The 226,480-nt window shown below is 66.7% G+C and carries 215 protein-coding genes, 7 tRNA genes, 1 other RNA gene and 2 riboswitches (2 of these 225 running past the window's edge); of the genes, 147 read left to right on the top strand and 76 right to left on the bottom strand.

Annotated features, from left to right (window positions below; genetic code table 11):
• A protein-coding gene (locus tag ACRB8A_RS11160; RefSeq protein WP_432244713.1) for an alpha/beta fold hydrolase crosses the window boundary here: on the bottom strand, positions 1-98 show its 5' portion. Its footprint begins 754 nt before the window's first position; the window shows 98 of its 852 coding nt (coding positions 1-98); it begins with the start codon at positions 96-98; the stop codon falls past the left edge of the window.
• Positions 99-235: 137 nt separating this feature from the next.
• On the opposite strand from ACRB8A_RS11160, the gene ACRB8A_RS11155 reads away from it, so the two are divergent.
• From ACRB8A_RS11155 to ACRB8A_RS11145, 3 genes are all read left to right on the top strand, one after another.
• The gene (locus tag ACRB8A_RS11155) at positions 236-847 is read left to right on the top strand and encodes a TetR/AcrR family transcriptional regulator (protein ID WP_432244712.1); all 612 of its coding nucleotides are present in this window, start codon (positions 236-238) and stop codon (positions 845-847) included.
• Positions 848-904: 57 nt separating this feature from the next.
• Positions 905-1,831, top strand: a complete 927-nt coding sequence (locus ACRB8A_RS11150) for a tyrosine recombinase XerC (RefSeq protein WP_050687136.1) — start codon at positions 905-907, stop codon at positions 1,829-1,831.
• Between the two features lie 240 nt (positions 1,832-2,071).
• A complete protein-coding gene (locus ACRB8A_RS11145; protein ID WP_050687138.1) occupies positions 2,072-2,575 on the top strand; it encodes a DUF3145 domain-containing protein in 504 nt (167 codons plus the stop codon).
• 99 nt (positions 2,576-2,674) lie between these two features.
• Here the strand turns inward: ACRB8A_RS11145 and ACRB8A_RS11140 are convergent, their stop codons facing one another.
• From ACRB8A_RS11140 to aceE, 6 genes are all read right to left on the bottom strand, one after another.
• Positions 2,675-3,910 carry a beta-ketoacyl-[acyl-carrier-protein] synthase family protein gene (locus tag ACRB8A_RS11140; protein WP_050687141.1) on the bottom strand — a complete coding sequence of 412 codons (1,236 nt, stop codon included), beginning with the start codon at positions 3,908-3,910 and terminating at the stop codon, positions 2,675-2,677.
• Positions 3,911-4,074: 164 nt separating this feature from the next.
• On the bottom strand, positions 4,075-4,320 hold the full coding sequence (locus tag ACRB8A_RS11135) for an acyl carrier protein (protein WP_009359314.1): 246 nt from the start codon (positions 4,318-4,320) through the stop codon (positions 4,075-4,077).
• Positions 4,321-4,397: 77 nt separating this feature from the next.
• On the bottom strand, positions 4,398-5,459 hold the full coding sequence (locus ACRB8A_RS11130) for a beta-ketoacyl-ACP synthase III (RefSeq protein ID WP_050687144.1): 1,062 nt from the start codon (positions 5,457-5,459) through the stop codon (positions 4,398-4,400).
• Positions 5,456-6,385, bottom strand: a complete 930-nt coding sequence (locus tag ACRB8A_RS11125; protein ID WP_197273604.1) for an ACP S-malonyltransferase — start codon at positions 6,383-6,385, stop codon at positions 5,456-5,458. Before ACRB8A_RS11125 ends, ACRB8A_RS11130 begins: the two co-directional genes overlap by 4 nt.
• An 88-nt stretch (positions 6,386-6,473) precedes the next feature.
• Complete coding sequence (locus ACRB8A_RS11120) at positions 6,474-7,718, bottom strand: PucR family transcriptional regulator (RefSeq protein WP_056598620.1); 1,245 nt, start codon at positions 7,716-7,718, stop codon at positions 6,474-6,476.
• 161 nt (positions 7,719-7,879) lie between these two features.
• Positions 7,880-10,621 carry a pyruvate dehydrogenase (acetyl-transferring), homodimeric type gene (aceE, locus tag ACRB8A_RS11115; RefSeq protein ID WP_432244711.1) on the bottom strand — a complete coding sequence of 914 codons (2,742 nt, stop codon included), beginning with the start codon at positions 10,619-10,621 and terminating at the stop codon, positions 7,880-7,882.
• A gap of 427 nt (positions 10,622-11,048) precedes the next feature.
• Here aceE and ACRB8A_RS11110 point away from each other — a divergent pair, with 427 nt between their 5' ends.
• The 4 genes from ACRB8A_RS11110 to ACRB8A_RS11095 all read left to right on the top strand — a co-directional run bounded on the left by ACRB8A_RS11110 (position 11,049) and on the right by ACRB8A_RS11095 (position 13,056).
• Positions 11,049-11,468, top strand: coding sequence for a DUF3052 domain-containing protein (locus ACRB8A_RS11110; protein WP_050684777.1), 420 nt, complete (start codon positions 11,049-11,051; stop codon positions 11,466-11,468).
• Complete coding sequence (locus tag ACRB8A_RS11105) at positions 11,465-11,956, top strand: peroxiredoxin (RefSeq protein ID WP_285240031.1); 492 nt, start codon at positions 11,465-11,467, stop codon at positions 11,954-11,956. Before ACRB8A_RS11110 ends, ACRB8A_RS11105 begins: the two co-directional genes overlap by 4 nt.
• A gap of 1 nt (position 11,957) precedes the next feature.
• The gene (locus ACRB8A_RS11100) at positions 11,958-12,878 is read left to right on the top strand and encodes an NAD-dependent protein deacetylase (protein WP_050684775.1); all 921 of its coding nucleotides are present in this window, start codon (positions 11,958-11,960) and stop codon (positions 12,876-12,878) included.
• A 102-nt stretch (positions 12,879-12,980) separates the two neighbouring features.
• Positions 12,981-13,056: transfer RNA gene (locus tag ACRB8A_RS11095), tRNA-Val, on the top strand.
• An 80-nt stretch (positions 13,057-13,136) separates the two neighbouring features.
• On the opposite strand, the gene ACRB8A_RS11090 is transcribed toward ACRB8A_RS11095, so the two are convergent.
• The gene (locus ACRB8A_RS11090) at positions 13,137-14,012 is read right to left on the bottom strand and encodes a hypothetical protein (protein ID WP_432244710.1); all 876 of its coding nucleotides are present in this window, start codon (positions 14,010-14,012) and stop codon (positions 13,137-13,139) included.
• The gene (locus ACRB8A_RS11085; RefSeq protein ID WP_432244709.1) at positions 13,958-14,485 is read right to left on the bottom strand and encodes a hypothetical protein; all 528 of its coding nucleotides are present in this window, start codon (positions 14,483-14,485) and stop codon (positions 13,958-13,960) included. Before ACRB8A_RS11085 ends, ACRB8A_RS11090 begins: the two co-directional genes overlap by 55 nt.
• Before the next feature lie 105 nt (positions 14,486-14,590).
• Here ACRB8A_RS11085 and ACRB8A_RS11080 point away from each other — a divergent pair, with 105 nt between their 5' ends.
• The 3 genes from ACRB8A_RS11080 to ACRB8A_RS11070 all read left to right on the top strand — a co-directional run bounded on the left by ACRB8A_RS11080 (position 14,591) and on the right by ACRB8A_RS11070 (position 17,451).
• Positions 14,591-14,881, top strand: a complete 291-nt coding sequence (locus ACRB8A_RS11080) for a hypothetical protein (protein WP_432244708.1) — start codon at positions 14,591-14,593, stop codon at positions 14,879-14,881.
• A 289-nt stretch (positions 14,882-15,170) separates the two neighbouring features.
• Positions 15,171-15,968, top strand: a complete 798-nt coding sequence (locus tag ACRB8A_RS11075) for an IclR family transcriptional regulator (RefSeq protein ID WP_432244707.1) — start codon at positions 15,171-15,173, stop codon at positions 15,966-15,968.
• Between the two features lie 133 nt (positions 15,969-16,101).
• Positions 16,102-17,451, top strand: coding sequence for an MFS transporter (locus ACRB8A_RS11070; protein WP_285240034.1), 1,350 nt, complete (start codon positions 16,102-16,104; stop codon positions 17,449-17,451).
• Positions 17,452-17,519: 68 nt separating this feature from the next.
• Here the strand turns inward: ACRB8A_RS11070 and ACRB8A_RS11065 are convergent, their stop codons facing one another.
• Complete coding sequence (locus tag ACRB8A_RS11065) at positions 17,520-18,584, bottom strand: D-2-hydroxyacid dehydrogenase (RefSeq protein ID WP_432244706.1); 1,065 nt, start codon at positions 18,582-18,584, stop codon at positions 17,520-17,522.
• Positions 18,585-18,651: 67 nt separating this feature from the next.
• Here ACRB8A_RS11065 and ACRB8A_RS11060 point away from each other — a divergent pair, with 67 nt between their 5' ends.
• The 3 genes from ACRB8A_RS11060 to ACRB8A_RS11050 are packed head-to-tail and all read left to right on the top strand — an operon-like array spanning position 18,652 to position 21,400.
• A complete protein-coding gene (locus ACRB8A_RS11060) occupies positions 18,652-19,581 on the top strand; it encodes an NAD(P)-dependent oxidoreductase (RefSeq protein ID WP_432244705.1) in 930 nt (309 codons plus the stop codon).
• Complete coding sequence (locus ACRB8A_RS11055) at positions 19,578-20,348, top strand: SDR family oxidoreductase (protein WP_432244704.1); 771 nt, start codon at positions 19,578-19,580, stop codon at positions 20,346-20,348. Before ACRB8A_RS11060 ends, ACRB8A_RS11055 begins: the two co-directional genes overlap by 4 nt.
• Positions 20,348-21,400 (top strand): L-idonate 5-dehydrogenase, encoded by a 1,053-nt coding sequence (locus ACRB8A_RS11050; RefSeq protein WP_432244703.1) that lies wholly within the window; start codon positions 20,348-20,350, stop codon positions 21,398-21,400. The genes ACRB8A_RS11055 and ACRB8A_RS11050 overlap by 1 nt, the downstream gene beginning before the upstream one ends.
• Positions 21,401-21,416: 16 nt before the next feature.
• Here the strand turns inward: ACRB8A_RS11050 and ACRB8A_RS11045 are convergent, their stop codons facing one another.
• Positions 21,417-22,142, bottom strand: a complete 726-nt coding sequence (locus tag ACRB8A_RS11045) for a FadR/GntR family transcriptional regulator (protein ID WP_050684766.1) — start codon at positions 22,140-22,142, stop codon at positions 21,417-21,419.
• Positions 22,143-22,345: 203 nt separating this feature from the next.
• On the opposite strand from ACRB8A_RS11045, the gene gndA reads away from it, so the two are divergent.
• Positions 22,346-23,782, top strand: coding sequence for an NADP-dependent phosphogluconate dehydrogenase (gene gndA, locus ACRB8A_RS11040; RefSeq protein ID WP_056597522.1), 1,437 nt, complete (start codon positions 22,346-22,348; stop codon positions 23,780-23,782).
• A gap of 84 nt (positions 23,783-23,866) precedes the next feature.
• On the opposite strand, the gene epsC is transcribed toward gndA, so the two are convergent.
• The 3 genes from epsC to msrA all read right to left on the bottom strand — a co-directional run bounded on the left by epsC (position 23,867) and on the right by msrA (position 26,017).
• Entirely contained in the window at positions 23,867-24,451 is a 585-nt protein-coding gene (gene epsC / locus ACRB8A_RS11035) for a serine O-acetyltransferase EpsC (RefSeq protein WP_050684764.1), read from the bottom strand.
• Positions 24,452-24,491: 40 nt separating this feature from the next.
• The gene (gene cysK / locus ACRB8A_RS11030) at positions 24,492-25,427 is read right to left on the bottom strand and encodes a cysteine synthase A (RefSeq protein WP_056597523.1); all 936 of its coding nucleotides are present in this window, start codon (positions 25,425-25,427) and stop codon (positions 24,492-24,494) included.
• A 65-nt stretch (positions 25,428-25,492) separates the two neighbouring features.
• The gene (msrA, locus tag ACRB8A_RS11025) at positions 25,493-26,017 is read right to left on the bottom strand and encodes a peptide-methionine (S)-S-oxide reductase MsrA (RefSeq protein WP_050684762.1); all 525 of its coding nucleotides are present in this window, start codon (positions 26,015-26,017) and stop codon (positions 25,493-25,495) included.
• Positions 26,018-26,118: 101 nt separating this feature from the next.
• On the opposite strand from msrA, the gene ACRB8A_RS11020 reads away from it, so the two are divergent.
• Together ACRB8A_RS11020 and ACRB8A_RS11015 are read left to right on the top strand one after the other, a co-directional pair.
• The gene (locus tag ACRB8A_RS11020; RefSeq protein WP_157370925.1) at positions 26,119-27,039 is read left to right on the top strand and encodes a Nif3-like dinuclear metal center hexameric protein; all 921 of its coding nucleotides are present in this window, start codon (positions 26,119-26,121) and stop codon (positions 27,037-27,039) included.
• A gap of 120 nt (positions 27,040-27,159) precedes the next feature.
• Positions 27,160-27,915: a zinc ribbon domain-containing protein gene (locus ACRB8A_RS11015; RefSeq protein ID WP_056597660.1), complete on the top strand. Its 756-nt coding sequence runs from the start codon at positions 27,160-27,162 to the stop codon at positions 27,913-27,915.
• Between the two features lie 58 nt (positions 27,916-27,973).
• On the opposite strand, the gene ACRB8A_RS11010 is transcribed toward ACRB8A_RS11015, so the two are convergent.
• Positions 27,974-28,738, bottom strand: a complete 765-nt coding sequence (locus ACRB8A_RS11010) for a YaaA family protein (protein WP_056597662.1) — start codon at positions 28,736-28,738, stop codon at positions 27,974-27,976.
• Positions 28,739-28,812: 74 nt separating this feature from the next.
• Between ACRB8A_RS11010 and rnpB the strand changes: the two genes are divergently transcribed.
• From rnpB to ACRB8A_RS10980, 6 genes are all read left to right on the top strand, one after another.
• Positions 28,813-29,202, top strand: an RNA gene (gene rnpB / locus ACRB8A_RS11005) — RNase P RNA component class A.
• Positions 29,203-29,287: 85 nt separating this feature from the next.
• Positions 29,288-30,559 (top strand): ATP-grasp fold amidoligase family protein, encoded by a 1,272-nt coding sequence (locus tag ACRB8A_RS11000; RefSeq protein WP_056597664.1) that lies wholly within the window; start codon positions 29,288-29,290, stop codon positions 30,557-30,559.
• A gap of 192 nt (positions 30,560-30,751) precedes the next feature.
• Entirely contained in the window at positions 30,752-31,285 is a 534-nt protein-coding gene (locus ACRB8A_RS10995; RefSeq protein ID WP_432244702.1) for a TspO/MBR family protein, read from the top strand.
• Between the two features lie 239 nt (positions 31,286-31,524).
• A complete protein-coding gene (locus ACRB8A_RS10990) occupies positions 31,525-33,003 on the top strand; it encodes a glyceraldehyde-3-phosphate dehydrogenase (RefSeq protein WP_082178211.1) in 1,479 nt (492 codons plus the stop codon).
• Between the two features lie 71 nt (positions 33,004-33,074).
• On the top strand, positions 33,075-33,284 hold the full coding sequence (locus ACRB8A_RS10985) for a hypothetical protein (RefSeq protein WP_050684756.1): 210 nt from the start codon (positions 33,075-33,077) through the stop codon (positions 33,282-33,284).
• Between the two features lie 112 nt (positions 33,285-33,396).
• On the top strand, positions 33,397-34,194 hold the full coding sequence (locus ACRB8A_RS10980) for an HNH endonuclease family protein (protein WP_050684755.1): 798 nt from the start codon (positions 33,397-33,399) through the stop codon (positions 34,192-34,194).
• A 22-nt stretch (positions 34,195-34,216) separates the two neighbouring features.
• Here ACRB8A_RS10980 and def read toward each other — a convergent pair whose 3' ends face one another.
• The 3 genes from def to orn form a co-directional block, all read right to left on the bottom strand.
• Positions 34,217-34,789, bottom strand: coding sequence for a peptide deformylase (def, locus tag ACRB8A_RS10975; RefSeq protein WP_056597673.1), 573 nt, complete (start codon positions 34,787-34,789; stop codon positions 34,217-34,219).
• 121 nt (positions 34,790-34,910) lie between these two features.
• A tRNA-His gene (locus ACRB8A_RS10970) sits at positions 34,911-34,983 on the bottom strand.
• 129 nt (positions 34,984-35,112) lie between these two features.
• Positions 35,113-35,733 (bottom strand): oligoribonuclease, encoded by a 621-nt coding sequence (gene orn, locus ACRB8A_RS10965; protein WP_285240108.1) that lies wholly within the window; start codon positions 35,731-35,733, stop codon positions 35,113-35,115.
• Positions 35,734-35,899: 166 nt separating this feature from the next.
• Between orn and mptB the strand changes: the two genes are divergently transcribed.
• Positions 35,900-37,453: a polyprenol phosphomannose-dependent alpha 1,6 mannosyltransferase MptB gene (gene mptB / locus ACRB8A_RS10960; protein ID WP_056597676.1), complete on the top strand. Its 1,554-nt coding sequence runs from the start codon at positions 35,900-35,902 to the stop codon at positions 37,451-37,453.
• 11 nt (positions 37,454-37,464) lie between these two features.
• Here the strand turns inward: mptB and ACRB8A_RS10955 are convergent, their stop codons facing one another.
• Positions 37,465-38,181, bottom strand: a complete 717-nt coding sequence (locus tag ACRB8A_RS10955) for a DNA alkylation repair protein (protein WP_432244701.1) — start codon at positions 38,179-38,181, stop codon at positions 37,465-37,467.
• 102 nt (positions 38,182-38,283) lie between these two features.
• Here ACRB8A_RS10955 and ACRB8A_RS10950 point away from each other — a divergent pair, with 102 nt between their 5' ends.
• Entirely contained in the window at positions 38,284-39,180 is an 897-nt protein-coding gene (locus ACRB8A_RS10950) for an aldose 1-epimerase family protein (protein ID WP_432244700.1), read from the top strand.
• A 26-nt stretch (positions 39,181-39,206) separates the two neighbouring features.
• Here the strand turns inward: ACRB8A_RS10950 and ACRB8A_RS10945 are convergent, their stop codons facing one another.
• Together ACRB8A_RS10945 and ACRB8A_RS10940 are read right to left on the bottom strand one after the other, a co-directional pair.
• Positions 39,207-39,947 (bottom strand): alpha/beta hydrolase, encoded by a 741-nt coding sequence (locus ACRB8A_RS10945; protein WP_432244699.1) that lies wholly within the window; start codon positions 39,945-39,947, stop codon positions 39,207-39,209.
• Complete coding sequence (locus tag ACRB8A_RS10940; protein ID WP_432244698.1) at positions 39,944-41,008, bottom strand: LacI family DNA-binding transcriptional regulator; 1,065 nt, start codon at positions 41,006-41,008, stop codon at positions 39,944-39,946. The genes ACRB8A_RS10945 and ACRB8A_RS10940 overlap by 4 nt, the downstream gene beginning before the upstream one ends.
• A 176-nt stretch (positions 41,009-41,184) precedes the next feature.
• Here ACRB8A_RS10940 and ACRB8A_RS10935 point away from each other — a divergent pair, with 176 nt between their 5' ends.
• From ACRB8A_RS10935 to ACRB8A_RS10920, 4 genes are all read left to right on the top strand, one after another.
• A complete protein-coding gene (locus ACRB8A_RS10935; protein ID WP_050684747.1) occupies positions 41,185-42,354 on the top strand; it encodes a Gfo/Idh/MocA family protein in 1,170 nt (389 codons plus the stop codon).
• Positions 42,354-43,568, top strand: coding sequence for a dihydrodipicolinate synthase family protein (locus ACRB8A_RS10930; RefSeq protein ID WP_056597687.1), 1,215 nt, complete (start codon positions 42,354-42,356; stop codon positions 43,566-43,568). Before ACRB8A_RS10935 ends, ACRB8A_RS10930 begins: the two co-directional genes overlap by 1 nt.
• Positions 43,565-44,404, top strand: coding sequence for a sugar phosphate isomerase/epimerase family protein (locus ACRB8A_RS10925; RefSeq protein ID WP_050684745.1), 840 nt, complete (start codon positions 43,565-43,567; stop codon positions 44,402-44,404). Before ACRB8A_RS10930 ends, ACRB8A_RS10925 begins: the two co-directional genes overlap by 4 nt.
• Positions 44,405-44,531: 127 nt before the next feature.
• Positions 44,532-44,846, top strand: a complete 315-nt coding sequence (locus ACRB8A_RS10920; RefSeq protein ID WP_164468844.1) for an excalibur calcium-binding domain-containing protein — start codon at positions 44,532-44,534, stop codon at positions 44,844-44,846.
• A 57-nt stretch (positions 44,847-44,903) separates the two neighbouring features.
• Here ACRB8A_RS10920 and ACRB8A_RS10915 read toward each other — a convergent pair whose 3' ends face one another.
• The 3 genes from ACRB8A_RS10915 to xylA all read right to left on the bottom strand — a co-directional run bounded on the left by ACRB8A_RS10915 (position 44,904) and on the right by xylA (position 48,206).
• A complete protein-coding gene (locus ACRB8A_RS10915; RefSeq protein ID WP_432244697.1) occupies positions 44,904-45,425 on the bottom strand; it encodes a DinB family protein in 522 nt (173 codons plus the stop codon).
• A gap of 62 nt (positions 45,426-45,487) precedes the next feature.
• Positions 45,488-46,915, bottom strand: a complete 1,428-nt coding sequence (locus ACRB8A_RS10910) for a xylulokinase (protein ID WP_432244696.1) — start codon at positions 46,913-46,915, stop codon at positions 45,488-45,490.
• A gap of 103 nt (positions 46,916-47,018) precedes the next feature.
• On the bottom strand, positions 47,019-48,206 hold the full coding sequence (xylA, locus tag ACRB8A_RS10905; RefSeq protein ID WP_432244695.1) for a xylose isomerase: 1,188 nt from the start codon (positions 48,204-48,206) through the stop codon (positions 47,019-47,021).
• A gap of 130 nt (positions 48,207-48,336) precedes the next feature.
• Between xylA and ACRB8A_RS10900 the strand changes: the two genes are divergently transcribed.
• From ACRB8A_RS10900 to ACRB8A_RS10890, 3 genes are all read left to right on the top strand, one after another.
• Positions 48,337-49,557 (top strand): ROK family protein, encoded by a 1,221-nt coding sequence (locus ACRB8A_RS10900; RefSeq protein ID WP_056597698.1) that lies wholly within the window; start codon positions 48,337-48,339, stop codon positions 49,555-49,557.
• 266 nt (positions 49,558-49,823) lie between these two features.
• Positions 49,824-50,129 carry a hypothetical protein gene (locus ACRB8A_RS10895; RefSeq protein WP_432244694.1) on the top strand — a complete coding sequence of 102 codons (306 nt, stop codon included), beginning with the start codon at positions 49,824-49,826 and terminating at the stop codon, positions 50,127-50,129.
• Positions 50,130-50,273: 144 nt separating this feature from the next.
• Positions 50,274-51,242 carry a TM2 domain-containing protein gene (locus tag ACRB8A_RS10890; RefSeq protein WP_200933630.1) on the top strand — a complete coding sequence of 323 codons (969 nt, stop codon included), beginning with the start codon at positions 50,274-50,276 and terminating at the stop codon, positions 51,240-51,242.
• Positions 51,243-51,364: 122 nt separating this feature from the next.
• Here the strand turns inward: ACRB8A_RS10890 and ACRB8A_RS10885 are convergent.
• Positions 51,365-51,437 (bottom strand) — tRNA-Arg (locus ACRB8A_RS10885).
• 215 nt (positions 51,438-51,652) lie between these two features.
• On the opposite strand from ACRB8A_RS10885, the gene ssb reads away from it, so the two are divergent.
• The 3 genes from ssb to ettA are packed head-to-tail and all read left to right on the top strand — an operon-like array spanning position 51,653 to position 54,578.
• Positions 51,653-52,189: a single-stranded DNA-binding protein gene (ssb, locus tag ACRB8A_RS10880; RefSeq protein ID WP_056597792.1), complete on the top strand. Its 537-nt coding sequence runs from the start codon at positions 51,653-51,655 to the stop codon at positions 52,187-52,189.
• 47 nt (positions 52,190-52,236) lie between these two features.
• On the top strand, positions 52,237-52,845 hold the full coding sequence (locus ACRB8A_RS10875; RefSeq protein WP_285240116.1) for a DUF6993 domain-containing protein: 609 nt from the start codon (positions 52,237-52,239) through the stop codon (positions 52,843-52,845).
• Between the two features lie 50 nt (positions 52,846-52,895).
• The gene (gene ettA / locus ACRB8A_RS10870; RefSeq protein WP_050684738.1) at positions 52,896-54,578 is read left to right on the top strand and encodes an energy-dependent translational throttle protein EttA; all 1,683 of its coding nucleotides are present in this window, start codon (positions 52,896-52,898) and stop codon (positions 54,576-54,578) included.
• An 87-nt stretch (positions 54,579-54,665) separates the two neighbouring features.
• Here the strand turns inward: ettA and ACRB8A_RS10865 are convergent, their stop codons facing one another.
• On the bottom strand, positions 54,666-55,592 hold the full coding sequence (locus tag ACRB8A_RS10865) for an acyl-CoA thioesterase (protein ID WP_432244693.1): 927 nt from the start codon (positions 55,590-55,592) through the stop codon (positions 54,666-54,668).
• Positions 55,593-55,655: 63 nt separating this feature from the next.
• Between ACRB8A_RS10865 and ACRB8A_RS10860 the strand changes: the two genes are divergently transcribed.
• Positions 55,656-56,315 (top strand): hypothetical protein, encoded by a 660-nt coding sequence (locus tag ACRB8A_RS10860; RefSeq protein ID WP_050684736.1) that lies wholly within the window; start codon positions 55,656-55,658, stop codon positions 56,313-56,315.
• Positions 56,316-56,402: 87 nt separating this feature from the next.
• Here the strand turns inward: ACRB8A_RS10860 and ACRB8A_RS10855 are convergent, their stop codons facing one another.
• Both ACRB8A_RS10855 and ACRB8A_RS10850 read right to left on the bottom strand, forming a co-directional pair.
• Positions 56,403-56,846 carry a globin gene (locus tag ACRB8A_RS10855; RefSeq protein WP_050684735.1) on the bottom strand — a complete coding sequence of 148 codons (444 nt, stop codon included), beginning with the start codon at positions 56,844-56,846 and terminating at the stop codon, positions 56,403-56,405.
• A 1-nt stretch (position 56,847) separates the two neighbouring features.
• Positions 56,848-57,531, bottom strand: coding sequence for a mechanosensitive ion channel family protein (locus tag ACRB8A_RS10850; protein WP_050684734.1), 684 nt, complete (start codon positions 57,529-57,531; stop codon positions 56,848-56,850).
• A 66-nt stretch (positions 57,532-57,597) separates the two neighbouring features.
• On the opposite strand from ACRB8A_RS10850, the gene ACRB8A_RS10845 reads away from it, so the two are divergent.
• Positions 57,598-58,593: an epimerase gene (locus ACRB8A_RS10845; RefSeq protein WP_432244692.1), complete on the top strand. Its 996-nt coding sequence runs from the start codon at positions 57,598-57,600 to the stop codon at positions 58,591-58,593.
• Here the strand turns inward: ACRB8A_RS10845 and ACRB8A_RS10840 are convergent.
• The gene (locus ACRB8A_RS10840; protein ID WP_432244691.1) at positions 58,590-59,066 is read right to left on the bottom strand and encodes an OsmC family protein; all 477 of its coding nucleotides are present in this window, start codon (positions 59,064-59,066) and stop codon (positions 58,590-58,592) included. The genes ACRB8A_RS10845 and ACRB8A_RS10840 overlap by 4 nt on opposite strands.
• Positions 59,067-59,076: 10 nt before the next feature.
• The gene (gene pepN, locus ACRB8A_RS10835) at positions 59,077-61,629 is read right to left on the bottom strand and encodes an aminopeptidase N (RefSeq protein WP_432244690.1); all 2,553 of its coding nucleotides are present in this window, start codon (positions 61,627-61,629) and stop codon (positions 59,077-59,079) included.
• 166 nt (positions 61,630-61,795) lie between these two features.
• Here pepN and ACRB8A_RS10830 point away from each other — a divergent pair, with 166 nt between their 5' ends.
• From ACRB8A_RS10830 to ACRB8A_RS10820, 3 genes are all read left to right on the top strand, one after another.
• Entirely contained in the window at positions 61,796-62,812 is a 1,017-nt protein-coding gene (locus ACRB8A_RS10830) for a hypothetical protein (protein WP_432244689.1), read from the top strand.
• Between the two features lie 71 nt (positions 62,813-62,883).
• A complete protein-coding gene (locus ACRB8A_RS10825) occupies positions 62,884-63,378 on the top strand; it encodes a ribose-5-phosphate isomerase (RefSeq protein WP_432244688.1) in 495 nt (164 codons plus the stop codon).
• Positions 63,378-64,334, top strand: coding sequence for an Fpg/Nei family DNA glycosylase (locus ACRB8A_RS10820; RefSeq protein WP_432244687.1), 957 nt, complete (start codon positions 63,378-63,380; stop codon positions 64,332-64,334). The genes ACRB8A_RS10825 and ACRB8A_RS10820 overlap by 1 nt, the downstream gene beginning before the upstream one ends.
• 48 nt (positions 64,335-64,382) lie before the next feature.
• Here the strand turns inward: ACRB8A_RS10820 and ACRB8A_RS10815 are convergent.
• Positions 64,383-64,456 (bottom strand) — tRNA-Gly (locus ACRB8A_RS10815).
• Positions 64,457-64,599: 143 nt separating this feature from the next.
• Between ACRB8A_RS10815 and ACRB8A_RS10810 the strand changes: the two genes are divergently transcribed.
• The 6 genes from ACRB8A_RS10810 (at position 64,600) to ACRB8A_RS10785 (ending at position 69,844) form a co-directional block, all read left to right on the top strand.
• Positions 64,600-64,674: transfer RNA gene (locus ACRB8A_RS10810), tRNA-Pro, on the top strand.
• An 83-nt stretch (positions 64,675-64,757) separates the two neighbouring features.
• Positions 64,758-66,152: a trigger factor gene (tig, locus tag ACRB8A_RS10805; protein ID WP_050684728.1), complete on the top strand. Its 1,395-nt coding sequence runs from the start codon at positions 64,758-64,760 to the stop codon at positions 66,150-66,152.
• A gap of 231 nt (positions 66,153-66,383) precedes the next feature.
• The gene (locus tag ACRB8A_RS10800; protein WP_050684727.1) at positions 66,384-67,007 is read left to right on the top strand and encodes an ATP-dependent Clp protease proteolytic subunit; all 624 of its coding nucleotides are present in this window, start codon (positions 66,384-66,386) and stop codon (positions 67,005-67,007) included.
• 35 nt (positions 67,008-67,042) lie between these two features.
• Positions 67,043-67,702, top strand: a complete 660-nt coding sequence (locus ACRB8A_RS10795; protein WP_050684778.1) for an ATP-dependent Clp protease proteolytic subunit — start codon at positions 67,043-67,045, stop codon at positions 67,700-67,702.
• Positions 67,703-67,880: 178 nt separating this feature from the next.
• Complete coding sequence (gene clpX / locus ACRB8A_RS10790) at positions 67,881-69,161, top strand: ATP-dependent Clp protease ATP-binding subunit ClpX (RefSeq protein ID WP_050684726.1); 1,281 nt, start codon at positions 67,881-67,883, stop codon at positions 69,159-69,161.
• Between the two features lie 68 nt (positions 69,162-69,229).
• Positions 69,230-69,844: a DsbA family protein gene (locus ACRB8A_RS10785; protein ID WP_432244686.1), complete on the top strand. Its 615-nt coding sequence runs from the start codon at positions 69,230-69,232 to the stop codon at positions 69,842-69,844.
• 394 nt (positions 69,845-70,238) lie between these two features.
• On the opposite strand, the gene valS is transcribed toward ACRB8A_RS10785, so the two are convergent.
• Complete coding sequence (gene valS, locus ACRB8A_RS10780; protein WP_432244685.1) at positions 70,239-72,860, bottom strand: valine--tRNA ligase; 2,622 nt, start codon at positions 72,858-72,860, stop codon at positions 70,239-70,241.
• A gap of 115 nt (positions 72,861-72,975) precedes the next feature.
• Between valS and ACRB8A_RS10775 the strand changes: the two genes are divergently transcribed.
• Positions 72,976-73,734 carry an SDR family oxidoreductase gene (locus ACRB8A_RS10775; protein WP_432244684.1) on the top strand — a complete coding sequence of 253 codons (759 nt, stop codon included), beginning with the start codon at positions 72,976-72,978 and terminating at the stop codon, positions 73,732-73,734.
• Between the two features lie 34 nt (positions 73,735-73,768).
• Here ACRB8A_RS10775 and ACRB8A_RS10770 read toward each other — a convergent pair whose 3' ends face one another.
• Positions 73,769-74,845 carry an endonuclease/exonuclease/phosphatase family protein gene (locus ACRB8A_RS10770; RefSeq protein ID WP_432244683.1) on the bottom strand — a complete coding sequence of 359 codons (1,077 nt, stop codon included), beginning with the start codon at positions 74,843-74,845 and terminating at the stop codon, positions 73,769-73,771.
• Between the two features lie 388 nt (positions 74,846-75,233).
• Between ACRB8A_RS10770 and ileS the strand changes: the two genes are divergently transcribed.
• Genes ileS through ndk form a run of 4 tightly spaced genes read left to right on the top strand, consistent with a single transcriptional unit; the run spans position 75,234 to position 80,835 of the window.
• A complete protein-coding gene (gene ileS / locus ACRB8A_RS10765) occupies positions 75,234-78,554 on the top strand; it encodes an isoleucine--tRNA ligase (protein WP_432244682.1) in 3,321 nt (1,106 codons plus the stop codon).
• A gap of 3 nt (positions 78,555-78,557) precedes the next feature.
• Positions 78,558-79,916, top strand: coding sequence for a bifunctional folylpolyglutamate synthase/dihydrofolate synthase (locus tag ACRB8A_RS10760; RefSeq protein ID WP_285240126.1), 1,359 nt, complete (start codon positions 78,558-78,560; stop codon positions 79,914-79,916).
• Between the two features lie 2 nt (positions 79,917-79,918).
• Entirely contained in the window at positions 79,919-80,383 is a 465-nt protein-coding gene (locus ACRB8A_RS10755) for a DUF4233 domain-containing protein (RefSeq protein ID WP_432244681.1), read from the top strand.
• 38 nt (positions 80,384-80,421) lie between these two features.
• The gene (gene ndk / locus ACRB8A_RS10750; RefSeq protein ID WP_050684718.1) at positions 80,422-80,835 is read left to right on the top strand and encodes a nucleoside-diphosphate kinase; all 414 of its coding nucleotides are present in this window, start codon (positions 80,422-80,424) and stop codon (positions 80,833-80,835) included.
• Between the two features lie 113 nt (positions 80,836-80,948).
• Here ndk and ACRB8A_RS10745 read toward each other — a convergent pair whose 3' ends face one another.
• Positions 80,949-81,620 (bottom strand): vitamin K epoxide reductase family protein, encoded by a 672-nt coding sequence (locus ACRB8A_RS10745; RefSeq protein ID WP_056597812.1) that lies wholly within the window; start codon positions 81,618-81,620, stop codon positions 80,949-80,951.
• 441 nt (positions 81,621-82,061) lie between these two features.
• Here ACRB8A_RS10745 and ACRB8A_RS10740 point away from each other — a divergent pair, with 441 nt between their 5' ends.
• The 13 genes from ACRB8A_RS10740 (at position 82,062) to ACRB8A_RS10680 (ending at position 95,810) form a co-directional block, all read left to right on the top strand.
• The gene (locus tag ACRB8A_RS10740) at positions 82,062-85,409 is read left to right on the top strand and encodes an Rne/Rng family ribonuclease (protein WP_432244680.1); all 3,348 of its coding nucleotides are present in this window, start codon (positions 82,062-82,064) and stop codon (positions 85,407-85,409) included.
• A gap of 130 nt (positions 85,410-85,539) precedes the next feature.
• A riboswitch (TPP riboswitch) is annotated at positions 85,540-85,637 on the top strand.
• The gene (thiD, locus tag ACRB8A_RS10735; protein WP_432244679.1) at positions 85,627-87,183 is read left to right on the top strand and encodes a bifunctional hydroxymethylpyrimidine kinase/phosphomethylpyrimidine kinase; all 1,557 of its coding nucleotides are present in this window, start codon (positions 85,627-85,629) and stop codon (positions 87,181-87,183) included. It overlaps the preceding riboswitch by 11 nt.
• A gap of 263 nt (positions 87,184-87,446) precedes the next feature.
• Positions 87,447-87,755 (top strand): 50S ribosomal protein L21, encoded by a 309-nt coding sequence (gene rplU, locus ACRB8A_RS10730; RefSeq protein WP_015937330.1) that lies wholly within the window; start codon positions 87,447-87,449, stop codon positions 87,753-87,755.
• A gap of 62 nt (positions 87,756-87,817) precedes the next feature.
• Positions 87,818-88,081, top strand: coding sequence for a 50S ribosomal protein L27 (gene rpmA, locus ACRB8A_RS10725; protein ID WP_009372867.1), 264 nt, complete (start codon positions 87,818-87,820; stop codon positions 88,079-88,081).
• Positions 88,082-88,197: 116 nt separating this feature from the next.
• A complete protein-coding gene (gene obgE / locus ACRB8A_RS10720) occupies positions 88,198-89,787 on the top strand; it encodes a GTPase ObgE (RefSeq protein ID WP_050686662.1) in 1,590 nt (529 codons plus the stop codon).
• Positions 89,777-90,916 carry a glutamate 5-kinase gene (gene proB / locus ACRB8A_RS10715; protein ID WP_050686660.1) on the top strand — a complete coding sequence of 380 codons (1,140 nt, stop codon included), beginning with the start codon at positions 89,777-89,779 and terminating at the stop codon, positions 90,914-90,916. The genes obgE and proB overlap by 11 nt, the downstream gene beginning before the upstream one ends.
• Positions 90,917-90,942: 26 nt before the next feature.
• Positions 90,943-92,322 (top strand): glutamate-5-semialdehyde dehydrogenase, encoded by a 1,380-nt coding sequence (locus ACRB8A_RS10710; protein WP_432244678.1) that lies wholly within the window; start codon positions 90,943-90,945, stop codon positions 92,320-92,322.
• A 77-nt stretch (positions 92,323-92,399) separates the two neighbouring features.
• On the top strand, positions 92,400-92,633 hold the full coding sequence (locus ACRB8A_RS10705; RefSeq protein ID WP_050686656.1) for a hypothetical protein: 234 nt from the start codon (positions 92,400-92,402) through the stop codon (positions 92,631-92,633).
• A gap of 49 nt (positions 92,634-92,682) precedes the next feature.
• Entirely contained in the window at positions 92,683-93,306 is a 624-nt protein-coding gene (gene nadD, locus ACRB8A_RS10700; RefSeq protein WP_285240174.1) for a nicotinate-nucleotide adenylyltransferase, read from the top strand.
• Positions 93,307-93,727: 421 nt separating this feature from the next.
• Entirely contained in the window at positions 93,728-94,825 is a 1,098-nt protein-coding gene (locus ACRB8A_RS10695; RefSeq protein ID WP_432246035.1) for a hypothetical protein, read from the top strand.
• Between the two features lie 47 nt (positions 94,826-94,872).
• Positions 94,873-95,274, top strand: coding sequence for a ribosome silencing factor (gene rsfS, locus ACRB8A_RS10690; RefSeq protein ID WP_056597818.1), 402 nt, complete (start codon positions 94,873-94,875; stop codon positions 95,272-95,274).
• Between the two features lie 113 nt (positions 95,275-95,387).
• Positions 95,388-95,460, top strand: a tRNA-Ala gene (locus ACRB8A_RS10685).
• A gap of 274 nt (positions 95,461-95,734) precedes the next feature.
• Positions 95,735-95,810: transfer RNA gene (locus tag ACRB8A_RS10680), tRNA-Ala, on the top strand.
• Positions 95,811-95,872: 62 nt separating this feature from the next.
• Here ACRB8A_RS10680 and ACRB8A_RS10675 read toward each other — a convergent pair.
• Positions 95,873-97,198: a class I SAM-dependent methyltransferase gene (locus ACRB8A_RS10675; protein ID WP_432246034.1), complete on the bottom strand. Its 1,326-nt coding sequence runs from the start codon at positions 97,196-97,198 to the stop codon at positions 95,873-95,875.
• 158 nt (positions 97,199-97,356) lie between these two features.
• Between ACRB8A_RS10675 and ACRB8A_RS10670 the strand changes: the two genes are divergently transcribed.
• The 3 genes from ACRB8A_RS10670 to ACRB8A_RS10660 all read left to right on the top strand — a co-directional run bounded on the left by ACRB8A_RS10670 (position 97,357) and on the right by ACRB8A_RS10660 (position 100,963).
• Positions 97,357-98,436, top strand: coding sequence for an FAD-dependent oxidoreductase (locus tag ACRB8A_RS10670; protein WP_432244677.1), 1,080 nt, complete (start codon positions 97,357-97,359; stop codon positions 98,434-98,436).
• A gap of 26 nt (positions 98,437-98,462) precedes the next feature.
• Positions 98,463-99,599: a class I SAM-dependent methyltransferase gene (locus tag ACRB8A_RS10665; RefSeq protein WP_432246033.1), complete on the top strand. Its 1,137-nt coding sequence runs from the start codon at positions 98,463-98,465 to the stop codon at positions 99,597-99,599.
• A gap of 161 nt (positions 99,600-99,760) precedes the next feature.
• The gene (locus ACRB8A_RS10660) at positions 99,761-100,963 is read left to right on the top strand and encodes an ROK family protein (protein ID WP_050687063.1); all 1,203 of its coding nucleotides are present in this window, start codon (positions 99,761-99,763) and stop codon (positions 100,961-100,963) included.
• 36 nt (positions 100,964-100,999) lie between these two features.
• On the opposite strand, the gene ACRB8A_RS10655 is transcribed toward ACRB8A_RS10660, so the two are convergent.
• Positions 101,000-101,203, bottom strand: a complete 204-nt coding sequence (locus ACRB8A_RS10655) for a hypothetical protein (RefSeq protein ID WP_231686111.1) — start codon at positions 101,201-101,203, stop codon at positions 101,000-101,002.
• 139 nt (positions 101,204-101,342) lie between these two features.
• Here ACRB8A_RS10655 and ACRB8A_RS10650 point away from each other — a divergent pair, with 139 nt between their 5' ends.
• From ACRB8A_RS10650 to ACRB8A_RS10615, 8 genes are all read left to right on the top strand, one after another.
• Entirely contained in the window at positions 101,343-102,350 is a 1,008-nt protein-coding gene (locus tag ACRB8A_RS10650; protein ID WP_432244676.1) for an AAA family ATPase, read from the top strand.
• A gap of 6 nt (positions 102,351-102,356) precedes the next feature.
• On the top strand, positions 102,357-103,256 hold the full coding sequence (locus tag ACRB8A_RS10645) for a DUF58 domain-containing protein (protein ID WP_432244675.1): 900 nt from the start codon (positions 102,357-102,359) through the stop codon (positions 103,254-103,256).
• Positions 103,246-103,716, top strand: coding sequence for a hypothetical protein (locus ACRB8A_RS10640; protein ID WP_432244674.1), 471 nt, complete (start codon positions 103,246-103,248; stop codon positions 103,714-103,716). Before ACRB8A_RS10645 ends, ACRB8A_RS10640 begins: the two co-directional genes overlap by 11 nt.
• Entirely contained in the window at positions 103,707-104,687 is a 981-nt protein-coding gene (locus tag ACRB8A_RS10635) for a vWA domain-containing protein (protein WP_432244673.1), read from the top strand. Before ACRB8A_RS10640 ends, ACRB8A_RS10635 begins: the two co-directional genes overlap by 10 nt.
• On the top strand, positions 104,684-105,709 hold the full coding sequence (locus ACRB8A_RS10630; protein WP_285240137.1) for a VWA domain-containing protein: 1,026 nt from the start codon (positions 104,684-104,686) through the stop codon (positions 105,707-105,709). The genes ACRB8A_RS10635 and ACRB8A_RS10630 overlap by 4 nt, the downstream gene beginning before the upstream one ends.
• Positions 105,710-105,735: 26 nt before the next feature.
• Entirely contained in the window at positions 105,736-106,449 is a 714-nt protein-coding gene (locus ACRB8A_RS10625) for a hypothetical protein (RefSeq protein ID WP_432244672.1), read from the top strand.
• A 65-nt stretch (positions 106,450-106,514) separates the two neighbouring features.
• A complete protein-coding gene (locus tag ACRB8A_RS10620) occupies positions 106,515-107,210 on the top strand; it encodes a hypothetical protein (protein ID WP_432244671.1) in 696 nt (231 codons plus the stop codon).
• A gap of 338 nt (positions 107,211-107,548) precedes the next feature.
• Positions 107,549-108,493 carry a methylenetetrahydrofolate reductase gene (locus ACRB8A_RS10615; RefSeq protein ID WP_432244670.1) on the top strand — a complete coding sequence of 315 codons (945 nt, stop codon included), beginning with the start codon at positions 107,549-107,551 and terminating at the stop codon, positions 108,491-108,493.
• 83 nt (positions 108,494-108,576) lie between these two features.
• Here the strand turns inward: ACRB8A_RS10615 and ACRB8A_RS10610 are convergent, their stop codons facing one another.
• Positions 108,577-109,083 (bottom strand): DUF2004 domain-containing protein, encoded by a 507-nt coding sequence (locus tag ACRB8A_RS10610; RefSeq protein ID WP_050684342.1) that lies wholly within the window; start codon positions 109,081-109,083, stop codon positions 108,577-108,579.
• A gap of 44 nt (positions 109,084-109,127) precedes the next feature.
• A complete protein-coding gene (locus ACRB8A_RS10605; protein ID WP_056597836.1) occupies positions 109,128-110,045 on the bottom strand; it encodes a LysR family transcriptional regulator in 918 nt (305 codons plus the stop codon).
• 131 nt (positions 110,046-110,176) lie between these two features.
• On the opposite strand from ACRB8A_RS10605, the gene ACRB8A_RS10600 reads away from it, so the two are divergent.
• From ACRB8A_RS10600 to nrdF, 7 genes are all read left to right on the top strand, one after another.
• Positions 110,177-111,565, top strand: a complete 1,389-nt coding sequence (locus tag ACRB8A_RS10600) for an NAD(P)/FAD-dependent oxidoreductase (protein WP_432244669.1) — start codon at positions 110,177-110,179, stop codon at positions 111,563-111,565.
• Complete coding sequence (locus tag ACRB8A_RS10595; RefSeq protein ID WP_432244668.1) at positions 111,562-112,293, top strand: DUF1365 domain-containing protein; 732 nt, start codon at positions 111,562-111,564, stop codon at positions 112,291-112,293. Before ACRB8A_RS10600 ends, ACRB8A_RS10595 begins: the two co-directional genes overlap by 4 nt.
• On the top strand, positions 112,290-113,654 hold the full coding sequence (locus ACRB8A_RS10590; protein ID WP_432244667.1) for a class I SAM-dependent methyltransferase: 1,365 nt from the start codon (positions 112,290-112,292) through the stop codon (positions 113,652-113,654). The genes ACRB8A_RS10595 and ACRB8A_RS10590 overlap by 4 nt, the downstream gene beginning before the upstream one ends.
• A gap of 473 nt (positions 113,655-114,127) precedes the next feature.
• Positions 114,128-114,373 carry a glutaredoxin-like protein NrdH gene (nrdH, locus tag ACRB8A_RS10585; protein WP_050684338.1) on the top strand — a complete coding sequence of 82 codons (246 nt, stop codon included), beginning with the start codon at positions 114,128-114,130 and terminating at the stop codon, positions 114,371-114,373.
• Positions 114,374-114,410: 37 nt separating this feature from the next.
• The gene (nrdI, locus tag ACRB8A_RS10580) at positions 114,411-114,860 is read left to right on the top strand and encodes a class Ib ribonucleoside-diphosphate reductase assembly flavoprotein NrdI (RefSeq protein WP_050684337.1); all 450 of its coding nucleotides are present in this window, start codon (positions 114,411-114,413) and stop codon (positions 114,858-114,860) included.
• Positions 114,861-114,910: 50 nt separating this feature from the next.
• Positions 114,911-117,031 (top strand): class 1b ribonucleoside-diphosphate reductase subunit alpha, encoded by a 2,121-nt coding sequence (gene nrdE / locus ACRB8A_RS10575; protein WP_050684336.1) that lies wholly within the window; start codon positions 114,911-114,913, stop codon positions 117,029-117,031.
• A 91-nt stretch (positions 117,032-117,122) separates the two neighbouring features.
• Positions 117,123-118,097 (top strand): class 1b ribonucleoside-diphosphate reductase subunit beta, encoded by a 975-nt coding sequence (nrdF, locus tag ACRB8A_RS10570; protein ID WP_050684335.1) that lies wholly within the window; start codon positions 117,123-117,125, stop codon positions 118,095-118,097.
• A 110-nt stretch (positions 118,098-118,207) separates the two neighbouring features.
• Here nrdF and ACRB8A_RS10565 read toward each other — a convergent pair whose 3' ends face one another.
• The 3 genes from ACRB8A_RS10565 to ACRB8A_RS10555 form a co-directional block, all read right to left on the bottom strand.
• The gene (locus tag ACRB8A_RS10565) at positions 118,208-119,740 is read right to left on the bottom strand and encodes a DUF222 domain-containing protein (RefSeq protein WP_432244666.1); all 1,533 of its coding nucleotides are present in this window, start codon (positions 119,738-119,740) and stop codon (positions 118,208-118,210) included.
• 64 nt (positions 119,741-119,804) lie between these two features.
• Positions 119,805-120,701 (bottom strand): hypothetical protein, encoded by an 897-nt coding sequence (locus ACRB8A_RS10560; protein WP_432244665.1) that lies wholly within the window; start codon positions 120,699-120,701, stop codon positions 119,805-119,807.
• A gap of 9 nt (positions 120,702-120,710) precedes the next feature.
• A complete protein-coding gene (locus ACRB8A_RS10555) occupies positions 120,711-121,736 on the bottom strand; it encodes an SPFH domain-containing protein (protein ID WP_432244664.1) in 1,026 nt (341 codons plus the stop codon).
• A 102-nt stretch (positions 121,737-121,838) separates the two neighbouring features.
• Here ACRB8A_RS10555 and ACRB8A_RS10550 point away from each other — a divergent pair, with 102 nt between their 5' ends.
• Entirely contained in the window at positions 121,839-122,567 is a 729-nt protein-coding gene (locus tag ACRB8A_RS10550; protein ID WP_432244663.1) for an NUDIX hydrolase, read from the top strand.
• Between the two features lie 93 nt (positions 122,568-122,660).
• Positions 122,661-124,223, top strand: a complete 1,563-nt coding sequence (locus ACRB8A_RS10545; protein ID WP_050686203.1) for a flotillin family protein — start codon at positions 122,661-122,663, stop codon at positions 124,221-124,223.
• 104 nt (positions 124,224-124,327) lie between these two features.
• Here ACRB8A_RS10545 and ACRB8A_RS10540 read toward each other — a convergent pair whose 3' ends face one another.
• The 7 genes from ACRB8A_RS10540 to ACRB8A_RS10510 form a co-directional block, all read right to left on the bottom strand.
• The gene (locus ACRB8A_RS10540) at positions 124,328-124,522 is read right to left on the bottom strand and encodes a hypothetical protein (RefSeq protein WP_050686201.1); all 195 of its coding nucleotides are present in this window, start codon (positions 124,520-124,522) and stop codon (positions 124,328-124,330) included.
• A complete protein-coding gene (locus ACRB8A_RS10535) occupies positions 124,519-125,037 on the bottom strand; it encodes a hypothetical protein (protein WP_432244662.1) in 519 nt (172 codons plus the stop codon). The genes ACRB8A_RS10540 and ACRB8A_RS10535 overlap by 4 nt, the downstream gene beginning before the upstream one ends.
• Before the next feature lie 76 nt (positions 125,038-125,113).
• Positions 125,114-126,304 (bottom strand): hypothetical protein, encoded by a 1,191-nt coding sequence (locus ACRB8A_RS10530; protein WP_432244661.1) that lies wholly within the window; start codon positions 126,302-126,304, stop codon positions 125,114-125,116.
• Positions 126,298-127,587 carry a glucarate dehydratase family protein gene (locus ACRB8A_RS10525; RefSeq protein ID WP_432244660.1) on the bottom strand — a complete coding sequence of 430 codons (1,290 nt, stop codon included), beginning with the start codon at positions 127,585-127,587 and terminating at the stop codon, positions 126,298-126,300. The genes ACRB8A_RS10530 and ACRB8A_RS10525 overlap by 7 nt, the downstream gene beginning before the upstream one ends.
• 39 nt (positions 127,588-127,626) lie before the next feature.
• Entirely contained in the window at positions 127,627-128,544 is a 918-nt protein-coding gene (locus ACRB8A_RS10520; RefSeq protein WP_050686195.1) for a carbohydrate ABC transporter permease, read from the bottom strand.
• Complete coding sequence (locus ACRB8A_RS10515) at positions 128,541-129,488, bottom strand: carbohydrate ABC transporter permease (protein ID WP_432244659.1); 948 nt, start codon at positions 129,486-129,488, stop codon at positions 128,541-128,543. The genes ACRB8A_RS10520 and ACRB8A_RS10515 overlap by 4 nt, the downstream gene beginning before the upstream one ends.
• Complete coding sequence (locus ACRB8A_RS10510; RefSeq protein ID WP_432244658.1) at positions 129,485-130,816, bottom strand: ABC transporter substrate-binding protein; 1,332 nt, start codon at positions 130,814-130,816, stop codon at positions 129,485-129,487. Before ACRB8A_RS10510 ends, ACRB8A_RS10515 begins: the two co-directional genes overlap by 4 nt.
• A gap of 100 nt (positions 130,817-130,916) precedes the next feature.
• Here ACRB8A_RS10510 and ACRB8A_RS10505 point away from each other — a divergent pair, with 100 nt between their 5' ends.
• The 5 genes from ACRB8A_RS10505 to ACRB8A_RS10485 all read left to right on the top strand — a co-directional run bounded on the left by ACRB8A_RS10505 (position 130,917) and on the right by ACRB8A_RS10485 (position 135,928).
• Positions 130,917-131,750 (top strand): NAD-dependent epimerase/dehydratase family protein, encoded by an 834-nt coding sequence (locus tag ACRB8A_RS10505; RefSeq protein WP_432244657.1) that lies wholly within the window; start codon positions 130,917-130,919, stop codon positions 131,748-131,750.
• Positions 131,751-131,790: 40 nt separating this feature from the next.
• Complete coding sequence (locus tag ACRB8A_RS10500; protein WP_050686189.1) at positions 131,791-132,600, top strand: IclR family transcriptional regulator; 810 nt, start codon at positions 131,791-131,793, stop codon at positions 132,598-132,600.
• 92 nt (positions 132,601-132,692) lie between these two features.
• Complete coding sequence (locus ACRB8A_RS10495; RefSeq protein ID WP_285240153.1) at positions 132,693-132,917, top strand: hypothetical protein; 225 nt, start codon at positions 132,693-132,695, stop codon at positions 132,915-132,917.
• Between the two features lie 99 nt (positions 132,918-133,016).
• Complete coding sequence (locus tag ACRB8A_RS10490; RefSeq protein WP_432244656.1) at positions 133,017-134,456, top strand: APC family permease; 1,440 nt, start codon at positions 133,017-133,019, stop codon at positions 134,454-134,456.
• The gene (locus ACRB8A_RS10485; protein ID WP_432244655.1) at positions 134,453-135,928 is read left to right on the top strand and encodes a protein adenylyltransferase SelO; all 1,476 of its coding nucleotides are present in this window, start codon (positions 134,453-134,455) and stop codon (positions 135,926-135,928) included. The genes ACRB8A_RS10490 and ACRB8A_RS10485 overlap by 4 nt, the downstream gene beginning before the upstream one ends.
• Positions 135,929-136,058: 130 nt before the next feature.
• Here the strand turns inward: ACRB8A_RS10485 and ACRB8A_RS10480 are convergent, their stop codons facing one another.
• From ACRB8A_RS10480 to ACRB8A_RS10470, 3 genes are all read right to left on the bottom strand, one after another.
• Positions 136,059-136,907, bottom strand: a complete 849-nt coding sequence (locus tag ACRB8A_RS10480; RefSeq protein ID WP_050686183.1) for a C40 family peptidase — start codon at positions 136,905-136,907, stop codon at positions 136,059-136,061.
• A gap of 3 nt (positions 136,908-136,910) precedes the next feature.
• Positions 136,911-137,076, bottom strand: a riboswitch (cyclic di-AMP (ydaO/yuaA leader).
• A gap of 186 nt (positions 137,077-137,262) precedes the next feature.
• Positions 137,263-138,228: a hypothetical protein gene (locus ACRB8A_RS10475; protein ID WP_432244654.1), complete on the bottom strand. Its 966-nt coding sequence runs from the start codon at positions 138,226-138,228 to the stop codon at positions 137,263-137,265.
• 19 nt (positions 138,229-138,247) lie between these two features.
• Positions 138,248-139,210, bottom strand: coding sequence for an IS481 family transposase (locus ACRB8A_RS10470; RefSeq protein ID WP_432244653.1), 963 nt, complete (start codon positions 139,208-139,210; stop codon positions 138,248-138,250).
• 179 nt (positions 139,211-139,389) lie between these two features.
• On the opposite strand from ACRB8A_RS10470, the gene ACRB8A_RS10465 reads away from it, so the two are divergent.
• From ACRB8A_RS10465 to ACRB8A_RS10450, 4 genes are read left to right on the top strand one after another with little or no spacing between them, the layout of a single operon-like run.
• A complete protein-coding gene (locus ACRB8A_RS10465; protein ID WP_432244652.1) occupies positions 139,390-140,721 on the top strand; it encodes a coiled-coil domain-containing protein in 1,332 nt (443 codons plus the stop codon).
• Positions 140,721-141,101: a TraR/DksA family transcriptional regulator gene (locus ACRB8A_RS10460; protein WP_050687968.1), complete on the top strand. Its 381-nt coding sequence runs from the start codon at positions 140,721-140,723 to the stop codon at positions 141,099-141,101. The genes ACRB8A_RS10465 and ACRB8A_RS10460 overlap by 1 nt, the downstream gene beginning before the upstream one ends.
• Complete coding sequence (locus ACRB8A_RS10455; protein WP_432244651.1) at positions 141,098-141,637, top strand: DNA alkylation repair protein; 540 nt, start codon at positions 141,098-141,100, stop codon at positions 141,635-141,637. The genes ACRB8A_RS10460 and ACRB8A_RS10455 overlap by 4 nt, the downstream gene beginning before the upstream one ends.
• A 13-nt stretch (positions 141,638-141,650) precedes the next feature.
• A complete protein-coding gene (locus ACRB8A_RS10450; protein WP_432244650.1) occupies positions 141,651-142,097 on the top strand; it encodes a DUF1810 domain-containing protein in 447 nt (148 codons plus the stop codon).
• Between the two features lie 2 nt (positions 142,098-142,099).
• On the opposite strand, the gene ACRB8A_RS10445 is transcribed toward ACRB8A_RS10450, so the two are convergent.
• Entirely contained in the window at positions 142,100-142,993 is an 894-nt protein-coding gene (locus tag ACRB8A_RS10445; protein ID WP_050687966.1) for a glucose 1-dehydrogenase, read from the bottom strand.
• 179 nt (positions 142,994-143,172) lie between these two features.
• On the opposite strand from ACRB8A_RS10445, the gene ACRB8A_RS10440 reads away from it, so the two are divergent.
• Positions 143,173-143,712 carry a hypothetical protein gene (locus ACRB8A_RS10440; protein ID WP_432244649.1) on the top strand — a complete coding sequence of 180 codons (540 nt, stop codon included), beginning with the start codon at positions 143,173-143,175 and terminating at the stop codon, positions 143,710-143,712.
• Here the strand turns inward: ACRB8A_RS10440 and ACRB8A_RS10435 are convergent.
• On the bottom strand, positions 143,690-144,208 hold the full coding sequence (locus tag ACRB8A_RS10435; protein WP_432244648.1) for a metallophosphoesterase family protein: 519 nt from the start codon (positions 144,206-144,208) through the stop codon (positions 143,690-143,692). The genes ACRB8A_RS10440 and ACRB8A_RS10435 overlap by 23 nt on opposite strands.
• A 26-nt stretch (positions 144,209-144,234) precedes the next feature.
• On the opposite strand from ACRB8A_RS10435, the gene ACRB8A_RS10430 reads away from it, so the two are divergent.
• The gene (locus ACRB8A_RS10430; RefSeq protein WP_432244647.1) at positions 144,235-144,750 is read left to right on the top strand and encodes an NUDIX domain-containing protein; all 516 of its coding nucleotides are present in this window, start codon (positions 144,235-144,237) and stop codon (positions 144,748-144,750) included.
• Here the strand turns inward: ACRB8A_RS10430 and ACRB8A_RS10425 are convergent.
• Positions 144,747-145,424, bottom strand: a complete 678-nt coding sequence (locus tag ACRB8A_RS10425; RefSeq protein ID WP_050687962.1) for an endonuclease/exonuclease/phosphatase family protein — start codon at positions 145,422-145,424, stop codon at positions 144,747-144,749. The genes ACRB8A_RS10430 and ACRB8A_RS10425 overlap by 4 nt on opposite strands.
• A gap of 171 nt (positions 145,425-145,595) precedes the next feature.
• On the opposite strand from ACRB8A_RS10425, the gene ACRB8A_RS10420 reads away from it, so the two are divergent.
• The 3 genes from ACRB8A_RS10420 (at position 145,596) to ACRB8A_RS10410 (ending at position 148,743) form a co-directional block, all read left to right on the top strand.
• A complete protein-coding gene (locus ACRB8A_RS10420; RefSeq protein WP_050687961.1) occupies positions 145,596-146,399 on the top strand; it encodes a thioesterase family protein in 804 nt (267 codons plus the stop codon).
• Positions 146,400-146,482: 83 nt separating this feature from the next.
• On the top strand, positions 146,483-147,028 hold the full coding sequence (locus tag ACRB8A_RS10415; protein ID WP_050687960.1) for a PadR family transcriptional regulator: 546 nt from the start codon (positions 146,483-146,485) through the stop codon (positions 147,026-147,028).
• Positions 147,028-148,743, top strand: a complete 1,716-nt coding sequence (locus tag ACRB8A_RS10410) for an ABC1 kinase family protein (RefSeq protein WP_050687959.1) — start codon at positions 147,028-147,030, stop codon at positions 148,741-148,743. Before ACRB8A_RS10415 ends, ACRB8A_RS10410 begins: the two co-directional genes overlap by 1 nt.
• 5 nt (positions 148,744-148,748) lie before the next feature.
• On the opposite strand, the gene ACRB8A_RS10405 is transcribed toward ACRB8A_RS10410, so the two are convergent.
• Positions 148,749-149,297: a hypothetical protein gene (locus ACRB8A_RS10405; RefSeq protein ID WP_432244646.1), complete on the bottom strand. Its 549-nt coding sequence runs from the start codon at positions 149,295-149,297 to the stop codon at positions 148,749-148,751.
• A gap of 6 nt (positions 149,298-149,303) precedes the next feature.
• Positions 149,304-149,696 (bottom strand): DUF2177 family protein, encoded by a 393-nt coding sequence (locus tag ACRB8A_RS10400; RefSeq protein WP_050687957.1) that lies wholly within the window; start codon positions 149,694-149,696, stop codon positions 149,304-149,306.
• Positions 149,697-149,712: 16 nt separating this feature from the next.
• Here ACRB8A_RS10400 and ACRB8A_RS10395 point away from each other — a divergent pair, with 16 nt between their 5' ends.
• Entirely contained in the window at positions 149,713-150,462 is a 750-nt protein-coding gene (locus tag ACRB8A_RS10395) for a lipoate--protein ligase family protein (RefSeq protein ID WP_432244645.1), read from the top strand.
• Between the two features lie 15 nt (positions 150,463-150,477).
• On the opposite strand, the gene ACRB8A_RS10390 is transcribed toward ACRB8A_RS10395, so the two are convergent.
• The 3 genes from ACRB8A_RS10390 to ACRB8A_RS10380 form a co-directional block, all read right to left on the bottom strand.
• On the bottom strand, positions 150,478-151,119 hold the full coding sequence (locus tag ACRB8A_RS10390; protein WP_432244644.1) for an MBL fold metallo-hydrolase: 642 nt from the start codon (positions 151,117-151,119) through the stop codon (positions 150,478-150,480).
• Positions 151,116-152,201 carry an S-(hydroxymethyl)mycothiol dehydrogenase gene (locus ACRB8A_RS10385; protein ID WP_432244643.1) on the bottom strand — a complete coding sequence of 362 codons (1,086 nt, stop codon included), beginning with the start codon at positions 152,199-152,201 and terminating at the stop codon, positions 151,116-151,118. Before ACRB8A_RS10385 ends, ACRB8A_RS10390 begins: the two co-directional genes overlap by 4 nt.
• 104 nt (positions 152,202-152,305) lie before the next feature.
• Entirely contained in the window at positions 152,306-152,563 is a 258-nt protein-coding gene (locus ACRB8A_RS10380) for a mycoredoxin (protein ID WP_050684421.1), read from the bottom strand.
• Positions 152,564-152,706: 143 nt separating this feature from the next.
• On the opposite strand from ACRB8A_RS10380, the gene ACRB8A_RS10375 reads away from it, so the two are divergent.
• Positions 152,707-153,468, top strand: a complete 762-nt coding sequence (locus ACRB8A_RS10375) for an SOS response-associated peptidase (protein WP_432244642.1) — start codon at positions 152,707-152,709, stop codon at positions 153,466-153,468.
• Between the two features lies 1 nt (position 153,469).
• On the opposite strand, the gene ACRB8A_RS10370 is transcribed toward ACRB8A_RS10375, so the two are convergent.
• The 3 genes from ACRB8A_RS10370 to ACRB8A_RS10360 are packed head-to-tail and all read right to left on the bottom strand — an operon-like array spanning position 153,470 to position 156,515.
• Positions 153,470-154,654, bottom strand: coding sequence for an ABC transporter permease (locus ACRB8A_RS10370; RefSeq protein ID WP_432244641.1), 1,185 nt, complete (start codon positions 154,652-154,654; stop codon positions 153,470-153,472).
• Positions 154,651-155,361 carry an ABC transporter ATP-binding protein gene (locus tag ACRB8A_RS10365; protein WP_432244640.1) on the bottom strand — a complete coding sequence of 237 codons (711 nt, stop codon included), beginning with the start codon at positions 155,359-155,361 and terminating at the stop codon, positions 154,651-154,653. Before ACRB8A_RS10365 ends, ACRB8A_RS10370 begins: the two co-directional genes overlap by 4 nt.
• 2 nt (positions 155,362-155,363) lie before the next feature.
• Positions 155,364-156,515, bottom strand: coding sequence for a hypothetical protein (locus tag ACRB8A_RS10360; protein WP_432244639.1), 1,152 nt, complete (start codon positions 156,513-156,515; stop codon positions 155,364-155,366).
• A 192-nt stretch (positions 156,516-156,707) separates the two neighbouring features.
• Here ACRB8A_RS10360 and ACRB8A_RS10355 point away from each other — a divergent pair, with 192 nt between their 5' ends.
• Positions 156,708-157,028 (top strand): chorismate mutase, encoded by a 321-nt coding sequence (locus ACRB8A_RS10355; RefSeq protein ID WP_050684425.1) that lies wholly within the window; start codon positions 156,708-156,710, stop codon positions 157,026-157,028.
• Positions 157,029-157,154: 126 nt separating this feature from the next.
• Here ACRB8A_RS10355 and ACRB8A_RS10350 read toward each other — a convergent pair whose 3' ends face one another.
• Positions 157,155-157,544 carry a hypothetical protein gene (locus tag ACRB8A_RS10350; protein WP_050684426.1) on the bottom strand — a complete coding sequence of 130 codons (390 nt, stop codon included), beginning with the start codon at positions 157,542-157,544 and terminating at the stop codon, positions 157,155-157,157.
• A gap of 125 nt (positions 157,545-157,669) precedes the next feature.
• On the opposite strand from ACRB8A_RS10350, the gene ACRB8A_RS10345 reads away from it, so the two are divergent.
• From ACRB8A_RS10345 to pdxS, 6 genes are all read left to right on the top strand, one after another.
• A complete protein-coding gene (locus ACRB8A_RS10345; protein ID WP_050684427.1) occupies positions 157,670-158,026 on the top strand; it encodes a DUF6504 family protein in 357 nt (118 codons plus the stop codon).
• Positions 158,023-161,508, top strand: a complete 3,486-nt coding sequence (locus tag ACRB8A_RS10340; protein ID WP_432244638.1) for a DNA polymerase III subunit alpha — start codon at positions 158,023-158,025, stop codon at positions 161,506-161,508. Before ACRB8A_RS10345 ends, ACRB8A_RS10340 begins: the two co-directional genes overlap by 4 nt.
• Before the next feature lie 116 nt (positions 161,509-161,624).
• A complete protein-coding gene (gene thrS, locus ACRB8A_RS10335) occupies positions 161,625-163,634 on the top strand; it encodes a threonine--tRNA ligase (RefSeq protein ID WP_432244637.1) in 2,010 nt (669 codons plus the stop codon).
• Positions 163,635-163,651: 17 nt separating this feature from the next.
• Entirely contained in the window at positions 163,652-164,236 is a 585-nt protein-coding gene (locus ACRB8A_RS10330) for an HIT family protein (RefSeq protein ID WP_432244636.1), read from the top strand.
• Positions 164,229-164,852 carry a phosphatidylinositol phosphate synthase gene (gene pgsA, locus ACRB8A_RS10325; RefSeq protein WP_432244635.1) on the top strand — a complete coding sequence of 208 codons (624 nt, stop codon included), beginning with the start codon at positions 164,229-164,231 and terminating at the stop codon, positions 164,850-164,852. The genes ACRB8A_RS10330 and pgsA overlap by 8 nt, the downstream gene beginning before the upstream one ends.
• Before the next feature lie 152 nt (positions 164,853-165,004).
• Entirely contained in the window at positions 165,005-165,931 is a 927-nt protein-coding gene (gene pdxS, locus ACRB8A_RS10320) for a pyridoxal 5'-phosphate synthase lyase subunit PdxS (protein WP_432244634.1), read from the top strand.
• 161 nt (positions 165,932-166,092) lie between these two features.
• Here pdxS and ACRB8A_RS10315 read toward each other — a convergent pair whose 3' ends face one another.
• Positions 166,093-168,105, bottom strand: coding sequence for a M3 family metallopeptidase (locus ACRB8A_RS10315; protein ID WP_432244633.1), 2,013 nt, complete (start codon positions 168,103-168,105; stop codon positions 166,093-166,095).
• A gap of 84 nt (positions 168,106-168,189) precedes the next feature.
• Between ACRB8A_RS10315 and ACRB8A_RS10310 the strand changes: the two genes are divergently transcribed.
• Positions 168,190-169,434 carry a CapA family protein gene (locus ACRB8A_RS10310; protein WP_432244632.1) on the top strand — a complete coding sequence of 415 codons (1,245 nt, stop codon included), beginning with the start codon at positions 168,190-168,192 and terminating at the stop codon, positions 169,432-169,434.
• A 7-nt stretch (positions 169,435-169,441) separates the two neighbouring features.
• Here ACRB8A_RS10310 and ACRB8A_RS10305 read toward each other — a convergent pair whose 3' ends face one another.
• Both ACRB8A_RS10305 and ACRB8A_RS10300 read right to left on the bottom strand, forming a co-directional pair.
• The gene (locus ACRB8A_RS10305) at positions 169,442-170,179 is read right to left on the bottom strand and encodes a type 1 glutamine amidotransferase (protein WP_050684631.1); all 738 of its coding nucleotides are present in this window, start codon (positions 170,177-170,179) and stop codon (positions 169,442-169,444) included.
• Positions 170,176-171,468 (bottom strand): MurT ligase domain-containing protein, encoded by a 1,293-nt coding sequence (locus tag ACRB8A_RS10300; protein WP_432244631.1) that lies wholly within the window; start codon positions 171,466-171,468, stop codon positions 170,176-170,178. The genes ACRB8A_RS10305 and ACRB8A_RS10300 overlap by 4 nt, the downstream gene beginning before the upstream one ends.
• 89 nt (positions 171,469-171,557) lie before the next feature.
• Between ACRB8A_RS10300 and pdxT the strand changes: the two genes are divergently transcribed.
• The 9 genes from pdxT (at position 171,558) to ACRB8A_RS10255 (ending at position 181,450) form a co-directional block, all read left to right on the top strand.
• Positions 171,558-172,268 carry a pyridoxal 5'-phosphate synthase glutaminase subunit PdxT gene (gene pdxT, locus ACRB8A_RS10295; RefSeq protein WP_432244630.1) on the top strand — a complete coding sequence of 237 codons (711 nt, stop codon included), beginning with the start codon at positions 171,558-171,560 and terminating at the stop codon, positions 172,266-172,268.
• Between the two features lie 3 nt (positions 172,269-172,271).
• Positions 172,272-173,027: a YebC/PmpR family DNA-binding transcriptional regulator gene (locus ACRB8A_RS10290; RefSeq protein WP_050684634.1), complete on the top strand. Its 756-nt coding sequence runs from the start codon at positions 172,272-172,274 to the stop codon at positions 173,025-173,027.
• Positions 173,028-173,058: 31 nt separating this feature from the next.
• Positions 173,059-173,637, top strand: a complete 579-nt coding sequence (gene ruvC / locus ACRB8A_RS10285) for a crossover junction endodeoxyribonuclease RuvC (RefSeq protein ID WP_285240351.1) — start codon at positions 173,059-173,061, stop codon at positions 173,635-173,637.
• Positions 173,638-173,726: 89 nt separating this feature from the next.
• The gene (gene ruvA / locus ACRB8A_RS10280; RefSeq protein WP_050684636.1) at positions 173,727-174,371 is read left to right on the top strand and encodes a Holliday junction branch migration protein RuvA; all 645 of its coding nucleotides are present in this window, start codon (positions 173,727-173,729) and stop codon (positions 174,369-174,371) included.
• The gene (ruvB, locus tag ACRB8A_RS10275; protein WP_285240350.1) at positions 174,364-175,452 is read left to right on the top strand and encodes a Holliday junction branch migration DNA helicase RuvB; all 1,089 of its coding nucleotides are present in this window, start codon (positions 174,364-174,366) and stop codon (positions 175,450-175,452) included. Before ruvA ends, ruvB begins: the two co-directional genes overlap by 8 nt.
• Positions 175,453-175,657: 205 nt before the next feature.
• The gene (gene yajC / locus ACRB8A_RS10270; protein WP_050684638.1) at positions 175,658-176,053 is read left to right on the top strand and encodes a preprotein translocase subunit YajC; all 396 of its coding nucleotides are present in this window, start codon (positions 175,658-175,660) and stop codon (positions 176,051-176,053) included.
• A gap of 94 nt (positions 176,054-176,147) precedes the next feature.
• On the top strand, positions 176,148-177,905 hold the full coding sequence (gene secD / locus ACRB8A_RS10265) for a protein translocase subunit SecD (RefSeq protein WP_285240349.1): 1,758 nt from the start codon (positions 176,148-176,150) through the stop codon (positions 177,903-177,905).
• Entirely contained in the window at positions 177,905-178,921 is a 1,017-nt protein-coding gene (gene secF, locus ACRB8A_RS10260; protein WP_432244629.1) for a protein translocase subunit SecF, read from the top strand. Before secD ends, secF begins: the two co-directional genes overlap by 1 nt.
• A gap of 141 nt (positions 178,922-179,062) precedes the next feature.
• A complete protein-coding gene (locus tag ACRB8A_RS10255; protein ID WP_432244628.1) occupies positions 179,063-181,450 on the top strand; it encodes a RelA/SpoT family protein in 2,388 nt (795 codons plus the stop codon).
• On the opposite strand, the gene ACRB8A_RS10250 is transcribed toward ACRB8A_RS10255, so the two are convergent.
• The 3 genes from ACRB8A_RS10250 to ACRB8A_RS10240 all read right to left on the bottom strand — a co-directional run bounded on the left by ACRB8A_RS10250 (position 181,331) and on the right by ACRB8A_RS10240 (position 184,660).
• Entirely contained in the window at positions 181,331-182,035 is a 705-nt protein-coding gene (locus ACRB8A_RS10250) for a type IV toxin-antitoxin system AbiEi family antitoxin (protein ID WP_157407599.1), read from the bottom strand. The genes ACRB8A_RS10255 and ACRB8A_RS10250 overlap by 120 nt on opposite strands.
• A gap of 124 nt (positions 182,036-182,159) precedes the next feature.
• Positions 182,160-183,779, bottom strand: coding sequence for a DUF349 domain-containing protein (locus tag ACRB8A_RS10245; RefSeq protein WP_432244627.1), 1,620 nt, complete (start codon positions 183,777-183,779; stop codon positions 182,160-182,162).
• Between the two features lie 65 nt (positions 183,780-183,844).
• On the bottom strand, positions 183,845-184,660 hold the full coding sequence (locus ACRB8A_RS10240; RefSeq protein WP_432244626.1) for a peptidylprolyl isomerase: 816 nt from the start codon (positions 184,658-184,660) through the stop codon (positions 183,845-183,847).
• Positions 184,661-184,887: 227 nt separating this feature from the next.
• Between ACRB8A_RS10240 and hisS the strand changes: the two genes are divergently transcribed.
• Positions 184,888-186,231, top strand: a complete 1,344-nt coding sequence (gene hisS, locus ACRB8A_RS10235) for a histidine--tRNA ligase (protein ID WP_056598160.1) — start codon at positions 184,888-184,890, stop codon at positions 186,229-186,231.
• A gap of 28 nt (positions 186,232-186,259) precedes the next feature.
• Here hisS and ACRB8A_RS10230 read toward each other — a convergent pair whose 3' ends face one another.
• Complete coding sequence (locus tag ACRB8A_RS10230) at positions 186,260-187,501, bottom strand: APC family permease (protein WP_050684646.1); 1,242 nt, start codon at positions 187,499-187,501, stop codon at positions 186,260-186,262.
• 96 nt (positions 187,502-187,597) lie between these two features.
• Between ACRB8A_RS10230 and aspS the strand changes: the two genes are divergently transcribed.
• On the top strand, positions 187,598-189,394 hold the full coding sequence (aspS, locus tag ACRB8A_RS10225) for an aspartate--tRNA ligase (protein WP_432244625.1): 1,797 nt from the start codon (positions 187,598-187,600) through the stop codon (positions 189,392-189,394).
• 73 nt (positions 189,395-189,467) lie between these two features.
• Complete coding sequence (locus tag ACRB8A_RS10220) at positions 189,468-190,277, top strand: GNAT family N-acetyltransferase (RefSeq protein ID WP_285240342.1); 810 nt, start codon at positions 189,468-189,470, stop codon at positions 190,275-190,277.
• Positions 190,278-190,296: 19 nt separating this feature from the next.
• Here the strand turns inward: ACRB8A_RS10220 and ACRB8A_RS10215 are convergent, their stop codons facing one another.
• Positions 190,297-190,956 (bottom strand): acVLRF1 family peptidyl-tRNA hydrolase, encoded by a 660-nt coding sequence (locus tag ACRB8A_RS10215; RefSeq protein WP_432244624.1) that lies wholly within the window; start codon positions 190,954-190,956, stop codon positions 190,297-190,299.
• 62 nt (positions 190,957-191,018) lie between these two features.
• Between ACRB8A_RS10215 and ACRB8A_RS10210 the strand changes: the two genes are divergently transcribed.
• The 14 genes from ACRB8A_RS10210 to nusB all read left to right on the top strand — a co-directional run bounded on the left by ACRB8A_RS10210 (position 191,019) and on the right by nusB (position 204,331).
• Positions 191,019-192,419 carry a replication-associated recombination protein A gene (locus tag ACRB8A_RS10210; protein WP_056598173.1) on the top strand — a complete coding sequence of 467 codons (1,401 nt, stop codon included), beginning with the start codon at positions 191,019-191,021 and terminating at the stop codon, positions 192,417-192,419.
• 171 nt (positions 192,420-192,590) lie between these two features.
• Complete coding sequence (gene rpsD, locus ACRB8A_RS10205; RefSeq protein WP_050684650.1) at positions 192,591-193,217, top strand: 30S ribosomal protein S4; 627 nt, start codon at positions 192,591-192,593, stop codon at positions 193,215-193,217.
• Positions 193,218-193,364: 147 nt separating this feature from the next.
• Positions 193,365-193,739, top strand: coding sequence for a DUF948 domain-containing protein (locus ACRB8A_RS10200; RefSeq protein WP_050684651.1), 375 nt, complete (start codon positions 193,365-193,367; stop codon positions 193,737-193,739).
• 19 nt (positions 193,740-193,758) lie between these two features.
• Complete coding sequence (locus tag ACRB8A_RS10195; RefSeq protein WP_235504685.1) at positions 193,759-193,989, top strand: DUF6167 family protein; 231 nt, start codon at positions 193,759-193,761, stop codon at positions 193,987-193,989.
• Between the two features lie 123 nt (positions 193,990-194,112).
• Positions 194,113-196,791 carry an alanine--tRNA ligase gene (gene alaS / locus ACRB8A_RS10190; protein ID WP_432244623.1) on the top strand — a complete coding sequence of 893 codons (2,679 nt, stop codon included), beginning with the start codon at positions 194,113-194,115 and terminating at the stop codon, positions 196,789-196,791.
• Between the two features lie 7 nt (positions 196,792-196,798).
• On the top strand, positions 196,799-197,398 hold the full coding sequence (gene ruvX, locus ACRB8A_RS10185) for a Holliday junction resolvase RuvX (protein WP_050684653.1): 600 nt from the start codon (positions 196,799-196,801) through the stop codon (positions 197,396-197,398).
• Positions 197,395-198,951, top strand: a complete 1,557-nt coding sequence (gene mltG / locus ACRB8A_RS10180; protein ID WP_432244622.1) for an endolytic transglycosylase MltG — start codon at positions 197,395-197,397, stop codon at positions 198,949-198,951. The genes ruvX and mltG overlap by 4 nt, the downstream gene beginning before the upstream one ends.
• Positions 198,948-199,808 (top strand): shikimate dehydrogenase, encoded by an 861-nt coding sequence (locus ACRB8A_RS10175; protein ID WP_432244621.1) that lies wholly within the window; start codon positions 198,948-198,950, stop codon positions 199,806-199,808. Before mltG ends, ACRB8A_RS10175 begins: the two co-directional genes overlap by 4 nt.
• A gap of 23 nt (positions 199,809-199,831) precedes the next feature.
• The gene (gene aroC / locus ACRB8A_RS10170) at positions 199,832-201,031 is read left to right on the top strand and encodes a chorismate synthase (protein WP_050684715.1); all 1,200 of its coding nucleotides are present in this window, start codon (positions 199,832-199,834) and stop codon (positions 201,029-201,031) included.
• Complete coding sequence (locus ACRB8A_RS10165; protein ID WP_050684656.1) at positions 201,031-201,600, top strand: shikimate kinase; 570 nt, start codon at positions 201,031-201,033, stop codon at positions 201,598-201,600. Before aroC ends, ACRB8A_RS10165 begins: the two co-directional genes overlap by 1 nt.
• Positions 201,597-202,688, top strand: coding sequence for a 3-dehydroquinate synthase (gene aroB / locus ACRB8A_RS10160; RefSeq protein ID WP_056598182.1), 1,092 nt, complete (start codon positions 201,597-201,599; stop codon positions 202,686-202,688). Before ACRB8A_RS10165 ends, aroB begins: the two co-directional genes overlap by 4 nt.
• Positions 202,688-203,206 carry a tetratricopeptide repeat protein gene (locus tag ACRB8A_RS10155; protein ID WP_432244620.1) on the top strand — a complete coding sequence of 173 codons (519 nt, stop codon included), beginning with the start codon at positions 202,688-202,690 and terminating at the stop codon, positions 203,204-203,206. Before aroB ends, ACRB8A_RS10155 begins: the two co-directional genes overlap by 1 nt.
• A gap of 151 nt (positions 203,207-203,357) precedes the next feature.
• The gene (efp, locus tag ACRB8A_RS10150) at positions 203,358-203,921 is read left to right on the top strand and encodes an elongation factor P (RefSeq protein ID WP_050684659.1); all 564 of its coding nucleotides are present in this window, start codon (positions 203,358-203,360) and stop codon (positions 203,919-203,921) included.
• On the top strand, positions 203,921-204,331 hold the full coding sequence (gene nusB, locus ACRB8A_RS10145) for a transcription antitermination factor NusB (protein WP_050684660.1): 411 nt from the start codon (positions 203,921-203,923) through the stop codon (positions 204,329-204,331). Before efp ends, nusB begins: the two co-directional genes overlap by 1 nt.
• Before the next feature lie 64 nt (positions 204,332-204,395).
• Here the strand turns inward: nusB and ACRB8A_RS10140 are convergent, their stop codons facing one another.
• A complete protein-coding gene (locus tag ACRB8A_RS10140; RefSeq protein ID WP_050684661.1) occupies positions 204,396-205,661 on the bottom strand; it encodes a PrsW family intramembrane metalloprotease in 1,266 nt (421 codons plus the stop codon).
• 176 nt (positions 205,662-205,837) lie between these two features.
• Here ACRB8A_RS10140 and pyrR point away from each other — a divergent pair, with 176 nt between their 5' ends.
• The 13 genes from pyrR to ACRB8A_RS10075 all read left to right on the top strand — a co-directional run bounded on the left by pyrR (position 205,838) and on the right by ACRB8A_RS10075 (position 220,888).
• The gene (pyrR, locus tag ACRB8A_RS10135) at positions 205,838-206,425 is read left to right on the top strand and encodes a bifunctional pyr operon transcriptional regulator/uracil phosphoribosyltransferase PyrR (RefSeq protein WP_432244619.1); all 588 of its coding nucleotides are present in this window, start codon (positions 205,838-205,840) and stop codon (positions 206,423-206,425) included.
• Positions 206,422-207,453, top strand: coding sequence for an aspartate carbamoyltransferase catalytic subunit (locus tag ACRB8A_RS10130; RefSeq protein ID WP_432244618.1), 1,032 nt, complete (start codon positions 206,422-206,424; stop codon positions 207,451-207,453). Before pyrR ends, ACRB8A_RS10130 begins: the two co-directional genes overlap by 4 nt.
• Entirely contained in the window at positions 207,453-208,790 is a 1,338-nt protein-coding gene (locus ACRB8A_RS10125) for a dihydroorotase (protein WP_432244617.1), read from the top strand. Before ACRB8A_RS10130 ends, ACRB8A_RS10125 begins: the two co-directional genes overlap by 1 nt.
• Positions 208,790-209,308, top strand: a complete 519-nt coding sequence (locus ACRB8A_RS10120) for a hypothetical protein (RefSeq protein ID WP_050684665.1) — start codon at positions 208,790-208,792, stop codon at positions 209,306-209,308. The genes ACRB8A_RS10125 and ACRB8A_RS10120 overlap by 1 nt, the downstream gene beginning before the upstream one ends.
• A 54-nt stretch (positions 209,309-209,362) precedes the next feature.
• The gene (gene carA, locus ACRB8A_RS10115) at positions 209,363-210,592 is read left to right on the top strand and encodes a glutamine-hydrolyzing carbamoyl-phosphate synthase small subunit (RefSeq protein WP_157370950.1); all 1,230 of its coding nucleotides are present in this window, start codon (positions 209,363-209,365) and stop codon (positions 210,590-210,592) included.
• Positions 210,592-213,906: a carbamoyl-phosphate synthase large subunit gene (gene carB, locus ACRB8A_RS10110; protein WP_285240334.1), complete on the top strand. Its 3,315-nt coding sequence runs from the start codon at positions 210,592-210,594 to the stop codon at positions 213,904-213,906. The genes carA and carB overlap by 1 nt, the downstream gene beginning before the upstream one ends.
• Positions 213,899-214,753, top strand: coding sequence for an orotidine-5'-phosphate decarboxylase (gene pyrF, locus ACRB8A_RS10105; protein WP_285240333.1), 855 nt, complete (start codon positions 213,899-213,901; stop codon positions 214,751-214,753). The genes carB and pyrF overlap by 8 nt, the downstream gene beginning before the upstream one ends.
• A gap of 112 nt (positions 214,754-214,865) precedes the next feature.
• Positions 214,866-215,183 carry an integration host factor, actinobacterial type gene (mihF, locus tag ACRB8A_RS10100; RefSeq protein ID WP_050684669.1) on the top strand — a complete coding sequence of 106 codons (318 nt, stop codon included), beginning with the start codon at positions 214,866-214,868 and terminating at the stop codon, positions 215,181-215,183.
• A 44-nt stretch (positions 215,184-215,227) separates the two neighbouring features.
• Entirely contained in the window at positions 215,228-215,800 is a 573-nt protein-coding gene (gmk, locus tag ACRB8A_RS10095) for a guanylate kinase (RefSeq protein WP_050684670.1), read from the top strand.
• A gap of 35 nt (positions 215,801-215,835) precedes the next feature.
• Positions 215,836-216,096: a DNA-directed RNA polymerase subunit omega gene (rpoZ, locus tag ACRB8A_RS10090; RefSeq protein WP_003800778.1), complete on the top strand. Its 261-nt coding sequence runs from the start codon at positions 215,836-215,838 to the stop codon at positions 216,094-216,096.
• 39 nt (positions 216,097-216,135) lie between these two features.
• Positions 216,136-217,374, top strand: coding sequence for a bifunctional phosphopantothenoylcysteine decarboxylase/phosphopantothenate--cysteine ligase CoaBC (gene coaBC / locus ACRB8A_RS10085; RefSeq protein ID WP_285240332.1), 1,239 nt, complete (start codon positions 216,136-216,138; stop codon positions 217,372-217,374).
• A gap of 77 nt (positions 217,375-217,451) precedes the next feature.
• The gene (metK, locus tag ACRB8A_RS10080; RefSeq protein WP_050684672.1) at positions 217,452-218,687 is read left to right on the top strand and encodes a methionine adenosyltransferase; all 1,236 of its coding nucleotides are present in this window, start codon (positions 217,452-217,454) and stop codon (positions 218,685-218,687) included.
• Between the two features lie 89 nt (positions 218,688-218,776).
• Positions 218,777-220,888: a primosomal protein N' gene (locus tag ACRB8A_RS10075; RefSeq protein ID WP_432244616.1), complete on the top strand. Its 2,112-nt coding sequence runs from the start codon at positions 218,777-218,779 to the stop codon at positions 220,886-220,888.
• Here the strand turns inward: ACRB8A_RS10075 and ACRB8A_RS10070 are convergent.
• From ACRB8A_RS10070 to ACRB8A_RS10055, 4 genes are read right to left on the bottom strand one after another with little or no spacing between them, the layout of a single operon-like run.
• Positions 220,885-221,961: a glycosyltransferase family 4 protein gene (locus tag ACRB8A_RS10070; protein WP_432244615.1), complete on the bottom strand. Its 1,077-nt coding sequence runs from the start codon at positions 221,959-221,961 to the stop codon at positions 220,885-220,887. The two genes, ACRB8A_RS10075 and ACRB8A_RS10070, sit on opposite strands and share 4 nt — an antisense overlap.
• Complete coding sequence (locus tag ACRB8A_RS10065) at positions 221,958-222,878, bottom strand: alpha/beta fold hydrolase (protein WP_432244614.1); 921 nt, start codon at positions 222,876-222,878, stop codon at positions 221,958-221,960. The genes ACRB8A_RS10070 and ACRB8A_RS10065 overlap by 4 nt, the downstream gene beginning before the upstream one ends.
• A gap of 11 nt (positions 222,879-222,889) precedes the next feature.
• A complete protein-coding gene (locus tag ACRB8A_RS10060) occupies positions 222,890-223,759 on the bottom strand; it encodes an aldo/keto reductase (protein ID WP_432244613.1) in 870 nt (289 codons plus the stop codon).
• Positions 223,760-223,769: 10 nt separating this feature from the next.
• Entirely contained in the window at positions 223,770-224,744 is a 975-nt protein-coding gene (locus tag ACRB8A_RS10055; protein WP_050684677.1) for a sugar-binding transcriptional regulator, read from the bottom strand.
• Positions 224,745-224,866: 122 nt separating this feature from the next.
• Between ACRB8A_RS10055 and ACRB8A_RS10050 the strand changes: the two genes are divergently transcribed.
• Positions 224,867-226,480, top strand: the 5' portion of a protein-coding gene (locus ACRB8A_RS10050; RefSeq protein ID WP_432244612.1) for a glycerol-3-phosphate dehydrogenase/oxidase. It continues 201 nt past the right edge of the window; the window shows 1,614 of its 1,815 coding nt (coding positions 1-1,614); it begins with the start codon at positions 224,867-224,869; its stop codon lies off the right edge, out of view.

Genomic DNA, 226,480 nt, shown 5'->3' with positions numbered 1-226,480 from the left:
GCGTTGTCCAGGTTGGCGCCAAGGTGGTTCAGGAAAACCAGCGGCACGCCGCCGGGGCGGCCGAACTCGCGGTACGCCAATGACCGGCCCGCAGCCATTACTTGCAGCGTTGGGACGCTCCTATGGTCGGGTTCCGCCTTGTGCGTCAATGTATCTCCTGATGATCTCGCCATTTGTATTATATCCGAGTAGACTCAATTATGAATACACTCATAAACCTTGTCAAGGAGGCGTCGTGAACGAAGCCCTGGGACGCAGGGAACGGCGCAAGGCGGACAAGCGGTTGCGGATCATGACGGCTGCGGCGGAGTTGTTCGCCGTGGCTGGTGTGCGCGGTGTGACCACGCAGCAGGTAGCCGACCGGGCGGGCCTGGCGATCGGAACGCTGTATCTCTATGCGTCCACCAAGGCCGAGTTGTTGATCATGGTCCAGAACGTCAAGTTTGAGCTTGCAATCCAGGAGGGGATCTCCGCAGCCCGGCTCGTCAGGGGGCCCGGTGCGGTCCCGGCCCTGGTGGCGCTTCTGGAACCCGTTGTGAAATGCATCCGGGAGCATCCGGAAAACGGCCGGAGCTATCAGCAGGAATTGGTTTTCGGTGACCCGCGCGAACCCTTCCGGCAGGAGGGGCTCCAGCTTTCCAGAAAGCTGGAGCTGGTGATGGCGGACATTCTGCGGAGCGATGGATCCGTCAAGCCTGCTGACGCCGATGTCCTGGCCCGGGCAGTTGCCGCCATCCTCCACCTGGGCGCCACCGCTGCTGTCTACGCCGCCCGCACGGATGCAGAGGTCCTCGATGGGATCCGCTGCCAGATCCAGGTATCCCTGGGAAGTTCAGCCAACCAGTAGCCTGGCCCTAAGCGTGTCTGCCGGGCCTGGCCGGGCCTGGTTTGAGATGGTGGGGGAGTGGAGTGCACTGACCTGCCGCCGGGGCTCGGCGAACCCCTTGAGGCGTTTGCCGCTTACCTTTCCGGCGAACGTGCCGTGTCTCCCCATACCCGGCGGGCCTACCTTGGTGACCTGACCGGGTTGCTTGCCTACGCTGCGCAGGAGGGCGCCGCAAGCCTGGCCGACCTTGAGCTGGGCACCTTCCGCCGTTGGCTGGGGGCGCAGAACTCGGCTGGCGTAGCCCGCGCCACCCTGGCGCGCAGGTCAGCAAGCGCCCGGGTCTTCACATCCTGGGCCCTTCGGGAGGAGCGGATCCCCGCAGACCCGGCCCTGCGGCTGAAGGCGCCGAAGCGGGAGCGGTCCCTTCCCGGAGTCCTGCAGGCTTCCCAGCTGGACCGGCTGCTGGCGGGCCTCGCCACGGCCGCGTCCGACGGCGGCCCGCTGGCGGTCCGGGACCGCGCCATCGTGGAACTCCTCTATGCCACCGGCGTCCGCGTGGGCGAGCTGGCCGGGCTGGACGTGGACGACCTGGATCCCGACCGCCGCACATTGCGGGTCATCGGCAAAGGCAACAAGGAGCGGACCGTCCCTTATGGGGTGCCCGCAGCGGTCGCCGTCGATGACTGGCTGCGGCGGGGCCGGCCGCTGGTCGCCACGGGCACCAGCGGGCCTGCGCTTTTCCTGGGGGCCCGGGGCGGCCGGGTGGACCAGCGCCAGGTGCGCACGCTCGTGAACCGGCTCTTCGAAGCCCTCGGCGACACCTCCGCCTCCGGACCACACGCCCTGCGCCATTCGGCCGCGACGCACCTGCTGGATGGCGGCGCGGACCTGCGTGCCGTCCAGGAGATACTTGGCCACAGCAGCCTGGCCACCACGCAGATCTACACCCATGTCTCCGTTGACCGGCTGCGGCAAAGCTACCAGCAGGCGCACCCCCGCGCTTAGCGGAAAGTGTGGGGAATCGCACTGGCGTTATTTTGCGGGGTACGGCACAATGAGAGTCACGTCCGGGAACTTTCAAGTGCAGCTTCAACCCTTCGGGTCTGGTGCTCAGGGCAAGTCCGGACTCATCTTTGAGAAGTACAGTTTAATATCGGGGAGGAAGCACCACCGCAGAAGCGGGTCAGCAGTTCCGTCCAGGCAGAGGTCGTTGGGGAAGACGTACCTAGAGCCATGGAGGATGGAATGTCTGATTCAACAACCCGCGGTGTGCTGTTTATCCACTCTGCCCCTACCGCACTGTGCCCTCACGTCGAGTGGGCAGTGGGGTCTGTCGTGGACAAGCGGACGGACCTTGAGTGGACGCCGCAGCCGGCCGCGCCTGGAATGTTCCGCGCCGAGCTGTCCTGGACCGGCACACCCGGGACGGGTGCTACGCTCGCATCCTCGTTGCGCGGCTGGGCGCACCTCCGGTATGAAGTCACCGAAGAACCCAGCCAGGGCGTCGACGGTGGCCGCTGGTCCCATACCCCCGAACTCGGCATCTTCCACGCCGTCACGGACGTGCACGGAAACATCATGGTTTCCGAGGACCGCATCCGCTACGCCTACGAATCGGGCGCCGGCGATCCCGCGGCGGTCTACCACGAACTGTCTCTTGCCTTGGGCGAAGCCTGGGACGAGGAGCTTGAGCCTTTCCGGCACGCGGCCGAAGGCGCCCCCGTCCGCTGGCTGCACCAGGTGGGCTGACCGCCGTCGGCCGTTCCAGCCCTGAATCTCCATAGCGAAAGGGAGGCCCCGCCAACGGCGGGGCCTCCCTTTTGTGCAGCGGCCACCTGGGCCGGCGTACTACACGCTGCGGATCGCGACCACGGCGTTGTGGCCGCCGAAGCCGAAGGAGTTGCTCAGCGCCACAATGCTGCCGCCGGGCAGGGTCCGGGGGGAGGTGACCACGTCGAGCGGGATCTCCGGATCCTGGTTTTCCAGGTTGATGGTCAGCGGCGCCCTGCGCTCGTACACGGCGAGTACGGTGAGGACCGCTTCCACAGCGCCGGAAGCGCCCAGGAGGTGGCCCATCTGCGATTTGGTGGCGGAGACGGCCACGTTGTCCACGTGGGTGCCCAGCGCCGCGCGGAGCGCCGTGTACTCGGGCTTGTCGCCGACCGGGGTGGAGGTGGCGTGGGCGTTGACGTGCACCACGTCCTCGGCCTGGATGCGGCCATCGAACATGGCAGCCTTCAGGGCACGGGTTGCGCCGAGTCCCTGCGGGTCCGGTGCGGTGATGTGGTACGCGTCGGCCGTGACAGAGGTGCCGGCCAGTTCGCCGTAAATGCGGGCGCCGCGGGCCAGGGCGTGCTCTTCGGCCTCGAGGACCAGGGCGCCTGCGCCTTCGCCCATAACAAAGCCGTCGCGGCCGGTGTCGTATGGACGGGAGGCGCCCTGCGGGTCGTCGTTGCGGCGGGACAGGGCCTGCATGGAGGCGAACGCGGCCAGCGGCATCGGGTGGATGGCGGCTTCGGCGCCGCCGCACATCACGACGTCGGCTTTGCCGGAGCGGATGAGTTCCAGGCCAAGGTGCAGTGCTTCGGTGCCGGAAGCGCAGGCGGACACGGGTGTGTGGGCGCCGGCGCGGGCACCCAGGTCGAGGCTGACGGCAGCGGCCACACCGTTGGGCATCAGCATGGGAACGGTCATCGGGAGGACGCGCCTGGGGCCCTTGGCCTTTAGCGTGTCCCATGCGTCCAGCAGGGTCCAGACGCCGCCGATGCCTGTTGCGAAGGCAACGGCCAGGCGGTCCTTGTCGAACTCCGTGATGCCGGAGTCAGCCCAGGCCTCACGGGCGGCAATAACGCCGAACTGGGTGGAGGGGTCCATCCGCTTGGCTTCGACGCGGCTCAGCACGTCAAGGGCGGGGGTGCTGCAGCGGGCTGCAAAGTGGACGGGGAGCTCGTACTGGGCAACCCAGTCGTCCTCCAGGGTGCGGGCACCGGAGACCCCCTTGAGCGCGTTGTTCCACATCGTGGGTACGTCGCCGCCGATGGGCGTGGTGGCACCCAGACCGGTAATGACTACTTTGCGTGTCATGGGATCACTCTCTGTCGGTGGGAATCCGGCTTCGTTTCTCGAAGGGTCCCGCATGTTGATGTTCGGCGCTGTGCCGCGTGGCACGTGTGCCGGAAAGCGCGGGCTGCCGGTCCGGTGGTCCAGACCGGCAGCCCTGCCGCGCCGGTAGCCGGCGCAGTTGGTTGCTAGGCCTGTGCGCCTGCGATGAAGCTGACGGCGTCGCCGACGGTCTTGAGGTTCTTGACCTCTTCGTCGGGGATGCGGACGCCGAACTTCTCTTCAGCGTTGACCACGATGGTCATCATGGAGATGGAGTCGATGTCCAGGTCCTCGGTGAAGGACTTGTCCAGCTCTACGGCCTCGGGCGCAAGGCCGGTCTCTTCGTTGACGATTTCAGCCAGGCCGGCCAGGATCTCTTCGTTGCTAGCCATTGATGGCTCCTTTTCTGTATTACCGGCAGGGGATGCCGGAAATGGGTCAGGCCGCGGGTGCGGCCCGGTGGGCGTTTCTAGGGGAGGACAATTACCTGGGCGCCGAACACCAGGCCGGCGCCGAAGCCGATCTGGAGGGCCAGCCCGCCACTCAGTGCCGGGTTCTCCTGCAGCAGGCGGTGGGTGGCCAGCGGGATGGATGCCGCGGAAGTGTTTCCCGCATCGGCAATGTCCCGTGCAACTGTAACCGTCTCCGGCAGCTTGAGCTTCTTCACCATCTCATCAATGATGCGCATGTTGGCCTGGTGCGGGATGAACGCCACCAGGTCTTCAGCTTCCACGCCGGCGGCTTCGAGGGCCTGCTGGGCCACCTTGGCCATTTCCCAGACCGCCCAGCGGAAGACCGTCTGGCCGTCCTGGCGGAGGGTGGGGTACAGCTCCTGTGCTTCTTCGAGGAGGGCCAGGTCGCCGGTTGAATCGGACTGCCGGGCCGCGATGCCGAGGTCGCGGACGTCCAGCATGGAGCGGGTCATGCCGATCGCATCCCACTTGCTGCCGTCTGAGCCCCACACGGAAGGGGCGATGCCCGGCGTGTCGGAAGGCCCGATGACCACGGCGCCGGCGCCGTCGCCGAGAAGGAACGAGATGGTGCGCTCACGGTTGTCGATGACGTCGGAGAGCTTTTCAGCGCCGACCACCAGGACATACTTGGCGGCACCGGAGCGGACCAGGGCGTCGCCCTGGGCGATTCCGTAGCAGTACCCGGCGCAGGCCGCTGAGATGTCGAATGCCGGCGCGGGGGTTGCACCCAGCCTGTCCGCCAGGCTGGCGGCCGCCGACGGGGTGGCGTAAGGGTGGGTGACGGTGGAGACGATGACGGCGCCGAGTTCCGAAGCCTGGATGCCTGCCTTCTCCATGGCCTCGCGGGCAGCGCCCTCGGCCATGTCGATGACGCTGACGCCGGCCGCTGCCCGGTGCCGGGTGACAATGCCCGTCCGCTGGCGGATCCACTCGTCCGAGGAATCAATCCACTGGCAGACGTCATCGTTGGTGACAATGACATCCGGCCGGAAGGCGCCAAGGCCCAGGATCCGGGTGTGCTCGTGGATGGGAGCCTGTTTCAGCGTAGGAACGCTCATGCGTTTCCCTCCAGTTCTGCGAAGAGTGCCAGGGCGGCGGAAAGATCATCGGGGGTCTTGACGGCCACGGTCTTGACGCCGGGCATGCCACGCTTGGCGAGCCCGGCGAGGGTCCCGGCCGGAGCGAGTTCGATGACGCCGGTCACACCGCGCCCCACCAAGGTCTCCATGCACAGGTCCCAACGGACGGGACGGGAGACCTGGGCGATCAGGCTGGCCACTGCGGCGCCGCCGTCGGTGACCTCGCCGCCGTCGAAATTCGACAGCAGCGGCACCGTGGGTGCCTGCGGCTTAAGCTGCGGGGCCAGGGCCTCGAGGGCGGTCACGGCGGGGGACATGTGGCTGGTGTGGAATGCGCCGGCCACCTTGAGGGGGATAACCCTGGCCTTTGCCGGCGGGTTTTCCGCGAGGGCCTTCAGCTGGTCAAAGGTTCCGGCGGCAACTGTCTGGCCTGCGCCGTTGACGTTGGCCGGGGTTGCTCCGGCGGCTTCGATGGCTGCCAGGACTTCCGCGGGGTCCCCGCCCACCACGGCGCTCATGCCGGTAGGGGTGACTGCTGCTGCGGCGGCCATGCTGTTGGCCCGTTCCCGGACGAACGTCATGGCTTCGGTCTCGGTCAGCACGCCGGAGAGGGCTGCTGCGGTGATCTCACCCACGGAGTGGCCCGCAAGGATCACGGGCAGGGAGTTAAGGTCCACATCGAACAGCGATGCCGCCGTGACCAGGCCTGCGGCAACAATCAGGGGCTGCGCAACGGCGGTGTCCTTGATGGTTTCCTCATCGGAGGTGGTGCCGTGGGCCACGAGGTCCAGGCCGGCGATGTCGCTGAGGGCGGCCAACCGGCCCGCTACCGAAGGCAGCTCCAGCCAGGGGGCCAGGAAACCAGGGGTCTGTGAGCCCTGTCCAGGGCAGACTATTGCAAGCACGTATCCAGCTTTCCAAATTACTGCGTGGTTCAGCGGTGTTTGTCCGCACCAAGCTCATGGGGTCAGGTTGTAGGAAGTCTACAACGGCTCAGGCTTGATTGCGGGAGGGCTGACGTTCCGTGGCGGCCTTTGGCGGGGCCGAAAGCCGTCCCACCACCAGGGCTGCCTGCAGCACAAAGGCCTCCCTTGGCAGCAGCGGATCCCAGCCTGTCACGTCGCAGACACGCTTGAGCCGGTACCGCACGGTGTTGGCGTGGACAAAAAGTTCCCGTGCTGTGGCTTCCAGCGAATGGCCAAGTTCCAAATAGGTTCCCAGTGTTTCCACAAGCCCGTTGGAGGCCGCCACCAGGGGCCGGTAAATGTTCTTCACCAGGGACCGGCGCGCGGCGTCGTCACCGGAGATTACCCGCTCGGGCAGCAGGTCATCGGCGGCCACCGGGCGCGGCGCGGACGGCCAGGCGCGTGCCGCCGTCAGGCCGGCGAACGCCGACTGGGCCGAGCTGCTGGCTTCCAGCAGGGACCCGGCTTCGGGGCCATACACAACGGGACCGGGAGCGAACATCTCACTGAGTTTGATGTAGGCGGTTTCCCGGTCCTGCACACCGCCCAGGATCAGGATCAGCCGGTCGCCCTGGATGCCCACCAGGGCATCCTCCGCGTAGCGACCCGCCATCCTGCGCAGTTCGCTGACGTAGCTGGCGCTGGGTTCCGACGGCGAGTTGCCCACCATCACGGTGAAGCGTTCCTGCGCTTTCCAGCCAAGGGCGGCGATCCGGGACCGCAGCGCATCCGTGTTTTCGCCCCGCAGAATGGCGTCCACAATCAGTGCCTCAAGCCGGGTATCCCAGGAACCACGGGACTCGGCCGCGCGGGCGTAGACGTCAGCGGCGGCGAACGCCACTTCCCTGGAGTAGCGGAGCACAGCCTCGCGCAGCGACGGCTGGTCGGCTTCGGGGGCAATCACCGGGACCTGGTCCTCCACCACCTCCACCACGATCCGGATCAGCTGGAGAGCTTTCTGGAGGCTGATGGAGCGGGTGAGTTCCGTGGGTGCAGTGCCGAAGACGTCGGTCAGGATCCAGGACGGCGAACTGGGCCGCTCGTACCAGGTAACAAACGCCGCGATGCCGTTCTGTGCCACCATCCCCAGCGCCGAGCGCTCATCGGAGCTCAGCCGGCTGTACCAGGGGAGCGATTTCTCCAGCTCGCGCATGGTGGTGGTGGACAGCTGGCCCACGTTGGCCCGCAGCTTTTTGAGCGTCTCGGACTTCTCCGGAGTGACTTTGGGCTGGGCCGGTTTGCGCTTCGCGGGAGGGGTGGCGGGTGCTGGCATCTTCCGAGCATACGGCCCGCGCCCCACAAGCTCCATTTGTGCAAAGGCTACAATCCGCCTTGGTGTGCGTCACAGCACCGGGCGCCGCGGAACGGACGACGGCGGCCCCCGCCTTTCGGAGGGAGCCGCCGTCGTCATCGGGTCAGGTCACAGAAGCGTGATCAGGACTCGCCGCCCGCGCCGCCGGTGGTGCCGGCATTAACGTCAAGCAGTTTGTACTTATCGATCGCCTTGGCGGGTGCCTGGGCATCCACTTCGCCCCGGCGTGCCAGCATCTCCAGTGCGCGGACCACCACGGAGTGGGTGTCGTTTTTGAAGAAGCGGCGTGCTGCTGCGCGGGTGTCGGAGAAGCCGAAGCCGTCGGCGCCGAGGGAGGCGAATTCGTTGGGGACGAACTGCCGGATCTGGTCCGGGACTGCCTTCATGTAATCCGTGACCGCGACAACCGGGCCGGTGGCACCGGCCAGCTGCTGGGTAACGAAGGGCACCCGTGCGGGTTGGCCGGGGTTGAGGAAGGCTTCCTCTTCGGCGGCGAGGCCGTCGCGGCGCAGTTCGTTCCAGGAGGTGACGGACCAGACGTCGGCGGAAACGCCCCAGTCCTCTTCCAGGATCCGCTGGGCATCCAGGGCCCACGGCACCGAGACACCGGAGGCGAGGATCTGGGTCCGGGGACCGTCGATCTTCGCCGGCGCGGCGAGGTAGATGCCCTTGATAACGCCTTCGACGTCCAGGCCCTCCGGCTCGGCGGGCTGGATGATCGGCTCGTTGTAGACCGTGATGTAGTACATCAGGTTCCGGTCGGTGGAGTCCGGTCCGTACATCCGTTCGATGCCGTCGCGGATGATGTGGCCCATTTCGTAGCCGTAGGCGGGGTCGTAAGTGACCACGGCCGGGTTGGTGGCGGCGAGGATGGGGGAGTGCCCGTCGGCGTGCTGGAGGCCTTCGCCGGTGAGGGTGGTCCGGCCTGCGGTGGCGCCGATGATGAAGCCGCGGGTCATTTGGTCCGCGGCGGCCCAGAAGGCGTCGCCGGTGCGTTGGAAGCCGAACATGGAGTAGAACACGTAGACCGGGATCAGCGGGACGCCGTGGGTGGCGTAGGCGGTGCCGGCGGCGGTGAAGGCTGCCACGGCGCCGGCTTCGTTGATGCCGGGGTGGATGAGCTGGCCCTGGGCGGATTCCTTGTAGGCCAGGACCAGGTCGCGGTCCACGGAAAGGTAGTTCTGGCCCTTGGGGTTATAGATCTTGGCCGTGGGGAAGAACGCATCCATACCGAACGTGCGTGCCTCGTCGGGGATGATCGGGGCGATGTGCTTGCCGAATCCCTTGTCCCGCATCAGGTCCTTGAGCAGCCGGACAAACGCCATGGTGGTCGCTGCCTGCTGCTTGCCCGAACCGCGCTTGGCCACCTCGTAGGTCTTGTCCTCGGGGAGGGTGATCTCTGCGTGCTTGGAGCGGCGCTCCGGGACGGAGCCGCCCAGTGCTGCGCGGCGTTCGTGCAGGTACTTGATCTCCGGGGCGTCGTTACCGGGGTGGTAGTACGGCGGCTGGTACGGATCCTTTTCGAGCTGCTCGTCGGTGACCGGAATCCGGAGGTGGTCGCGGAACTTCTTCAGATCATCAAGCGTGAGCTTTTTCATCTGGTGGGTGGCGTTGCGGCCTTCGAAGTGGGGTCCGAGTCCGTAGCCCTTGACGGTTTTGGCGAGGATGACGGTGGGTTTGCCCTTGAATTCGGTGGCTGCCTTGTACGCGGCGTAGACCTTGCGGTAGTCGTGGCCGCCGCGTTTGAGGTTCCAGATCGCGTCGTCGGAGAGGTCCGCGACGAGGTCCTTGGTGGCGGGGTCCTTACCGAAGAAGTGTTCACGGACGAACCCGCCGGATTCGGCTTTGTAGGTCTGGTAGTCCCCGTCGGGGGTTTCGTTCATGATCTTCACGAGCGAACCGTCGGTGTCCTGGCCCAGGAGCTCGTCCCATTCCCGGCCCCAGACGACCTTGATGACGTTCCAGCCCGCGCCGCGGAAGAACGCTTCGAGTTCCTGCATGATCTTGCCGTTACCGCGGACCGGCCCGTCGAGGCGCTGGAGGTTGCAGTTGATGACGAAGTTCAGGTTGTCCAGGTTCTCGTTCGCGGCGAGCTGGAGCAGGCCGCGGGATTCGGGCTCGTCCATTTCCCCGTCACCGAGGAACGCCCAGACCTGCTGGTCCGAGGTGTCCTTCAGGCCACGGTTGTGCAGGTACCGGTTGGACTGGGCCTGGTAGATCGCGTTCATCGGCCCGATGCCCATGGACACGGTGGGGAATTCCCAGAAGTCCGGCATCAGCCGCGGGTGCGGGTAGGAGGACAGGGCGTGGCCCTGCCGGGACTTTTCCTGCCGGAACCCGTCCAGGTCCTCCTCGGTCAGCCGGCCTTCCATAAACGCCCGGGCGTACATGCCGGGGGAGGCGTGGCCCTGGAAGAAGACCTGGTCCCCGCCGCCCGGGGCGTCCTTGCCGCGGAAGAAGTGGTTGAAGCCCACCTCGTACAGGGTCGCGGCCCCGGCATAGGTGGAGATGTGACCGCCCACCCCGATGCTGGGCCGCTGCGCCCGGTGGACCATGACCGCGGCGTTCCACCGCATGTAGGCCCGGTACCGGCGTTCGTATTCCTCGTTGCCCGGGAACGGTGCTTCCTGGTCCACCGGGATCGTGTTCACGTAATCGGTGGTGGTCACCATGGGCACCCCGACGCTCTGCGCACCGGCGCGCTGCAACAGGCTCCGCATGATGAATTGGGCACGCTCCGTGCCCTGTTCCCTGATCAGGGAATCCAGCGACTCAACCCACTCGGCAGTCTCTTCCGGATCACGATCAGGCAGCTGGTTAGTCAACCCGCTGAGGATATGGGAGGTATCTTCTCCTGCAGCCACGTCCAACCTCTCTTTGCGCGCATGAACGGCGCACTCAGGCCAGGCAGGGTGACTGCCCGGCGTACATACGCCGTGTGCGACGTATTCGGTTACAACAGCCCGGTCATGTGTGCCGGGCAGGGTCCTAGAGCTTCTATCCCTGCTGCGGAGTTACACGGTTGTTGTCCGGCAGGCATAGATGTCACCAGCCACTCTAGCCCTGACCGTAACCCGATGCGTAGCCGCGCCCTGGGCACCCCGGTTGTATTTCGCCGTCATACTGGTTGTGTGACTAAAAGCCGCTGCGAAGCGGGGTGAAGGTCCCCGATGTGACGCAGAATATGTGCCGCGACGGGGCCGGCAGCTTGAAGAGCAGGCACAAAGGGTGTTGGCTTGGAGTAATGGAAATCACTATGCAGACTGCATACATGAGGCATTGGAGGTACACGTGAGCGAGGCCGACGCCGCCACTTCGGTAAATGTGGCGGAAAAATTGGGTTTCAAGACTGGGGATCTGATTCAGGAGTTCGGTTACGACGACGACGTCGATTTCGACTTACGTGACGATATCGAGGACCTCACGGGGTCTGAGCTGCTGGATGAAGACGATCATGAAGTTGCTGACGCCGTCATCTTTTGGTGGCGTGCAGGCGATGGCGATCTTGTCGACAGCCTGATGGACTCGTTGACCACGCTGAGCGAAACCGGAGTTGTCTGGGTCCTGACGCCAAAGTCGGGCCGGGACGGGTACGCCTCACCGGCAGATATCCAGGAAGCCGCCCCCACTGCAGGTCTGCACGTCACCACGTCAGCCGGCGTTTCCAAGGACTGGAGCGCCACCCGGCTGGTGAGCAGGAAAAACAAGTGAGCATTGCGCTGGCCCCCACCGCTGAAGTTCCTGCGGTGGGCAGCACAGCGCCGCCCTTTGAGCTGGTCAACCAGTTCGGCGAGCCCGTCCTGTTGCAGGATTACCGGGGCCGGACTGTGGTGCTGGTGTTTTATCCTTTCGCGTTCTCGGGCATCTGCACCGGGGAGCTTGGTGACCTCCGGGACAATGCAGCCGCCTTCGAGGCGGCCGGGGCCGCCGTGCTGGCGGTCTCCGCGGACAGCAAGTTCAGCCTGCGCGCTTACGCCGAGCAGGAGGGTTTCGGCTTTGACCTGCTCTCGGATTTCTGGCCGCACGGCGCAGTCGCCAGCGCTTACGGCGTTTTCGACCCTGCCAGCGGCATGGCCCGCCGGGGAACGTTCATCATCGACCCCGGCGGAACCATCCGGTACTCGGTGCTGAATCCCAGGGGCGTGGCGCGGGACGTGGGCGCCTACCTCGCGGCCCTGGCCACGCTGGCCGGGTCCTGACATGGCAGAACCACGGCCCCGGATCGGACTGACCGGGTTTGCCAGCAGGCCGCCCGTCCCCAATGCCGGCCCGTCGGCGTCGGATCTTCCGGGCCTTGAGACTGCCTCCGGTTTACTGGCGGGACTGCGGCTTGCCGTTCTCACCGGCGCCGGCCTCAGCACTGACTCGGGCATCCCGGATTATCGGGGCCCGGACTCGGCACCACGCAAGCCCATGACGTACCAGGAATTCACCAGGGATGCGGCAAACCGCCGGCGCTACTGGGCCCGGAACCATATCGGCTGGTCACATCTGCGCCATGCCGACCCCAACGAGGGGCACTTCGCCCTGGCCAGGATGGAGCAGCGGGGGCTCCTCACCGGCCTTATCACCCAGAACGTGGACCGGCTGCATGAAGATGCCGGCAGCACCAACGTCGTGGACCTGCATGGCCGGTACGACCGTGTGGTCTGCCTCGACTGCCACCGGAACTACTCCCGCCAGCTCCTGGCCGGGATGCTGACGGAGTTGAACCCGGACTTCCTGGCCCAGGCACTCGCCGCCGATGTGGTGGAAATCGCGCCTGACGCCGACGCAACAGTCGAGGACGACGCGCTCATCAGCACCTTTGTGGTGGCCGTGTGCCCTGCTTGCGGGGGAGTGCTGAAACCCGACTTTGTGTACTTCGGCGAAAACGTGCCGAAAGACAGGGTGGAGCGTTCCTACGCCATGGTGGACGACGCCGAAGCCCTGGTGGTGGCGGGCTCGTCGTTAACTGTCATGAGCGGCCTGCGCTTCGTCCGGCACGCTGCTAAAGACGGTAAGCCCGTCGTAATCATCAACAGGGGCGCCACGCGCGGCGACGACAAAGCCACCCTCAAGCTCGAGTCGGGAGTCAGCGAATCGCTGACCTGGCTGGAGAGCGAACTTCCCACCCCCTGACCCCGCGGACCGCGGGACCCCTTCCGATTCGCGTTGCTGCCGGGGGTGGGGTAGAGTCGATGTTCGTTGGTCAGGGCGGCGCCGTCGCCCGGAGCATCGTTTGGGTCTTTAGCTCAGCTGGTAGAGCGCCACGTTTACACCGTGGATGTCATCGGTTCGATCCCGGTAGGACCCACCAAAGAAAACCCCGTAGTTGCAGCCTGATTGGCTGTAAATGCGGGGTTTTCCCGTTTTCCCGGTGTGCGGCCGGGGACGCCCCTAGGCTGTGTTCGCCGCCGGGGGACGTACCAGGAACCGTTCGATGGTCTGGAAGATGACGTAGTCGGGTCGTACGTCGCGGATGTAGTCAAGGTCCAGCGCGTTCTCCCACTTCATGTGGTATTCCCTGAACAGCCGCGAGAACCACCAGCCCAGGCGGGTGGGGCTTTCCACTCCGCCGAAGAAGGAATTGCCAAAAACGACCACTTTCTTATCCGATACCGGGGCACTGTTCTGCCAGATGTTATGGGACCCCACAAAGTGGCCCGGTGAATACGAATAGACGTTGGTGATCTCCTGCTCGCCCAAAGCGTCGGGCGCAGGACGGTATTGCTTGTCCCACAGCGGGACGTCGAAGAACTTGGCTGACAGGTCCCCGTCCCGGTACGTGGTTTCGGTCAGGCTGACCCCGTCAAGCCAGCGGGGGTCGCAGCCCGGGAGCCGCTCCAGCATTGCCCGTGTCATGGCCAGGGAACCGGCGGGGGAGCAATGCGTATCGTTCCGCTGCCAGGCCCCTATTTCGTTGTCCCAACCATCAAACATGCCGAGGAAATTCAGGTAGCCCGGCTTTCCTGCCATGAGTTCATCCACCCGGTTGTACAGCGGCGTGGGCCCGCTGATGGGGAGGGGCGCCAGGTGGCGGAGGGCGGTCAGTTTCTCGGGAATCATGACCTGCAGGAAAGGGATTCCCAGTTCCGCCAGGGCTTTTGCGTTGGAGTCAAGGGCCGCTTCCCACCGCTGGGCCTTCTCCTCCATGGCTGCCTTCGCCGCATCGGTGGCGGGTTCGCGGTACTGGTCGCGGAGGGCGTTGCTTCCGCCCGTCAGGAAGAGGTGCCCGTCGCGGCCCAGCTGGGCTGTGTCGTTGCCGGAGCGCATGCCCACCGGGAAGCCAGGTAGGACAGGTCGCCGGACTTGCCCGCAGCGGCGCTTTCCCGGGCATACTTGGCCAGGCCGGACTCCTTGACCTGCAAGGCGTCCAGGATCACTTCACGGGTCCCGCTGGAATTGGCCGAAGCGGTGGTGACGAAGTCGGCCATCATCTGATGATAAGCGCGACCACCCAGCTGGACCGGGCTGCGGACGCCGTCAACGACGGCCGCCACATGGTGCGACTTCGCCAGCAGGTGATGGCTTTCGGCCGGCTCATCCAGGCTCAGCGTGAACACCCGGTTCGGCACACCCAGGGAGGCCACAACATCGGCTCTTTCGTGGCCAAACACTGCGGCGCCGGAGACCTCTCCGTTGCGGTCAAAATGCAGGGCGGGTGGTTGCCCGCTGGGGTCCACCTGGATCCACCCGGTCAGCGTGAGCTTATTCGGGGAGATGGAATCGACGTAGCCTTGGAGCATTTTCCCTCTTTACTTTCCCTGCAGCGGACCGGTCGATTCTTCCACACCGGCCGTGCCCGGCGCCTGCCGGGCCATGATGTCGGTGCCCTGCCCTAAGTTGCAGGAATGGAACACGTGATAGTGCACACGGGCAAGGATGGACGGCCCACGGCGGTGCTCAGCGGCGGCAGGGAATGGACGGTGGGTGCCGAACCTGTCAGATGGTTTGAGCGGGTGAACTGGTGGGAGCTCAAACGCAGGATGCCCAAGGGCGGCAGCCGGATCGATGTGGAGGTCCTGCAGGTCCAGGTCAGGCTGGGCCGCAATGCAGGTTCGGCGTTGACCACCATGCTGCTGCAGCGGGACGGACTCGGCGGTGGGTGGCGGCTGCGGGAGTCGGTGGCGGACGCCGCCTGAGCGGCTGAAAGCGGGGTCCTGGTGACGGGCCGCACCCGGGTCCGGGCATTGGAAAACCCTCCACCGCGACTATTGGGGGATGCCGCGGTGGAGGGCCTGTGATGAATATACCGTGAACTTCAGGAAACACGAAGTTGACACGGTGTCCGACACGCAGGTGTCCCGTGGAAGCGTCTGGTCAGCCGGCAACCCACGGCCACGGCAAACCATGCAGCCATTATGATGGTTACTGTTCAGCGGAATGAACAGTACGTCACGGTAGCTTCCGACGCCCCATCAAAGGAGAATCATGGCCGATTCCCGCACCGCCCGCCCGTCAGACGGACTTGGGAGCTCTTCCCCGGCGCCGGCAGTAACCCGGGCGGCGGCCGTCCTGGATGCCCTGGCCGCCTCAGCAACGGGGCGGTTGACCCTGAGTGATCTGGCCCGCGAGCTCGGGATCCCCAAGTCGTCCACGTCCAACCTGTTGCTGGCGCTTGAGGAGGCCCGGTTGATCAGCAGGCAGGGGGCGGAGTTCACCTTGGGGCGCAAGCTGGTGGAACTCGGCGCCGCTTACCTGAGCCGGCTGGATGAAGTCCAGGAGTTCTACCGCTATTGCGAGCAGGCCGCCACGCTGTCAGGTGAGACCGTGCGGATCGCCATGCTGGACGGTACAAACGTGATCTACCTGGCCCGTTATGAAGGCCACCCTGCCGTGCGGCTGACGTCTAACATCGGCGACCGGATGCCGGTGTCGCTGTGCGCCGTGGGGAAGGCCCTGATTGCCCGGCTCCACGACCATGACATCGATGACCTCTTCGCCGACGATGCAGAACTTCCCGTCCTCACGCCGAAATCCCTCCGGACCGGCGCCGAGCTGAAGGCCCAGTTGCTGGAAATCCGGGAACAGGGCTACGCCTTTGAAGATGAGGAATCCACCACGGGCGTGGTGTGCCTGGCCGTCGCCGTTCCCACACGCGGCGCCCACGGGCCGAGCCTTGGCCTGTCTGTGACTGCTCTTAAGGCCACCTATACGCCCGAACAGGGCGCCCGGATGGTGAAGGAGCTCCGCGAGCTGGCCCACTCGCTGGGCAACCCCATGGGATAGCGGCGTATTTCCCATCACCCCCTTGCTCATTGTTCAGCTTGATGTACTCTGTTCAATATAGTGATCAGCACAACAGGTGTGATCACTGACCCACCAGGCCAACGGAGGCCTGGAGTGTTGTGAGGGAGTTCTTGTGACAACTCGTACTAATGCACCACAGGCCGGCAGGGACGACGCCGTCGTTGACCCTGACCAGCTGCGCCGGGCAACATTGGCCAGCTCCGTGGGCTCCGCCCTGGAGTACTACGACTTCTACATCTACGGGCTGGCGTCGGCGCTGATCTTCGGCCCGTTGTTCTTCTCCCCGCTGGGGGAGAGCGGAGCCGTCATCGCCTCCTTCGCGACGTATGGTGTGGGCTTCGCGGCCCGGCCCTTCGGCGGCGTGGTCTTCGGCCATATCGGAGACAGGTTCGGCAGGAAGATGGTCCTGATTCTGACCATCGGCCTGATGGGTATGGCCAGCTTCGCCATCGGCCTGCTGCCGACGTTCGAACAGGCAGGGATGCTGGGCGCGGTCCTCCTTGTGGTGCTGCGTATCGTCCAGGGCCTTGGCGCCGGCGCCGAGCAGGCTGGCGCCACCACCTTGATCTCCGAAGTCGCGCCGCGCCGCCGTCGTGGATTCTTCGCTTCCCTGCCCTTCGTGGGTATCCAGATGGGCACGCTGCTGGGCGCCGGCACCTTTGCGCTGATGGCCCTTGCCGACAAGGAAGTGCTGCAGGGATGGCTGTGGCGGGTGCCGTTCCTGGCCAGTTTCCTCCTCATTGTTGTGGCTGTTTTCATCCGGCTCCGGCTGAAGGAAACCCCGGTGTTCCAGGAACTGGAGAAGCACAAAGCCGTGGTGAAAAACCCGGTAGGGCAGATCTGGAAGCATTCCAAAAAGAACGTCCTGGTGGGCATCGGGCTGCGCATGGGCGAGAACGGCAACTCCTCCATCTATTCGGCGCTTTTGGTCTCTTTCATCAGCATGCCGGCCGGCGTTTTCGCCGGCGACAAGTTCATCGGCCCTACCGGCCTGCTGATCGCCGCAGGCTTTGCGGCCGTTATGGTGGTGGTCTTCGGCGGTTTGTCGGACAAGTACGGCCGGGTCCCGGTCTACCGTTATGGCGCACTGTTCCAGGCCGTCATCGCACTGCCTGCCTTCTACCTCGTCACCCTGGGCAGTGTCACCCTGGTCTGGGTGGTTATGGTGGTGGGCATCGCCCTGGGTGTGCAGTCCATGCTGGGCCCGCAATGCGCCCTGCTGCCCGAACTGTTCGGCTCCCAGCATCGCTTCACCGGCGTGGCCTTGAGCCGCGAACTCTCCGCTGTCCTGGCCGGCGGCTTCGCTCCAATGATCGGTGTGGCACTGCTTGCGGCCACCAACCACTCCTGGCTGGTGCCCGCCATCTACTCCCTGGTGCTGGCATCGATCTCCTTCGCCACCACGTTTTTCACACCGGAAACCAATGGCCGCGACCTCGTCCTGGTGGAAGACGCACACTAGGACTGCAACGAAGAACGCCCGGCCCGCATCACTGCGGGCCGGGCGTTTTGTATATCGGGGGGTGCCGGTCAGTAGAAATGCACGGGATCAACCAGGTGCGGGAGCTCGCCGCCGGCCAGGAAGATGCCGAGGTTGGCGGAGAAACGCTCCGCGATCAGCCGGTTTTCGGCGGCACTCAGCGCCGAAGTATGCGGGGAGACCATCACCCGGGGATGGTCCCACAGCGGGCTTTCCTGCGGCAGTGGCTCCACAGCGAAGACGTCCAGGCAGGCGTAGGAGACCTGGCCGCTGTCCAGGGCCTCGAGGAGGGCATCCTCATCCACCACCGTGCCGCGGCCCACGTTGATGAAGACGGTTCCCGGCTTCATCGCAGCGAAAATCTCCCGGCTGAAGAGGCGCTCCGTGTACGGCGTGCCCGGCAGGGTGTTGACCACGGCGTCCGCGGTGGCGAGAAGTCCGGCCAGCCCGTCGTTGCCTGCTACCTCGTCGATTCCTTCCAGCGGCTCAACGGTCCTCTTGGTCCCGCTGACCTTCATCCCCAGGGCGCGGGCCACACGTGCGGTTTCCAGGCCGATTTCGCCGAGCCCGGTGATGACCAGCCGCGAGCCGCTGACCAGCCTGGTGGGTGTCCGCAGTTCCGGCCATATCCGGTTTGACTGGTCCACGGCCAGCTCTGCGGAGCGCTTGAAACCGTTTAGGATGCCCAGAGCGGCGAACTCCGCCAGTGGCAGGGCGTGGACGCCCGCAGAGGTGGTTACCTTGAACTTCTGCAGGCTTTCCAGGTCAAGGCCGGATGCCTTGACCGCTCCGCCGGCCCCTGCGGCCATGGCCTGGACCCATTGCAGGTGCGGGTTCTGCCGGGCCACCTGGGCCAGCCCGGCAGGGCTTTCGTTCGGCAGGCCGTAAAGGACCTGCGCCTGGTTGATCATGGCCCAGTAGCGCTCTTCCTGTTCGGGAGTACGCCGGAAGTCCGGGTCGCCTGCGTGATCGGCCGGGAAGCGTTCCGGCGGCAGGAGGTCCGGCTGGTACAGGACGGTGACGGATGGGTGGGCGGCGCGGATGCTTTCAACCAGCTCAGCCTCGAGCGGTACGGCAATGGCCACGGTAGGCGAAGTTGTCATACTGTTCATCATACTGAATGGAGGCTAGGATATTGAACAGTTTCGAGCGATTTTGGCACAACGATGTGGGGTCACCAGCATGCAGGACAACAACGTAGGCTTCGTGGGGCTGGGCCTGATGGGCCTGCCCATGGCGTCAAACCTGGTACGCGGGGGCTGGCAGGTGACGGGTTGGAACAGATCCCCGGGCCCGGTAGCGGAACTCTGCAACCTGGGCGCCGCCGGGGCCGGGTCGGTCGCCGGCCTCCGGGATCTGCCGGTGATCATTTTTATGCTTCCGGACCTTTCCCATATCGAAGACGCCGCGGCCGGCCTGCTGGCCGCCTGGCAGGCAAAGCCGCCGGAACCAGGCACCGTGCTGGTGGTCATGAGCAGCGTTTCGCCACAGCGGGTCCGGGACTTCGGCCGCCGGGTGGAAACGGCCAGCGCCGGCAACGCCGCGGTAGTGGACGCGCCGGTCAGCGGCGGCACGGCCGGCGCCACGGACGGGACCCTGGCCATCATGGCCGGCGGCACTGTTGACGACGTCGCCCGCATCACGCCCGTCCTCGCCGGCATGGGTACCACCGTCCGGCACCTCGGCGGACTCGGCTCGGGATCCTTGGCCAAGGCCTGCAACCAGCTCATTGTGGGAACCACGACGGCGGCACTCGCCGAAGCTGCCGAACTCGCCGAGCGCTCCGGCATCGACGCCGGCGCACTTTTTGAGGTCCTCGCCGGTGGCCTGGCCGGAAGCCGGGTCCTGGACATCATGGGACCACGCCTTGTGGCCAAGGACTACCGGGTCACCGGACCCGCGAAGTTCATGCACAAGGACCTCACCTTTGTAGTGGAGTCTGCCCGGGTGGCCGGTGCGGTGGTCCCCCTGGCGGCGGCCGCCGTCGACCTCTACGCGGAACTCAAAACCCAGGGACTGGGTGACCAGGACCTGACGGTGGTCCGGCAGGCCATCTCACACCTCAGCGATCAGGCAGCCGCGCACGCGGCAGAAGGAAGCGTCAAGGCATGAACGGACTTTTTGACCTCACAGGCCGGGTGGCGCTCGTCACCGGCTCCAGCCGCGGGATAGGAAACGCCCTGGCCCGCGCCCTGGCGGGCGCCGGGGCCACGGTTGTCCTCAACGGGCTGGACCCGGACCGGCTTAAATCAGCCGAGACTGCCATGGCCGAGGATTTCGCCCATGGCCGGATCCACAGCGTGGCCTTTGACGTCACCAGCGACACCGCTGCCGCGGCAGGCGTCGCCTGGATCGAGGACAACGTGGGCCCGCTGGACATCCTGGTGAACAACGCCGGCATCCAGCACCGCGTCCCCATGCTGGAGCTCGACGTCGCCGACTGGGAAAGGGTCATCGCCACCGACCTCACCAGCGCGTTCCTTGTGGGCAGGGAGGCCGCCCGGCACATGATCCCGCGCGGCCGGGGGAAGATCATCAACATCTGCTCCGTCCAGACGGACCTGGCCCGCCCCACAATCGCCCCCTATATCGCGGCCAAAGGCGGCCTGCGCAACCTTACCCGTGCCATGACCGCCGAGTGGGCAGCCTCCGGGCTCCAGATCAATGGGATTGCACCCGGCTACATCCATACCGAGATGACCCAGAACCTGGTGGATGATCCGGAGTTCAACTCCTGGATCCTCGGCAGGACGCCCGCGCACCGCTGGGGCACCGTCCAGGACCTGGCCGGACCGGCCGTATGGCTTGCCTCCGCCGGCTCGGACTTTGTGAACGGGCAAACCATTTTCATCGACGGCGGAATGACGGTGGTGGTCTGATGGAAACGCTGAACCTGCCCACTTCGGGACCGGCCGTGGTGGCCTACGCCGCCGGGGACCTGCGCATCGAGGACGTGCCGCTGGTCCCGCCGGCAGCGGACCAGGCGGTGGTACAGATCCGCTACGGCGGTATCTGCGGCTCCGACCTGCACTACTGGCAGCACGGCGCGGCGGGGGAGTCGATCCTTAAAGCTCCGATGGTCCTGGGCCACGAGATCGTTGGGGTGGTGGCCCAGGCGGCCGCCGACGGTTCGGGTCCCGGCGTTGGGACGCCGGTGGCTGTCCATCCCGCCACCCCGGGCCCGGGCGCCGCCCGCTACCCGGCGGACCGGCCCAACCTGTCACCGGGCTGCACCTACCTTGGCAGCGCTGCACAGTACCCGCACACAGACGGCGCCTTCAGGCGCTACGCCACGCTTCCCTCCCGGATGCTCCGGGAGCTGCCGGCCGGCCTGGACCTGCGGACAGCGGCGCTGATCGAACCGGCCAGCGTGGCCTGGCATGCGGTGGCACGTACCGGGGAGGTAGTGGGGAAGACCGCGCTGGTGATCGGCTGCGGCCCCATCGGTGCGCTCGCCGTTGCCGTCCTCCGCCGGGCCGGGGCCGCGACAATCGTTGCCGTTGACGTGCATCCCAGGCCCTTGGAGATTGCCGCTGCCGTAGGGGCGGACCGGGTCCTGCAGGCAGGGGACGCCGAAGCCATCACCGATGTGGAAGCTGACGTGGTGATCGAATCCTCCGGCAGCCACCATGGGCTGGCTTCGGCCATCAAGGGTGCAGCCCGCGGCGGACGGGTGGTGATGGTGGGCCTGCTGCCCTCCGGTCCGCAGCCGGTGCACATCTCGCTGGCCATCACGCGGGAACTGGAACTGGTGGGCTCCTTCCGGTTCAACGACGAGATCACCGACGTCATCGGCGCCCTCGCCGATGGCAGCTTGCGGATAGGCCCGGTAATTACCCACGAATTCCCGCTGGAGCAGGGGCTCGAGGCCTTTGACGTGGCCCGGAACTCAGCAGTGTCAGGGAAGGTCCTGCTGGACTTCGGACCGTAGCGGTCCCGGCGGGCCGTCAGCGATTGACGGGAATGAAGACCCTGGGCTGCTCGGTCCAGGTGTCCGCCATCCGGGTCATGGTCCGGCGCATGATCCGCTCCGAGCCCTCCCGGGCCGCCGCGCCATCGCCCCTCGCGATCGCCTCCGCGACATCCACATGCCACTGCAGCGCCGCCTCGTGCGGGTGGTCCGGCATCAGTCCGTGGACGGTCCTGCCGGTCAGCGTCTCGGCCACCTGGCCCATAAGGTTGGCGAACATCTCGTTGCCGGACCCGGAGAGCAGCAGCGAATGGAACGCAATGTCCAGCTCCAGGAACCGGGGCACGTCGCCGTTGTGGCCGGCGTCGCGCATGGCACGTGCTACCTGCACCAGTTCCAGCCGAAGTGGTGCCGGCGCGTTCGCGGCTGCCAGTTCGGCCGCGGCAGGCTCCACGGCCGACCGCAGTTCCGCCAGGGACCTCAATTGGGCGCCGCGGGCGTCGCTGGCCAGGCGCCAGCGGATCACCTGGGCATCAAAAGGGTTCCAGCGGCCCGCGGGAAGCACCCGGATGCCCACCCGCTTGGTGGTTTCCACCAGGCCGAGCGACTGCAGTACCCGGACCGCCTCCCGGATCACGGACCGGGAAACCTTGAGCTCCACCTCGAGCTGCTCAGCGAGCATCACGTGTCCGGCAGGCAGCTCACCGGAGATGATGCGGGTGCCAAGATTCTCGATGGCACGGTGGTGCAGGCTGCTGGTCATGGCCTCCAGCCTAGTGCGGCCTGCTCCGGCGGCAGGCTCCGGCCGGGACCGCCTGCGACACAATGGGTTCCATAACGTGGGCGTTACTTCCCTGTTACCGGATGAATATATATGCTTTATTACGACCCTTGGATCTGCGAACGCACTTCTGCATCCGGAAACCGGCCTTCGCATCCGTCGCACAGTACAAATTGGAGTTTTAGATGTCTGCACACATCGGTGTCACCGGCCTCGCGGTGATGGGCGCCAACCTGGCCCGCAACCTGGCCCGCAACGGCTTCACGGTGGCCCTGCACAACAGGTCCGTCGAAAAGACGGACGCGCTGCTGGCCAAGCACGGCACGGACGGCGAGTTCATCCGGACCGAAACCCTGCAGGAACTCGTCGATTCGCTGGAGAAGCCCCGCCGGGTCCTGATCATGGTGAAGGCCGGCAAGCCGGTTGACTCCGTCATCGAGCAGCTCGAACCGCTCCTGGAAGCTGGCGACATCATCATCGACGCCGGCAACTCGCACTACGAGGACACCCGCCGCCGCGAGGCTGCACTGGCCAAGAAGGACCTGCACTTTGTGGGCGTTGGCGTCTCCGGCGGCGAAGAAGGCGCCCTCAACGGCCCCTCCATCATGCCCGGCGGTTCCAAGGAGTCCTACAAGGCCCTGGGCCCGCTGCTGGAAAAAATCTCCGCCAAGGTCGATGGCGAGCCCTGCTGCGCCTGGGTCGGCACCGACGGCGCCGGCCACTTCGTCAAGATGGTCCACAACGGCATCGAGTACGCCGACATGCAGGTCATCGGCGAAGCCTTCGACCTGCTCCGCTCCGGTGCGGGCATCGAACCTGCCGAGCAGGCCAAAATCTTCACCGAGTGGAACAAGGGCGAACTGTCCTCCTTCCTGATCGAGATCTCCGCCGAGGTCCTGGGCCACGTGGACGCCAAGACCGGCAAGCCGTTCGTTGACGTTGTGGTGGACGCCGCAGGCCAGAAGGGCACCGGCCGTTGGACCGTCATCTCGGCCCTGGAACTCGGCTCGCCGGTCTCCGGCATCGCCGAGTCTGTGTTCGCCCGCGCACTGTCCTCGCAGGCCGGCCAGCGCAAGCTGGGCCAGGAACTGCTGGCAGGCCACGAGGCCAACGTCGAAATCCCGGAAACCTTTGTGGAGGATGTCCGCCAGGCGCTTTACGCCTCCAAGCTGGTTTCCTACGCCCAGGGCCTGGACATGCTGACCTCCGCCGCGAAGGAGTACAGCTGGGACCTCAAGCTGGACGAGATCGCTTCCCTGTGGCGGGCCGGCTGCATCATCCGCGCCGAGCTGCTCAAGGACATCACCAAGGCCTACGCCGCCGAGGACAAGCCCGCCAACCTGCTGTTCGCCCCCGCGTTCACCGAAGCGATCGCCGGTGCCCTGCCGGCATGGCGCCGCGTGGTGGCCACCGCGGTGCAGCTGGGCATTCCGGTCCCCGTGTTCTCCTCCTCGCTGGCCTACTACGACGGCCTGCGCCGCAAGCGTGTTGCAGCAGCCCTCATCCAGGGCCAGCGTGACCTCTTTGGCGCCCACACCTACGGCCGCGTCGACTCCGAAGGCACGTTCCACACCCTCTGGGGCGAGGACAAGTCCGAAATCGAAGCCGTGGACACACACTGACGTCCCCGCGCTGAAACACCAAGGGCCGGCAGTTCCGAAACGGAACTGCCGGCCCTTGGCCGTTAAAGTCCTGACCGGGTTGGGTCAGATCCGGTATTCGATGTCGTATTCGGCCGGGTCAACGGCTGGCTTGGTTTCAAGCTGCGCATCGCGGTGCCGCCACCGGCCGGGGATGCCGGTCACAATGGACTCAGGCGGAGCGTCCTTGACCACCACGGCATTGGCACCCACGGCACTGTCCCGGCCGATGGTGATGGGGCCCAGGATCTTGGCGCCGGCGCCGATGGTGACGCGGTCCCCAATGGTGGGGTGCCGCTTGATGCGTGCCAGCGAACGGCCGCCCAGCGTCACGCCGTGGTAAATCATCACGTCCTCGCCGATCTCGGCGGTTTCCCCGATGACCACGCCCATGCCGTGGTCAATGAAGAACCTGCGGCCCACTGTGGCACCCGGATGGATTTCAATGCCGGTCCAGGACCGTCCCAGCTGGGACAGCAGCCGCGCGGGGAACCGCAGGGAAGGGTTCTGCCACATGCGGTGGGTCAGCCGGTGGATCCAGATGGCATGCAGGCCGGAATAAGCGAAAAAGTTCTCGAAAGAACCCCGGGCCGCCGGGTCGTGGGACCGGGCGGCCTCGAGGTCTTCCTTCAGTCTTGCAAAAAAGCGCACAAAGTACTTTCTACAGGAAACGCTGTGGTGTTCGGCCTGATCAGCCGCGGATGTCGTCATAGAGGACGGTGGAGATGTAACGCTCGCCGAAATCGCACACGATCGCGACAATCAGCTTGCCGGCATTCTCCGGGCGCTTTGCCAGTTCCAGGGCACCCCACACAATGGCGCCGGAGGAGATGCCGCCCAGGATGCCCTCTTTGATGCCCAGCTCGCGGGCAACGCGGACGGAGTCCTCCAGCGTGGCGTCCAGTACCTCGTCATAGATGTTGGTGTCCAGGATTTCGGGGACGAAGTTGGCGCCGAGGCCCTGGATCTTGTGCGGGCCCGGGGCGCCGCCGTTGAGGATCGCGGAGTCCTTCGGCTCGACGGCGACGATCTGGATGCCGGGCTTGCGTTCCTTGAGGACCTGGCCCACGCCGGTTACGGTTCCACCGGTTCCCACGCCGGCAACAAAGATGTCCACCTTGCCGTCGGTGTCGGACCAGATTTCCTCGGCCGTGGTGGTGCGGTGGACTTCGGGGTTGGCCTCATTGGCGAACTGCTGGGCCCAGATGGAGTTCGGCGTGTTGGCAACGATCTCCTGGGCCTTCTCGACGGCGCCGCGCATGCCTTCGGAGCCCGGGGTCAGGACGATTTCCGCACCGTAGGCGCGCAGCATCACGCGGCGCTCGGTGGACATGGTTTCCGGCATCGTGAGGATGACCTTGTAGCCGCGGGCAGCGCCCACCATGGCCAGGGCAATGCCGGTGTTGCCCGACGTGCCTTCAACGATGGTGCCGCCGGGCTTCAGGGCACCTGACTTTTCGGCGGCGTTGACAATTGCCACACCGATGCGGTCCTTGACGCTGTTGGCAGGGTTGTAGAACTCCAGCTTGACGGCGACGGTGGCGTCGAGGCCCTCGCTGAGCCGGTTCAGCCTTACCAGCGGGGTTCCGCCAACCAGCTGCGTTACATCGTCATAGATCCGTGCCATGTGCAGATACGCCTATCTCTGAGTGTGAATACTGAGGTCAGCCTAACGAGGCCGCGTAATGCTGGCTAAGCGTTAAGCCATGCAGAGTAATATTTCCTGGCCTTCGCGAGCTTGGGGTTGATGATCACCTGGCAGTACCCCTGCTCGGGGTGTTTGCCGTAGTAGTCCTGGTGGTAATCCTCGGCCACGTGGAACCGGGGGAGCCGGCTGACCTCCGTGACGATCGGATGGGACCACAGGGCCTGGTTACGGTCAATGGCCTCTTCGAAGAGGATCTTTTCCTCCGTGGTCTCGTAGAACATTGACGAGCGGTACTGGGTGCCCACGTCGTAGCCCTGGCGGTTCAGGGTGGTGGGGTCGTGCAGCGCGAAGAACATGTCCAGGATGACTTCCGCCGGGATGATGTCCTCGTCGAAGGTCACCGCCACCACCTCCGCATGCCCCGTGGTGCCGTTGCACACGGAGTAGTAGTCCGGCCGGGGATCATGCCCGCCGGTATAGCCGGACACCACCGAGCTCACGCCCTTGGTTTTCTGGTAAACGGCGTCGAGGCACCAGAAACAGCCTCCGCCCAGAACAAAAGTTTTCATGTCCTCTTCAATGGTTGAGCGTGCCGGATGATTCCCGGCACAGCAAGGCGCGGCTGCCCGGGCACGCTCCCCGGGACCCGCGATGGGGTAAAACTAAGACTATGGAACCTGTGGACACCGACGTTACCGGCCCCGATAATCACGACGGCGGCACACCGCCCGGAGCCTCGGGTCCAGGGCCAGGGGCCGTCACCACACTGGCAGACCTGCTGCTCGCTGTCGAAGAGCTCTGGCCGGAGTCCCTCGCAGAGAACTGGGACGAGGTGGGCCTGGTGGCGGGGCGTCCGGGCGCACCTGTGTCCAAGGTCATGTTTGCCGTGGACCCCACCCTTGAGGTCATCGAGGAAGCCGTTTCCTGGGGCGCGGAACTCCTCATCACCCATCACCCGCTGCTGCTCAAGGGCGTCACGTCCGTGGCTGCCACCTCTGCCAAAGGCAGGGCCGTGCACCGCCTGATCGAATCAGGCACTGCACTGCTGACCGTGCACACCAACGGGGATTCCGCCGTCGGCGGTGTTTCCGATGTACTGGCCGATGCGCTGGGGCTTCAGGATGCGGTCCCGCTGACGGCAGCCGCCCACGGACTGCCGGAAGAAGGCATCGGCCGGGTAGGGGACCTTGCGGAGGCCGTCAGCCTGGGCGACTTCGCTGCCCGGGTGTTCGGTATCCTTCCGGCGGTGGCCGGCGGCGTCCGGGTGTCCGGCGACAAGGACGGCCTGGTACGCCGGGTCGCTGTCTGCGGCGGCGCGGGGGATTCGCTGTTTGACGAGGTCCGGGCCAGCCATGCGGACGTCTACGTCACCGCGGACCTGCGGCACCATCCTGCCTCGGAGGCCCGCGAGGCGGCTGTGAACGGCAGGCCTTACCTGGTGGACGTCTCGCATTTTGCCAGTGAATGGCTGTGGCTTCCGGCTGCTGCCACCGCGCTGGGCAACGTCCTCTCGGACCAGGGCCACGAGGTGCAGCTCAGGGTCAGTGGCACCAACAGTGACCCCTGGGACTTCATCCTGACTCCCGGCTAGGCCGGGCCCGCACACAACCCAGCACGCGCAGCGAGGCAGGGAAGCAGGGCAGGCGCTAGAGTCGTGGGAGCGCCAAATCGGTGCCCGGCCATGGGCCGGAAGGTTTTAGCGGAGGTAAAAGTGGCGAAGGCAGCACCGGCGGAACAGTTGAAGTTGCTTGAGCTGCAGGGTTTTGACGCCAAACTGACGTCGCTGGCCAACCGCCGCCGGACGCTTGAGACCGATCCCCGCATCAAGGACCTCGAAGCTGCACTGGCCGTTGCAAACGGCACCCTGGGCTCGGCGAAGGTTGCCGTCCACGATGCTGAAGCCGAGCTGAAGCGGGCTGAGGCCGACGTCGAACAGGTTGCCGGCCGCATCCAGCGGGACGAAGCGAAACTGAACAGCGGCACCGGCCTGTCCAAGGACCTGGTGGCCCTGCAGAAGGACATCGTCTCGCTCAACAAGCGGCGCTCGGACCTCGAGGACGTGGAACTGGAGGTCCTGGAACGGCTGGATACCCTGCGGGCAACGCAGGCCGGGCAGCAGGTTATCGTTGACGACATCCAGGGCTCCTTCGGCGGCATCCGCGCCGAGCTCGACGCGGCGCTGGCCGAAGTGGCTGCCGAAGCCACGGAGGTAAAAGCCAAGCGGGACGACTTCGCTGCGCTGCTGGAACCCGCACTCCTGGCGGTGTATGAAAAGACGCTGGCGAAGCGGGGCGTGGGCGCAGCCCGGCTGTTCCACGGCACCTCGGAGGCGTCCGGCATGAAGCTCAGCCCGGGCGACCTGGCCGAGATCAAGGCCGCCGCTGCCGATGACATTGTGTTCTGCCCGGACTCCGGGGCCATCCTGGTCCGCTCCGACGAGTGGAATACCGCGGCCCCCGCCAGCTGACCCCAACTAACTAGCAGTAGTTGTCGTTTTGGGGCGTCAAAACGACATCTACTGCGACCTAGTTGGGGAGGATGATGTTCAGCGCGTGCGGCTTGCGCACCGTGCCGGGAACCAACTCCGCGTCCCACCTTTCGCGGGCCGCTTTCAGCAGGGCCGCCGGCGTGGCGGGGGCGTTGCCGCGCCGCGCCAGCAGGTGCCGTGCCAGTTCCCCACGTGTGTGCTTGGCAAAATGGCTCACCACCTTGCGGACGCCGGCCACCTCGGTGAACACGTTGACGGCAACAGTACGGTCCGACGGCGGCGCCCACGCCGCTGCGTAGGTGCTGGACCGGCAGTCCACCAGCAGGTGGTCCGCCAGCTCCGGTGCGAGGGCGGCGCTCAGCTGCGGTTTCCAGAACGAGGCCAGCCGGCCGACGTCGGGCAGTGCAGTTCCCATGGACAAGCGGTAGGCGGGGACGCTGTCACCGAACCGGATCGCCCCCCACAACGCCGAAATCACCAGCACCGACTGGTCCGCCTTGCGCCGCTGCGCCGGGGTCAGGCTGCGGTAGCCGAGCGCGTCAAACAGAACCCCGGAATAAATCTGGTGGGCAGGGGCCGCCGGTTCCGCGTGCAACCGGGTGTTCCGGTCGACGTCGTCCTGCAGGGACGCCCCCACGCCAAGCAGGGCCAGGGCATCCTGGTGGGCGCTGACCGTTCCCAATGCCTCCAGGACGGTGGCCCGGTGGGTGTTCAGGGCCGGAAAACTGAGTGTGGACCAGTCGACTGCGGGGCCGCGGACGGCGGGGGTCTTGCCTTCGGAGGGGGGAAGCAGAATCAGCACCGTCCGATCCTACCGGCGCTCCAACGCGCGGCGGCGCCAGGTTCCGGCACCCGCACCGTTAGACTTGATGCGGATGGGACAGCCAGGCGGCCGCGCGTCACGCAAGTGGCTCGAGGAACGTCCGGGCTCCGCAGGGCAGGGTGGTGGGTAACGCCCACTCGGGGTAACCCGCAGGCCAGTGCCACAGAGAAAAGACCGCCTGCCTCAGCCGTCCTTGGACGGGGGAGTGCAGGTAAGGGTGAAACGGTGGTGTAAGAGACCACCAGCTTCCCGGGTGACCGGGAAGGCTAGGTAAACCCCACCCGGAGCAAGGCCAGACAGGACACGTTTGAGGGCTGCCCGCCCGAGTGTCCGGGTAGGCTGCTGGAGGGCGTCGGCAACGGCGTCCGTAGATGGATGGCCGTCGCTCCCTTACCGGTAACGGTTCGGGGGAACAGAACCCGGCGTATCGGCTGTCCCATCCACACCAGCCATAGACCCAGCAGGACCCGGGAACTCGGCCGGGACAGGTTGAACGTGGGCGCCCGGGACAGCATTTAGGATCTTCATATGGCCTCCTCGAACCCCTACTTGTCCTTTATGCGCCAGCGCTTCGTTAATCAGCAGAACCCCGTCGACCCTGTTCCATGGGAATTGGACGACAAAGACACCGCTTATAAGCACGTTAGTGCCGCGGGATATCGTGTGCCGAAGTACCTGACGGTCGGTAGCGCTGCCGAGGCCCTTGCCGCCGGTGAGAGCTTAGGCGATCGGTTCGTAGTCAAGCAGCCGAACCGCCATTCGACTAAGGGTGTGTACGTACTCGAAACCATCGGCGGCGGAAAATATCTGGAATTGCTTAGCCTGCGAATTCTGACGGTGGACGACTTAAAAACGGACGGGCCTGAGCCTGACTATTGGTTGGCTGAGGAATGTATAGACTCAGGCATCGCCGGGAAGCCTTTACCAATGGACTACAAAATCTATTGCTTCCGGGGCAAAATAACCCACATCAGCCAGATCGACCGGAACGTATCGCCGCCGCGGCTCGCATTTTTCGATGGTGCGTTTCTTCCTCTCGAATTCGGAAAAGATTACACCCTTGACGAAAGCCGATGGGCTAGGGAAAGCCATCTGGTTCCACGCCACGCGGGCGCGATGCTGAAGATGGCAGCGGACTTGTCCGCCGGCCTCGACACACGGTTTGTTAAGGTCGACTGCTACGACGGTCCCGATGGGCCAGTCTTTGGTGAGTTTACTTTTGCATCCGGGGCAGACGACATAGGTATGGTGCGCTACAGCGATGAGATTCTGGCGAAGCTTGGCCGTGCTATCGACGGTGAAGAGGTGGGTGCCTTGTCCGGATTCGACATCGACATGCCAGGATTCCGGGCTGCCCTGGGCGGCGAGTCAACGCTGACAGCTCACCCGGCCCTCTATTCGAGAATGTCCGCCGGGGCCCTTCAAGCTGACAAGCGGTACTCACCGACCTTGGCAGCCAACCTCGCAGCCGGACGGACGCGCGCGGTCTTCGCACTCGGTGCCTATGTGATCGGCTGCCTTAACAACGACGAAAGTCGTGCTTTCGCAGTCCAAGACCTTGTCCGGCAAGGCTCGCAGCTCATCGTGGGCGGTGGGCGGTTGGCCGAATTCAGGGCCAGAGCACTCGCCTTCCACGATCACAGGGCCAGCGGTAACCCCTGGCACACGGCGCGCGCAGCCGAAGTCCGTCTGGCAGCCGGCACCCAGGAAGCGCTCGAAGTGCTGAAGGCTTTGGCTGCGGACGGCTACGCCCATGCCGAGCGGGTCGTGGCAAAATACGAAGCGAGCTTCAGCAAATAACCCAGTCAAGCTGCATTGGGACACCGGCAGTCAGGCAGTCGCACTTGACTGCCGGGCGTATGCGTGAACAGGCTTCCAGAACGTATCTAATCTGAGCACTTTGGCCGCCTGCAACTGTACGCTCCACATAGAGGCAACGCGGGCTCGACGGGCTCGAGTTGACCTGGTCCGATGCGTTGGGCATCCTGAAGCGTGCTTCCAATCTCTGACCTTCCGTCCGCTTCCGAACGTAAGGTTCCTTCCCCCGGCGGGCAGGCGGCTGCCCTGCTGGGGTTTCTTGGCCTGTCGATGGCAGCCTGGATCGTTGCATCAGTGCCCATCATCCTGAACTCCACCGGCTGGTTCGCCGCATCCGTCAAAGCCCCGTGGATGCCGCCGGGCTGGATGTTCAGGTCCATGTGGATCCTCCTGTACGCCGCCGTGGCGTTGGCGGCGTGGCTGGTATGGCGCCGGCAGGCACTTCGCGGCAGCACCCTGTGGTGGTACGCCGCACAGCTGCTGTTCAACGCCGCGTGGCCGCTGACGTTTTTTGGCCTGTATCCGTTGATCGGCACAGCGGCCCTCTGGGGTGCCCTGGTGGTCATTGCCGGCCTGGGTGTGTCCGTGGGATTCCTTGTGGTGCGCTTCGGCCCGGTCAGTGCCACCGCGGGGCTGCTAATGCTGCCTTATCTCTCGTGGGTCATCTATTCGTTCAGCCTGAACCTCTTTTCCGCCCTCCATAACTGAACGGCAGGTGTGAGTGATTTCACGGCGCCGGCGACTCAAACAGGCATCACGCCAAATTAGAATGGAACCGAACGCAGGGGTTCTTCCGCCGGAGCTCCGTTCTTAACCGGCGGTTTTTCTTTGCCAGCAATCCCGGCGCCCAGGGCCGAACCCTGCCGGCGCCACTGCCACTGGACATCATCAGGTGGCCTACAACCGCGCACGACGACGTACGCGGCTGAACCGAGGAAGGTATTTCTGTGAGCCAGACGTCAGATTCTTGTCTTGATACGTGGATGGGCCGGGAGGCCCTCGCCGAGGCCATGATCCCGGTGATTGGCCGGCTGTACCGCGACAACAACGTGGTCACCAGCATCCATGGCCGGAGCCTGATCAATAAGTCCACCATGAACATCCTCAAGGCGCACCGCTTCGCCCGCAGAATGAGCAAGGACGAATTGCTCCTGGAAGAGACAGCGCCGCTGCTCAATACCCTTGCCGGCCTGGAACTCGGCGCCGCAGCGATCGACATCGCGCGCCTGAACCAGAAGTTCAAGGAAGAAGGCGACGGCGCCTCGCTCGAGGAATTCCTCCGCGCTGAACTTGCCGACGTTGTGGGCAAGCGCGGCGGCGATGACCGCACCAGCACCGATGTTGTGCTTTACGGCTTCGGCCGGATCGGCCGGCTCCTGGCCCGCCTCCTGATCGAAAAGGCCGGCGGCGGCCACGGCCTTCGCCTGCGCGCCATCGTGGTGCGCCGCGGCTCGGACAACGACCTCGCCAAGCGGGCCAGCCTGCTTCGCCGCGACTCGGTCCACGGCTCCTTCGAGGGCACCATCCGCATCGATGAGGTCGCCAACACCATCACGGCCAACGGCGTCCAGGTCCAGGTCATCTACTCGGACAACCCCGCCACCATCGACTACACCACCTACGGCATCCACAACGCCCTGGTTGTGGACAACACCGGCCGCTGGCGCGATGCCGAGGGCCTCTCGCAGCACCTGCAGAGCACCGGCGTGGCACGGGTCCTCCTGACCGCGCCGGGCAAGGGCGACCTGAAGAACATCGTCCACGGCATCAACCACACCACCATCGAGGACAGCGACCGGATCGTCACCGCCGCATCCTGCACCACCAACGCCATCACTCCGGTGCTGAAGGCCATCAACGACAAGTTCGGCGTCATCCACGGCCACGTGGAAACGGTGCACTCGTTCACCAACGACCAGAACCTGATCGACAACTTCCACAAGGGCGACCGGCGCGGCCGCTCGGCAGCGCTGAACATGGTCATCACCGAAACCGGCGCCGCCAAAGCCGTTGCCAAGGCACTGCCTGAACTCCTGGGCAAGCTCACCGGCAGTTCCATCCGCGTCCCCACGCCTGACGTGTCCCTGGCCATCCTGAACCTCACCCTGGAGAACGGGACCACCAAGGACGAGGTCAACAACTACCTCCGGGAAATGTCGCTGCACTCGGGCCTGCGCAAGCAGATCGACTACATCGACTCGCCCGAAGTTGTTTCCACCGACTTCGTGGGCTCCCGCCGCGCCGGCATCGTGGACGGCCTGGCCACCGTCTCCACCGACAAAAACCTGGTGCTATATGTCTGGTACGACAACGAATTCGGCTACAGCTGCCAGGTGGTCCGCGTGATGGAGGAGATGGCAGGGGTCAACCCGCCGTCCTTCCCCGCGAAGGAAAGCGCCGCTGCGCTGGCGGCCATCGCCGTCTGATCCGTCAAACGGTCAGCGGATTCCCGGCTGGTTCTCTGGAATCAGCCGGGAATCAGTACCACACTGGGGGAATGGAAAAAGAAAAGGCAATCCGGCACGAAACCACCCTCGAACACGCTCTCGACGTGGCACAGGACAACCACAAGGAAGCCATCCGGCTTTTGGAAGGGGCCCGTGCGGGCCACAAAACGGGCGACGTCGGTGCAGACCGGGTGCGCCAGCTTGAGGACCTGCTGGCCGTGGCCGAGGAGGACCTCCGCAGGGTGGTCCGGGAACAGTAACCGTCCCACCGAAGGGTCGAGTGGCCCTCCACACTGTGGATAACGGGGCAGCCCTGCTGCGGGTGCCCTAGGCTTTCCTGATGCTTGTCCCCACACCTACCGTCGTTGAGCCGTGAGCGTCAGCTGGGCCGCGTACCGGCGTGCCCGGCGCAGGTCACGGGCCGCGTGGGCCCTGCTCGCCGTTGCAGCCCTGGCCTTGCTTTCCGGACTGTTCTGGTTCTTCACTGCCGGGCAGTTTGCCGCAGCCGGCCCATCGTTGCCGGGTCCCACAGTTGCCCCGGTCTTCGAGCCGGGCTGGATGAAGCCGGTGGCTCCCGTCCACCCCGTGCCGGCCGGCGCAGCCGGCAACGTCCTCAACGGGCTGCCGGTAAAGGGCCGCGCAGGCAAGGGCGGATACAAGCGGGAAGCCTTTGGCGCGGCGTGGCTGGACATGGACCACAACGGGTGCGACACGCGCAACGACATCCTCCGCCGCGACCTGGCTGATGTCCGGTTCAGCGAGGGGTCACGCTGCAACGTCGCGGCCGGCCGGTTCACGGACCCGTACACGGCACGCGGCATAAATTTCAACCGGGGCCCTGACAGTAGCCAGGCCGTGCAGGTTGACCATGTGGTGGCCCTGGCGGATGCCTGGCAAAAGGGTGCCCAGCAGCTCAGCCCCGCACAGCGCACCGCCCTGGCCAACGATCCGCTGAACCTCATCGCTGTGGACGGCGCAGCGAACCAGGAAAAAGGCGCGGGCGACGCGGCCACCTGGCTGCCGCCGAACAAGTCAATCCGCTGTCATTACGTGGCCCGCCAGATTTCGGTGAAAGCCGCCTACGGCCTCTGGGTGACTGCTGCCGAAAAGGACGCCATGAACCGGGTGCTGGGCTCCTGCCCCGGACAGCAGGCCATCAGGGTCCCCTGATCCTGGCCGTTGCCCTGTGGGGTCAGTGCCCGAACGGGTCCGGGTCGACGCCGGGGAGCCACGTCAGCCCTGGAACGCCCCAGCCGTGCTTTTTCGCCTGCTTCATTGCCTTGCGGCCATAACGGTCCAGCAGGCGGTTGACGTACAGCTTGCCGTCGAGATGGTCGAATTCATGCTGGATGACCCGGGCAAACCAGCCGGTTGCCTCAAACTCGACCGGCTGGCCATATCCGTCGAAGGCTTCCACGCGCGCCCAGTCGGCGCGCTTGAGCGGATACTGCTCACCCGGGAAGGACAGGCAGCCCTCTTCCTCCTCATCCGGATCGGGGACTGCACCGGAGATCTTGGAGAGCGTCAGGACGGGATTGACCAGGGCTGCGGTGGCGGGAGCGCCGTCGTCGTTGGCGTATTTGTAGACGAAAAGCCGTTTACCCACACCCACCTGGGGTGCCGCCAGCCCCACGCCATTGGCGGCGTCGTTCGTTTCGAACATGTCGGCAATAAGGGTGCGGAGCGCGTCGTCGAACTCCTCCACTTCGGCTGCCCGGCGATGGAGTACGGGCTCTCCCCAGATGGTGATTGGCAGAACAGTCATCTTCAGCGGTCCTTCGACGTGCGGCCCCGGCCGGTTCGCCCGGGCAGGAAACAAACAAAGGAGGCCGCACCGGGTATCCGGTACGGCCTCCTTCTTGGAAGGTCCACGACCATCCTGTGCGGGTGAGCTACGGGGGTTGAACCCGCGACCTCCTGGACCACAACCAGGCGCTCTGCCAACTGAGCTAAGCCCACCATGTGCCCCGCAGGTTTACCGGCTGACCGGCTCCCTCGAAAGGCAACTCAAATAGCTTACCTGCTGTTCGGGGGTGCTTTCACCACTTTTGCTGTTTTTGGCAAAAAAACCGCAAAACGTGGCGGAAATTACGCCTCGTTGTGCTCCGCGGCGGTGACCCGGCGGGCAATCGACTTGGCCGTGGCACTGTCAGGCCCCGGGGCGGGCACAAAAACGGCCTCCCGGTAGTAGCGGAGTTCGTCGATGGAGTCGATGATGTCACCGAGCGCCCGGTGGCCGCCTTTTTTGGCGGGGGACTGGAAGTACGCCCGGGCAAACCAGCGGCGGGACAGTTCCTTGATGGTGCTGACGTCAATGACCCGGTAGTGCAGGTGCTCCACAACGGCGGGCATGTCGCGGGACAGGAACACCCGGTCGGTTCCCACGGAGTTGCCGCCCAGCGGCGCTTTGCGGGGGTCCGGCACCCACTCGGAGATGTAGGCCATAACGGCGGCCTCGGCCTCGGCCATGGTCTTGCCCGCCGGGAGTTCCTTCAGGAGGCCCGACGTCGTATGCATGTCCCGGACAAAATCATTCATCTGGGCCAGGGCTGCGTCATCGGGTTTGATGACCACATCCACCCCGTCGCCAAGGATGTTCAGTTCTGAATCGGTGACCAGCGCGGCGACTTCGATCAGGGCATCGTTTTCGATATCCAGACCTGTCATTTCGCAGTCGATCCAGACGATTCGTTCGTTAGAAATAGGCACCGGACCAGCCTACCGTTTCACCTTCAACCCGGACGCCGGTGCTAGGATTTCGGGTACGCGGCCTGCACTGCTGCCGCAGTAACGCGCCCGGGACTGCCCGGCGCCGCGCCGGTCAGCCCAAGCGCGGACGCAACAGCGGACAGCAAAAGATTGGACGATCCTGAAGATGACGGCGCCTATGCCCGCGACGGGGGAGAAGGCGGCCGCCCCTGCCGGAGCGGCCGGCCCGGAGGTGGACAATCCCAGCTCCCCGATCCTTGCCGGCTTCGTCGGTTCGCTGTTTATGTTCATCGGCTCCCTGGGCGTCGGCTGGCTGGCCCCCGTCTCTGAGCTGCGCCGCGTCCCGCTGTTCATCTGGATGCGGGCCGAGGCCGTCGGCGTCGCGCTTTCCATTGTGCTGCTGGCCGTGGGCGGCATGCTGCTGGTCCGGGCCTGGCTGAGGCTGGGGCAGCGTGTGCGCGTCTGGGGTCCGCGGGCCCGTCGGGCGACGCTGACCGCGATCGGGGCCTGGAGCCTGCCCATGATGTTCAGCGTGCCGCTGTTCAGCCGGGACGTCTACGCCTACATCGGCCAGGGGCGGCTGATGGTGGAGGGCTTCAACCCCTACCGGAACGGGATCTCAGCCCTCTCCAACTATTTCCAGCTCGGGGCGGACAAGATGTGGACGGAGGCGCCGGTTCCCTACGGTCAACTGTTCCTCTGGATCGAACAGTTCGTGGTGTGGTCCACCAATGTCCATCCCGAAGCCAGCGTGATGCTGTTCCGGCTGGTGGCCCTGGCCGGCGTGGTGCTCTGCGTCATTTATGTCCCCAAGCTGGCCGAACTGCATGGTGTGAACCCCCACCGGGCTCTCTGGCTGACGGCCGCGAACCCGCTGTTCCTCACCAACTTCATCGCCAGCGTCCACAATGATTCACTGATGATCGGCCTGGCCCTGGCAGGCCTGTACTACGCGGCCACCCGGCGGGTGGTCCGCGGCATCGTCCTGGTGACCCTCTCCATCGCGGTCAAACCCATCACCATTGTGTTCCTGCCGTTCGTTGGCCTGCTCTGGGCCGGCCGGGACGCCGGCTGGCTGCGGAAGATCGGTTTCTGGGCGCTGACGGCCGGGCTCAGCCTGGCACTGCTGGTCCTCATGAGCCTTGTTAACGGCTTTGGCTTCGGCTGGATCAACGGGCTGTCCGCTCCCGGCAGCATCTCCATCTGGTACGCGCCGGTGGGGCTGATCGGCATGGTGGTGGGCTCCCTCGGCAGCGCTTTCGGACTGGACGGCGCCCTGCTCTCGGCGGTGGTGGCCAACGCCGGCAAACTCCTGGCCGTAGGCATCGCCGGCTGGCTGATTCTCAAAGGGGACTACGACCGGTTGATGCGCCGGCTCACGCTGGCGTTCGCTGCCGTGGTGCTGCTCTCGCCGATCATCCAGTCCTGGTATGTGGTCTGGCTGATCCCGCTATTTGCCGTCACCGGGATCCGGAACGACTGGCAGGTCAAGGCCCTCTACTTTGTGGTGTCCTTCTTCATCATCTACGCCAACTCCGACCAGCTGGAAGTTTTCCCCTACCTGCAGACAGGTGATGTTGGCTTCGCCCTGCTCCTTGCGCGGGTGGCTGCGGCGGTCACCGGGGTCCTGTTTGCCCTGTACCTGGTCTTTTGGGACCCACGGACGCGCTCACTGTTCCGCAAGGCCGGCGATCCCGTGGTGGAACGCCCAGTCATCTGAGCCGCCAGGCATCAGGCCGGGCCGCTTGAAGGTCCTGGCAGCCGCCGTAACGCTTCACGGCGCGAGAGCTGGCTGAGGGAAGCTGAGTTCTCCGCCACGAAGCCCCGGACCCAGCCCGGCGCCGTCTTGCCGTATTCGCGCAGGGACCACCCGATGGCCTTGCGGATGAAGAATTCCCCATCCGCCAGGTTCGGCACAATAACCTGCGCCAACAGCCGGGTGTCCGTGGCAGTCTTTGCCTTCAGCTGCGACAGAATGGCCGATCGCCGGATCCAGAAATCGGGGTCAGTGCTCCAGGCCAGAATCACCGCAGTCATCTCATCCCGATGGGCCTGCAGCAGTCCACAGATCCTCTCGGCCACACCATCCACAAAGTCCCACCACGCGCCGGTGCGGATGATCTCCTCATAAACGGGAAGCATGTGCAGATCCCGGGCCACCATCCGGTTGTCCGTCAGGTCGATGGCCGCGTAGCGTTCCTCCCGCACGGTGGAGGTGCGCCACAGCTCCAGCACCGTGGCCAGAAGCTGATCCGCAGATTCAAAGGGCAGCCCGGCCGCGGCGTCCGCTGCGATCCGGCGGACATCGGGAACGCGGACGCCCAGCGACGGGAGCTCCGACTTCATATAGGCCTGGGCACCGGCGGCCCGCCCCGGGTCGGCGTGGTCCGCCAGGGCCGATCGGATGGCCGAGATCAGTTCCCGATTGACGGGGTCCGGAATGTCCATGAGGCTACTGTAGCCAGCACCGGCCCTTTTGCGGGCGGTGCCCGCCGGCAGGATCTGGGCTACGCTGTTTAGCGCTAACAATATTGTCGAACCGGAGGACGCATGACCGAAACCAGCATCGCCATGGGGCCCTACTCTGCGGTGGTCACTTCACGCGGGGGCGCCCTCCGGGAGCTGCAGCACAACGGCCGGGACCTGGTGGTGGGCTTCGGGGCCGGGGGCAGGATTCCCGACTACCGGGGCGTCATCTGCGCCCCGTGGCCCAACCGCCTGGCGGACGGCGCCTACGAGTACGCCGGCACGGCGTTCCAGGCTGGGATCAACGAACCGGAGCGCGGCGCAGCACTGCATGGGCTTGCGACGGACCAGGTGTGGGACGTGCGCGAGACGACCAACTCCTCCGTCACCCTGGGCTGCACCGTCGAGGCGGGTCCGGACTACCCTGCGGACCTGGACCTGGAAGTCAGCTACACGCTGGCGGCCGACGGCCTGCACTGCTCCGTCCGGGCCGCCAACACCGGCGGGACGGCCGGGCCATACGGCGTGTGCCCGCACCCCTACCTGGTGGCAGGGCCGGCGCCGCTGGACGAATGGACCCTGGAACTGCCGGCCTCGGAGTACCTTGCGGTGACGCCGGACAGGCTGCTGCCGGTGGGAATGAAGCAGGTGGCGGGCGGCAGCTTCGATTTCCGCGCAGAGCGCCGGCTCGGTACGGTAAAAATCGACCACGCATTCACGGGCATCACCAGCGATGACTCGAAAACGGCGCGCGTCAGGGTGCACGATCCCTCCGGAACCGGGGTGGAGCTCGAATGGGGTGCAGAGTGGGCCTGGGTGCAGATCCACACCGGCGACAAACCGGCCAAGCCGGACCGGCTGGGCCTCGCCGTGGAACCCATGACCTGCCCGCCGGATGCCTTCAACTCAGGGACTGACCTGATCCACCTCCAGCCGGGTGACACCCACACCGCGGCCTGGGCCATCAGGGCCCTCGGCTAAGGCCGGACAGGCCTCCGGTCACGGCTTCAGGACAGGGCCCAGCCCGCGCGCTGCAGCCACGCGGCGCACAAGGCAGGCCACTGGTCCGGGCCCGCTTCGCCGCCGGCCAGCCCCAGCCCGTGCCGGCCGTTCGGGAAAACATGCAGTTCTGCCGGGACGCCGGCGGCCATAAGGGCGCCTGCATAACCCAGGCTGTGGCTGACGGGCACGGCGGCGTCGTCGGCGGTGTGCCAGACAAACGCCGGCGGCGTGTCCGCGCCCACCTGTTGCTCTGCGGAGACTTCGGCCAGGAGGTCCGACGGCGGCGCGTCGCCCAGGAGGTTATCCACCGAGCCCTGGTGTACTTCAGCGGTGTAGGACACCACGGGATAGCACAGGACAGTCCGGTCCGGCACGCTGGCATCCACGTCCAGCCGGGAACTGCCCGTGGCCACACCCGTGGACAGGGTGGCAGCGAGGTGCCCGCCGGCTGAGAAGCCCAGCACGCCAACCCGGCCTGGTTCCAGGTACAGCCCGTGGGCGCCGCTGCGGATGTAAAGCATGGCTTCCTTGGCGTCCATCAGGGGAGCCGGATGCCTGTCCGGCGCCACCCGGTAGCGCAGCACAAACGCGTGGATTCCCAGGGACGCCAGCCACTCGGCGACCGGCTCGGCCTCGTGATCCGCCTGGCGGGCATAGCCGCCGCCCGGGAGCACCAGCACGGCCGGCCTGGGTCCTTCAGCCCCGGCGGGCACCACGCTCAGGCCCGCAACAGGCCCGCCGCTCATGCCCCGGCCTCGGTACTGCGCCGCAGGGTCACGGCTCCCGTGATGGGTGGGCCGGCCTCATCCGGGTGTTCGGCCGCGCCGCGGGCGGTGGCCCGGGTGGCCAGGCGGCCGATGTCTTCGAGCGGCAACCGCACCGTTGAAAGCGCCGGGCGGAAGTCACGAAGCGTCTCGATGTCATCAAACCCGGCGATGGTGGCATCGCGGGGGATCCGCAGGCCTTCGGCGCGCAGCGCGGCCGTGGCGCCGATGGCCATCACGTCGTTGACGGCGAAGATGCAAAGCGGCCGCCGGGCGGGGCCGGCCGCCTTGAGCCGTTGGGCCAGCGCCAGCCCGGCCTCGTAACCACCGGAGCGGTTGAAGGCGCTCCGCACCAGTTCCGCAGCCGGCCGGCCGGCCCGCTCCAGGCCTGCCTGGAAGCCGCGGATCCTGTCATCGGAGGTGAACAGTCCCTCAGGTCCGCCAATCACCACAAAATCGCAATCGCGGCCCTCGGCCAGGCTGGCCGCCAGCGATTGGGCAAGCTCCTCGTTGGGGACGGCCACCACGTGGTATCCCTCGCTGGCCGACGCGCCAACAACGGGATGGCCCACCACAGCCACCTGGCCGCCGTTGCGGCAGTACCTGTCCAGCTCCGCGGCCAGTTCGGCGTTGTCCTGCAGATCCTCGCTGCGGGCGGAGCGGGAGCCCGCGATGACGATCGAGTCGGCGCGCCGGGCCGCAAACGCCGCCACGGCTTCCTTCTCCTCGGCCGGTGCCCCGCCTGTTGTGGCGAGCAGGACCATGCGGCGCTGTTCCCGGGCCGCGTCCTGGACGCCCCGGGCAATCGCCGCGAAGTAAGGATCGGCGATGTCATGGACAATCAGCCCGATCAGGCCCGAACTGGACTTCGCCAGGCCCTGGGCCTGCGCGTTGGGAATGTAACCCAGGGAGTCCGCTGCCTGGCGGACCCGCTGGGCGATATCGGGCCCGGGGGTGCGGGCAGAGCCGTTCAATACACGGGACGCCGTGGCAGGCGATACCCCGGCAAGCCGGGCCACTTCGGTCAGGGTACTAGCAGCCACAACATCTCCTGGTCAACGTAAAAAGTGGGCCAAATAACAGTTCCCCCAGTATGGCAGGGGAAGTTCTTTGCGGAAAGCGCTTGCCAACCCTGTCCTTTCCGGTGCATCATTGAAGCAGTGGGAATGCGCTTTCCCAATCAGCTTGAGTAACACTGCTCACTCACCGTGGAGGACACATGGGCTTCGAAACAAAAACCATCCGCATCGCCATGAACGGCATCACCGGCCGGATGGGTTACCGCCAGCACCTGCTGCGCTCCATCCTTCCCATCCGCGACGCCGGCGGCTTCACCCTCGAAGACGGCACCCGCGTCCAGGTGGAACCCATCCTGGTGGGCCGCAACGAAGCAAAAATCCGTGAACTCGCCGAGCTGCACAAGGTCTCCGAATGGACCACCGACCTGGACTCGGTCATCAACGACCCCACCGTCGACGTTATCTTCGACGCGTCCATGACCAGCCTGCGCGCCGCCACCCTTAAGAAGGCGATGCTGGCCGGCAAGCACATCTTCACGGAGAAGCCCACCGCCGAAACCCTCGAGGAAGCCATCGAGCTGGCCCGCATCGGCAAGGACGCCGGCGTCACCGCAGGCGTTGTCCACGACAAGCTGTACCTCCCCGGGCTGGTCAAGCTCCGCCGCCTGGTGGATGAAGGCTTCTTCGGCCGCATCCTCTCCATCCGCGGCGAATTCGGCTACTGGGTCTTCGAAGGCGACGTGCAGGCTGCGCAGCGCCCGTCCTGGAACTACCGCAAGGAAGACGGCGGCGGAATGACCACGGACATGTTCTGCCACTGGAACTACGTGCTCGAAGGCATCATCGGCAAGGTCAAGAGCGTCAGCGCCAAGACCGCCACCCACATCCCTGCCCGCTGGGACGAGGCCGGCAAGGAATACAAGGCCACGGCCGACGACGCCTCCTACGGCATCTTCGAGCTCGAGACCCCTGCCGGCGACGCCGTCGTGGGCCAGATCAACTCCTCCTGGGCCGTCCGCGTCTACCGCGACGAACTGGTGGAATTCCAGATCGACGGCACCCATGGCTCCGCCGTCGCCGGCCTGAACAAGTGTGTTGCACAGCAGCGCGCCCACACTCCCAAGCCGGTCTGGAACCCCGACCTGCCCGTTACGGAATCCTTCCGCGACCAGTGGCAGGAAGTTCCCGCCAACGCCGAACTCGACAACGGCTTCAAGCTGCAGTGGGAAGAGTTCCTGCGCGACGTCGTCGCCGGCCGCGAACACCGCTTTGGCCTGCTTTCCGCAGCCCGTGGCGTGCAGCTGGCAGAACTCGGCCTGCAGTCCAACGACGAACGCCGCACCATCGACATCCCGGAGATCACCCTCTGATGACTTCACTTATCCTTCCCTCCAACGACGGCGGCACCCGGGAATACCGGCTGCGGGGCAACACCAGCTGGGCCCGGCCCACGGCCCCCCTGACAGCCCGCCGCGCTTACGCCGCGGCACACGTCATCCCCGAAGTTTCCGCTGACAACACACCCGGCGCCCCGGCCCGGCTGGACTGGGACGCCACCCTGGCCTACCGGCACGAGCTCTGGTCCTACGGCCTGGGCGTCGCCGATGCCATGGACACTGCCCAGCGGGGCATGGGCCTGGACTGGGCCGCTACCCAGCAGCTCATCAAGCGCACCGGCGTCGAAGCCGCCTCGGTCGTGGCCGGCAACAACGCCGCGACTGCAGGGAAGTCCGTTCGCGACCTCGTCTCCTGCGGTGCGGGTACGGACCAGCTGGACGTGGCCACCCTGCCCACCGGCGAGGCCGGCCTGAAAGCAGTCCTCGAGGCGTACCGCGAGCAGATCGCCGTTGTCTCGGAGGCCGGACCCAAGATCATCCTGATGGCCTCGCGGGCCCTGGCCCAGGTGGCCACAGGTCCCGAGGACTACTTGAAGGTCTACAGCACCCTGCTGCAGGAAGTTGACCAGCCCGTCATCCTGCACTGGCTGGGCACCATGTTTGATCCCGCGCTGGCCGGGTATTGGGGTTCGGATGACGTGGCAGCTGCCACCGAAACCTTCCTGGGACTCATCAAGGACAACGCCGCCAAGGTGGACGGCGTTAAGGTCTCCCTCCTCGACGCCAGCCACGAGGTGGCCCTGCGGGCCGCCCTGCCTGAAGGCGTCCGGCTCTACACCGGCGATGACTTCAACTATCCGGAACTGATCGACGGCGACGGAACCCACCATTCGGACGCCTTGCTGGGCATCTTCGCGGCCATCTACCCGGCCGCCTCGGTTGCGCTGCAGCACTACGAAGCGGGCAACCCCGCCAAGGCGCGGGAAATCCTGGACTCCACCCGTGAGCTGGGCAAGCACATCTTCAGCGCCCCCACGTTCTACTACAAGACCGGGATCGCGTTTATGTCCTGGCTCAACGGCAAGCAGCCTGGCTTCCAGATGGTGGGCGGCCTGCACTCGGGCCGCTCGGTAGCGCACCTGTCACGGACGTTTGAACTGGCCGACCAGGCCGGACTCCTGAAGGATCCGGCCCTGGCCGCCTTCCGGATGTCCGACTACCTGCGGATCAACGGGGTGGGGGTATGAGCGACTTCTCCCGCCTCGCCATCAACAGTGCCACCACCAAGAAGTGGACGCTGGCACAGGTAGTTGAAGGCTGCGTCAACGCCGGCATCCCCTCGATCGGCCCTTGGCGGGACCGGGTGGAGGAGGCCGGCCTGGACAAGGCCGCGCGCCTGATCAAGGACGCGGGCCTGCGGGTCTCCTCCCTGTGCCGCGGCGGTTTCCTGACAGCGCCCGACGCCGAGGGGCAGGCAGCTGCCCTCGCCGACAACCGCGCCGCCATCCTTGAAGCAGTGGCCCTGGACACCAGGGAGCTGTTCCTGGTGGTGGGTGGCCTGGCTCCGGGAGAGAAGGACGTTGTGGCCGCCCGCGGGCGCGTCGCCGACCGCCTCGCAGACCTGGTGCCCTTCGCCGCCGAAAACGGCGTCCGGCTGGTCCTTGAACCGCTGCACCCGATGTACGCCGCGGACCGTGCCCTGATTTCCACCCTGGGCCAGGCCCTGGACCTCGCAGCGCCCTTTGCCGCCGCCGAGGTGGGGGTCGCCGTCGACACCTTCCATGTCTGGTGGGATCCGGAACTGAAGGCCCAGATTGCGCGCGCCGGCCGGGAAAACCGGATCGCCTCCTACCAGGTGTGCGACTTCAACATGCCCATCGCCGCAGACCCGCTGCTCTCGCGTGGATACATGGGCGACGGTGTGGTGGACTTCGCCACGATCGGCACCTGGGTGCGCGACGCCGGCTACACCGGCGACATCGAGGTGGAAATCTTCAACCAGGAGATCTGGGACACCGACGGCAACACCGTCCTGTCCACGGTCAAGGAGCGCTACGCCGAGCTGGTCCTCCCGTACGCCTGACCTGGTGCAAGGATCGCGGGCCCGCGTTGCGTCACGGCGCGGGTCCGCGTTACCAACCGGAAGCAGCCGACGGGGCGGCGGCGGGTTACTATTTTCCTGCCCCGCCGGCTGGCGGCCGGGGCATTTTATGGGGGAGTCCACGTACGTGCGCCTGAAAAACCTGATTATTGCGTCCCTGGCGGGTACCGTCATCGTCCTGGGCTCAACGGCCGTTCCGGCCTCGGCCGCCGCGCCGAAGTCGTACAAAAACTGTACGGAGCTGAATAAGGTTTATCCGCACGGTGTGGGCCGCTCCGGCGCCCGGGACAAGACCAGCGGCAAGCCGGTCACCACGTTCCGCGTCAACAGCACCGTTTACAGCTACAACGACGGCGCGGCGCGGTACAAGGGCGAATACGACCTTGACCGCGACAACGACGGCATCGCCTGCGAAAAGCGCTAAGGCAAGGCGCTGGCTTCCGGCCCGTTCCGCTTCGGCGGGGCGGGCCGGACTGCGTTGTCAGGATGGGTGGTTGGTGTCCGCAGCGAGGATCTGTTCGCGCAGGATGTCCGCGTGGCCGCAGTGCCGGGCCAGTTCGCGGATCATGTGCAGGTACACCCAGCGGAGGGGGAGTGGTCCGCGGCGGTTGCCGGGCAGCAGGTCCGTGAGGTCCAGGGCTGCGGTGGCCTCGGCGGACGCGGCGCAGGCTTGCCGGTGCAGTTCCCGGACGGAGGCGATGGAGTCCTCCGGGGCAAGGATGAACGATTCGTCAGGCGAGTCCGGGATGCCGATCTCCATTCTGGGGCGCGCCGTGATGGCCTCATCGAACCAGACCCGCTCGACAAACGTCACGTGCTTGACCAGCCCCAGCAGTGTGGTCCGGGAGGCGACCAGCCGGCGCCGGGCCTGTTCTTCCGTCAGCCCGTCGAGGCACGCGTTGAGGGCCAGCCGGTGCTCATTGAGGAAAGCCTCGAATTGGAGGCGTTCCGGGGAATTGATGCTGGTCTCAGGGGTGGCAGGCTGCTGATCGCGGGCGGGCATGATCCGAAGTATGCCAGACCGGGCCGCGGGCATTGCCGCCGTTGTCCCGATCCGACGACAGCCTACGCGGGGAAGTGCAGGGCCGCGTAGCTGCGGTAGCGGGCCAGGACCTCAGGGGCAGGGCTGGCGGGCTGCGCCTCCTCGGCGTCGAGTTCCCAAGTGGGGAACTGTCCGGTGAGGACGGCGGCGGCCTGCCGGGCGGCGCCGTCGGCAACGTATTCGCCGGGACGGGGCACCAGGGTGGGCAATCCGATCAGGGCGGATGCGGCCTCCCGGACGGCTGTGGATTGCGCCCCGCCGCCCACCAGGATGATCCGGGCAGCCTGCACGCCCTGGGCTTGAAGTGCTGCGAGGCCATCGGCCAGGGACGCCACCACGCCTTCGACGGCGGCGCGCGCCAGGTTGGCCGGTGAGTAGTTGGCGCGGGTGATGCCGTGGAGGGAGCCGGTGGCGTCCGGCAGGTTGGGGGTGCGCTCGCCATCGAAGTAGGGAACCAGGGTCAGCCCGCCGGCGCCGGAGCCGGCCGACAGGGCAAGGCCGTTGAGTTCCCCGAGGCTGACGTCCAGCAGCGCGGCGGTGGCGTCGAAGATGCGGGTGGCGTTGAGGGTGCAGGCCAGGGGCAGGTAGTTCCCGGTGGCGTCGGCAAAGCCGGCCACCAGGCCGGTGGCGTCGGCAGCCGGCGTGGCGGAGACGGCGAAGACGGTTCCGGACGTGCCCAGGGAGAGCACCACGTCGCCCACGGTGGCGCCAACACCCAGCGCGGCCGCGGCGTTGTCTCCAGCGCCCGGGCCGATCAGGGCACCGGCCGGAGTTGTTGCTGCGGCCTCGAGCGGGCCCACAACCTTGGGCAGGATCGGGACGTGGCCCAGGGACGCTCTAATGACGTCGGGCAGGTATGAGTCAGTGGCAGTGGAGTAGTAGCCGGTCCCGGACGCATCGGACCGGTCGGTGGTGAGTGCTCCCAGGTTGGCTTCGCCGTGCTCCACGGGGCCGTGGCCGGCAAGCCGCCAGCTCAGCCAGTCGTGCGGCAGGCACACGGCGGCCACTTTTGCGGCGTTCTCCGGTTCGTTGGCCGCCAGCCAGTGGAGCTTGGTCAGCGTCAGGGAGGCGACCGGGACGGTGCCCGTTGCCCCGGCCCAGTAGCTGGCACCCGAGGCGGGATCGCCGTCGCCCGCGTTTTTGATGAGTTCCGCGGCGGCAGGGGCACTGCGGGTGTCATTCCAGAGCAGGGCCGGGCGGATGACGTTCCCGCCCCTGTCCAGGACCACCATGCCGTGTTGCTGGCCGCCCACCGAAAGCGCCGCCACATCGTCGAGCCCGCCGGCCTGGCCGATGGCTTCCTGAAGTGCGTCCCACCAGCGGTCCGGATGCACCTCGGAGCCGTCAGGATGGGTGGCCCGGCCCTGGCGGACCAGCGCGCCGGTGCCCGCGTCGCGGATCACCACCTTGCAGGACTGGGTGGAACTGTCGATGCCGGCAACGAGGGCCATGGGATTCCTTAGGTGCGTACGCCGCCGTCGGGCTTTCCCTTCTGTTGGAAAGCCCGACGGCGGCGCATTGTTGGGTGCCAGGTGGCGCGGAGTGCGCGGCGGGTCAGCGGGCGTTGAGCAGGTGCTCGATGGCCAGCTGGTTGAGGCGGACAAACGCGAACGAGCGCTCGGCGGCCTTGTCGGCGTCGAAGGACTCGAATGCCGTGGTGTCTGCCAGCAGGTCCGCCGTGGTTTCGCCGACGGCGAGGGTGGACTCGCCGAGTTCAAAGACGCCGGACGTTGCCAGGGCTTCCTGGACCTGCGGGTCGGCGCGGAACGCCAGGGCACGCTCCTTGAGCAGCAGGTAGGTGGCCATGTTGGCCTTTGCGGACTCCCAGACGCCGTCGTAGCCGTCGGTGCGGGAGGGCTTGTAGTCGAAGTGGCGGGGGCCGTCGTACGTGGCGCCGCCGTTGGGGAAGCCGTTCTCCAGCAGGTCAACGGTGAAGAAAGCGCTGGTCAGGTCGCCGTGGCCAAACACGAGGTCCTGGTCGTACTTGATGCCGCGCTGGCCGTTGAGGTCGATGTGGAAGAGTTTGCCCGCCCACAGGGCCTGCGCGATGCCGTGCGTGAAGTTCAGGCCGGCCATCTGTTCGTGGCCGGTCTCCGGGTTCAGGCCCACAATGTCGCCGTGTTCCAGCTGGGCGATGAACGCCAGGCCGTGGCCCACGGTGGGCAGGAAGATGTCGCCGCGTGGTTCGTTGGGCTTCGGTTCCAGGGCGATGCGGAGGTTGTAGCCCTTGTCCTTGATGTAGGCGGCGGCCGTGTCCACGCCTTCCTTCATTCGGTCCAGGGCTGCTGAGAGGTCCTTGGAACCGTCGTATTCGCTGCCCTCGCGGCCGCCCCACATCACGAAGGTCTCGGCGCCGAACTCTGCTGCGGAGTCGATGTTGCGCAGTACCTTGCTGAGCGCGAACCGGCGGATGGAGCGGTCGTTGGAGGTGAAACCGCCGTCCTTGAAGACGGGGTGGCTGAACAGGTTGGTAGTGACCATGGGCACCTTCAGGCCCGTCTCGGCCAGGGCTGCCTTGAAGTTCTTGAGGATCAGGTCCTTCTCCGATGCTGTGGCGTCGAAGGGAACCAGGTCGTTGTCGTGGAACGTGATGCCGTAGGCGCCCAGGTCGCTGAGGCGGTGCACCGCCTCCACGGGGTCCAGTGCATCGCGGGTGGCCACACCGAAGGGATCGGCGCCGGTCCAGCCGACGGTCCAGAGGCCGAAAGTGAACTTGTCATCGGGAGTGGGGGAGAGAGCCATGATGCATCCTTGCAGTCGGGCCGCGGTGCGCGACGATTAGTTCATTGCCTGAACTATATGAGCCGACGTAGGGTTGGGTCAACAGTTCCGGCAGATTGCCGGCCAGGAATTTTTCCGAGAGGGGGACCCGATGGCGATGCCTGCGCAGGCCGCCGCCCTTGCCGTGCCAGGCAACATGGGCGACGTCCGCAGGAGCAACCTGGCCCTGGTGATGGGCAGGATTGCCCGGCAGCCTGCCGGCGTCCACCTCACCCGCGCCCACGTGGCCGCTACCACCGGGTTGACCAAGGCGTCGGTTTCCAGTCTCGTGGTTGCGCTCCTGGACGCCGGCCTGGTCCGCGAAACCGGACTGAACCCGCAGGGCGAACGCGGCCGGCCCGGCGTCGGACTTGAACTTAATCCCGCCCGGGCCGTCATGGGGATGGAAATCAACGTGGACTACATCGCGGCCGGGGTGACGGACCTGTCCGGAACCTTGCTGCTGCGCGAGGTAAGGGAGCGGGATAACAGGGACAGCGAGCCGGGTCCCGTGGTGGCTGCCCTGGCCGCGCTCGCGGCAAGCCTCCGTGTTGAAGCAACCGGGCGGGGCATCCAGATCGTGGGCGGCGGGCTGGCGGTGCCTGGGCTTGTGGATCCGGCACGGTCCATGGTGCTGGCCGCCCCCAACCTGGGCTGGGAAGGCGTGCCGCTGGACCTTGCTGCGCTGCTGCCGGGGTCGCCGCTGGGCGTGGCGCTGTTCAACGAAGCCAATGCCGCTGCCCTGGCGGAGATTGCGCGCCGACCTGCCGGCGATGCTGACTTCCTGTTTGTTTCGGGCGAGGTGGGCGTGGGTGGCGGACTGGTGATCGGCGCCGAGTTGTTCACCGGGCCGGCGGGCCATGCCGGCGAGGTGGGCCACGTGGTGGTGGACCCCGGCGGCACCCGGTGCTCCTGCGGGGGAACCGGCTGCCTGGAGACGGTGGCGGGCCAGGACGCCATCTTTGCTGCGGCCGGAATGGCTGGCCTGCCGGTAACACGGTCAGCCGCGCTCGCAGCCCTGTTGTCAGCTCTTGACTCGGGCGACCCTGGCGCCCGGGCCGCCGTGGACCGGGCAGGCCGGGCCCTCGGTGTGGCGCTCGCATCCACCGCGCGGGTGGTGAACGTTGGTTCCGTGGTGCTGGGTGGGCATTTCGCGGTCCTCGACCAGTGGCTGCGCGCACCGCTCCTGGCCAGCCTGGAAAAGTACGCGCCGGGCAAGTTCACCCCCGGCCAGCTCACCGTTACCGCCGTGGGGGATCCGGGCGCGCTGCTCGGCGCGGCCGGGAGCGTGGTGCGCTCGCTGGTTGAGGCTCCGCATCTGCTGCAGGCCTAGCAGGGGTTGGATCGCGCAACAATCCGGGCACAAACCTGCAGCGTAGCCTCTTTTTCCTGTGAAGGCGACACATACTTGCCCGATGGGGTGCATATTGCAGCGGTGCTTGCCCAGCCGCAACAAGTCAGTGGTTCTGGCGGCCATCGGCGTGGTCCTGATGGGTGGATCCGCCGGTTGCAGCAACACCTGGGGCAAGCCGCCCCCATGCATGCCGCCTGAGTATACGGTGACACCTTCCATGGCCTCGGCGGGGGGAGACCGTCGTTGTGGCGGCCCTGGACGCCGGCTGCGATCCGCGCTATGGCGATAATGCCCAAGTGGCTATCAGTGTCATCGACGCGGCCGGCGTTGAGGTCCTGAAGGACACGGCCCCCATGGCGGATGCGGGCAGTTTTACCTATCGTTTTGAGGTTCCTGCCGGAGTCGCGGCTGGTGAGGGGCTTGTGTCCGCTTATCCGAATAATGTGGATTGGTGCGACGACACCGGGGTGAACAACCGCGCGGCAGCCGGTGTACTGACCCTCGGACGTGTGTCCTGCGCCGAGCGCTTGGTGCCGTTTACCGTTCGGTAGGCAGAGCGAATCGCGCTCGTGGCGTTATTATCCAGTCAGTGTGGTTTTCCACGCCGGGTTTATTGGGGTAGGCGGCGGCGCCGGAGGGGACTGTCTTTGAGCCAGTTACACCAACAGGGGTATGGGGCTTTGGGCCCGCATCCCGTGCAAGTCCACGAGCGGGACGGTGGCAGGAAGTCCTTCGTCGCTACCTGGCTTTTTGCCCTGTTCCTGGGCGGCTTTGGCGTTGACCGTTTTTATCTCGGCAGAACCGGAACTGGCATTGCGAAGTTGCTGACGTTGGGCGGACTGGGAATCTGGACGCTGGTGGACATCGTGCTGGTGCTGGCCAACAAACAAACCGACGCCACCGGTAAAACTCTGATGGGCTATCAGAACAACAAGGTGCTGGCGTTCATTTTGACGGGTGTTCTCTGCGCCCTGAACGCTGTGGCCCTGGCGGCTGTCACAGTTGCTGTGGCGCTGGGCGGCCTCAATCTTGCCGGATCCCACCCAACAGGGGTCAAAGATACCGAAACTGCGCCCAGGGGAAGCCTTGCAGTGCCCACCCAGGGCCCGCTGGGACGCTTCACTGCGGTGGCCACCCAGACAGTCACCGGAACCGGCGATGACAGCGTCCAGACGCTGGACCTGGATGGTTTACCGGCTCTGGTGTCGTTCCAATGCAATGACTGCACGGGCGCCACCGTTGTAAGAACCAACGGCCTGGACGGAGTGCTGGTGGATACGCAGGGTCCGTATTTTGGCGAGCACCTGGTGGATATATTCGCAGGCTCAACAACCGATGAGTTCGAGGTCACCGCCACGGGTTCGTGGGCCCTGACGGTAAGGGATTTGTCGGAAGTTTCCGCCGTTGACGGGCCCGTCGAAGGCCACGGCGACACCGTCCTGTATTTCGGGACAGAGTCCAACGAGGCCACAGTCACCCACCACGGCGATGGCCGCTTCCTGGTCGAAGGCTTTGGAGCTGATGATATGTCCGAACTTCCGGTGGACACCGAAGGCAGGTTCTCCGAAACGGTCAGGCTGACCACTCCTGGTTACGTCCGCATCATTTCGGACGGCGACTGGTCCGTAGCCCCCGGCTCGGCGGCGGCGGACAGCCTCGCGTAAGCCGGCGAGCAGGTCCTCGACACCAAGTGCTCGAACAGAAGCGCAGTGCGCCATTCGCAGCAACCGCCCCGGGTTCGAAGCGGCCCGGACCTGCGCTTGTGCAGGCCCGGCCGCTTCGTGTGTGCCCCAGGAGGGAATCGAACCCCCGACCGGCGGATTAGAAGGCCGCTGCTCTATCCCCTGAGCTACTGGGGCGTTGGCGTTCGGATGAAACTTCCGGCGCCTGAAAAAGTTTACATTGCCGAGGGGCGGGTTGCAGCGGCCCCGTTCCACGGCCCGACTTGTCCTCCACACCGGGCCAGCAACGCTGGTTGTCCACATAGGCGGCTCATGGCATCGCCCTGCCGGGGCTCCGCCGCGATGCTGGTGTTGTCTGCACCAGGCACCACCAAATGAGACAGGACAGGACCATGATCGATTCCATCACCGTCCGGGGCTATGTGGCCACGGACGTCAAAAGTTCCACCACAACCGGTGGATTCGCCACCGCCACGTTCCGCATGGCCTCGAGCGTCCGCAGGTTCGACGAGCCCAGCCAAACCTGGGTGGACAGCCAAACCAACTGGTATGAGGTCCAGGCCTACCGGCAGATGGCGGGAAACGTCGCGTGCAGCCTACGGAAGGGCCAGCCCGTGATCGTCGTCGGCAAACTGAAGATCCGCGACTGGGAATACGAAGGACGCACCTATTACGCAGTCGAAATCGATGCCGAGGCCATCGGCCAGGATCTGAGGCACGGTACGGCGAACTTCAGCAAAAACTCCGGCAGGCCCGTTCTGTCCCTGATGGAGCAGGCACCGCCGGACGACGAGTCGGACCCGCCGGGCCCTGCGGATAGGGATGGGGCCACCAACGCCGCAGATCCGTCGGTGCTCATTGAGGACACCGACGGCGGCCTCTCCAGCCTCGATCTGCAGACGGGGGAACTCGTCGACAACCGCCCCTGACCTGGGACCCGCCAGGGCCGGCAGCGCTGCCGTGGCAGAATGTCAGAATGCGGCTCAATCCTTCCCTCCGGCAGACCAACCACACCGGAGTCCACGGACGAGACCCACGTTCGGAAACGGCCAACAAGCCAGGCCGGACCCGGACAGCCGTCACCCTCGCTGTAGTTGCCGCGGTGCTTTCGGGCTGTGCCGGCGGCGCCACCGTTGGCACCCCGCCGATCGACAGTTCCCTCGCGGAAGCGGCGCAAACCGGTTCCCCGCAAACAGGTTCCCCGGAAGCGCCAACCTCATCGCAGTCCGCTTCGGCGCAGTCGCCACAGGCCGGCACACCAGCCGCGTCCCCGTCCGGTTCCGCGCAGGCAGCAGCCGCAACCGATGCCGTAAAGCAGTCAGTCACGGACGCCCTGGTGAGACTGGCAGCCGCGGCACCCAAGCCGGCCACCGAGCAGGTCACGGACGCCTTGACCGGATCCGGCGTCGCCCCGGGGGTCCTGGAGGTGTCCCAGAGCCGGACCCCCACGGGTCTGGCAGCCGACTCCATCGAAGCCGCCGTCCTGCAGGGCACGGATTGCATCATCGGCCAGGTCCGCGAGGGCGCCGTCACCGTTACCGTCCTGCCGGTACTGGCCAGCGGGAAGTGCTTCGCCGGGTCCTGATCCCGGCCGTAAATGGAAGTTATGCCCGCCAACCCAGTAGATTTGGAAGCATGGCGGAATTTATCTACACAATGACCAAGGCCCGCAAGGCTGTTGGCGAAAAACTCATTCTCGACGACGTAAGCATGTCTTTCTTCCCTGGCGCCAAGATCGGTGTCGTGGGCCCGAACGGTGCCGGTAAGTCCACCATCCTGAAAATCATGGCCGGACTGGACACCCCCTCCAACGGCGAGGCCCGGCTCAGCGCCGGCTACACCGTGGGGATCCTGCTGCAGGAACCGCCGCTCAATGAGGAAAAGACTGTCCTGGGCAATGTCCAGGAAGGCGTCGGCGAGATCTACGGCAAAATTCAACGCTTCAACGAAATCTCCGAAGAGATGGCCAGCCCCGACGCTGACTACGATGTCCTCCTCGAAGAGATGGGCCAGCTGCAGGAAGCCATCGACGCCGCCGACGCGTGGGACCTCGACTCCCAGCTGGAGCAGGCCATGGATGCGCTCCGCTGCCCGCCTGCCGATGCGGACGTCACCACCCTCTCCGGTGGTGAGCGCCGTCGCGTGGCCCTCTGCAAGCTCCTCCTGCAAAAGCCGGACCTGCTCCTCCTCGACGAGCCCACCAACCACCTCGACGCCGAGAGCGTGCTCTGGCTCGAACAGCACCTTTCGTCCTACGCCGGCGCAGTCCTGGCCGTAACCCACGACCGGTACTTCCTGGACCACGTGGCCCAGTGGATCGCCGAAGTGGACCGCGGCCACCTGTACCCGTACGAAGGCAACTACTCCACGTACCTGGAGAAGAAGCGCGCCCGCCTGGAAGTCCAGGGCAAAAAGGACGCCAAGCAGGCCAAGCGCCTCACCGAGGAACTCGAGTGGGTCCGCTCCAACGCCAAGGGCCGCCAGACCAAGTCCAAAGCCCGCCTGGCACGCTACGAGGAGATGGCAGCCGAGGCTGACCGGACCCGCAAACTCGACTTCGAGGAAATCCAGATCCCGCCGGGCCCGCGCCTGGGTGGCCTGGTCCTGGAGGCCAAGAACCTCCAGAAGGGCTTCGATGACCGCGTCCTGATCGATGGGCTGTCCTTCACGCTGCCCCGCAACGGCATCGTGGGTGTCATCGGCCCCAACGGGGTGGGCAAGTCCACACTGTTCAAAACCATCGTCGGGCTGGAACCGCTCGACGGCGGCGAACTGAAGATCGGCGACTCGGTCAAGATCTCCTACGCTGACCAGAGCCGCGGCGGCATCGACCCCAACAAAACCCTGTGGGAAGTCGTCTCCGACGGACTCGACTACATCCAGGTGGGCCACGTCGAAATGCCGTCCCGCGCCTACGTCGCCGCTTTCGGTTTCAAGGGCCCGGACCAGCAGAAGAAGGCCGGCGTCCTCTCCGGCGGTGAGCGCAACCGGCTGAACCTGGCCCTGACGCTCAAGCAGGGCGGAAACCTGCTCCTCCTCGATGAGCCCACCAACGACCTCGACGTCGAAACCCTCAGCAGCCTCGAAAACGCGCTGCTCGAATTCCCCGGCTGCGCCGTGGTGGTATCGCACGACCGCTGGTTCCTGGACCGGGTGGCCACCCACATCCTGGCCTACGAAGGTGACGAGGAGAACCCCTCCAAGTGGTACTGGTTCGAGGGCAACTTCGAGTCCTACGAGGAGAACAAAGTGGAGCGGCTGGGACCTGACGCGGCCAAGCCGCACCGGGTGACCCACCGCCGCCTGACCCGCGACTGATCAGCCCGCGGCAGACAGCACCGCTGAACCACCGAAGGACGGCCCCCGGAAGGGGTGCCGTCCTTCGGCGTTAAACCGGGACGCGCGCTATTGACCGGGCCGGGCGGCTTCGGACGGAACCCGGACCATGCCTTCCTGGGCCACGGACGCAACATGTTCCCCGGCCCGGTTGAAGATCTTCCCCGTGGCCAGGCCGCGCGCACCGTGCGCGCTGGGTGACTCCTGGACGTAGAGCAGCCATTCATCAACGCGGGCGGGCCGGTGCCACCACATGGCGTGGTCCAGGCTGGCCACGTTCATGCCGGGTGTGATCCAGCTCAGCCCGTGGCGCCGCAGGATGGACTCAAGCAGGGTGTAGTCGCTGGCGTAGGCCAGGGCGGCCCGGTGCAGGTTGGGATCGTCCGGCATGGGCCCGAACGTCTTCATCCAGACAGCATTCGTGGCCGCACGCTCACCCTTCGCCGACACGTACAGCGGCGGGTCCACGTGGCGGATGTCGAACGGCCGCTCGTAGGCCCAGTGCCGGGCCACGGGATGATCAAAACCGCCCAGCAGGTCCGCGGTGCTGGGCAGGGACTCCGGGTCCGGGATGCCTTCGGGCATGGCGGATGCGTGCTCCACTCCTTCGTCCTCCACCTGGAAGGACGCGATCATCGACAGGATGGGCACCCCGTCCTGGTAGGCGTGGACCCGCCGTGCGGAGAAGGACCGGCCGTCCCGGAGCCGCTGCACGCCAAAGGTGATGGGTTTGTTCGCATCGCCGGGCCGCAGGAAGTAGCCGTGCATGGAATGGACGGCCCGGCCGTCCGCCACAGTCCGGATGGAGGCGACAAGCGACTGCGCCAGGACCTGGCCGCCAAACACCCGCTGATGGGGCTGCTGCTGCGAGGGCCCCAGAAAAATATCCTCATCCGTCCGTGCGCCCTCCAGATGGCCAAGGTCCAGAAGGGTGATCAGCGATGAGGTGGGGTCACCGCTGGGTGGCGCCAGCAGTCCGGCTTCGGCTTCAGTCATGGTTCGACTCTAGACGGCGCCCCGAAGCGGCTCAACCGGACGGCAGCCGGTAGTGTTCTTGGTGTGTCTGATCTGCTTACGTCATCCTTCCGCTTCGCCGACCCGCGGGATCTCGCGGACCTGAAGACCTTCGCCACCCGCGCCAAGGCCATTGATGACGGCGCCATCCGGCTGCAGGCCGCCGGCACCGTCCTGGCCGCCTACGTCTGTGTGCTGCGGCCCCGCGCTCTGGGCGAATCGACGCCCACCATCCTGGGCCTGCGCACCATGGCGCTGGCCCAGCCGTCCGGCACGGACGTCACTGTGCCGATCAGCGCGGTCCTGGACCGGCTGGCGCGGGCGGGGGAGCACGACGTCGACCTGCCGGTTCCGCCGTCCACGGTCGCCGAATCGTGGACCGGAGTCAGTGCGCCCCGCGGCGGGTGGGAACGCATTGGCAGCATCAGCGACGCCGACCTGCGTGCTGCGGCCGAAGCCGGCATCACCGAAGTGGCGGGCATCGTCCCCGACAAACCAGGCGCCTTGATCGTCAACAACGCCCGCGCAGCCGTGTGGGGGCGTGACCTGGACGGCAGCGGGCTGCCGGCCGGGGCTGCCTTCGCCGCCCTGACCCTGGGTTTCCTCGGAACCGGGGAGCAGGCCCTGTTCCGGGCCGGCCGCTGGTTCCGGGTCTCCGGCGACCGCGGCCACGTGCTGGCCCGCACCGGCAGCGGCCTCGGCTGAACAGCGGCCCCGGCCGAAGCCGGCAACCGCGCCTGAACCGGGCCCCGGCCCCGGGCGCCTCGGCAGGCTACCGGCCCGGCCGCCCGGTCAGGATGAGGGGCTGTTGACCATGGACAGCGCCGCGCGCTCCATGTAGTCCCACAACGTGCCCTCGTACAACGGCGGAAGGGCCAGGGCGTCCACGGCAGTGCGCATGTGGAAGAGCCAACGGTCCTTGGCTTCGGGCGTGACCTGGAACGGCATGTGCCGCATCCGCAGGCGCGGGTGGCCGCGTTCCTCGCCGTACGTGGTGGGGCCACCCCAGTACTGCTCCAGGAACATCAGGAAGCGGCGCTTCGCCGGCGCCAGGTCCTCCTCCGGATACATGGGCCGGAGCAGCGGATCCGTGGCGACGCCGTCGTAGAAAACGTCGATCAGTTTCACGAACGTCCCGTGGCCGCCCACGGCGTCGTAAAAATTGTCCGTGTACCCGGGCTTGCTGAACGGATCGTTCTGCATCAGGGGCCGCTGCGGCTCCAGGGGGAGACTCATGCTATTCGCCGGCTTTCTGTTCGGTTTTGCGTGGTTCGGCGTACTCGGCCGGAGCCATCAGGCCCGCGGCGGGTTCCTGCACGGGGGCCACGTACCGGCCCTGGGACCTGTTACCCACCCGGAGGATTTCGCCGTTGCGGAGGTACCAGATGGCGCCGTCGTCGGACCGGACCCGGGTGATCCGCAGGCCCATGGACTCCACAACGCCCACAACTTCGCTGGTCTCGATGACGTCGCCGATGCCGTACTGGTCCTCGATGGTGATGAAGATCCCGGCAAGGAAGTCACGGATCAGCTGCTGGGCGCCGAAGCCGATGGCCACACCCAGGATGCCCACGCTGGTGAGCAGCGGCGCGATGTTGATGTCCAGGTTCTGCAGCACGTACATGCTGGTGATCACCACCACCAGCACCCCCACGATGCTGTTCAGCAGGGAACCGATGGTTTCCGCGCGCTGTACCCGCCGTTCGTGGTCGAGGGCACGCAGCGCCGGGGCCACCCACTTGAAGGTGCGTTTTTTGAAGAAGTTGCTGCCGGCCGCCACCCGCTTGGTGATGCGGGCAATCGCAAACGTGGCGATCAGCCAAAAGGCGATCCCGATGCCGATGCTGATGATTATTCCGGTGAGGCTGATGCCGTTGGGTTCTGACGCTGCGTTGGGAAGGATGGACATCATGCTGACCATAAGGGGGAAATGCTCCTTGGGGTGGGGGTCTGTTCGCTTTCAACATTAGCGCCGTACGGTGGACCAATGCGCATTCTTGTCCTGGGTGGTACCGCCTTCCTGTCCGCAGAAATCGTCCGGCAGGGGGTGGCCCTGGGGCACCGTGTCACCTGCCTGGCCCGCGGAACCACGCGGATCCCGCCCGACGGCGCCACCTGGCTTAAAGCGGACCGTTCACTGGGAGCGGAAGCCTATGCCGGGGCCGCCCGGCAGGACTGGGATGCGGTCATCGACGTGGCCCGCGACCCGGCCCTGGCGAAAGGCGCGCTGGCCGCCCTTGCCGGCCGGACTGCACACTGGACCTTCGTCTCCACCAGCTCCGTCTACGCCGACAACTCGGTCCCGGGTGCGGCGGAGGACGCCGCGCTGCTGCCGTCCCTGCCTGCCGGTGCGGAGGCCACACCGGAAACCTACGGTGCGGCGAAGGCAGCCATCGAGGCAGCCACCCTGGCAGCCACGGAAGGCCGGGCCCACCTGTGCCGGGCCGGGCTGATCAGTGGCCCGGGCGACAGCACTGACCGGTACGGCTACTGGCCGGGCAGGTTCGCCCGGGGCGGCAGCCCCGTCCTGGTCCCGGCCATCGCCGCCCACCCCACCCAGATCATCGACGCGCGGGACCTGGCGGCCTGGCTCCTGCAGGCAGCGGAGCAGGGGACCACCGGAACCCTCAATGCCATTGGGGACGCCGTCCCCTTCGGCAGCTACATCGAGGCGTCCCGTGCGGCGGCCGGCCACCGCGGCGGAACAGGGGAAGCTAACGTGGAGTTCCTGGCCGCGGAAGGCGTGGCGTACTGGGCCGGACCGGACTCCCTGCCGCTGTGGCTCCCGCCAGGAAACGACGGTTTTATGGCACGCAGCAACACCGCGGCGAAGGCGGCCGGCCTGACGCTGCGGCCCTGGCAGGAGACCGTCGAAGACACGCTGCTGGACGAGCGGCACCGCGGTCTGGACCGGCCCCGGAAAGCGGGGCTCAGCCCCGCCACCGAGGCCCGCCTGGTCGGCGCCCTCACGAACGGCCCCTAGGCCACCAGCGTCACCGGCCGGTGCTGCACCGGAAAGTTGACGCTCCGGGCGATGAAACACACCTTATTGGCTTCATGGTGCAGCGTTTCCGCCAGCCCGGCCTGCCCGGCGTCGGCCACGGTGACCTGAGGGTTCAGCGTCACGGACTCGAACTGGCCGCTGCCGTCCCGGTTCAGCCGCATCATCCCGGTGGCCTCATCGCGGTAATCCAGCACCGTCACGCCGTGCAGCACCGCCACATGCAGGAAGGACAGCATGTGGCACTGCGCCAGGGCAGCCAGCAGCAGCTGCTCGGGATTAAAGCGCTCCCGGTCCCCGTGGAACGTGGGGTCGGCCGAACCCTTGAGGACGGGCAGCCCGGGGATCAGCACGTTGTGGTCCCGCGAATAATCGCGGTACCCGGATGTTCCGGTCCCCAGGTTGCCCGTCCATTGGACCGCGAGGGCGTAGTGGTGCTCGTGCAGGTTCTTCACGGCCTGTCCTTCAGGCGTCCGCGGCACGGGCCCGCAGCGCACGCGCCACGGCGTCGCGGTTTTCCAGCATCATGCGGCGCAGCGCGGCGCCCTCCGCCGGAAGGCCGGCAAGGAACGCGTCCGTCCGGTCCACGGTGGCCTGCGTTGTCAGCAGGGCGGGGTAGAGGCCGACGACGATCTGCTGGGCGAGTGCGTGGGTCCGGTTTTCGACGATGCCCGGCACAGCCTCGAAATACTTTTCGGCGTACGGCTCGAGCAGGGACCGGTCCCGGACCCGCATGAACCCGGCCACCGCCGAGCCCTGCAGGGCGTTGGACAGGCTGCCCTTGACCACAATCGACTCCCAGGCTGCTGCCTTGGCCGCAGCCGTGGGGATCGCGGCCCCGGCCAGCGCCGCGGCGTTCTGCCCGCTGGCGGTGTTGTCGCGTGCCAGCTCGGCGTCGATTCCGTCCTGGTCCAGCCGGCCGCCTGCCACCAGCGAGGCCACGAGTTCCCAGCGCAGGTCCTGGTCAACGGCGAGCCCTTCCAGCGTGACCGAACCGGCCAGCAGCCCCGCCACGGTGTCCAGCTGAGTGGCGCTTCCGGCGTGGAGCGCAAAAGCCTTGATGAACTGCAGCTGGGCGTCGGAGCCGCCGGGCGCTTTGCCCGCGAGGTCCCAGAGTGTGTCTGCCGCCGCCACCGTGGTGGCTTCGCGGTGATCCCCGGAAACATAGAAGTTCAGCGCCGTCGCCAGTTGGCGGAGCTGGACCAGGATCACCGACGAATCGGTTTCGGCGGCGACGTTCGCCAGGATCAGCCCCACGTACTGCCGGGCCGGCGTCTGGCCGTCCCGGGCCGCGTCCCAGGCCGAGTTCCACACCAGGGTCCGGGGCAGGCTCTGGGCGAAGTCCTTGAGGTGGGCCGTGGCGGTGGCCAGGGACGCCGGATCCAGCCGGACCTTCGCGTAGGCCAGGTCGTCGTCGTTCACCAGCACCAGGTCAGGACGGGCCAGGCCCACCAGGGCAGGCACCTCGGTGCGGGGGCCGTCGACGTCCAGTTCCTCGCGGTGCACCCGCTCCAGCTTTCCGGCGGCGGAGAGGTTGTAGAAGCCAACGGCCAGCCGGTGCGGGCGGAGGGTGGGCCACTCCGGAACGGCAGTCTGGGCAATGGCAAAGGAGGTGATGGTGCCGTCGGCGTCCACGTCCAGTTCCGGGGTGAGCGTATTGACGCCCGCAGTTTCCAGCCACTGCTTGCCCCAGCTGTCCAGTTCCCGGCCGCTGGCCTTTTCCAGTTCCACCATGAGGTCGCTGAGCTCGGTGTTCTGCCAGGAATGCTTCGCGAAGTATTCGCGCACTCCGGCCATGAACTGCTCCGGCCCAACCCAGGCCACCAGCTGCCGGAGCACGGAGGCGCCCTTGGCGTAGGTGATCCCGTCGAAGTTCACCTCCACGTCCTGCAGGTCGTTGATGTCGGCGAAGATCGGGTGGGTGGTTGGCAGCTGGTCCTGGCGGTACGCCCAGGACTTCTCCACCGACGCGAACGTGGTCCAGGCACTGGTGAAGGAGGTGGCTTCCACCGCCGCCAGGTGCGACATGTATTCGGCAAAGGACTCGTTGAGCCACAGGTCGTTCCACCAGCGCATGGTCACCAGGTCGCCGAACCACATGTGCGCCAGCTCGTGCAGCACGGTGATGGCCCGGCGCTCCACCTGGGCGCCGGTGACCTTGCCGCGGAACACGTAGCCTTCCAGGATGGTTACCGCACCGGCGTTCTCCATGGCGCCCGCATTGAACTCGGGCACAAACAGCTGGTCATACTTTTCGAACGGGTAGGGGCAACCGAACTGGGCCTCGAAGAACCCGAAGCCCTGCCGGGTGAGCTCAAAGATGTTCTCCGCGTCGAGGTACTGCATCAGGGACTTCCGGGCGAAAACACCCAGCGGGATGACCCGCCCGTCGGAGCTGGTCACTTCGGACCGGACCGACTGGTACGGCCCGGCGATCAGGGCTGTGACGTAGGAGGACAGCCGCGGGGTGGGCGCGAACGTCCACACGGACCGAGCTCCGCCGTCGTCGCCGGGCTCGGCAGGCTCGGGCGCCGGGGTGGGGGAGTTGGAGATCAGGTCCCAGTGGGACGGGGCGGTGACGGTGAAGGCGAACGTGGCCTTCAGGTCGGGCTGTTCGAACACGGCAAACATTCGGCGGGAATCGGGAACCTCGAACTGCGTGTAGAGGTACACCTCGCCGTCCACGGGGTCCACAAACCGGTGCAGGCCTTCACCGGTGTTCATGTACGGCGCATCGGCCACCACGGTGAGCTCGTTCCGCTCCGCCAGGTCCGGCAGCTGGATCCGGACGCCGTCCGAGACCGTGGCGGGATCCAGGCTGCGGCCATTGAGGGTCACGCTGTGCACGGTGCGGGTAACGGCGTCAATGAAGGTGGATGAGCCGGGAACGGCCCCGAACGCCACGGTGGTGGTGCTGCCGAAGACCTCTCCGCCCCGGGTCAGGTCCAGGCTGACCTCGTAGGAATCGACGGTGATCAGGTCAGCGCGGCCGCGTGCTTCGGCGCGAGTCAGGTTCATGCCCGGCAAAGTGGTCCTCCAGAGAAGTTGGTGTGCCGCCGGCGGTGGCCGGCGTTGGCACTGATCATTCTTGCACTGCCTGCCCCCATGGCAAGTTGCGCCGGTCACAGCCACCGGCCGCGCCGGCCGGGACCTCGGGCGGCCAGGGCGGGAGTAGCGTTGGAGCATGGGAAAGTTCCGGGATTCGGTGGATGCCAAGGCGCTGCGCTTTGCGCTGGGGTTCCCTGTCCTCCTCGCCGTTGCCTTTGTGGTGTCCGCGTCCTTGCTGCGGCCTGACCTTCCGGAGCCGCTCGCCATCCGGTGGACGGCCGACGGCGGCGCCTCCTTTGCGCCGTTCGGCGCCTACGTGGGGTGGGGGGCAGCCCTGGTGGTGGCCTGCGGCTGGCTGGTTCTGCTCCAGGCCGTGCCGCTGAACAGGCCGGTGCTGATGCGGCGCATCATGATGGGCGCCGGGCTCTTCCTCGCCCTGTTCATCACCACGGTCCTGGCCGCCGGAATGGTAGGCCAGGCCGGCCTGGCGGACGCCCGCGACTCCCACGTCGACGCGATCGTCCTGGCCAGCGGCAGCGGCGCCGCCGTGGCACTGGGCGTCATCATGGCGTTCGTCTACAAGGCGGACCGGCAGTGGTCCCCGGACGATGACCGTGCCCTGCAGTCGGCGATCGCCCGCGAACTGGATCCAGAGCTGGCGGCGGACACCATCCGCTTCTGGGTGCACGCCCGCAGCTCGGTCTTTGTGATGATCGGCATCGGTTCCCTGTTCCCGGCGGCCCTGCTTGCCATCGCTGTCCCCTGGCTCGGTGCTGTCCTGGTGCTGGTTGCAGCCCTCGCGGCCGCTTTCCTCTTTGCCCGCGTCACCGCGGACCGGGCCGGCCTGAAAGTCCTGGTGGCCGGCGTGGTACCCGTGATGGACGTCCCCGCGGGGGCCATCGCCACCGCCGCCGCGTCGGACCTGAAAGCCGCCGACTACGGCGGGTGGGGCTACCGGCACCACCGCGGCACCGCAGCCCTGCTCGTCAGCAGTGGACCCGCCGTCGTCGTCCGCAAAACCGACGGCGGCAGGCTGGCCGTCAGCGGCGGCAGCCAGGCAACCGCCGCCAGGCTGGCCGATGTGCTCACCCGGGTGGCCGAACGGGCCAGGCGGAGCGGACCGACATCCGCCGCCGGGCAACCACCGTCCTAGTACTCTTGTCCTGTTGTTCCCTTGCTCCCGGGGCCGGCCGCAGCGCCCCCAAACCGAACGGATTCAAGCTCGTGACTTCTACTCCTGCCTACCCGCGGGTCCACATTGCCACCGACCACGCGGGCATGGAACTCAGCGCCCACCTGGTCCAGCACCTCACCGCAACGGGCTACGACGTGGTGGACCACGGACCCAAGGAGTACGACGCCCTGGACGACTACCCCTCCTTCTGCATCAACGCCGCCCGCGCCGTTGTGGCGGACCAGGAAGCAGGCGTCCACGCGCTGGGCATCGTGCTGGGCGGCTCCGGCAACGGCGAGCAGATTGCCGCCAACAAGGTCCGGGGCGTCCGGGCCGCCCTCGCCTGGAACCATTCCACGGCCACCCTGGCCCGGGAACACAACGACGCCAACGTGGTGGCTGTGGGCGGCCGCCAGCACACGGTCGAGGAAGCCACCGCCCTCATCGAGGCGTTCCTGGCCGAGCCCTTCAGCAACGACGAGCGCCACGTGCGCCGGATCGGCAAGATCGCGGCCTATGAAACCACCGGCGAGGTCATCGACTAGTGCCGGAAGGGCATTCAGTCCGGCGCCTGGCCCGGCAGTTCGGCGACGTCTTCACTGGCCAGGCCCTGACCGTAACCAGCCCCCAGGGCCGGTTCAGCGCCGGCGCCGCGCTGCTTGACGGCCACACCATGGTTGCCGCCGAAGCCCACGGCAAGCACCTGTTCCTGCACTTCGGGAACGCGCTGGTGCTGCACGTGCACCTGGGCCTGTACGGCGCGTGGAGCTTCGGCGGGGACAGCAGCTTCGCCGGTGCTTCCAGCATCGGTGCGCCCCGCAGGGTGGGGGAGCGGGAAACCACGGCGGACCCTGACGACGGCGGCCTGCCGTACGAAGGCCCGCCCGCTCCGGTGGGGGCCGTCCGGGTCCGCCTGGCCGGCCCCCACGGCTGGGCGGATCTCCGCGGCGCCACGACGTGCGAAACCATTACCGAAGCGGAGGTACAGGCCGTCCTGGACCGGCTGGGCCCGGACCCGCTGCGGAACCTCCGCGGCGATGCGGGCCGCTTCGCCGCGAACCTGGCCGGCCGGAAACCCGCCATCGCCACGCTCCTGATGGACCAGAAGATCATCGCCGGGGTGGGGAACGTCTACCGGGCAGAGGTGCTGTTCCGGCAGCGGCTGGACCCCTACCTTCCCGGCGGGTCGCTCAGTGACGCCGCCGCGCGCAAGCTGTGGCGCGACGTCGTCAGCCTGATGACCGACGGGGTGGCGGACGGCCGGATCATCACTACGGCCGCCAAATACTGGACCCGGCGGAACGGTAAAACCGGCCGGGTCAGGAGCGCGGACGGCACCTTGTCGCTGCCCGCGAAAACCGCTGCCATTCCCGTCCGGGCGGACGCGCACTACGTCTACAAACGCAACGGGCTACCCTGCAGGGTCTGCGGGACCGTGGTCCTGACCGCCGAACTGGTGGGCCGCAACCTGTACTGGTGCCCGGTCTGCCAGCAGTCCTGACGGCACGCCAAATACAAAAGGACCCCACAGGCGAGGGGTCCTTTTTGTTGGAGGGGACGACGGGAATCGAACCCGCGTAATCAGTTTGGAAGACTGAGGCTTTACCATTAAGCTACGTCCCCGAAGGAAGCTCCATTCCACTATGTACGTGGGCGGGAATCTTCGGGCTGGCTGTTCAAGCCGGATACAACTAAACCTAATCGATGGCCTACGTGTCAAATGTGCAAACTGGGCGCGTATCACCGTAGACTTGCCTGTGCACTTACGGGGTGTAGCTCAGCTTGGCTAGAGCACCTGCTTTGGGAGCAGGAAGTCGCAGGTTCAAATCCTGTCACCCCGACTCTGCCGCCCGGACCGCCAGGCCCGGACAGAAAAATGCGTTTGATTGACAATCCATCCCCCAACCCCAGGAGTACTTAGACCGTGAAGAGCGCTGTCGAGAACCTCACCCCCACGCGGGTCAAGCTCAATGTTGAGGTCCCCTTCGAAGAACTGAAGCCCAGCATCGACTCGGCCTACAAGACCGTTGCTTCGCAGATCCAGGTTCCTGGTTTCCGTAAGGGCAAGGTCCCCGCCAAGCTCATCGACCAGCGCGTCGGCCGCGGCTACGTCCTGGAAACCGCCATCAATGATGGCCTCAACGGCTGGTACCAGGCCGCCGTGCAGGAATCCGGCATCCGCCCGCTGAGCCGTCCCGAGGTTGAAATCACCGAGGTTCCGGACCCCACCGCCACCGACGGCGGCCTGAAGTTCGCCGCCGAGGTTGACGTCCGCCCCGAGATTGAACTGCCCGACTACGCCGGAATCACGGTCGAGGTTGCTGCAGCCGAATCCTCCGACGAGGACGTGGACAAGGCCCTGGACGAACTGCGCGGCCGCTTCGGCACGCTCAAGTCCGTGGACCGTCCCGCCGCCGACGGTGACTTCCTCACCATCGACATCACCGCCACCATCGAGGGCGACGATGTGGACACCGCGTCCGGGCTGTCCTACCAGGTTGGCGCCGGCACCATGCTCGAGGGCCTCGACGAAGCCGTCACCGGCCTCAGCGCCGACGAGGACGCCATCTTCAACACCACTCTGGTGGGCGGCGAGCACGCCGGCGAAGCAGCACAGGTCAAGGTTGTTGTGACCGCCGTCAAGGAACGCGAACTTCCCGAAGCGAACGATGACTTCGCTCAGCTCGCCTCCGAGTTCGACACCCTTGTTGAGCTCCGTGAGGACCTCGCCAAGCAGGCTGCCGACTCCAAGGTTGTTGAGCAGGGCGTCGAAGCCCGCGACAAGGTCCTGGACAAGCTCGTTGAGCTCGTTGAGGTTCCCGTGCCGGATTCGGTCGTCGAAGAGCAGCTCGAAGCCCACTTCAAGGAGGGCAATGGCCACGGTGAAGGCGAGCATGACACCGAGGAGCACCGCGAGGAGATCCGGGTCAACACCGCCCGCGCCTTCCAGAACGAAATCATCCTCGACGCCATCGCCGAAAAGGAAGAAGTGGACGTCAGCCAGAACGAGCTGATCGACTACATCGTCACCACCGCCAGCCAGTACGGCATGGACCCGAACCAGTTCGCCCAGATCATTGATCAGAGCGGCCAGGTCCCCATGATGGTTTCCGAGGTCCGCCGCCGCAAGGCACTGGCTGTTGTCCTCGGCCAGGCCACCGTGACCGACACCGACGGCAAGACCGTTGACCTGAGCGACTTCGTCCGCCCCGGCGGCGAAGACGAAGCTCCCGCAGCTGACGAAGCAGAGGCCGTAACCGCCGATGCCGAGGCTGCAGAAGCTCCCGCCGAAGATGAGAAGGCAGCGGCCAAGGCCTAGCCTTCAGCACCTTGTAACCAACGGCCCCCGGATCAATGATCCGGGGGCCGTTCGCGTTAAAGAGCCCCACGCAGCCCATGGTTCGCCGATCGTGCGCCGTCAGCGAACAGCCGTCGGTGCGCGAACAATTCGCCGCTGAAACGGGTTAGTGTCCAAGTAGTGATTTTCAGTGATGTCACCGTCACCAGTGAGAGGTAAGCAAACATGTCACAGCACCCACAGGCACCCCGGATGGCCACCGTCGATCCTGCAGCCCAGGATAGCTACATCTACAACCGCCTCCTCAAGGAGCGGATCATCTGGCTCGGCTCGGAGGTGCGTGACGACAACGCCAACGCCATCTGCTCGCAGCTGCTGCTGCTCTCCGCCGAGAACCCGGAAAAGGACATCTACCTTTACATCAACTCTCCCGGCGGCTCCGTGACGGCCGGCATGGCCATCTACGACACCATGCAGTTCATCCCGAACGACGTCGTTACTGTCGCCACGGGCCTGGCAGCCTCCATGGGGCAGTTCCTGCTCTCCTCCGGCACCAAGGGGAAACGCTACGCCACTCCCAACGCACGTGTCCTGATGCACCAGCCCTCGGGCGGCATCGGCGGTACCGCATCGGACATCAAGATCCAGGCGGAGCTGATCCTGCACATGAAGAAGGTCATGGCCGAACTGACAGCCGACCAGACCGGCCAGAGCGTGGAAACCATCCTCAAGGACAACGACCGCGACAAGTGGTTCACGGCTGACGAGGCCCTTGCCTACGGTTTCTTCGACAAAATTGCGGCGCACGCCGGATCCGTGGCCGGTGGCGGCGGAACTGCCAGCGGCAGCGGCAGCGACTCCGCCGCTTCGAACTAACCGGCACCCAGAAACCCAGATCAGGAGCTATGAACATGAACTACAACTTCGGGTGGTCTGCCGGAAATCTTCCGTCCAGCCGTTACGTCCTGCCCCAGTTCGAGGAGCGCACCCCCTACGGCTTCAAGCGCCAGGACCCGTACACCAAGCTCTTCGAGGACCGCATTATCTTCCTCGGTGTGCAGGTTGACGACGCCTCCGCCGATGACGTCATGGCCCAGCTGCTGGTGCTCGAGTCCACTGACCCGGACCGCGACATCACCCTGTACATCAACTCCCCGGGTGGATCGTTCACGGCCATGACGGCCATCTACGACACCATGCAGTACATCCGGCCCGAGATCCAGACCGTGTGCCTGGGCCAGGCCGCCAGTGCCGCAGCGGTCCTGCTTGCGGCGGGCACCCCGGGTAAGCGCCTGGCGCTGCCCAACGCCCGCGTCCTGATCCACCAGCCGGCACTGTCCGGCGGGCAGGGCGGGCAGGCCTCGGACCTCGAGATCCAGGCTGCCGAAGTGATGCGGATGCGCTCCTGGCTTGAGGACACCCTGGCCCACCACTCGGGCCGGACCTCCGAACAGGTCAACAACGACATCGAGCGCGACAAGATCCTGACCGCAGCCGAGGCGCAGGCCTACGGATTGATCGACCAGGTCCTTGACTCCCGAAAGATCAAGGCACAGGCAATTACCAGGTAGCAGTTCGGCCCAAGGCCGGTGGGACCGCCGTCATTTGGCCCCACCGGCCTTTGCCTTCCACCCTTTGGGACCGAATGTGACCTAGAGTGGAAGGTGTCACACCGGCCATGCCGGGTGGTGAAGATTCCAGCATCGGCGCAAGGCTGCCCGGCAGCAAGATTCTAAAAGGGGTTTCCATATGGCTCGGATTGGCGAGAGCACGGATCTGCTGAAGTGTTCTTTCTGCGGAAAGAGCCAGAAGCAGGTGCGCAAGCTCATTGCCGGGCCAGGTGTCTACATCTGCGATGAATGCATTGAACTCTGCAATGAAATCATCGAAGAGGAACTGGCCGAAGTAGCAGACCTGGGCAGTTTCGAGCTACCGAAACCCCGTGAGATCTTCGACTTCCTGCAGGAATACGTCATCGGCCAGGAACCCGCCAAACGGTCCCTCGCCGTCGCCGTTTACAACCACTACAAGCGGATCCAGTCGGGCCACGCCCCGAAGGCCGGAAGCCTCGCCGAAGGCGGGCACCACGACGACGTTGAGATCGCCAAGTCCAACATCCTCCTCATCGGGCCCACCGGCTGCGGGAAGACCTACCTCGCCCAGACCCTGGCCCGCCGGCTGAACGTCCCGTTCGCCGTCGCGGACGCCACCGCGCTTACCGAGGCCGGTTACGTGGGCGAGGACGTCGAGAACATCCTCCTGAAACTCATCCAGGCCGCCGATTACGACGTCAAAAAGGCCGAGCAGGGCATCATCTACATCGACGAAATCGACAAGATCTCGCGCAAGAGCGAAAACCCGTCCATCACCCGTGACGTGTCCGGTGAAGGCGTCCAGCAGGCCCTGCTGAAAATCCTGGAGGGCACCGTTGCGTCCGTTCCGCCGCAGGGTGGCCGGAAGCACCCGCACCAGGAATTTATCCAGATCGACACCACCAACGTCCTCTTTATTGTTGCCGGCGCGTTTGCCGGCCTTGAAGAGATCATCGGCTCACGCTCCGGCCGCAAGGGCATCGGCTTCGGCGCCCCACTGAACGAAGCCAGCAAAAAAATCGATTCCTACGGCGAGGTCATGCCGGAAGACCTGCTGAAGTTCGGCCTGATCCCCGAATTCATCGGCCGCCTCCCCGTGATCACCACGGTCTCCAACCTCGACCGGGACGCCCTGATCCAGATCCTTTCCACACCCAAGAACGCCCTGGTGAAGCAGTACCAGAAAATGTTCCAGATTGACGGCGCCGAACTGGTGTTCGACGACGCCGCCCTGGATGCCATCGCGGACCAGGCCCTGGACCGGGGCACCGGCGCCCGCGGCCTGCGGGCCATCATGGAGGAAGTCCTCCTGCCCGTGATGTTCGACCTTCCCAGCCGGGAGGACGTAGCCAGCGTGGTGATCACCGCTGACGTTGTTCTGAAGGGCGCCGAGCCAACCCTCATCCAACACGTCACCAAACGCCGCAAGTCCGCCTGACCGGTTCAACCCCCCACATCAGTTGTGGCTGCCCCCTGCGCAGCCGCCCGTTACTGAAGGACCTTCCCATGACTGAATCCGCCAAAAACACTGCCGACTTCTGGTTCGATCCGCTGTGCCCGTTTGCCTGGATCACCTCGCGCTGGATCGGCGAAGTCGAAACCGTCCGCAACATCGAAACCAAATGGCACGTGATGAGCCTTGCCGTCCTGAACGAGGGCCGGGACCTGGACCCCAAGTACCGGGCGTCCATGGACAACGCGTGGGGAATGGTCCGGGTCATTATTGCGGCCCGGGAAGCCCACGGCGAATCCGTGGTCAAGGCCCTTTACGATGCCATGGGAACGCTGATCCACGAAGGTGGGGAGAAGGACCGCTCCCTGGTCATCACCAAGGCGCTGGCCGAATGCGGCCTCCCGGCCGGCCTGGCTGACGCTGCGGATACCGACGCCCACGACGCCAAACTCCGCGCCAGCCACGAAGAGGGCATCTCCCTGGTGGGCCAGGACGTTGGCACCCCCGTGGTGGCATTTAACGGCACCGCGTTCTTCGGCCCTGTCCTTACCCGCATCCCGCGTGGCGAGGACGCCGGGAAACTCTGGGACGCCACAACAGCCCTGGCAGGCTTCCCCTACTTCTTCGAACTGAAGCGCAGCCGCACGGAAGACCCGCAGTTCGGCTAAACCACCTCCACCCCAACTGACTCGCAGTTGTTGTCGTTTTGAGCCCTCATAACGACAACAACTGCGAGTCAGTTGGGGCACAAGAGCCCCGGCAGAACTACTCTCGTGTAGTTCTGCCGGGGCTCTTGCCATTGGTCCAGGGCAGGACCACAATTGCAGGTACCACCTTCGAAAGAGGGAGGACGCAGGAACCAAAGATCCAGTGATATGCATCTGACGCAGCCCTTGGCACAGCCGGATGCAAGCTGCCAGTGACGTGGCAGGAAGACCTGGAAATCGGCGGATCCTGCCAGACCATCAAGCGTCACCGGATGGCCGAAAAGTCGAAGCCCCACCAACGGCAAAACGCTGATGGGGCTTCCCCTTTGCCCGGATATACCCGGAATGAGCCGGCTTAGGCCTTGGCGGGCTCCTCGGTGGGCGCCAGCTCCACGTCGGTGACCGTGAGTTCGCCGTCACCCACCACCAGCGTGATGTCGCGGGCGTTGGAGGCTGCCTTGAGGTCCTGCAGGCCGGCTTCCAGCTGGGCGGTCAGCGCTGCGGAGGCGGAGATCGTGGCAGCGAGCACTTCCGTGCGCTGCTTGACCTTGGCCTCCGACTTGGCCTTGCGGACGCCGCTGAGCGCGACCCCCACCGTGGCCAGCATGGTGGTGTCCCCCCCGGGAACCTCCAGTGCGGCCGGCCACGGCGCGCGGTGCACGGAGCCGGTGCGCCACCAGCCCCAGACCTCTTCGGTGGCGAACGGCAGGAACGGGGCGAAGAGCCGCAGGAGGGTGTCCAGCGTGGTGGCCAGCGCCGCGAGCACGGAAGCCTGCTCGGTTTCGCCGGCAGCACCGTAGGCACGGTCCTTGATGAGCTCCACATAGTCGTCCGTGAACTGCCAGAAGAAGCTCTCGGTGATCTGCAGGGCACGGGCGTAGTCGTAGTTGTCGAAGGCCTTGGTGGACTGCTCCACCACCGCGGCAAGCTGCGCCAGCAGGGCCCGGTCCAGGGGGTTGGACAGGACGGAAAGGTCACCGGTAACGACAGAGTCCTCCGTGGCACCCAGATTCAGGACGAACTTGGAGGCGTTGAGCAGCTTGATGGCCAGGCGGCGGCCGATCTTCATCTGCGCAATTTCGTAGGCAGTGTCCGCTCCAAGCTTGGCGGAGGCGGCCCAGTAGCGGACCGCGTCCGAGCCGTAGTCGTTCAGGACGTCGGTGGGAACCACCACGTTGCCCTTGGACTTGGACATCTTTTTGCGGTCCGGGTCCAGGATCCAGCCGGAGATCGCCGCGTGCTTCCACGGTGCCGTGTTGTGCAGCGCGTCCGCGCGGACGGCCGAAGAGAACAGCCAGGTCCGGATGATGTCGTGGCCCTGCGGACGAAGATCAAACGGGTACACCTTGGCCAGCAGGTCCTCGTCCCGGCTCCAGCCGCCCACAATCTGCGGGGTGAGCGATGAGGTTGCCCAGGTGTCCAGCACGTCGGCGTCGCCGGTGAAGCCGCCGGCAATGTCGCGCTGGTCTTCCCGGTAGCCCGGCGCGGCGTCCGCGGCGGGATCCACCGGGAGCTGCGCATCCGCCGGCAGGATCGGCGCGTCGTAGTCCGGGTTGCCGTCCGCGTCCAGCGGGTACCAGACGGGGATCGGCACGCCGAAGAACCGTTGACGGGATACCAGCCAGTCACCGTTCAGCCCGGAGATCCAGTTCTCGTAGCGGGAGCGCATAAATGCCGGGTGGAAGTCGATGTCCTGCCCGCGGCTGATCAGTCGTTCGCGGCGGTCGGCATCGCGGCCGCCGTTGCGGATGTACCACTGGCGGGAGGTGACCACTTCGAGGGGCTTGTCGCCCTTTTCGAAGAAATTCACCGGGTGCATGATCTTTTTGGGTTCGCCGTCCAACAGGCCGGCTGCGGTGAGCAGTTCCACAACGCCTTCCTTGGCGCTGAAGACCGTCTTGCCGGCAATCTTTTCGAAGGCCTCCCGGCCGCCCGGGGTGGTGATCCACTCAGGGGTCTCGCCGATGATGCGGCCGTCGCGGCCCACGATGGCCCGGGTGGGCAGCTGCAGTTCACGCCACCAGGTGACGTCGGTCAGGTCACCGAAGGTACACACCATGGCGATGCCGGAACCCTTGTCGGCCTTGGCCAGCGGGTGCGGGCGGACTTCTACCTCGACGCCGAAGACCGGGGACGTGACCTTCTTGCCGAACAGCGGCTGGTACCGTTCGTCGTCGGGGTTGGCCACGAGGGCGGCGCAGGCAGCCAGGAGCTCGGGGCGGGTGGTCTCGATGTAGATTTTGTCGCCGTCTTCGGTGAAGAAGGGGTAGCGGTAGTAGGCGCCGGCAACTTCGCGGTCCTCAAGCTCGGCCTGGGCCACTGCGGTGCGGAACGTGACGTCCCACAGGGTGGGTGCCTCGGCCATGTAGGCGTCGCCGTTGGTGAGGTTGGCCAGGAAGGCGCGCTGGGACACTGCCCGGGAGTTGTCATCGATGGTGCGGTAGGTCAGGTTCCAGTCCACGGACAGGCCCAGGGTTTGGAAGAGGTTCTCGAAGACCTTCTCATCCTCAACTGCCAGTTCCTCGCACAGTTCGATGAAGTTGCGGCGCGAGACAACGTCGAAGTCGCGCTGGTTTTTGGCGGGCTCGGCCGGCGGGCGGTACCCGGCGTTGTACGGAATGGCCGGGTCGCAGCGGACGCCGTAGTAGTTCTGCACGCGGCGTTCGGTGGGCAGGCCGTTGTCGTCCCAGCCCATGGGGTAGAACACGTTTTTGCCGGTCATCCGCTGGTAGCGGGCCAGGACGTCGGTCTGGGTGTAGGAGAACATGTGGCCCACGTGCAGGGAACCGGAGGCCGTGGGTGGGGGAGTGTCGATCGAGTAGACCTGCTCCCGGGTGGTGTCGGGGTTGAACTTGTAGGTTCCTTCGGTGAGCCAGCGCTGCGTGAGGGCAGCTTCGAGGCCTTCGAGGGCCGGCTTGTCCGGAACGTTGATGGGCGCGGTGGTGGGCGTGTCTGTACCCTGTTTATCTTCAGCCATGTGCCAATTGTTCCATGCTTGCCCGGAACGGAGCGGCGTTGCGCCGGCCGCCGGGCGGCAGCCGGCCCGGTTCATCGGGCGACACACTTTTGCGGGCCCCCGTTAGGGTGGTGCCATGACTGACGAATCACAGAACAGGGCAGCCCTAGTGACCGGTGCCAGCACGGGAATCGGCGAGGCGACAGTCCGCGCCCTCCGCGCACAGGGCTGGACGGTTTTCGCGGTGGCCCGCCGCGCTGACCGGCTGGCGGCGCTCCAGGACGCCACCGGCGCCATCGCCGTTCCCGCGGACATCACCGCGGACGACGACGTGTCCCGGCTGGTTGCCCATGTCACCGCTGCCGGGGGCATCGATACCTTGATCAACATCGCAGGCGGCGCCCGGGGGGCGGACCGCATTGCCGACGCGGGCACGGAAGACTGGGAATGGATGTACCAGGTGAACGTGGTGGGCACCATGAAACTCACCCGCGCCTTCTTGCCCATGCTCCGGGCCACGGGGGAGGGAACGGTGCTGAACCTGACGTCCACTGCCGGGCTGGTGGCATACGAGGGTGGTGGCGGCTACAACGCGGCCAAGTTTGCCCAGCACGCCATGACCGGAGCCCTGCGCCTCGAGGAGGCTGAGCACAACGTCCGCGTGATCGAGGTGGCCCCTGGCCTGGTCTACACCGAGGAGTTTGCCCTCAACCGGCTCGGCGACGAGGCTGCCGCAGCCAAGGTCTACCAGGGCGTGGAAAAGCCGCTCACCGCCGACGATGTGGCCGACGTGGTCCGGTATGCCGTCAGCGCCCCGCACCACGTGAACCTGGACCAGATCGTCATCCGTCCCGTCGCCCAGGCGGCCAACCACAAACTGATCCGCAAAGGCTGAGCCGACCGCTGTGCTTACAGTGGCCACGGGCGGATCAGGGGGCCGGCAGCACCAGATCCGCCACCAGGCCGGCATGGTCGGTGCCGGGAAGGATGAAGCTCTCGACGTCTGTCACCTTCACCCCGGCACTGACCAGGACGTGGTCCACGGCGACGAACGGTGGCACCTCCGAGTTCACCGGCCAGGTAGGCGCCAGGCCCTTGCCCACGGCGTGGGCTGCATCCGTGAGCCCGCCAGCCAGCAAGGCCCGGAACTCACGGTGGTCGGCGCTGGAATTGAAATCGCCCATCAGTACCGTGGTACCGGCCGGCCCCTGCGCTGGCAAGGTCCCCAGCTGGCGCAGCTCCTGCCGCCAGTTCCAGATGAGCCCAGGGCGCGGTGACTGGACGTGGACGGCGGTCAGCTTCACCGGGGCATCCGTTCCGGGGATTGAGGCCACTGCCCGGCTTTGATGGAATTCCGTTCCCGGGACCCGCCGGCGGGGTTCCATGGCGTACTTCGAAAACAATCCGCTGCCCACCCCCACCCAGTCAACGTCCACTGACCGGTAGGGGAACAGGTCAGCCACACCCGCTTCCACCAGGGCTTCCAGGCCCTGCGGCGCCAGTTCCGGAAGGGCCAGGATGTCTACCTCCCGGTTCCGGGCTTCTGCCAGGAGCCGGGCGGCGTCCACCCCTGACTCGCCGACATTGAGGGTCATCACTCGAAGGCCAGGTCCGGGTCCCGGCCCGGCAACCTGAACCGGGCCTGCCGCCCGGGCTGCCGGGATGGCCCGGGGCAGGACAAGGGCTGACTGGGCCGTCAGCAGGGCAGCCAGCAGGAGGGCCAGGACAAGCTGGCCGCCGGCCCGGTGGTGGCGCCTTGTGCCCGCCCACACCGCCAGCAGCGCCAGGCCCAGTGCAGCCGCGGTCAAGGGCAGCGTGGCCGGCAGCGCCGAGACCAGCTGGATCCACGGCGTGCCCACCTCCCAGGGAAAAAGCCGCACCCCCAGAAGCAGCGTGCCCGGCAGGCCAAACAGCACCGCGCCGGCGGCTGCCATGGCTGATGACCAGCCCAGGACTGCAGGCAGCGGTTTCCCCGGCGAGGGCAGCGGGGACCCAAACGTCTGCATGGCCCCAATATTTGTCCACAATTGCCCACGATCCCGGACAATTGCGGCAATCTTGCGCCAGCGGTCCGGGAAATGGCCACGGATGCGGCAGGAATAGTAGACTGGGCAACGGCTATGACCCGGCAATCACCGGTGAGCTTCCGGAAGAACGCGCAACCGGCCCGGTTCGGGTTGGCAGTGCCGGTAGAACCGGACGGGTAAGCCCGTCACAGCAGTAATGAGTGGCCGGCGCTCCGGCTGTTCCCCAGGGAACAGGCTGCGCCGGTAAGTGAGGTGGTACCGCGGTTCACGCACGGTCTTCAGGCCATGCGGCAGCCGTCCTCGCATCCTGAACGGAACCGCCCGGCGACTGCTGGCGGCTCGCCACGCTCAACCCAGGATGTCGAGAATGACGAATTACCCCAAGGCCTCAGCCGTCAGCAGCAACGGCAGTGCAGGCGTGTCCGCGTCCGTGAAGTTCCCGGAGGTCGAAGAGCGGATCCTGAAGTACTGGGAGCAGGACGGCACCTTCCAGGCCAGCATCGATGCGCGCAGCGCCGACGCCCCCGGCGGCGCACCGGGCAGCAACGAATTCGTTTTCTACGACGGCCCGCCCTTTGCCAACGGCCTGCCGCACTACGGCCACCTCCTCACCGGGTACGCCAAGGACCTGGTGGGCCGGTACCAGACGCAGCGCGGTAAGAGGGTGGAGCGCCGCTTCGGCTGGGACACCCACGGGCTGCCGGCCGAACTCGAGGCCATGAAACAGCTCGGCATGACCGACAAAACCCAGATCGAAGCCATGGGCATCGACAAGTTCAACGACGCCTGCCGGGCCTCCGTGATGAAGTACGCCGATGAATGGCGCAACTACGTGACCCGCCAGGCCCGCTGGGTGGACTTCGACAACGACTACAAAACGCTCAACGTGGAGTACATGGAGTCTGTCCTTTGGGCCTTCAAGCAGCTGCACGAAAAGGGCCTGACCTACAACGGCTACCGCGTCCTGCCGTACTGCTGGAAAGACGAGACGCCGCTCTCCAACCATGAGCTGCGGATGGACGACGACGTCTACAAAAACCGCCAGGACCAGACCGTCACCGTCACGTTCCCCATCCTTGCGGGGGAGTCCGCCCTTTCCCGCGCGCTCGACGGCGTCCAGGCCCTTGCGTGGACCACCACCCCCTGGACCCTGCCCACCAATGCCGCGCTCGCCGTCGGCCCTGGCATCACGTACGCCGTCCTGCCGGCCGGCCCCAACGGCATCAAGGCCGCCGCTCCGGACGCCCCCGTGTCGGGCAGCTTCCTGCTGGCCGCGGACCTGGTGGGCGCTTATGCCAAGGACCTTGGCTACGAAAACCATGAGGCCGCGCAGGCGGCCGTGGTGTCCACCCACACCGGCGCCGAACTGGCGGGGCTGGCCTACCGGCCGCTGTGGGATGACTTCAGCGACACCGAAAAATACGGCACCGAGAACGCCTGGCGCATCCTGGTGGCGGACTACGTCACCACCACCGACGGCACCGGCATTGTCCACCAGGCTCCTGCCTACGGTGAGGACGACCAGAAAGTCTGCGAAGAGGCCGGCATCCCGGTGGTCCTCTCCGTGGATGAGGGCGCCAAATTCCTGCCCCTGTTCCGCGGCGGCGACCTGGACGCCATCGTGGGCCTGCAGGTTTTCGAAGCCAACAAGCCCATCACCCAGGTGCTGCGCGCCCAGGGCCGCCTGGTCCGCCAGGCCAGCTACGAGCACAGCTACCCGCACTGCTGGCGCTGCCGCAACCCCCTGATCTACCGCGCGGTGTCGTCCTGGTACGTGGAGGTGACCCAGTTCAAGGACCGGATGTCCGACCTGAACCAGGACATCAACTGGATCCCCGGCAACGTCAAGGACGGCCAGTTCGGCAAATGGCTGGCCAACGCCCGTGACTGGTCCATCAGCCGTAACCGCTACTGGGGCAGCCCCATCCCCGTCTGGCAGTCCACGGATCCCGAATACCCGCGCACCGACGTCTACGGCTCCCTCGCCGAGATCGAGGCCGACTTCGGCCGGCTGCCCTTGAACAAGGACGGCCAGGTTGACCTGCACCGCCCGTTCATCGACGAACTGACCCGGCCCAACCCGGACGATCCCCGCACCCCGGAGCAGGGCCAGTCCGTTATGCGCCGTGTTGAGGACGTCCTGGACGTCTGGTTCGACTCCGGCTCCATGCCCTACGGGCAGGTCCACTACCCGTTCGAAAATGAAGCCTGGTTCGACACGCACAACCCGGCCGACTTCATCGTCGAGTACATCGGCCAGACGCGCGGCTGGTTCTACATGCTGCACATCCTTTCCACCGCCCTGTTTGACCGGCCGGCCTTCCGCAACGTCATCAGCCACGGCATTGTGCTCGGCTCGGACGGACAGAAAATGTCCAAGAGCCTGCGGAACTACCCTGACGTGTCAGAGGTCCTGGACCGCGACGGATCCGACGCGATGCGCTGGTTCCTGATGTCCAGCCCCATCCTCCGCGGCGGCAACCTGGTGGTCACCGAGCAGGGAATCCGCGACGGCGTCCGGCAGGTCATCCTGCCCCTCTGGAACGTCTACAGCTTCTTCACGCTCTACACCAACGCAGCAGGCGGCGGCGCCGGCTACGACGCGAAGCTCCGGTACGACGGCTACACCGACACGCTGGATACCTACCTGCTGGCCAACACCGGCGAGCTGGTCCGGAACATGACGGCGCAGCTGGACACCTACGACATCTCCGGTGCCTGCGACGAGCTCCGCAGCTACCTCGACATGCTGACCAACTGGTACGTCCGCCGCAGCCGCCAGCGGTTCTTCGACGAGGACCAGGACGCGTTTGACGCCTTGTTCACCGCCCTGGAAACCGTGTCCCGGGCAGCCGCGTCGCTGCTGCCCCTTGTATCCGAGGAAATCTGGCGGGGCCTCACCGGTGGGCGCTCCGTGCACCTGGCCGACTGGCCGGATGCCGCCCTGTTCCCGGCCAACCCTTCGCTGGTCGAAGCGATGGACCGGGTCCAGCAGATCTGTTCCACCGGCTCATCCCTGCGGAAAGCGGCGAACCTCCGTGTCCGGCTGCCCCTGCAGGAACTGACGGTGGTGGCGCCCGGCGCCGGCGCCCTCGCAGGATTCGCCGGTGTGGTGGCCGATGAACTGAACCTCCGCTCCGTCCGGGTCCTCGACGCTGCCGACGCCTCACCGGAGGAATTCGGAATCGAGCAGAAACTGGTGGTCAACGCCAGGGCAGCCGGTCCACGGCTGGGCAAAAACGTCCAGGTAGCCATCAAGGGCGCCAAGTCCGGCGACTGGTCAGTAGACGCGGCGGGTCTGGTGGTGGCAGGTGGCCTGGCCCTTGAGCCGCACGAGTACACGCTCGAAACCGTGGTGGCAACGGCCGACGGCGGCGCGGCAGCAACTTCGGCCGTGGCGGTCCTGCCCGGCGGCGGTTTTGTGGTGCTGGACACCGAGGTCACGCCGGAACTGGAAGCCGAAGGGCTGGCAAGGGACATGGTCCGCGCCATCCAGCAGGCCCGGAAGGACGCCGGACTTAATGTCAGCGACCGGATCCGGACCGCGGTGTCCGCACCGCAGCGCGTCGTGGATGCGCTGTTGGCCAACGCCGAACTGGTCAAGGGCGAGACCCTCACCGTGGACCTCACGGCAGAACCCGCAGATGTTGACGAACCCGCCGTTGTGGTGGCCAAGGTGGAGGTCTAGGACATGACTGACGAATTTTCCGTAGAGAGCGTTTACGCCGAACTGCTGGGCCGTGCGCCCGAGAACAAGATGGAACCCCGGCTTGCGCCGCTGTTCCGGGCCATGGACGTCCTGGGGGAGCCCAATAAGGCGTACCCGATCATCCATGTGACCGGCACCAACGGCAAAACCTCCACGGCGCGGATGATCGAATCCGTGCTGCGGGCCCACGGCCTGAGCACCGGCCGCTACACCAGCCCCCATCTGACCAAGGTCACCGAACGGATCAGTATCGACGGGCACCCCGTCCCCGATGAGACCTTCGTCCGGATCTGGGACGAAATCAGGCCGTACCTGGAAATCGTGGACGCCGAGTTGGAAGCAGACAACCAGCCGCGGTTGACCTACTTCGAATGCCTCACCATCCTGGGCTTCGCCATCTTCGCCGACCAGCCCGTCAACGTGGCCGTCATCGAAGTTGGCCTGGGCGGCATCACCGACGCCACGAACGTGGGTGACGGCCAAGTCTCCGTGATCACGCCGATCTCACTGGACCACACCGACCTGCTGGGCGACACCACCGGCGACATCGCCCTGGAAAAGGCCGGCATCATCAAGCCCAACGGCTACCTCATCAGCGCCGCCCAGCCGTTGGACGCAGCCCAGGTCCTGCTGGAAAAGGCCCGCGACACCGGCGTTCCGTTCCGGTTCGAGGGCGTGGAGTTCGGCGTCGAGGACCGCACCGTTGCTGTGGGCGGCCAGATGGTCACCGTCCAGGGCATCGCCGGCCGGTACCCGGACCTGCTGGTCCCGCTGCACGGGGCGCACCAGGCGCAGAACGCAGCGGTGGCCGTCGCCGCGCTGGAGGCGTTCTTCGGCGGGGAAAAGGAGCTCGACTTCGAGGTCCTGCAGGAAGGCTTCGCCGCTGTCACGTCGCCGGGCCGGCTGGAAGTGGTGCGCACCGCGCCCACCATCATCGTGGACGCTGCGCACAACCCGGACGGCATCAAGGCGTCCGCCGCTGCCATCCAGGAAGCCTTCACCTTCACCCGGCTGGTTCCGGTGGTGGGTGTGCTCAAGGAAAAGGACGCCGAGGAGATCCTCCGCCAGCTCAAGGAGTCCCTGGGCGGGGAAGCCGAGGAATTCTGCTTCACGCAATCAAACTCCCCGCGTGCGGTTCCCGCAGCCGAACTCGCCGAGCTGGCCATCGAAATGGGCTTCGGTGAAGACAACGTGCATGTGGCCGAAAAGCTGGACGACGCCATCGAATGGGCAGTCGAACGCGCCGAAGCCAACGATGACCTGTCCGGCGCCGTCCTGGTGACCGGCTCCATCACGTTGGTGGCTGAAGCGCGGATCCTGCTCGGGAAGACGGAGGCCTAGCGGTGGCCAAGCTGACCAAGGCGCAGCGCAACTGGCGCCCGGGCATGCCCAAAAAACGCCGGTCCACCAAGGTGATGTTCGCTTCCACGGTCCTGCTCCTGGAAGCGTTTGTGATGTTCTTCGCCACCCTGGCCGTATTCGGCCTGCGGCGGGCGGAGTTCGCCCCCGGCCTCATCCTGGGCGTGGGCATCGGCCTGAGCGTGGTGATGATCCTGGCCTGCGCTGTCCTGCGCAAACCCTGGGGCATCGGATTGGGCTGGGTCCTCCAGCTGGTCCTGATCCTGACGGGAATCTTCGAGCCCGCCATGTTCCTGGTAGGCGTGCTCTTTGCGCTTGCCTGGTGGTACGGGATCCGGACCGGCACCCGGCTGGACCGGGAAGCAGCCCAACGGGCGCGCGACCAGGCCGAATGGGAAACAGCCCACCCGGACCAGGCCGCCGGATCCAGCCCGCCGCAGTCCCCGTAGACTTATCCCGAAACCCCCACCAACGCATTGGAGCAGTTGTGACTACAGAGCGCACCCTCGTCCTGATCAAGCCCGACGGCGTCGCCCGTAACCTGACCGGCGCCGTCCTGGCCCGGATCGAAGCCAAGGGGTACACCCTGCTGGAGCTGAAGAAGGTCGAAGCCACCCGCGAACTCCTGGAGCAGCACTATGAGGAGCACGTGGGCAAGCCCTTCTACGAGCCGCTCGTGGAATTTATGCTCAGCGGCCCCGTTGTGGCGGCCATCTTCGAAGGCCACCGCGTCATTGAGGGCTTCCGCTCACTGGCGGGCACCACCGATCCCACCACCGCGGCCCCCGGCACCATCCGTGGCGACTTCGGCCGGGACTGGGGCCTGAAGGTCCAGCAGAACCTGGTGCACGGCTCCGATTCGCCCGAGTCAGCCGAGCGGGAAATCGCGATCTGGTTCTAAGTCCCCACCTGCCCGTCCCGCGAGATGACACTTAAGGCCAATGTTCCCGAGGAACATTGGCCTTAAGTGTCATCTCGCGCAGGAGAGGACGGGTGCGGTGGGTGAACGCCGGGCTAGTAGCCTGAGGTTCCGGCGAACACCTGGATGAAGGCGAAGAAGATGGTGGCGGCAACCGCCACGTACAGCAGGGCGGTGATGATCCAGCCGGACTCACCCAGGATCCGTGCGGCGCCCGCGGGCAGGCGGATCACAGCGTGCGTGACGTTCCTGGCGGTGACCCAGACGGTCAGCGGGATCATGGCAGCCCACACGATCATGCACAGCGGGCACAGGATGTGGATGTCGTACAGGGCCTGGGACCAGAGCCACACCACAAACGCGAAGCCCAGGGTGACGCCTGCCTGCAGGCCCAGCCAGTACCAGCGGGAGAATTTCGCCCCGGACAGCAGCCCCATGCCCGTGGTGATGATCACGGCGAAGGCGACGATACCAATGAACATGTTGGGGAAGCCGAACAGCGAGCTTTGCCACGTGGTCATGACCTGGCCGCAGGAAATCCACGGATTAACATCGCACACCGTGGTGTGGTTGGGATCCTGCAGGACCGCCAGCTTCTCCAGGACCAGGGTCCCTGATGCCAGCCAGCCGATGGCGCCGGTGATGACCAGCAGCCATGCGAACGGCCGGTCGCGGGTCATGGTGGGCACCGACGGGGTGCGGCCGGGTTTGCGGTCCGGATCCCGGTCTGTGGCCTGACCGCCGCTGAGTGGTGAAATGCTGGGCATCGGTATGCGTCCTTTTCGTGGGGGTGCTCCTTGCCCGATTGTAACGCCGCCTGCTGGCAGGCCCCTTCAGGTCCGGCGGACGGACGGACCGGCCTCCGCCATGATTTACCCGGCGTATGAGAGAATGGTCATGGCTGGAAGCCGATCCACATTCGGCACTCCGGTCCGGTGGCTTGTTCCCAAGACCGCCAATGATGCGCAGGGTACGGTTCGGTGCTTCCGGACCAGGTTCCCGCGACGCTATTGAGCGGCACCTGGTTGTCTCGAGGAGAGCAACGGGTTTTCAGAACATCCCGCCGGCCTCCACGGGCTGCCGCACCCCAACGCCGGTGCGAACCTGGAGGTATCCACTTGACTTCCGTCAACGCCCGCGGGTTTTGACAATATATGCCCCAATGGGTGCCGGATGTGGCGGTACGTCAGGGGCAGGAGTTGCCACATATGGAAAATGAACAGGTTTCAGCCGTTACTGAAGATGCTGCGGCAGGCGAAGCCGCCGCAGCGCCGAAGAAAGCAACCCGGACCCGCCGCAAGGTTGCCCCCAAGGCCGCGGCAGACACCGCCGACGCCGGCACTGCAGGAGCCGAAGAAGGTGCCACAACGGCCGCCCCGGGTTCCGACACGCCGGCCGCAGCGGAAACCAAGGTTCCGGTCCGCCGGACCCGCGCCCGCAAGAAGCCCGAGGCAGCCGAGCCGCTGCCGGCCTTCGCCGAGGACGCCGCCCCGCTGGCAGACATCCCCGCAGCCGCCGCAGCTGAGCCGGCGCCTGCCGCGACGGAGGCGGAACCGGAAACCAAGCCGGTGCGCCGCCGCCGGGTAGCCACCCGGAAGACTTCCGCACCAGCCACCGAGCCGGCCGCGCCGGCCCCGGCCACCGAATCCGTCGCCCCGCCGGCAGCAGCCCCGGCCATCGCGGAGCCGGTTGTCGCGGAGCCCGTCCTTGCGGAGCCCACCCTCGAGGCTCCCGAGGTCACCGAAGAAGCCCTGAACGCGCACGTCTCGGCCGGGCCGGTTCCGGCAGCCGACGCACAGGCTCCCGACGAAACGCCCCTCAGCACCCCTCTCGAAGCCCCCGCTGCGCAGGGCTCCGACGATTCCGCCACGGCCTCGCTGTCCGCCTTCGGTTCCCTGTTTATGGAGCCCGGCGCCGGTTCCTCCGTTCTTTTCCAGGCCCCGGACCTCACCACGGTGGTGCGCCCCGCTGCTGCCGTTGAAGAGCCGGATGAGGACGACGCCGAGGACGGCGACCAGGACGATTCCGCCAGCCGCCGCCGGCGCCGCAGCCGCGGCCGCCGGGGACGCAGCCGCCTGGACCGCGACGCCACCGACACCGGCGACGGTGACGATGCCGGTTCCGATGAGCAGGACGAAGACGATTCCGACGCGGCCGGCCAGCTGGACGACGGCGTGACCTCCCGCCGTCGCCGGCGCCGCCGCCGCGGCGACCAGGACCTGGAACTGACCGGAGGCGGCGATGACGACCCGCCCAACACGGTGACCCGCGTCCGCGCCCCCCGTGCAGCCAGCGAGCCCGTGGTCAACAACCGGGTGACGAGCGTTAAGGGCTCCACCCGCCTGGAGGCCAAGAAGCAGCGCCGCCGCGAATCCCGCGACACCGGCCGCCGCCGTACCGTGATCACGGAGGCTGAGTTCCTGGCCCGCCGTGAATCGGTGGACCGCCAGATGATCGTCCGCCAGCGCGACGACAGAATCCAGATCGCGGTCCTCGAGGACGGTGTCCTGGCCGAGCACTTTGTGTCCAAGACCCAGCAGGATTCCCTGATCGGCAACGTCTACCTGGGCAAGGTCCAGAACGTCCTGCCCTCCATGGAAGCCGCTTTTGTGGACATCGGCCGCGGCCGCAATGCCGTCCTGTACGCCGGCGAGGTCAACTGGGACGCCGTCAACCTTGAAGGCAAGCAGCGCCGCATCGAGAACGCCCTCAAGTCCGGCGACACCGTCCTGGTCCAGGTGACCAAGGACCCCGTGGGCCACAAGGGTGCCCGCCTCACCAGCCAGATCTCCCTGCCGGGCCGTTACCTGGTGTACGTGCCCGGCGGTTCCATGACCGGTATCTCCCGCAAGCTGCCCGACGTCGAACGCAACCGCCTCAAGCGGATCCTTAAGGACCGACTGCCGGAGCACGCCGGTGTCATCGTCCGCACCGCAGCCGAAGGTGCCTCCGAGGAGGAGCTGACGCACGACATCAACCGGTTGCGCGCCCAGTGGGAAGGCATCGAAAGCCAGTCCACTTCCACCAAGATCCTCGCCCCGGAACTGCTGTACGGCGAACCGGACCTCACCATCAAGGTGGTCCGCGACGTCTTCAACGAGGACTTCTCCAAGCTGATCGTCTCCGGCGAGGAAGCCTGGGACACCATCGAGGCGTACGTGACCTACGTTGCCCCGGACCTGGTGGGCCGGTTGGAAAAGTGGACCAAGGACCAGGACATCTTCGCTGCCTGGCGCATCGACGAGCAGATCCACAAGGCCCTGGAGCGCAAGGTTTTCCTGCCCTCCGGCGGTTCCCTGGTGATCGACCGCACCGAAGCCATGACCGTGGTGGACGTCAACACCGGCAAGTTCACCGGCAGCGGCGGCAACCTCGAAGAGACCGTCACGAAGAACAACCTGGAAGCTGCCGAGGAAGTGGTCCGCCAGCTCCGGCTCCGTGACATCGGCGGCATCATCGTCATCGACTTCATCGACATGGTCCTGGAATCCAACCGTGACCTGGTGCTGCGCCGCATGGTGGAATGCCTGGGCCGGGACCGGACCAAGCACCAAGTGGCCGAAGTGACCTCGCTGGGCCTGGTCCAGATGACCCGCAAACGCATGGGCACCGGGCTCCTGGAAGTCTTCGGCGAGCAGTGCGAGGCCTGCGCCGGGCGCGGTGTGGTCACCCACGACGACCCGGTGGAGCACCGCCGCGCCACGATTGTGGCAGCCGAGCACCACGTCCAGCGCGCCGACACCCGGCAGGAACACCGTCCCAACGATTTCCGCAGCCCGGAGCCCCGCCCCGAACGCGTTGACAACAACCAGCAGGGCACACGCCCGGAGCGCAAGCGCCGCCGCGGCCGTGGCGGCCAGCAGCCCGAGCTGGCGCCGGCAGCCCCGGTCCAGGCGCACACCGTGCACCCGGAACCCGTGGACCCGGAGCGGCACGCCAAGGCTGAAGCCACCCGGCTGGCCCTGGCGAACATCGCAGCAGCCGCGCACGCCGCGCACCTGCACGACGACGAAATCGCCGCCGCCAGGCAGGTACCCGCCACGCCCGTGGACGCCGGTTCGCACGACGCCGACGCTCCCGCACGCCCCGGGGCGGTGCTGACCTTCGGGGGAGAGGAAGTTGTCCTTCCGTTTGTTGAGCACGCCGGTGACCAGCAGTCGCAGCCGGCGCTCACGCTGGACCGCCTGGCCGAAGCCTTCGCGCACCTCGGCGAACCGCTGACGGCACCTGCAGCTGCTCCCGCAGCGGCAGCACCCGTTGCAGCTGCGCCGGCTGCAGTCCCCGTTGCTGCGCCCGCCGCAGCCCCGGAAAAGGACTACTCGGACCACACGCTGGAGCAGTCAACGCAGCGCCGGCCGCGCCGCAACCGCAGTGCCAGCCGTGCCCAGGGCGCAGCCAACGAAACCTCGGTGCAGCAGCACCAGAGTGCGCCGTCGGCCACCCCTGCGCACACCCATTCCGCTAAGGCACCGGAGCCCGCGGCGGCTGCCGCCGCCAAGGCACCGGCCGCTGCACCCATCATCCTGGGTGTGGGCGTTCCGGCGTCGGAGCTCTAGGGACCAGGGGCACTGCCCCACCTGCATCGGAGGCCGGGAACCGCACATCAGTGCCGGTTCCGGGCCTCCGGCGTTGTCAGCGGGCAGCCGGCGTCACCTTTCCCTGTCCGGTGGCGGAACAGCTAGGCTGGGGACCGACACGGGGTGCCGCGCACAGGGCCGGCTGAGATCCACACCCGTTGAACCTGTCCGGTTAGCACCGGCGAAGGGATGTCTCTTGTCTTCGACCCTTACCGCGTCTGGCGCAGCCACACCTGCTGCTGCCACCACGCCTGCTGCGGACACCTCGGAAGCCATTCGCCGGGTCATTCCCCGGGTGCTCTCCATCGCCGGTTCCGACCCGTCCGGTGGGGCAGGGGTGCAGGCGGACCTTAAAAGCATCGCTGCGCACGGTGGCTATGGAATGGCCGCCATTACGGCCCTCACGGCGCAAAACACCCTGGGGGTGCAGGCTGTCCATATCCCGCCGGCGGACTTCCTGGCCCGGCAGCTTGAAGCTGTCAGCGCGGACATCACCATCGACGCCGTCAAAATCGGCATGCTGGGCGATGCTGACTCCATCCGCACCGTCCGCACCTGGCTCGAGGAAGTGCGGCCCGCCGTTGTGGTCCTTGATCCCGTTATGGTGGCCACCAGCGGCGACAGGCTGCTGCAGGCTCCGGCGGAGACAGCGCTGCGGGAACTGCTGCCGCTGGCGCACCTGATCACCCCCAACCTGGCCGAACTTGCTGTCCTGGTGGACGGCGACGTCCAACAGACCTGGGCGGGGGCACTGGACCAGGGAAGGCTCCTCGCCCTCGCCACCGGGGCCACCATCCTGGTCAAAGGCGGCCACCTGCAGGGACCGGGCTGCCCTGACGCGCTGGTGAACACGGCGGGCCTGCTTGGCCCCGAGGTGGTGGAAGTGCCGGGCGCGAGGGTGGATACCCGGAACAGCCACGGCACCGGGTGCTCGCTGTCCTCTGCCATGGCCACGGTGCAGGCGCGGCTGGGGGACTGGGAAGCCGCGCTGCGCGAAGTTAAGCCGTGGCTGGCCGGTGCCCTTTCGGCGTCGGACCGGCTGGGTGTCGGCGCCGGCAACGGACCGGTCCACCACTTCCACCACCTCACGGCCGTCCCTGCGCCCGGCCGGTTCGAGGCGCTGCTGTGGAAGGAAGCCGCCGCGGACCTGGCAGCCATCTACGAACTGCCGTTCATCCAGGGCCTGGTCTCCGGCACGCTCCCGGAGCGTGAGTTCGCTTACTACCTCTCCCAGGATGCCCTGTACCTTAACGGCTACTCGCGGGTCCTGGCCCGCGCCAGCGCCTTGGCACCCACCGAAGCCGAACAACTGTTCTGGGCGGGCTCCGCGCAGCAATGCCTTGAGGTCGAGTCGGAGCTGCACCGGACCTGGCTGGCGTCGCGGACCATCCAGCCGGACCTTGGCCCCGTCACCAAGTCCTACGTCGACCACCTGGCCGCGGCCTCGGCGTCGGGCGGTTACGCGGTGCTGGCCGCCGCGGTCCTGCCGTGCTTCTGGCTCTACGCGGAAGTCGGCCGGACGCTCCATGCACAGTTCGTCGCGGCGGGGGAGCCGGCGGGGCACCCCTACGCGGCCTGGCTGCGGACGTACGCCGATGAGGACTTTGCTGCGGCAACCAGGCGGGCGATCGGCATTGTTGATGAAGCCGCCCGCAACTCCTCCGAAGCCGGGCGGGCAGCCATGGTGGGCGCCTTCCGGCACTCCTGCCGGCTTGAAATGGAATTCTTCGACGCGCCGCGGCTGCACTCCTGAACGCGGGCCGGCTCCGGTACCGGTACTATGGTGGGGCACGGTACCGCGCCGGTACATGCCTGTGGTTGCTATCACAGGCGACCCGCCGCTGCCAGCCTCATTTGCAGCCGACGACGGAATTAGCGTATTCTTGATCTTCGGTGCTTACGCCAACACTTGGGTTATGACCCCACGGCGTTGAGGCACAGCGAGAAACCAGCCATTTACGAGTTGGATTCCGCACGCAAATTTAGTAATAAACGTCGAGAGAAGTGAGTTCCCAAGTGGTGTACGCGATTGTCCGCGCAGGCGGCCGGCAAGAGAAGGTTTCCGTTGGAGACTTCGTTACCCTGAACCGCGTCGCCGGTGGAGCTGGCAGCACCATTGAGCTGCCCGCGCTGCTCCTGGTGGATGGTGACAAGATCACCACCGCTGCTGCTGACCTGGCCAAGGTGACCGTAACGGCTGAGATCCTTCAGGACCTCCGTGGTCCGAAGATTGTCATCCAGAAGTTCAAGAACAAGACCGGGTACAAGAAGCGCCAGGGTCACCGTCAGGAACTGACCAAGGTCAAGATCACTGGCATCAAGTAACCACCCGGTTACCGTTTCGGTTTTTCAGCAGATTCCCCAGAATTTAGAGGCAGGCATTTCAGATGGCACATAAAAAGGGCGCGAGCTCCACTCGCAACGGCCGTGATTCAAACGCTCAGTACCTGGGCGTCAAGCGCTTCGGTGGCCAGGTTGTTTCGGCCGGCGAGATCATCGTCCGCCAGCGCGGCACCCACTTCCACCCGGGTGCCGGCGTAGGCCGCGGCGGCGACGACACCTTGTTCGCGCTGACCCCGGGAGCCGTTGAATTCGGCACCCGCCGCGGTCGTCGCGTCGTCAACATCGTTGCTGCTGCAGCTGCAGAGTAACACCAAGTTCTGAAGCGGTGGAGCGGGCCTGATGGTCCGCTCCACTGTTCTTTTAACCGCATTACAATCGTTTTGGCGCCCTTAGGCTGCCAGGAAACAGCACTGAGGAGATCCACGTGGCCAGCTTTGTAGACCGGGTAGTACTGCACGTATCCGGCGGTACCGGCGGCCACGGGTGTGTTTCCGTCCACCGCGAGAAGTTCAAGCCCCTGGGCGGGCCCGACGGCGGCAACGGCGGCGACGGCGGCAACGTCATCCTCCGCGTCGACCACCAGACCACGACGCTGCTGGACTACCACCACGCACCGCACCGGCACGCCACCAACGGTGGACCCGGCATGGGCGACTGGCGCGGCGGCAAGAACGGCGAAACCCTGATCCTCCCGGTTCCCGACGGCACCGTGGTCAAGTCCAAGGACGGCACCGTCCTGGCCGACCTCGTTGGCGAAGGAACCGAATACGTTGCCGCCGCAGGCGGCCTGGGCGGCCTGGGCAACGCAGCCCTGTCCTCCCAGAAACGCCGCGCACCGGGCTTCGCCCTGCTCGGCATTGAAGGCGAATCCAGCGACGTTGTCCTGGAACTGAAATCCATTGCCGATATCGCCTTGGTGGGCTTCCCGTCCGCCGGCAAGTCCAGCCTCATCGCCGCGATGTCAGCCGCCCGGCCCAAGATCGCCGACTACCCGTTCACCACCCTGATCCCCAACCTCGGTGTGGTCCAGGCCGGCGAAGTCCGCTTCACCATCGCCGACGTTCCCGGCCTGATCGAAGGCGCGTCCGAAGGCAAGGGCCTTGGCCACCACTTCCTGCGCCACGTGGAGCGTTGCGCTGCCCTGGTGCACGTCCTGGACTGCGGCACCCTCGAATCGGACCGCGACCCGCTCTCCGACCTCGCCGTCATCGAAGCCGAGCTCGAAAAGTACGCTGTGGACATGAGCTACGCCGGCCAGGACGGCGAAGTTGTGCCCCTGAACCACCGTCCCCGGCTGGTGGCACTGAACAAGGTGGACCTCCCCGACGGCAAGGACATGGCCGAATTCGTCCGCCCCGAGCTGGAATCCCGCGGCTACCGCGTCTTCGAAATCTCCGCCACGAGCCACGAGGGCCTGCGCCAGCTGGGCTTCGCCATGGCCGAGATCGTCAAGGCCGCCCGCGATTCGCTGGCCGCTGCACCGCCCAAGGTGCAGCCGCCCGTGCTCCGCCCCCGGGCCGTCAACGAATCCGGCTTCAAGATCCGCCGGGAAGAAAAGGCCCTCGAGCCGCTGTTCCGCGTCATTGGCGACAAGCCGGTGCGCTGGGTCAAGCAGACCGACTTCACCAACGAAGAAGCCATCGGCTACCTCGCCGACCGGCTGGCCAAGCTGGGTGTCGAAACCGAACTGTTCAAGCAGGGCGCCAAGCCCGGCGACATGGTGGTCATCGGCGAGGACGACGGCGTTGTCTTCGACTGGGAACCCACCATGATGGCCGGCGCGGAACTCCTGGCCTCCCCGCGCGGCACCGACGTCCGCTTCGCCGACATCGGCGACCGCCCCACCCGCGGCCAGAAGCGCGACGAGCAGCAGGAACGCAAGGACGCCAGGGCCGCCACCAGGGCCGAACTCGAGGCCGAGCGCAAGGCCGGTATCTGGACCGAGTCCGTGAGCAGCCGCCGCGTGGCGAAGCCCCTCAAGGAGAGTGGACTGGGCGCAGACGATGACCAGTAGCGCCCTGCCCGGCGCGGCCCTGGACCGAAGTGTCTTCGCCCAGGCCCGCCGGATCGTGGTCAAGGTGGGTTCCTCGTCACTCACCAGCATCAAAGGCGGCATCTCCGAGCAGTCCCTGACGGCCCTCGCTGACGCCCTGGCCGCCAAGCGCAACGCAGGCACCGAGATCATCCTGGTCTCCTCCGGCGCCATCGCGGCGGGCCTGGCGCCCCTTGGCCTGGCCAAACGCCCCCGCGACCTGGCCACCCAGCAGGCCGCGGCAAGTGTAGGCCAGGGCCTGCTGATGGCACGCTACACCCAGGCTTTCGGCGCCCACGGCGTCACTGTCAGCCAGGTGCTGCTGACCGCAGAGGACCTGATGCGGCGCAGCCAGCACACCAACGCCTTCCGCGCCCTGAACCGGCTGCTGAACCTCGGCGTCGTGCCGGTGGTCAACGAAAATGACACCGTCGCCACCCACGAGATCCGGTTCGGTGACAACGACCGCCTCGCCGCCCTCGTGGCGCACCTGGTCCGTGCGGACGCGCTGGTCCTGCTGTCCGACGTCGACTCCCTCTATGACGGACCGCCCGCCCAAGGTGCCACCCGGATTCCCCTGGTCACCGGTCCGCGCGACCTCGAGGCAGTGTCGATCGGCAAAGCCGGCAAGGCCGGGGTGGGAACCGGCGGGATGCTCACCAAGGTGGAAGCCGCCAGCATGGCTGCCGGCTCCGGGATCCACACCCTGGTGACCTCGACACCCAACGCCGCCGCTGCGCTGCGCGGCGAGGACGTTGGCACCTGGTTCACCGTGAACGGCGCGCGCAAACCCGTCAGGCTGCTGTGGCTGGCCCATGTGGCCTCCGTCCAGGGCCGCCTGGTCCTCGACGACGGCGCCGTCCAGGCCGTCCGCCACCGCCACACCTCCCTGCTGCCAGCCGGCATCTCGGCTGTGCAGGGCGACTTCGAGGCCGGCGACGCCGTGGAAATCGCCGGTGCCGACGGCGTTGTCGTGGCCCGCGGCCTGGTGAACTACTCGGCCGTTGAGCTGCCGCGCATGCTGGGCCGGTCCACCCGGGACCTTGGGGAAGAGCTCGGCACAGGCTATGACCGGGAAGTTGTTCATGTTGACGACCTGGTGCTGGTGTAAGCCCCGTCCTCGCCTAAACTTGAAGGATGACTGAGGCCCTGACCCACACAGCTGCTGACACCACCGAAAACACCGCCGCCGGTTTCCCGGCGGACGCCGTGGCGCCTGCCGCCGCGCCGGTGACGGTTGATGCCCCGCTGCCTGAGGCTGACGTCGAGGCAGCGGTGCATGCCATCGCTGACCGCTCCCGCAAGGCCTCACGCCGGATGGCCATGGCCAACCGGGCGTGGAAGGACCGCGGACTCGAGGCCATCGGCAAGGCCCTGCAGGACAGCGCCGAGGCCATCCTGGCCGCTAACGCCCGCGACGTCGCGGCAGGTAAAGCCAACGGAACCTCCGCAGCCATGCTGGACCGGCTCACCCTCACCAGGACCCGCATCGCCGGGCTGGTGTCCGCGCTGGACAACCTTGCCGGCCTGCCCGATCCCGTAGGCAACGTGGTCCGCGGCCAGACCCTTCCCAACGGCCTGCGGCTCCGCCAGGTCAACGTTCCCATGGGCGTGGTGGCGGCCATCTACGAGGCCCGTCCCAACGTCACCGTGGACATCGCCGGCCTGGCGCTCAAAAGCGGCAACGCCGTGATCCTTCGGGGCGGCAGCGCTGCTGAAGCCACCAACGGCGTCCTGGTGCGGGTGCTGCGCGAAGCCCTGGAATCCGTGGGCCTGCCCGCCGACGCCGTCCAGACCGTGGACCAGTACGGCCGCGCCGGGGCCACGGTGCTGATGCGTGCCCGCGGAAGGGTGGATGTCCTGATTCCCCGCGGCGGCCGCGAGCTGATCCAGACCGTGGTCACCAACTCCGCAGTCCCCGTCATCGAAACGGGGGAGGGCAACGTCCACATTTTCATCGACGAGTCCGCCGGCGTGGACATGGCGGTGGAGATCCTGCTGAACGCCAAGACCCAGCGCCCCAGCGTCTGCAACACCGTGGAAACGCTCCTGGTGCACTCGGGCTCCACCGTCCTGCCCGCCGTCGCCGCTGCCCTGCAGGCCGCGGGGGTCCGGCTGCACGCCGACGAGCGGATCCGCGCCGCCCTGCCCGCGTCCATCGAGTCCGTTCCGGCCACGGACGCGGACTGGGGCACGGAGTACATGGACCTGGACCTTGCCGTCGCCATGGTGGACACCCTTGACGACGCCGTCAGCCATATCCGGAAGTGGTCCACGGGCCACACCGAAGCCATCCTGACCAACGACCTCGCCAACGCCGAACGCTTCATCGCCGAGATTGACTCCGCCGCAGTGATCGTCAACGCGTCCACCCGGTTCACCGACGGCGGGGAACTGGGCCTGGGGGCCGAAGTGGGCATCTCCACCCAGAAGCTGCACGCCCGCGGCCCCATGGGACTGACGGAGCTGACCACCACCAAATGGATCGTCCAGGGCGAAGGCCAGGTCCGCGGGTAGCAACGCGGTAATATAGACCAGAAGCCTGCAGCAGCGCGTTTGCCGCTGCCCGAAAACCTTGAGCCTTAGGGGAGAAAATGCTGTTCCAGCAGATCGCCATGTCAGTTGCCGCAGAAGGCGAAGAGCACGAACTCGCTCCGCTGTGGGCCGAGCCGTGGGTCTTCGGCGCGGTCATTTTCGGCATCCTGCTGGTGCTGATGTTCATCACCTTGTCCTACTCCAACCTGGGCAACCGCCACAGCATCACTGAGGAGCACGCGGATCCGCACCGCCAGCACCCCAACAAGCACGATCACGGGCAGGGCCACTAACATTTCCGGCGTTCTCCACCACAGCGGTGCCGCCAAGGGCAGGCTCCGGCTGGGCGTTATGGGCGGGACGTTTGATCCCATCCACCATGGACACCTGGTGGCTGCCAGCGAGGTTGCTGCGCAGTTTAACCTTGATGAAGTGGTGTTTGTGCCCACCGGGCAGCCCTGGCAGAAATCGCACAAGCAGGTCAGTGATTCTGAGCACCGCTACCTGATGACAGTGATTGCCACGGCTTCAAACCCGCGGTTCACGGTCAGCAGGGTGGATGTGGAGCGGCCCGGCCCCACATACACCATCGATACCCTCCGCGATCTGCGGGCCCAGCGCCCGGATGCGGACCTCTTCTTCATCACGGGCGCGGACGCCCTGGCGCAGATCCTGTCCTGGAAGGACATCGACGAACTGTGGTCGCTGGCCCACTTTGTGGGGGTCACGCGGCCCGGGCACGTCCTGGACGGGATGGGCCGCACGGACGTCAGCCTCCTTGAGGTGCCGGCCATGGCGATTTCGTCCACCGATTGCCGCACCCGCGTGGCGGGGAACAACCCCGTGTGGTACCTGGTGCCGGACGGTGTGGTCCAGTACATCGCCAAGTACGGCCTGTATGCGGATGAGCGTACCGCCGTCACCAATCCAACTTCCGAAGCACGTGAACCCGCCAGTACCGAATGAGTCCCTAATGAGTCAGGAACAGCCAACCTTCCGTAGCCGCCGGGAACTCCGCCAGGCAAGGGAAGCTGGACAGGTGTCCGCGCAAGTCGACGAGCTTCCCGCTGCCGGCCAGCCGGATGCTGCGCCGCTGCCTGCCACAAAACAGGCCGAAACCAAGCAACCTGACTCGGCGGCGCCTTCCGTAAAGCAGGGCCAGGGCGGGCAACCGCAGGCAAAGCGGCCCGCCGTGGCCAAGCCCGTTCCGATGAAACCGGCACCCACCAAGGCTGTTCCGGCGCCGGCAGCTCCGGCGAAGCCCGTCCCGGCCAAGCCGGCCGGCCCGGCCGCTTCATCAAAGGCTGCCGCAGCGAAACCCGCACCAGCCAAGCCGCAACCGGCCAAACCCGGCGCGGTGAAGCCTGAAGCGGCCAAGCCTGCTGCCGTGAAGCCTGAAGTGGCCAAGCCTGCTGCGGTGAAGCCTGAAGCGGCCAAGCCCGTTGCCGCCAAGGCTCAACAGGCTGAACAGGCTAAACCGGATCCGGCAAAGCCTGCCCCTGCCAAGCGAGCCGCCAACAAACCTGCTGATGCCGCACCGGAGGATACGTCCACCCAGCGGTCCTCCCAGATCCGTGCCCGCGATCGCGCGGCGCTGCGTACGCTGAAGGAGCAGGAAATTGCAGACGGGCAGCAGGCCGACGGCGGTCCGCTCACCCGCCGCCAAATCCGCCTGCAGCAGCTCAAGGAGCAGGCCCTTACGGCTGCCACTCCAATCGTTCCGGCGCCGGAGCAGGCCTCCGCAGGCCAGCTTGCCAAGCCCGCTGTCCCTGCCGCACCGGGCACCGCGCCTGGCCCCAAGGGCATGACGGTGGAACAGGCACTGGCTGCGCGGGCACTGATTGCCGAGCAGGCCAGGAACCAGATCGCCAAGATGGAGCACATTGCTTCACTGGACCCTAAGACCGCGGATCCCGAAGCCGTGGACCCCGCAGTCCTGGCTGAGCAGGTGGCACTTGCTGAGCGGGCGGCCGCGGTCAACCGGCGGGCCGGGGCAAGCAAGCCGGCACCGTCCACCGCAGATAACCTGGCCATGGTGACACCCCTGGAGTTTGTCGAAGTACCTGGCTTCGACCGGCCGGTCATGAAGCGCCCCGCCACGTCCCATGTTCCAGTGGTCACCCGGCCCGGTAGCAAAGTCGCCTCCGGACCGGGCCGTAAAAACCCGCCCGGACCGCGCGCCGGACGGCCCGCCCCGGACGCCGGCACCAGCCCGTCCCAGGTGATTGCCCGGGCGGAAGCTGCCGCACGGAAAGCTGCGGCCCCCGTTCCAGGCGTTCCAGCCGAAAGCTCTCCAGACGACCTCTTTGCGGACCTGCCACGCATCCCGGCCGCATCCGCGCATGGGCTGGACCCCCTCGACGCTGCCACCGCTGGGCTCGGCCGGGCGCAGCGGAACCGCCTGCTTCAACTCTGCATCCTGGTTTTTGGCATCGTGGCACTCGTCTCGGGCATTGTCCTGATCATCAGCGGCATGTCCCGCTGACCGGCTCCGCCGAACATCACAGCTTTTAATAACAACAAGGAAGTCCCATGACTGCTACAGAATCATCCATCAGCATTGCCCGTACCGCCGCCAAGGCTGCCGCCGACAAGATCGCCCAGGACATCGTGGCGTTGGACGTCAGTGAGCGCCTGGCGCTGGCCGATGTGTTCCTGATCGCCTCGGCACCGAGCGAACGCCAGGTCAACGCCATCGTTGATGGCATCGAAGAGGAACTCGCCAAGCAGGACCTCCGTCCCGTGCGTCGCGAAGGCCGCTCCGGTGGCCGCTGGGTCCTGCTGGACTACGCGGACATCGTCATCCACGTACAGCACGAGGAAGACCGTGTTTTCTACGCCCTGGAGCGCCTGTGGAAGGACTGCCCCGTTGTGGATCTCCAGCTCGGGGATGACACGTCCGCTAAGGCTGCAGTTACGGCCGAGGGCGAATAGTTCCGCACCATCCGGGCGAATATACCCGATTTGGAATTTTCGGAATTGCTGTTCTAAGATATTTGAGTTGCTTCGGGGAAACCCGGGAAAACATCGAAGAACAGCAGTAGTTCGGGGCTGTGGCGCAGCTGGTAGCGCACCTGCATGGCATGCAGGGGGTCAGGGGTTCGAGTCCCCTCAGCTCCACCGAACGGTCCGCCGGAATCATCATGATTCCGGCGGACTTTTTTGTATCCCGCGAACGCCATCATGGTCTCCATGACCAGCAGCGGAACATGGCCAGCCTCCCGCAACCCCAGCGGGGCATAGCGGAGGCCATCAACAGATCACGTCCGCGCCGGGTGTTGGGGGCAGGAAACGGTAAATACGCCCCTGGGTGAACCTCCGATTGGCGCGGAACACCAAAGTGCATTAAGCTGATCAGGTTGCTTCGCGGGTTACCGTTGAGGCGGCAGGGTTTGGGGCTGTGGCGCAGCTGGTAGCGCACCTGCATGGCATGCAGGGGGTCAGGGGTTCGAGTCCCCTCAGCTCCACCAAACAAAAAGGGAACCACCGTCGCCGGTGGTTCTCTTTTTTGTTGCCAGCGGCAGCGACCGGTTCAGAGCCACTCCGTCCGCCGCAGCGGCGGCTCCGCCCCGCCGGGCCGCCGGACCAGCACCTGGTTGACGCCGGTCAGGTTGTTTTCAAAGCCCAGGGCGCTGGACGCCATGTAGAGGCGCCAGATCCTGGCCCGGCCAGGGCCGGCGAGCTCCACCGCACGGTCCCAGCCGGCCTCCAACCGGTTGACCCACGCCCGCAGTGTCAGCGCGTAGTGCCTGCGCAGCGCCTCGACGTCCAGGATCTCGAAGCCGGCGGTCTCCAGCGCCGCCGCCATCTCCGCGAGGCTGATCATTTCCCCGTCAGGAAAGACATACCGGGGGATAAACGAGTCCGGGTCCGGGCTGGTGACCCCGGCGTTCCAGGAAATCGCGTGGTTCAGCAGCCTCCCGCCGGGCTTGAGCAAACCGAACAGCGTGGCCGCATAGCGAGGCGTCCCGGCCCGCCCGACATGCTCCGACATGCCGATTGAGCTGATGGCGTCAAACGGGCCATCCGGGACATCGCGGTAGTCCTGGACCCGGATGTCCACTGCGTCCGCCACGCCCGCATCCGCAGCCCGTTCGCGGGCCCGCTTAGCCTGCTCCGCCGAGAGGGTGACACCCACCACCGTGGCGCCATACCGGCTGGCAGCATGCAGGGCGAAGCTGCCCCAGCCGCAGCCCACGTCCAGCACCCGCATGCCAGGCTGCAGCCCGAGCTTGCGGCACACCAGGTCCACCTTGGCTTCCTGGGCGGCGTCCAGACCTTCAACCAGGCCGTTGCCTGTCCCATGGCCGTCCGCACCGTCCGCCGGAATCCCCTCCCACACCGCGCAGGAGTACACCATGGACGGGCCCAGGACCAGTTCGTAGAAGTCGTTGCCCACGTCGTAGTGATGGGAGATGGCCGCGGAGTCCCGGCGGCGCGTATGCAGCCGCCCCGTCCGGCGGACCTTCGCCTCCTCGGCAGGCGGCGCAGGGTTGGGCCCCAGGGCGCCGAGCCGGACGGCTGCCCGGACCAAAACCAGCAGTTCCCCTGCCGTGGGTCGGCGGAACGGGCCCGGTTCGGCGAACTTTCCTGCCGAGCTCAGCGCCGTGAAGGCAGCGAAGATATCGCCCGGGGTGTCGATTTCACCGGCCACGTAAGCGCGGCTGAGCCCCAGCTGGCCCGGCGACCACAAAATCCGCCGGAGCGCGCGCCGGGACCGGAACTCCAGGACCGGTGCACCCAGGGGCCCTGCCTCTGAACCGTCCCACGCGCGCAGGCGCAGCGGAATGCCTTCCGTGCCCAGCACCACCCCCAGTGCTGCGGCAAGCCGGTCAGCATGTCCAGTCCCTGCGGCCACGGCGGTCCTGCCTTCCCGGACGGCCTCCCCGCCGCTGGCCAGTACCCTCGGCAACCGTCATGCACGTCCTTGGGCCAACACTAAGGCCGGTCCCCGCCGTTGTCAGCGTCCCTGGAGCAGGGAATTTTCCGGTGTCGGGGCGCGACTATCATGGGGGAGTGAACCCTGCCCTTGCCGACGTTGTGGTCATCGGCGCCGGCCAGGCCGGCCTGTCCACCGCGTACCACCTGTTGCGGCGCGGCCTGGACCACGTGGTCCTGGACGCCGAAGACGGTCCGGGCGGCGCCTGGCGGCACCGGTGGAAAAGCCTTCGGATGGGCACCGTGAACGGCATCAGCGACCTGCCGGGTGCGGCCAAGCCCCCGGTGGATCCCGCGGAACCGAGTTCGGAGTTCCTGAGCCGCTACTTCGGCGGATATGAGGAGGAACTGGCACTGGCCATCAGGAGGCCCGTCAAAGTCCGTTCCGTCAGCAGGGAAGACAGCAACCCCCTCGGCAGGCTGCGGATCACCACTGACGACGGCGTGTGGTCCGCCCGGGCGGTCATCAACGCCACTGGCACCTGGACAAGGCCGTTCTGGCCCATCTACCCGGGCCAGGCCGGCTTCCGTGGCCGCCAACTGCACGTGGCCGACTACGTGGCGGCGGAGGAATTTTCGGGCCGCCACGTTGCGGTGGTGGGCGGCGGGATTTCAGCGGTGGGCCTGCTCGCCGAAATCTCGCTGGTCACCAGTACCAGTTGGTTCACCCGCCGCCCGCCCGTATGGCGGGACAGCGGCTTCGATGGCCGGGCCGGCCACGACGCCGTGGCGCTCGTGGAAGAGCGGGTGCGGCAGGGCCTGCCGCCGCAAAGCGTTGTGTCGGTGACCGGCCTGCTCTGGACCCCCACCCTCCGTGCCGCAGCCGCCAGGGGAGCCCTGGACCGGCAGCCCATGTTTACGTCCCTAACGCCCGACGGCGTCCGCCTCGCCACCGGGGAGCTGCTGAAGGTGGACGTCATCTTGTGGGCCACCGGCTTCCGCGCCGAACTGGAGCACCTTGCCCCGCTTCACCTGCGGGGACCCGGCGGCGGAATTGCGATGGCCGGAACGCAAGTGGCAGCCGAGCCGCGCGTGCATCTCGTGGGGTATGGGCCGTCGTCGTCCACCATCGGCGCGAACCGGGCGGGCCGGGCGGCAGTGGCAACGCTCCTCAAGCTGCCGCAGCTGGCCGCACCGGCGCAAGGACGGCAGCAATGACCACCGAGGGAGAACCCGAAAACAGCATGGACCAGCCAGCACACATCATTGATGACCTTTTCGCCGGCCTGCGCCGGCGGCCCGACGTGGAAGCGGCAAACCTCCATGCCTGGGACGCCACCGACCGGCTCCTGCTCGAGACCGCGGCTGCCGAAGGACGCGCGGGCACCCGGATCGCCGTGGTCGGGGACCGCTATGGTGCCCTGACCCTCGGCGCCGGCGCCGTGCTGGAACCGGAGGACCTGCGGGTGCACCAGGACCTGGTGACCGGCGAGCGGGCGCTGCGCCTCAACGCCGGACCCGGTGCCCGGTTTGAGCAGCTCCCCCTCGGGGCGGACCTGCTGGCCGGTGCGGGGACGGTGCTCCTCCAATTGCCTAAGACCCTGGCCGAACTGGAGGAGATCGCCGCGGCCGTGGCACTGCATGCGGACCGGGACGCGGTGGTGCTGGCCGGCGGCCGGGTGAAGCACATGTCGCTGGGCATGAACCGGGTGCTGGAACAGTACTTCACCACCGTCCAGCCGCAACTGGCGCGGCAGAAATCCCGGGTCATCCTGGCATCCTGGCCGCGGCCGGATGCGCCGGCCACCAAGTTCCCCGTGCTGGAACACCTGGCGGAGCTGGACCTGGCGGTCGCCGCCCACGGTGCCGTGTTCGCCGGCCCGAAGCTGGACATCGGCACCCGGTTCCTGCTGGACTTCCTGCCCGACATGCCCGCAGCGGCGCACGCGGTGGATCTGGGCTGCGGCACGGGCATCCTGGCGGCAATGTATGCCCGCAGGTTCCCGGGGGCAGTGGTCACCGCCAGCGACCAGTCAGCGGCCGCCGTGGCTTCAGCGCTCGCAACGGCCCGCGCCAACAACCTGGCGGACCGGATCAGTGTCCTGCAGGACGATGCACTCAGCACCCTGCCGGCGGGCAGCGCGGACCTGGTCCTGCTGAACCCGCCCTTCCACGTGGGCGCTGGAATCCATGCCGGGGCCGGCCTGAAACTGATCAGCGCCGCCGCACGCGTCCTGGCACCGGGCGGTGAACTCTGGACCGTCTACAACCGGCACCTCCCGTACCTGCCGGCACTCGAACGCGAGGTGGGGGCCACCGATGTCCGGGGGCAGAACCCAAAATTCCTGGTGGCACGGACCGTGCGGCGGGCCTTGCGCTGACCGCTGAATTACCGCGCGCCGCGCCGTCGGACAGACGTATGGCCTGCGGGAGGGCGTAACGTACGATTCAAGAATCACCACTGCAACGCAGTAAAGGTATAGGGGAAGAAGTGACTGAGATCCGCCCATCCTCACCGAGGCGCGGAACCAACCTGCCCAAAATGGGGGACTTCAACCTCACGGTGATCGTTGATGCCATCCGCAGGTCCTCCGGCGGGATGAGCCGGGTGGAGCTGGCCCAGATTGTGGGCCTGTCCCCGCAGACCATCTCCAATATTTCCCGCCGGCTCCTGGACCAGCACCTCATCATCGAAGCCGGCAAGGAAGGCAGCGGCCCCGGCAAGCCGCGGACCATCCTGCGCCTCAATCCTGCCGGCATGTACGCCCTGGGGGTCCACCTGGACCCGGCCGTCACCACCGTGGTGGTGCTGGACCTCGTAGGGGCGGTGGTGCAGCATTCCCGCATTGCCACGCCGGGCGGCAGCGACCCGGCCGCCGTCATCGCCACCATTGCCGCGGAGATCGCCGCCGTTGTGGCTGCATCCGGGGTGGACCAGAGCCTGATAGCCGGCCTGGGACTGGCCACTCCCGGGCCGATCGACCTGGATAACGGCACGGTGGTTGACCCGCCACTGCTTCCCGGCTGGGACCGGGTGGAACTGCGCAACGCCCTCTCCGCAGCGACGGGCTACTCGGTCCTGGTGGACAAGGACGTGACCAGCGCCGCCGTGGCCGAGACTTGGGCCGGCGGCCCCAGCGGTTCCGGCAGCTTCATCTTTATGTACATGGGCACCGGTATTGGCTGCGGCATCGTCCTCAACGACGAAGTGGTCCGTGGCACGTCAGGCAACGCCGGCGAGATCGGCCACATCATGGTGGATCCGGACGGCCCGCCCTGCGACTGCGGCCAGCGCGGCTGCGTCAAGTCCTCCTGCATCCCGCAGGTACTGGTCGCGGAGGCGCAGGCCGCCGGCGTCCTGGATGGCCCGCTGGCGGGCACCAGCGGAGCCGAAATCCAGCAGCAGTTCTCGCGGCTGTGCAGCCTGGCAGCCGAGGGCAACGAAAAGGCTTCCGCCATCATCGACAAATCCGCCGTGCTGGTGGCGCGGGCGGTGTCTGTTGTCGCCAACACCCTGGACATTGAACGGGTGGTTTTCGGTGGCCCGTTCTGGAGCGGACTGTCGGAGCGCTACCTGGAACTGCTGCCCCCGCTCCTTGACGCCAGCAGCGCCGCCCGGCTGATCCACCCCATCGATGTGGTGGGAACCGGCGTTGGCGAGGACGTCGGGGCCATCGGTGCCGCGTCGCTGGTCCTGGAGCACACCCTGGCCCCCCGCGCCCAGCGCCTCCTGCTGGAAAACTGACATCAGGAGGTCGGGCACAGCAGCCGGACAGGCTGGCTAGTCGATGTCCTCGAGGACAACCCCGAACGGAAGGGTCTCATCGAGGTGCGCCTGGTGGCCGGTTGAGCCGGGGTTGTACACCACGCGGACCCCGTGCAGTCCATCCGCAGCAGACTGCTGCAGGACCGGCTTGACGGTGTTCACGAACATCTCGCTCTTGTCGGCGAGAAACTCCTTGTAACTGGCTGGAAGCTCGCTCATGGCATCAGGATAGACCTGCCGGGCGCGGATGGGGAGTGGTCCCCATTGCCGCCTCCACCGCATCCGGCTTGGATAGGATGGCGGGCGGAGTGCAGGCGCCCGCCAGTACCCATCAACCAGCCAGCCAGGGGGACCACCAGTGCAGCAGACCCGTGCCGCCGCAAGGATTGAACCGGCGGAACTGGCCAGGGCACAACAGGTCGCGGCCAACATCACCAGGAGTTTCGAAACCAAAGTGGTGGGCCAGTCCCGGCTCCGCGAATCGCTGTTGGTGGGACTGCTGACCGGTGGCCACGTGCTCCTGGAAAGCGTTCCGGGCCTGGCCAAAACTACCGCGGCCCAAACGGTGGCCGAGGCCGTCAGCGGCGACTTCCGCCGGATCCAGTGCACCCCCGACCTGCTCCCCAGCGACATCGTCGGCACCCAGGTCTACGACGCTTCCACCGGGACGTTCTCCACGCAGCTGGGCCCCGTCCACGCCAACATTGTGCTCCTCGACGAAATCAACCGGTCCAGCGCCAAGACCCAAAGCGCCATGCTCGAGGCCATGCAGGAACGGCAGACGTCCATCGGCGGCCGGGACTACCCGCTGCCGGCGCCCTTCCTGGTGTTGGCCACGCAGAACCCCATCGAGCAGGAAGGCACCTACCAGCTGCCCGAGGCGCAAATGGACCGGTTTATGCTCAAAGACGTCCTGGACTACCCCACACCGGCGGAAGAGGCGGAAATCATCCGGCGGATCGATGCCGGCGTGTACAGCAAGGAGCAGGCACCGCCCGCCGCCGCGTCCCTGGCCGCCGTGTCCGCTGTGCAGGACACCGTCCGGCGGATCTACCTCGACCCGGCCATCGTCAATTACATCGTGGGCCTGGTCTTCGTTACCCGCAATGCCGCCCAGTACATCGATCCCCGCCTCGCCGGGTACATCGAATTCGGTGCGAGTCCCCGCGCCAGCATCGCCTTCAGCCAGGCCGTCCGGGCGCGTGCCCTGCTGGAAGGGCGGGACCACGTGATCCCCGAGGACGTGAAGGCCCTGGCCCACCGGATCCTCCGGCACCGCCTGATCCTGGGGTTCGACGCCGTCGCCGAGCAGGTGCTGGTGGAAACCGTGATCGACGCGGTGGTCAATGCCGTGCAGACGCCGTAGGGCTGCATGACTGCACTCCTGCACCGGGTGAAGTCGAAGATGTTCATCTTCGCCCACCGGAAAGCCCGTGGCCTCCTGGACGGGGAATACGGCTCGGTCTTCAAGGGCCGCAGCCTGGACTTCGACGACCTGCGGGCCTACGTTCCCGGCGACGAAGTCCGCGATATCGATTGGAAGGCCTCCGCACGGCACGGCTCGCCCCTGATCCGGCGCTATGTGGCAGTGCGGCAGCAGCAGGTCCTGCTGGTGGTGGACACCGGCAGGAACATGGCGGCCGAGTCCCTGGGCGGCGAACCCAAGAAGGACATCGCCGTAATGGCGCTGGGTGTGCTGGGGTCCCTGGCGCTGAACCACGGCGACCCCGTGGGGCTTGTCCATGGCGATGCCACCGGCACTCAGGCCCTGCCGGTCAAGGCCGGCGAAGCCAACCTCGAGCGGATCCTCCGGAAAGTGGACGACGTCGGCCGCCACAGCGCGCCCAGTGCCCCCGGGGAGCAACTCGGGTTCGTCGAGCGCACCTTCCGCCGCCGGATGCTGCTGTTTGTGGTGGCGGACGAGGGCGCCGTGGCGGAGACCACGGAACGCCAGCTCCGGCGGCTTCGTGCCCAGCACGAAATCCTGTGGCTGACCATCCGGGACGCGGACCTGACCGCACCGGCGCCCGCTGCGGACCCGGCCGGGCGCGGGGCAGCACTGCGGGATGTGGTGGGGCGGGCCGCCGTCGTCCATCCTGTGGCAGCCTCGCCCAAGGTGCTGGCCGCATATCAGCTGGCCCGGACGGAGCGGGATGCGGCCCGCAGCCACATGCTGCGCCGGGCCGGCATCACCGAAGGGTACGCGGGCTCCAGCCATGAGGTGGTCCCCGCCATCTTCTCGCTTCTGGAAAGTCACCGCCGTGGCGGATGACCAGGGCTTCTACGCGCCCCTGGGCTACAGCCCGCTGTGGTTGTGGGCAGGCCTGCTCCTGGCTGCGCTCGCGGTGGGGTGGATTGTTGCCGTCCTGGCAGCCACCCGGCAACCCCGCGCGCGGACCGCACCGGACAGCCCCGCCGCCGTGCTGCCGGCTGCCGGGTTGAAGGAGCATTACCTGGCCCGGATCCACGAGGTGGAGACAGCGGCCGGAACCGGGGCGCTGCCGCAACGCGCCGCACACCAGGAACTCAGCCTCCTGCTGCGCCTCTTCATCCGGGACGCCACCGGTCAGGACATGACCCGGATGACGCTGGCGGACATCCGGGAGCAGCCATTGCCTGGGGTGGCCGAGGCCATCGGCAGGATCTATCCGGGCGAGTTCGCCGCTGAACCGCTGCCGTCCGTTACGGCGTCCGCAGCAGTGGCCCGGGAAACGGTGCGGGCATGGAGCTGATGTACTGGTGGATTCTCCCGGTGGGGATCCTGGCAGGCGCTGCAGTGGCCTGGTGGTTCCTCCGCCGTGACAAGGACTGCCGGCACCGGGCTGTGGCGCATACGGACCGGCTGACCGCCCTGCCCGAGTACCGGGATGTCCTGCGGCGCCACCGCAGGCTGCTCGCGGTCATGGCAGGTTCCGCCGTGGTGCTGCTGCTGGCGGCCCTGGCTGCTGCCGCGAGGCCGGTGGGCGCCACCGTGACCACACCGGCGGCGCACAGCCGGGACATTATGCTGTGCCTGGATACGTCAGCCTCCATGGCCAGCGCCGATGCCGCCATCGTCGGGGTGTTCCAGGACCTGGCCCGGGAGTTCGACGGCGAACGCATCGGCCTGATGATGTTTGACTCCTCCGCAGCCCAGGTCTTTCCGCTGACGGATGACTACCAGCTGGTGGCGGAGCAGCTGGCGCGGGCGCGCAACGCCTTCGAGGGCGGTCCCGGCGACGCTGCCTTTTTCGCCGGGACAGGGGTGGCGCCGGGGTCGTCGCTGATCGGTGACGGCCTGGCTTCGTGCAGCCAGGGATTCCCCGGACCGGACGATGGCAGCCGCTCACGGTCGCTGGTGCTGGCCACGGACAACTTCATCTCCGGCGACCCTATTTTTACGCTGGCCGAGGCCGCAGCCCTGGCCAGGGACAAGGGCATCAGGATCCATGCACTGAACCCGGCGGACTTCGACTACGGCGACAAGCCCGGGCAGGAAGGTGCCACCCTGCGGGCGGCGGCCGAGTCCACCGGTGGCGCGTATTACCCGGTGGACTCTCCGGCGGCAGTGGGGTCGATTGTCCGCGAGGTGCAGCGCACGGAAGCGGCGGCACGCCAGGGTGCACCGCAGCGGGTGGTCACTGACGAGTCCGCATGGCCGTTGGGTCTTGCCCTGCTGGCCGGCCTGGTGCTGGTGGGCCTGGCCTGGCGGGTGGATCGATGAGCCTCCTTCCGATCCTGCCGTGGTGGTTGCTGGCCCCCCTGATGGCCGTCGCGACGGCGGGCATTGTGTGGCACCTCCACCGGAACCGGTCGTCACCGGCAGCGGCGCGGGACTGGGCCGCTCGCGGGGTCCTGCTGGCGCTGCTTTTTGCCGCCGCCCTCCGCCCGGGGGTGGGCGGCGCAGCTACCCAGGCAGCGCCCGCCGACGTCGACGTATTCCTGGTGGTGGATACCACCAGCAGCCTCGCCGCCGAGGACTTCGGCAGCGAACCCCGCCTGGCCGGCGTCCAGCGTGACGTCGCCGCGGTGGCCACGGGCCTGGCCGGCGGCAGGTTCTCCCTGATCACCTTCGATGCCGCAGCCGTGGTGCGGCTGCCGTTGACCACCGATGCCGGCGCACTGGCTGCGGCCGCCGGGGTGCTGGCGCCGGAAATCACCGACTACGCCCGGGGGAGCAGCATCACCGCAGCAGGACCGGTGCTGGCCCAGCGCCTGCAGGCCGCCCGGGACAGCCATCCCGAGCGGCTTCGGTTTGTGTTTTACCTGGGGGACGGGGAACAGACCAGCGCTGCTCCGGCCGGTCGGCTCGGGGTGGACAGCGGCCTGGTGGATGGGGGAGCGGTGCTGGGGTACGGAACGGCCGACGGCGGCCGCATGCGCACGTACGAGGGTGGCCGGACCGGCTCGGCCGGGACCGCCTATATCCAGGATGGATCGGCGGCGGGCGGCGGAGACGCGGTGTCCCGGATCGACGAGGACGCGCTCCGCTCGATTGCGGACACCCTTGGTGTGCCGTACGTCCACCGCACGCCCGGCGACACTGCGGATGCGCTGCTGCAGGAAGCCAACCCCGGCAGCATGACGGTGGCTGACAGCGCTGGAGGAGAGGTCCCGGACCGCGGGGAGGTGTCCTGGCTGCTGGCGCTGGCTGCCTTTGTGCTGGGCCTGCGGGAACTGGTCCTCTCCGGCCGGCGGCTCCGCGATACGCGGCTGCCCGCCGGCGGGCGAGGGGGCAGGTTATGACGGGACAGGTCTTGAGGAGGCATTCAGTGCGGAGACCGGGGAAGCGGCGCCGGCTGCTGCTGGTTTCCGCGCTTCCTGTCCTGCTGGTGCTGGTCATCGCGGCCAAGCTGGTCAGCGTCAGCCTGATCGCCGATGCCGCCGCCGGGGCGTTCGGCCGCGGGGATTCCGCAGGTGTGTCGTCGGCTGCCCGCGGACTGCTCACCGGTAACGTAATCGAACCCCACAAGGCAGTCTTTGCTGCCGGGGACGGTGAAGTCCTGGCCGGCAACTTCGCGGCCGCCCGGGAACACTTCCAGGCGGCACTGGAGCTGAACCCCGGGCCGGATGAATGCAAGGTCCGCGTCAACCTGGTGCTGGCCACGGAACGCCTCAGCGAAGGCGCTGCCGACTCCGCACAAAAGCACCATCTGCTCACCGAGGCGCTCGCCGCCGTCGAACAGTCCCCGGCCGGGTGTTTCACCGACGCCGGCAACGGGTCCGGGTACAACGACGCAGGCGAGGGCAGCCGGTTGGCCGAAGCCCGCGACCGGCTCAGTGCCGCACTTGCCGCCGGTGACGGGGGCGAAGATGCAGGGGAGGAACCCCAAGGGGAGGAACAACCGGAACAACCGGACGCCTCCCGGCTGCAGCAGCTGGAACAGCAGTCCCGGGACGCGCTGCGGGAGCGGCTGGAGAGCGGCGCACGTAACGAATACCTCGACCGGCCGGACACCGGGCCTGGGGTGGACAGGCCCTGGTGAGGCAAATCCCGGCGGTAATCCCGGCCCACAGGAACGCGCCCAAGCGACCGGACTAGGCTCGGTACATGGGGAAAACAACAACAGCATCTGCACGGAACATCAGGCACGGCCGGGGGCCCGTCTGGCTCACCTTCGTCGCCGCGCTCGCGGCCACCGCCGGATTCTTCGCGTACGGCTGGTCCCTCTATCCCGGCCTGCCGGACATGTTCTTCACGCAGTTCCTTGCCGCGGGCATGACGGTTTTCCTGGCCGGGCTGGCTGCCGTGTCAGTGCGCGCCTTCCCGCCCCGGCCGGAGGCGACTGCCTGGGAACTCCACCGCCGCGAAGGCATGGCCCGCGGCACCATCGCCGCGCTGGGACTCACTTCCCTGGCCCTTGCTGTCACCCTCGGCCTGCAGGGTCCCCAGGGAGGGACCGGACCGGACAGGCCCACAGCGCCCCCGGCTCTCCTCTCCATCCCGCTGTTCCTGCTGGTGGTCATCGGTTCGTACGCTGTTGCCGCCAGGTGGGCTGCCCGCGCCGCTGCGCGGGCAGGTGTTGCCCCCACCGTGCAGGAAGCCGCGGCGGACCGCTTGTGGATCAGCGGCATCATCTACAACAACCCCGAAGATGCGCGCCTGCTGGTGCCGAGGCGGGAGGGGGCAGGTTACGGACTCACCATCAACCTGGGCAACCGTGCAGGCAGGATCGGTGCCATCTGCTTCGTGGCGCTGGTGGTCCTTGTCCCGCTGGCGCTCGGGGTGCTGGCCTGGCAAAGCTGACAGGCCCGCCCCGCCCGCTGGGCGAAGAAAATTCCGGGCCCGGGATACTCAAGGCGTTAAGGTGCGTCTTAATTTGGCGGCAGACTTGAAAGCGCCCCCGCACGCTCATAGAGTCATTACCAAGTTACCCTGGTAACGTGTCAGCGATCCTCCGGTTCGGAGGGTGTGGGTGCCCCCATGTGGGCCTGACATTTGCTCACGGACAACGTCAAAACAGGCTTAACAGTCCCGGCTGTGTTCCTGTGGAGTTTTCCCGTGATCCCCAAACTCAATTCATTGCCGGCAGGTCCCACCCAAAAAACGTGGAACTGCCTCCAATGGCAAAGCCAAGGACGCAAATGTCACCACCAAGCCTTATGGACACACATCCGAACCTCTCCGACGCCGCCCCGGTGGCGCTTTCGTACGAGCTGTTTCCGCCCCGGTCGCCGGCCGCCGCGGAAACTCTTTGGACCACGATCCGTGAGCTGGAGACCACGTCTCCGGACTACGTCTCCGTCACCTACGGTGCCAGTGGCTCCAACCGGGACACCGCCGTCGAACTCATCAACCGCCTCGTGGTTGAAACCACCCTGCGGCCGCTGGCGCACCTGACCTGCGTTGGCAACACGCCGCAGGAACTGGCAGCCATCATCGGCCAGCTCCTGGACGCCGGCGTGCGGGGCATCCTTGCCCTGCGCGGCGACCTGCCCAAGGACAGCGGGGCGCCGATCGCCGGTTCGCTGCGCTACGCCCAGGACCTGATCGAACTGATCCGCCGCGTGGAACAGCGCCGGTCCGCGATGCTTTGCGCCGGCAAGATCGCGGTGGGTGTGGCGGCCTACCCCACACGGCACCCCGAGTCGCCCAGTGAAGCCCACGATGTGGAGGTACTGCTGGCCAAGCAGCGTTCCGGCGCCGACTTCGCCATCACGCAGGTCTTCTTCCACACCGCGCAGTACGCGGACCTGCTCACCCGGGCCCGCCGCGCCGGCGTGACCATCCCGATCATCCCCGGCGTGATGCCGCTGACCAGCGTGCGCCGCGTCACCCGCCTTGGCGAGCTGGCCGGCGTCGAACCCGCACCGGAGCTGATGGCGCGGCTCGCTGCCGCGGACAGCGACTCCGAGCGTCGCCGGATCGGTGTCAGCGCCACCATTGACCTGGCGAACGCAGCCCTGGACGCCGGCGCCCCCGGCCTGCACATCTACACCTTCAACGAGCACCAAAGCGCGCTCGAAGTCCTGGACAAGCTTGCGCTGCCCCGGCACTCCCGTAACGGCCTGCTGGCAGACGCAAAGTAGCAATTCTTCGCTGACAGCATAAAAGTACGACGTCGGCCGGTCACCAGGGTGACCGGCCGGCGTCGCTTTCCATTATGGGAGCCTCAGGACTCCCAGAGGATCTCGTCGTCCACCACGCCGTCCTCATCGGCCGAGGCCACAAGGACCTCGTCCGTAAAGTGCTCACCCAGGGTGAAGTCAAGCACGAAGTAGCGTTCCGGCTGCCCGGGGTAGATGGCCACGTGGCCCAGCTTCAGGGCCTTCAGGAAAACGTCGTTGGTGAGCTGGCTGCGTTCCTCCACGCCGAAGACCTTTTGCAGGTGCTCATCCTTAAGCGCATTGCAGTGGAAACGGAGATACTCCTGGGGGCTGGTGCCCTCCTGGCCGAGTTCCTCGGCGATCATGTCGCGGACCTCATCAACGAGCTCGGGCAGGAACCGTAGCCGGTAATCCACCTTGTGCATCGCGGCCTCGTCGAAATGGTCATGGGCGGTGATGTTGAGGTCAAGTTCCAGGGGATGTCCGCGCAGTTCGTGCTTCGCGGCGAAGTTATGGTCCCTGCCGTGATTGAGCTCGACTTCGCCGAAATGCTGGCTCGCTACCCTGTTCATATTCTCAACATAGACCCGAACAGCGGTGCATTCCAGCATTCGGCCTAATTGACTGCCGTGCGCATTCCGGCGAGGGTTTCCGCCAGCAGGTCCACAAAAAGCTGGACCCGGGCGGTTTTGCTGTCGTTGATCACCAACGCGAAAACGTTGCGGGCCAACCGGATTTCGGGGACGTCCAGCACCACCACGCCTGCCGGCTTGTTCCGCAGCGCGAGTTCGGGGACCAGCGCCGCGCCGAGTCCCGCTGCAGCCATCTCCAGGCTGGCGTGGAAGTCGTCGCTGTGGGCCACCACGCGGGGATGCAGGTTGCAGCCGGCGAAGAGCCGCTCGATCACCATGGCGTCGCTGGTGCCGGGGTGGTGCATGATCCACGGCATCTCGGAGAGGTGGTCTGCAGCCACCTTGGCGTCCGGGCCGAAGCCCCAGCCTGCGGGCAGCACCACCCGGAAGTCGTCGTCACCGATCCACTGCCGGTTGATGGTGTTGGGCCACGCCAGCCCGGTCTGGCCCACCTGGAACACCAGCGCCAGGTCCAGGTCCCCGCCGGTACGCAGGCCCTGGATGGTTTGCCCGGGTTCGGCTACGGAGACTTTGAGGTCAATGCCCAGGTCCTTCCACGCCGGGTTCTTCAGGATCCGGGGGAGGACATAGGTGGCCAGGCTGGGAAAGATGCCCAGCCGCAGTTCCTGGCTGGCGGTGTCCTGGGTTTTGGAGGCGGCGGCCATCAGCGCCCCGATGTCCGTGAGGACCTTCGCGGCATGGCGGGTCATCACGACGGCGGCTTCCGTAGGGACCACGGCCCGCGCCGACCGCTGGAAGAGAACCACGCCGGTATCGCGTTCCAACGCGGACATCTGTTGGGAGACCGCGGAGGCGGTATAGCCCAGGGTTGCCGCCGCCGCCGCGAAAGAGCCGAGGCGCGTGACTTCCAGGAGGGTCTTCAGATGTACCGGATTCACCACCTGCCCACACTACTCTGCCTGCGCCCGGTCAAAAACCGGTCCGTGGTGCGCCCATCCGATCCTGCCGCCGCTTCGAAGTACCCTTTGAAAACACCGGCCCGGCGGGCCAATGTTCAGCAGAGGAGCAGCAGTTGTCACCGAACGCAGCAGTGAGCAGGACCGTGAGGCGCCGCGTAGCAGTGGTGGGAAGCGGAGTGGCAGGACTCACCGCCGCCTACATCCTGAACCGGCACGACGACGTGACCCTCTTCGAGGCCGACTCCCGCCTGGGCGGCCACGCCCACACCCACGACATGCCGCAGCCGGACGGCTCCTTCCTCGGCGTCGACACAGGCTTCATTGTCCATAACGAGCGGACCTATCCCACGCTGCTGCGGCTGTTTGCCGAACTGGGCGTCGAAACCCAGGATTCCGAAATGAGCATGTCCATCCGCTGCGACGGCTGCGGCCTCGAGTACGCCGGTGCCCGCGACGGTGCCAAGGGTATTTTTGCCACTCCGGCCAATCTCTTCCGCGTGCAGTACCTTAAAATGCTCGCCGAGGTGGCCACGTTCTACCGCAAGGCCCGGATCCTGCTGAAGACCGCGCCAGCCAGCGCCGTGGGTGCCGGCAGCACTTCCGAGTTGACCCTCGGTGAGTTCCTGGCCCGGGAAAAATTCAGCCCCTACTTCGTCTCCCACTTTATGACCCCGGTGGTCAGCGCCGTATGGTCCTGCGACCCCACCACGGCCCTGTCCTACCCGGCACGGTACCTGTTCACGTTCCTGGGCCATCACGGCATGTTGGGCGTCAAGGGCTCCCCGCAGTGGCGCACAGTGACCGGAGGCTCCCACCGGTACGTGGAGAAGCTTGCCGCGAAGCTCCCTGACATCCGGCTCAACACGCCCATCACTGCCATCCGGCGCATCGCCGATGGTGTGGAGATCGCCACGGACTCCGGCCTGGATGACTTTGACGCCGTGGTCATCGCCACCCACCCCGCCCAGGCGCTGGGTTTCCTGGCCGACGCCACACCGGTCGAAAAAGAGGCGCTGGGCGGCATGCCCTACTCCGTCAACCACACCGTGTTCCATCGCGACCCGGCCGTGCTGCCGGCGGCGGAGAACGCCAAGGCGTCCTGGAACTACCGGCTGCCCGCCTGCGATGCCCGCCCGGACAACGTCCTGGTCAGCTACGACATGACCCGCCTGCAGCGGCTGGAGCACGCCGACAGCCGGCCCTACATCGTCAGTCTGGGGGAGTCGGACCTGATCGCACCGGACTCCGTCCTGGAACGCATGGTCTACGAGCACCCGCAATATACCCCGGAGTCCCTGAAGGCGCAGCAGGCGATTGCCGCGCTCAGCGATGGCCGGGTGGCGTACGCCGGCGCGTACCTGGGCTGGGGCTTCCATGAAGACGGCGCGTTGTCCGGCCTCCGCGCCGCCGAATCGCTGGGCCGCACGTGGGTCAGCCCGGGCAACGTCGACCCTTCCGGTGAAGGGGAGCGCGAACTCCTCGCGGCCGGTGAGCCTGCATGAGTGCCGGGGCGGCCATCTACCGCACCTCGATCGCCCACGTGCGGGAGTCGCCGTTGAAAAACAGGTTCACCTACCGCAGCTACAGCTGGTTTGTGGACGTGGACAACCTGCCCCTCCTGCCGCGCCTGCTGCGGCCGCTGGCGGTCTTCAGTGCCGGGGACCATCTGGGGGACCCGGCGGAAAGCATCCGGACCAACGTGGAACGCTACCTGCGCACCCAGGGGATGGAGCCCGACGGCGGCGCCATCCGCATGCTTACCAGCGCCAGGGTCTTTGGCCACGTGTTCAACCCGCTCAGCCTCTTCTGGTGCTACCGCTCCACCGGGGAACTGGACTGCGTCATCGCCGAGGTCCACAACACCTACGGCGAACGGCACTGTTACCTCCTCCGGACCGACGCGTCAGGGCGGGCCTCGGTACCCAAGGCCTTCTACGTTTCGCCGTTCAATGACGTGGACGGGCAGTACCGCATGAAGCTGCCGGCGCCGGACGAACGGCTGGCGGTCTCGATCGTCCTGGAACGTGAAGGGCAGCGTCCGTTCGTAGCCACCATGGATGGCCGGCGCAGGCCGGCCACCATCAAAAACATCCTCGCAGCGGCGTTGGCGGTTCCGGCCGCACCGCTGCTGGTATCCGCACTTATCCGGGTACAGGGCATTAAGCTCTGGGCAAGGCGCCTTCCGGTCGTCACCCGGCCACACCACACCTCACAGGAGGCAGTTCAATGACAATGACGGACGATAACGGGACCACCGCAGCTGCGGCAGGGGCCCACGCGGCCACCTCCGGTGCCGCCGCCTGGAACGGAACCGGAGTTCCGGCGTCGCCCGCCACCATCGATCCCGAGATCTGGCCGGGAGTGGCCCAGCCGCCGTCGGGCGCCAAGGCGCTGGTGGCGGGCAAGGCCGCCGGGTTGCTGTTCAAGGGCGCCGTGAAGCGGCTGCCCATCCGGGTTGTCTACCCGGACGGCACCATCCTGGGCACCGGCGGGACCGACGCTCCGGTGCTGACAATGGTCCGGCCGGATGCATTCGAGGCCCGCATCGGGGACAACGGGCTGATCGGACTGGGCGAATCCTTTATGGCCGGCGACTGGGAGGCCAGCGACCTCGCCGGCGTCCTGGAAGTCTTTGCGGCTTCCGTGGACACCCTGATCCCCATGCCGCTGCAGAAACTCCGGACCCTGTACCTGCCCCGCACGCCGCGGCAGGAACGCAACGCCGAGCAGAACACCCGCAGCAACATCTCGCGGCACTACGACCTGTCCAACGACCTGTTCTCGAACTTCCTGGACACCACCATGAGCTACTCCTCGGCGCTGTTCCCGGCCGAGGCAGGCCACCTGGCCACCGTCGGCTTCGAGGGGCTGGCGGCCGCGCAGCAGGCCAAGATCGACAGGCTGCTGGACCGGGCGGGCGTTGGTGCCGGGACGCGGCTGCTGGAGATCGGCACGGGCTGGGGTGAACTGGCGCTGCGGGCCGCAGCCCGGGGCGCCACTGTTTACAGCGTAACCCTTTCCAGCGAGCAGCAGGCGCTGGCGCAGGACCGTATCGCCGCCGCCGGCTACGCGGACCAGGTCACGGTTGCCCTGCAGGACTACCGCGCCGTGGAGGGCGAGTTTGACGCCGTGGTGTCCGTGGAGATGATCGAGGCGGTGGGCTACGAATACTGGCCCATCTACTTCCAGACCATCGACCGGGTGCTCGCTCCCGGCGGCAAGGTGGCCATCCAGGCCATCACCATGCCGCACGGCCGGATGCTGGCCACGCGCAACGCCTACACCTGGGTGCACAAGTACATCTTCCCGGGCGGCTTCCTGCCGTCCGTGCGGGCCATCGAGAGCGTCACCCAGAAGCACACCACCCTCCGCGTCCGGGAGCGGATGGGCATGGGCGACCACTACGCGGCCACGCTGCGGCTGTGGGAGGAACGGTTTATGGCCCGGTCCCAGGAAGTGGGCGAGCTGGGCTTCGACCCGGTCTTTCAGCGCATGTGGCTGTTCTACCTGTGCTACTCCCGGGCCGGCTTCCAGTCGGGTTACCTGGATGTGCAGCAGGTGGTGCTGGACCGCCGGGAGGCGCAGCTCTGACATCCCTGCCCTGACGGCAGTGCCGTTGGTCACCAGGAGGGGTTCCGAATCTCACTTCGGGGCCCCTTTTGGTGTTTCCGTGCAGTTCCTTTGCCGGCTTGGCATTCGGCGACACGCCGCCAAAACCGCGACACGCACGGGGTTAATTGTGCAGAACTTCATCCACAGGGTGTGGACAGGAGGGCCCGGATCGGCGGATTCCCGGCCAATTAGGGGGGCCGGACCTGTGGATTAAAAGTGCAGGGAATGACATACTTGTAATACATCATCTAGGGGTCGCTGCGGCCGCCCTGCACTAGATGTAGTATCAATTTACGGATCGGGCACCAAGCAGAAACAGCCCGGACAAATGCATACAACGTCCCAGGAAGCAACCGGCGCATCAGCCGGGCCAACCGGGCCGGCATCGGAGACGGACGTCAAAAGACCCGGGCTCCAGCAACGGTAGAAGACTTACAAAGGGGATTGGGAACATGACCGTCACGGTTTACACGAAGCCGGCCTGCGTTCAGTGCAACGCCACTTACCGCGCGCTCGACAAGAAGGGCATTGCCTACGAGAGCGTCGACATTTCCCAGGACGCCGAGGCCCTGGAACGCCTCAAGGCCCTTGGCTACATGCAGGCGCCCGTTGTGGTCACGGACCAGGACCACTGGTCAGGTTTCCGCCCGGACAAGATCGCGGAACTCGCCGAATCGGCAGTTTCTTCCGTAGCCTGATTTTCCCTTTTTCCAGCACTGAACCGAGGTACCTCCCGTGGCTGCATTGACGGTTGAAGCCACCACCACGGACAGCCCGCTGATCTGCTTTTCATCTTCATCAGAGAACACCCTGCGGTTCGTCCGGAAGCTGGGCATGGATTTCGCCCGGCTTCCGTTGTACGCCAGGGATGCACCCCTGCTGGCCACCCGGCCTTTTATCCTGGTCCTTCCCACCTACGGGGGAACCGGGGGTGAAGGCTCCGTGCCCAAGCAGGTCATCCGGTTCCTCAATGAACCCCGGAACAGGGAACTGATCCGCGGCGTCATCGGGGCCGGCAACACCAACTTCGGGGACAACTATTGCCTGGCTGCGGACATCGTGGCCGCCAAGTGCAAAGTGCCCCAACTTTACAGATTTGAACTCATGGGAACACCGGAAGATGTGGCCAGGGTTCACCACGGATTGGAGACGTTTTGGACACGACAGTCACAGACTCAGAGCTAGCCACCGGGGGAGTCGACTCCCTGCCGGCAGCCGCCGTCGACAAAGCCGGAATGCCCGCCGCCTACAAGGGCCTGGGCTATCACGAGCTGAACGCGATGCTGAACCTGTACGGTCCCAACGGCGAAATCCAGTTCGAGGCTGACCGGGAAGCTGCGCACCAGTACTTCCTGCAGCACGTGAACAACAACACGGTGTTCTTCCACGACCTGGAAGAGAAGCTCGAATACCTGGTGAAGAACGAGTACTACGAGCGCGAGACGCTGGACCAGTACACGATGAACTTCATCCGCGACCTGTATAACCGCGCCTACAAAAAGAAGTTCCGCTTTGAGACCTTCCTGGGCGCCTTCAAGTTCTACACCTCGTACACGCTGAAGACCTTTGACGGCAAGCGTTTCCTGGAGCGCTACGAGGACCGTGTCTGCATGGTGGCCCTGCACCTGGCCCGCGGCAACGAACAGCTCGCGCTGCAGATGGTGGATGAGATCATCGAAGGCCGCTTCCAGCCGGCCACCCCCACGTTCCTGAACGCCGGCAAGAAGCAGCGCGGCGAGCTGGTCTCCTGCTTCCTGCTCCGCATCGAAGACAACATGGAGTCGATCGGCCGCTCCATCAACTCGGCACTGCAGCTGTCCAAGCGCGGCGGCGGCGTGGCCTTCGCGCTGACCAACATCCGCGAAGTCGGCGCGCCCATCAAGCAGATCGAGAACCAGTCCTCCGGCGTCATCCCCGTGATGAAGCTCCTCGAGGACAGCTTCTCGTACGCAAACCAGCTCGGTGCCCGCCAGGGTGCCGGCGCCGTGTACCTGCACGCCCACCACCCGGACATCTACCGGTTCCTGGACACCAAGCGGGAGAACGCGGACGAGAAAATCCGCATCAAGACCCTCTCCCTGGGTGTTGTTATCCCGGACATCACGTTCGAGCTGGCCAAGAAGGACGAGGACATGTACCTGTTCTCGCCGTACGACGTCGAAAAGGTCTACGGCATGCCGTTCTCCGACGTCTCGGTCACCGAGAAGTACTACGAGATGGTGGATGATTCCCGGATCAAGAAGACCAAGATCAAGGCGCGCGAGTTCTTCCAGACCCTCGCCGAGATCCAGTTCGAATCCGGCTACCCGTACATCATGTTCGAGGACACCGTGAACCGGGAAAACCCGATCGACGGCAAGATCATCATGTCCAACCTGTGCTCGGAGATCCTCCAGGTTTCCCAGCCCACCACGTACCACGATGATCTTTCCTACGACGCCACCGGCAAGGACATCTCCTGCAACCTGGGCTCGTTGAACATTGCCAAGGCCATGGACTCGCCGGACTTCGGCCTGACCATCGAGACGGCCATCCGGTCACTCTCGGCAGTGTCCGACATGTCCAACATCACCTCGGTGCCTTCCATTGCCCGCGGCAACGACCAGAGCCACGCCATCGGCCTGGGCCAGATGAACCTGCACGGCTACCTGGCACGGGAACGGGTGCACTACGGCTCCGAAGAGGGCCTGGACTTCACCAACATCTACTTCTACTCCGTGGTGTTCCACGCGGTTCGGGCCTCCAACCTGCTCGCCATCGAGACCGGCCAGACGTTCGGCGGCTTCGAGAAGTCCAAGTACGCGTCCGGTGAATTCTTCGACAAGTACACCGAGCAGGAATGGGTACCGCAGACGGCCAAGGTTGCGGAGCTGTTTGACGGCATCCATATCCCCACGCAGGATGACTGGCGCGAGCTGAAGGCTTCCGTCATGGAGCACGGCATCTACAACCAGAACCTGCAGGCCGTCCCGCCCACGGGCTCCATCTCCTACATCAACAACTCCACCTCCTCGATCCACCCGGTGGCGTCCAAGATCGAGATCCGCAAGGAAGGCAAGCTGGGCCGTGTGTACTACCCGGCTCCGTACCTGACCAACGACAACCTGGAGTACTACCAGGATGCGTACGAGCTGGGCTACGAGAAGGTCATCGACACCTACGCCGCGGCAACGCAGCACGTGGACCAGGGCCTGTCCCTGACACTGTTCTTCAAGGACACCGCCACCACCCGCGACATCAACAAAGCGCAGATCTACGCATGGCGCAAGGGCATCAAAACCATCTACTACATCCGTCTCCGCCAGCTCGCGCTGGAGGGCACGGAGGTGGACGGCTGCGTCAGCTGCATGCTTTAATCTTCAACTAAACATCGGCAGTACGACGGCGGGCGCCCACCCGCCGTCGTACGCTTTAAGTAAGTACCAACCCAAACTTTTAGGGGATGACATGACCGAAAAGGTCAAGCTGCTCAGCCACGTCGAGGCCATCAACTGGAACCGCATCCAGGACGACAAGGACGTTGACGTTTGGAACCGCCTGGTCAATAACTTCTGGCTGCCGGAGAAGGTGCCGCTGTCCAACGACGTCCAGTCGTGGAACACCCTGACCCCGGCGGAGCAACAGCTCACCATGCGCGTTTTCACCGGCCTGACCCTGCTGGACACCATCCAGGGCACCGTGGGCGCCGTCTCGCTCATCCCCGACGCGATCACCCCGCACGAAGAGGCCGTGTACACGAACATCGCGTTTATGGAGTCCGTGCACGCCAAGAGCTACTCCTCGATCTTCTCCACGCTGGCCTCCACCAAGGAGATCGACGAGGCCTTCCGCTGGTCCACCGAGAACGCCAACCTTCAGAAGAAGGCGCAGATCGTGATGGACTACTACCAGGGCGACGATCCCCTGAAGCGCAAGGTTGCCTCCACGCTGCTGGAGAGCTTCCTGTTCTACTCGGGCTTCTACCTGCCCATGTACTGGTCCTCCCGCGCCAAGCTGACGAACACGGCCGACCTGATCCGCCTGATCATCCGCGATGAGGCCGTGCACGGCTACTACATCGGCTACAAGTTCCAGAAGGGCCTGGAAAAGGTCTCCGAGGAGCGCCGCCAGGAAATCAAGGACTACACCTTCGAACTGCTTTTTGAGCTGTACGAAAACGAAGTCCAGTACACGCACGATCTTTACGACGGTGTTGGACTGGCCGAGGACGTCAAGAAGTTCCTGCACTACAACGCCAACAAGGCGCTGATGAACCTGGGCTACGAGGCCATGTTCCCGGCCTCCGTCACCGACGTAAACCCGGCCATCCTCTCGGCCCTGTCACCGAACGCCGACGAGAACCACGACTTCTTCTCCGGGTCCGGTTCTTCCTACGTCATCGGCAAGGCCGTCAACACTGAGGATGACGACTGGGACTTCTAGTCCTCCGCCGGCTCTCCGGCGCCTGAATGTCCTGAACTGGCCCCGCACGCATCCAACGCGTGCGGGGCCATTTTTGTGTCGCTACGAAGCCGTCGTTGGTCCCTGTTGCTCTAATGCGGTGTCCGCTCCGTTGAGACTGAGTAAGGGCGGAGCCGTCGGAGTTTCTCGTTCCTCACCTTGGTGCGGGTACTCGATCTGGATACGGGCAAAGACTCGGCGGTATGTGGCCTTAGTGACAGCGATGTTCCTGGTGGTGGGGGTGCGGTTGAGTGGTAGGTGTGGCCGGTGGGGGTGGTGAGTTGGGTGTGGTGCCTGGGTCGGCCTTGGGGTGGGGGTGTGGGTGGTGGAGTTGCGGGTGGGCGTGCGGTGGTGTTCCAGCCGGGTTGTTCTTTGGTGTGGTTGCAGGCTTCGCAGAGTCCGGCGCCGTTCTCAATTGTGGTGGGTCCGCCGTTGTGCCAGGGGAGGATGTGGTCGTGGTGGCGGATGGGGGCGTCGCAGTAGGGGGTGCGGCAGGTGTCGTCGCGGACTTCGATAAGGCGGCGCAGGGCTGGTGGGAAGAGCCGGGCGGTGGAGTCCATGGCGATGAGGTCTCCGGTGCCTGGCGCTGTGTAGAGCCGCCGGACCCAGGTCTTCAACTCTGCCGCGTCGGGGTTGCGGGTTTTTGTCCCGTGGCGGGCGAGGTGCCTGGCCCAGCCGGCGGGGATGGTTCCGTAGCCGGGGAGCCGGGCGGGTTCGCTGTCGGCCTGCAGGAGGGTCCGGTCGGTCATCACGAGGTTGATGGTGATCCCCGTGATTCCGCCGGGGGTACCGGTGATGCGTTCGACGAGGGTGTCGGCCATGATCTGGGCGCGGGTCCGGGGATCGCCGGTGGATTTTTTGGTGTCGGCTTCCCGGGTGAGGGCGGTGTAGGTGGCGACGCCTTCGGCCACGGGCAGGAGGGCGGTGAGGAGGGTCATGGTGTCCGGTGCGGGGCGGAGGCTGACGCGTCTGCCGTTGGCGGCGCGGGTGGCGCGTTGGGTGACGGAGAGCGGGTCCAGCCGGTACGCGGCGGCCCGGGCGGCGGTGGTGATGGTCCTGTTTCCGGCTCCGTGGAAGGTTCCGGTGTCCGGGGCGAGTTCTTCGTCGACGGCGGCCCGGTCCGCGGCAGTGAGGCAGGCTGTTTCCTTGGCGATCAGGGTGGCCCGCCATTCGCTGAGCTGGCCGGTATCCAGGGCGGTAAGGGTGTGCGGCATTTCCGTCACGAGTGCGCGGGCCAGTCCCAGGTAGCGGCTGCCCCGGTTGGGGGATTCGCGTCGGGCCAACGCGATCTGCGCCGCGACGCCTTGGCCCTGCTCTGCGGCGGGCACCCCGGCCCCGGCCTGGCGCTGCCGTTCGAGGTGGTCAAAGGCGATACTAAGGCGGGCCTGCGCCGCGGCTGCAGCGGATTTCAGGTCCTCCAACCCACGGATCTGGTCAATCAGGCCCGCACCCGTGGTGGCCGGCAGCAAAGACCGCACCCCTGCGATCAAACCCGGTACCCCGGCCCCATGGGCGGCTGGCCGCACCGAACCAGCCCCGGCAACGATGCCCTGCACTCCCGCGCCGTGGAAAGCGGCGGTGCCACTCGGCGTCGTCGGCGTCAGGTAATCCTGGGGCCCTTCCATACCTGAATTCTCCCAGCACCCTACGACAATTCAGGGGCACCCGATAGGCGTTAGCCCGAGCATTCTACGCCACCAGCCGCAGCGGCCTGCCGCCCAGAACCACAGTGATTTCCTGCCCCCAGGACGCGGTCAGCCGGTCGTTTTCCATCCCGTCGCCGAAAACCACCAGCTGGTCCGACGCCACGGTGATCCGCAGCGATTCGCCGGCCGCCAAAACACCTTCGGTGAGTGAGGCTCCCGTGATGGGGGAGGGCCAGGCTTCCCGGACAAACCACGCGAGTGCAGGGTCCGTCGGGGCCGGCAAAGAACGCCCGCCGCGGTCCCCGGCAATCGAGGCGCACCAGCCCGTGGCTCCGGTCCCGGTGGAAACAATCAGGCCGGAGGAGGACTGCCGCTCGGCCCGGCCATCCGGCGTCGACAGCTGGTAGCGGGCCGATTGATGGGACGCGTGGCCGATGAAGACCTCGTTCAACGCCGAGATTTCCTGCCCGTCGTCGAGCCGTGCCGTCACGGTGGCCAGGTCCAGGCAGGCCAGCCCCGCAGCCCCGGCCTCGGAAATCCTGCCCAGCAGCGCGGCGGCGGCTTCGGGGGAGTGCCGCACCAAGATCCCGGGGTTTGCGCCCGGCTCCGGGTCGATGCCGATCACCGGCTGGCCTGACAGGTACTTGGCCGTGTTGGCCACCAGCCCGTCCTGCCCCACCACGGCAATAACGTCCTCCGGCGTCAGCAGGAACCGGCTCAGGTCCGCCCGCTCCACCTCAGCCTGGCGCCATTCGGCCGGAATCGCAGCCCGGACCGTGACCAGGGCGGCGGCGATCCGGTCATGCCGGTCCTGGACATCGGAGATGCTGCGGCCCCGGGTGCGGAGGAAGAACTCAGCCTGCCCCCGGGTGGCGTGCCGGTCCAGCAGTTCCTGCAGTTCGGTGCGGCGGTGGACTATGACCAAACGCGGTGTTGCCATGGGATGACCCTACTTGGTGATGGTTGCCGGAGCTGCGCCAGCAGGCTCCTTGAACAGCCCGGCCAGTACGCCGCTGAGCAGGTCAGGCGTGATGGTCAGGTTCCCGATGTTGGGCAGCGACCCCGCAGCCTCACGCAGTGCCAGGGCCAATAGCGTGGCCTGATCCATCCCCTGGTATACCTCCATGGTGGCCGCCTCCCGGGCCGCCGCGGCTTCACCCACCCGCCGGATCTGGTTCGCCTCCGCATCCGTGCTGATGGTTTGCCGCTCTGCCAGGGCCCGCGCGTCGATCAGGCCGGCCGCCGCCTTCTCCTCGGCCGCACGCCGGGCATTGGCGCCCTCCTGCGCCACCAGGTGCTCACGCCGCGTGGCCAGTTCAATCTGGCTGGCCATCTCGTTCTCGGAAATGGTCCGTTCGCGTTCGACGGCGACCGCCCGCCTTTCGTACACGGCCCGGTCCGCTTCGGCCTGGAGCTGTTCGCGCACGGGCGTCTGCAGCGCGCGCTCAACATCCGACCCCGGCCGCACCGCCAAAACCTGCACCCCCAGGATCTCGATACCAGTCGACTGCAGCCGGGCGTCGCCCCGGAGCGCCTCGGTGAGGACAACGCGGAGCTGGCTGACGCCGCGCGCCAGCGCTTCGGCCAACGTGGTGGTGGCGATCTGGTCGATCGCGTGGCTCTGGCACAGCTGGCCGATGATGGTGGCCACCTGCTCCTTTCCCGTTGCCGGGCCGGACCCTGCCGGCTGCAGCCCGAAGTCGAGCCGGCTGGAGACGGCGACCGGATCGATGAAGCGGTACGTCACGTTGGCCTGGATGCTCACATCCTGGTGGTCCCGCGTGATGGCGTGGAAGAGGGTGGGCAGTTCCTGGTCGTCCACAGGTACCTCGCTGAGCACCGAGTTGGCCGGGCGGTACCAGAAGGCCTGGCCCACACCCTGGTGCCGGACGGTTCCCTTCTGCAGGTGCACCACGTAACCCGTGGGGCTGCCCAGGAAGTGGCTGATCCAGGGGTAGCGCTTGATGCTGGCCATGATGTTCTCCTCGCTCGGAATCTCGTCAACTTGACGATAAGGAAACGCTAACCGCCGTCGGGCCTTATTGTCAACCTGACGATAACTATTTAGGATGGAGGCATGAGCGAATCCTCCGCGCCGGCACGCTTCCCGGTTACTGTCGACGTCGTTGCCCTCACCGTGGTGAATGAGCGGCTCAATGTCCTGCTGATCACCCGGCTGATTGAACCCTTCCGGGGGTCCCTTGCCCTGCCGGGCGGCTTTGTTCTTCCCGGCGAGGACCTGGTGAGCGCAGCGGCCCGGGAACTGGCCGAGGAAACCGGAGTGGCGCGCATGCCGGGCCACCTGGAACAGTTGGGCAGCTACGGCCCCGGCGGCCGGGACCCCCGCGGCGATGTTCTCACCGTGGCCCACCTCCTGCTCGCGCCCAACTTTCCGGTCCTTGCCGCCGGCAGCGACGCCGAACACGCCGGCTGGTATCCGGTGGACCAGGCCCTCGAAAGCCTGGACCTGGCCTTCGACCACCGACAGATTCTGGTGGACGCCCTCGAGCGGGCCAAATCGAAAATCGAATACTCGCCGTTGGCTGCAGTGTTTTGCGGCGAGGAATTCACGGTGGCCCAGCTCCGGGGGGTCTATGAGGCCGTCTGGGGAACCAGGCTTGATCCCCGGAATTTCCACCGGAAGGCCACCGGAACAGCTGGCTTCCTCGAAGACACGGGCCGGATGACAACCGGGGATACCGGGCGGCCAGCGGCCCTGTTCCGGTTGGTGGACGCAGCCCGTCCGGCACCTGGCCAGCCCACCCGGGCGGTGCTGAATCCACCGCTGATGCGGCCCCGGCCCTAACCGGTGGACCGCAGTGGAAAGCCACAAAGCATTCCGCCCGCCCGCCGGCGGCACGTAGGGTGGAATGGCACCTGACATTTGATAAGGGGAAAAATGATTATTGGGGGAACCCTGGCGGTCCTGTTGATCGCCGGAGGAGCAGTCCTGTTGCTGCTCATCGCAGGATTTACGTTCTACACAAAAAGCATCCGGTTCGCCAAGCCCAACGAGGCCATGCTGATTACCGGCAAAAGCGATCCAAACACCACAAATGAAACGTCGGACGACCAGTCCCGCGTCATCATCAACAACCGGGCCTTCGTAAACCCGATCACCGAACGCGTCAGCCACATCTCGCTGTCCTCGCGCCAGGTTGAGGTCACCATCGAGGCGATCTCCAACAACGGCATCCAGCTCAAGCTCACCGGCGTTGCGCAGGTCAAGGTAGGCGGCGACAAGATCTCCGTCCGCAAGGCTGCACAGCGCTTCCTTGACCAGCAGGACGCTATTGACCACTACACGCAGGAAACCCTGTCGGGCTCCCTGCGTTCCATTGTGGGCACTTTGAGCGTTGACGCGATCATCAAGGACCGCGCGCAGTTCGCCGCTTCCGTCAAGGAAGAAGCCGAGCACTCGATGACCAACCAGGGCCTGGTCATCGACACCTTCCAGATCAAGTCCGTTGATGACACCGGCGGCTACCTGAAGAACCTGGGCCGGCCCGAGGCCGCCCTGGTGGCCCGGAACGCCAGCATCGCGGAGGCGAACTCCCAGCGTGAAGCTGCGGAAGCCAAAGCCCTCGCGGATCAGAAGACTGCTGAGGCTGAGCAGAAGCTGGCCCTTCGCCGTGCTGAGCTGAAGCAGGAAACGGACGCGCGGCAGGCCGAAGCCGACGCTGCGGGCCCGCTGGCCCAGGCGGACCAGCAGGAAGCCATCATCCTCAAGAACCAGCAGGTGGTGGCCCGCCAGGCAGAACTGCGCGAGAAGGAACTGGACATCGAGGTCCGCAAGCCCGCGGACGCCGCCAAGTACAAGGTGGAAACCGAGGCGGCGGCAGACCTTGAGCGCCGTACCCGGATCTCGGAGGCCACCAAGGTGGAGGCCGCCGCTGAGCTCGAAACCCGCAAGCTGCGCGCCACCGGTAACGAGGTGGAGGCCAAAGCCCTGGCTGCCGCCAACACCGCCAAGGGCAACGCCGAGACGGAGATCAACAAGATCCGTGGCCTGGCCGAGGCCGAGGTGACCAAAACCAAGGGCATCGCCGAAGCCGACGTCATTGGCCTTCGCGGTACGGCCGAGGCCGAGGCCATCGAAGCCCAGGCCAAGGCCTACAGCGAGTTCAACGAGGCCGCCATCCTGAACAGGCTGCTGGAAGTCCTGCCGTCCATCGCGAAGGAAATTGCCGCGCCGATGGGTGCCATCAGCAACATGACCGTCATCTCCAACGACGGCGCCGGGCAGGTCAGCCGGAACGTTTCTGCGGGCGTGCACGAGACCGCGCAGCTCCTCAAGGACACCACCGGTTTCGACATCATCGAAATGTTGAAAGGCTTTGGCCAGTCCACGGCCGGCGCTCCGGCGAAACCCGCCACGCCGGCTGCGGCACAGTCCGTTGCCGCCACCGGCAACGGCGTGGTCCGGAACCAGGCCCCGACGCAGGGAACCGAACCGGAGTAGGGCACTGAACCGGAGTAGGGCACTTGGTTCCGGCTTAGCCGGTTAGCCAAAAACGCCGCGGTCACCCCGAAAGGGGGTCCGCGGCGTTTTGCCGTTTCCGGGAGCTAAATGGGTTCCTTCGCCAGGGCTTTGGTCCTGGCCGGCGTTTCCCGGCCCAACCGTTCATCAAGGGTGACCCGGAGCCGGGCCGCTGCCACCTGGACGCGGTGTTCAGCCGGAGTGGATTTCCGGGGTGCCTGCTTGGCCGCGGCGCTCCGCGGAGTGTGGATAAACCGGTGTTCGGATGATGCAGCGCTCATGGTCCAGCCTCCTTGGTCCTGCCGATGTCCGTGGTTCCATTCTCGCCCATGTTGTCCTCAACGTCCACGCGCGGGATCCCGGGTGTGCCGCCGTCGGCCTCCCCGTTCTCTTCACCCGCCACATTTTTCCAGGCGATATCGAACAGTTCCAGCTCTTCCTCGCGGGCCAGTTCACTGCGGGCCAGCACATCCAGGGTGGCCAGGCCCAGGGCCTTGGTCCCCTGGTCATCATCCAGGGCGCGGTCCAGCGCCCACTGCGTCCGCCGCCACCACTCGGCCCGGCTGTCCGCCTCGGTTTTCTGCCGCAGCGCCTGCGCGTCGGCTTCCCGCTTCTGCTCGAGGGCGGTCCGGTCCGCGGCAGTGCGCTGTTTGAGGGTGCGCCAGTTGATGTAAAAGGCAAGGAAGGCTGCCACCAGGACGGCCAGTGGGCCCAGGCCGGCCAGGACCACCCACCAGTCAACGGGGCCGGACTGCACCATCACGGTGATGGGGCCGGGGGAGGGAACGGGAGTCACGCCACCAGTGTAGGTGCCGGGAGCGACACCGGTGGGCAGGGCGGTGCCGGAGGGGGGACCGGCACCGGCCTGCTTTTCACCGGATCGCGCCCAGGGCGTCTCCGATGGCGTGGAGCCGGCGCCTGGACGCCAGGCCAAGGTGGTAGACGTGCAGTTCAGCGGCTCCTGACTCCACCAGCGCCTGCCACTGCGTGGCGAGGTCGCCGCCGTCGGCCGGTTTGGGCGGCAAAGCCAGCACGTATGCGCCAATCCGGGCGTCCGGCGCGGCGGCGCGCAACGCCCGCACGGCGGCAGTGCTTTGCTCCAGGTCAGCCCAGCAGGCGACGACGGCGGTCACCTGGGCCATCTCCGGCCACAGTTTGCTGCGGCGCAGGGCAGCCGTGGGGACAAAGGGGCCCGTGGACCAGGGATCGGGGGAGGTGTGCAGCGAGATCCGGGGGTGGGCGCCGGACGCTTCGACAGCTTCGAGGCATTGGTCGAGGAGCGCCGCGGTGGCGTCCCACCGCACGTCGAGCAGCGGCAGGAAATCCCCGGCACCGGGGGCGGTACCGGGGGCAGCCTCGGGGTCAACGGCTGCAAGGACCGCCTGCCGGACCCGGCTCCGGAACTCCTGGACCGGCAGCCCCCGGGCTTCGCAGGCAGCCAGGCAGGCTTCGCAGAAGCACAGCGAGAGCAGGGCCTGCACCCACGGCGAATACTCCGCGCCGTCGGTCTTTTCGTGCTGGTTCTGGTGGCCGAAGCCCAGTGGCCCAACGGCCTCGAGGATCAATCCGTCCGGCTTGCCCTCCGCCAATACCTGCGCCACCAAGGCGGCGGCGTAGGTGCGGACCTGCGGCTGCGACGGGCAAAGCGCGTAGCGGTAGACCTCACCGAAAGCATTCCGGACGCAGAGGTCCGGGTTGTTGCCGCCCACAGCGCTCGAATGCGTCAGGACCGTCCAGGCATCCACCGGCAGCCCTGCGCTCCGGACCACCGAGGCCGCCTCGGAGAAGGAATCCTCCGTCCCGGTCCACTCAGCGGCGGAACCGGGGACCAGCGCCTGGCCGGTAAACGCCCCGCCGGCCGGCACGTAGAGTGCCGCCGAGCGGGCGTCCACCACGCGGCGCACCGGATGCCGCGGGGTTCCGGCCCGTACCGAGTGGTACGCGGCTGCCAACGCCACCCGGTCCACGCCGGCGCTGCCCAGCCAGCCGGCAGCGTCCGGATCGCCCAGAACGTCCCAGGGGTAGAGGTACCCCGTGGCCTGTGGCGTTGGCGCTGTTACCACCGGGGGAGGTCTGCCGTGTATTCGGGGACGAACCGCTGCATGTAGCCGGTGTCGTCCCGGGCGGTCATGTTGGCGTCGAGGTACTGCTGGTGGAGTTCGGCCAGCTTGTCCCGGTCCAGTTCCACGCCCAGGCCGGTGCCGGTGGGGACGCTCACGCTGCCGTCAACAAAGCGCAGCGCGCCCGGCTTGACCACATCGTTGTGTCCGTTCCACGGGTAGTGGGTATCGCAGGCGTAGGTCAGGGCGGGCGTGGCGGCGGCAACATGGACCATGGCGGCCAGGCTGATGCCCAGGTGCGAGTTGGAGTGCATGGACAATCCTATGCCGAAGGTCTGGCAGAGGGTGCCCAGTTCGCGGGTGTGCCGGAGGCCGCCCCAGTAGTGGTGGTCGCCCAGGATGACTTGCACGGAGTCCAGTTCCACGCTGCGCTTGATGTGGTCGAACGCCACCACGCACATATTGGTGGCCAGCGGCATGGCGGCGGTGGCCGCCACCTCGCCCATGCCCTCCAGCCCGGGGGTGGGGTCTTCCAGGTACTCGAGCAGGCCCTCGGTTTCCCGGGCCACCCACTGCGAGGTCTCCACGGTCCAGGCGGTGTTAGGGTCCAGCCGCAGCGGCATCTGCGGGAATGCTTCCCGCAGTGCCTTGATGGCTTCGATTTCCTGAGCGGGCGGGAACACGCCGCCCTTGAGCTTGATGGATTTGAACCCGTATTCGGCAATCATTTTCTGCGCCTGCCGGACAATGCCGGCGGGGTCCATGGCCTCACCCCATTCATCGGTGATGGCAGGCCGGCCGTCCAGTGCCGGGTGCTCGGCCCACTTGTAGAACAGGTAGGCGCTGAAGGGTACCTCGTCCCGGACGGTTCCGCCCAGCAGTTCGCTGACGGTCCGGCCCGTGGCGTGGCCCTGGATGTCCAGGGCGGCAACCTCGAACGCCGAGAAGACGGCAGCCTTTTCGAAGGAGGAGAGGCTGGGGTCCAGCGCCCGGGTGATCAGCTGTTCCATCATTGAGGTGTCGAACACGCCGAGGCCCTTGATGGCGTTGGCGCCCACGGCAAGGTTTTCCAGCCGGCTCTGGCCGCCGGCGCATTCGCCCAGGCCCAGCAGGCCGTTGGCCGTCCTGACCTCGATGACAACCCGGTGGACCAGGGGCTCGTGGACGCCCACGGCGTTTAACAGCGGCGGGTCGGAGAAGGCGATGGGGGTGATGGTGATGTCGGTGATTTTCAGGTCCGCCGCGGTGGGGGCGGGCGCGGCGGGAAAAGTGGTGCTGGTTTTCATGGAACTACTTTCGTGGGAGGGGCGGGCGGCCGGGCGGTCCTAGCCCTTGGTGGCGCCCGAGGTGATGCCCCGGATCATGGAGCGCTGCAGGAAGAGGTACACCAGCAGGCTGGGGATCATGGCCATAACGGCGCCGGCCAGCAGGACGCCCGGGCCAACGGTGGTGTCGTTGCGGAGGACGGAAAGCGCCACGGTCAGGGTGTAGTCGCTGGGATCGTTGGCGGCGATGAGGGGAAGCAGGTACTGGTCCCACACCATCATGAAGCCGAAGATCCCGATGACGCCCAGGGCCGGCTTGCACAGCGGCAGGATCATGGTGAACAGCATGCGGAACTCGCCCACGCCGTCCAGGCGCGCTGCCTCCTCAATCTCCGGCGGGATCTCCTTCATGAACTCGGTCATGATGAAGATGGCGAAACCCCAGATGCCCACCGGCAGGATGACGGCCAGGACGGTGCCGCGCAGGCTGATGCCCAGCAGCGGGAGGTCACCGAGCACCAGGGACAGCGGGATGCCGATCACTTCCTCCGGCAGCATCATGGTCAGCAGGACCAGCAGCATTACCAGGGCCTGGCCGCGGAACTTCCGCCGGCTCAGGCTGTAGGCGGCGAACACGGACACGGTCATCTGGAGCAGCAGCCCGCCGCCGGCAACAACCAGGGAGTTGAGCAGGTAGCCCCACAGTCCCTGCTGCGCCGCAGCTTCGAAGTTGGCCAGGGTGAACGTTTTGGGCAGCAGCGTGATCTCGGTGGGGCTGGTGTTCCGGTCGAAGGCGCCGGAGATGATCGCGGCGAACGGCAGCGCGAAGATGCAGAACACCAGGATGCAGAGCAGGACGCGCAGCACCATGTTGGTGCTGAAGCCGGGGGACCAGCCAAGGGCGGAATCAAAACGGGAGGACGACGACGGCCGGCTGCCCTGCGGCTTGGGTCGGGTTTTTGTGCTGGACCGGTTCATCGTTGTGCCTTCCTTCGGGCCAGGAGTTGGGTGCCCACGGTGAGCAGCAGCGTGACCACCAGCAGCAGGACCGCTGCGGCGGAGGCAACGCCGATGTCGTTCCGCTGGAAACCCAGCGAGTACATCCGGGTCATCCAGACTTCGGTGGATCCGGCCGGACCGCCGCCGGTCAGCACGTATACCTCGGTGAAGCTGCGGAGGCTGCGGATGGCCGCCAGCGTCAGCACAATCACGATCGAGGGGCGCAGCGCCGGCAGGGTGATGTAGCGCAGCCGCTGCCAGATGGTGGCACCGTCCACACCCGCTGATTCGTAGAGCGTCCTGTCAATTCCGGTCAGGCCGGCCAGGATGATCACCATGTTGTACGGGGCGCCGCTCCAGATGCCTACGACGGCGATGGACCAGAGGGCGGTGTCTGTTCCGTTCAGGAACTGCAGCGGTTCCAGGCCCACCCAGCCGAGGATGGTATTCAGGGGTCCGTCGGCGGTGGGGAAGTAGAGGATCCGCCAGATTTCACCGACCACGGCGAGCGCGGTGACCACCGGCAGGAAGATCGCGGTGCGCAGGACCCACAGGGACCGTGCCTGGCCCTCCAGCAGGAGGGCCAGGCCGAAGCCCACCACCAGGGCGCCCAGGGTCTGGGCGAGGCCCAGGACCACCGTGTGGCCCAGGGCGTCCATAAAACGGACATCCGTGAGGACGTTGACGTAGTTGTCGAAGCCAACAAAAACGTCGCCGAGGAACGGCTGGACCTTGAACAGGCTCAGCCGGACCCCTTCGAACATCGGGATGAACTTGAAGTACAGGCCCAGGATGGCCGCCGGCAGCAGGAACAGCCAGATAGCCAGCATCTGCTTGCGGTTGCCCCGCCGCCGGACCGGCAGCTGCTTGCCGCCTTTGGTTGCTGCCCGCGTTTCCGTAGGCCTCGTTGGGGTTACTGTCATGATTTGGCGTTCTGGCTCGTCAGCTCGTTGTCGATGGCCGTGTCAAGATCCTTGAGCCCGGACGTGATGTTGTCGGCGCCGCAGTCGGCAACGATCTTGTTCAGGGACTCGGCCACTGCCTGCTTGACGGGGACAAAGTTGATCGCGGACGGGAATGCCTTGGAGGAGTTCTTCAGGGCGTCCTGGACCAGGCCCCAGCGGGGATCGTTGTAGACGGTGGCGGCGTCGACGTCTTCGTTCACCGGAACGCGGACGATCGGCTGCTTGCCTCCGGTCATACCGGCCTTCTGGCCGTCGGCGGAGACCAGGTAGTTGATGACCTGCTTGGTCTGGTCCGGCTTGCCGTTGCTGGCGGTGACGTAGATGTTCTCGCCCTCAGCCAGGACGGTGTTGTCCACGGAGCCCTTGGGAGCTTCGATGACCTCGTAGGTGTCCTTGCCCAAAGCGGTGTCGAACGCGGCCAGGTTGTAGGGGCCGGTGAGGATGATGCCGGTCTTGCCCGTCTGGAAGAACGGGGTTGCGGTGCTGGTGGCGGCAGTGAGCGCACCCGGCTGGGTGTTGCCGGCGCTGCAGAACTGCTGCTTGATCCAGGTGACGCCCTTCTGGGTTTCTGCGCTGGAGGCCGTGGCGGAGAACTTTCCGTCGCCTTCGTCCTTGAGGTAGGAGCCGCCGTCCTGCCAGATGTAGGAGGAGGCCCACCAGCCCAGGTAACCGCGCTCGGTGGAACCGGGGACCGTCATGCCGTAGGTGTCCGCCTGGCCGTTGCCGTCCGGATCCTGGGTGGCAAAGGCTTCAGCAAGTGCTGCCAGGTCTTCCTGCGTCTTGGGGACGGGCAGGCCCAGCTTTTCACGCCAGTCCTTGCGGATGACGGTGATCATGGTCTGGCGGGAGAACGGGACGCCGTAGGTTGCGCCGTCCAGGCCCTTGGCCTCGTCCCACAGGGAATCGGCGATCTTGTCATTGCCGTCAACGGAGGACTTGTCCAGCGTTTTGAGGTAGCCCTGCGCCGTGTAGTTGCCCAGTGCGGCGGAGTCATTGATCACGATGTCCGGAAGCTTCTTGGACGCGGCCCGCGTCTGCAGTTGCTGGTCCAGGTCCGGGACGCCCTGGAAGTTGACCTGCACGCCGGTCTTGGCGGTGAAGTCCTTGAAAAGTGCTGCATAGGTGGTGGCGGCATCGGTACCGGCGCGGGCCCAGACTTCAATGGGCTGGCCGTCATCGGTGGCGGCCGGAGCGGACGAGCCAGCTCCACAGCCCGTGAGGACTGCGGCTGAAGCAATGGTCAGTGCCACTGCGGCCCGGGAGCGGGAGATCTTCTTCGAATCCACGCTGGTTCTCCTTTTTACATATGTAAATAGCTGTTATCCTGTGAAACGTACTTCATGAGAGTATGATCACAATCACAGACTGTCAACCGTCGGAGGAATCTTGTCTGCAGCACCCAACCCCCACACCATCGCCCTGACGGGCGGGGCCGGAATGATGGCAACCCTGCTCCGGCCCTACCTTGCAGCCGGAGGCCATACCGTCCGGTTGCTGGACCTGGCCGAAGCTGACGGGCCTGGCCCGCGGGAGAGCGTGCATGTGGGTTCCGTTTCGGATCCGGACTTTATGCTCGCCGCCCTCGATGGCGTCTCTGCAGTCATCCACCTGGGCGGGCTGCACAGGGAGAAGGCGTGGGCGGAACTGGTGGCGACCAACATCACCGGCACCCAGGTGACCCTGGAAGCGGCGAGGCGCAACGGCGTCGAACGTGTCCTGCTGGCCAGCTCCACCCATGCCGTGGGGTTCCATCCCACGGGCGCTGCGGCCAAGGACGAGGTCCTTGTACCCCGCCCCGACACGTACTACGGCGTCAGCAAGGCGGCAGTGGAGGCGCTTGGCAGCCTGTACGCGGATAAGTACGGCATGAAGGTAGTCAGCGCCCGCATCGGCACGGGCGGGGAAAGGCCCGGCAATGTCCGCACTTTGGGCTCATGGCTCTCGCCCGCTGACTCGTTCCGCCTGGTGGAGGCCACGCTGAATGACCAGGGCGCGCCCGGCCATCACGTGGTATGGGCGGTATCAGCAAACAGCCGCGGCTGGGCCAGCCTCGATGCCGGCCGGCGGATCGGATTTGAGCCCCGGGATGATGCCGAGGCTTTCGCAGCAGATGTGGACACGGCTTCGGAGGACACGTGGGCAGGGCTGCTTGGCGGCTTCTGGGCCAGCGAAGGCCATAGGGTGGGCATGGACAACTACCCGCACCTGGCCGCCAAATGACGTGCCGTCGGCCAGGACTGTGGCGGAAGGGGAAGTAGTGATGACACCGCTGGAGACACAGCCCGGCACCACCCAGGGGACGGCCGGCGACGTCAAGCTGGTCAAGTCTGCCGAGCGCACCATCGCCATCCTGGAGCTGGTGGCCGCCGCGCCCAAGCCGCTCACCACGGCGGAGATTTTCAAGCTGACCGGCTACCCAAGGTCCAGCCTGCATTGGCTCCTGCTGACCCTGGTGGAACTGAACTGGATTGAGCAGACCGCCGAAGGTGCCTACCGGATCGGCACGCACGCGCTGCTGTGCGGGACCGCGTACCTGGACCGGGACCCGGTGATGGAGCACGTTTCGGCAGTGCTGGAAAAGGTCCGCAACGCCACCACCTTCACCACCCACTACGCCCGCCTGGACCGGTCCGACGTGATCTACCTCGCCACCCGCCAGGCAGTGGACCGGCGCCGGCTCTCCTCCCGCGTTGGCCGCAAGCTGCCTGCCCAGGTCACCGCACTGGGGAAGGCCATCCTGGCCGAATACACGGACCCGGAAGTACGCCAGCGGATCGGCGACGGCCCCTACGCCCGGCTCACGCCCAACACTGTTCCCGACTTTCCGGCGCTGAAGCTGGAACTGGAAGCGTTCCGAAAACAGGGCCATTCCCGCGAGTGGGAACAAAACACGGTGGGTCTCTGCTGCGTCAGCGTGGTGGTTCCGTACCGGATTCCGGGTACTGATGCCATCAGCTGCTCGATTCCCACGGAGCTGGCGACGGAAGCCGTGCTGGCCGAAACGGTGGCAACCCTCCACTCGGCCGCGGGCGAGCTGGCCCGAACGCTGCGGGCGGCCGGCATCCGCTAGGCGGCAGGCCGCCGTCGGCAAGGTTTCCCCTTCCCGTGATACTCAGTAGGCTTACGAAATATCAATAAGCCAACCAAGGGAAAGGCAACACCATGACCGAACAAAACCTTCCGGATGAAGAACTCGAAGTGGTCCAGGACGATGACGTGATCCTGCCGGAAACACCCGGCGCGACGGCCTCCCTGGAACTTGATCCGGTCAAGGGTGAGCCGGACAGCTACCCCGGCGCTGCGGAGGACAACCCCGACCGATGGCAGGAAGACCCGCTCCTTCAGGATGAGGCGGCGCCCGTGGCCCCGCCAACAGAAGAGATCTAGCTTCCCAGGGCCAGTGCATTGCCAAAGCTGCGTCCGGGGGTTCAGAGTGATCTGACCGGCACCCGCCGCCGAACCACGCAGCGCAGCATGGAGGTCACAATGAGCGCGACATCCGAGGAAGTCTCCCACGCCACCCGGGACAGCGGGCCCGAACTGAAAAGGGTCCTGGGGCCCAAGCTCCTGCTGCTGTTCATCGTGGGGGACATTCTGGGTGCCGGTGTGTATGCGGTGACCGGCACCATGGCCGGCACGGTGGGCGGCATGGTGTGGCTGCCGTTCCTGCTGGCCTTTGTGGTGGCCACGCTCACCGCCTTCTCCTACCTGGAACTGGTGACAAAATACCCGCAGGCAGCAGGAGCGGCGCTGTATGCGCACAAGGCCTTCGGCATACACTTCGTCACCTTCCTCGTGGCTTTCGCCGTGGTCTGTTCCGGCATCACCAGCGCCGCCACCTCCGCCAATGTCCTGGCCCAGAACTTCTTCGGCGGACTGGAGGTCAATGGCTGGCTGGCCAAGCCCGGGCAGGGCGTGGTCACCGTGGTGGCCCTCGTGTTTATGCTGGTCCTGGCCGCCATCAACCTCCGCGGGGTGGGTGAAAGCGTGAAGTTCAACGTGGTGCTCACCCTGGTGGAGATGCTCGCACTGTGCATCGTCATCGGCGTCGGCTTCTACGTGATGGCGCACGGAACAGGCAACCCCGAACAGGTCTTCGTCTTTACGGACTACCAGGACAAGGGGTTGTTCCTGGCGGTCACGGCCGCGACCTCCATCGCGTTCTTCGCCATGGTGGGCTTCGAGGACTCGGTGAACATGGTGGAGGAAACCAAGGACCCTGAGAAGATCTTTTCCCGGACCATGCTCACCGGCCTGGGCATCGCCGTCATCCTCTACATGCTGGTGGCCATCTCCGTGGTCAGCGTGCTTTCACCCACGGAACTGGAAGGGATCCGCGAGGCCGAGGGCGCTGCCCTGCTTGAAGTGGTCCACAAAGGGTCGCCGGACTTCCCCATCGACCGGATCTTCCCGTTCCTTGCCGTGTTTGCCGTGGCCAACACGGCCCTGATCAACATGCTGATGGCCAGCCGGCTGATCTACGGCATGGCCCGCCAGAGGGTCCTGCCGCGCCAGCTCGGCAAGGTCCTGCTGGTCCGCCGGACGCCGTGGGCCGGCATCGCGTTTTCCACCGCCCTGGCCCTGGGCCTCATCATCTACGTCACCAGCGATCCCAAGAGCAACATCGTGGCGAACCTGTCCGGAACCACCGCCTTCCTGCTGCTGTGTGTGTTCACGGTGGTCAACGTGGCCTGCCTGATCCTGCGGCGCAAGCCGGAAGCGGCCGGGGCGCACACCTTCCGCTCGCCCGGCCTGCTGCCCCTGGTGGCCGCCCTTCTGTGCGGTTTCCTGGCCGGTCCATGGGTGGGCCGCAACCCGATCCAATATCAGATCGCCGGGGGCCTGATGGCCATCGGCGTTGTGCTGTGGCTCATTACCTGGCTGATCAACCGGCGCTCGAACGGCGGCGATAAGCTGAAGGCATGAGCGCTGCCGCAGAAACGACCTTAACGCTGGACAACCGCTTCGCCCGCGAGCTTCCCGAACTCGCTGTCCCGTGGCAGGCCGAAGAGGCGCCGGACCCTGCACTGCTGGTCCTCAACGATGGCCTGGCGCGGCGGCTGGGACTCGATCCCGAATTCCTTTCAAGCAACGACGGCATCCGCCTGCTGACCGGAAACCATGTCCCGGCCGGCGCCACACCAGTAGCGCAGGCATACGCAGGGCATCAGTTCGGCGGCTACTCGCCGAGGCTGGGCGACGGCCGGGCACTGCTGTTGGGCGAGGTGACCGGCCCCGACGGGCACCAGCTGGACCTGCACCTTAAAGGCTCGGGCCGCACGCCCTTCGCCCGGGCAGGGGACGGCCTGGCCGTGGTGGGCCCCATGCTCCGCGAGTACCTGGTCAGCGAGTCCATGCACGCGCTGGGCATCCCCAGCACCCGCGCCCTGGCCGTTGTGGCCACCGGGCGGCAGGTCCGCCGCGAAGGGCTGCTGCCCGGAGCCCTCCTGGCCCGCGTCGCGGCCAGCCACCTGCGCGTCGGCAGCTTCCAATACGCCCGGGCCGCCGACGACGTGGACCTGCTGCGGCGGCTGGCCGACCACGCCATCGCCCGGCATTACCCGGCAGCTGCTGCCGCCGAGCAGCCCTACCTGGAGCTCTTCAGGAATGTCCTGGCGGCGCAGGCGGACCTGGTGGCACGGTGGATGCTGGTGGGATTTGTGCATGGCGTGATGAATACCGACAATATGACCATCTCCGGGGAAACCATCGACTACGGGCCCTGCGCGTTTATGGACGCGTTTGATCCCGGCGCGCTGTACAGCTCCATCGATACCGGCGGCCGGTACGCCTACTCCAACCAGCCGATAGTGGCGGAATGGAACCTGGCCCGGCTTGCCGAAGCGCTGCTGCCGCTCCTCCACGAGGACCAGGAAAAGGCGGTGGAGCTGGCAGTGGAAGCACTGGGACTCTTCCGGCCTGCTTACGGTGCGGCCTGGCAGGCAGGGATGCTGGCCAAGCTGGGACTGCCGGCACCGGCGGATGGCTCACCTGCAGACCCTGAAAGCGCCGGGCTGGTTGACGGCGCACTGGCCTTGCTCAAGGACGGCCCCGTGGACCACACGCAGTTTTTCCGCAACCTGGTCAAGGCCGCCCGCGGTGACGCCGGACCGGTCCGCGGCATGATCATGGACCTGGCCGCGTACGACGCCTGGGCGGCGCGGTGGCTGGCCCGGCAGCCGGACCCCGCCCTGATGGACCGGACCAACCCCATCTACATTCCGCGCAACCACCTGGTGGAGGAAGCCCTGGCCGCCGCCACTGCCGGTGACTTGGCACCATTCCACCTGTTGCTGGACGCCGTTGGCAGCCCGTTCACGGAACGGCCGGGCCTGGAGCGGTTCGCGGAAGGGCCGCCGGCCGACTTCGGCGCCTACCGGAGCTACTGCGGCACCTGAGGCCAGGCCGGGCCCGCTGGTTCGGGGCCCCGCCGGTTCCGCGCCGCATTCCTTAAACGCCAAGGGCGGCAGCGGGACTGATCCCGGCTGCCGCCCTTGCGGTGGTGCAGGCGCTTGCTGCGCCGCGAAGCTACGCTACGCGGACGAAGGAAGCTCCGGCGAGCCAGCTGATGGAGTGGACCTCGGTCTTGTAACCGTCCACGCCGCCGCTGACAACCTGGCCGTCGCCGGCGTAAACGCCAACGTGGCCGGCGGTGATGACCAGGTCACCGGGGGCCGGTGAGCCCACAACGCTGCCGTACTGGAAGAACTGGCCCGGGGCGAGGTCGCCCACGGACTTGCCTACCGAACGCAGGGCCTTTTCCACCATGGCGGTGCAGTCCTGGCCAACGCCCAGTTGGCTGTAAGCCGAGGCGAGGATTGCGGCGCCGGTACCGGTGCCGGTGGAGGCTGCCGGAGCGGACGCGTAGCTGAGGTTCATGCCGGTGTTGGCCGGGGCGGCAACGGCTGCAGCCTGGACCGGGGCGGGAGCCGGGGCCGGGGCGGACACGGGGGCTGCCACGTAGCCGGCGCCTGGGATCTGGATCTGGTCGCCCGGGTAGATGACGGCCGAGATGGACAGCCCGTTGGCGGAGAGGACGTCGTTCAGGCTGACGCCGTTGGCCGAGGAGATGGCGCCCAGCGTGTCACCCGAAACAACGGTGTGGACATTGCCGGCAGCGGCAGGGGCAGGCGCTGCAGCGGGCGCTGCCGGTGCCGAGTACGCCTGGACGTTGCTGGTTCCGGTGGTATCCGGTGCGGTCACGCCGGCGTGGGCCGGGGCGCCGATGCCGAACGCGATGCCGGATGCGGCGGCCACGGCCAGGGCCGGGCGGCCCAGGGACTTGGCCTGCGACTTGGCGGAAACTGCCAGGCCTTCAAGAACGATGGAATGGGTCGGCACCGCGCGGTGACGGGCAGCCAGGGTGTTTTTTGACATGATAGATCGCCTCTCCCATGCCTGCGGGGTGAGCTGTCGGGTTCGGGTTGGAGCTACCCGGCCGGGAGCACCCCATCAAGGACAGAGGTGCTATCGACTTAACCCCAAGGCTTCAAAGAAGCCGTGGAAACTTGGTTCCCCCGTCCCTGCCATCCGGAAACGATTGATCCCAGGCCAGCGGCAGGGCTCGGCATGCTGGTGGGAGTGCCCCGTTGGAGAGGGACACATCAAGACCATAACCCAGGTGCCGACCAATTGTCACATTTGGATAACATGCGAGGTGGGCCTCTCGGATCCCTGGTTTGTCCATCGCTGATGTGTTGCCGGGCCCCTGAACTCGAAGGACGCCATCCGGTCAGCCGGCCGCACAGGCCTTCGTCACAAAGTCATAAAGTTGGCCGCGCAGGGTGGCTCCGGCGACGAGTTTCAGTTGCCCTGAGCGCATCCCCACTGCCACCCGGACGGGCAGCAGTGTGCCCACTTTGTCTTCCGCCACAGCGTGCGCGTCACAGCGCGCGGGCCGGAGCCGCAGGTTCATAACGAACGGCGCAGCTCCCGCCCTGACAACGGTGTCAACGGGCCAGGGATCCGCCGACGCTTCCGCCAGCAGCGTGGTGCCTTCGAACCGTTCGAGGGTCAGCCGGCCGCTCCCGCGGGCCCCGCCAGCAGGATCAACCAGCAGGTGGACGACGGCGGTGCGCAAGTCCGGCGCGACGGCCAGGTCCGGAGCCAGGGCCAGGTCCGCTACCGCTGCCGCAGCCGCCGAAAGGCAAAGTTCAGCGTTGTTCCGGGCCAGGATTCCGAGGGGATCAGTTGCCTCCAACGCGATGCTGGTGGGAGTGGGAGCGGTGGTGGGCGGTACTGTGGCCGGGGCGGTGGCGTCTGCCGCCGGCAGCGTCAACGTCGCTGTGGCCACCGCGGCAGGCCCGCTGGAAGTGGGCCGCCCCGGCTCCGGACAGGCAGCCGTGGGCAACATTGCGGTTCGGATTTTGGCCTGGTGCGGTGGCACGACCACTACACCGCCCGCGGAGTCCCAACGGATGTCCTGCTGGAACAGGGAAGTGCTGAGCCGGGCGTCGCTGACCGTGACCGGACTGTCTGTGCTGTTGGTAATCAGCAACTCAATGCCATGCCGCCCGTACTGGTCCCGGGACTGGTTTACTTCCACGGTGAGTGCCGGTTCTGCGGCGGCTGGAGTGGACCACGCCGGCGTCGGATTGGCTGGGGGAGAGCACGCAGTCAGGGCGGCCAGGGCCAGGCCGGCAACGGCCGCCGTTGCGCAGCGCGGCGTGCCACGCGAAGGACGGCGGGGAGTGCCCATGGCCCCAGTCTAGGTGTACTCAGCCAGCAGGTTGGTTACATCTGCTGATGGGTGGTCGCCCTCCGAGGGCTGCGTGGTTTCGGCGGTGGTTGTAGAAGTCTAGCCAGCCGGTCAGTGCCTGTGTTCGGTGGTTGCTGGAGTCGTAGGCGTTCTTGTAGGCCCAGCCTTCTTGCAAGGTGCGGTTGAATCGTTCGGCTTTGCCGTTTTGCCACGGGCTGCGGGGCTTTGTGCGCCGATGTTTGGCGCCGAGGTCCTTCATGACGGTCGCGAAGGCTGTTGACCGGATGTAGGCCAGGGCGTTATCGGTCATGACTTCTTGAACGGGTGCCCCGTTCGCGGCCATGAACGCTGCGGCGTTGGCCAGAAACGCTGCGCAGGTCGGGCCCTTTTCGTCCGGGAAGACCTCGACATAGGCCAGGCGTGAGTGGTCATCGACGGCCACGTGGACAAAGTCGTAGCCGAGTCCGCGGCCTTTGACGGTTTCGGACCAGCCATGAACACGCCAGCCGCCGCCGGCTGGGATTCTCCCGAGTTTCTTCACGTCAATGTGGAGCAGTTCACCGGCGGTGTCGCGTTCGTAGCGGTGGTCAGTAGCCCGGCCTGCCCTGATGCGTTCGCCGCTGATCGGGTCCAGCTCCCACAACCGGGGCATCCCGGCCCGGGCGATGATCCGGGAGACCGTCCGGGGCCGGACGTGGCACCGTTCGGCGAGTTGGACCGGGCCCTCGCGGTGCTCGGCACGAGCGGCGAGCACCTCGTCGATCTTCCTCGCGGGGGTGGCGTGCGGGCAGGAACGCGGACGTGAAGACCTGTCCTCCATCCCGTCCCAGCCGTGCTCCAGATAGCGTCGGAACCACCGGTGGGCGCAGGTCCGGGAGACACCCATTTCCTTCGCCACGTGGGCCACGGGTCGGCCGTCCAGAACACGCTGGACAAGGATGCCTCTACCGGCAGGAGTCAGACGGGCATTACGGTGGACCATGAAGACCTCTTAGTCGTTCGGTGTGTGTGGTAACCACCAACCTAAGAGGTCTTCACCCTTTTACGGTGTAACCAACGTCCTGGCCGAGTACATCTAGGTCCACGTTTTGCAGCTCCCAATGTAACGATGTGGACACTTCAGCGTGTTCCGGCGGACGGACGCCGGTAGGCTTCGGAACTATGTCCCCGTTCGTTTCCAAAGTGCGGTCGCCCCTGGCCGGCGGCCTGTTGGCACTTATCCTGGCCGGCTCGGCCGTTCTGCCGCCCGCCATGGCCGGCGAGCCGGCGCCGCCCTCGGGCTATCCCTCGTGGGAAGACGTGCAGCAGGCCAAGGAAACCGAGGCCGGCAAGGCAACGGAAATCGCCAAAATCAACGAGCTGCTGACGGGGCTGGCAGCACAGGCGGAAATCCTCGGCGGCCAGGCCGTAACCGCCGCCGCAGACTATGGCGTGGCCGACGCCGCGCTCCAGGCAGTGGATGCCAGGCTGCTGTCGTTGGCCGCAAAAACCGCAGCAGCCACTGCCGACGTGGACCGGCGCCGGAAGGAGCTGGGGGCCCTCGCCGTGCAGTCCTACAAAACAGGCGGCACCAACACAGGGTTCTTCGTGGCCTTGGACGCGTTGGAGCACAACAACGTGCAGGGCCTGAACGTGGTCCAGATGGTAGGGGACAAAACGGCCGCGCTGGTGGAAAGGGCTGCTTCCGCCGCCAAGGTGTCTGAATCCCTCCGCGAACAGGAGCAGGCAGCCCGGACCGAACGCGAACGCCTCACCGCTGAGGCTGCCACGAAACTGAAGGCCGCCCGCGATGCGCAGGCCGGCATGGCCCGGCAGATCGACGACGGGCAACGGCATGGCACCGAACTTACGGCCCAGCTGGCGTCCCTGAAAGGCACCACCGCGGCTGTCGAGGGGGAGTACCGGCAGGGCGTGGAAGCCGAAGCCGCCTACCAGGCCGCGCAGGATGCCAAGCGCAAGGCTGCCGAAGAACTGGCCCGCCGGCAGGCCGACGACGCCGCCAGGGCAGCTGCGGCCGCTGCCGCTGCAAGACCCGCCCCGGCCAACCCCGCCCCTGCAAACCCGGCACCCGCGAACCCCGCCCCCGCGAACCCGGCACCGGCGAACCCCGCCCCAGCCCCGCAGGTGCCGGTGGAACCCGTCCGGCCTCCCGTCGTCGTCCCTTCCGTGCCCGGCGGCGCCGTCAATGATCCCGCCGGCGCGAAAAATTACGCGGCGGGCAGGCTGGCCGGGTATGGCTGGGGCCAGGACCAGTTCCCCTGCCTGTCCCAGCTGTGGATGAAGGAGTCGGGCTGGCGGACCACCGCCACCAACCCCAGTTCCGGAGCGTACGGGATTGCCCAGTCCCTGCCCGCAGGAAAGTACGCCAGTGCCGGCAACGACTGGCTGACCAACTACCGCACCCAGATCGAATGGGGGCTGGGCTACATCAGCGGCCGCTACGGCTCGCCCTGCGCGGCCTGGAACCATTCGATCGCCTACAACTGGTACTGATGGCACGGCCAGGACTGTCGAAGGCCAGCGCCGGCCGGTTCCGGCTGCTCCTTGAAGAGGAGCGCGCCCGGAAACTGGCGCTGGTCGCTGCCCTGCGGGCCGAAATAGCCGGTGCCAGCTCCGCCCGGCAGGACTCCAACGTTGATGACGAGCACGACCCGGAAGGCGCCACCATCGCCTTCGAGCTCTCGCAGGCGTCCGCCCTGGCAGCGCAAAGCGCCGCTGGCCTGGCGCAGGTCGACGCCGCGCTGGCCCGGATTGCCGACGGTACCTACGGGAGCTGCCTCGAGTGCGGCGGGCCCATTGCCGAGGGCAGGCTCGAGGCCAGGCCCTGGACGCCCTACTGCATCAGCCACTCCTCAGCGGGACGGGGCCGGTGACCGCCGGCGGTTCCGTGGGTCCGGCCGTGGAATTCATCGACATCACCTTGCAGAATGAGGGCGCCTGGTACCGGGCGGACGACGTCGGGTCCCGGCTGGGCGGTGTCCTCGCCTCCTACGGGTCGTCCGTGGGTGCCGTGCGGGGCACCACCCGGGACGCGCTGCGGAAGTTCCGGGACCTCGACCACGACGGGATCCTCCTGCTGGCCTCCGCCTTGTGGGCCCGGCCGGCACCCGGCGTACTCCCCGTTTTTGAGCGGCGGCTGGCGGCCGTGGTGCTGCTGCAGACCAGGGTCCGGACCCTGCTGCATTCCGACCTGACCCGCCTTGAAGGGTTCCTTCGCTCCGCGGCTACCGGGGAACTGGCTGACCCGCTGCTCGCCGACGTCGTGGCGCCGATGCTGGCGGGGTTTAGCACCATGGAACGGCGGAAAGCCGAGGTGGTCCTGTCCAGGTGGCGGACCGATCCGGCCGCAGAACTGCGGGACGCCGCAGCGTACCTCGACCAGGCGGTGCCGGGCGCTTCGGCCGGCTGACAGATAAGGAGACATGTCCGTGAACGCATCCCGGGACCTTGAACGGTTCGTGACTGCCCAGGAGGGCGGGGTTTACGACGACGCACTCGCCCAACTCCGCGCAGGCAGCAAAACCGGCCATTGGATGTGGTTCGTGTTTCCCCAGATCGCCGGCCTGGGCCAGAGCCCCACCTCCCGCAGGTACGCCATCAACTCACTGGCTGAGGCGCGCGCCTACCTGCGGCACGGGCTCCTGGGCCCCCGCCTGCTCGAATGCACAGCCGCCCTGATGGACCAACCCGGCCGGTCGGCCGTCAGCATCCTGGGCAGCATCGATGCACGCAAGCTAAAATCCGCCATGACCCTGTTCCTCCGGGCAGACCCCGATGTAGCCCTGTTCCAGGCTGTCCTGGACCAGTTCTTCGACGGGGTACCCGACGCGGCCACGGACTCACTGTTGGCCGGGCTTGCCGGCACCTGAGCCTAGGGGGTGGGGCTGCCGCCGTTGACGTTGAGGGTTTCGCCCACCACGTAACTGGATTCGGCGGAGGCCAGGAACACGTAGGCCGGCGCCAGTTCCGCAGGCTGGCCCGCCCGGCCCAACGGCGTGGACTGGCCAAACTCCGGCAGTTCCTCCTTGGGCTGTCCGCTGCTGACCTGCAGCGGAGTCCAGATGGGACCCGGCGCCACGGCGTTGACGCGGATGCCCTTCGGGGCAAGCTGCTGGGCCAAACCCTTGGTGAAGTTGTTGATGCTTGCCTTGGTGGTGGCGTAGTCCACCAGGGTGGGCGAGGGGCTGTAGGCCTGGATGGACGTGGTGTTGATGATGGTGGCACCTGCCGGCAGGTGCGGTACTGCCGCCTTGGTCAGCCAGAACATGGCGTAAACATTGGTCTTGAGCGTGTGGTCGAACTGTTCGTCGGAAATGTCCGTGAACTCCTCCTGTGCCACCTGCTTGCCGGCATTGTTGACCAGGATGTCCAGGCCCCCAAGCTCCGCCAGCGCCGTCTCCACCAGTGCGCGGCAGGTGCCAGCGTCCTTCAGGTCGCCGGGGGCCTGCACGGCTTTCCGGCCCGCCGCCTTGATGATGCCGGCGATCCTCGCGGCGTCCTCTTCCTCTTCGGGCAGATAAGACAGCACCACATCGGCGCCTTCGCGGGCGAACGCGATAGCCGTGGCAGCGCCGATGCCCGAGTCAGCCCCGGTGACGATTGCCTTCCGGCCCTCCAGCCGCCCGGATCCGCGGTAGCTGTCCTCGCCCAGATCGGCCGTGGGCGTAAGTTCGGCATCCAGGCCTGGTTCGGGCTGGTGCTGCTTCGGCGGGGAAATCCGTTCGTAGGCTGTCACTGGATTGCGGAACGTGTACTGGTCTGCCATCTGGTTCCTCCTGTTGCCGGGGACGCGGTGGTTCCCGCTGGATGTTCTGATGCTAAAAGCTAAGCATGCTTACATTCCCAGCCTAGGCTCGAACTGCCCCTGCTGCCAACCCGGCGCCGTAGACTGGCCCCACCCGGCACTTGCTGCCGTCCGGACCATCGGCAGGAAGGCGCGCACCGTTGCCCCAACAGGATCTGGCCCCCACACCCAGGGGCTGGCCGGAAAAACTGCACGACGCCAACCTGGATGGCTACCTGCTGATCGCGGTGGTGGCCTTGGCAGTGTTCCCCCTGCAGGAAAGCATCGGGTTCTGGCCCGTGCTGGTGCTGTTTGTTGTGGCAGGCGGTGCGGGGATGCTGCTTGCCCAACTGGTTTTCCGGCCCGTACAACGGAAGCGGATCGCCAGCGACGCCCGGCAGGGGATTTTCGAATGCGCCCAGCGCGCAGCGGACGCGCCGGCGCCGGGCAAGTGGGCCTTCGGATACGCGAAGGTGGAACGTGGCCGGCTGCTGTTCCAGGCCAAGGCAGGGTTCAGCGGCTCCGTCGCAGGCCGCGTGGAAGTCTATCCGGACCCGCGTCCGGCCGGACCTGTGGTGAAGGCTCCCTGGCTGGCGTTTCCCGGCGGGAAGGCCATCACCCTGCACACGGGCCGCGGGCTGCTGGAGCTGGCCGCGTCCGCGACGAGCCTCGAAATGCTTACCGGGCGGTCTGCGGACTGACCACGTTGACCAATTCCACGTTCCCCAGCCGGCCGGCGTCGGCCACCGCCGTCATGTAGGTGCAGGACGGCTGCCGCCGCCGGTCCGTGGGGGAACCCGGGTTGAGCAACCGCAGTCCCTTGGGCGCGGTGGTGTCCCACGGAATATGGCTGTGGCCGAACACCAGGACGTCCGCCTCCGGATACGCCGCCTCGCAGCGCAGCTCCCGGCCCTTCGCCTGGCCTGTCTCGTGGACCATGGCAAACCGAACGCCTTCCAGGGTGATGCTGGCCGTCTCCGGCAGGCGGTGCCGCAGGTCCGCCCCGTCGTTGTTGCCGTGGACGCCCACCAGGAGCCTGCTCCGCAGCTCCAGCTGGTCCAGGAGTGATGCGGCCACCCAGTCGCCGGCGTGGAACACCACATCGGCGTTGTCGACGGCGTCCCACACCTGGGCGGGGAGCTCCCTGGCCCGCTTGGGTACGTGGGTGTCGGCGATCAAAAGCAGTTTTAGCGGCATGAGTGACATCCTGACAGACTGGTGCCATGGATCACTTCACTGCAGCCGGAACGTCCAGCACACCTCCCGTCCGTACCGGCCCCCGCGACCCCGGGGACGCCTGGGTGGAAGGCGGCCGCGGCCGCTTCTGGGGCAGGTTCGGCGCGGCAGGTGTTCTGGCCTTCGACCCCGCCAAGGGTGTCCTGCTGCAGCACCGCGCCATCTGGAGCCACAACGGCGGCACCTGGGGCCTGCCGGGCGGCGCGCTGCACCAGCATGAGGACCCCGTGACCGGCGCCCTCCGCGAAGCGAATGAGGAAGCCGCGGTGCCTGCCGACGGGGTGGACGTGCTGTTCACTTCGGTGCTGGACCTGGACTACTGGGCCTACACCACCGTTGTGGTCCTGGTCCGCGAACCGTTCGACCCCGTCATCAGCGATCCCGAGAGCATTGAACTCCAGTGGGTGCCGGTGGCCGGGGTGGAGAACAAGGAACTCCACCCCGGCTTCGCTGCGGCCTGGCCGGGCCTCCGGGAACGCCTGCCGTCACGGCCTGGCGCTTAGTAGTCGGGGCCGTATTCTGCGTTGACCAGGATGGGCAGATGGTCCGAGTTGCCGCGCGGCAGCGTCTCGACGCTGGCGATGTCCAGGCCCAGCGAGGTGGCGAAATCGAAGTGGCCCTTAAAAACCTTGTATCGGGTGTAGGTGCGCCGGTTGCTCAGCGACAGCGCGTATCCCGAGTTCTTCATGTGGATGTCAAGGTTTTTGGTGAAAAACGGGTAGTTGAAGTCGCCCACCATCAGGGTCATCAGGCCTTTGCCCATGCTGAGCAGTTCCGCGTGCGCGGCATGGATCTGCTTGCGGCGCAGCGAATTCGACGCCGTCAGTGGCGCCGCGTGGAACGAGCCGATAACCAGCTCATGCTGGGTTTCGTTGTCCACCACCCGGGTTCCGATCAGCCGCTCGTGGGCCGGGGCAAGGACCCGGTCATGCATCGACTTCTTCAGGGCGAAGGACTGTGTGTCCAACGCCGTGAACCGGCCGGTGCGGTAGTAAATGGCGAGGCCCAGGCGGTTGCCCTTGGTGGAGTCCGCCAGGCGCAGCGGGCCCAGGGTGTCGGGCAGATCCGAGGAATCAACTTCCTGGAGGCACAGCGCATCGATGTCGTGGTTATGGGCCAGGGCAAGGAGTTCACCGCTCGCCTTGTGCTTGCGGAGGTTGTAGCTGATGACGCGCATGGAACACCTCTTCAGAGGGTTGCGAACAGGACCGGTTCCTGAGTCTACCCAGTAGCTTCCCACCTGGCCCTCCCATTTCGCCGCAACCTTGCCCGGGCCGTTTCGCCGCCGGGCGTACGCCGCCCGGCAGATAGAGTTGGCGGACTCCTCAAACACCCCGGAAGGTTCCCGTTGACTGCAGAATCGACCCAGCTGGCCGAAGGCGACTTCTATTACCAGGACCTCGGAGGCGGCCGGTTCCGCTCCACCCTGCACGCCCAGGGCGCCTGGAACGAGCACGAGCAACACATGGCGCCCGCCTCCGGGCTGTTGGCCCACGTCCTTGAAAACCACCACCCCCGCCCCGACCTCCGGATGGCGCGGCTCAGCTACGAGATCCTCGGCCTGATCCCCGGCGGCGAATTCCACGTCGAGGCCACCACCCTGCGGCCGGGAAAGACCATCGAGCTGGTGCAGGCCGAACTCGTGGCCGGCGGCAGGACCGCCATCCGGGCCACCGCCTGGCGCCTGGCCACCAGCAACACGGAGGCCGTGGCCGCCGTCGAGGATCCCGCCATACCGGGCCCGGGGGACTGCGAACCGTTTAACGGTGCTGCCGTCTGGCCCGGCGGTTACATCGCATCGCTGGAGATGCGGGTGGCTGGTGGGCACCGGCCCGGGGCCGGCAAGGTCTGGCTCCGGACCCCGCACCCGCTGACCGATGGTCCGGGCGCCGGTGACCTGGCACGGCTGATGGGCCTGGTGGACACCGCCAACGGCATCGCGGCCAGGGTTCCGCCGGGCAAGGACAGCTACGCGTTCCCCAACGTTGACCTGCAGATCCACATGTACCGGCGGCCGGAAGGCGAGTGGCTGGGGCTGGACAATGCGGTGTCGTTCGGACGGGACGGGATCGGCCTCACGTCCACGGTCCTGCACGACAGCCAGGGCCCGTTTGGCCGCGCCGAACAGATCCTGACGCTCCGTAAAACCTGACAACCGGGCCGGTCGGGCGGCCAGCTCCCGGGTGTATCGTTGAGTATCGTTGTATATCGTTCGGCGTTGCAAAGGAGATCATCATGCGTGGTTCATATCCGGCAGGCGGATTCGGCGGCAGCAACAACATGGAGGGCATGTGGCAGGCCGTGGAGGAGTTGCGGTCCCGTTTCGAAAAGCGCGCCGGCACCCGGGCCGGCAAAGGCGAAGTCCGCGCGGCGGTGCTTGCCCTGCTGGCGGAACGACCCATGCACGGCTACCAGATCATCCGTGAAATCGAAGAGCGCAGCGGCGGCAGCTGGAAACCGAGCGCCGGGTCCGTCTACCCCACACTGCAGTTGCTGGCGGACGAGGGATCCATCCGGGCCGAAGAGTCCAACGGCCGCAAAATCTACTCCCTGACCGAAGCCGGCCGCGAGGAAGCTGCGGACTCCCACGCTTCAGCGCCCTGGGAGGAAGCCGGCGCCGCAACGGGCCCGGGGTTCGCCTCGCTCCCCAAGGCCGGCGTGGAGCTGGCGCAGGCAACCGCGCAGGTGGGCCGGACAGGTTCCGCAGAACAGGTGCAGCAGGCCGTCAAGGTCCTTGAAGACGCCCGCCGGCGGATCTATTCGATCCTCGCCCAGGATTGATGGGGGTGGCGTCGGCCCGCCGGGACCGGGCTGATCCGGTGTCCGGGGCCGGAAATACCCGAGCACGCTACCGCAGGATCCTGCGCTTTGCCGCGTGGCACCTGGCGGTGACCTGGTGGTTCGAACTGTTCCTCCCGCGCGTCGGGCTGGTCCGGATCGCCGAGCGGACCCGGACCGCACGGATGCTCAGGTTTGCCCGGCGCTTCCACGACCTCGCCGTTGACCTCGGCGGCCTGATGATCAAGGTGGGCCAGTTCCTCTCGTCCAGGCTGGATGTACTCCCGCCTGAAATCACCACAGAACTCGAAGGCCTCCAGGACGAGGTGCCCCCGGTGTTGTTCGCCGCCATCCGGGCCCTTGCCGAAGCGGAGCTCGGCGCGCCGTTCAGCCAGCGTTTTGCCTGGGTGGAGGAGACGCCCATCGCCGCAGCATCGCTGGGCCAGGCGCACCGCGCCCGGCTCCTCCCCGCTGACGCCGCCGACACCGGGCTGGAGAACGTAGTGGTCAAGGTCCAGCGGCCGGGCATCGACGCGATTGTCGACGTCGACCTGGCCGCCCTGCGCAGGGTGGGCGGCTGGCTCAGCCATTTCCGCCTTGTCTCCGACCGGGTGGACATGCCCGCGCTGGTGGAGGAATTCGCGCAAACGAGCTTCGAGGAGATCGACTACCTGCACGAGGCGGCCGGCTCGGAGCGCTTCGCCGCCGATTTCGCCGGCGATGTCCGGGTGGCGGTTCCCGCCGTCGTTTGGGAGCGGTGCACCCGCCGGGTGCTCACCCTCGAGGACGTCACGGCCATCAAGATCACCGACGTGGAGGCACTGCGGGCTGCGGGCATCGACCCGGTGGACGTGGCGCCGGTTTTTGCTGCCGTGATGTTCGACCAGCTCTTCACCAACGGTTACTTCCATGCCGACCCGCACCCGGGCAACATCTTCGTCACGCCCGTTCCTGCCAGGCCCGGGGAACCGGCCTGGAAACTGACCTTCATCGACTTCGGCATGATGGGCGAGGTCACGGCCGGGACCCGCAGCGGCCTGCGGAAGCTGCTCATCGCTGCCGCTTCCCGCGACGGCAAGGGCCTGGTGGCGGCGATCAGCGACGTGGGGGTGCTGATCCCGTCCGCCGACACCCAGGAGCTGGAACGGGCCATGACGCAGCTCTTCGCCCGGTTCGGCGGCATGGGCTTCGCCGAACTGCGGGAAGTGGATCCCCGCGAGTTCCGGGACTTCGCGGTTGAATTCGGCGACGTGGTGCGGTCGCTGCCGTTCCAGCTGCCGGAGAACTTCCTCCTGATCATCAGGGCCATGTCCCTGACCTCCGGGGTCTGCAGCTCCCTCGACCCGCGGTTCAATCTGTGGGACTCCGTGGAGCCCTACGCGGCCCGCCTGCTGCGCGACGAGCGCGGTAACCTCATCCAGGACGCGGGCCGGCAGGTGCTGGACGTGGCGGGCCTGGCGATCGGACTCCCCAGGCGGCTCGACGGCCTTATCACCAGGGCCGAGGAAGGCTCGCTCGCCGTGGGCAACCCCCGGCTGGAACGCCAGGTGGCGCTGCTCAACCGCGGCGCACGACGGGTCGCTTCGGTCCTGGTCTTCGGCGCCCTGCTGATCGCCGGGGCGGTGGTCCGCGGCGGGGACCCTGGGCTGGGCAACCTCCTGATGCTGGTCTCCGCGCTGCCCCTGCTGCATGGCCTCTGGGTGGGGCGCCGCGGGTGATCCTGTCAGGTCAGCAGGTTTTCGGCGGCCTGCTCAAATAACCTGCTTTCCAGTTTGTCCAGGGTGGCGGCGCTGCCCGCAACTTCGACGGTTCCGTCAGCGGTATCAAGGGGCAGGACCAGTGTCTTGCGTCCCAGCTGATTGAACTTGTCCCAGGCGGTGGGTGCTGACCTGGAACCGGACACCGCTTGCACCTTGAGGTCAAACGCAGCGCCCCTGGCGATGGTGGTTTTACCCAGGACCGGCTGGAACGTCAGCACACCCGGCGAAGCCAGGACCAGGCCGAAGTTCCACTTCCGGTATCGGTCGCCGTCCGGCGCTTCAGGACAGCGGAGGTGGCACTCAACCTGTCCGCTGTCGGCGAGCCGGCGCAGCGTTTTGCCCCGGTTCCGGAGCAGGAGTGCCACAGCTGAGCCCATCAGGACGACATAAATCGCGGTGCCGATGGCAGCATCCCCCGGTGTGTCTCCGGACAGGATTTTGAGGAGGAAGTTGACGCCACCCGCGGCCGCGACCAGCAGGACCATTAACCAGCGAACGCGTTTGATGTCCATGGTTCGCTATGCCCGGGTGTGGAACACGAGCCAGCCCACCAGGGTGGACAGGCCAGTCAGGACCGCACCCCAGATGACATCCACGATGATCAGCTGCAGGGGCCAGACCTTCAGGGTCGAGGCGTTGGTGAGGTCATAGGTGACATAGGCGAACGCACCCAGCGCGGCGCCGTAGCCCAGGGCCATCAGCCAGCTGCCGCCGTCGAGCGTTGGCCGGAGCGCAAAGAACACGATGCCGGCAATGTACAGGACGTAAAACGCCACGGCGTACCCTAGGTTGGGCTTGTCCGCCAGCAGCTCACCGATGTGGCTGCGGTAAAAGGGGTTCATAACCTTGAGCCACACGGCGTCGATCACGGCGAACGCGGCGGCCACAACGAGGAATTGCAAGATAACCATAAGGGAGCTTAGCAACATGGCGAACACCGTCCCGGGACCCCGTACCCTCACCGTGGTGCGGCAGGACGCCTCCCTGGGCGCTGCCCGGGACCTGGAGTTCGGCCTGGAACTGCTGGCGCGCGCGAAAACGGGGGACATCGGCCCCACCCTGAGGCTCTACCGGCCCGCGCCCACCGTGGCCTTCGGCCAGCGTGACACCCGCCTGCCGGGTTTTGACGCGGCCATGCAGGCGTGCCGGGACAACGGCTTCGAACCCCTGGTCCGCAGGGCCGGCGGCCGGGCCGCAGCCTACCACCAGGGCACCCTGGTGGTGGACCACATTGAGCCGGACCGCGACGCGGTGGCAGGGTCTAAGACCCGGTTCAGCCACTTCGGGGAGCTCTTCGCTACGGCCCTGCGCCGCGCCGGCGTACAGGCCGCCGTGGGGGAAATCCCCGGCGAATACTGCCCGGGCGAGTACAGCGTGCACGGCACGGACCCCGTGGACGAAACGCGCAAGGTCAAGCTGGTGGGCACCGCGCAGCGCGTGGTGGCGGGCGGCTGGCTTTTCAGCTCGGTGATTGTGGTGGAAAACTCGGCACCCATCCGGAGAGTCCTCACGGACAGCTACGCCGCGCTGGGCCTGGCGTGGGACCCTGCCACGGCGGGCGCTGCGGACGACCTGGTGCCCGGCGTGGATGTGGACGCCGTCGAGGCGGCCCTGCTGGCCACCTACGCGGGCCACGCCACCTTGGCCGAGGCGCCTTTCAGCAGCCTGGGGGCGTGACCCGCGGGTTACTGCTTAGTGGCCGCGGGCGATCCACTCGTCCAGGTTCGGGGCTTCGGCCCCGATGGTGGTGGTGTCACCGTGTCCGGTGCGGACCACCGTTCCGGCCGGCAGCGTGAGCAGCTCCCGGCGGATGGAATCGATGATGGTGGGGAAGTCGCTGTAGGACCGGCCCGTGGCGCCCGGTCCGCCCTGGAACAGGGTGTCGCCGGTGAAAACAGTGCTTTCGCCGTCCGGGCCATCCGCCAGGTGGAAGGATACGGACCCCGGTGAGTGTCCGGGCGTGTGCAGCGCCTTCAGCTCCAGTCCTGCCAAGGTGAAGACTTCACCGTGGCTGATGCTGTGCTCCGGCTCGGTGCCCGGGTAGACCGCCTGCCACAGCATCAGGTCCCCGGGATGAAGGTGGACGGGGGCCGGGACCAGGTCCCGCAGGGCGCCGACGGCGGCGATGTGGTCATCGTGCCCGTGGGTCAGGAGGATGGCCTTGAGGGTCCGGCCGGCCACGGCAGCGGCGATGGCTGCGGCGTCGTGGGCCGGGTCGATGACCACGCATTCGGCCTCGTCGCCGACGATCCAGACGTTGTTGTCAACGTCCCAGGTGCCGCCGTCGAGCGAAAACGTTCCGGAGGTGACCAGCCGGTCGATCCGCGCGGTCACAGTTCCACCACCGAGCGCAGGACGGAGCCGGAGTGCATCTTGTCGAAGGCTTCCTCGACCTGGTCAATGCTGATCCGCTCCGTGACGAACGCGTCCAGGTCCAGCTTTCCCTGCAGATACAGGCTGATGAGCATGGGGAAGTCGCGGGACGGCAGGCAGTCGCCGTACCAGGACGACTTGAGCGATCCGCCACGGCCGAACACGTCCAGGAGGGGCAGCTCCAGGGTCATCTCCGGGGTGGGCACGCCCACCAGGACCACGGTGCCGGCCAGATCGCGGGCATAGAACGCCTGCTTGTACGTTTCGGGACGGCCGACGGCGTCAATCACCACGTCCGCGCCGAAGCCGCCGGTCAGTTCCCGGATCTGTTCCACGGGGTCGCCGGCCGAGGAGTCAACAGTGTGGGTGGCGCCCAGGTCCTTGGCGCGTTCGAGCTTCTTGGCGTCGATGTCCACCGCGATGATGGTGGTGGCGCCTGCGAGCGCAGCGCCGGCGATGGCGGCCACGCCCACGCCGCCGCAGCCGATCACGGCGACGGTGTCCCCGCGCTTGACGCCGCCGGTGTTGATGGCCGCGCCGATCCCCGCCATCACGCCGCAGCCGAGCAGGCCGGCAGCGGCCGCGTCGGCGGCGGGGTCAATTTTGGTGCACTGCCCGGCAGCCACGAGGGTCTTTTCGATGAAGGCGCCGATTCCCAGGGCCGGGGAAAGCTCGGTGCCGTCCTCGAGAGTCATTTTCTGGGTGGCGTTGGCGGTGTTGAAGCAGTACTGCGGCTGGCCCTTGGCGCAGGCCCGGCACTCGCCGCAGACAGCGCGCCAGTTCAGCACCACTTTGTCCCCGGGAGCCACCTCGGTGACGCCGGCACCGACGGCGCTGACCACACCGGTGGCTTCGTGGCCCAGCAGGAACGGGAAGTCGTCGCTGATCCCGCCCTGCTTGTAGTGCAGGTCCGTGTGGCACACGCCGCTGGTGATGATGTCCACCAGTGCCTCGCCGGGGCCGGGATCGGGGACCAGGACGGTTTCCAGGGTTACCGGCGCACCCTTGGAGCGGGCAACGACACCTTTGACTTTATGGACCACGGAAGGCTCCCTTAACGCAGATAGACAGAACGGGACCAACACGTTGATGTTGGTCCCGTTCTGTCTATCACATGAGGCCGGTGCGCCCGGCCGCCGTGGTGCGTTCAGGCCGCCAGGCGGGTCCGGACCTCCGCCGCGGAAGGGTTGGTGGCCGCGGTGCCGTCCGGGAACAGGACCGTGGGGACCGTCCGGTTCCCGCCGTTGAGCTGTTCGACGAGTTCGGCGGTGCCGTCCACTTCCTCGATGTTGATTTCGGTGTAGCCGATGCCCTGCGCGTCCAGCTGCTTCTTGAGCCGGTTGCAGTAGCCGCACCAGGTGGTGGAGAACATGGTGATCGTGCCGGATTCGGGGGTGAAGTCCAAGGAATTCTCCTAAGCGTTGTGTTGTGGCCTCTGTCAGGGTCCTGCTCCCGTCAACGGCAGCGCGTTCCAGCATATTCCCCAGGGGATCCGGCCGGCTCCCGGTGCAGGATGACACCGGCAGCCCCCGATGGCATGCTGGTCCAATGTGTGGACGCTATGTGATGGCACGGGCAGTGGGGGACCTGCTGGCGGAGTTCGACGCCGAGCTGGAGGATGAGGTGAGCATCCCGCCGTCGTGGAATGTTGCGCCCACCGACGCCGTCCCCATTGTCCTGGACCGCATCAAGGGCGATGATGCGGCGCCCCGGCAGGTGCGCCAGCTGCATGTGGCGCGCTGGGGCCTGGTGCCGTCCTGGGCCAAGGACCCCGGCATCGGCTCCCGGATGATCAACGCCCGCAGCGAAACCGTGCTGGAAAAGCCTGCGTTCCGCAAGGCGGTCAAATCGCGCCGCTGCGCTGTCCCCGCCGACGGGTATTACGAGTGGAAGCAGGGCACGGGCAAGGCCAAGCAGCCGTACTACGTCCACCCTGGCGAGGGCAGGGGCCTGGTGTTCGCCGGACTGTATGAATGGTGGAAGGATTTGTCCGTTCCGGCGGGGGAGCCGGGCCAGTGGCTGCTCACCACCTCCATCCTGACCGCTGACACGCCGCCTCCCGGCAGCGAGTCCACGGTGTTCGGGAAGCTGACGGCGCTGCACGACAGGGTGCCGCTGCCCATGAGCGCCGAAACCATGGACGCCTGGCTGGAGCCGGACGCCACCGACGCCGCAGGGCTCGTGGACCTGGTGCGGGCCGGCGTCGTGGATGTGGCGGCGGACTGGCAGGTCGACTCCGTGGGGACCGCCGTGGGCAATGTCCGCAACAACGGGCCGGAACTGATCCGGCCCGTTGAAGCGCTCTTTTAGGCTAGAAGCGGATGGCGTCAATGACTTTGACGCGCACGGCCACCAGCGCCGGAACCGCTCCCGCAAGGGCCCCCACCAGGACTGCTGAGCCCAGGCCCAGCAGTGCGGCGTCCACCGGGAACGGCGGATAGGTGCTCAGCCCGGGCGCTATGGCTTTTTCCACCCAGGGGTTTTTGACCACGGCCACCGCCACCATCACGCCCAGCACGCCCGCAAAGGCGGTGGCCACCACGGACTCCATCATGACGCCCACAAAAATGCGGTGCGAACTGGCTCCGAAGCTGCGCCGGATGCCGATTTCCCGCACCCGGTAGCGGACCGTGACCATGGAGATATTGAGCATCCCCACGGCCCCCAGCAGGAGGACCAGGCCGGCGATGCCGCCCACGGCAAGCTGGACCACCGCAAACGGGTCGCCCTGGCTGGCGTAGTCCGCCCTGTCCACCTGGATATGAATGCCGGGGAACTGCGCCTGAAGATCGGAGGCGATGGCGGCCTTCAACGGCTCAGCTTGCTCCTGTCCCACCCAGAACTTGAACTGCCCGGACCCGCTGAGCGGAATGTCCGCGGCGGCAGCGGCTGCACTAAGGATGAAGGCCGACGGCGGTGCCTGCTCCCAGTCGTCCGGGACCACGCCGATGATGACGGCGGTCGCCGGGCCCGCGCCCAGGATTCCCACGCCGGGGTTGGTGGTGAGGTTGGGCCTGCCGGCCAGGTTGTAGAACGCCTCATTGACCACCACGGCCGGCGCCAGGCGGGTTTCGTCCCCCGCAGTGAACCAGCCGCCCTGTTCCAAGGTGAGGCGGTGGATGGTTCCGTACCCGGGGTCCACCACCTGCAACTGGACCCTGCGCACTCCGGTGGGGAACTGGAAGCCGTTTTCGGCCTGGTCCACCGAGGTGTAGTAATCGATTCCGTACCGGGCCACGATGCCCTGGTAGGCGGCGGTGAGCGTCGCCGCGTCCGGAGCCGTGGGGCCGTACACCCCAACACCCAACGTGGCGGAGCGGCCGCCGTTCCGCTCGGAATTCGCCGTCAGGCCCTTCCGTGCCAGGTTGCCCACGCCCACCACCGATGTCAGGGCCGCAACGGAAAGCGCCACCCCCACCAGGGCCAGCAGGATGCGGGTTTTGTTGATTCGAAGCTCCTGCCAGGCTTCCAGCAGGGCAGAGACAACGCCGGTCATGCCGTTGCCGCCGCAGGGACGGAAAGGGCGGACAGGACGCCCTGGTCGAGGCGGTAGCAGGACCTGGCCAGCGCCGCGACGTTAACGTCGTGGGTGATGGTCACCAAAGCCGCACCCGACTCCGTCGCCACGGTGTCAAGGAGCGCCATGACCGCCTGGCCGGTATCGACGTCGAGCGCCCCCGTCGGTTCGTCGGCGAGGATCAGCCGCGGCCGCCGGACCAGCGCCCGGGCAATCGCCACGCGCTGCTGCTCACCGCCGGACAAAAGGGCGGGATGGGTGCCGGCGCGGTGGGACAGGCCCACCCGGTCCAGCATGTCCATGGCCAGTTCCCTGCGTTTCCAGAAATCCCGGCCCGTGGCGTACATCAGCGGGGTGACCACGTTCTCCAGGGCACTTCGGCCGGGAAGGAGATTGAATTGCTGGAACACAAAGCCAACGGAGCTGCCGCGCAGCCTGGCCCGGGCATTGCCGCTGAGTTGCCGGGCCGGGACGCCCATAAACGTCAGCTCACCGGCAGTAGGCAGGTCCAGCAACCCCAGCAGGTTCAGCAGCGTTGATTTTCCGCAGCCGGAGCGGCCGATGATGGCCGTGTGGTCACCGCTGCAGATGCTCAGGTTGATCCCACGGAGGATGTGCAGCTCCTGATCGTCCGGAAGCAACACCGAACGGGTGACGCCGGCCAGGTCAATCAGTTCTTCAGCCACGCTCAGCCGCCCATGGGGTAAGCGCCGGGAATGCCGGCGTCGGGCTGGCCGGGTGCGCCGGGGACGAACTCCAGGATGGCGTCGCCTTCGGCCAGACCGGAGACCACCTCCACCATTGCGCCGTCGTTGAGCCCCAGCTTTACTGTGCGTTGTTCCGGTTCGGCTGCGGGCGGTGCTGCGGCGTCGGCGCCGGTTGAAGTTGCGTCGGCAGCACCGTTTGCCGCACCTTCGGGGGCCGGGGCGGCCATCCAGACGATGCCATCAGCGACAGTTCCCCGGACGGCCGTCAACGGGACGGCGATGACGTTCACGGATTCGCCGGCTGTGACCGTCATGGTGGCGCCGAGCCCGGCGAAAACGGTGATGTCCGCAGGAACAGGGCAGCTCAGCCGGCCGGTGGCGGCACCCCCGGCCGCGGGCGCCCCGTTACCCGGCACCGGCATGATGGCTGCGGCAACGGAGCGGGCAACCCCTGCGGTGCCACCGGAGCCGGACCCCTCGGACGCAGCGGCGATGCTGGTCAGGACAGGGTCGGCGCAGCTGAAGGGGGCGGGACCGCCAATCACGCTGATCTCCGCTGAACCTGGTTTGGCCAGCAGCCGGTACTGCTGGGCAGCGTCTACGGTGCCGCTGACGGTGAAAGTGCCCGGATCCACAGTGCCCGCAACCTCGCCCACACTGACCTGCTGGTCGATGATGACGGTAAGGGTCTTCAGCACCCCGGTGGAAGCAGCCAGCACGTTGGTGTAGGTGTACGTGGGCTTCGCGGCGGCCGGCATCGCCGGTGCAGAGTCCTGCTCCGCGTTTCCCCCGGCCGGTGCGGCGGCTGCCGGCGCAGTGCCTGCCTCCGGCTGCACCTCGCTGCGCACCTGGAACAGCGGGTCGCCGTTGCGTACGGGTGCGCCGGGTTCGAGGAACACGTGGTTGACGGTGCCTGCGACCGTGTTGCGGACATCGGCCGCGGCGTCGCTCTGGACCGTTGCTTCGACTTCCACCCGGTTTGTGACGGTGGTGCGGCTTGCCTGGAACACCGGTGTGGCGATGGTGGCGGCAGGACCGGCGAGGGCAGGTTCGGCCCTGAGCCCGTCCACGAATGCGATCTTCACCAATGCCACGGCAATGACTGCAAAAACCACCAGCCAGGCGATGGGCATGATGACACGCCGGAATATTCTCATTGCTTCCCCCCAATATTTTTACCTCCACGGGATTGCGTCGTGGAGATGCATACGGAGAATATACCTGCTGGTGGGGTGGGGGTTTTGTCATACGTGCGGCGTTACCCGGCTGCGCCTGATCCGTGGGGGAAGTCGACTCCCGAGGGCATGCTTGGGTACCCTCGGAGCATGGCAACAATTCAAGGAAACGACCGGGATGCCCTCGCCGACAAGGAACAGCTCGCTGCCGTCCGGATTGCCGTAGACGAAGTGGATGACCAGATTGTCACCCTCATCGCCCGCCGCGAACGGCTGATCCGCATCGCCGGAACGCTGAAGGGTGATGACGCGGAGGTCCGCGCGCCGGGCCGCGTTGAACGGATCATCGAACACGTCCGTACCGCAGCGGAACGCAAGGACATCGATCCGGACATCGTTGAGTCCACGTACCGCGCCATGATTTCCGGGTTCATCGAACTCGAAATGCGTGTCCACAAGGAAAGCAGCTGACCCTTCCGGTCAGCTGCCCGCTTCACCTGCCTGCCCCACCCCCTGCGTTGTCCTATCACTTATGGTCCCCAAATCGGCTTTTGGGGACCATAAGTGATAGCGCAACGGGGTGGACTGCGGCATATATCAGAGTGCCTCCCGGACCGGAACCCCCGATTGGAATTCGCGCCCGTCAGCGTCGCTGAAGGCGGACATCACATGGCCTTTGCCCAGGCCGTGGACCGCAGCCATGGGGAAGTTGCCGGTAATGCTGCTGCCTGAATGGGACACCCCGGCCAGGTCGTAGTTCTCCTCAGTGCCCTGCTCATGGCTGAACGAGTAGAACGCGATGGGTTCGCCGTTCATGAATTCAATGCCCAGCCGCCGCTGGGAAGAGTAGTCAGGACTGGCCGCCACCAGCCCCACCACATAGGCGCCGGAACCCGGGATATTGCCCTCCACCTCGAAAGTGGCCACCAAAGTGGCGTCCTGGGCTTCGATGCTGACCTGCTTGAGGAGTGCGTCATGGGTGCTCATGGCACCATCCTGCTCCCTGCCGCCCGGTCCGTCCACCCTGCCTATGTTTTGGCCATGGGGGAGCGTAGGATTGGATTATTCGAACACATATTCGAATAAATCCAATCTGCGGGTCAGGAGGCACCATGGGCTTGTTCAGCGAATCCGTGGACGTAGCCTGCTCGGCGGACGGCCAGCCGGAAAGCGTCCTGTGGTCCGGACGCTCCTATTCCGTCTGCGCCGAATCAGTCCGCTGGTATGAACGCCGCCAGTGGTGGGCTGAGGAAAGCCGCGTCCCGTTGGGCAGCGGGCCGGGGATGGTGGATCACGAAATCTGGCGGATCCAGGTGGTTCCCGTCCCGCCCGCCGGGAAAAGCACTCCTGTTCCAATGGAACCGCTCACCCTCGACCTCACCCGGCACGCCGCCAGTGGCCGATGGCGGCTCCTCCGTATCCACGATGCCCTGCGCCTCAACGACACCTCGGGTCCCAAAACAGCATGAGCTTTACGCATTTACACGTTTCCACCGCCTTCAGTGCCCACTACGGGGTGTCATGGCCGGAGGAACTGGCACAGGCTGCCAAGGCTGACGGGGCCACCGCGCTCGCCTGCACCGACCGGGACGGGCTCTACGGAACCATCAAGCACCTCAGGGCATGCATGGCTGAAGGCCTGGATGCCATCGTGGGGGTGGACCTCGCCGTCTTTGATGACGAAGGCGACCACCGCACCCAGGTGGCGGGACGGGTGGTGGTCCTGGCCCGGGGCCACAATAACGGCGCCGGGTACCGGGCCCTGTGCCGGCTGGTCTCGGACGCCCATGCCCGCACGTCCGGAAAAGCCGGGGGAGCGGTTCCTGTCGCCGTCACCCGGGCGGAACTGGCTTCACGCACCCTGGACCCTTTGACCCTCAAACCCGTCCTGACTGTACTGATCGGTCCCGACTCGGATGTGGGACGGGCCATGGGCGGCAGGCGGTACCTCCGGCCCCGCACACTCTTCAAAGCCTGGCTCGATGCCATGCCGGCCGGAACTGTGGTTACCGAGATTGTCACCCAGCTCAGCACCCCGGGCATGCCCCTCAGCACAGCACATGCCGTGCGGATGCTCAGGCTCGCGGAGGAACACCACGTCCCGGCCATCCTGACCAACGCGGTGCGTTACTGCGGCGCTGACGGTGCACCCACCGCTGATGTGCTGGACTCTGCCCGGACCCTCAAATCCCTCCCCGAGCTGGCGGCTGAACCCATCCTGCAACCCACAGGCCAGGGTTGGCTCAAAACGGGGGAGCAGATGCTCCGCCTGGGCAAGGAAGTCATTGCCGCCGCGGGCTTCGGGACAGCGGACCTCACACAGCTGATGGCACAAACCGAGGCGCTCGCCGATCGGTGCCGGATGGATCCGCACACGGACATGGGATGGAAGCAGCCGGTGGTCCCTGAGGCCTCGGTCCTTGGCATCAGCCAGCACCCGCATACCGAACTGGTCCAACGCTGCGAGGCCGGAATTACCCGACGGTTCCCCGGCATTGCCGGCAGCCAGGAGGCCGAGATGAAAACCCGGCTGGAGCACGAGCTGGTCATCATCAGCAACCTCGGCTTCTCCGCCTATTTCCTCACCGTGGCGGAGGTTTCCCGGATGATCCAGGACATGGGGGTCCGGGCCGCTGCGCGCGGGTCCGGGGCCTCGAGCCTGGTCAACTACCTGATCGATGTGAGCCAGGTGAACCCGCTTCAGCACGATCTCATCTTTGAACGCTTCCTGTCCCGGGACCGCGCCACCCTCCCGGACATTGACATCGACGTCGAAAGCGCTGAGCGGCACAACGTCTACCACCGGATCTTCAAACGGTTCGGCTCGGAACGGGTCACCCTCATGAGCATGCAGAACGGATACCGGGCCAGGGGTGCCGTCCGGGATGCCGGCATGGCGCTGGGCATGGACGACGGCGAAGTAGGCGAAATCGCCAAACAGCTGTGGCGTTTCTCCGCAAGGAAGTTCCGGGAAGCGCTGCAGGAAAAGCCCGAACTGCGCCAGTTCGCAGGCCGGGTTGAACAGCGGGACACGGACGGAAACCAGCAGCTGGACCTCCTGGTTGACCTGACGGAACGCCTGGACCGGCTGCCGCGGCACATCTCCATGCACCCCTGCGGAGTGATCCTGGGGGATGCCACCCTGCTGGACCGCACCCCTGTCCAACCCAGTGGGCTGGGCCTTCCCATGAGCCAGTTCGACAAGCACGACATGGACCCCATGGGCATGCTCAAACTTGATGTCCTGGGGGTCCGGATGCAAAGCGCCATGGCTTTCGCTGTCCGGGAAATCATCCGCATCCACCCCTCCAAAACCCAGGTGGTGGCTGCCGGCAGCCACCCGGTAGGCCCGGACGGGGCTGGACCCGACTACATCGCCGCTGACGGCGCCATCGACCTGAACGCCGTTCCCCTGGACGATGAGGCCACCTTCGAGCTGATCAGGAGCACCCATACGCTGGGATGCTTCCAGATCGAATCGCCGGGCCAGCGTGAGCTGATCGGCAAAATGGCGCCCCGGGAATTCAACGACCTCATCATCGACATTTCACTGTTCCGGCCAGGTCCCATGAAGTCGGACATGGTGCGGCCGTTCCTGGAGCACCGGCACGGGTTCGCCCCGGAGGTGTACCCCCATCCGGACCTGAAACCCGTGCTCGCCGAAACGCATGGGGTCACCGTGTTCCACGAACAGATCCTGAAGACCTTTAACGTCATGACCCATTGCGGGTTGGCGAAAGCCGACGAATTCCGCCGTGCCCTGGGTAACGAAGCTAAAGAACCCCTGGTGGAGGCCTTCTTCCGCAAAGCGGCCAGGGAACGCAACTACACCCCGGAGGTGGTGGACAAGGTCTGGGGAACGCTGAAGGCCTTCGGCAGCTTTGGCTTCTGTAAGGCCCACGGGGCGGCCTTCGCCGTGCCCACCTACCAGTCCGCCTGGCTGAAAGCCCACCACCCGGAGGCCTTCCTGGCAGGGTTGTGGGAGCACGATCCCGGGATGTATCCCAAGCGGCTGCTGGTGGCGGAAGCCCGGCGCCTTGGCATTCCCATCCTGCCTTTGGACATCAACCGCAGCGGTGCCCAATACCGGGTGGAGCGGGTCGACGCCGGAAAGGACGCCGGGAAACTGGGCATCCGACTGAGCCTGAACGGGATCTACGGGTTGTCAGCCACCGAACTTAAAAGGATCGTGGCGGGGCAGCCCTTTGACTCCCTCGCCGACCTGAGGGCCCGGTCCCGGGTCAGCAAACCCACCATCAAACGGCTGGCGCAGCTTGGCGCGTTCGATTTCCTGCACCGAGAAGCCGGCGGAACAGCCAACCGGGCCGACCTGGTGCACCACCTGCAGCAGATGCAGGGCAAAGGAACCCGGAAGGGCATCGAAGTCCTGGAAGGACAGCTTGCGTTGCCCTTGGGGGACGTGGAACTGCAGAACATCAAACCCGGCCTGCCTGCACCCACCCTGGTGGAAAACGTCCGGGCAGAACTCGACCTGATGGCCATGGACGTCAGCAGCCACCTGATGGACAGCCACCGGCCCATGCTGGACAGGCTGGGCGTGACCACAGCAGACAAGCTGCTGTCGCTGCGTAACGGCACGGAGGTCCTGGTTGCGGGCGTGCGGATCGCCACCCAGACCCCGCCGATGCGCGGCGGCAAGCGGGTGGTGTTCATCAGCATCGACGACGGCACCGGCTGCATCGATTCGGTGTTTTTCCACGAGGCGCAGGAAAACGCCGGGCTGTTCCTTTTTGGCACCCGGCTGCTGCTGATCCGAGGCACCACCCGGCGCACGGGCCCCCGCGGAATCAGCCTGAGCGCCAGCATGGCCTGGGACCTGGGGCAGCCGGAATCGTTGCCCTTCCCGGACCCCAACAGGCCCGGCACTGACGTGGAACATCCCCTGGACGGCATCAGCCGCACGCTGGCCATCACTGGATTCAGCGGCTGATGCCCGAGTGTGCCGCGTTGGTGGCCCCCCGCGGAACCGATAGCATTGACGGTGGCTGGCTGTGGTCCCCGTATGCCACAAGCTATGAAGCCTACAACTTTGAATAGGAGACACCCGTGTCAGATGCCCAGCAGATCACCCTCATCGTCGATGGCGAAGAGACCAAGGTGACTACCGGGACAACCGGTGCGGAGCTCTTTTTTGAACGCCGCGAGGTGGTTGTTGCCCGTGTCGACGGCGTCCTGAAGGACCTGGACCAGGAACTCCCCAACGGTGCCAGCATCGAAGCCGTCACCATCGACTCCCCCGACGGCCTGGACGTGCTCCGCCACTCCACCGCCCACGTGATGGCCCAGGCCGTCCAGCAGCTGCGCCCCGACGCCAAGCTGGGCATCGGCCCGTACATCACGGACGGTTTCTATTTCGACTTCGACGTGGCCGAGCCCTTCACCCCCGAGGACCTCAAGACCCTCGAGAAGATGATGCTCAAGATCGTCAACCAGAACCAAAAGTTCGTCCGCCGTGTGGTCACCGAGGACGAAGCCCGCGAAGCCATGAAAAACGAGCCCTACAAACTCGAACTGCTGGGCAAGAAAAACGACGCCGCAGACGCAGGCGAAGGCGTGAACATCGAGGTGGGTGCCGGCGAGATCACCATCTACGACAATGTTGAACGCAAGGAAGGCACCACCGTCTGGTGCGACCTGTGCCGCGGCCCGCACCTGCCCAACACCAAACTCATTTCCAATGCGTTCGCGCTGACCCGCTCGTCCTCCGCCTACTGGCTGGGTGACCAGAAAAACCAGCAGCTCCAGCGGATCTACGGCACGGCCTGGCCCACCAAGGACGACCTGAAGGCCTACCAGGAGCGCATCGCCGAAGCCGAACGGCGCGACCACCGGAAGCTCGGCGTCGAGCTTGACCTGTTCTCCTTCCCGGACGAACTGGGTTCGGGCCTGCCGGTCTTCCACCCCAAGGGCGGCATCATCCGCAAGGAGATGGAGGACTACTCCCGCCAGCGCCATGTGGAAGCCGGCTACGAGTTTGTCTACACCCCGCACATCACCAAGGGCCACCTCTATGAAGTCTCCGGGCACCTGGACTGGTACAAGGACGGCATGTTCCCGGCCATGCACGTGGACGCCGAACTCAACGAGGACGGCACCGTGCGCAAGCCCGGCCAGGACTATTACCTGAAGCCGATGAACTGCCCCATGCACAACCTGATTTTCCGCTCCCGCGGCCGTTCCTACCGGGAACTGCCGCTGCGGCTCTTCGAATTCGGCTCCGTGTACCGGTACGAAAAGTCCGGCGTGGTGCACGGCCTCACCCGGGTACGGGGCATGACCCAGGACGATGCCCATATCTACTGCACCCGCGAACAGATGAAGGAAGAGCTCACCAAAACGCTCACCTTCGTTCTTGGGCTGCTCAAGGATTACGGCCTGAACGACTTCTACCTGGAACTGTCCACCAAGGACCCCGTCAAGTACGTGGGCGACGACGACACCTGGGAAGAAGCCACCAGGACCCTCGCCGAGGTGGCCCAGGAGTCCGGGCTGGACCTGGTCCCGGATCCGGGAGGCGCAGCCTTCTACGGCCCCAAGATCTCCGTGCAGGCCAAAGACGCGCTGGGCCGCACCTGGCAGATGTCCACGATCCAGCTGGACTTCAACCTTCCGGAGCGCTTCGAACTGGAATTCCAGGCCGCGGACGGCACCCGCCAGCGTCCCGTGATGATCCATCGGGCGCTCTTCGGTTCCATCGAACGGTTTATGGGCGTGCTGACCGAACACTACGCCGGCGCGTTCCCGGCCTGGCTCGCGCCGGTCCAGGTGGTGGGCATCCCCGTGGCGGAAACGTTCAACGAATACATGTTCGACGTCGTCGACCAGCTGAAGGCGGCCGGTATCCGGGCCGAGGTGGATACATCCTCCGACCGCTTCCCGAAGAAAATCCGCACCGCCAGCAAGGACAAGATCCCGTTTGTGCTCATCGCCGGCGGTGACGACGCCGATGCCGGGGCCGTCTCATTCCGCTTCCGCGACGGAAGCCAGGACAACGGTGTGCCGGTCGCGGAAGCCGTCAAGCGGATCACGGAAGCCGTCCGTAACCGGACCAGCTAAGGGAACGGAACAGCACCGTGCAGGAGAACACAGGCGCCGGGTACCCCGGTGATGCCGCAGTGACGGACGACTTCGACCTCGCCGGTGTCCCGGATGCCTTCCAGCGTCTGTGGACTCCGCACCGGATGGCCTACATCAAGGGTGGCCAGCATCAGTTCAAGGGCGAGAACGACTGCCCGTTCTGCGTGGGTCCCGGCCGCAGCGACCAGGAATCCCTGATTGTGTACCGGGGCCGCACCTGCTACGTGGTGCTTAACCTTTTCCCATACAACCCGGGCCACCTGCTGGTGTGCCCGTACCGGCACATCCCGGACTACACCGATTTGACGGTTGAGGAGACAGCGGAATTCGCCGACCTCACCCAGACGGCCATGCGGGTGCTGCGTAAGGTGTCCAACCCCGGCGGCTTTAACCTCGGCATGAACCAGGGTGTGGTGGGTGGCGCGGGAATCGCCGCCCACCTGCATCAGCACATTGTGCCGCGCTGGGGTGGCGACGGGAACTTCTTCCCCATCATCGCCCAGACCAAGGCCATCACCCAGACGCTGGACGAGGTCCGCCAGCAGGTGGCCGATGCCTGGCCCGGGGCGACGGATGCTTAACAGGCATGCCCGCGGGTTCTTTACCGCGTTGTTCACCCCGTTTGCCCGCTGGCTCCTTAGAATTGGTGTTTCCCCGGATGCGGTAACCGTCATTGGCACCGCGGGCGTGGTGGTGGGGGCCCTGATCTTTTATCCACTGGGACAGCTCTGGTGGGGCACGCTCTTCATCACCGCCTTCATTTTCTCCGACGTCCTGGACGGCATCATGGCCAGGATGCAGGAAACCGGGGGCCGGTGGGGCAACTTCCTGGACTCCACCCTGGACCGCGTGGCTGATGGTGCGCTCTTTGCCGGGGTGGCGGTCTGGTTCTTCACCGGCGGTGGGAATACGCCCATCGCCGTGGCCGCCGTCGTCTGCCTGGTCCTGGGCATGGTGGTCTCCTATGCCCGTGCCAAGGCCGAGTCGCTGGGCTTCACCGCGAACACAGGAATCGCCGAACGTGCGGAGCGCCTCGTGTCGGTGCTGGTGGTGACCGGTTTCACCGGCCTGGGCCTGCCAGCGGTGGTGCTGCTGGTGACGCTGCTCCTGCTCGCTGCGGCCAGCCTGGTGACAGTCATCCAGCGGGTGGTTTCGGTCCGCCGGCAGGCCTTCGCCGAACCCTCACCGGCCGATTAACATAGCCGTTACCTGATTAAGCCGGCCAGCGGTGGTGGGACTAGTATTAGCTCTGCCCGATCAATGGATCCGGCAATCCGTGTGTCCGGCAGGTGCGTCGAAGGCCGCCTGCACACCCGGCGAAGGTCATCTATCTACCCATAGGGGTTTTTGTGTCTACACCTGATGTAAGCAACGGGGCCGGTTCGTCCGCGAACAGCGTCACGGGCAGCAACCGCGTGAAGCGCGGCATGGCCGAGATGCTCAAGGGCGGCGTCATTATGGACGTTGTCAACGTTGAACAGGCCCGCATCGCCGAGGACGCCGGTGCCGTGGCCGTGATGGCCCTGGAACGCGTTCCGGCCGATATCCGCGCCCAGGGCGGCGTCTCCCGCATGTCCGATCCCGACATGATTGACGCCATCATCGATGCCGTGTCCGTCCCGGTCATGGCCAAGGCCCGGATCGGCCACTTTGTCGAAGCCCAGGTCCTGCAGTCCCTCGGTGTTGACTACATCGACGAGTCCGAGGTCCTGACCCCGGCCGACTACGTCAACCACATCGACAAGTGGAACTTCAAGGTCCCGTTCGTCTGCGGCGCCACCAACCTGGGTGAGGCACTGCGCCGCATCAACGAGGGCGCGGCGATGATCCGGTCCAAGGGCGAGGCCGGCACCGGCGACGTATCCAATGCCACCGGCCACATGCGCCAGATCCGTTCCGAGATCGCCAAGCTCGCGGCCCTGCCCGAGGACGAGCTGTACGTTGCGGCCAAGGAACTGCAGGCCCCGTACGAACTGGTCAAGGAAGTCGCCGCTGCCGGCAAGCTGCCCGTGGTGCTGTTCACCGCCGGTGGCATCGCCACCCCGGCCGATGCTGCCATGATGATGCAGCTCGGCGCTGACGGCGTGTTCGTCGGTTCCGGCATCTTCAAGTCCGGCAACCCCGCCCAGCGCGCCGCCGCCGTGGTCAAGGCCACCACGTTCTTCGATGACCCCGACGTCATCGCCAAGGCCTCCCGCGGCCTGGGCGAGGCCATGGTGGGCATCAACGTCGACGAGATCCCGCAGCCGCACCGCCTCGCAGAACGCGGCTGGTAACTCCCGCAACTGCTGTACCCCCGACGCCGGTTCCCCGCCTTCCAGAGGTGGGGGACCGGCGTCGTGCTTTCCCAACTGACTCGCAGTTGTTGTCGTTTTGAGGGCTCAAAACGACAACAACTGCGAGTCAGTTGGGAGGGGGGAGGAGGGGAGGCGAGGGGTTACTCCAGGCCGCGGCGCTTCAGCAGGGGTTCGAGTGTGGCATCGCGGCCGCGGATGCTGCGGAACGAATCGAGCGGGTCGCGGCTGTTGCCCCGGCCCAGCAGTTCCCGGCGGAACCGTTCCCCGTTGGCACGGGTCATACCGCCGCTTTCGGTGAACCAGTCCACCGTCTCCGCGTCCAGGACCTCGCTCCAGATGTAGGAGTAGTAGCCGGCCGCGTAGCCGGCACCCGCGAAGATGTGCTGGAAGTAGCCGGTCCGGTACCGCGGCGGAATCAGCGGGTGCGCGATCCCTGCGGCGGCGAGTGACTTGTCCTCGAAGGCCAGGGCGTCGTCCGGGACGGCGGCCTGCTCCAGCACATGCCAGGCGAGGTCCAGCAAGGCAGCACCCAGGTACTCGGTGGTGCCGAACCCTTCGCCCCACAGCAGCGAAGCGTTCAGCTTGTCCACCACGGACTGCGGCAGCGGCTCGCCGGTGGCGTGGTGGCGGGCGTAGTTGGCCAGGACCTCGGGCCACATGATCCACATCTCGTTGACCTGGGACGGGTACTCCACAAAGTCCCGGGGAACCGAAGTCCCCGAGAACCGCGGGTAGGTAACGTCCGAGAACAGCCCGTGCAGGGCATGGCCGAACTCGTGGAACGTGGTGCGCACCTCGTCGAGCGTCAGCAGGGTGGGTTCCCCGGCCGGCGGCTTGGAGATGTTCAGGGTATTGATGACCACGGGTTTGGTGCCCAGCAGCTCCGACTGATCCACCAGCGAGTTCATCCAGGCCCCGCCGCGCTTGGACTCACGGGTGTAATAGTCGCCCAGGAAAAGGCCCAGTTCGCTGCCGTCCTCGTTCCGGACCTCCCACACCCGCACGTCCGGGTGGTAGCCGGACAGGTCGCCGCGTTCGTGGAACGTGATTCCGTACAGGGAGGTGGCGGCGAAGAAGACGCCGTCCGTCAGGACCCGGTCCAGCTCGAAGTAGGGCCGCAGGGCCTGCTCGTCCACCTCGTAGCGGTCTTTGCGGACCTTCGCCGAGTAGAACGCCCAGTCCCAGGCCTCCAGCGGATGCCCTGCCTGTTCCGCCAGTGCGGCAGCCTCCGCGTCCGCGTTGCGCACAGCGGCGGGGGCCATCCGGTTCAGCATGGCCTGCACGGCTTCGAAGTCCGGGGCGGTCTGCCGGTCCACCACCAGCTCTGCGTAATTCTCGAAACCCAGGAGGTTTGCCTTTTCCGCACGGAGCGCTGCGGTGGCCCGGGCAATGTCCAGCACGTCCAGGGCGCCGCCACTGCTGCCGCGGGCCACGGACGCTTCGAACAGCCGACGGCGGACGTCCCGGTTTTGGAGCGCGGCGAGGGCCGGCTGGTTGCCCGGCTGGATCAGGGTCAGCAGGTACTTTCCGTTGTGCCCTGCCGTGTTGGCTGCCTCCGCGGCGGCGGCAACGTCGTCTGCCGGCAGTCCGGCGAGGTCGCCGGCGTCGTCCACCAGCAGTGCCGCGGCCTTCAGGCCGGCCTTGACCCGCTGCCCGAATTCCGTGCCCAGGGCGGCGAGTTCTGCATTGATCTCCTTCAACCGCTTCTGGCCGGCCGCGTCGAGTGCGATGCCTGACTGCCGGAACTCCTTCAGGTACTCGGCCACCAACCGGACCGCCTCGGGGCCGCAGTCCGCCGTGCTGATGGCGGCAAACCGTTCGTAGAGGTCCCGGTTCAGGTAAACCTCATCCTGGTGCGCGGAGAACCGCGGGGACAGCTCGGTTTCGAGGGCGCGGATCTCTTCTGATGCATCCGCGGATACCAGGGTGAAAAACGCCGACGCCGCGCGGTGGAGCAGCCTGCCGGACCTTTCCATGGCCAATGCGGTGTTTTCGAACGTGGCCGGCGCCGGGTCCGCCACGATGGCCTGGATTTCAGCGAGCTGGCTGGCCAAGCCGGCCCCGATGGCCTCCGCATAGTCCGAGGGCCCAAGCTGGGCGAACGGAGGAAGCTCATAGGGCAGGGGACTGGGGTGGAGGAGGGGGTTCGTCATGAGGTAAACCTTTCACAGCCCGGGCACGCTTCTCAACGCGGCCAAATGCCTGCGGCGGGTCCTGGCCGTCCCTAGAATGGCGTTATGGGGATCACATCAGGCATAACTTCCCGGCGCTGGCTGGCAGCAGCCTCCGCCGGAGCGCTGCTGACGGCGCTGGCCGGCTGCGGCCTGGTGGCCGAGCAGAACCGGGCGACGGCGGACCCGCAAACCAACGCGGCCACGTCCAAGGCCACACCCACAGCCACCGTTCCGGCGCCGGTCCCCACCCCGGGCCAGGGACCCGACTGCCCCGTCCTGCGCTGCACAACCGTCCTGGTGACGGGGGACATGCTGGTCCACACCCAGCTGTGGCAGCAGGCGCAGCAGGACGCAGCCGCCGCGGGCAAGCCCGGCCTGGACTTCGTGCCGCTGCTGGAAGGCCAGCGCCGCTACATCGACAGCAGTGACCTGGCCATCTGCCATCAGGAAACGCCGGTTGCAGGACCTGATGGGCCTTTCTCCGCGTACCCGTCGTTCAACGTTCCACCCCAGATCATCACTGCCGCGAAAAATGTCGGCTACCAGGCCTGCACCACCGCCAGCAACCACACCATCGACCGCGGTACGGACGGCCTGCTCCGGACCCTTGACCAGCTGGACGCCGCGGGGCTGAAGCACACCGGCTCCTACCGGACCGCAACTGAATCCCAGGGCATCCTCATCATGCAGACGCCGGCCGCCAAGGTGGCCATCATCCAGGCCAGCTACGGGCTGAACGGCCAGATCGCCGAATACCCGTGGCAGGTGGACATGCTGGACGCCCCGGCCATGATTGCTAAGGCCGTTAAGGCCCGGGCCCTGGGCGCGGACATCGTCCTGGGCGTGATGCACGCCGGCGACGAATATGCCAGCGTCCCGAACGGCCAGCAACAGGACGTAGCCCACGCCCTGGTGGACAGCGGACAGTTCAGCATGGTCTACGGCCACCACACCCACTCGGTGCTGCCCATCGAAAACTACAAGGGCACCTGGATTGTGTACGGCCTGGGCAACGGGGTCACCGAGCTATCGCCCTGGTATGTGGTCAACAACGAGGGCCTGCTGGTCCGGGCCCAGTTCGGCCAGGACGCTGCAGGGAAATGGGCGCCCACGGACCTGGCCTGGGCGCCGTCGGTCATTGTCCGGGACCCTTACCGGTGGTGCTCCGTGGCGTCGGACGCCCCGCAGGGGACCTGCGCCGGCCCGGAAGAGGACGCCGCCACCAGGGCGCGCACCACCGAAGTGGTGGAGTCCATGGGCGCAGCCGCCGCGGGCGCCCATGAGCTGCTGGTGACCCGGCAGCCCTGAGGGATTCCTAGCGGGGCCGCCGGGCGGCGTGTTCGCGGGCCAGTACCGCGTAGGAGTCGTCCGGGGTGCCCGGTTCGAAGCTGCCGAACTTCCGTTCCGCCGCCGTCCTGATCAGGAAATCGGCGATGGCAGGGTTCTTGGGCAGCAGCGAGCCGTGCAGGTAGCTCGCCACGATGTTGCGGTAGCGGGCGCCCTCATGGCCGTCGGCGCTGTTGTTCCCGGTGCCCTTCGCCGCCGTGCCCAGCGGACGGACGCCGTTGCCCAGGGTGGTTTGGCCGCTGTGGTTCTCGTAGCCCAGCACCTCGCCGAATTCGGTGGTGGCCACCTTGACGTTGCCGATCAGCCGCTCATCGGTGCCCAGCGTCTCCACATCCAGGATGCCGATACCCGGGATGACAGTGCCGGTCCGGGTCTTGAAGGACTTGCCAAAAAGCTGGTACAGCCCGCAGATGACCAGCATGGGGGCGCCGTCCTCGGCCAGGTCCGTCAATTCGACGGCCCGGGCCTGCAGGTCGTCCTGGATCACCAGCTGGCCGCTGTCCTGCCCGCCGCCGCCAACAATGATGTCCACGTTGGCCGGGAACTCATCGCCCACGTTGTATTCGAGCAGCTCGGGCGTGTAGCCGTGCCAGCCGATGCGCTGCTGCAGCACCAGGGCGTTGCCCCAGTCGCCGTAGATGTTCATGTCCCGCGGATACAGCTGGAGGACCCGGAGGGTGCCCTTGTCCTGGTGTCCGGTGCTCATGAGACAACCTCCACGGTGGTGATCTTGGACAGCTCGCGGCGGATGGCCAGCATTGCCGTATAGGTGCAGAAAATGCGTTTCGGCTTGCCGGCAGCTTCCCGGATAAATGCCGCCAGGGCGGGTGCGATCTCGGGCTGGACGGCGCCGATCCGGACGTCGTCGTACTGCAGCCGGAGGGCCATGTCATAGGCCCTGGACCCGGTGAGCTGGTCCACCCCGCCGGGCTGCAGCGAGTCGAACCCGACGTCCCACAGCCAGGACATGTCCCGGCCGTCCGCGTAGTTGTCGTTGATGGCGATCATGGTGGCGTACCCCTCTGCGGGGAACGACTTCAGGCCAAGCCGGAAACCGCTGGGGTTTTTCACCAGGACCAGGTCCAGTGGCTGGCCGTCCACGGTGAGGCTTTCGCCGCGCCCGAACGCGGGTTCCACTTTGCCCAGCGCAACGAGCAGGGCGTCGTGGTCCGCGGTGGCGGCGCCCCCGCCGCAGATGCTGCGGGCCAGCGTCAGCGCGGCGGCAGCGTTGAAGATGTTGTACACACCCCGCAGCTTCATCCCGGTGGTGACGGTGCCGCCGTCGTACTCAAAGGCCGCGGAGTCCGCACCCACTGTGCGGAGAACGACGTCGGCAGCAGGCTTCTCCGGCAGGGCCGCCGGGGCGGGGCTGCCGGGAGCGGTGCGCATGTCGTCGTCGTTGGGGAACGTACTGAGCAGGGAATCGTCGAGGCCGAAGTAGCGGACGTCCTGCCCCGTCAGGTTCTCCGCGATCCGCGCCACGCGCGGGTCCTCGCGGTTCAGCACCACGGTGCCGGTGGTTTTGTCCGCAATGTGCTGGAGCAGCTGGGCGGTTTTGTCGATCTCGCCGAACCGGTCGAGCTGGTCCCGCAGGACGTTCAGCAGCAGGCTGTACCGCGGCGGAACACTGTTAACGAAGTGCACGGCGTGGGCTTCGTCCAGTTCCAGGACCGCCACATCCGCCTTGAGCCGGCCGCGCCAGTCCACGGCACCCAACAGGGCGGCGGCAACGCCGCGGGTGAAGTTGCTGCCCGTCCGGTTGGTGAACACGGTCAGGCCCTGGCTTTCGAGCAGTTCCACCACCATTTTGGTGGTGGTGGTTTTGCCGTTTGTGCCGCTGACCACCGCCACGCCATGGGGGAGGGTGGTCAGCGTGCGCCGCATAAAGCCGGGGTCGATTTTCTCGACCACCAGGCCGGGAAGGGCGGAGCCGCCGCCCCGGAGCCGGGACACCCGGCGGACGAGCTTGCCGAGCGGAACACTGATGTAGAACATGGTTCGAATATATCCCAGCAGCGGCATGGAACCGCCGCAGGCTTCCCCCGTCCGCGGGCCCGGCAACCGCCGCACCGTATGCTGGATGGATGACAAATTCCCTACCTGTTGCTCCCGCGCGCCCGGGTTCCGGTCTGCGGATCGGGGTGCTCGCCCTGCAGGGCGACTTCCGGGAACATCTCCGCGCCGCCGAGGCGACAGGCGCCCACGGCGTCAGCGTGCGCCGGCCCGCGGAGCTGGACGGACTGGACGGCCTGATCATTCCCGGCGGCGAGTCCACCGCGATCGACAAGCTGGCCCGCGCCTTTGAGCTGGCTGATCCGTTGCGCGAACGCATCGCCGGCGGCCTGCCGGTCTACGGCTCCTGCGCAGGCATGATCCTCCTGGCCCAGGACATCGCCGATCCCGCCACCGACCTGGCCGGTGCGCCCCAGCAGACCTTCGGCGGGCTGGACATCACCGTCCGGCGCAACGCCTTTGGCCGGCAGCGTGAGTCCTTCGAAACGGACCTTGAGTTCAAGGGGCTGGACTTCAGCGCCACGGAAACAGGCGTCGCCCCGGTGCACGCAGTATTCATCCGCGGCCCCTGGGTTGAGCGGGTTGGTCCCGGCGTGGAGGTCCTGGCCCAGGTGGAACCGGCCGACGCCGGCCACGCGGCCCACGCCGCCGCATTGCCGGGGGCCGCTAGAATTGTTGCAGTGCGTTCCGGCCAGCTGCTGGCCACCTCCTTCCACCCGGAAGTGACGGGCGAAAAGCGCATCCACGAACTTTTTATCCGCATGATCAGAGGAGAAGCGTAAAGCATGTCAGGCCACTCCAAATGGGCAACCACCAAGCACAAAAAAGCCATCCTTGACAGCCGACGCGCCAAATCCTTCGCCAAGCTGATCAAGAACATCGAAGTTGCTGCACGCATGGGCGGCCCGGACCTCTCCGGTAACCCCGGCCTGGAACTGGCTGTCACCAAGGCCAAAAAAACCTCGGTCCCCGCGGACAACATCGACCGCGCCATCAAGCGCGGCGCCGGCCTCACCGGCGAAGTGGTGGACTACACCGAGATCATGTACGAGGCCCGCGGCCCGCAGGGCTCAGCCCTCCTGATCGAGTGCCTCACGGACAACAAAAACCGTGCCGCATCCGAGGTCCGGCTCGCGATCTCCCGCAACGGGGGAACCATCGCCGACCCCGGCTCCGTCAGCTACCTCTTTACCCGCAAAGGCGTGGTGAACCTGCCCAAGAACGGCCTCACCGAGGATGACGTGCTGATGGCCGTCCTCGACGCCGGCGCCGAGGAAGTCAAGGACAACGGCGAGACGTTCGAGATCCACTCCGAGCCCACCGACCTCCAGGCCATCCGCGACGCCCTCAAGGAAGCCGGCATCGAGTACGACACCGATGAGGCCGAGTTTGTCCCGTCCATGCAGGTGGAACTCGACGTCGACGGCGCCCGGAAGTTCCTGAAGCTCGCGGACGCGCTGGAGGAACTCGACGACGTCCAGAACGTCTACAGCAACGCTGACCTGAGCAGCGAAGTGCAGGCCGCACTGGAATCCGAGTGACCTGCCGGTACCCCGCCGCGGAGGCCCGGACTTGACCCTCAGGGTACTGGGGGTTGATCCGGGCCTCACCCGTTGCGGGATCGGCGTGGTGGATGTTGAACGCAACCGCCGCGCCACGATGGTGGGTGTGGGCGTGGTGGGCACCTCGCCGGAGCAGTCCCTGGACCAGCGGCTGCTGGTGATCGCCCTGGCCATCGATGACTGGCTGGACCGCTACGAACCGCACGTGGTCGCAGTGGAACGGGTCTTCTCCCAGCTGAACGTCAGTACCGTGATGGGCGTGGCCCAGGCCTCCGGCGTGGTGATTGCTGCGGCGGCGCGGCGCGGCATCCCGGTGGCCATGCACACGCCGTCCGAGGTCAAGGCCGCGGTGACCGGGAGCGGCACGTCCAATAAGGATGCGGTGACCAAGCTGGTGACCAAGATCCTGCGGCTGGACGCTCCTCCCCGCCCGGCGGACGCCGCCGACGCGTTGGCCCTCGCCATCACGCATGCGTGGCGGGCCGGCAGCGGGGCGGCTGTGGCCACCACGGGTCCCGGCAGCTCATCGCTTACGCCGGCCCAACGGGCGTGGGCCGAGGCGGAAGCAAAAGCGCGGCGCGGACGCTGATTGCCCCGGCCGCTTGCTAGGGTATTCGTAGATATGTTCGGATAGCCGGCGTTGACCACAACGGCCGGCAGTACACCAGGAGTACGGCCTTGATCAGTTTTCTTCGCGGAACAGTAGCCCACGTAGGCCTGTCCACGGCCGTCATCGACCTCAACGGCGCCGGCATGAGCGTCAACGCCACACCGCAGACCCTCAGCCGACTGCACGTCGGTGAGGAAGGCAAGCTGTTCACGTCACTGATAGTGCGTGAGGATTCACTGACGCTTTTCGGGTTCGCCTCGGATGACGAGCGGGAAGTTTTCGACATCCTGCTGAGCGTCAGCGGTGTGGGTCCCCGGCTGGCGCTGGCAGTCCTGGCGGTCCACGAGCCGGAGGCCATCCGGGTGGCTGCGCACAGTGGCGACAGCAAAACCTTCACCAAGGTGCCGGGTATCGGCCCCAAGGTTGGCGCCCGGATTGTCCTGGAACTGGCCGGAAAGCTGGTGCCGCACGGAACGGCCGGCGCCGCAGGGGTGCCCACGGCCGCCGAAGCTGCCTGGAAGCCGCAGGTGGTGGCCGCCATGACCAGCCTGGGCTGGTCCGAGAAGGACGCCTCCGCCAGCATCGACAAGGCCCTCGCCGACGATCCCGAAGTCTCGTTCCGGGGCAACGTCGCGGAAATCCTGCGCACCACGCTCCGCTGGCTGGGCCAGGACGGCGCGCGGGCCGGCAACCGCATAGGCAGCCGTGGCTGAACCGTCACTGGTGGCAGCGGGGGAGGAGCCCGAGGAACGGGCCATTGAAGCCGCCCTCCGGCCCAAGAACCTGGACGACTTCGTTGGCCAGCACCGGGTACGCAAACAGCTCTCCCTGGTGCTGCAGGCGTCCAGGATGCGCGGCCGCAGCGCAGATCACGTCCTTTTCTCGGGTCCGCCCGGGTTGGGCAAAACCACCCTGGCCATGATCGTGGCCGCCGAAATGAACGCCCCGCTGCGCATCAGCAGCGGCCCGGCCATCCAGCACGCCGGTGACCTCGCGGCCATCCTGTCTTCCCTCTCCGAGGGCGAGGTCCTGTTCCTCGACGAAATCCACCGGATGTCACGGCCGGCCGAGGAAATGCTGTACATGGCCATGGAGGATTTCCGGGTGGACATTGTGGTGGGCAAGGGGGCCGGTGCCACTGCCATTCCGCTGGAACTGCCGCCGTTCACCCTGGTGGGTGCAACGACCCGCGCGGGCCTGCTCCCCGGGCCCCTGCGGGACCGGTTCGGGTTCACCGGCCATCTGGAGTTCTACTCGGTTTCCGAACTGGAACTCGTTTTGCGCCGCTCGGCGGGGCTGCTGGACCTCAAGGTCAACTCTGCAGGGTTCAGCGAAATCGCCGGCCGGTCCCGGGGAACCCCACGTATCGCCAACAGGCTGCTGCGCCGGGTACGCGACTGGGCCCTGGTCCACGGCATCGAACAAATCGACGCCAGGGCAGCCTCCGCGGCCCTGGACATGTACGAAGTGGATAAAAAGGGCCTTGACCGGCTTGACCGTGCCGTGCTTGAGGCGCTTATCACCAAATTCGGCGGCGGGCCTGTGGGCCTGTCCACGCTGGCCATCGCCGTGGGCGAGGAAACGGAAACCGTGGAAACGGTGGCCGAGCCATTCCTGGTCCGGGAAGGGCTGCTGGGCCGCACCCCCCGGGGCAGGATCGCGATGGCTCCGGCCTGGACCCACCTGGGGTACGCCGTTCCCGCCGGAGCCTTCGGCCAGGAGCAGCTGGACCTGTTTGAACCTGCCGTTGAACCTGCCTGGCCGTCGTCCGGCTGGGATCCGGAGAGCCAATAGCAGGCTCCGTTCAGCTTTTCCCCCTAGACTGGTATGACGCCCGGCACGTTCGGGTCTTTGTTCCTGCGGCCACCGTGATTCCGGCTGCCCCGGGCTGTTGGGAAATCCGTCAGGGTTTCCGTGCGCACGGCCGGCGGAGGGAACAAGCCGACGGTGCCGGAAAACCGGCTAGGTAAGTAAAGAACGGATTTTTCCCTTGGATTTAATGTCAATTCTCCTCTTCGTCATGCTTGGCGTTTTCATCTTCATGATGTTCCGCCGCAACAAGAAGACGCAGCAGCAGCAGGCGCAACTCCAATCGCAGTTCGCTCCCGGCGTTGAAGTGATGACCAGCTTCGGCCTCTTCGGCCGCATCGTCGAGATCGACGACGCCGAGAACAAGGTCACCCTGGAACTCTCCCCGGGCAACCTGGCCACCGTCCACCGCCAGGCCGTCACCAAGGTCGTTGAGCCCACGGCAGTGCCGGAAGACGAAGCCCCGGCCGTACCGGATGATGCCTCCTCACTCACCGGCCAGGAGGCCGGAACCACCGCGGCACCGCTGGAGACCCCGGACGAGACGATGAAGCGCCTCAACGACGAAGGCAAAAAGGACAGCTAGTTCCGCTGCCGCCCCACACACCTCTACCGCTGCGGACAACCGCCGGTGCAAGCATGCACCGGCGGTTCCTCCGTGAATAAGAGAAAGATCGACAATGGCACGAACTGGCCCTAAGAAATCAGGCCTCAGGGTCCTGGTCTGGCTCGGCGTTATCCTCGCCGTCCTGACTGCGGTCCTGGCCGGCGGGACCCTCGCCGGGCAGGCAAGCTGGGCGCCGAAACTGGCACTGGACCTTGAAGGCGGCACCCAGATGATTCTGGCGCCCAAGGTGGAGGGCGGTTCGGACATTAACGAAGAGCAGCTCAACCAGGCCGTCTCGATCATCCGGCAGCGCGTCGACGGCTCCGGCGTCTCCGAAGCTGAAATCAGCACGCAGTCCGGGCGCAACGTAGTGGTGAGCCTCCCGGGCGTGCCGTCCAAAGAAACCCGCGACCTGATCCAGGCCTCCGCAGACATGAACTTCCGCCCCGTGCTGCTCAACGGTGCCGGCGCGGTGGTTCCCGAAGAGTCCCGGGCGCCCGAGGACCAGCTGCCGAAGCCTACGGCGGAGCCGGCCAACAGCAGCGACGTCAACTGGATCACTCCCGAGATCTACCGCGAGTTCGAGGCGCTGGACTGCGACAACCCGGCACAGGAGGAGCTGGAACGCTCCGATCCGGCCAAGCCGCTGGTCACCTGCGAGCCCGCCACCGAGACCGCACCTGCCATCAAGTACATCCTGGGTCCGGTGGAGGTCAAGGGCAGCAGCATCGTCACGTCCTCCTTCCAGCTCCAGCAGGGTGCGCAGGGCGCGGTCACCAATGACTGGGCAGTGAACATCCAGTTCGACGACGAGGGTACGGCCAAGTTCAAAGAGGTCACCGAACGCCTGAACCAGTTCTACGTGGCGGCCGGCGGCGAGTCGGGCAGCGACCCCAAGGCCCAGTTCGCCATTGTCCTGGACGACCAGGTCATCTCCGCCCCCCGGTCCCTGGCAGTCATCACCGACGGCCGGCCGCAGATCACCGGCGGCTTCACCGAAGCGTCCGCCAAGGCTCTCTCCGACCAGCTGAAGTTCGGGGCGCTTCCCATCAGCTTCGAGATCCAGAGCGACCAGCAGATTTCCGCCACCCTGGGTGGTGAACAGCTGCGCATGGGCCTCCTGGCCGGCATCATCGGGCTCCTGCTGGTGGTGGTCTACTCGCTGTTCCAGTACCGCGCGCTGGGGTTGGTCACCATCGCCTCCCTGGTGGTGGCAGGTGCTTTGACCTACCTGGCCATCGCCATCCTCGGCTGGACCGAGAACTACCGGCTGTCGCTGGCCGGCGTGGCAGGTATCATCGTCGCCATCGGCCAGACTGCGGACTCGTTCATCGTCTACTTCGAACGCATCCGCGATGAACTCCGCGAAGGCCGCGGCCTGGTCTCCGCCGTCGAAAACGGCTGGAAGCGCGCCAAGCGGACGGTCCTGGCCTCCAAGGCAGTCAACCTCCTCGCCGCCCTGGTCCTGTACTTCGTAGCGGTGGGCAACGTCCGCGGCTTCGCGTTCACCCTGGGCCTGACGGCCCTGGCGGACCTCCTTGTGGTGTTTATGTTCACCCACCCGACCCTGCAGCTGCTGGCGCGCACCAAGTTCTTCGGCGAGGGCCACCGGTTCTCCGGCCTTGACCCCAAGAAGCTCGGAGCCGTGCCGCTGTACCGTGGTGCCGGCCGCGTGCGTACCCCTGAGGACAAACCGGGCGTGGTCCGGGCGAAGAACACCGGTGCGGCCGCAGAGGCAGAACGCCGGATGACCATCGCCGAACGCCGCCTGGCCGAAAAGCAGGAGCAGCTTGCGGGCTCGTCGAAGAACGCAGCGAAGGAGAACAAGTAATGCCAAGCTTCGCCAATTTCGGTAACGAGCTTTACACCGGCAAGCGGTCCTACAACTTCGTGGGCGCCAAAAAGATCTGGTTCATCATCGCGGCCGTGGGGGTGGCCCTGTCCATCATCATTCCGGTGGCCAAGGGCGGGTTCAACCTGGGCATCGAGTTCCGGGGCGGCTCTGAATTCACGGTCTCCAACGTCCAGAGCACGGACGCCGGCCTGGGCGAGCAGGTTGTCACGGACGTCGTTGCGGGCAGTGTTCCGCGCGTCGCCAACGTGGCCGGAACCACCATGCGGATCCAAACGGACAAACTCACCGATGACGAGACCCTCCGGATCAAGGAAGGCCTCACCACGGCCTACGGGGTCACCGTCGACGAGGTGACGTCCACGTTCGTGGGCCCCACCTGGGGTGCTGACGTGACAAAGCAGGCGCTGATCGGCCTGGTGGTCTTTGTGCTGCTGGCTGCGGTGCTGATGGCGTTGTATTTCCGGACCTGGAAAATGTCGCTGTCCGCGATAGCGGGCATGGTGGTGACCATGTTCATCACGGCCGGGGTCTATGCCCTCAGCGACTTTGAGGTCACACCGTCCGCCATCATCGGCTTCCTGACCGTGCTCAGCTACTCGCTGTACGACACGGTGGTGGTGTTCGACAAGATCCGGGAAAACACCTCCGAGCTGGACGCCTCCACCCGGCGTACCTTCGCCGAGGAGGTCAACCTGGCGGTCAACCAGACCCTGGTCCGGTCCATCAACACGATGATGGTTGCGATCCTGCCCGTGGGCGCCATCCTGTTCATCGGTGCCGGCCTGCTGGGGGCGGGCACCTTGCGCGACCTGTCGCTGGCACTGTTCGTTGGCATCCTGATCGGCACGGCTGCCACCATTTTTGTGGCAGCCCCCATGTACGCACTGCTGCGCCAGAAGGAACCCGACCTGCTCAAACAGGAGAAGCGGGTGGAGCAGCGGCGCGCCGCGTCGGCCGGGAACACGCCGGCTGCAGAGGCTGCCACAGCCTAAGGCCGGCACCGCACGTCCACGGATGGGCCGTACAGCGTATTCATTGCGCCGTGCGGCCCATCCGTCATTTGGGGCCGGTTAGAGAACTCGACGCGCTGAGGAATAGACTGAGGTAATTAAACGGTGGTGAGGGGTACTTCATTGGAAGAACGTTCGGCGTCGGCTACTGCGGCACAGGGTAAAGTCCCTGCCGACGTGCAGGCAGGGACTGCGCCTGTGGCGCGCCCGGGTTCCCTGGTACCGGTTGACAACTCCGGCTCGCGACCCACCTTTCCGGGCCGCCGGGAACGGACCCGGTCCCGGCTGGCACGGCTGACCGGCCGCGGCGCGGCGAGTTACTCGCCCATCCTGGAACCCCTGCTGCGGACTGTCCGCGCCAACAACCCCAAAGAGGACTTCGACCTCATCCAGCGCGCCTTCGACGTTGCTGAACAAAGCCACCGCGGGCAAAAGCGCAAGAGCGGCGATCCCTACATCACCCACCCCGTTGCGGTGGCCACCATCCTCGCCGAACTGGGCCTCAGCGGCACCACCCTGGCCGCGGCGCTCCTGCACGACACCGTGGAGGACACCCCATACACACTGGCGGACCTGAAACGCGACTTCGGTCCGGAAGTGGCCATGCTGGTGGACGGCGTCACCAAGCTGGACAAGGTCAGCTTCGGCGAGGCGGCCCAGTCCGAGACCGTCCGCAAAATGGTTGTGGCCATGGCCAAGGACATCCGCGTGCTGATGATCAAGTTGGCCGACCGCCTGCACAACGCCCGCACGTGGCGTTTTGTCTCCGCTGAGTCCTCGGCCCGCAAGGCGCGCGAAACCCTCGAAATCTTCGCCCCGCTGGCCCACCGGCTGGGTATGAACACCATCAAGTGGGAGCTCGAGGATCTGTCGTTCGCCGCCCTGTATCCCAAGGTGTACGAAGAGATTGTCCGGATGGTGGGGGACCGCACCCCCGAACGGGAAAAGAGCCTCGGGGTGATCCGGGACCAGATCACGGATGACCTCCGCACGGCACGGATCAAGGCGACCATCACCGGCCGGCCCAAGCACTACTACTCCATCTACCAGAAGATGATTGTCCGCGACAAGGACTTTGACGATATCAACGACCTGATGGGCGTCCGTGTCCTGGTGGACTCCGTCCGGGACTGCTACGCGGCCCTGGGCACCATGCATTCGCGCTGGAACCCCTTGCCGGGCAGGTTCAAGGATTACATCGCGATGCCCAAGTTCAACATGTACCAGTCGCTGCACACCACGGTGATTGGTCCCGGCGGCAAACCCGTGGAAATCCAGATCAGGACCCACGAAATGCACCGCCGGGCTGAATACGGCGTGGCGGCGCACTGGAAGTACAAGGACCAGCCCAACAGGACCGCGGTGGGGCCGGGGAGCCCGCGCGACGGTGACATGGGGTGGCTGCGTTCCCTGGTGGACTGGCAGCAGGAGACCTCCGATCCCGGCGAGTTCCTCGATTCGCTGCGGTTTGAAATCAACGCCCGCGAAGTGTTTGTCTTCACGCCCAAGGGTGAGGTGATGGCCCTTCCGGCCGGGTCCACCCCCGTGGACTTCGCCTACTCGGTGCACACAGAGGTGGGGCACCGGACCATCGGCGCCCGCGTCAACGGCAAACTGGTGCCGCTCAACAGCGAACTGAACCACGGCGACTGGGTGGAGATCTTCACCTCGAAAGCCGAAGGCGCCGGCCCCAGCCAGGACTGGCAGCACTTCGTCAAGAGCGCCCGGGCCCGGAACAAGATCCGGCAGTGGTTCAGCAAGGAACGCCGCGAAGAAGCCATCGACAGGGGCAAGGAACTGCTGACCCGTGCCATGCGGAAGCAGAACCTGCCGTTACAACGCCTGATGACCCACGAGGCACTTGCCGCGGTGGCCGAAGAGTTCAAGTACGTGGACATTTCCGGCCTCTACGCCGGGGTGGGCGACGGTCATACGTCCGCGCAGTCCGTGATGGAAAAGCTCGTGGAGAGCCTGGGCGGCAACGAGAACGCCGACGACGACATCACCGAAGTCAGCATTCCGACCCAGGTGACCAAGGCACGTTTCTCGGACTCGGGCGTGGTGGTCCGCGGCGTAGGCGACGTGTGGGTCAAGCTCGCCCGGTGCTGCACGCCGGTCCCGCCCGACCCCATTCTGGGCTTCGTCACCCGGGGCTCTGGCGTTTCCGTGCACCGTACCGACTGCACCAACATATCGGACCTAAAAGACCAGCCGGACCGGATTGTCGACGTGGACTGGGCACCCACCCAATCCAGCGTTTTCCTTGTGGAAATCCAGGTGGAAGCCCTGGACCGGAAATCCCTGCTGTCCGACGTCACCCGGATCCTGTCCGAGAACCACGTCAACATCCTGGCTGCAAGTGTGCACACCTCCACCGACCGCGTGGCCATCTCAAAGTTCGCCTTCGAGATGGGGGACCCCAAGTACCTCAGCCACGTCCTGAGCGCCGTCCGCAGGATCGACGGGGTCTTCGACGTGTACCGCACCACCGGGAACAAGCGCCGGAGCTAACCTGGCCAGTTTGGCCAGGGCAGCGCGTTTGTGGGGCACCCGCGGTGACGCCTCGATGGCCAGCACCAGCAACCTGAGCCTGACGTCATTCTGCGGCCTGGCAAGGAGGTTCGCCAGTGCAGGGACGGCGCGGCCCTCCTCCACGTGGAGGGCCACGTCCACGGCTGTCCGCAGCGGGCTGGAGACCATCAGGCCGCCCAGGCTGACCACATCGAAAGGCCCGAGCCTCACCTCGTGCAGGGTGCAGCCCCTGGTGTTGCGCAGGCTGGAGACGCGGCGCTTGGCGTCCACCAGCAGCGCCAGCCGGTCCGGTTCAGCCGCGCAGCCGTAAATCCAGGCAGCGGTCATGCGGCCTGCCACCACCCTGCGGCGGACCTGTAAGGGGACAGCACCCGCTGCCGCCCGGGCCCGCAGCTGGCTCGATACCTGGACTTCCGGCAGGACATAGCCATGCTGGTGGATTCTGGCCAGCAGCCCGTCAGCTGCCAGCGCCTGGAGTTCCGGCCACGCAAAGGGCAACCCGGGGACATACAAGTCGGGAAACTGGTGCCCGGGACTGCCGGGCGGGGCTGGAGGGGATGCCATCCGTCAATCCTGCCCCGGCAGCGTTAACTGACACAGGCCCGATCCCGGTCATGTGGATAACCGGGCCCGGACCTGTGGTCTGTTGGTGGCGCAGCGGTCAGCGCCGCAGATCCGCCACCGGGGGTCAGCTCAGTTCGCTGGCCGAGCGCTGGATCTGGTCAAGCCAGGCCTGGCGCGCCTCGAGGGCCTCCTGGGCTGCCTTGATTTTGCGCTGGTCGCCGGTCTTCTCGGCCTTGGCCAGGTCATCCTGCAGGCCCGCGATGGCGGATTCCAGCTGGGACAGGGCGCTGTTGGTGCGGGCCTTACGCTCCGGGTTGGAGCGCTGCCACTGCTCTTCCTCGGCGTGGCGCACTGCGTCCTCAACCTTGCGGAGACCGGCTTCGATGCGTCCCATATCGGCACGGGGCACCTTGCCGGCTTCTTCCCAGCGGTCCCGGACGGACTGCAGGGCCTTCTTCGCGGCGCCGAGGTCCTTGATCGGGAGGATGGCAGTGGCTTCGCTGAGCAGGGCTTCCTTGGCGGTGAGGTTGACCGAGTACTCCTGGTCGATCTCATCGTTGGCAGCCTGGCGTGAGGTGAAGAAGACGTCCTGGGCGGCACGGAACCGGGCCCACAGCGCGTCGTCGTCCTTGCGGCTGGCGCGCGGGGAAGCTTTCCACTGGTCCATCAGGCGGCGGTACTCGCCGGCTGCGTAACCCCAGTCGGTTGAGCCCGACAGTTCCTCGGCTTCGGCGATCAGCTTTTCCTTAGCGGACTTTGCCGCGGAGTTGTTGCTGTCCAGCTGCGAGAAGTAGGCCCGACGGTGCCTGTCGAACACCGTGCGGGCGGCACGGAACCGCTTCCACAGCTGGTCCTCATTGCTGCGGCCCAGGCGGACGCCGCTCTTCTGCGCGGTCTTCCAGCTTTCGAAGAGGTCGTTCATCCGGGCGGAGGAGGTCTTCCACTGCGTCTGCGCGGGGTCCTGGCCGGAAATCTGTTCGGCCTCGGCCACGATGGCTTCCCGGGCGGCGAGCTCGGCGGTGCGGACGGCGTCGTGCTCCGCCTTTTCTGTCTTCTCCAGCTCGGTGATCTGGCCCGCGAGGCTGTCCAGGCGGGCCTCTGCTGAGCGGAGGTCGCCCACCATGTTGCGCTCGGCAAGCTGCTCGCGCAAGTGCGTCACGGTCTTCTGCATGTCGGTGCTGGGGGCCTTGGAAGCCACCCGCTGCTCCAGCAGGACAACCTGGGCAAGGACATCGTCGAATTTGCGCGCGAAGTAGGCCAGGGCCTCGTCGTTGCTGACATCCGGGTACTGGCCCACGGGGTGTTCGCCGCCGTCGATGGTCAGGAATACGTGGCCGTCACCCTCAACGCGGCCCCACTTTGCGGCCTCGGCCAGTGAGGTTGCGGAAGGAGCCTGGACCGACGCGGCAGCCGGTGCGGCAGCAGCGGGCTTGGGCCGGGACGCAAAAGCGGCGGGTGACGGGGCAGCAGGCCGCGCGGCCGGTGCCGCGGGCGCTTCCGCTGGAGGGGTCACCTCGGCGGGTGCGTCAGCCGCCGGAGCCTCCTCTGCGGGAGCGGCAGCCGCCGGGGTCTCCTCAGCAGGAGCCTCCTGAGCCGGAGCCTCCTCGGCAGGGGCGTCCGCAACGGGAGCCTCCTCAGCGGGAGCCGCAGTTGTGGTGGTTGCATCAGCGCCTGGGGCCTCGGCCACGGGGGCCTCCTCGGTCAGGTCTGTTGCTGTTTCGTCGGATTTCTGACTGTCTGTCACCGCTAAAAGTCTTTCGCTTGGAGGAAAATACTCACGTACTGCGCCCGGGCCGGAGGCCAGGGCGCCTACTTCAGAGAGAACGAGTCTATCGTGACTGGTTCCCGTGGCGAGCCGTCCGTGTCGCTGGTGACCGGCGTGATGCCTGCGGCCGCAAGATTGGCCACCGTTTCAAGGCCGGACGTCACCTTGCCCACCACCGTGTAGCCACCCGCAGTGTCCGCGGGAATTGCCGTGTCCTTGTACACAATGAAGAACTGCCGGCCGTTGCCGTAAGCGTTGTTCGCGCTCCTGGCCACGGCGATGCTGCCCGCCGGATAGACGTTGTCCGTGGGCGTGTTTTCCAGCGGACCCCACGTGAACGCGGCATCGGCGTTCCCGGTGCCGTCCGTTGAACCGCACTGCAGGAGCCCGAACGATTCGCCGGTGGTCAGGCGGTGGCAGCCTTTTCCGTTGTAGTAGCCCTCGGTGCTCAGCGCTGACAGGACGGCTGCGGCCTGCGGTGCCTTGGTGCCGTCAATCTCAACGCCCAGCGGGCTGCCGTTAAGCACCAGGTCACCCGTGAAGGTCTTCCCGGCGGCGGTGTCCGGAGCAGGGATATCGGGTCCGTTGGCGGTCTGGGCGGGGCTGGGGGTGGGTTCCGCGGACGCCGACGGGTCCGTCAGGCCGGCCTGCGCGGCCGCGTATTCGTCCTCGGTAGGGTTCCCGGAAAACGCGGTGAGCTGGAGGACGACGGCGAGGACCACGGCGGTGGCGCCGGCACCGGCGGCCACAAGGTTGTCGCGCTTGCGGCGGCCCTCCTGCACACGCCGGAGCTCACGTTTGGCTTCCATCTGCTGGATGCGCCGTTTGGTTTCGCGGGCGTTGCGGGAACTGGCCGCCAAGGGTCCTCCTCGTGAGTCGGGCTGCCGCACCGGAGCCTTCCGGCCCGTGATGCAGGGATGTGGCGGCCGGGCCGCACCGCCCGCCGCATTAGAGATGCACAAGGATGGCGCATAAACTGACTGCCGCACACAGTTTATGCATGACTGGCTGGACAGCCGCCCATAGCCGCCCCTTTCGGGCCGCATGGCGTGCCCGGCAGCCGTACACGATGAGGAGATCTTCCACCATGGCACGCAACGCCTCCCTGTCCGGATTCCCCGAGTGGCTTCCCGAGGAGCGGCTGGTGGAGCTGCATGTCCTGGACACGCTGCGCCGCGTTTTCGAACTGCACGGCTTCTCCTCGATCGAGACCCGGGCCGTGGAAACGGTGGGCCAGCTGCTGCGCAAGGGCGAAATCGACAAGGAAGTCTACGGACTGAGCCGGCTCCAGGACGACGAAGGCGACGCAAAAGGCAAAGCCGACCCACAGGCGCTGGCGCTGCACTTCGACCTCACCGTGCCTTTTGCCCGCTACGTGGTTGAGAACGCCGGCCACCTGGCTTTCCCGTTCCGGCGCTACCAGATCCAGAAGGTGTGGCGCGGCGAACGGCCCCAGGAAGGCCGTGCCCGCGAGTTCACCCAGGCGGACATCGACGTGGTGGGCGACGGCGGGCTGCCGTTCCGCTACGACGTGGAGATTGCCCTGGTCATCGCCGAAGCCCTCAGCGCCCTGCCCATCCCGGACTTCCGGCTCCGGATCAACAACCGCAAGCTGGCGGAGGGCTTCTACCGGGGGATCGGCCTTGACGATACCGCTGGAGTCCTGCGGAGCATCGACAAGCTGGAGAAAATCGGCGCCGACAAAGTGGCCGGCCTCCTCCAGTCCGAACTGGGCGCCACGGAGGAGCAGGCGCGGAAGGCGCTGCAGCTGGCCGGGATCCGCACCGAGGACACGTCCTTCGTGGCGCAGGTCAAGGCGCTGGGGGTCAGCAATGAGCTGTTGGATGAAGGCCTGAGCGAGCTGGAACAGGTCATCGAGGCGGCCGTCCAGCGCGCCCCCGGCAAGGTGGTGGCGGACCTGAGCATCGCCCGCGGCCTGGACTACTACACGGGCACCGTGGTGGAAACCGTCCTGGTGGGCCATGAACAGCTGGGCTCCATCTGCTCCGGCGGCCGGTACGACGCCCTGGCGTCCAAGGGCAACCGCAAGTTCCCCGGTGTGGGACTGTCCATCGGGGTCACGCGCCTCGTGTCCCGGATCCTCAGCCAGGACCTGGCCAAGGCCTCCCGTTCTGTCCCCACGGCCGTCCTGGTGGCACTCTCCCACGATGACAGCTGGGGCGCGGCGCAGGACGTTGCTGCCCAGCTGCGCAGCCGGGGGATCGCCACCGAAGTGGCGGCCAAAGCGGACAAGTTCGGCAAGCAGATCAAGTTCGCGGACCGCCGCGGCATCCCGTTCGTCTGGTTCACGGACGACGACGGCGCGCACCAGGTCAAGGACATCCGCACCGGCGAGCAGGTGCCGGCGGAGCCCGGAACGTGGGCGCCGCCCGCTGCCGACCTTTCCGTCCAGGTGAGCACCACGGCCTGATCCGCCGGCTTAAAGACACTCTACGGACTCAGCGGCGGCGCCGCAGGACCAGCCACCGGCCCGCCGCGCCCGCCGCCAGGACTGCCACCATGGCCAGCACCGGTGCCGGCGGGAGGGTCAGTGCCAGCCCGACGCAGGCCACTACGCCCACGGCATTAAGCCACCGCGGGGCGTACCGGGGATGCGCGGGAAGGGTGAACGCAGCGGCGTTGGCGACGGCGTAGTACACCAGCACCCCGAAACTGGAGAAGCCCACCACCGTCATCACGTCGCTGGTGAGCAGGAGCAGGATCACGACGGCGGCCACGCTGAGTTCGGCGGCCACCGGTACCGTCCGTTTGCCGCTTACCTTCGCCAGGAAGCGCGGCAGGTCGCCCGCACGGGCCATCGCCAGGCCCGTGCGGCCCACACCCGTAATGAGCGCCAGCAGCGCGCCCAGGCACGCGGCAGCAGCGCCTGCCTGCACGATCGGTGCGCCTCCGGCCAGGCCGGAGGCAAGCACGGCGTCCAGCAGGGGAGTGCTAGACGCTGCGAGCCGCCCGGCCGAAAGATGGTTCAGCAGCAGTACTGCCAGCAGCAGGTAGATGGCAAAGGCCCCGGCCAGGGCGGCCAGGATGGCGCGGGGGATGGTCCGGGCCGGATTTTTGACCTCCTCGCCCAAAGTGGCAATCCGGGCGTAACCGGCAAACGCAAAAAACATCAACCCCGCCGCTGGCAGCACACCCGCAGCCCCGCCGGCGATGTCCGGCGAAGCGGCAGCTGCCGGATGCGGACCGGCCACGGCGGCAACGGCCACAAATGCGAGGACCGCAAGGACCACACCGAGGAGGATGCGCGTCAGCAGCGCCGTGCGGGTGATGCCAAGGAGGTTCACGCCGGTGAGTGCCACCACCGCTGCCACGGCAACGGGGATGGCGTAGCCGCCGCCAACGTAGCTGCCGAACGTCAGGGCCATCGCCGCGCACGACGCCGTTTTTCCCGTCACAAAGCCCCAGCCGGCCAGGAACCCGGCCCACTCGCCCAGCTGCTTCCGACCGTAAACGTAGGTGCCGCCGCTGGTGGGATACCGGGCGGCCAAGGCAGCCGAAGCCACCGCATTGCAGTACGCCACGGCGCCGGCAATGGCCACCGCGGCGGGCAGCAGCGTTCCAGCCAGGGCGGCGGCCGGGCCAAACACCACAAACACGCCGGCGCCCAGCATCGAGCCGAGTCCGATCGCGGTGGCATCGGCGGTGGTGAGCCGCCGCTCAAGCTGCCGGTGTGCGTCCATGGGGTACGGGTGTCCTTCCAGCGGGTAAACTCGATCGGGATCGCTCCCGCAGCGATCCTATTGACTTCCCACTGTTTTCCCGCAGAAAGGCGTGCTGTGCTGCGCACACATGACCTCGGATCCCTTCGTTCCGAGCACATTGGACAAACCGTAACCCTGGCCGGCTGGGTGGGCCGCCGTCGTGACCACGGTGGTGTGGCCTTCGTGGATCTCCGCGATGCATCCGGCGTGGCCCAGGTAGTGGTCCGTGAAGAAGAAGTGTTCCACGGGCTGCGCAACGAGTACGTCCTGCAGGTCACCGGCACCGTCTCCAAGCGTCCCGACGGCAACGAAAACCCGGCGCTGGCCACCGGCACCGTCGAAGTCATCGCCGAGGACGTCACCATCCTCAACACCTCTGACCCGTTGCCGTTCCAGATCGATGAGCACGTGGAAGTGGGCGAGGAAGCGCGGCTGAAGCACCGCTACCTGGACCTGCGCCGCCCCGGCCCCGCCCGCAACCTGCGGCTCCGCTCCGAAGCCAACCGGGTGGCGCGCGACCTGCTCCACCAGGACGGCTTCGTTGAGATCGAGACGCCCACGCTGACGCGTTCGACGCCGGAAGGCGCCCGCGACTTTGTGGTTCCGGCACGCCTGGCGCCGGGTTCCTGGTACGCCCTGCCGCAGTCGCCGCAGCTTTTCAAACAGCTGCTGCAGGTGGGCGGCTTCGAGAAGTACTACCAGATCGCCCGCTGCTACCGCGATGAGGACTTCCGAGCGGACCGCCAGCCGGAATTCACCCAGCTGGACATCGAAGCCAGCTTCGTGGAGCAGGACGACATCATCGCCCTGGGCGAAGGCATCGTCAGCGCGCTGTGGAAGCTGATCGACGTGGAGATCCCCACGCCCATCCAGCGCATCACGTACCACGACGCCATGGCGCGGTTCGGATCGGACAAGCCGGACCTGCGTTTTGGTGTGGAGCTTACGGAACTTACCGATTTCTTCAAGGACACCAACTTCGGCGTCTTTAAGGCACCCTACGTGGGTGCCGTGGTGATGCCGGGCGGCGCCTCGCAGCCACGCCGTACCCTGGACGGCTGGCAGGAATTCGCCAAGCAGCGCGGCCACAAGGGCCTGGCGTACGTCCTTTTCAAGGAGGACGGCGAACTGGCCGGCCCCGTTGCCAAGAACCTCACGGACACCGAGCGCGAAGGCCTGGCCGGCGCCGTGGGCGCACAGCCCGGCGACTGCATCTTCTTCGCCGCTGGTGAGAAGTCAGCGGCCCGCGCCCTCCTGGGCGCTGCCCGCGTGGAGATCGGCCACCGCACCGGCCTGATCAACCCGGCCGACTGGGCCTTCTGCTGGGTGGTGGACGCGCCGATGTTTGAGCCTGCCGCCGCCGCCGTCGCCTCCGGTGACGTGGCAGTGGGCGCCGGCAAGTGGACCGCCGTGCACCACGCGTTCACCTCGCCGAAGCCCGAGTTCCTGGCCACCTTCGACACCGACCCCGAGCCGGCACTGGCCTACGCCTACGACATCGTCTGCAACGGCAACGAAATCGGCGGCGGCTCCATCCGTATCCACCAGAGCGACGTCCAGGAACGTGTCTTCGAGGTCATGGGACTCTCGAAAGAGGACGCCCAGGAGAAGTTCGGCTTCCTGCTGGAGGGCTTTAAGTACGGCGCCCCGCCGCACGGCGGCATCGCCTTCGGCTGGGACCGCGTTGTGGCACTGCTCTCCGGTGTGGAGTCCATCCGCGACGTCATCGCCTTCCCCAAGACGGGCAACGGCTACGACCCGCTGACCGCCGCGCCGGCGCCCATCACGGCCCAGCAGCGCAAGGAAGCCGGCGTGGACTTCAAGCCCGAAGCCAAACCGGCCGGTGCCGCCAAGGCCACCGCAGCCAACTAGGCCCGCAACCCGGCGCACGGCGCTGCAGGAGGCTCCCCGCGCCAGCCGGGAGCCTCCTGCCGTTAACGAAGGAATGCCAGTGACCACACCAGCCGCCGGAACCACGCCGGACCCCCTCGCCGGGCTGGAGGGCGCCATGGACGCCGCCTGGCCCGCGCCGGACCGGGAAAACGTTGGCAGTTGGGTCCTGCGGGCCGCCGACGGCGTCACGCAGCGGGCCAACTCCATCTGGCCCCGGCCGGAACCGGCCGGCAGCGACCCGGCCGTGCTCCTGCGGCAGGCCCGGGCCTGGTACCGCAGCCGGCGGCTGCCCGTCATCTTCCAGCTGATGGCAGGCCCGGCCGGCACGGCGCTCCATCAGTTCCTGGATACCGAGGGTTTCACCCGGCAGTCCGAAACCCTTGTTATGGCCCGGGGGCCCTGGCAAGCGGCCGCAGGCCCAGACCCCGACGTCGAAACCGCCGCTGAACCGTCCGCGGAGTGGCTCCGGCTGTGGTGGCAGGTGGACGGCCGCGGCGGTGACGCCGCCATGGCGACAGCCCGCACCATCCTGACGGGCTGCCCCGCCCTGTACGCCCTGGTGCGCGATCCCGGCGGCCAGCCTGCCGCCGTCGGCCGCCTTGCCCTGCCTGCGCAGCACCCCGGTTGGGGCGGGATCTACAGCATGGCCACCCACCCGGACGCCCGCCGCCGCGGGTACGCCAGCCAGGTCCTGGAGGCCCTGCTGGATGCCGGCGCTGCCCGCGGGCTGGACAACTACTGGTTGCTGGTGACGGCGGCCAACACCGGTGCGCAACAGCTCTACGCGGCAGCCGGGTTTGTCGAAACGGGGCGCTACGAGTACCGGCAGGAACGGCCGCAGCGGGCCCGGACCGGCTGCTGACCGGCTTCACGGAGACGGCCTACGCGGGTTCTGTCACCTGGATCCGGACGGAGCAGGCATCGGCCGCGGCTTTTTTCAGGACGGCGGCACGCGGTTCCGGCACATCCAGGTACGCCAACCTCGGCAAGGTGGCGTAGGGCCGGAGCGAGGGGTGGGCCAGGACCAGCTCCGCAAGGCTCCGGTCGCCGCCGGGAACCAGGTATTCAAAGCCGGCCGCGGCAAAGATGGGTTCCGCCTGGGCCGCCACGGCGTCCACCAGGGCATCCGCCTGGTTGGTGCGCCGCCGGGCGAAACGTTGCTGGGACTGGCCGCCGGCGGCCGTCCGTGACTGGACGTACCGGGTGCCTGCCTTGGACGCCAGCAGCCGGCCCTCGGTGGCGACACCGGCCGCGTACCCGCCGCGGCGCACCAGCAGCAGCCCCAACCGCCGCGGCTGGGCCGCCAGCGACGCGAGCCGTTCCAGCCCGTCGAAACCGCGGCCGGGCCTGCCGTCCGCGGGCCATGGCGCCTGCAGCAGCGCTCCGGTGCCGTCCCCGGCGCGAAGCCGCAGCCCGTCGTCGTCATCATGGAGCCGGTAGCCGCCATGTGACGCGCCAAACCGTTCGGCCCAGCCCTGGAGCCGGTGGCTGGGGACAAAAGCGGTCCGGACGGACGGCTGGCCGGTGGCGGGGGACGGCATGGGGGAATCCTTTGGCGGCAGGGCGGCGAAAACGCACGGTGAACTGGAAGTAGCCTATCCATGTGGAAGATCTCTTTGGGCAAGGACCGGACAACGACGACGACGATGCCCCCGCCGCTGCACCGGGAACCGGCGCGAAGGCCTCGCCGCGCAGCCCACTCGCCGTACGGATGCGGCCAAAAAACCTGGACGAAGTGGTGGGCCAGCAGCACCTGCTGGGCTCCGGCTCACCCCTGCGCCAGCTTGCCGCTGGCGCCAACGCGGCCGGCCCCGCCGGGCCCAGTTCACTGATTCTCTGGGGCCCGCCCGGAACCGGAAAAACCACGCTGGCGCACGTGATCGCCCGCGGCCCGGGCCGGAAATTCGTTGAACTGTCCGCCATCACTGCCGGCGTCAAGGACGTGCGGCGGGTCATGGACGAGGCCCTCACCGCGCGGGACCTCTACAAAACCACCACCGTGCTGTTCCTGGACGAGATCCACCGGTTCAACAAGGCCCAACAGGACGCCCTCCTGCCGGGAGTGGAAAACCGGTGGGTGGTGCTGGTGGCCGCCACCACCGAAAACCCGTCCTTCTCCGTGGTGTCACCGCTGTTGTCCCGCTCCCTGCTGCTCACGCTGAAGCCGCTGACCGACGCGGACGTGGAGGGCCTCCTGGGCCGGGCCGTGGCAGACCACCGCGGCCTCGACGGCAAGGTGGAGCTGTCCCCGGACGCTCTGGCGCACCTGGTGCGGCTCTCCGGCGGGGATGCCCGCCGCGCGCTGACCGCCCTGGAAGCCGCCGCCGGTGTTGCCTTCGGCGACTCGGATGACGCCGGCGCCGGCATTATCGCCGTGGAACTGAAGCACACCGAGCGGGCGCTGGACGTGGCAGCCGTCCGCTACGACCGGGCGGGGGACCAGCACTACGACGTGGCCAGCGCCTTCATCAAATCCATCCGCGGCTCCGACGTCGACGCAGCCCTGCACTACCTGGCCCGCATGCTCGAGGCGGGGGAGGACCCCCGCTTTGTGGCCCGTCGGATTGTGATCTCCGCCGCGGAGGACGTTGGCATGGCGGATCCCACCGCGCTGCAGACCGCTGTGGCCGCAGCCCAGGCCGTCCAGCTGATCGGCATGCCGGAGGGTCGGATCATCCTGGCCGAAGCGGTGGTGCACCTGGCCACGGCCCCCAAGTCCAACGCCGCGTACATGGGCATCAACAAGGCCATCGCCGATGTCCGCGCCGGCCTGGGCATTGGCATCCCGGCGCACCTGCGCGACGCGCACTACCCCGGCTCGAAACAGCTGGGCCACGGCCAGGGGTACAAGTACGCGCACGACGCCCCGCATGGCGTGGCCACCCAGCAGTATCCGCCCGATGACATCGTGGGCAAGGACTACTACCAGCCCACCGCCAACGGCGCCGAACGGGACATCGCCGTCCGGCTGGAGCGGCTGCGGAAGATTGTCAGGGGCAGGTAGGCCACATGCTAGGATTGATGCTTGTCTGGCAAGGTTCGGGCGCCCAATCACCGAAAAATTCTTTCGATCCGGTTGTGCCCTGCGCCCAGTAGCAAAAGGCAGCGGTTGGCCGATGCTCTCCATTATGGAGGCCAGTAACACTGACACACCGCAGATATTGGAAGGACACAAGTGGCTAACAACACTCGTGCTCGCCGTACCGCACGCCTGTCGCGTGCACTCGGCATCGCTCTGACCCCCAAGGCCGCCAAGTACATGGAGCGCCGTCCGTATGGCCCCGGTGAGCATGGCCGTGCCCGCAAGAAGCAGGACTCGGACTACGCCGTACGCCTCCGCGAAAAGCAGCGTCTGCGCGCCCAGTACGGCATCCGCGAAGCACAGATGACCCGTGCCTTCGAAGAAGCCCGCCGCACCAAGGGCCTGACCGGTGAGAACCTCATCGAGCTGCTCGAAATGCGTCTTGACGCCCTGGTCCTGCGTGCCGGCTTCGCCCGCACCATCGCCCAGGCCCGCCAGCTGGTTGTGCACCGCCACATCCTGGTTGACGGTATCCGCGTTGACCGCCCGTCGTTCCGCGTCGGCGAAGGCCAGCTCGTCCACGTCCACAGCCGCAGCGAGACCATGGTCCCGCTCCAGGTTGCAGCAGCCGGCGCACACCGCGACGTTCTGCCCAACGTTCCGGCTTACCTTGACGTCAAGCTCGAGGCACTCCAGGCCCGCCTGGTCCGTCGCCCCAAGCGCTCCGAGGTCCCCGTGACCTGCGAAGAGCAGCTCGTCGTCGAATTCTACGCACGCTAAATTCCAGCAGCGTATCCAAAGAAGCCCGTGGCAAGCGCCACGGGCTTCTTTGTATGTAAGGTACTTGGGGGACATCTGCAGGACGCGCAAGGCGCGGGCCCGCGGGCGTCGAACCGAACCACAGAATTACAAGGAGTTGAATCGTTTATGTCTGGTGGCGATATTGCCGGCCTGATCGCTGCCGGGGTGTTTGCGCTCCTGGTGCTGCTGCTCGCGGTGCCCATCCTCAAGCTGGGGCGGGTGTTTGATGAGGTCCGTACCTCCATCCGGTCCCTGAGCGACGGGGCCACGCCCCTCATGGATGAGGTCACCGCCACGGTGTCCACCACCAACCAGCAGCTGAAGAAGGTGGACGGCATCTCGTCCAACGTCTCGGACGCCACCGCCAACCTTTCGGCCTTGTCCTCCCTGGTGGCAGCAACCGTCGGTTCGCCGCTGATCAAGGTGGCCGCCTTCAGTTACGGCGTGCGCACCGCGCTGGCCAACCGCCGGAAACCCGCCGCCGGCCGCCGCAGCCGCTGAGTTCCGGAAAGGACATCACATGAAACGACTTGTCTGGATGGGAATCGGCGTGGCCATCGGCGTCATCGCGTTCCGCAAAGTAACCGAAGCCCAGGCCACGCTGGGCCCGGAGGGCCTCAACCGGGCCGTTGGACGGCTGGCGGACGGGGTCTACGACTTTGCCGACACCGTCCGCGCCGGTATGCGCGAACGGGAAACCGACCTCCGCACCGCGCTCGGAATCGAATCGGCGGAGGTGGCGCGCCGCTGAGCCGCGGCGCCCACGCTTTCCACCCGCAATGAACCGGCAGCGACCACCCGAAACGTCCCTGCCGCACAACGAATTTCCTCCGCGCCAACAGCCGCGCGGACCAAGAAGGGTATAAAACAGCTCATGAAGTCGCAGGAGATCACGAAGCGCTGGGTGGACTTTTTTGTCAGCAAGGGCCACACCGCGGTGCCGTCCGCCTCGCTGGTTTCCAGCGATCCCTCGCTGCTGTTCACGGTGGCCGGCATGGTTCCGTTCATCCCGTACCTGACGGCCCGCGAAGAGGCCCCCTACGCCCGCGCCACCAGCGTGCAGAAATGCATCCGCACCGGCGACATCGAGGAAGTGGGCAAGACCGCCCGGCACGGCACCTTCTTCCAGATGTGCGGCAACTTCTCCTTCGGCGACTACTTCAAGGAAGACGCCATCAGGTACGCCTGGGAGCTGCTCACCACCAGCGTGGCCGACGGCGGCTACGGCCTGCCGCCCGAGCGCCTCTGGGTGACGGTTTATGAGGAAGACGATGAAGCCAAGGAACTGTGGCTGAAGAACACCGGAGTTCCGGCGGAGCGCATCCAGAAGATGGGCAAAGCCGACAACTACTGGAACACCGGCCAGCCGGGCCCGGCCGGCCCCTGCTCCGAAATCTACTACGACCGTGGGCCTGCCTACGGCATCGAGGGCGGCCCGCTCGCTGACGAGACCCGGTACATCGAAATCTGGAACCTCGTGTTTATGCAGTACCAGATCGACAACGTCCGCTCCAAGGACGACTTCGACATCGTCGGTGAGCTGCCCAAGAAGAACATCGACACCGGCCTGGGCATGGAGCGGCTGGCCATGATCCTTCAGGGTGTCGAAAACATGTACGAGACCGACCAGGTCCGTCCCGTGATCGACAAGGCCGCTGAGCTCTCCGGCAGGGAATACACCTCCGCCGAAACCCCGGATGACCCCCACCACACGGACGATGTCCGGATGCGCGTTGTTGGCGACCACGTCCGCTCCGCCCTGATGCTGATTTCGGACGGCGTCACCCCCTCCAACGAAGGCCGCGGCTACGTCCTGCGCCGGCTCATCCGCCGCGCCGTCAGGTCCATGCGCCTCCTCGGCGTTGAAGAGGCCTGCCTGCCCAGCCTGCTGCCGGCCTCCCGGGACGCCATGAAGGGTGTCTACCCCGTGGTGGACACCGACTTCGCCCGGATCAGCCGGATCGCCTACGCCGAAGAAAAGGCCTTCCTGCGCACCATCGCCTCCGGAACGGCCCGGCTGGAGGATGCCGTCAAGGAATCCAAGGCCGCCAACACGCAGCTCTCCGGCGCGGACGCCTTCGCCCTGCACGACACCTATGGCTTCCCCATCGACCTCACCCTGGAAATGGCCGAAGAGGCCGGACTCAAGGTGGACGAGCCCGCCTTCCGTGCCCTGATGCTGGAACAGCGCCAGCGCGCCCAGGCCGACGCCAAGGGCAAAAAGGGCGGCCACGCCGACCTCAGCGCCTTCCAGGAGATCCTCACCCAGGGCGAGACGGTCTTCACCGGCTACACCGAGCTCGACGGCGAATCCCGGGTCCGCGGCCTGCTCGCCGCAGGGCGCCCGGTCCAGCAGGCTTCCACGGGTGATGAGATCGAACTGGTCCTGGCCGAGACGCCGTTCTACGCCGAGGCCGGCGGCCAGTCAGCCGACACGGGCCTCATCACCGGCGACGGGTTCGTCGTTGAGGTCCTGGACGTCCAGCGCCCACTGAAGGGCCTCAGCGTCCACAAGGCAATCGTCCGCGAGGGCGAAATCGGTTCGGACTCGCTGGTCCGTGCAGCCGTGGACCGTGAACGCCGGCACGCCGCCGAGCAGGCACACACCGGCACGCACATCGTGCACGCCGCGCTGCACCAGATCCTCGGCCCGGAAGCCACCCAGCGAGGCTCCTTCAACAAGGCCGGCTACCTTCGCTTCGACTTCGCCTGGGGCGAAGGCCTGAGCACCGCCACAAGGTCCGAGATCGAAGAAGTCTCCAACCTGGCGATCCGCAACAACTACGCGGTCCGGACCAACGTCATGGGCCTCGCCGAAGCCAAAGCGCTCGGCGCCATGGCACTGTTCGGCGAGAACTACGGCAGCGAAGTACGGGTTGTGGAGATCGACGGCGCCTGGTCCCGCGAGCTTTGCGGCGGCACCCACGTTGCCAACACCTCGCTGATCGGCAGCCTGTCGCTCCTGGGCGAGCAATCCGTTGGCTCAGGAAACCGCCGCGTCGAGGCGTTTGTGGGCATGGAGGCCTTCCGGCACCTCGCCGCGGAACGCGCCCTGGTGACGGAGCTGACCGACCTGCTGAAGGTCCCGTCGGGCCAACTGGCCGACCGGATCGCCACAACACTGGCGAAGCTCAAGGCAACCGAGAAGGAACTGGACCGCCTCCGCAAGGAGCAACTGGCAGCCGCGGCGGGCCAGCTCGTCAGCAGTGCCCGCGACGCCGGTGGCGTCAGCGTTGTGGCCCACGACGCCGGCACTGTCAGCGGCGCGGACGACCTCCGGGGCCTGGCCCTGGACCTGCGGACCCGGCTCGGATCCGCGGCAGCCGCCGTGGCCGTCGCCGGTGTTGCCAACGGGCGGCCGGTCATCCTGGTTGCCACCAACGAAGCTGCCCGGGAAGCCGGCGTCAAGGCCGGTGCCCTGGTCCGGCTCGCCGCCGGGATCCTTGGCGGCGGCGGTGGCGGCAAGGACGACGTCGCCCAGGGCGGCGGCACGGACGCAGCCAAGGTCGGCGAGGCCCTGGCCGCGGTGACCGACTCGATCGCGCGGCGATAACCGCTTCATGGACAATCCTGCAACATCCGGCGGCTACCCCCAGGGCGTGAAACTGGGGGTGGACGTTGGTACCGTGCGGGTGGGGATTGCCATCTGCGACCGTGACTCCATCCTGGCTACGCCGTACAAAACGCTGGACCGCAACGCGAAAAAGAACTCCGACATCAGGGTCATCGCCAACCTGGTGGCCGAACTGGGCGCCGTGCAGGTCATTGTGGGGCTGCCGCGCACCATGAAGGGCGAGGAACACGCGTCCGCACGGATGGCCACCGACTATGCCCTGCTGCTCGCCACTGAGCTGTCGAACCGGTCGCTGGACGTGCCGGTGACGCTCGTGGATGAGCGGCTCAGCAGCGTTTCGGCGCACCGGAGCCTGCGCGAAGCTGGCATGAGCAGCCGGGATCACCGTAAAGTAGTGGATCAGGTCGCTGCTGCGGGCATACTCCAGCACGCCATAGACATGCAAAAAGCCAGGGGAACGGATGTCGGCTCACGTGTGAGCGCTCCTTCCCTTTCCGTGGACTTGGGGGTCAGCGGGGCTGGGGAGCCATTCCCTGCTCCGCCGGGAAACGCGGCCCGATCTTCAGATAATGGAAGGCAACAGTGAGTCCTGCCAACAGTGACGATGCTTCCGGTGCCCACGATGCCGGCGCGGCCCGGCCGCTGACCCGCAAGGAAATCCGGGAACGCGAGAAGCACCTCAACGACGGCCCCGGCCCGGAGCTGCAAGAGGGCGCCGGCCCCGCCGTTCCGCCGCAACCCTCAGCGCCGCCCGCAACGGCAGGCATCCCTGCCGTTCCCGACGCGCTGCCTTCCATCCAGGACGCGCACCATGACGACGCCGCCCACTCGGACCAGTACGGCCAGCCCGACCCGGCCTACGCGGACCCCGCCGACCGGGAACCCGCGTACGCCGTGCATCACCAACAGCAGGCAGATGCGCACCCGGACAGCACATACGACGACGGCGCGCACCACGGTGCCGGCAGCCAACACAGCGGGGACCACCACGATGCCCACCACCTTGCTGATGCCCAGCACGCTGACGAGCACCACGAATTGCTGCCCGGCTCGGCGGCGGTCCAGGTAGTGGCGAAGCCCTCCCGGAAGATCCGGCGGCGGCGCCGCTTCCTCGCCCTGTTGATCACCCTCGCCGTTTTTGTTGCGGCCGTGGCCGTCGGTGCCCAATTCCTCAAACCCCTCCTGGGCAGCGACCAGGCCGCCGACTTCCCGGGCCCGGGAAGCGGTGAGGTGCAGGTGACAGTGGACAACGGCGAAGGCACCCGGTCGGTGGCTGCGGATCTTGAAAGCAAGCGCGTAGTGGCCAACGCCGACACCTTCCTGCAGGCCTTCGCAGCCTCCGGGGGAGTCCTTGCCCCTGGTGACTACACCTTCAAGGCTGAAATGAAGAACACAGACGCCGTGGACGTGCTGCTCGGAAAGAGCCAGGCGAAGGTCATCTACATCGCCCTGAGCGCCGGGCTGCGCGTCGGCGAATCGCTGCAGGCAATCGCCGACGGCTCCGGCGTCACCGTCCAGCAACTCCAGGCTTTCAACAATGCGCCGGCCCAGTTCGGGCTGCCGGCCACGGCGAAAAACCTCGAAGGATACCTGGCACCGGGCGAGTACCGGTTCCCCCTGGGCACCCCGGCCAAGGAGATCCTGCAGAAACTTGTCAGCACCACCGTTGACGAGCTGAAATCCCAGGGCATCACCGACCCCGCCAAGCAATACGAAGCCGTGACGGTGGCCAGCATCGTCCAGGCTGAAGGCGGCCAGGCCGAGTACGGCGATGTGGCCGGTGCCATCTACAACAGGCTCAAGCCCAACGACCAGACCGGCGGCTTCCTCCAGGTCGACTCCGCCGTCACGTACGGGCTGGGCACCAAGAGCTTCAACTTCACCGATGAAGAGCGCAAGGACAAGTCCAACCTGTACAACACCTACGCCAACCCCGGCCTTCCGCCGGGCCCCATCGGTTCGCCGGGCAAAACAGCCATCGACGCGGCGGCCAAGCCGAAGGCGAACGACTACCTGTACTGGGTCACCGTCAACCTCGATACCAAGGAGACCAAGTTCTCCCGGACGCTGGCTGAGCACAACGTGTTTGTGGAGCAGTACAACACCTGGTGCATGGCCAACGCGGGACGTTGCACATGAGCCTAAGGGCTGCCGTCCTGGGCCACCCGATCAGCCATTCGAAATCACCGGCGCTGCACCTTGCCGCGTACGCCAAGCTCGGCGTGGAGATCGGGTACACGGCCATCGACGTCACCGAGGAACTCCTGCCGGCGCTCATGCGCCAGGTCAGCGGGCAGGCCGGCTGGTGCGGGCTCTCCGTCACCATGCCGCTGAAAACCGCCATGCTGCGGCAGGTGGACCAGGTCCGGGGCGTTGCGCAGACCCTCGGCGTGGTGAACACCGTCTCCTTCGAGGCCCATGCAGGCGGGTTCCGGACCGTCGGGTCCAACACCGATGTGGCCGGAATCGTCAACGCGCTGCGGTATGCCGGCGCCGGCACCACGCCGGCTGGCGTGGTGCTGGGCGGCGGCGGTACGGCCGCCGCCGCCGTGGCTGCGCTGCGGGATCTTGGCGCAGCAACCGTGACGGTCATCGTCCGCGACCCCGCCCGGACCGCTGAGGTGCGCGCCGCCGCGGACAGCCTGGGCGTGGCCTTGGATATCCGGGACATGGCCGGCGCCGCTTCCGTCCTGGCGGCTGCCGACGTCGTAATTTCCACCCTGCCGCCCCGCGCCGCGGACGGGCTGGCTGCGCAGGTGGCTGCCCTGAAAACCGCCACCCCGGGCGTCTTGCTGGATGTGGCCTACGACCCATGGCCCAGTCTCCTGGCATCCGTTTGGGAGACCGGCGGCGGTGCCGTGGTGCCCGGGCTGGAGATGCTCCTGTACCAGGCGGTGGAGCAGGTCCGCCTGTTCACCGGCCGGGGTGCGGACGTTAATGGAGCTGTCATAGATGTGATGTGTGACGCAGTCGGCCTTGCCCGACGGGCGTTCTAACCGCCCTACGTGGCAGGATGGAAATTATGCGTTGGTTGACTGCCGGTGAATCCCATGGCCCGGCTCTGATGGGAATTATTGAAGGCGTCCCCGCCGGTGTGGAAATCACCAGCGGGCACATCGCGGACTCTTTGGCACGCCGCCGCCTGGGCTACGGGCGCGGCGCGCGAATGAAGTTTGAGCAGGATGTTGTCACCATTCTTGGTGGCGTCCGGCACGGCCTCACCCAGGGCGGCCCGGTGGCCATCCAGGTGGCCAACACCGAGTGGCCCAAATGGGAACAAATTATGGCCTCCGACCCCGTTGCGCCCGAAATCCTCGCCGACCAGGCCCGGAACGCGCCCCTGACCCGGCCGCGGCCCGGACACGCCGACTTCACCGGCATGCAGAAGTACGGCTTCGACGAGGCCCGCCCCGTGCTGGAACGGGCCAGCGCCCGCGAAACCGCCACCCGCGTTGCCATGGGTGCCGTTGCCGGTTCGTTCCTCAAGCACCTGGGCATCGAACTGGTCAGCCATACCGTTTCCATTGCCAGCGTCACCGTGCCCGAAGGCCGGCCGCTGCCCGTTCCCCGGGACGTCATCGCCCTGGACGCGGACCCGCTGCGGTGCTTTGACCGGGAAACTTCCGACGCCATGGTGGCCGAAGTGGACGCGGCGCACAAGGAAGGCGAAACACTCGGCGGCGTTGTCGAGGTCCTCGCCTACGGGCTCCCGCCGGGACTTGGCAGCTACGTGCACTGGGACCGGCGGCTGGATTCCCGGCTCGCCGCGGCGCTGATGGGCATCCAGGCCATCAAGGGCGTCGAAGTGGGTGACGGTTTCCTGACCGCCGCCCGCCGCGGTTCCGCCGCGCACGACGAGATTGTCCGCGACTCCGACGGCCGGATCAGCCGCACCAGCAACCGCGCAGGCGGCATCGAAGGCGGCATGAGCATCGGCGACGTACTGCGGGTCCGCGCCGCGATGAAGCCCATCGCCACGGTGCCCCGGGCGCTGAAAACCATCGACGTCAGCACCGGCGAGGCCGCCAAGGCCCACCACCAGCGATCGGACGTCTGTGCCGTCCCCGCTGCCGGGGTTGTGGCCGAGGCCATGGTGGCCCTGGTCCTGGCAGAGGCAGTCATCGAGAAGTTCGGTGGCGACTCCGTGGCGGAAACCGCACGGAACATCAAGGGTTACCTGGACAATATTCCGGCAGCCCTGGACTCGATCGGCCACTAGTGCAGCACCGCAGCCACTCCGGTCCTGCGGACCAGCGGCCGATCGTCCTGATCGGCCCCATGGCCGTGGGCAAGTCCGCCATCGGCCACCAGCTTGCCCAGCAGCTCGGTGCCCCGTTTGTGGACACGGACGCCGTTATTGTGGCCGGCCACGGCAGCATCGCGGACATTTTCGCCTGCCGCGGCGAACACGCCTTCCGTGAAATCGAGGCGCGCACCGTGGCCGGTGTAGTGGATGCAGCCGCCGGGACGGGCACCGTCATCTCCCTGGGTGGGGGAGCGGTCCTTGACTCCGGCACCCAGCAGGTCATCGGCAACTGCACGGTGGTGTACCTCGAATGCGACGCGTCCACCGTCGCCGGCCGGATCGCCAGGAATTCCAGCCGGCCGTTGCTGGCAGGCGACGCCATGGGCCGCTGGACCACCATGTTTGCCACCCGCCAGCCCGTCTATGAACGGCTGGCTGACATCACCCTGGACGTGCGGCACGGCTCGGTTTCCGAGCTTGGCGGACGGCTGGAAGCAGCACTGCGGAGCTACGCAGCTGCCCGACAGGAAGTTGAGAAGTGAGCACCGAATCAACAGTCATCAAAGTCACCGGCGACGCCGCTGCCAGCAACTACGACGTGGTGGTGGGACGCGGCCTGCTCGGTGAACTGCCGGCGTTGCTCGGTGAACGGGTCCGGCGGGTACTGGTGATCCATCCGCGCGCGCTCCGCCTCACCGGCGATACCGTCCGCGATGAGCTGGCGGCCGCCGGGTTCACTTCCCTGACCGCCGAAATCCCCGACGCGGAAGAAGGCAAGCACATCCAGGTGGCCGCGTTCTGCTGGCAGGTCCTGGGCCAGAACGACTTCACCCGCTCCGACGCGATTGTGGCAGTGGGCGGCGGAGCCGTCACCGACCTGGCCGGTTTCGTGGCCGCCACCTGGCTGCGCGGGGTCAAGGTTATCCACATGCCCACCAGCCTGCTGGGCATGGTGGATGCGTCCGTGGGCGGCAAAACGGGCATTAATACGGCCGAAGGAAAAAACCTGGTGGGCTCCTTCCACCCGCCCGCCGGTGTCCTGGTCGACCTGGACACGCTGGCCACACTGCCTAAAAACGAAATCATCTCGGGCCTGGCCGAGGTCATCAAGTGCGGGTTCATCGCCGACCCCGCCATCCTGGACCTGCTGGAAAAGGACACCGCCGCCGTGGTGGACCCGCAGTCTGCGGTGCTCCGCGAACTGATCGAACGGGCCATCTCCGTCAAGGCCAAGGTGGTCTCCGAGGACCTCAAGGAAGCCGGCCTGCGGGAATACCTGAACTACGGCCACACCTTGGGCCACGCGATCGAACTGGTGGAACGCTACTCCTGGCGGCACGGCGCCGCGGTCTCCGTCGGCATGATGTTCGCCGCTGAACTTGCCCGCAGCGTGGGCCGGCTCAGCGACGTCGACGCCGACAGGCACCGGAGCATCCTGGAAGGGCTGGGGCTGCCCGTCACCTACCGGCGGGACCGCTGGCAGGGCCTGCTGGACGGCATGCGCCGGGACAAGAAGTCCCGCGGTGACCTGCTGCGGTTTGTCGTGCTCGACGGCGTCGCCAAACCAGGGATCCTGGACGTTCCGGACACGTCCCTGCTGTTCGCCGCCTACCAGGAAATAGCTTCCTGATGCAGGGCGACCTGGCAGGAACGGCCGACTGGCCCGAAGCCGGCTTCCCCGGCGTCAGGATCAACCCCGAAACCCTGCTGCCGCAGGTGATCAACGCTGAGACGTGCCGTGCGGCCCTGGAAGCGTCGGTGGATCCCGCGGACGCCATTTTTGTCCTGCTGGTGGAAGGACACTCGTCCGAGGCCGCCGAGCTTTTGGCTGACGCCCGCTTCCGCGACCCTGAGTCCTTCAAGCTCCGGGCGTTCGAAGCCGAGGTGCTGCGGGTCTCCAACCGCCTGGATGTGGCTGTGGACCTGTTCCGGCAGCTCCTGGCGGAGGTGCAGGGCACCCCCCGGGAAGCCATGGCGCTGCAGTTCCTGGGCAAAACCCAATACACCGCCGGGCAGACCTCAGCCGCCGTCGAGTCCTTCGCCCGGGCCCTTGACCTCCGCGTCGCCGCGTCCGCTGATGCCGCCCTGATCTACTCCTCCACCGTGGCGCTCCGACGGGCCCGCGACGTCCTGGATCTGGCCTGCTGAGGTCCGGTCGCGGGACCGGACGGCAGGACCGGTCCAATTACCGGTAGAATGATTCTTGGATTTTTGACAAACACGCGCCGGCAAGCCGTTTGGCGTGCCCGCCCGGCATACAGCGTCTGCACGCAACCCGATACGGAAACCTGAGGAAACAGTGGCAACCACTAACGACATCAAGAACGGTACGGTCCTGAAGCTTGAGGGCCAGCTCTGGAACATCATTGAATTCCAGCACGTCAAGCCCGGCAAGGGTGGCGCATTCGTCCGCACCAAGATGCGCAACGTGATGTCCGGCAAGGTTGTCGACAAGACGTTCAACGCCGGGCTCAAGATCGAGACCGCCACCGTTGACCGCCGCGACTACCAGTACCTGTACCAGGACGGTGCGGACTACGTGTTTATGGACACCTCGGACTACGACCAGATCACCGTGTCCGCCGCCACCGTAGGCGACGCCACCAACTTCATGCTTGAGAACCAGATGGTCAACATCGCGATCCACGAAGGCAACCCGCTCTACATCGAGCTGCCGCCCAGCGTTGTTCTCGAAATCACCTACACCGAACCGGGCCTGCAGGGCGACCGTTCGTCCGCCGGTACCAAGCCGGCCACCCTGGAAACCGGCTACGAGATCCAGGTCCCGCTTTTCGTGGAGAACAACACCAAGGTCAAGGTGGACACCCGTGACGGCAGCTACCTCGGCCGGGTTTCCGAGTAGTGAGCGCACGCGGTAAAGCCCGGACCAAGGCGCTGGACGTACTTTTTGAGGCTGAGCAGCGCTCAGTGTCTGCCTTTGATGTCCTCCGCGCCCGTCGGGAAAAGACTGACCAGATCATCAACCCTTACACCCTGGAAATCGTTGAGGGTGTGGTCTCCCAGCAGCCCACCATCGACGAGTTCCTCGAAACGTACTCCCAGGGTTGGACACTGGAGCGGATGCCCTCGGTTGACCGCATCATCCTGCGGATCGGCACCTGGGAACTGCTCTACAACGACGACGTCCCCGACGGTGTTGCGGTCAGCGAAGCAGTAGCGCTGGCCAAGACGCTGTCCACTGACGAGTCGCCGCAGTTCATCAACGGCCTCCTGGGCCGGCTGCAGCAGTTGAAACCCTCACTGCTGGCCTAACCCGGGCCATCTACTGGTTACGGAAGGCCCCGCTCCTCTGAGCGGGGCCTTTTGTGCATCCGGCTCAGCCCGCCACGGAGGCCCGGAGCGCCAGGACCCGTTGCAGCTGCTGCCGCTCCTCCGCCTGGTGCAGCGGGACGTCCCTGCCGCTGAGGATGCGCTGGCGGATGTTGGCCAACCGGGTGGCGGCTCTGATGAAGTCCTTCATCTGCCGTTTCCGGCCGTAGCCTGCCGCCCATGCCAGGGCCGCCCGGCGGCCGGCCAGGGTGGCCAGCAACTGCACCTCCTGGGCAGTGAACCAGCCGGCAGCCGAATACTCCAGCAGCCGCTGCCGGGTCAGCCGCTTCTCGGCAACGCGCAGCAGGATGATGCCGGCCACGGCGAGCAGGAAGATGGGCACCTGGACCAGCGCGTAATCAAGCAGGAAGCCCTGGCCCATGCTGTTCCAGCGGTTGTGCAGGAGCATGGCCGGGAGCAGCCCCACAAAAAACGCGGCCACCGAGGCGCCGGCATGCCAGCGCCGGGCTGCGAAGCCCATGACCAGGCCGGTGGTGCCGGTGAATAAGGCATGCGCAAAAGGCGACATGATGCCCCGGAGGAAAAACACCTGGGCAAAGTCGCCCGCGGGGTCCGTGGATTCCGCGATGGCCCGGCCGAAATACAGGATGTTTTCCGTAAAAGCGAAGCCACCCGCGATGGTGAAGGCAAACACCACCCCGTCCACCGGTCCGTCAAAATGGCGGCGCGCCAGCAGCAGGATGACCAGCAGACCCAGCGATTTGGCGAACTCCTCCACAATGGGCGCCTGGACCGTGGCCAGGTAGGTCCGCAGGTCCGGCTCGTCGGAGAACTGGAACGTCACCACAAACAGCGGCTGGATCAGCAGGGTCACGGCGATGGACACTGCCGCGCCCCAGGTGAAGGCGAAAAACAACAGCCGCTTGGGCTCCGGTTCCCATTTGTCGATCGCCTGGACAGCCAGCAGCACAATGGACAACGGAACCAACGAGGCCACGAAGCCGATCACCAGCCCGCCGGGCCCGGTATTGGCGAACAGGAACGGCACCACAAGGAACAGGCTCAGGAACGCCAGGACACTGCCGCCGATGGTCAGCCCAAGCAACCCGCCACGCCTCCCCGGTGAGCGCTGCAGGGAGTCCTGCGCCGGGCCGGGCATCACGGGGGCCAGCGCCCTGCCCTGGTGGCCGGGCGCGGGGCGGTAGTCCTGCTGCCGGACCTGGCCCATCCAGCTGGGATTGGCCTGGGCGGGAAACGGCCGGCCGGGGCCGGCGGAAGGGTCACCGGATGGCTGGTGCGGGGGCATCGACATAACGGCCAGCCTAGGCGGGCCCGGCCATGGCTCCAAGGAGCCCGGCCCGGCACCCGCGGATGTGACCAGCGCCGCCCGTCACAGGCCGGATCACCGGCCGCCCGTATGGTAATTTTGAAACGCACATGATCCTTTTTTAATTCCGTCCAGTGAGGCGGGGAAAGGGGAGACGAGCGTTGACATCTGTCACCAGCGCGCCGGTTCCAGCCAGGGTTGTCCTCAGCCCGGCGGACATTGACCGGGCACTCACTCGTATCGCCCATGAGATCCTCGAAGCCAACAAAGGCTCGAAGGACCTGGTCCTGCTTGGCATTCCACGCCGCGGCTACCCGCTGGCAGTGCGGCTGGCCGAAAAAATCGCCGCCGCGGACCCCAGCGTTGACGCCGCCACGATCGTGGGCCAGCTGGACGTCACCATGTTCCGCGACGACCTCTCCCACCAGGGCACCCGTCCCGTGTACCCCACAAGGCTTCCCCGCACCGGCATCGACAACAAAGTGGTGGTGCTGATCGACGACGTCCTGTATTCGGGGCGGACCATCCGCGCCGCCCTGGACGCCCTGATCGACCTTGGCCGCCCCCGGATCGTCCGGCTGGCCGTGCTGATCGACCGCGGCCACCGCGAACTGCCCATCCGCGCAGACCACGTGGGCAAAAACCTTCCCACGTCGTCGTCCGAGAAAGTCCGGGTCCGGCTCGAAGAGACCGACACCGCGCCCGGCGGCGACCCCGTCAACGAAGTAGTGATCGAGGGCGGCGCATGAGGCACCTGCTCTCCACCCAGGACCTCAGCCGCGGCGACGCCATCCGCATCCTGGACACCGCCGAGGAAATGGCCGCCGTGGGGGACCGCGAAGTCAAAAAGCTGCCCGCCCTGCGCGGCCGCACCGTAGTGAACCTCTTCTTCGAGGACTCCACCAGGACCCGCATCTCCTTCGAAGCCGCCGCCAAGCGCCTCTCCGCCGACGTCATCAACTTCGCAGCCAAGGGATCCTCGGTCTCCAAGGGCGAATCGCTGAAGGACACCGCGCAGACGCTGGCCGCCATGGGTGCGGACGCCGTGGTCATCCGGCACTGGGCCTCCGGCGCGCCGCACCGCCTCGCTTCCACCGACTGGATCGACGCCGCCGTCATCAACGCCGGCGACGGCACCCACGAACACCCCACCCAGGCCCTGCTGGATGCCTTCACCATGCGCCGCCACTGGTCGCGGCTGGCAGGCACCGGTTCCCAGGGCGCCGACCTGTCCGGCATGCGGGTGGCCATCGCCGGCGACGTCCTGCACTCCCGGGTGGCCCGCTCCAACGTGTGGCTCCTGCGCACCCTGGGCGCCGACGTCACCCTGGTGGCCCCGCCCACCCTGCTGCCCATCGGCGTCGAACAGTGGCCGTGCAAGGTCAGCTACGACATGGACCGCACCCTCGAGCAGGGTGTCGACGCCGTCATGATGCTCCGGGTCCAGGGCGAACGCATGAACGCCTCGTTCTTCCCCAGCACCCGCGAATACTCCCGCCGCTGGGGATTTGATGACAACCGGCTGCGGTCCCTGGAAACCCTGGGCATGAAGGACACCATCATCATGCACCCCGGGCCCATGAACCGCGGCCTCGAAATCAGTTCCGCGGCCGCCGACTCGCCGCGTTCCACCGTCCTGGCCCAGGTCCGCAACGGCGTGTCCGTCCGGATGGCCGCACTGTACCTGCTGCTTTCCGGGGACACCCGCGAACCAGCCGCCACCCCGGGAGCGGGCCACTTCGCCGGCGCCGCCCCTTCCACCAAGGAGAGCATCTGATGGCAGCGAACACCGGAACCTACCTGATCCGCGGCGCCTCCGTGCTGGGCGGCGCCCCTGCAGACCTGCTGATCCGCGACGGCGTCATCGCCGAAACCGGCACCGGCCTGGCAGCCGGGGACGCCACCGTCATCGAGGCAGCCGGCCTGGTGGCGCTGCCCGGCATGGTGGACATCCACACGCACCTCCGCGAACCCGGCCGTGAAGACGCCGAAACCGTGGAAACCGGCACCCGCGCGGCCGCCCTGGGCGGTTACACGGCCGTGCACGCCATGGCCAACTCCAACCCCGTCGCCGACACCGCCGGCGTTGTGGAACAGGTCCACAGCCTCGGCAAGGCCGCCGGCTGGGTGGACGTCCGCCCCGTAGGCGCCGTCACGGTGGGCCTGGCCGGCAAGCAGCTCGCGGAACTCGGCGCCATGGCGGACTCCCGCGCCGGCGTCCGGGTCTTCTCCGACGACGGCATCTGCGTCCACGACCCCGTGCTGATGCGCCGGGCGCTGGAATACGTCAAGGCCTTCGACGGCGTGGTGGCCCAGCACGCGCAGGAACCGCGCCTCACCGAGGGCGCCCAGATGAACGAGGGGGAGGTCTCCTCCGTCCTGGGGCTTGCCGGCTGGCCCGCCGTCGCCGAGGAAAGCATCATCGCCCGCGATGTCCTGCTCGCCCAGCACGTCGGTTCCCGCCTGCACGTTTGCCACGTCTCCACCGCCGGATCGGTGGAAATCATCCGCTGGGCCAAGGAACGCGGCATCAACGTCACCGCCGAAGTCACCCCCCACCACCTCCTGCTCACCGACGACCTGGTCCGCAGCTACGACCCCGTCTTCAAGGTCAACCCGCCGCTGCGCACCGACGCCGACGTCCAGGCCCTCCGCGCGGCGCTGGCCGACGGCACCATCGACGTGATCGGCACGGACCACGCACCGCACCCCAGCGAGCACAAGGAATGCGAATGGGCGCAGGCGGCCATGGGCATGACGGGCCTCGAAACAGCCTTGTCGGTGGTGCAGGAAACCATGATCGAAACCGGGCTCTTCACCTGGGCGGACTTCGCCCGGGTCACCTCCACCGTGCCCGCCGTGATCGGCCGGGTAACAGACCAGGGCCGGCCGCTGGAAGCCGGTGAGCCAGCCAACGTGGTGCTCGTGGATCCCGCCGCGCGCTGGACCGTGGACCCCTCGGCCATGGCCACCATGGGCCGCAACTCGCCGTTCAAGGGCCTGGAGCTTCCCGGCAAGGTGGTGGCCACGTTCTTCAAGGGCCACCCCACAGTCCTCAACGGCGCCCTGAACACCCCCTACCGCGGCGCCGGAACCACGGAAGGGGCCGCCTGATGGACAGAATCCTCCCCGGACTCCTGATGCTCGCGGTCATCGCCGTTGTGTTTGTCCTGATCTGGGTGGGCTGGCGGAACCGGCTCAAGCGCCAGTCCGACGTCGAACAGCTCCCCGCCGTGCCCGCCGCACCTGGCGAGCCCATCACCTCCGCCGAGGGCCAGTACGTTGCCACCACCACCGGCGGCGACTGGCTGGACCGGATCGCCGTGCAGAGCCTCGGCATCCGCACCAACGCCACCCTCGCCGTCCACCCGCACGGGGTGCTCTTCGAGCGGACCGGCGCTCCCGCCCTCTACATCCCGGCCGCGTCCCTCACCGGGGTCCGGCAGGACAGCGGCATGGCAGGCAAGTTCGTCGAAAAGGACGGCCTGCTGGTGCTCACCTGGCTGCTTGGCAGCCGGGAACTGGACACCGGTTTCCGGACCCGCCGGGCCGCCGACAAGGACGTCCTGCACGCCGCCCTTACGGACCTGATCTCCCCAGCCCCCGCGGCTGGCACCACCAGTGGAAAGTAGGACCCAGTGACCGAAACCCGCAACGCCACAGACCCAGCAGTGAAAGCGAAAACAGTGACAGCAACCGCCACACCCCGAAGTGCCGCCAACCACGGCACCCCGTCCGCCCCGGCAGCACTGGTCCTCGAGGACGGCCGCATCTTCCGCGGCCGCAGCTACGGCGCCACCGGAACGGCCCTGGGCGAGGCAGTGTTCGCCACCGGCATGACGGGCTACCAGGAAACCATCACGGATCCTTCCTACGCCCGCCAGCTGGTGGTGCAGACCGCCCCGCATATCGGCAACACCGGTGTGAACAAGGACGACGCCGAGTCCCGGCGGATCTGGGTGGCCGGCTACGTGGTCCGCGACGCCGCCCGCCGCCCCTCAAACTGGCGTTCCGAGCGTTCCCTGGACGAGGAACTCATCGAACAGGGCGTTGTAGGCATCCAGGGCGTCGACACCCGCGCCATCACCCGCCACCTGCGGGAAAACAAAACCATGCGCGCCGGGATCTTCTCGGGCGACGCGGCCAACGCCACGGATAAGGAACTGGTCTCCGCCGTCCTGGCGAGCTCACCGATGGAAGGGTCCCGGCTCGCGGAGGAAGTCAGCGTTGACGAAGCCTACGTCGTGGAGCCCGCTGACCACGGCTGGGACGGCGACGCCCGCTTCAGCATCGCCGCGATCGACCTCGGCATCAAGACCATGACGCCCGTCCGCTTCGCCGAACGCGGTGTCCGGGTCCACGTCCTGCCCGCCACCGCCACCCTGGCAGACGTCCAGGCCGTCAACCCGGACGGTTTCTTTATGTCCAACGGGCCAGGCGACCCCGCCACCGCCGACGCCCAGGTCAACCTCCTCCGCTCCGTCCTGGACGAGAAGCTGCCGTACTTCGGCATCTGCTTCGGCAACCAGATCCTGGGCCGCGCCCTCGGATTCGGCACCTACAAGCTGCGCTACGGCCACCGGGGCATCAACCAGCCCGTCATGGACCGCCGCACCGGCAAGGTGGAAATCACCTCGCAGAACCACGGTTTCGCCGTGGACGCTCCGCTCGACGGCGCCACGTTGGCCCCCGAGGAGCGCTTCGGCCGCGTTGAGGTCAGCCACGTCAGCCTCAACGACGACGTCGTCGAAGGCCTCGCCTGCCTCGACATCCCCGCGTTTTCGGTCCAGTACCACCCCGAAGCCGCAGCCGGCCCGCACGACGCCGCCTACCTCTTCGACAGGTTCATCGACCTGATGGAAAGCACCAAAAACGGCGCCCAGAACACCAACGACAACACTGAGGACACCAAGTAATGCCCAAGAGAACTGACCTCAAAAGCGTCCTGGTCATCGGTTCCGGCCCGATCGTCATCGGCCAGGCCGCCGAATTCGACTACTCCGGCACCCAGGCACTGCGTGTCCTCAAGGAGGAGGGCCTGCGGGTCATCCTGGTGAACTCGAACCCGGCCACCATCATGACGGACCCCGAGTTCGCCGACGCCACCTACATCGAACCCATCACCCCCGAGGTGGTGGAGAAGATCATCGCCAAGGAACGGCCTGACGCTGTCCTCCCCACCCTCGGCGGGCAGACGGCCCTGAACACGGCCATCGCCCTGGACAAGAACGGTGTGCTGGAGAAGTACAACGTGGAGCTGATCGGCGCCAACATCGCCGCGATCGAACTCGGCGAGGACCGCGAAAAGTTCAAGGGCGTGGTGGAGCGCTGCGGCGCCGAATCGGCCCGCAGCCACATCATCCACACCATCGACGAGGCCCTTAAGGCCGCCGAGGACCTGGGGTACCCCATGGTGGTCCGTCCCTCCTTCACCATGGGCGGCCTGGGCTCCGGCCTCGCGTACGACGAAAGCGACCTGCGCCGCATCGTCGGCCAGGGCCTGCAGTACAGCCCTACATCCGAGGTGCTCCTTGAAGAGAGCATCCTGGGCTGGAAGGAGTACGAGCTTGAGATGATGCGCGACAAAAACGACAACGTTGTGGTGGTCTGCTCCATCGAGAACTTCGACCCCGTAGGCGTCCACACCGGCGACTCCATCACCGTGGCCCCGGCGCTGACCCTCACCGACCGCGAGTACCAGCGGCTGCGTGACATTTCCATCGCCGTCATCCGCGAAGTCGGCGTTGACACCGGCGGCTGCAACATCCAGTTCGCCGTGGAGCCTGACACGGGACGCGTTGTTGTGATCGAGATGAACCCGCGCGTCTCCCGGTCCTCCGCCCTGGCCTCCAAGGCCACAGGCTTCGCGATCGCCAAGATCGCCACGAAACTGTCCCTGGGCTACACCCTGGACGAGATCCCCAACGACATCACGCAGAAGACCCCGGCGTCCTTCGAGCCGACGCTGGATTACGTGGTGGTCAAGGTTCCCCGGTTCGCGTTCGAGAAGTTCCCCGCCGCCGACAACACCCTCACCACCACCATGAAGTCCGTGGGCGAGGCCATGGCGATGGGCCGCAACTTCACCGAGGCCCTGCAGAAGGCGCTGCGCTCCCTGGAGCAGAAGGGCTCGCAGCTGGACTTCAGCAGCGTCCCGGAATGGGAAGTCGCTGAGCTGATCGAGAAGTCCAAGCGCCCCACCACTGACCGCCTGCACCAGGTCCAGCGCGCCCTCCTGGGCGGCGCCACCGTGGAACAGCTGTTCGAGGCCACCAAGATCGACCCCTGGTACCTGGACCAGCTGCAGCTGCTCAACGAGATCTCGCACGAAATCCGCCAGGCCTCCGCCCTGACCAAGGAAATGCTGGAGCGGGCCAAACGCCACGGCTTCTCCGACGAGCAGATCGGCGCGCTGACACACAACTCCGAAGCTGTGGTCCGCGGTGTCCGCCAGGCCCTGGGGATCCGCCCGGTCTACAAAACGGTGGACACCTGCGCCGCCGAATTCGCCGCCTACACCCCGTACCACTACTCGTCCTACGACGAAGAGGACGAGGTGGCGATGCACGCCAAGCCGTCGATCCTGATCCTGGGCTCCGGGCCCAACCGGATCGGCCAGGGCATCGAATTCGACTACTCCTGCGTCCACGCCTCCATGGCGCTGCGCAAGGCCGGCTACGAAACGGTCATGGTCAACTGCAACCCGGAAACGGTGTCCACCGACTACGACGTCTCCACCCGGCTGTACTTCGAGCCGCTCACCCTCGAGGACGTCCTCGAAGTCATTGCCGCTGAAGAGCGCACCGGCGGAGTGATGGGTGTCTTCGTCCAGCTGGGCGGCCAGACGCCGCTGAAGCTGGCGCAGCAGCTCGCCGACGCCGGCGTGCCCATCCTGGGCACCTCACCGGAAGCGATCGACCTCGCCGAGCACCGCGGCATGTTCTCCCGGGTCCTGGACCAGGCCGGCCTGATCGCCCCGAAGAACGGCACCGCCGTGTCCTTCGAGGACGCCAAGAAGATCGCCGACGAAATCGGCTACCCCGTCCTGGTCCGCCCGTCCTACGTGCTGGGCGGCCGCGGCATGGAAATCGTCTACGACGAGCCCAATCTGTCCCGCTACATCGCCAACGCCACGGAAATCACCCCGGACCACCCGGTCCTGATCGACCGGTTCCTTGAGGACGCCGTCGAAATCGACGTCGACGCCCTCTTCGACGGCACCGACATGTACCTGGGCGGCATCATGGAGCACATCGAGGAAGCCGGCATCCACTCCGGCGACTCCGCCTGTGTCCTGCCGCCCATCACCCTGGGCACCAACGTGCTCGAACGGGTCCGCACGGCAACCCGCGCCATCGCTGAAGGCGTCGGCGTCCGGGGCCTGATCAACATCCAGTTCGCGCTGGCCTCCGACGTCCTTTACGTCCTCGAAGCCAACCCGCGGGCGTCCCGCACCGTACCGTTTGTGTCCAAGGCCACGGGCGTGCAGATGGCCAAGGCCGCTGCCCTGATCGGCACCGGCGTCACGATTGGCCAGCTCCGCAGCGATTACAAGATGCTGCCGGAAACCGGCGACGGTTCCACGCTCCCGCTGGACGCCCCCGTGTCCGTCAAGGAGGCCGTGCTGCCGTTCAGCCGCTTCCGCACCGTGGAGGGCAAAGTGGTTGACTCCCTGCTCGGCCCCGAAATGCGGTCCACCGGTGAGGTCATGGGCATCGACAAGCACTTCGACACCGCCTTCGCCAAGAGCCAGGCCGCAGCCAACAACGCCCTGCCCACTGAAGGCAAGATCTTTGTCTCCGTGGCCAACCGGGACAAGCGCTCCGTGATTATGGGCGTCAAGCGGCTCTCCGATCTGGGCTTCGAGATCGTCTCCACCGGCGGTACCGCCGACGTCCTGCGCCGCAACGGCATCCAGGCCACCCCGGTCCGCAAGGTGGCCGAGGGATCCAGCGCCGACGGGGAAGGCACCATCGCGGACCTGGTCATCGCAGGGGAGATCGACATGGTCTTCAACACCCCCTCCGGCGGCGAAGCCCGAAGCGACGGCTACGAACTGCGCGCAGCGGCAACCTCGATCGGGATTCCCTGCATCACCACGGTGGCTGAGTTCAACGCGGCGGTCCAGGCCATCGAGGCCATGCGCACCTACGAATGGTCTGTCACCAGCCTGCAGGAACACGCTGCCGCGCTGGCCGCCTCGCAGGAAGCGGCCCGCCGGAATGCCTGAGCAGGAATCCGCCGGCCGGGAGCCTTTCGGTTCCCGGCTCGGCGCGGCCATGGCCAGCCGCGGCCCGCTGTGCGTGGGCATTGACCCGCACCCGGGCCTGCTGTCCGCGTGGGGGTTGAACGACGACGCCGAAGGGCTGCGGACGTTTTCCCGCACCGTCCTGGACGCCGTAGGTTCCCTCGCTGCCGCGATCAAGCCGCAGGTGGCCCTATACGAACGCCACGGCTCGGCCGGCATGGCGGTGCTCGAGGAACTGCTCGCAGCTGCCACCGGGACCGGCGTGCTGACCATCGCGGACGCCAAACGCGGCGACATCGGCTCCACCATGGCCGCCTACGCGGACGCCTGGCTGCGGGACGGTTCGCCGCTCGCCGCGGACTCCGTGACCCTCAGCCCCTACCTGGGCTTTGAGTCGCTGCGCCCGGCGCTGGACCTGGCCGCGGAAACGGGCCGGGGCGTATTTGTCCTGGCACTGACGTCCAACCCGGAAGGCGCTTCCGTCCAGCACGTTGGCGGTGCGGACTCCGTGGCCCGGCGGATCGTCGAAGCGGCGGCAGCGGAGAACACCCGCTACGCCGGGGACCTGGGCTCGGTGGGCCTGGTGGTCGGCGCTACCGTGGGCTCCGCTCTGGCAAGCCTGGACCTTGATCTGGCGGCCGTCCGCGGCCCCATCCTGGCTCCGGGACTGGGAGCACAGGGGGCCACCCCCGCGGATCTGCGCGCCACGTTCGGCGCGGCGTATCCGCAGGTGCTGGGCACATCCAGCCGCGACATCCTGTCCGCCGGCCCCGATCCGGTACGGCTCCGGGCAGCTGCGGCCCGGACCCTGGACGGGCTGTGCGGGTAATAGGGCGCCGTTTAGGCCGATCCATTGATTCACGCAGTCCTGAAGAGTAGTTTCAGGACAGGTTCAAGGGCGGCCGCCCTGGACCATCCGCCGAATCCGGGGGTGTCCTCTTATGGTCCTGCGACCTTTATCTGCTGCGGAACGCGCTGACGCACTTCACAAGGCGGCAGCCGCCAGGGCTACCCGGGCGGACGCCAAGGAGAGCCTGAAGAACGGCAAGCGCTCCGCGGCGGACATCATCAGTTCGGCGGGGGAGGACGACGCCCTGGCCAGGATGCGCGTGTCCGAACTGCTCGAATCGCTGCCCGGCATCGGAAAGGTCCGTGCCGCCGCCATCATGGAGCAGCTCGGCATTGCCGCGTCCCGGCGGGTCCGGGGCCTCGGCGTGCACCAGCGCCAGGCGCTGGTAGATTTTATAGACGAGAGTTAGCGGGCCGCATCCGGCCGCATCCCCACCCCCGGCAAAAGGAATACGTGCACAAGTTACCTGGACTGACAGTCCTCGCTGGTCCGACGGCTGTTGGCAAAGGCACCGTGTCCACCTACATCCGCGACAACTACCCCGAAGTGTGGCTGTCAGTGTCCGCCACCACCAGGGCGCCCCGCCCGGGCGAGGTTGACGGGGTGCACTACTTCTTCAAATCCAAGGACGAGTTCGAACGGCTCATTGCAGAGGGTGAATTCCTTGAGTGGGCGGTGGTGCACGGGCAGAACACGTACGGCACGCTGAAGAGCACGGTGAACCAGGCCATCGCCGACGGCAAGTCGGTCCTCCTGGAGATCGACCTGCAGGGCGCGCGCCAGGTCAAGGAGGCCCTCCCGGAGGCGCAGTTCGTCTTCCTGGCCCCGCCCAGCTGGGAAGAACTGGTCCGCCGGCTTGTGGGCCGCGGCACGGAATCCGCCGAGGAGCAGCAGCGACGGCTGGAAACCGGTAAAGTGGAACTTGCTGCTGAACCGGAGTTCGACCACACAGTCATCAATGATGACGTCCGCCGGGCAGCGGACGAGCTTGTTTCACTCATGGGGCTGACCCCGCATCCACACTGACCGCTTCGTCAGCCCGCTAGTAATTTGGAGAATTCGTGTCCACGAACCTTGAAGGCATCATCAACCCGCCGATCGATTCGCTGCTTGAGGCAGCCGATTCCAAGTACGGCCTGGTGATCTTCGGTGCCAAGCGTGCTCGCCAGATCAACGCTTACTACGCCCAGCTGCACGAGGGCCTCTTCGAGTACGTTGGCCCGCTGGTCGACACCAAGTTGAACGAAAAGTCCCTCTCGATCGCGCTCCGCGAGATCAACGAAGGCAAACTGGTGTCCACACCGATCGAAGCCGCAGAGTAGTCCTGCAGCCGAGCCTGACTTGCTGTTGACGGAGGTCACGTGCGCATAGTCCTCGGAGTCGGGGGAGGGATTGCCGCCTACAAGGTGGCATCGCTCCTCCGGCTTTTTACTGAAGCCGGCCATCACGTCACGGTGATCCCCACCGAGGCGTCCACCCGGTTTGTCGGCACTGCCACTTGGGAAGCCCTCTCCGGCAACCCGGTGAGCAACAGCGTGTTCGACGACGTCCACCAGGTCAACCACGTCCGGTTGGGCCACGAGGCGGACCTCGTTGTGGTGGCCCCGGCCACCGCGGACCTTCTCTCCAAAGCGGCAGCCGGCCAGGCCGGTGACCTGCTCACCAACACGCTGCTGATGGCCTCCGGGCCCGTGCTCTTCGCCCCCGCCATGCACACCGAGATGTGGCAGCACGCCGCAACCCGCGCCAACGTGGAAACCCTGCGCAGCAGGGGAGTGGCGGTCCTGGAACCCGCCAGCGGCAGGCTGACAGGCTCCGACTCCGGACCCGGCCGCCTGCCCGAGCCCGAAGACATCTTCGCCGCCGCGATGGCCCTGATGCACGGCGACACCGACATCGCGCTGCCGCTGGCCGGCCGCACCGTCACCATCAGCGCCGGCGGCACCCGGGAACCCCTGGATCCGGTCCGGTTCCTGGGCAACCGGTCCTCCGGCAAGCAGGGCGTGGCCCTCGCCGTGGCCGCCCGGAACGCCGGCGCCACAGTCCGGCTGCTCGCCGCCCACATGGAAGTCCCTGCGCCCCCCGGCGTCGAAACGGTGTCCGTGGAGACTGCCCTGCAGCTTCGCGAAGCCGCCCTTGCCGCCGCAGCCGATTCCGACGTCGTGATCATGTCCGCCGCCGTGGCCGACTTCCGGCCGGCGGAAATCTCCGGCACCAAAATCAAAAAGCGGGACGACACCGCCGACCCCGTCATCAGCTTGGTCCGCAATCCGGACATCCTCCAGGAGCTGGTGGAGCTCCGGAACCAGGGCCCGGAGCGCGAACACCAGCTTATTGTCGGTTTCGCCGCCGAAACCGGGGATGAACAGGGCGGTGTGCTGGCTTACGCCCAGGCCAAACTGCGACGCAAAGGCTGCGACCTTCTGGTGGTCAACCACGTGGGCGCGGACAAGGTTTTTGGCCAGGACACCAACGCCGTGGTCATCCTGTCCCGCTCCGGCTCCGAACCACAGGAGGCCGCCGGAACCAAGACCGAGGTTGCGGCGGCAGTCATCCGCAGGATCGGCTGTGAACTGAACCACGTACCGCACCGCGCCTGACGTGATCCGGGCCACCCCCGCTTAGCGCGGGGTCATGTCCCGGCGGGCGCGCCGCCTCCAACCAGTAAGGTAGTTGAGTGACTTTACCGCTGCACCTTCCCCAGACCTCCCGGGCTACGCCCGCCGCCCTCCGGCTCTTCACCTCAGAGTCCGTGACGGAAGGCCACCCGGACAAGATCTGTGACCAGATCAGTGACGCCATCCTGGACGCATTGCTGTCCAAGGACCCTGAATCCAGGGTTGCCGTGGAAACCATGGCCACCACCGGCCTGGTCCACGTGGCAGGCGAGGTCACCACCGACGCATACGTCGAGATTCCCCAAATCGTCCGGGAGACCATCCTCGGCATCGGCTATGACTCTTCAGCGAACGGGTTCGACGGTGCCCGGTGCGGAGTGTCCGTCTCCATCGGCCAGCAGTCCAACGACATCGCCGGCGGCGTCTTCAACTCCCTGGAAGCCCGGGAAGGCCGCCAGGAGGATGACTACGACCTTCAGGGCGCCGGCGACCAGGGCCTGATGTTTGGCTACGCCAGCGACGAGACCCCCTCCTTTATGCCCACCCCCATTTGGTTGGCCCACCGCCTCTCCGAACGGCTCACCCAGGTGCGCAAGTCCGGCGAACTGGCCTACCTGCGCCCGGACGGCAAGACCCAGGTCACCGTGGGATACGACGGCGATGTGCCCGTGTCCGTCGAAACGGTGGTCATCTCCAGCCAGCACGCCGAAGGCACCAGCCTCGCGCAGCTGCGCGCGGACCTTGCCTCGATCGTGATCGAACCCGTCCTGGCCGGCGCCAACCTGGACATCTCCCGCGCCGCGAACATCCTTAACCCGGCAGGCGAGTTCGTCATCGGCGGCCCGGTGGGCGACGCCGGCCTGACCGGCCGGAAGATCATCGTTGACACATACGGCGGCATGGCCCGCCACGGCGGCGGCGCGTTCTCGGGCAAGGACCCGTCCAAGGTGGACCGGTCCGCCGCGTACGCCATGCGCTGGGTGGCTAAAAACGTGGTGGCCGCCGGCCTGGCAAAGCGCGCGGAAATCCAGATCGCCTACGCCATCGGCCAGGCCCGGCCCGTTGGCACCTACGTGGAAACCTTCGGCACCGAGACTGTCGATCCTGCCCGGATCAGCGCCGCGATAGCCGAGATCTTCGACCTGCGGCCCCGGGCCATCATCGACGCCCTGGACCTGAAGCGGCCCATCTACGCCAAGACCGCAGCGCACGGCCACTTCGGCCGCGACGATCCGGACTTCACCTGGGAACGCCTCGACCGCGTGGACGACCTCAAGGCCTACTTCAACGCCTAGGGTCCGCAGCCGCCGGGCTCCCGGCCGATTGTCGGTGCCTGGTGATTGGCTGGACCCATCCACCACCAGGCCGATCGGAGGTAGCCGCAGTGGTTGCTGACACCCCCGCCCAACCGGCACTGGAGCTTCCGGGCGCCCTGCAGCCCACACTGCTGCAGGGTTTCCCGGCCAAGCGGCTGCCCACCGGCGTACCCCTGGCACGGGAGCTGCCGGTGGCCAGGGTGCTGGTGGAATCGACGCTGCCGCACCTGGACCGGCCCTTCGACTACGCCGTCCCGGAATCCCTCGACCAGGCCGCCCAACCAGGCGTGCGGGTCAAGGTCAGCTTCAACGGCCAGGACCTCAGCGGTTTCCTCCTGGAACGCACGGCGGAGTCGGACGCCGGCCACACGCTTGTGCCGCTGGCCAAAGTCGTGTCACCGGTCCCGGTCCTCACCCCGGCCATCCGCGACCTGGTGAACGCCGTCGCAGCCCGTTACGCCGGCACTGTCAGCGACGTCATCCGCGTGGCCATTCCGCCGCGGTTGGCCAAACTGGATAAGGACTACCCGCTAACCGAATCCGGGGCGGAGCAGGATCCGCCCGCAGCTGCGCCGGATGCCGGCTCCGCCTGGGATACCTACCACAACGGGCCCGCCTACCTGCGGCACCTGGGCCAGGGCGGTTCCCCCCGGGCCGTGCTCCATCCGCTGCAGGGCTATGGCGCCGCGGGCTGGCCGCAGCTGATGGCCGAGGCCATCGCCGCCACCCACGCAGCGGGCAGGGGAGCCGTGGTGGTGGTCCCCGATTACCGCGACCTGGACCGCCTCGAGGCCGCAGTCCTGGCGCTTATACCGGCCAAAGCAGTGGCCCGGCTGACTGCCGATGACGGGCCCACCCCCCGCTACCGGAATTTCCTGCGCCTGCTCGCCGGAACCGCCACGGTGGCCATCGGCACCAGGTCCGCTGCGTTTGCCCCGGTCCGCAACCTGGGGCTTGTTGCCTGCTGGGACGACGGCGACGACCTCCACATCGAACAGCGCGCACCCTACGCCCATGCCCGCGAGGTCCTGCTGCTGCGCGCCGAACAGGAGGGCACCGCGTGCCTTCTGGCAGGGCACGCCCGAAGCACCGAGGTCCAGCGCCTGGTGGCTGCAGGGTGGGCCTTCCCGGTGGAATCGGGCCGCACCGAGATGCGGCGCACGGTACCGCGGGTGGTGAATACCGCCGACAGCTTTGAGCAGGAGCGCGACCCCCTTGCCTCCATCGCACGGCTTCCCGGCGCAGCCTGGCGTGCCGCGAAGGACGGGTTGGAGCGCGGCCCCGTGCTGGTGCAGGTGGCCCGGGCCGGCTACGCGCCGTCGCTGGCCTGTGAAACCTGCCGGGAGCCGGCGCGCTGCGGAACCTGCCAGGGCCCCCTGGCGATCGCCGGGGCGGGGTCGGCCATGGCCCAATGCCGCTGGTGCTCCACGCCCGCCCCGGACTGGCGTTGCACGCACTGCGGTGGCCGGCATTTGCGCAAGGGCGCCACCGGGGTGCTGCGGACCGCCGAGGAACTGGGCCGTGCCTTTCCCGGCAAAACAGTTATCACCTCATCCGGCGACCAGGTGAAGGCCGCCGTAGGCTCCGGGAAGGCGCTGGTGGTGGCCACGGTTGGCGCCGAACCTGTGGCCGAGGGCGGCTACGCGGCCGCGCTGCTGCTGGACGGCGACTCGCTGCTGCGCCGGGAAAGCCTCCGCGCCGGCGAGGACACCGTGCGGCGCTGGTTCAACGCTGCCGCACTGGTCCGCCCCGCAGCGGACGGCGGCCTGGTGGTGGTCACCGCTGCAGACACCACGGCGGTGGGCGCCCTGCTGCGCTGGGATCCGGCCGGCCACGCCTACCGGGAACTGGCCCTGCGGACCGAACTGCAGCTGCCGCCGTCCGTCCGGGTCGCCTCCGTGACGGGGCCGCGCGCCGCCGTCGACCATTTCACCGGCACTGTGGCCGCGGCACTCGACACGGCAGGAACAACACTGCGGACCGCCGGGCCGGCGCCGGTGCTCCTCAACGGGCCGGCATCGGCACGCCGGCCGGCTGAGGACGTGCGGACACTGCTCTTCTTCTCCTATGCCCAGGCCGCGGGCGTGGTCCGCGTACTCCGGGCCACCCGGGCCGCGGCCGCCGCGAAGCGCACCGTGGAACCGGTGCAGCTGCGGCTGGACGGCGTGGACGTCCTCTAGAGCTGCCGCCGGCGGACAATTCCCTGGGCGACGGCCACCAGCTGGCGGGCCGAGTCCTCCCAGCTGAACTGGGCGGCCCTGGCCACGGAGCGGCGGGACACCTGTTCCCAGTGCTCCCGGTCCGCCAGGTCCGCCACCGCCGCGGCGAACCCGACGGGCGAGGCCGGATCCACGTACGCCGCAACGTCCCCGCCCACTTCTCGGAAAATGGGAATGTCACTGGCAATCACCGGCGTGCCCACGGCCATGGCCTCCACCAGCGGCAGGCCATATCCCTCAGCCCGGGACAGGCTGACCAGCGCCGTGGCCTTCCGGAGCAGCGCGTCGTACTCCGCATCGGTCACCCCGTTGTGGAACACCACCTGCGCGCCCGCAGGAACCAGGCGTTCCAGCTCCGCCCGCCGGGCGGGTGTGATCCTGCTGAGCAGGTGCAGCGTGAACCCGGACAGGCCGGCCATGCCCGCCACCATGGTTTCCACGTTTTTGTAAGGCATGAACGAGCCCATGTACACCAGTGAGTGGTCCGCGCCGGCAGCGGCGTCGCGGGGCACCTGGTCCGGCTGGGGTGCGTTGCTGATGATTTCCACCGGACGCTTGGTCAAGCGGTACTTTGCCATCAGCGCCTCGGTGGTCCGGCTGATGGTGGCCACCGTGTCCGCGCGGTCCAGCAGCAGCCGCTGCGGCCAGAACGCCTTGTGGTAAAGCCGCCACAGCACCCGGACAGGGGCCGGCAGGAATCCGGGCGGGGCGGGGTGCTCGTAGTAGATCAGGTCGTGCAGGGTCAGCACCAGGCCGTACTTCCGGCCCCACGTGCCCATGGTCTGCATCGGGCAGACCACCACGTCAGCGCCGAGCCTGTTGACCTGGCGTGCCACGAACAGCTCTTTTGGCGATAACGGGCTGCTGATCAGGGTGTACGGCACGTCCGGCAGCAGGGCCAGCTGCCGTGGATCGGACACCAGCATCTCGACGTCGGCGATCCTGGCGGTCGCCGCGATCAGGCTGGCACCGTAGCGGCTGATGCCGTCGTGGTGGTCGGTGCGGGTGAACCGGGCATCGATGACGATCTTCACGCGGGATGGTCCTTCAGGAAGCTGCGGATGTGGTGGGCGGCCGGTTCCGGCGTTTCGTAGTGGATCAGGTGTCCGACGCCGGGAATCACCTTCAGCTCGCCGTCCGGCAGCTGCGCCAGGAGGGTGTGCTGGTCAGGCAGGGCGGCGATCTCATCCTTTTCGCCGGCGATCAGCAGGACGGGCAGGGTAAGCCGGGCTGCCACCTCGGTGACGTTGCCGCTGACGGACGCCGTGAACGATTCGAGCAGGCTGTCCCGGTCGGCGAAGGCGCTGAAATAGGCATGGTGCTGGCCGTGGATGAACCCCCGCAGTCCCGGGTCCCTGGTCTTTGCCATGGCCTCGCTCATGATCCGGACAATCAACGGGCTGCGGAGCAGGGCAAGCCCTGCGCGGCGGGGGAGGCGGGCCGCGAGCCGGTAATACAGCACGGCCAGCCGCGTCATGACACCCTTGGGCCCTTCCAGCGCGGGTGCGGCGATCGGATTGACCAGGATCAGCGGAGTGACGGTGCCGGGGTTGGCTGCCACGAAGTGCGCGGCGATGATGGAACCGAAGGAATGGCCCAGCAGCACGGTCTCCGGCCCCAGTCCCAGTTCCGCCATGAACCCGGTGATGAAGCGGCCGTAGTGCGCCACGGAGTGGTCGCCGTCGGCGAAAGCGGCCGAGCTGCCGAAGCCGGGGAGGTCCGGCATGATGATCCGCATGTCCGGTAGGAGATCGGCCACGCGCAGCAGGCCGTGGTGGTCGCCGCGGAAGCCGTGGATGACCAGCATGGTCCTGGTTTCCGGGGCCGCGTGCTGCGGTTCGTAGGTCCAGTAAGCCACCGGAGCCCCCGCCAGCTGGACCACGCCGGCCGTCGTCCGCGCGGCCAGTCCTGCGCTGAGGTAGGTGGGTGCGCCCGGGTCTGCATTCTGCATAAGTGCTGGTCCTAGTTGACGGTGTCGGGGTGGGAGCCGGTGCGCTGGCTCCGGTCGAGGCCTGCGAGCGCGGCCATGTCCGCCGCGGACAGGTCAAAGCCGAAAACATCCAGGTTTTCGCGGAGGCGCGGTTCTGAGGATGCCTTGGGGATGGCGATGTTGCCCAGTTGCATGTGCCAGCGGAGGATTACCTGCGCGGGCGTCCGGTGGTGGGCGGCCGCAATGCCGGCGATGCCGGGATCCGTGAGGACCTGGCCGCGGCCCAGCGGACTCCACGCCTCGGTCCGGATCCCCAGGGTGGCGTGGTTGGCCCGGAGCTCCTCCTGCTGCAGCCAGGGGTGCAGTTCGACCTGGTTGACGGCGGGGACCACCTCTGCGGTTTCCAGGAGCCGGTCCAGGTGGGCGGGCTGGAAGTTGCTGACGCCGATCGCGCGGACCCTGCCTTCCCGGTAGAGGGTTTCCAGGGCGCGGTAGGTCTCCCGGTACAGGTCCTTGGCCGGGCACGGCCAGTGGATCAGGTACAGGTCGATGTAGTCCAGGCCCAGGTTGACCATGGACGTGTCGAAGGCCCGCAGGGCGGCGTCGTAGCCATGGTGGTCGTTCCAGAGCTTGGTGGTGATGAACAGGTCCCCGCGGGCCAGGGAGTTGCTGAGCTCGCCGGAACCGCCGCTGCTTGCCGGACCGCCCAGCAGGGGCGACAGCCCGCGGGCCACGCCGGTCTCGTTGCCGTACATGGCTGCCGTGTCGAAGTGCCGGTAGCCGGCATCCAGGGCTGCTGCCACGAGATCCGCGGTCGCTGCCGCCGGAACCTTGTAGAGCCCGAAACCGAGCTGGTCAATCAGCACGCCGTTGTTCAGGCCAAGCCGGGGTGAGGTTCTCATGTCCACGACTCTACCCACTTGCCGCCGCGAGCCCCTCAAAGTCCACCAGCCGCCGCGCAGTGGCCTCGTCCAGGATGAGGTCCGTGGCCAGGCCTGCTGTGAGTGCGCCGCGGAGGCCGTTGATCTTCGATTCCCCGGAGACCACGCAGATCCTCCGCCGGACCTGCCTCAGCTGTGCCAGGGAGGGGCCGGTGGAACGCTCGTTGAGCACAATGCCGTCCGAGGAGCCGTCGCCGCGGAAAAACACCGTTGCAACGTCGCCCACCACGTCCGAGGTGGCCAGGATATTCAGGTCGCTTTCGTCCAGGTAACCGCCGGCGTAGACGTGGCTGGGGTAGTCGGCGTCCACGGAACCGACACCGAAAATGGCGATGCTCATCTTGGCCTGCAGTTCGAGGATCCGCTGCACGCTGCGCTCATTCCACATGGCCGTTTTGGTTCCGGCGTGGTCGAAGAACGCGGGCACCGGGAACTGCTCCACCCGTGCACCGTAGGCACTGCCGAAGCGGCGCATGATGTCGCTGGCGTACGTGATTCCCGTGGTGTGCATGTTGCCCGCGCCGTTCAGCTGGACGATCACGCTGTCGTGCGTGATCTTCCGGGTGAGGTGCCTGCTGACGGCGCTCAGGGTGGAGCCCCAGGCCACGCCGATGATGGCGTTCGAGTCCACGATGGGCCCGATGGTCCGGGCCGCCTGCATCGCCACCCGGTCAAGGGTTTCGGCCTCGTTGAGCGTTTCCAGGACCGGAACCACGTGCACGTCCACGTTGTAGTGGCGGCGGATCATGCCTTCCAGCTCGGGTCCGGTGTCCAGGGGATTGCGGATCTGGATCTGCACCAGGCCTGAGTCCCGGGCAGAGGAAAGCAGCCGGGAAACGGTGGAGCGGGACGTCCTGAGCTCGCGGGCGATGGCATCCATTGTGAGGTCCTGGAGGTAATACATCTGCGCAGCCCGAAGCGCGTCGGAATGCCGGGAGGGGTCCATTGCAGGTCCGTTCTGCACGTTTGTGCATAGAGCTTGACGCCATTTTCCATTATTCAAAAGAATAGTTGTAAAGGCGGCAGACCTCCGGGCGGCCGCACCGCACCAAGCCCAAGGGAGTCGTTTTGGGACCGAAGGAAACACCCGCAGAACCAGCAGCCGCGGCACCGCAGCCGGGCGTTGAACGCACCTCAGTGCACAACCTCCGCCGGCGGCCGCACGCCAAGGTGCTGGTGGTGGGCGGCGGCATCAACGGTGTGGGAACGTTCCGCGACCTGGCGCTGCAGGGCGTGGACGTTGCGCTCGTGGAACGCGGCGACTACTGCCAGGGCGCCAGCGGAGCCTCCTCGCACATGATCCACGGCGGCATCCGCTACCTGGAAAACGGTGAGTTCCGGCTGGTCCAGGAGTCGGTGGTGGAACGCAACCGGCTGCTCCGCATTGCCCACCACTACGTGAAGCCGCTGCAGACCACCATTCCCATCTTCAGCACGTTCTCCGGCATCCTGTCCGCACCGGCCCGGTTCCTGACCCACAAGCAGGGCAAGCCCAAGGAACGCGGCGCGTTCCTCATCAAAGTGGGCCTGAGCCTCTACGATTCCTTCTCCCGCGACGGCGGCACCGTTCCCCGGCACCAGTTCCGCGGCCGGAAGCGTGCCCTGGCCGAGCTGCCCCGCCTGCGGCAGGACGTCAAGTACGCGGCCACCTACTTCGATGCCTCGGTGCACAACCCCGAACGGCTCACCCTCGACGTCCTCCAGGACGGCGAAAAAGCCGGCCAGTCCGGCTCCGCCGCGGCCCAGGGCGACACCGCCCGGGCCAGCAACTACCTGTCCCTGGTATCAACGACGGAGCAGCCCAACGCCGGCACCGGCCGCGGCAGCACGGTCCGGCTCCGCGACGAACTGACGGGGGAGGAGTTCGACTTCACCGCCGACGTCATCGTCAACACCACCGGCGCCTGGGTGGATCAGACCAACGGGGCCATGGGATCGGCGTCGACCTTTATGGGCGGCACCAAGGGCTCGCACATTGTGCTGGACCATCCCGCCCTGCTGGACGCCTGCCAGGGCCGGGAAATCTTCTTCGAGCACACCGACGGCCGGATCGTTCTGATCTACCCCATGGGCGACCGCGTCCTGGTGGGCACCACCGACGTGGACGCGGACATGGCACAGGACGCCGTCTGCACCGACGAGGAGATCGACTACTTCTTCGAACTGGTGGGCCACGTCTTCCCGGACATCCCCGTCTCGCGGGAGCAGATTGTCTACACCTTCTCCGGCGTCCGCCCGCTGCCCCGGCACGATGCAACCCAGCCCGGCTTCGTCTCCCGCGATTACCGGATTGAACGCCGCGGCCCCGGTGCCGGCGCCCCACAGGCGGCGCCCGTCCTCAGCCTGGTGGGCGGCAAATGGACCACGTTCCGGGCCCTGGCCGAGCACCTCACCAACGATGTCCTGGCCGAACTGGGCGAGCAGCGCAAGGTGTCGACGGCGCAACTGGCCATCGGCGGCGGCGCCGGCTTCCCTGCCGACGAGGCCGGGGTGCAGGCCTGGATCAAGGCGCACATGACAGCAGACCGGGACGCTGACCGCACGGCGGGGCTCCTGACCCGCTACGGCACCCGCGCCGAAGCCGTCATGGAGTTCCTTGACGCCGCGCCGGACCGTGCCCTGCACTCCACCCGCGAACTGAGTGTCCGGGAACTGGAGTTCATGGCCGCCAACGAGCAGGTG

The organism is Arthrobacter sp. G.S.26 (assembly GCF_050847375.1).
Taxonomy (GTDB): domain Bacteria; phylum Actinomycetota; class Actinomycetes; order Actinomycetales; family Micrococcaceae; genus Arthrobacter.
Note: the sequence above shows the minus strand (reverse complement) of the source record. Positions and strands in the feature narration are given on the sequence as shown.

Bases quoted from the DNA above. Each gene is read 5' to 3' on its own strand.
- ACRB8A_RS10985 (WP_050684756.1), top strand. From the start codon at position 33,075: ATGGAAAAAGAAAAGGCAATCCGGCACGAAACCACCCTCGAACACGCT.
- ACRB8A_RS10785 (WP_432244686.1), top strand. From the start codon at position 69,230: ATGACTGAATCCGCCAAAAACACTGCCGACTTCTGGTTCGATCCGCTG.
- ACRB8A_RS10830 (WP_432244689.1), top strand. From the start codon at position 61,796: ATGGGAAAGTTCCGGGATTCGGTGGATGCCAAGGCGCTGCGCTTTGCG.
- ACRB8A_RS10405 (WP_432244646.1), bottom strand. From the start codon at position 149,297: ATGGACATCAAACGCGTTCGCTGGTTAATGGTCCTGCTGGTCGCGGCC.
- ACRB8A_RS11055 (WP_432244704.1), top strand. From the start codon at position 19,578: ATGAACGGACTTTTTGACCTCACAGGCCGGGTGGCGCTCGTCACCGGC.
- ACRB8A_RS10760 (WP_285240126.1), top strand. From the start codon at position 78,558: ATGACTGACGAATTTTCCGTAGAGAGCGTTTACGCCGAACTGCTGGGC.
- ACRB8A_RS10445 (WP_050687966.1), bottom strand. From the start codon at position 142,993: ATGGCAGACCAGTACACGTTCCGCAATCCAGTGACAGCCTACGAACGG.
- ACRB8A_RS10495 (WP_285240153.1), top strand. From the start codon at position 132,693: ATGACCGAACAAAACCTTCCGGATGAAGAACTCGAAGTGGTCCAGGAC.
- msrA (WP_050684762.1), bottom strand. From the start codon at position 26,017: ATGAAAACTTTTGTTCTGGGCGGAGGCTGTTTCTGGTGCCTCGACGCC.
- ACRB8A_RS10430 (WP_432244647.1), top strand. From the start codon at position 144,235: ATGGATCACTTCACTGCAGCCGGAACGTCCAGCACACCTCCCGTCCGT.
- ACRB8A_RS10475 (WP_432244654.1), bottom strand. From the start codon at position 138,228: ATGGGCACTCCCCGCCGTCCTTCGCGTGGCACGCCGCGCTGCGCAACG.
- ACRB8A_RS11140 (WP_050687141.1), bottom strand. From the start codon at position 3,910: ATGACACGCAAAGTAGTCATTACCGGTCTGGGTGCCACCACGCCCATC.
- secF (WP_432244629.1), top strand. From the start codon at position 177,905: ATGCCAAGCTTCGCCAATTTCGGTAACGAGCTTTACACCGGCAAGCGG.
- ACRB8A_RS10220 (WP_285240342.1), top strand. From the start codon at position 189,468: ATGCCAGTGACCACACCAGCCGCCGGAACCACGCCGGACCCCCTCGCC.
- ACRB8A_RS10955 (WP_432244701.1), bottom strand. From the start codon at position 38,181: ATGGACATTCCGGACCCCGTCAATCGGGAACTGATCTCGGCCATCCGA.
- ACRB8A_RS11000 (WP_056597664.1), top strand. From the start codon at position 29,288: ATGGCCTCCTCGAACCCCTACTTGTCCTTTATGCGCCAGCGCTTCGTT.
- ACRB8A_RS10855 (WP_050684735.1), bottom strand. From the start codon at position 56,846: ATGAGTCTCCCCCTGGAGCCGCAGCGGCCCCTGATGCAGAACGATCCG.
- ACRB8A_RS10865 (WP_432244693.1), bottom strand. From the start codon at position 55,592: ATGACTGAAGCCGAAGCCGGACTGCTGGCGCCACCCAGCGGTGACCCC.
- ACRB8A_RS10480 (WP_050686183.1), bottom strand. From the start codon at position 136,907: ATGTCAAAAAACACCCTGGCTGCCCGTCACCGCGCGGTGCCGACCCAT.
- ACRB8A_RS11090 (WP_432244710.1), bottom strand. From the start codon at position 14,012: ATGCGCTCCGGCAACGACACAGCCCAGCTGGGCCGCGACGGGCACCTC.
- ACRB8A_RS10945 (WP_432244699.1), bottom strand. From the start codon at position 39,947: ATGAGCGGCGGGCCTGTTGCGGGCCTGAGCGTGGTGCCCGCCGGGGCT.
- pepN (WP_432244690.1), bottom strand. From the start codon at position 61,629: ATGAACCTGACTCGCGCCGAAGCACGCGGCCGCGCTGACCTGATCACC.
- ACRB8A_RS10740 (WP_432244680.1), top strand. From the start codon at position 82,062: ATGGAAAATGAACAGGTTTCAGCCGTTACTGAAGATGCTGCGGCAGGC.
- ACRB8A_RS10355 (WP_050684425.1), top strand. From the start codon at position 156,708: ATGGCAACAATTCAAGGAAACGACCGGGATGCCCTCGCCGACAAGGAA.
- def (WP_056597673.1), bottom strand. From the start codon at position 34,789: ATGACTGTTCTGCCAATCACCATCTGGGGAGAGCCCGTACTCCATCGC.
- ACRB8A_RS10465 (WP_432244652.1), top strand. From the start codon at position 139,390: ATGTCCCCGTTCGTTTCCAAAGTGCGGTCGCCCCTGGCCGGCGGCCTG.
- ACRB8A_RS10770 (WP_432244683.1), bottom strand. From the start codon at position 74,845: ATGCAGACGTTTGGGTCCCCGCTGCCCTCGCCGGGGAAACCGCTGCCT.
- proB (WP_050686660.1), top strand. From the start codon at position 89,777: ATGACCAGTAGCGCCCTGCCCGGCGCGGCCCTGGACCGAAGTGTCTTC.
- ACRB8A_RS10550 (WP_432244663.1), top strand. From the start codon at position 121,839: ATGAGCGAATCCTCCGCGCCGGCACGCTTCCCGGTTACTGTCGACGTC.
- ACRB8A_RS10590 (WP_432244667.1), top strand. From the start codon at position 112,290: ATGACAATGACGGACGATAACGGGACCACCGCAGCTGCGGCAGGGGCC.
- ACRB8A_RS10915 (WP_432244697.1), bottom strand. From the start codon at position 45,425: ATGCCCGCCCGCGATCAGCAGCCTGCCACCCCTGAGACCAGCATCAAT.
- ACRB8A_RS10935 (WP_050684747.1), top strand. From the start codon at position 41,185: ATGGGCTTCGAAACAAAAACCATCCGCATCGCCATGAACGGCATCACC.
- ACRB8A_RS10175 (WP_432244621.1), top strand. From the start codon at position 198,948: ATGAGCCTAAGGGCTGCCGTCCTGGGCCACCCGATCAGCCATTCGAAA.
- ACRB8A_RS10525 (WP_432244660.1), bottom strand. From the start codon at position 127,587: ATGAAAACCAGCACCACTTTTCCCGCCGCGCCCGCCCCCACCGCGGCG.
- ACRB8A_RS10310 (WP_432244632.1), top strand. From the start codon at position 168,190: ATGGGGATCACATCAGGCATAACTTCCCGGCGCTGGCTGGCAGCAGCC.
- ACRB8A_RS10660 (WP_050687063.1), top strand. From the start codon at position 99,761: ATGGGGGACTTCAACCTCACGGTGATCGTTGATGCCATCCGCAGGTCC.
- ACRB8A_RS10910 (WP_432244696.1), bottom strand. From the start codon at position 46,915: ATGGCCCTCGTTGCCGGCATCGACAGTTCCACCCAGTCCTGCAAGGTG.
- ACRB8A_RS10345 (WP_050684427.1), top strand. From the start codon at position 157,670: ATGGGCTTGTTCAGCGAATCCGTGGACGTAGCCTGCTCGGCGGACGGC.
- ACRB8A_RS10395 (WP_432244645.1), top strand. From the start codon at position 149,713: ATGGCGAACACCGTCCCGGGACCCCGTACCCTCACCGTGGTGCGGCAG.
- ACRB8A_RS10415 (WP_050687960.1), top strand. From the start codon at position 146,483: ATGCGTGGTTCATATCCGGCAGGCGGATTCGGCGGCAGCAACAACATG.
- ACRB8A_RS10795 (WP_050684778.1), top strand. From the start codon at position 67,043: ATGAACTACAACTTCGGGTGGTCTGCCGGAAATCTTCCGTCCAGCCGT.
- ACRB8A_RS10315 (WP_432244633.1), bottom strand. From the start codon at position 168,105: ATGACGAACCCCCTCCTCCACCCCAGTCCCCTGCCCTATGAGCTTCCT.
- ACRB8A_RS11045 (WP_050684766.1), bottom strand. From the start codon at position 22,142: ATGACCAGCAGCCTGCACCACCGTGCCATCGAGAATCTTGGCACCCGC.
- ACRB8A_RS10610 (WP_050684342.1), bottom strand. From the start codon at position 109,083: ATGAACAGGGTAGCGAGCCAGCATTTCGGCGAAGTCGAGCTCAATCAC.
- ACRB8A_RS10305 (WP_050684631.1), bottom strand. From the start codon at position 170,179: ATGAGCACCGGACACCAGGACAAGGGCACCCTCCGGGTCCTCCAGCTG.
- ACRB8A_RS10500 (WP_050686189.1), top strand. From the start codon at position 131,791: ATGACACCGCTGGAGACACAGCCCGGCACCACCCAGGGGACGGCCGGC.
- ACRB8A_RS10460 (WP_050687968.1), top strand. From the start codon at position 140,721: ATGGCACGGCCAGGACTGTCGAAGGCCAGCGCCGGCCGGTTCCGGCTG.
- ACRB8A_RS10630 (WP_285240137.1), top strand. From the start codon at position 104,684: ATGAGCCTCCTTCCGATCCTGCCGTGGTGGTTGCTGGCCCCCCTGATG.
- ACRB8A_RS10060 (WP_432244613.1), bottom strand. From the start codon at position 223,759: ATGAGAACCTCACCCCGGCTTGGCCTGAACAACGGCGTGCTGATTGAC.
- ACRB8A_RS10360 (WP_432244639.1), bottom strand. From the start codon at position 156,515: ATGCCCATCGCCTGGCTGGTGGTTTTTGCAGTCATTGCCGTGGCATTG.
- ACRB8A_RS10635 (WP_432244673.1), top strand. From the start codon at position 103,707: ATGGAGCTGATGTACTGGTGGATTCTCCCGGTGGGGATCCTGGCAGGC.
- alaS (WP_432244623.1), top strand. From the start codon at position 194,113: ATGAAGTCGCAGGAGATCACGAAGCGCTGGGTGGACTTTTTTGTCAGC.
- ACRB8A_RS10435 (WP_432244648.1), bottom strand. From the start codon at position 144,208: ATGCCGCTAAAACTGCTTTTGATCGCCGACACCCACGTACCCAAGCGG.
- valS (WP_432244685.1), bottom strand. From the start codon at position 72,860: ATGGCTGAAGATAAACAGGGTACAGACACGCCCACCACCGCGCCCATC.
- ssb (WP_056597792.1), top strand. From the start codon at position 51,653: ATGATCGATTCCATCACCGTCCGGGGCTATGTGGCCACGGACGTCAAA.
- ruvX (WP_050684653.1), top strand. From the start codon at position 196,799: ATGGACAATCCTGCAACATCCGGCGGCTACCCCCAGGGCGTGAAACTG.
- ACRB8A_RS10425 (WP_050687962.1), bottom strand. From the start codon at position 145,424: ATGCGCGTCATCAGCTACAACCTCCGCAAGCACAAGGCGAGCGGTGAA.
- ACRB8A_RS10745 (WP_056597812.1), bottom strand. From the start codon at position 81,620: ATGCCCAGCATTTCACCACTCAGCGGCGGTCAGGCCACAGACCGGGAT.
- clpX (WP_050684726.1), top strand. From the start codon at position 67,881: ATGGCTCGGATTGGCGAGAGCACGGATCTGCTGAAGTGTTCTTTCTGC.
- gndA (WP_056597522.1), top strand. From the start codon at position 22,346: ATGTCTGCACACATCGGTGTCACCGGCCTCGCGGTGATGGGCGCCAAC.
- carB (WP_285240334.1), top strand. From the start codon at position 210,592: ATGCCCAAGAGAACTGACCTCAAAAGCGTCCTGGTCATCGGTTCCGGC.
- ACRB8A_RS10450 (WP_432244650.1), top strand. From the start codon at position 141,651: ATGTCCGTGAACGCATCCCGGGACCTTGAACGGTTCGTGACTGCCCAG.
- pyrF (WP_285240333.1), top strand. From the start codon at position 213,899: ATGCCTGAGCAGGAATCCGCCGGCCGGGAGCCTTTCGGTTCCCGGCTC.
- ACRB8A_RS10140 (WP_050684661.1), bottom strand. From the start codon at position 205,661: ATGTCGATGCCCCCGCACCAGCCATCCGGTGACCCTTCCGCCGGCCCC.
- ACRB8A_RS10950 (WP_432244700.1), top strand. From the start codon at position 38,284: ATGACCGAAACCAGCATCGCCATGGGGCCCTACTCTGCGGTGGTCACT.
- mihF (WP_050684669.1), top strand. From the start codon at position 214,866: ATGGTCCTGCGACCTTTATCTGCTGCGGAACGCGCTGACGCACTTCAC.
- ACRB8A_RS10200 (WP_050684651.1), top strand. From the start codon at position 193,365: ATGTCTGGTGGCGATATTGCCGGCCTGATCGCTGCCGGGGTGTTTGCG.
- ACRB8A_RS10545 (WP_050686203.1), top strand. From the start codon at position 122,661: ATGATTATTGGGGGAACCCTGGCGGTCCTGTTGATCGCCGGAGGAGCA.
- ACRB8A_RS11060 (WP_432244705.1), top strand. From the start codon at position 18,652: ATGCAGGACAACAACGTAGGCTTCGTGGGGCTGGGCCTGATGGGCCTG.
- ACRB8A_RS10615 (WP_432244670.1), top strand. From the start codon at position 107,549: ATGTCACCACCAAGCCTTATGGACACACATCCGAACCTCTCCGACGCC.
- ACRB8A_RS10800 (WP_050684727.1), top strand. From the start codon at position 66,384: ATGGCCACCGTCGATCCTGCAGCCCAGGATAGCTACATCTACAACCGC.
- ACRB8A_RS10195 (WP_235504685.1), top strand. From the start codon at position 193,759: ATGAAACGACTTGTCTGGATGGGAATCGGCGTGGCCATCGGCGTCATC.
- ACRB8A_RS10595 (WP_432244668.1), top strand. From the start codon at position 111,562: ATGAGTGCCGGGGCGGCCATCTACCGCACCTCGATCGCCCACGTGCGG.
- ACRB8A_RS10845 (WP_432244692.1), top strand. From the start codon at position 57,598: ATGCGCATTCTTGTCCTGGGTGGTACCGCCTTCCTGTCCGCAGAAATC.
- ACRB8A_RS11065 (WP_432244706.1), bottom strand. From the start codon at position 18,584: ATGATGAACAGTATGACAACTTCGCCTACCGTGGCCATTGCCGTACCG.
- nrdH (WP_050684338.1), top strand. From the start codon at position 114,128: ATGACCGTCACGGTTTACACGAAGCCGGCCTGCGTTCAGTGCAACGCC.
- ACRB8A_RS10055 (WP_050684677.1), bottom strand. From the start codon at position 224,744: ATGGACCCCTCCCGGCATTCCGACGCGCTTCGGGCTGCGCAGATGTAT.
- ACRB8A_RS10490 (WP_432244656.1), top strand. From the start codon at position 133,017: ATGAGCGCGACATCCGAGGAAGTCTCCCACGCCACCCGGGACAGCGGG.
- ACRB8A_RS10710 (WP_432244678.1), top strand. From the start codon at position 90,943: ATGACTGAGGCCCTGACCCACACAGCTGCTGACACCACCGAAAACACC.
- ileS (WP_432244682.1), top strand. From the start codon at position 75,234: ATGACGAATTACCCCAAGGCCTCAGCCGTCAGCAGCAACGGCAGTGCA.
- ACRB8A_RS10875 (WP_285240116.1), top strand. From the start codon at position 52,237: ATGCGGCTCAATCCTTCCCTCCGGCAGACCAACCACACCGGAGTCCAC.
- ACRB8A_RS10775 (WP_432244684.1), top strand. From the start codon at position 72,976: ATGACTGACGAATCACAGAACAGGGCAGCCCTAGTGACCGGTGCCAGC.
- hisS (WP_056598160.1), top strand. From the start codon at position 184,888: ATGGCACGCAACGCCTCCCTGTCCGGATTCCCCGAGTGGCTTCCCGAG.
- ACRB8A_RS10250 (WP_157407599.1), bottom strand. From the start codon at position 182,035: ATGGCATCCCCTCCAGCCCCGCCCGGCAGTCCCGGGCACCAGTTTCCC.
- ACRB8A_RS10485 (WP_432244655.1), top strand. From the start codon at position 134,453: ATGAGCGCTGCCGCAGAAACGACCTTAACGCTGGACAACCGCTTCGCC.
- ACRB8A_RS11145 (WP_050687138.1), top strand. From the start codon at position 2,072: ATGTCTGATTCAACAACCCGCGGTGTGCTGTTTATCCACTCTGCCCCT.
- ACRB8A_RS11085 (WP_432244709.1), bottom strand. From the start codon at position 14,485: ATGCTCCAAGGCTACGTCGATTCCATCTCCCCGAATAAGCTCACGCTG.
- ACRB8A_RS10065 (WP_432244614.1), bottom strand. From the start codon at position 222,878: ATGCAGAATGCAGACCCGGGCGCACCCACCTACCTCAGCGCAGGACTG.
- ACRB8A_RS10290 (WP_050684634.1), top strand. From the start codon at position 172,272: ATGTCAGGCCACTCCAAATGGGCAACCACCAAGCACAAAAAAGCCATC.
- ACRB8A_RS10340 (WP_432244638.1), top strand. From the start codon at position 158,023: ATGAGCTTTACGCATTTACACGTTTCCACCGCCTTCAGTGCCCACTAC.
- ACRB8A_RS10540 (WP_050686201.1), bottom strand. From the start codon at position 124,522: ATGAGCGCTGCATCATCCGAACACCGGTTTATCCACACTCCGCGGAGC.
- ACRB8A_RS10920 (WP_164468844.1), top strand. From the start codon at position 44,532: ATGGGGGAGTCCACGTACGTGCGCCTGAAAAACCTGATTATTGCGTCC.
- ACRB8A_RS10300 (WP_432244631.1), bottom strand. From the start codon at position 171,468: ATGTTCTACATCAGTGTTCCGCTCGGCAAGCTCGTCCGCCGGGTGTCC.
- ACRB8A_RS11020 (WP_157370925.1), top strand. From the start codon at position 26,119: ATGGAACCTGTGGACACCGACGTTACCGGCCCCGATAATCACGACGGC.
- ettA (WP_050684738.1), top strand. From the start codon at position 52,896: ATGGCGGAATTTATCTACACAATGACCAAGGCCCGCAAGGCTGTTGGC.
- yajC (WP_050684638.1), top strand. From the start codon at position 175,658: ATGTCAATTCTCCTCTTCGTCATGCTTGGCGTTTTCATCTTCATGATG.
- pdxT (WP_432244630.1), top strand. From the start codon at position 171,558: ATGACAAATTCCCTACCTGTTGCTCCCGCGCGCCCGGGTTCCGGTCTG.
- nrdF (WP_050684335.1), top strand. From the start codon at position 117,123: ATGACCGAAAAGGTCAAGCTGCTCAGCCACGTCGAGGCCATCAACTGG.
- ACRB8A_RS10560 (WP_432244665.1), bottom strand. From the start codon at position 120,701: ATGGCAACACCGCGTTTGGTCATAGTCCACCGCCGCACCGAACTGCAG.
- rpmA (WP_009372867.1), top strand. From the start codon at position 87,818: ATGGCACATAAAAAGGGCGCGAGCTCCACTCGCAACGGCCGTGATTCA.
- ACRB8A_RS10470 (WP_432244653.1), bottom strand. From the start codon at position 139,210: ATGGTCCACCGTAATGCCCGTCTGACTCCTGCCGGTAGAGGCATCCTT.
- ACRB8A_RS11075 (WP_432244707.1), top strand. From the start codon at position 15,171: ATGGCCGATTCCCGCACCGCCCGCCCGTCAGACGGACTTGGGAGCTCT.
- ACRB8A_RS10130 (WP_432244618.1), top strand. From the start codon at position 206,422: ATGAGGCACCTGCTCTCCACCCAGGACCTCAGCCGCGGCGACGCCATC.
- ACRB8A_RS10850 (WP_050684734.1), bottom strand. From the start codon at position 57,531: ATGGTCAGCATGATGTCCATCCTTCCCAACGCAGCGTCAGAACCCAAC.
- ACRB8A_RS10375 (WP_432244642.1), top strand. From the start codon at position 152,707: ATGTGTGGACGCTATGTGATGGCACGGGCAGTGGGGGACCTGCTGGCG.
- ACRB8A_RS10350 (WP_050684426.1), bottom strand. From the start codon at position 157,544: ATGAGCACCCATGACGCACTCCTCAAGCAGGTCAGCATCGAAGCCCAG.
- ACRB8A_RS10155 (WP_432244620.1), top strand. From the start codon at position 202,688: ATGCAGGGCGACCTGGCAGGAACGGCCGACTGGCCCGAAGCCGGCTTC.
- ACRB8A_RS10520 (WP_050686195.1), bottom strand. From the start codon at position 128,544: ATGAACCGGTCCAGCACAAAAACCCGACCCAAGCCGCAGGGCAGCCGG.
- ACRB8A_RS10665 (WP_432246033.1), top strand. From the start codon at position 98,463: ATGGACCAGCCAGCACACATCATTGATGACCTTTTCGCCGGCCTGCGC.
- ACRB8A_RS10655 (WP_231686111.1), bottom strand. From the start codon at position 101,203: ATGAGCGAGCTTCCAGCCAGTTACAAGGAGTTTCTCGCCGACAAGAGC.
- ACRB8A_RS10230 (WP_050684646.1), bottom strand. From the start codon at position 187,501: ATGGACGCACACCGGCAGCTTGAGCGGCGGCTCACCACCGCCGATGCC.
- ACRB8A_RS10620 (WP_432244671.1), top strand. From the start codon at position 106,515: ATGGGGAAAACAACAACAGCATCTGCACGGAACATCAGGCACGGCCGG.
- ACRB8A_RS11080 (WP_432244708.1), top strand. From the start codon at position 14,591: ATGGAACACGTGATAGTGCACACGGGCAAGGATGGACGGCCCACGGCG.
- ACRB8A_RS11130 (WP_050687144.1), bottom strand. From the start codon at position 5,459: ATGAGCGTTCCTACGCTGAAACAGGCTCCCATCCACGAGCACACCCGG.
- ACRB8A_RS10900 (WP_056597698.1), top strand. From the start codon at position 48,337: ATGGCGATGCCTGCGCAGGCCGCCGCCCTTGCCGTGCCAGGCAACATG.
- ACRB8A_RS10645 (WP_432244675.1), top strand. From the start codon at position 102,357: ATGACTGCACTCCTGCACCGGGTGAAGTCGAAGATGTTCATCTTCGCC.
- ACRB8A_RS10515 (WP_432244659.1), bottom strand. From the start codon at position 129,488: ATGACAGTAACCCCAACGAGGCCTACGGAAACGCGGGCAGCAACCAAA.
- ACRB8A_RS11120 (WP_056598620.1), bottom strand. From the start codon at position 7,718: ATGCCAGCACCCGCCACCCCTCCCGCGAAGCGCAAACCGGCCCAGCCC.
- secD (WP_285240349.1), top strand. From the start codon at position 176,148: ATGGCACGAACTGGCCCTAAGAAATCAGGCCTCAGGGTCCTGGTCTGG.
- pgsA (WP_432244635.1), top strand. From the start codon at position 164,229: ATGCTTAACAGGCATGCCCGCGGGTTCTTTACCGCGTTGTTCACCCCG.
- ACRB8A_RS10930 (WP_056597687.1), top strand. From the start codon at position 42,354: ATGACTTCACTTATCCTTCCCTCCAACGACGGCGGCACCCGGGAATAC.
- ACRB8A_RS10215 (WP_432244624.1), bottom strand. From the start codon at position 190,956: ATGCCGTCCCCCGCCACCGGCCAGCCGTCCGTCCGGACCGCTTTTGTC.
- ACRB8A_RS10565 (WP_432244666.1), bottom strand. From the start codon at position 119,740: ATGGAAGGGCCCCAGGATTACCTGACGCCGACGACGCCGAGTGGCACC.
- nrdE (WP_050684336.1), top strand. From the start codon at position 114,911: ATGCCCGCCGCCTACAAGGGCCTGGGCTATCACGAGCTGAACGCGATG.
- ACRB8A_RS11135 (WP_009359314.1), bottom strand. From the start codon at position 4,320: ATGGCTAGCAACGAAGAGATCCTGGCCGGCCTGGCTGAAATCGTCAAC.
- ACRB8A_RS10705 (WP_050686656.1), top strand. From the start codon at position 92,400: ATGCTGTTCCAGCAGATCGCCATGTCAGTTGCCGCAGAAGGCGAAGAG.
- ACRB8A_RS10410 (WP_050687959.1), top strand. From the start codon at position 147,028: ATGGGGGTGGCGTCGGCCCGCCGGGACCGGGCTGATCCGGTGTCCGGG.
- xylA (WP_432244695.1), bottom strand. From the start codon at position 48,206: ATGGCTCTCTCCCCCACTCCCGATGACAAGTTCACTTTCGGCCTCTGG.
- ACRB8A_RS10400 (WP_050687957.1), bottom strand. From the start codon at position 149,696: ATGGTTATCTTGCAATTCCTCGTTGTGGCCGCCGCGTTCGCCGTGATC.
- ACRB8A_RS10555 (WP_432244664.1), bottom strand. From the start codon at position 121,736: ATGGCCAGCATCAAGCGCTACCCCTGGATCAGCCACTTCCTGGGCAGC.
- ACRB8A_RS10125 (WP_432244617.1), top strand. From the start codon at position 207,453: ATGGCAGCGAACACCGGAACCTACCTGATCCGCGGCGCCTCCGTGCTG.
- ACRB8A_RS10925 (WP_050684745.1), top strand. From the start codon at position 43,565: ATGAGCGACTTCTCCCGCCTCGCCATCAACAGTGCCACCACCAAGAAG.
- ACRB8A_RS11050 (WP_432244703.1), top strand. From the start codon at position 20,348: ATGGAAACGCTGAACCTGCCCACTTCGGGACCGGCCGTGGTGGCCTAC.
- rsfS (WP_056597818.1), top strand. From the start codon at position 94,873: ATGACTGCTACAGAATCATCCATCAGCATTGCCCGTACCGCCGCCAAG.
- mptB (WP_056597676.1), top strand. From the start codon at position 35,900: ATGACGGCGCCTATGCCCGCGACGGGGGAGAAGGCGGCCGCCCCTGCC.
- ACRB8A_RS10120 (WP_050684665.1), top strand. From the start codon at position 208,790: ATGGACAGAATCCTCCCCGGACTCCTGATGCTCGCGGTCATCGCCGTT.
- ACRB8A_RS10370 (WP_432244641.1), bottom strand. From the start codon at position 154,654: ATGACCGGCGTTGTCTCTGCCCTGCTGGAAGCCTGGCAGGAGCTTCGA.
- ACRB8A_RS11100 (WP_050684775.1), top strand. From the start codon at position 11,958: ATGGCAGAACCACGGCCCCGGATCGGACTGACCGGGTTTGCCAGCAGG.
- cysK (WP_056597523.1), bottom strand. From the start codon at position 25,427: ATGGCACGGATCTATGACGATGTAACGCAGCTGGTTGGCGGAACCCCG.